At 59.2% G+C, this 226,219-nt stretch carries 202 protein-coding genes, 6 tRNA genes, 3 rRNA genes and 2 pseudogenes (2 of these 213 running past the window's edge); 120 read left to right on the top strand and 93 right to left on the bottom strand.

Features of this window, described 5'->3' with window-relative positions; all coding sequences use genetic code 11:
- Positions 1-212: the end of an LON peptidase substrate-binding domain-containing protein gene (locus ACNYC6_RS17110; RefSeq protein WP_419708399.1), read on the top strand. The gene continues 379 nt to the left of window position 1, outside the view; the window shows 212 of its 591 coding nt (coding positions 380-591); its start codon lies beyond the left edge, outside the window; its stop codon occupies positions 210-212.
- 6 nt (positions 213-218) lie between these two features.
- On the opposite strand, the gene ACNYC6_RS17115 is transcribed toward ACNYC6_RS17110, so the two are convergent.
- Together ACNYC6_RS17115 and ACNYC6_RS17120 are read right to left on the bottom strand one after the other, a co-directional pair.
- The gene (locus ACNYC6_RS17115) at positions 219-1,535 is read right to left on the bottom strand and encodes a bifunctional DedA family/phosphatase PAP2 family protein (RefSeq protein WP_419708400.1); all 1,317 of its coding nucleotides are present in this window, start codon (positions 1,533-1,535) and stop codon (positions 219-221) included.
- Positions 1,536-1,574: 39 nt separating this feature from the next.
- A complete protein-coding gene (locus ACNYC6_RS17120) occupies positions 1,575-2,273 on the bottom strand; it encodes a DNA-3-methyladenine glycosylase (protein ID WP_419708401.1) in 699 nt (232 codons plus the stop codon).
- A 189-nt stretch (positions 2,274-2,462) separates the two neighbouring features.
- Here ACNYC6_RS17120 and ACNYC6_RS17125 point away from each other — a divergent pair, with 189 nt between their 5' ends.
- The 13 genes from ACNYC6_RS17125 (at position 2,463) to ACNYC6_RS17185 (ending at position 15,045) form a co-directional block, all read left to right on the top strand.
- Positions 2,463-3,734, top strand: coding sequence for a glutamate-5-semialdehyde dehydrogenase (locus ACNYC6_RS17125; RefSeq protein WP_419708402.1), 1,272 nt, complete (start codon positions 2,463-2,465; stop codon positions 3,732-3,734).
- Between the two features lies 1 nt (position 3,735).
- The gene (gene nadD / locus ACNYC6_RS17130) at positions 3,736-4,425 is read left to right on the top strand and encodes a nicotinate-nucleotide adenylyltransferase (protein ID WP_419708403.1); all 690 of its coding nucleotides are present in this window, start codon (positions 3,736-3,738) and stop codon (positions 4,423-4,425) included.
- A gap of 73 nt (positions 4,426-4,498) precedes the next feature.
- Entirely contained in the window at positions 4,499-4,993 is a 495-nt protein-coding gene (gene rsfS, locus ACNYC6_RS17135) for a ribosome silencing factor (protein ID WP_008022922.1), read from the top strand.
- 9 nt (positions 4,994-5,002) lie between these two features.
- Entirely contained in the window at positions 5,003-5,470 is a 468-nt protein-coding gene (gene rlmH, locus ACNYC6_RS17140; RefSeq protein WP_007937439.1) for a 23S rRNA (pseudouridine(1915)-N(3))-methyltransferase RlmH, read from the top strand.
- Positions 5,471-5,480: 10 nt separating this feature from the next.
- On the top strand, positions 5,481-7,376 hold the full coding sequence (gene mrdA, locus ACNYC6_RS17145) for a penicillin-binding protein 2 (RefSeq protein WP_419708404.1): 1,896 nt from the start codon (positions 5,481-5,483) through the stop codon (positions 7,374-7,376).
- 31 nt (positions 7,377-7,407) lie between these two features.
- Positions 7,408-8,511 carry a rod shape-determining protein RodA gene (gene rodA, locus ACNYC6_RS17150; RefSeq protein WP_338586592.1) on the top strand — a complete coding sequence of 368 codons (1,104 nt, stop codon included), beginning with the start codon at positions 7,408-7,410 and terminating at the stop codon, positions 8,509-8,511.
- Between the two features lie 17 nt (positions 8,512-8,528).
- Positions 8,529-9,539, top strand: coding sequence for a lytic murein transglycosylase B (gene mltB / locus ACNYC6_RS17155; protein ID WP_419708405.1), 1,011 nt, complete (start codon positions 8,529-8,531; stop codon positions 9,537-9,539).
- On the top strand, positions 9,539-10,549 hold the full coding sequence (locus ACNYC6_RS17160; RefSeq protein ID WP_419708406.1) for a septal ring lytic transglycosylase RlpA family protein: 1,011 nt from the start codon (positions 9,539-9,541) through the stop codon (positions 10,547-10,549). The genes mltB and ACNYC6_RS17160 overlap by 1 nt, the downstream gene beginning before the upstream one ends.
- A gap of 183 nt (positions 10,550-10,732) precedes the next feature.
- Positions 10,733-11,890, top strand: coding sequence for a D-alanyl-D-alanine carboxypeptidase family protein (locus tag ACNYC6_RS17165; RefSeq protein WP_034148128.1), 1,158 nt, complete (start codon positions 10,733-10,735; stop codon positions 11,888-11,890).
- Between the two features lie 83 nt (positions 11,891-11,973).
- Positions 11,974-12,249, top strand: coding sequence for a DUF493 domain-containing protein (locus tag ACNYC6_RS17170; RefSeq protein ID WP_056855803.1), 276 nt, complete (start codon positions 11,974-11,976; stop codon positions 12,247-12,249).
- Positions 12,249-12,896 carry a lipoyl(octanoyl) transferase LipB gene (lipB, locus tag ACNYC6_RS17175; RefSeq protein ID WP_419708407.1) on the top strand — a complete coding sequence of 216 codons (648 nt, stop codon included), beginning with the start codon at positions 12,249-12,251 and terminating at the stop codon, positions 12,894-12,896. Before ACNYC6_RS17170 ends, lipB begins: the two co-directional genes overlap by 1 nt.
- 1 nt (position 12,897) lies before the next feature.
- On the top strand, positions 12,898-13,920 hold the full coding sequence (gene lipA, locus ACNYC6_RS17180) for a lipoyl synthase (RefSeq protein ID WP_419708408.1): 1,023 nt from the start codon (positions 12,898-12,900) through the stop codon (positions 13,918-13,920).
- A 174-nt stretch (positions 13,921-14,094) separates the two neighbouring features.
- Complete coding sequence (locus tag ACNYC6_RS17185; protein WP_419708409.1) at positions 14,095-15,045, top strand: S66 peptidase family protein; 951 nt, start codon at positions 14,095-14,097, stop codon at positions 15,043-15,045.
- Positions 15,046-15,137: 92 nt separating this feature from the next.
- Here the strand turns inward: ACNYC6_RS17185 and ACNYC6_RS17190 are convergent, their stop codons facing one another.
- The 5 genes from ACNYC6_RS17190 to leuS form a co-directional block, all read right to left on the bottom strand.
- Positions 15,138-16,460 (bottom strand): lytic murein transglycosylase, encoded by a 1,323-nt coding sequence (locus ACNYC6_RS17190; protein ID WP_419708410.1) that lies wholly within the window; start codon positions 16,458-16,460, stop codon positions 15,138-15,140.
- A gap of 62 nt (positions 16,461-16,522) precedes the next feature.
- Positions 16,523-16,687: an alternative ribosome rescue factor ArfA gene (gene arfA / locus ACNYC6_RS17195; protein ID WP_419708411.1), complete on the bottom strand. Its 165-nt coding sequence runs from the start codon at positions 16,685-16,687 to the stop codon at positions 16,523-16,525.
- Positions 16,688-16,930: 243 nt separating this feature from the next.
- Positions 16,931-17,968 carry a DNA polymerase III subunit delta gene (holA, locus tag ACNYC6_RS17200; RefSeq protein WP_419708412.1) on the bottom strand — a complete coding sequence of 346 codons (1,038 nt, stop codon included), beginning with the start codon at positions 17,966-17,968 and terminating at the stop codon, positions 16,931-16,933.
- Between the two features lie 39 nt (positions 17,969-18,007).
- A complete protein-coding gene (gene lptE / locus ACNYC6_RS17205; RefSeq protein ID WP_419708413.1) occupies positions 18,008-18,613 on the bottom strand; it encodes an LPS assembly lipoprotein LptE in 606 nt (201 codons plus the stop codon).
- Between the two features lie 87 nt (positions 18,614-18,700).
- On the bottom strand, positions 18,701-21,307 hold the full coding sequence (gene leuS / locus ACNYC6_RS17210) for a leucine--tRNA ligase (protein ID WP_419708414.1): 2,607 nt from the start codon (positions 21,305-21,307) through the stop codon (positions 18,701-18,703).
- Positions 21,308-21,587: 280 nt separating this feature from the next.
- Here leuS and ACNYC6_RS17215 point away from each other — a divergent pair, with 280 nt between their 5' ends.
- Together ACNYC6_RS17215 and ACNYC6_RS17220 are read left to right on the top strand one after the other, a co-directional pair.
- Positions 21,588-21,908, top strand: a complete 321-nt coding sequence (locus tag ACNYC6_RS17215; RefSeq protein WP_175387925.1) for a hypothetical protein — start codon at positions 21,588-21,590, stop codon at positions 21,906-21,908.
- Between the two features lie 105 nt (positions 21,909-22,013).
- A complete protein-coding gene (locus ACNYC6_RS17220; protein ID WP_419708415.1) occupies positions 22,014-22,775 on the top strand; it encodes a YdcF family protein in 762 nt (253 codons plus the stop codon).
- 114 nt (positions 22,776-22,889) lie between these two features.
- On the opposite strand, the gene lnt is transcribed toward ACNYC6_RS17220, so the two are convergent.
- The 5 genes from lnt to miaB form a co-directional block, all read right to left on the bottom strand.
- Positions 22,890-24,413: an apolipoprotein N-acyltransferase gene (lnt, locus tag ACNYC6_RS17225; protein ID WP_419708416.1), complete on the bottom strand. Its 1,524-nt coding sequence runs from the start codon at positions 24,411-24,413 to the stop codon at positions 22,890-22,892.
- Positions 24,414-24,429: 16 nt separating this feature from the next.
- Positions 24,430-25,269: an HlyC/CorC family transporter gene (locus ACNYC6_RS17230; RefSeq protein ID WP_007909641.1), complete on the bottom strand. Its 840-nt coding sequence runs from the start codon at positions 25,267-25,269 to the stop codon at positions 24,430-24,432.
- Between the two features lie 5 nt (positions 25,270-25,274).
- The gene (gene ybeY, locus ACNYC6_RS17235; protein ID WP_419708417.1) at positions 25,275-25,769 is read right to left on the bottom strand and encodes an rRNA maturation RNase YbeY; all 495 of its coding nucleotides are present in this window, start codon (positions 25,767-25,769) and stop codon (positions 25,275-25,277) included.
- Positions 25,762-26,769 carry a PhoH family protein gene (locus ACNYC6_RS17240; protein WP_419708418.1) on the bottom strand — a complete coding sequence of 336 codons (1,008 nt, stop codon included), beginning with the start codon at positions 26,767-26,769 and terminating at the stop codon, positions 25,762-25,764. Before ACNYC6_RS17240 ends, ybeY begins: the two co-directional genes overlap by 8 nt.
- A 215-nt stretch (positions 26,770-26,984) precedes the next feature.
- Positions 26,985-28,313 carry a tRNA (N6-isopentenyl adenosine(37)-C2)-methylthiotransferase MiaB gene (gene miaB, locus ACNYC6_RS17245; RefSeq protein ID WP_419708419.1) on the bottom strand — a complete coding sequence of 443 codons (1,329 nt, stop codon included), beginning with the start codon at positions 28,311-28,313 and terminating at the stop codon, positions 26,985-26,987.
- Between the two features lie 136 nt (positions 28,314-28,449).
- Here miaB and ACNYC6_RS17250 point away from each other — a divergent pair, with 136 nt between their 5' ends.
- Positions 28,450-28,779 carry a DUF1820 family protein gene (locus tag ACNYC6_RS17250; RefSeq protein WP_077045543.1) on the top strand — a complete coding sequence of 110 codons (330 nt, stop codon included), beginning with the start codon at positions 28,450-28,452 and terminating at the stop codon, positions 28,777-28,779.
- 173 nt (positions 28,780-28,952) lie between these two features.
- Here ACNYC6_RS17250 and ACNYC6_RS17255 read toward each other — a convergent pair whose 3' ends face one another.
- The 4 genes from ACNYC6_RS17255 to ACNYC6_RS17270 all read right to left on the bottom strand — a co-directional run bounded on the left by ACNYC6_RS17255 (position 28,953) and on the right by ACNYC6_RS17270 (position 32,494).
- Entirely contained in the window at positions 28,953-29,507 is a 555-nt protein-coding gene (locus tag ACNYC6_RS17255; RefSeq protein WP_338583276.1) for a tetratricopeptide repeat protein, read from the bottom strand.
- A 224-nt stretch (positions 29,508-29,731) separates the two neighbouring features.
- Positions 29,732-31,015: a glutamate-1-semialdehyde 2,1-aminomutase gene (gene hemL, locus ACNYC6_RS17260; protein WP_419708420.1), complete on the bottom strand. Its 1,284-nt coding sequence runs from the start codon at positions 31,013-31,015 to the stop codon at positions 29,732-29,734.
- A 26-nt stretch (positions 31,016-31,041) separates the two neighbouring features.
- Entirely contained in the window at positions 31,042-31,665 is a 624-nt protein-coding gene (thiE, locus tag ACNYC6_RS17265; RefSeq protein ID WP_419708421.1) for a thiamine phosphate synthase, read from the bottom strand.
- 31 nt (positions 31,666-31,696) lie between these two features.
- Positions 31,697-32,494, bottom strand: coding sequence for a hydroxymethylpyrimidine/phosphomethylpyrimidine kinase (locus tag ACNYC6_RS17270; RefSeq protein ID WP_008052407.1), 798 nt, complete (start codon positions 32,492-32,494; stop codon positions 31,697-31,699).
- 303 nt (positions 32,495-32,797) lie between these two features.
- Between ACNYC6_RS17270 and ACNYC6_RS17275 the strand changes: the two genes are divergently transcribed.
- From ACNYC6_RS17275 to ACNYC6_RS17290, 4 genes are all read left to right on the top strand, one after another.
- Complete coding sequence (locus ACNYC6_RS17275; RefSeq protein ID WP_419708422.1) at positions 32,798-35,182, top strand: 7TM diverse intracellular signaling domain-containing protein; 2,385 nt, start codon at positions 32,798-32,800, stop codon at positions 35,180-35,182.
- 74 nt (positions 35,183-35,256) lie between these two features.
- Positions 35,257-36,906, top strand: coding sequence for an acyl-CoA dehydrogenase family protein (locus ACNYC6_RS17280; protein WP_419708423.1), 1,650 nt, complete (start codon positions 35,257-35,259; stop codon positions 36,904-36,906).
- Between the two features lie 157 nt (positions 36,907-37,063).
- Complete coding sequence (gene amn, locus ACNYC6_RS17285; protein ID WP_419708424.1) at positions 37,064-38,563, top strand: AMP nucleosidase; 1,500 nt, start codon at positions 37,064-37,066, stop codon at positions 38,561-38,563.
- A gap of 71 nt (positions 38,564-38,634) precedes the next feature.
- Positions 38,635-39,270, top strand: a complete 636-nt coding sequence (locus ACNYC6_RS17290; protein WP_419708425.1) for a pseudouridine synthase — start codon at positions 38,635-38,637, stop codon at positions 39,268-39,270.
- Here ACNYC6_RS17290 and ACNYC6_RS17295 read toward each other — a convergent pair.
- Together ACNYC6_RS17295 and ACNYC6_RS17300 are read right to left on the bottom strand one after the other, a co-directional pair.
- On the bottom strand, positions 39,265-39,474 hold the full coding sequence (locus ACNYC6_RS17295; protein ID WP_093229943.1) for a DUF2788 domain-containing protein: 210 nt from the start codon (positions 39,472-39,474) through the stop codon (positions 39,265-39,267). The genes ACNYC6_RS17290 and ACNYC6_RS17295 overlap by 6 nt on opposite strands.
- Before the next feature lie 247 nt (positions 39,475-39,721).
- Positions 39,722-40,201: an Lrp/AsnC family transcriptional regulator gene (locus tag ACNYC6_RS17300; protein ID WP_419708426.1), complete on the bottom strand. Its 480-nt coding sequence runs from the start codon at positions 40,199-40,201 to the stop codon at positions 39,722-39,724.
- Between the two features lie 1,112 nt (positions 40,202-41,313).
- Between ACNYC6_RS17300 and ACNYC6_RS17305 the strand changes: the two genes are divergently transcribed.
- Positions 41,314-42,357, top strand: coding sequence for a DUF6515 family protein (locus ACNYC6_RS17305; protein WP_419708427.1), 1,044 nt, complete (start codon positions 41,314-41,316; stop codon positions 42,355-42,357).
- Here ACNYC6_RS17305 and ACNYC6_RS17310 read toward each other — a convergent pair.
- A complete protein-coding gene (locus tag ACNYC6_RS17310) occupies positions 42,339-43,247 on the bottom strand; it encodes a cation diffusion facilitator family transporter (protein WP_419708428.1) in 909 nt (302 codons plus the stop codon). The two genes, ACNYC6_RS17305 and ACNYC6_RS17310, sit on opposite strands and share 19 nt — an antisense overlap.
- A 29-nt stretch (positions 43,248-43,276) precedes the next feature.
- A complete protein-coding gene (locus tag ACNYC6_RS17315) occupies positions 43,277-43,696 on the bottom strand; it encodes a polyribonucleotide nucleotidyltransferase (protein WP_419708429.1) in 420 nt (139 codons plus the stop codon).
- Between the two features lie 360 nt (positions 43,697-44,056).
- On the opposite strand from ACNYC6_RS17315, the gene hrpB reads away from it, so the two are divergent.
- The 3 genes from hrpB to argE all read left to right on the top strand — a co-directional run bounded on the left by hrpB (position 44,057) and on the right by argE (position 48,535).
- A complete protein-coding gene (gene hrpB, locus ACNYC6_RS17320; protein ID WP_419708430.1) occupies positions 44,057-46,573 on the top strand; it encodes an ATP-dependent helicase HrpB in 2,517 nt (838 codons plus the stop codon).
- 128 nt (positions 46,574-46,701) lie between these two features.
- Positions 46,702-47,379, top strand: a complete 678-nt coding sequence (locus ACNYC6_RS17325) for a DUF1028 domain-containing protein (protein ID WP_419708431.1) — start codon at positions 46,702-46,704, stop codon at positions 47,377-47,379.
- Positions 47,372-48,535, top strand: coding sequence for an acetylornithine deacetylase (argE, locus tag ACNYC6_RS17330; RefSeq protein ID WP_419708432.1), 1,164 nt, complete (start codon positions 47,372-47,374; stop codon positions 48,533-48,535). Before ACNYC6_RS17325 ends, argE begins: the two co-directional genes overlap by 8 nt.
- A gap of 24 nt (positions 48,536-48,559) precedes the next feature.
- Here argE and ACNYC6_RS17335 read toward each other — a convergent pair whose 3' ends face one another.
- Complete coding sequence (locus ACNYC6_RS17335) at positions 48,560-49,480, bottom strand: LysR family transcriptional regulator (protein ID WP_419708433.1); 921 nt, start codon at positions 49,478-49,480, stop codon at positions 48,560-48,562.
- Positions 49,481-49,709: 229 nt separating this feature from the next.
- Between ACNYC6_RS17335 and ACNYC6_RS17340 the strand changes: the two genes are divergently transcribed.
- The 6 genes from ACNYC6_RS17340 to ACNYC6_RS17365 all read left to right on the top strand — a co-directional run bounded on the left by ACNYC6_RS17340 (position 49,710) and on the right by ACNYC6_RS17365 (position 57,448).
- A complete protein-coding gene (locus tag ACNYC6_RS17340; RefSeq protein WP_419708434.1) occupies positions 49,710-51,200 on the top strand; it encodes an aldehyde dehydrogenase in 1,491 nt (496 codons plus the stop codon).
- Between the two features lie 149 nt (positions 51,201-51,349).
- Positions 51,350-52,390 carry an ABC transporter substrate-binding protein gene (locus ACNYC6_RS17345; RefSeq protein ID WP_419708435.1) on the top strand — a complete coding sequence of 347 codons (1,041 nt, stop codon included), beginning with the start codon at positions 51,350-51,352 and terminating at the stop codon, positions 52,388-52,390.
- Between the two features lie 101 nt (positions 52,391-52,491).
- On the top strand, positions 52,492-53,937 hold the full coding sequence (locus tag ACNYC6_RS17350) for an APC family permease (RefSeq protein WP_419708436.1): 1,446 nt from the start codon (positions 52,492-52,494) through the stop codon (positions 53,935-53,937).
- Between the two features lie 28 nt (positions 53,938-53,965).
- Entirely contained in the window at positions 53,966-55,348 is a 1,383-nt protein-coding gene (locus ACNYC6_RS17355) for an aspartate aminotransferase family protein (protein ID WP_419708437.1), read from the top strand.
- Positions 55,349-55,685: 337 nt separating this feature from the next.
- On the top strand, positions 55,686-56,951 hold the full coding sequence (locus ACNYC6_RS17360) for a flavin-containing monooxygenase (protein ID WP_419708438.1): 1,266 nt from the start codon (positions 55,686-55,688) through the stop codon (positions 56,949-56,951).
- Positions 56,952-57,022: 71 nt separating this feature from the next.
- Positions 57,023-57,448, top strand: a complete 426-nt coding sequence (locus ACNYC6_RS17365; RefSeq protein WP_128874422.1) for a RidA family protein — start codon at positions 57,023-57,025, stop codon at positions 57,446-57,448.
- Between the two features lie 128 nt (positions 57,449-57,576).
- Here the strand turns inward: ACNYC6_RS17365 and ACNYC6_RS17370 are convergent, their stop codons facing one another.
- Both ACNYC6_RS17370 and ACNYC6_RS17375 read right to left on the bottom strand, forming a co-directional pair.
- On the bottom strand, positions 57,577-58,656 hold the full coding sequence (locus ACNYC6_RS17370) for an endonuclease/exonuclease/phosphatase family protein (RefSeq protein ID WP_419708439.1): 1,080 nt from the start codon (positions 58,654-58,656) through the stop codon (positions 57,577-57,579).
- A 71-nt stretch (positions 58,657-58,727) separates the two neighbouring features.
- Positions 58,728-59,405, bottom strand: a complete 678-nt coding sequence (locus ACNYC6_RS17375; RefSeq protein WP_419708440.1) for a YciC family protein — start codon at positions 59,403-59,405, stop codon at positions 58,728-58,730.
- A gap of 178 nt (positions 59,406-59,583) precedes the next feature.
- On the opposite strand from ACNYC6_RS17375, the gene ACNYC6_RS17380 reads away from it, so the two are divergent.
- The 3 genes from ACNYC6_RS17380 to ACNYC6_RS17390 all read left to right on the top strand — a co-directional run bounded on the left by ACNYC6_RS17380 (position 59,584) and on the right by ACNYC6_RS17390 (position 61,601).
- Entirely contained in the window at positions 59,584-60,363 is a 780-nt protein-coding gene (locus ACNYC6_RS17380; RefSeq protein ID WP_419708441.1) for a DUF2076 domain-containing protein, read from the top strand.
- 124 nt (positions 60,364-60,487) lie between these two features.
- Entirely contained in the window at positions 60,488-60,967 is a 480-nt protein-coding gene (locus tag ACNYC6_RS17385) for an NYN domain-containing protein (RefSeq protein ID WP_007990686.1), read from the top strand.
- Between the two features lie 22 nt (positions 60,968-60,989).
- Complete coding sequence (locus ACNYC6_RS17390) at positions 60,990-61,601, top strand: PolC-type DNA polymerase III (RefSeq protein WP_419708442.1); 612 nt, start codon at positions 60,990-60,992, stop codon at positions 61,599-61,601.
- A 111-nt stretch (positions 61,602-61,712) separates the two neighbouring features.
- On the opposite strand, the gene ACNYC6_RS17395 is transcribed toward ACNYC6_RS17390, so the two are convergent.
- The gene (locus ACNYC6_RS17395; RefSeq protein ID WP_419708443.1) at positions 61,713-62,162 is read right to left on the bottom strand and encodes an Lrp/AsnC family transcriptional regulator; all 450 of its coding nucleotides are present in this window, start codon (positions 62,160-62,162) and stop codon (positions 61,713-61,715) included.
- Positions 62,163-62,327: 165 nt separating this feature from the next.
- Between ACNYC6_RS17395 and yedA the strand changes: the two genes are divergently transcribed.
- Positions 62,328-63,257: a drug/metabolite exporter YedA gene (gene yedA, locus ACNYC6_RS17400; RefSeq protein ID WP_419708444.1), complete on the top strand. Its 930-nt coding sequence runs from the start codon at positions 62,328-62,330 to the stop codon at positions 63,255-63,257.
- A gap of 65 nt (positions 63,258-63,322) precedes the next feature.
- Positions 63,323-64,663 carry a DEAD/DEAH box helicase gene (locus ACNYC6_RS17405; RefSeq protein WP_419708445.1) on the top strand — a complete coding sequence of 447 codons (1,341 nt, stop codon included), beginning with the start codon at positions 63,323-63,325 and terminating at the stop codon, positions 64,661-64,663.
- A 117-nt stretch (positions 64,664-64,780) separates the two neighbouring features.
- On the opposite strand, the gene ACNYC6_RS17410 is transcribed toward ACNYC6_RS17405, so the two are convergent.
- Both ACNYC6_RS17410 and ACNYC6_RS17415 read right to left on the bottom strand, forming a co-directional pair.
- Positions 64,781-66,022: a TIGR03862 family flavoprotein gene (locus tag ACNYC6_RS17410; RefSeq protein ID WP_419708446.1), complete on the bottom strand. Its 1,242-nt coding sequence runs from the start codon at positions 66,020-66,022 to the stop codon at positions 64,781-64,783.
- A 282-nt stretch (positions 66,023-66,304) separates the two neighbouring features.
- Positions 66,305-67,225, bottom strand: coding sequence for a histone deacetylase (locus tag ACNYC6_RS17415; protein WP_419708447.1), 921 nt, complete (start codon positions 67,223-67,225; stop codon positions 66,305-66,307).
- Positions 67,226-67,313: 88 nt separating this feature from the next.
- Between ACNYC6_RS17415 and ACNYC6_RS17420 the strand changes: the two genes are divergently transcribed.
- The 3 genes from ACNYC6_RS17420 to ACNYC6_RS17430 all read left to right on the top strand — a co-directional run bounded on the left by ACNYC6_RS17420 (position 67,314) and on the right by ACNYC6_RS17430 (position 69,449).
- A complete protein-coding gene (locus ACNYC6_RS17420) occupies positions 67,314-67,883 on the top strand; it encodes a GNAT family N-acetyltransferase (protein ID WP_419708448.1) in 570 nt (189 codons plus the stop codon).
- 106 nt (positions 67,884-67,989) lie between these two features.
- A complete protein-coding gene (tesB, locus tag ACNYC6_RS17425) occupies positions 67,990-68,859 on the top strand; it encodes an acyl-CoA thioesterase II (protein WP_419708449.1) in 870 nt (289 codons plus the stop codon).
- Positions 68,856-69,449 carry an HAD family hydrolase gene (locus tag ACNYC6_RS17430; protein WP_419708450.1) on the top strand — a complete coding sequence of 198 codons (594 nt, stop codon included), beginning with the start codon at positions 68,856-68,858 and terminating at the stop codon, positions 69,447-69,449. Before tesB ends, ACNYC6_RS17430 begins: the two co-directional genes overlap by 4 nt.
- 96 nt (positions 69,450-69,545) lie before the next feature.
- Here ACNYC6_RS17430 and ACNYC6_RS17435 read toward each other — a convergent pair whose 3' ends face one another.
- The 4 genes from ACNYC6_RS17435 to ACNYC6_RS17450 all read right to left on the bottom strand — a co-directional run bounded on the left by ACNYC6_RS17435 (position 69,546) and on the right by ACNYC6_RS17450 (position 74,177).
- The gene (locus ACNYC6_RS17435) at positions 69,546-70,505 is read right to left on the bottom strand and encodes an alpha/beta fold hydrolase (RefSeq protein ID WP_419708451.1); all 960 of its coding nucleotides are present in this window, start codon (positions 70,503-70,505) and stop codon (positions 69,546-69,548) included.
- A complete protein-coding gene (locus ACNYC6_RS17440) occupies positions 70,506-71,399 on the bottom strand; it encodes a neutral zinc metallopeptidase (protein ID WP_419708452.1) in 894 nt (297 codons plus the stop codon).
- Positions 71,400-71,611: 212 nt separating this feature from the next.
- Positions 71,612-72,445 carry an aldo/keto reductase gene (locus ACNYC6_RS17445; protein WP_419708453.1) on the bottom strand — a complete coding sequence of 278 codons (834 nt, stop codon included), beginning with the start codon at positions 72,443-72,445 and terminating at the stop codon, positions 71,612-71,614.
- Positions 72,429-74,177 carry an FAD-dependent oxidoreductase gene (locus tag ACNYC6_RS17450; RefSeq protein ID WP_419708454.1) on the bottom strand — a complete coding sequence of 583 codons (1,749 nt, stop codon included), beginning with the start codon at positions 74,175-74,177 and terminating at the stop codon, positions 72,429-72,431. Before ACNYC6_RS17450 ends, ACNYC6_RS17445 begins: the two co-directional genes overlap by 17 nt.
- Before the next feature lie 176 nt (positions 74,178-74,353).
- Between ACNYC6_RS17450 and ACNYC6_RS17455 the strand changes: the two genes are divergently transcribed.
- The 4 genes from ACNYC6_RS17455 to ACNYC6_RS17470 all read left to right on the top strand — a co-directional run bounded on the left by ACNYC6_RS17455 (position 74,354) and on the right by ACNYC6_RS17470 (position 78,174).
- Positions 74,354-75,130, top strand: coding sequence for an IclR family transcriptional regulator (locus ACNYC6_RS17455; protein WP_419708455.1), 777 nt, complete (start codon positions 74,354-74,356; stop codon positions 75,128-75,130).
- Positions 75,131-75,279: 149 nt separating this feature from the next.
- Positions 75,280-76,335, top strand: coding sequence for a Gfo/Idh/MocA family protein (locus tag ACNYC6_RS17460; RefSeq protein ID WP_419708456.1), 1,056 nt, complete (start codon positions 75,280-75,282; stop codon positions 76,333-76,335).
- Between the two features lie 2 nt (positions 76,336-76,337).
- Positions 76,338-77,153: a sugar phosphate isomerase/epimerase family protein gene (locus tag ACNYC6_RS17465; RefSeq protein ID WP_419708457.1), complete on the top strand. Its 816-nt coding sequence runs from the start codon at positions 76,338-76,340 to the stop codon at positions 77,151-77,153.
- Between the two features lie 127 nt (positions 77,154-77,280).
- A complete protein-coding gene (locus ACNYC6_RS17470) occupies positions 77,281-78,174 on the top strand; it encodes a DMT family transporter (RefSeq protein WP_419708458.1) in 894 nt (297 codons plus the stop codon).
- On the opposite strand, the gene ACNYC6_RS17475 is transcribed toward ACNYC6_RS17470, so the two are convergent.
- Positions 78,164-79,786, bottom strand: coding sequence for a methyl-accepting chemotaxis protein (locus tag ACNYC6_RS17475; RefSeq protein WP_419708459.1), 1,623 nt, complete (start codon positions 79,784-79,786; stop codon positions 78,164-78,166). The genes ACNYC6_RS17470 and ACNYC6_RS17475 overlap by 11 nt on opposite strands.
- A gap of 98 nt (positions 79,787-79,884) precedes the next feature.
- Complete coding sequence (locus tag ACNYC6_RS17480; protein WP_419708460.1) at positions 79,885-81,222, bottom strand: MFS transporter; 1,338 nt, start codon at positions 81,220-81,222, stop codon at positions 79,885-79,887.
- Positions 81,223-81,509: 287 nt separating this feature from the next.
- Here ACNYC6_RS17480 and quiC point away from each other — a divergent pair, with 287 nt between their 5' ends.
- Both quiC and ACNYC6_RS17490 read left to right on the top strand, forming a co-directional pair.
- Positions 81,510-83,411 carry a 3-dehydroshikimate dehydratase QuiC gene (gene quiC, locus ACNYC6_RS17485; RefSeq protein WP_419708461.1) on the top strand — a complete coding sequence of 634 codons (1,902 nt, stop codon included), beginning with the start codon at positions 81,510-81,512 and terminating at the stop codon, positions 83,409-83,411.
- Between the two features lie 102 nt (positions 83,412-83,513).
- Entirely contained in the window at positions 83,514-84,191 is a 678-nt protein-coding gene (locus ACNYC6_RS17490; RefSeq protein WP_419708462.1) for a TetR family transcriptional regulator, read from the top strand.
- A 36-nt stretch (positions 84,192-84,227) separates the two neighbouring features.
- Here ACNYC6_RS17490 and ACNYC6_RS17495 read toward each other — a convergent pair whose 3' ends face one another.
- The 3 genes from ACNYC6_RS17495 to ACNYC6_RS17505 all read right to left on the bottom strand — a co-directional run bounded on the left by ACNYC6_RS17495 (position 84,228) and on the right by ACNYC6_RS17505 (position 86,579).
- Positions 84,228-85,082 carry a shikimate dehydrogenase gene (locus ACNYC6_RS17495; protein ID WP_419708463.1) on the bottom strand — a complete coding sequence of 285 codons (855 nt, stop codon included), beginning with the start codon at positions 85,080-85,082 and terminating at the stop codon, positions 84,228-84,230.
- The gene (aroQ, locus tag ACNYC6_RS17500; protein WP_419708464.1) at positions 85,079-85,528 is read right to left on the bottom strand and encodes a type II 3-dehydroquinate dehydratase; all 450 of its coding nucleotides are present in this window, start codon (positions 85,526-85,528) and stop codon (positions 85,079-85,081) included. The genes ACNYC6_RS17495 and aroQ overlap by 4 nt, the downstream gene beginning before the upstream one ends.
- Before the next feature lie 139 nt (positions 85,529-85,667).
- On the bottom strand, positions 85,668-86,579 hold the full coding sequence (locus ACNYC6_RS17505) for a LysR family transcriptional regulator (RefSeq protein ID WP_419708465.1): 912 nt from the start codon (positions 86,577-86,579) through the stop codon (positions 85,668-85,670).
- A 119-nt stretch (positions 86,580-86,698) separates the two neighbouring features.
- Between ACNYC6_RS17505 and ACNYC6_RS17510 the strand changes: the two genes are divergently transcribed.
- The 3 genes from ACNYC6_RS17510 to ACNYC6_RS17520 all read left to right on the top strand — a co-directional run bounded on the left by ACNYC6_RS17510 (position 86,699) and on the right by ACNYC6_RS17520 (position 87,990).
- Positions 86,699-86,905, top strand: a complete 207-nt coding sequence (locus tag ACNYC6_RS17510; RefSeq protein WP_338583214.1) for a 4-oxalocrotonate tautomerase family protein — start codon at positions 86,699-86,701, stop codon at positions 86,903-86,905.
- 213 nt (positions 86,906-87,118) lie between these two features.
- A complete protein-coding gene (locus ACNYC6_RS17515) occupies positions 87,119-87,547 on the top strand; it encodes a DUF4160 domain-containing protein (RefSeq protein ID WP_419708466.1) in 429 nt (142 codons plus the stop codon).
- Positions 87,544-87,990: a DUF2442 domain-containing protein gene (locus ACNYC6_RS17520; RefSeq protein ID WP_419708467.1), complete on the top strand. Its 447-nt coding sequence runs from the start codon at positions 87,544-87,546 to the stop codon at positions 87,988-87,990. Before ACNYC6_RS17515 ends, ACNYC6_RS17520 begins: the two co-directional genes overlap by 4 nt.
- Positions 87,991-88,044: 54 nt before the next feature.
- Here the strand turns inward: ACNYC6_RS17520 and trmA are convergent, their stop codons facing one another.
- Positions 88,045-89,124, bottom strand: a complete 1,080-nt coding sequence (gene trmA, locus ACNYC6_RS17525) for a tRNA (uridine(54)-C5)-methyltransferase TrmA (protein WP_419708468.1) — start codon at positions 89,122-89,124, stop codon at positions 88,045-88,047.
- Positions 89,121-90,416 carry an NCS2 family permease gene (locus ACNYC6_RS17530; RefSeq protein ID WP_419708469.1) on the bottom strand — a complete coding sequence of 432 codons (1,296 nt, stop codon included), beginning with the start codon at positions 90,414-90,416 and terminating at the stop codon, positions 89,121-89,123. Before ACNYC6_RS17530 ends, trmA begins: the two co-directional genes overlap by 4 nt.
- Positions 90,417-90,635: 219 nt before the next feature.
- Between ACNYC6_RS17530 and ACNYC6_RS17535 the strand changes: the two genes are divergently transcribed.
- Positions 90,636-91,073 (top strand): DUF4879 domain-containing protein, encoded by a 438-nt coding sequence (locus ACNYC6_RS17535; RefSeq protein ID WP_419708470.1) that lies wholly within the window; start codon positions 90,636-90,638, stop codon positions 91,071-91,073.
- An 83-nt stretch (positions 91,074-91,156) separates the two neighbouring features.
- Positions 91,157-91,708, top strand: coding sequence for a DJ-1 family glyoxalase III (locus ACNYC6_RS17540; RefSeq protein WP_419708471.1), 552 nt, complete (start codon positions 91,157-91,159; stop codon positions 91,706-91,708).
- Positions 91,709-91,712: 4 nt separating this feature from the next.
- Here ACNYC6_RS17540 and ACNYC6_RS17545 read toward each other — a convergent pair whose 3' ends face one another.
- The gene (locus ACNYC6_RS17545) at positions 91,713-92,951 is read right to left on the bottom strand and encodes an MFS transporter (RefSeq protein WP_419708472.1); all 1,239 of its coding nucleotides are present in this window, start codon (positions 92,949-92,951) and stop codon (positions 91,713-91,715) included.
- Positions 92,952-93,331: 380 nt separating this feature from the next.
- Between ACNYC6_RS17545 and ACNYC6_RS17550 the strand changes: the two genes are divergently transcribed.
- Genes ACNYC6_RS17550 through ACNYC6_RS17560 form a run of 3 tightly spaced genes read left to right on the top strand, consistent with a single transcriptional unit; the run spans position 93,332 to position 96,005 of the window.
- Positions 93,332-94,768, top strand: coding sequence for a cytochrome ubiquinol oxidase subunit I (locus tag ACNYC6_RS17550; RefSeq protein ID WP_419708473.1), 1,437 nt, complete (start codon positions 93,332-93,334; stop codon positions 94,766-94,768).
- 3 nt (positions 94,769-94,771) lie between these two features.
- A complete protein-coding gene (gene cydB, locus ACNYC6_RS17555; RefSeq protein ID WP_110751000.1) occupies positions 94,772-95,779 on the top strand; it encodes a cytochrome d ubiquinol oxidase subunit II in 1,008 nt (335 codons plus the stop codon).
- Positions 95,780-95,837: 58 nt separating this feature from the next.
- Complete coding sequence (locus ACNYC6_RS17560) at positions 95,838-96,005, top strand: DUF2474 domain-containing protein (RefSeq protein ID WP_419708474.1); 168 nt, start codon at positions 95,838-95,840, stop codon at positions 96,003-96,005.
- A gap of 72 nt (positions 96,006-96,077) precedes the next feature.
- On the opposite strand, the gene ACNYC6_RS17565 is transcribed toward ACNYC6_RS17560, so the two are convergent.
- Both ACNYC6_RS17565 and ACNYC6_RS17570 read right to left on the bottom strand, forming a co-directional pair.
- Positions 96,078-97,202, bottom strand: coding sequence for a methyltransferase (locus tag ACNYC6_RS17565; protein WP_419708475.1), 1,125 nt, complete (start codon positions 97,200-97,202; stop codon positions 96,078-96,080).
- A 163-nt stretch (positions 97,203-97,365) separates the two neighbouring features.
- Positions 97,366-98,097 carry a helix-turn-helix transcriptional regulator gene (locus ACNYC6_RS17570; RefSeq protein WP_419708476.1) on the bottom strand — a complete coding sequence of 244 codons (732 nt, stop codon included), beginning with the start codon at positions 98,095-98,097 and terminating at the stop codon, positions 97,366-97,368.
- Between the two features lie 346 nt (positions 98,098-98,443).
- Here ACNYC6_RS17570 and ACNYC6_RS17575 point away from each other — a divergent pair, with 346 nt between their 5' ends.
- Positions 98,444-99,220, top strand: coding sequence for a ferredoxin--NADP reductase (locus tag ACNYC6_RS17575; protein ID WP_419708477.1), 777 nt, complete (start codon positions 98,444-98,446; stop codon positions 99,218-99,220).
- Positions 99,221-99,266: 46 nt separating this feature from the next.
- Here ACNYC6_RS17575 and mscL read toward each other — a convergent pair whose 3' ends face one another.
- Positions 99,267-99,680: a large-conductance mechanosensitive channel protein MscL gene (gene mscL / locus ACNYC6_RS17580; RefSeq protein WP_338583191.1), complete on the bottom strand. Its 414-nt coding sequence runs from the start codon at positions 99,678-99,680 to the stop codon at positions 99,267-99,269.
- Between the two features lie 673 nt (positions 99,681-100,353).
- Here mscL and radA point away from each other — a divergent pair.
- Entirely contained in the window at positions 100,354-101,721 is a 1,368-nt protein-coding gene (radA, locus tag ACNYC6_RS17585; RefSeq protein ID WP_338583190.1) for a DNA repair protein RadA, read from the top strand.
- Between the two features lie 68 nt (positions 101,722-101,789).
- Here the strand turns inward: radA and ACNYC6_RS17590 are convergent, their stop codons facing one another.
- Positions 101,790-102,158 (bottom strand): PilZ domain-containing protein, encoded by a 369-nt coding sequence (locus tag ACNYC6_RS17590; protein WP_419708478.1) that lies wholly within the window; start codon positions 102,156-102,158, stop codon positions 101,790-101,792.
- A gap of 159 nt (positions 102,159-102,317) precedes the next feature.
- Here ACNYC6_RS17590 and ACNYC6_RS17595 point away from each other — a divergent pair, with 159 nt between their 5' ends.
- The 5 genes from ACNYC6_RS17595 (at position 102,318) to lanM (ending at position 109,404) form a co-directional block, all read left to right on the top strand.
- Positions 102,318-104,384 carry a carbon starvation CstA family protein gene (locus ACNYC6_RS17595; protein ID WP_419708479.1) on the top strand — a complete coding sequence of 689 codons (2,067 nt, stop codon included), beginning with the start codon at positions 102,318-102,320 and terminating at the stop codon, positions 104,382-104,384.
- Between the two features lie 15 nt (positions 104,385-104,399).
- Entirely contained in the window at positions 104,400-104,597 is a 198-nt protein-coding gene (locus tag ACNYC6_RS17600) for a YbdD/YjiX family protein (RefSeq protein ID WP_007895266.1), read from the top strand.
- Positions 104,598-104,759: 162 nt separating this feature from the next.
- Positions 104,760-105,731 carry a GTPase gene (gene yjiA / locus ACNYC6_RS17605; RefSeq protein ID WP_419708480.1) on the top strand — a complete coding sequence of 324 codons (972 nt, stop codon included), beginning with the start codon at positions 104,760-104,762 and terminating at the stop codon, positions 105,729-105,731.
- Between the two features lie 319 nt (positions 105,732-106,050).
- Positions 106,051-106,209, top strand: coding sequence for a hypothetical protein (locus ACNYC6_RS17610; RefSeq protein ID WP_419708481.1), 159 nt, complete (start codon positions 106,051-106,053; stop codon positions 106,207-106,209).
- A 60-nt stretch (positions 106,210-106,269) separates the two neighbouring features.
- Positions 106,270-109,404 (top strand): type 2 lanthipeptide synthetase LanM, encoded by a 3,135-nt coding sequence (lanM, locus tag ACNYC6_RS17615; protein WP_419708482.1) that lies wholly within the window; start codon positions 106,270-106,272, stop codon positions 109,402-109,404.
- On the opposite strand, the gene ACNYC6_RS17620 is transcribed toward lanM, so the two are convergent.
- The 5 genes from ACNYC6_RS17620 to ACNYC6_RS17640 form a co-directional block, all read right to left on the bottom strand.
- Positions 109,331-110,020: a GntR family transcriptional regulator gene (locus tag ACNYC6_RS17620; RefSeq protein ID WP_419708483.1), complete on the bottom strand. Its 690-nt coding sequence runs from the start codon at positions 110,018-110,020 to the stop codon at positions 109,331-109,333. The genes lanM and ACNYC6_RS17620 overlap by 74 nt on opposite strands.
- 25 nt (positions 110,021-110,045) lie before the next feature.
- On the bottom strand, positions 110,046-110,750 hold the full coding sequence (locus ACNYC6_RS17625) for a FadR/GntR family transcriptional regulator (RefSeq protein WP_419708484.1): 705 nt from the start codon (positions 110,748-110,750) through the stop codon (positions 110,046-110,048).
- Between the two features lie 66 nt (positions 110,751-110,816).
- Positions 110,817-112,130, bottom strand: coding sequence for a C4-dicarboxylate transporter DctA (locus tag ACNYC6_RS17630; RefSeq protein ID WP_419708485.1), 1,314 nt, complete (start codon positions 112,128-112,130; stop codon positions 110,817-110,819).
- A gap of 342 nt (positions 112,131-112,472) precedes the next feature.
- Entirely contained in the window at positions 112,473-113,726 is a 1,254-nt protein-coding gene (glyA, locus tag ACNYC6_RS17635) for a serine hydroxymethyltransferase (RefSeq protein ID WP_419708486.1), read from the bottom strand.
- Positions 113,727-113,884: 158 nt separating this feature from the next.
- Positions 113,885-117,631 carry an EAL and GGDEF domain-containing protein gene (locus tag ACNYC6_RS17640; protein ID WP_419712975.1) on the bottom strand — a complete coding sequence of 1,249 codons (3,747 nt, stop codon included), beginning with the start codon at positions 117,629-117,631 and terminating at the stop codon, positions 113,885-113,887.
- 388 nt (positions 117,632-118,019) lie between these two features.
- Here ACNYC6_RS17640 and ettA point away from each other — a divergent pair, with 388 nt between their 5' ends.
- Entirely contained in the window at positions 118,020-119,684 is a 1,665-nt protein-coding gene (gene ettA / locus ACNYC6_RS17645; RefSeq protein ID WP_218480292.1) for an energy-dependent translational throttle protein EttA, read from the top strand.
- A 346-nt stretch (positions 119,685-120,030) separates the two neighbouring features.
- Positions 120,031-121,368 carry an NADP-specific glutamate dehydrogenase gene (gene gdhA, locus ACNYC6_RS17650; RefSeq protein WP_419708487.1) on the top strand — a complete coding sequence of 446 codons (1,338 nt, stop codon included), beginning with the start codon at positions 120,031-120,033 and terminating at the stop codon, positions 121,366-121,368.
- Here the strand turns inward: gdhA and ACNYC6_RS17655 are convergent.
- The 4 genes from ACNYC6_RS17655 to ACNYC6_RS17670 form a co-directional block, all read right to left on the bottom strand.
- Positions 121,365-121,856 carry a GreA/GreB family elongation factor gene (locus ACNYC6_RS17655; protein WP_419708488.1) on the bottom strand — a complete coding sequence of 164 codons (492 nt, stop codon included), beginning with the start codon at positions 121,854-121,856 and terminating at the stop codon, positions 121,365-121,367. The genes gdhA and ACNYC6_RS17655 overlap by 4 nt on opposite strands.
- 70 nt (positions 121,857-121,926) lie before the next feature.
- The gene (locus ACNYC6_RS17660; protein ID WP_419708489.1) at positions 121,927-122,283 is read right to left on the bottom strand and encodes a hypothetical protein; all 357 of its coding nucleotides are present in this window, start codon (positions 122,281-122,283) and stop codon (positions 121,927-121,929) included.
- Positions 122,284-122,392: 109 nt separating this feature from the next.
- Positions 122,393-124,246, bottom strand: a complete 1,854-nt coding sequence (locus tag ACNYC6_RS17665) for a DUF4105 domain-containing protein (RefSeq protein WP_419708490.1) — start codon at positions 124,244-124,246, stop codon at positions 122,393-122,395.
- Between the two features lie 91 nt (positions 124,247-124,337).
- Complete coding sequence (locus ACNYC6_RS17670; protein ID WP_008058249.1) at positions 124,338-124,826, bottom strand: DUF3015 domain-containing protein; 489 nt, start codon at positions 124,824-124,826, stop codon at positions 124,338-124,340.
- A 276-nt stretch (positions 124,827-125,102) separates the two neighbouring features.
- Between ACNYC6_RS17670 and ACNYC6_RS17675 the strand changes: the two genes are divergently transcribed.
- On the top strand, positions 125,103-127,541 hold the full coding sequence (locus ACNYC6_RS17675; protein ID WP_419708491.1) for a Lon protease family protein: 2,439 nt from the start codon (positions 125,103-125,105) through the stop codon (positions 127,539-127,541).
- 314 nt (positions 127,542-127,855) lie between these two features.
- Positions 127,856-128,197 (top strand): hypothetical protein, encoded by a 342-nt coding sequence (locus ACNYC6_RS17680; protein ID WP_338583165.1) that lies wholly within the window; start codon positions 127,856-127,858, stop codon positions 128,195-128,197.
- A gap of 6 nt (positions 128,198-128,203) precedes the next feature.
- On the opposite strand, the gene ACNYC6_RS17685 is transcribed toward ACNYC6_RS17680, so the two are convergent.
- Entirely contained in the window at positions 128,204-130,033 is a 1,830-nt protein-coding gene (locus ACNYC6_RS17685) for a hypothetical protein (protein ID WP_419708492.1), read from the bottom strand.
- Positions 130,034-130,191: 158 nt separating this feature from the next.
- Between ACNYC6_RS17685 and ACNYC6_RS17690 the strand changes: the two genes are divergently transcribed.
- From ACNYC6_RS17690 to ACNYC6_RS17700, 3 genes are all read left to right on the top strand, one after another.
- Positions 130,192-130,680, top strand: a complete 489-nt coding sequence (locus tag ACNYC6_RS17690) for a TIGR00645 family protein (protein ID WP_007970904.1) — start codon at positions 130,192-130,194, stop codon at positions 130,678-130,680.
- A gap of 132 nt (positions 130,681-130,812) precedes the next feature.
- On the top strand, positions 130,813-131,121 hold the full coding sequence (locus tag ACNYC6_RS17695) for a DUF6482 family protein (RefSeq protein WP_419708493.1): 309 nt from the start codon (positions 130,813-130,815) through the stop codon (positions 131,119-131,121).
- A 121-nt stretch (positions 131,122-131,242) separates the two neighbouring features.
- Entirely contained in the window at positions 131,243-131,860 is a 618-nt protein-coding gene (locus ACNYC6_RS17700) for an FKBP-type peptidyl-prolyl cis-trans isomerase (RefSeq protein ID WP_419708494.1), read from the top strand.
- A 130-nt stretch (positions 131,861-131,990) separates the two neighbouring features.
- Here ACNYC6_RS17700 and ACNYC6_RS17705 read toward each other — a convergent pair whose 3' ends face one another.
- The 3 genes from ACNYC6_RS17705 to ACNYC6_RS17715 all read right to left on the bottom strand — a co-directional run bounded on the left by ACNYC6_RS17705 (position 131,991) and on the right by ACNYC6_RS17715 (position 133,923).
- Positions 131,991-132,248 (bottom strand): hypothetical protein, encoded by a 258-nt coding sequence (locus ACNYC6_RS17705; protein ID WP_419708495.1) that lies wholly within the window; start codon positions 132,246-132,248, stop codon positions 131,991-131,993.
- Positions 132,249-132,455: 207 nt separating this feature from the next.
- Positions 132,456-132,797, bottom strand: coding sequence for a zinc ribbon domain-containing protein YjdM (locus ACNYC6_RS17710; protein WP_010467527.1), 342 nt, complete (start codon positions 132,795-132,797; stop codon positions 132,456-132,458).
- Between the two features lie 157 nt (positions 132,798-132,954).
- Positions 132,955-133,923, bottom strand: a complete 969-nt coding sequence (locus ACNYC6_RS17715; protein ID WP_150701501.1) for a polyprenyl synthetase family protein — start codon at positions 133,921-133,923, stop codon at positions 132,955-132,957.
- Positions 133,924-134,163: 240 nt separating this feature from the next.
- Here ACNYC6_RS17715 and rplU point away from each other — a divergent pair, with 240 nt between their 5' ends.
- The 5 genes from rplU to ACNYC6_RS17740 all read left to right on the top strand — a co-directional run bounded on the left by rplU (position 134,164) and on the right by ACNYC6_RS17740 (position 137,925).
- Complete coding sequence (gene rplU / locus ACNYC6_RS17720; protein WP_003176051.1) at positions 134,164-134,478, top strand: 50S ribosomal protein L21; 315 nt, start codon at positions 134,164-134,166, stop codon at positions 134,476-134,478.
- A gap of 35 nt (positions 134,479-134,513) precedes the next feature.
- A complete protein-coding gene (rpmA, locus tag ACNYC6_RS17725) occupies positions 134,514-134,771 on the top strand; it encodes a 50S ribosomal protein L27 (protein WP_003205738.1) in 258 nt (85 codons plus the stop codon).
- A gap of 197 nt (positions 134,772-134,968) precedes the next feature.
- Positions 134,969-136,192 (top strand): Obg family GTPase CgtA, encoded by a 1,224-nt coding sequence (cgtA, locus tag ACNYC6_RS17730; RefSeq protein WP_419708496.1) that lies wholly within the window; start codon positions 134,969-134,971, stop codon positions 136,190-136,192.
- 137 nt (positions 136,193-136,329) lie between these two features.
- On the top strand, positions 136,330-137,448 hold the full coding sequence (proB, locus tag ACNYC6_RS17735; RefSeq protein ID WP_419712976.1) for a glutamate 5-kinase: 1,119 nt from the start codon (positions 136,330-136,332) through the stop codon (positions 137,446-137,448).
- 12 nt (positions 137,449-137,460) lie between these two features.
- Positions 137,461-137,925, top strand: a complete 465-nt coding sequence (locus ACNYC6_RS17740; protein WP_008022496.1) for a CreA family protein — start codon at positions 137,461-137,463, stop codon at positions 137,923-137,925.
- Positions 137,926-138,106: 181 nt separating this feature from the next.
- Here ACNYC6_RS17740 and rpsT read toward each other — a convergent pair whose 3' ends face one another.
- Positions 138,107-138,385, bottom strand: coding sequence for a 30S ribosomal protein S20 (gene rpsT / locus ACNYC6_RS17745; RefSeq protein WP_007970922.1), 279 nt, complete (start codon positions 138,383-138,385; stop codon positions 138,107-138,109).
- A gap of 252 nt (positions 138,386-138,637) precedes the next feature.
- Between rpsT and murJ the strand changes: the two genes are divergently transcribed.
- The 6 genes from murJ to ispH all read left to right on the top strand — a co-directional run bounded on the left by murJ (position 138,638) and on the right by ispH (position 146,116).
- Positions 138,638-140,176, top strand: a complete 1,539-nt coding sequence (murJ, locus tag ACNYC6_RS17750; protein WP_419708497.1) for a murein biosynthesis integral membrane protein MurJ — start codon at positions 138,638-138,640, stop codon at positions 140,174-140,176.
- 129 nt (positions 140,177-140,305) lie between these two features.
- Positions 140,306-141,256: a bifunctional riboflavin kinase/FAD synthetase gene (gene ribF, locus ACNYC6_RS17755; protein WP_419708498.1), complete on the top strand. Its 951-nt coding sequence runs from the start codon at positions 140,306-140,308 to the stop codon at positions 141,254-141,256.
- A complete protein-coding gene (gene ileS / locus ACNYC6_RS17760) occupies positions 141,257-144,088 on the top strand; it encodes an isoleucine--tRNA ligase (protein ID WP_419708499.1) in 2,832 nt (943 codons plus the stop codon).
- On the top strand, positions 144,081-144,593 hold the full coding sequence (gene lspA / locus ACNYC6_RS17765) for a signal peptidase II (RefSeq protein WP_150734744.1): 513 nt from the start codon (positions 144,081-144,083) through the stop codon (positions 144,591-144,593). Before ileS ends, lspA begins: the two co-directional genes overlap by 8 nt.
- Before the next feature lie 7 nt (positions 144,594-144,600).
- Positions 144,601-145,038: an FKBP-type peptidyl-prolyl cis-trans isomerase gene (gene fkpB / locus ACNYC6_RS17770; protein WP_172668667.1), complete on the top strand. Its 438-nt coding sequence runs from the start codon at positions 144,601-144,603 to the stop codon at positions 145,036-145,038.
- A 130-nt stretch (positions 145,039-145,168) separates the two neighbouring features.
- The gene (gene ispH, locus ACNYC6_RS17775) at positions 145,169-146,116 is read left to right on the top strand and encodes a 4-hydroxy-3-methylbut-2-enyl diphosphate reductase (RefSeq protein WP_419708500.1); all 948 of its coding nucleotides are present in this window, start codon (positions 145,169-145,171) and stop codon (positions 146,114-146,116) included.
- On the opposite strand, the gene ACNYC6_RS17780 is transcribed toward ispH, so the two are convergent.
- On the bottom strand, positions 146,085-146,642 hold the full coding sequence (locus ACNYC6_RS17780) for a GspH/FimT family pseudopilin (RefSeq protein ID WP_419708501.1): 558 nt from the start codon (positions 146,640-146,642) through the stop codon (positions 146,085-146,087). The genes ispH and ACNYC6_RS17780 overlap by 32 nt on opposite strands.
- Positions 146,643-146,770: 128 nt before the next feature.
- On the opposite strand from ACNYC6_RS17780, the gene ACNYC6_RS17785 reads away from it, so the two are divergent.
- From ACNYC6_RS17785 to thiO, 7 genes are read left to right on the top strand one after another with little or no spacing between them, the layout of a single operon-like run.
- Entirely contained in the window at positions 146,771-147,244 is a 474-nt protein-coding gene (locus tag ACNYC6_RS17785; protein WP_419708502.1) for a GspH/FimT family pseudopilin, read from the top strand.
- Positions 147,241-147,690 (top strand): type IV pilus modification protein PilV, encoded by a 450-nt coding sequence (pilV, locus tag ACNYC6_RS17790; RefSeq protein WP_419708503.1) that lies wholly within the window; start codon positions 147,241-147,243, stop codon positions 147,688-147,690. Before ACNYC6_RS17785 ends, pilV begins: the two co-directional genes overlap by 4 nt.
- Positions 147,687-148,400 carry a PilW family protein gene (locus ACNYC6_RS17795; RefSeq protein WP_419708504.1) on the top strand — a complete coding sequence of 238 codons (714 nt, stop codon included), beginning with the start codon at positions 147,687-147,689 and terminating at the stop codon, positions 148,398-148,400. The genes pilV and ACNYC6_RS17795 overlap by 4 nt, the downstream gene beginning before the upstream one ends.
- Positions 148,401-148,411: 11 nt before the next feature.
- Complete coding sequence (locus ACNYC6_RS17800; RefSeq protein ID WP_419708505.1) at positions 148,412-148,891, top strand: pilus assembly PilX family protein; 480 nt, start codon at positions 148,412-148,414, stop codon at positions 148,889-148,891.
- The gene (locus ACNYC6_RS17805; protein WP_419708506.1) at positions 148,878-151,961 is read left to right on the top strand and encodes a pilus assembly protein; all 3,084 of its coding nucleotides are present in this window, start codon (positions 148,878-148,880) and stop codon (positions 151,959-151,961) included. The genes ACNYC6_RS17800 and ACNYC6_RS17805 overlap by 14 nt, the downstream gene beginning before the upstream one ends.
- A 14-nt stretch (positions 151,962-151,975) precedes the next feature.
- Positions 151,976-152,377, top strand: coding sequence for a type IV pilin protein (locus ACNYC6_RS17810; protein WP_416129013.1), 402 nt, complete (start codon positions 151,976-151,978; stop codon positions 152,375-152,377).
- Positions 152,378-152,433: 56 nt separating this feature from the next.
- Complete coding sequence (gene thiO / locus ACNYC6_RS17815; protein ID WP_419708507.1) at positions 152,434-153,534, top strand: glycine oxidase ThiO; 1,101 nt, start codon at positions 152,434-152,436, stop codon at positions 153,532-153,534.
- A 104-nt stretch (positions 153,535-153,638) separates the two neighbouring features.
- On the opposite strand, the gene ACNYC6_RS17820 is transcribed toward thiO, so the two are convergent.
- The 4 genes from ACNYC6_RS17820 to ACNYC6_RS17835 all read right to left on the bottom strand — a co-directional run bounded on the left by ACNYC6_RS17820 (position 153,639) and on the right by ACNYC6_RS17835 (position 157,945).
- Positions 153,639-154,970, bottom strand: coding sequence for a sigma-54-dependent transcriptional regulator (locus ACNYC6_RS17820; RefSeq protein ID WP_419708508.1), 1,332 nt, complete (start codon positions 154,968-154,970; stop codon positions 153,639-153,641).
- A gap of 2 nt (positions 154,971-154,972) precedes the next feature.
- Entirely contained in the window at positions 154,973-156,562 is a 1,590-nt protein-coding gene (locus ACNYC6_RS17825; protein WP_419708509.1) for a sensor histidine kinase, read from the bottom strand.
- Positions 156,552-156,785 carry a PP0621 family protein gene (locus ACNYC6_RS17830; protein WP_419708510.1) on the bottom strand — a complete coding sequence of 78 codons (234 nt, stop codon included), beginning with the start codon at positions 156,783-156,785 and terminating at the stop codon, positions 156,552-156,554. Before ACNYC6_RS17830 ends, ACNYC6_RS17825 begins: the two co-directional genes overlap by 11 nt.
- 137 nt (positions 156,786-156,922) lie before the next feature.
- The gene (locus tag ACNYC6_RS17835; RefSeq protein WP_419708511.1) at positions 156,923-157,945 is read right to left on the bottom strand and encodes an outer membrane protein assembly factor BamD; all 1,023 of its coding nucleotides are present in this window, start codon (positions 157,943-157,945) and stop codon (positions 156,923-156,925) included.
- 151 nt (positions 157,946-158,096) lie between these two features.
- Between ACNYC6_RS17835 and rluD the strand changes: the two genes are divergently transcribed.
- From rluD to ACNYC6_RS17880, 9 genes and pseudogenes are all read left to right on the top strand, one after another.
- Positions 158,097-159,059: a 23S rRNA pseudouridine(1911/1915/1917) synthase RluD gene (gene rluD / locus ACNYC6_RS17840; RefSeq protein ID WP_056855649.1), complete on the top strand. Its 963-nt coding sequence runs from the start codon at positions 158,097-158,099 to the stop codon at positions 159,057-159,059.
- Positions 159,056-159,781, top strand: coding sequence for a peptidoglycan editing factor PgeF (gene pgeF / locus ACNYC6_RS17845; protein ID WP_419708512.1), 726 nt, complete (start codon positions 159,056-159,058; stop codon positions 159,779-159,781). Before rluD ends, pgeF begins: the two co-directional genes overlap by 4 nt.
- Before the next feature lie 130 nt (positions 159,782-159,911).
- Positions 159,912-162,476, top strand: coding sequence for an ATP-dependent chaperone ClpB (clpB, locus tag ACNYC6_RS17850; protein WP_419708513.1), 2,565 nt, complete (start codon positions 159,912-159,914; stop codon positions 162,474-162,476).
- Between the two features lie 300 nt (positions 162,477-162,776).
- A tRNA-Asn gene (locus ACNYC6_RS17855) sits at positions 162,777-162,852 on the top strand.
- A gap of 9 nt (positions 162,853-162,861) precedes the next feature.
- Positions 162,862-162,938 (top strand) — tRNA-Pro (locus ACNYC6_RS17860).
- 5 nt (positions 162,939-162,943) lie between these two features.
- A tRNA-Lys gene (locus tag ACNYC6_RS17865) sits at positions 162,944-163,019 on the top strand.
- 95 nt (positions 163,020-163,114) lie between these two features.
- Positions 163,115-163,191, top strand: a tRNA-Pro gene (locus ACNYC6_RS17870).
- A gap of 152 nt (positions 163,192-163,343) precedes the next feature.
- Positions 163,344-164,066 (top strand): annotated as a pseudogene (locus ACNYC6_RS17875) (MCP four helix bundle domain-containing protein); the annotation flags it as partial.
- Between the two features lie 306 nt (positions 164,067-164,372).
- A pseudogene (locus tag ACNYC6_RS17880) lies at positions 164,373-164,969 on the top strand (methyl-accepting chemotaxis protein); the annotation flags it as partial.
- Between the two features lie 55 nt (positions 164,970-165,024).
- Here the strand turns inward: ACNYC6_RS17880 and ACNYC6_RS17885 are convergent.
- The 4 genes from ACNYC6_RS17885 to ACNYC6_RS17900 are packed head-to-tail and all read right to left on the bottom strand — an operon-like array spanning position 165,025 to position 167,762.
- Positions 165,025-166,323: an NAD(P)/FAD-dependent oxidoreductase gene (locus tag ACNYC6_RS17885; protein WP_419708514.1), complete on the bottom strand. Its 1,299-nt coding sequence runs from the start codon at positions 166,321-166,323 to the stop codon at positions 165,025-165,027.
- Positions 166,324-166,383: 60 nt separating this feature from the next.
- Complete coding sequence (locus ACNYC6_RS17890; RefSeq protein ID WP_419708515.1) at positions 166,384-166,557, bottom strand: DUF3094 domain-containing protein; 174 nt, start codon at positions 166,555-166,557, stop codon at positions 166,384-166,386.
- 54 nt (positions 166,558-166,611) lie between these two features.
- The gene (locus tag ACNYC6_RS17895; protein WP_419708516.1) at positions 166,612-167,139 is read right to left on the bottom strand and encodes an MOSC domain-containing protein; all 528 of its coding nucleotides are present in this window, start codon (positions 167,137-167,139) and stop codon (positions 166,612-166,614) included.
- The gene (locus ACNYC6_RS17900) at positions 167,136-167,762 is read right to left on the bottom strand and encodes a DUF1780 domain-containing protein (RefSeq protein WP_007970534.1); all 627 of its coding nucleotides are present in this window, start codon (positions 167,760-167,762) and stop codon (positions 167,136-167,138) included. The genes ACNYC6_RS17895 and ACNYC6_RS17900 overlap by 4 nt, the downstream gene beginning before the upstream one ends.
- Before the next feature lie 219 nt (positions 167,763-167,981).
- On the opposite strand from ACNYC6_RS17900, the gene ACNYC6_RS17905 reads away from it, so the two are divergent.
- Genes ACNYC6_RS17905 through ACNYC6_RS17915 form a run of 3 tightly spaced genes read left to right on the top strand, consistent with a single transcriptional unit; the run spans position 167,982 to position 171,834 of the window.
- Positions 167,982-169,325, top strand: coding sequence for an aromatic acid/H+ symport family MFS transporter (locus tag ACNYC6_RS17905; RefSeq protein ID WP_419708517.1), 1,344 nt, complete (start codon positions 167,982-167,984; stop codon positions 169,323-169,325).
- A 3-nt stretch (positions 169,326-169,328) separates the two neighbouring features.
- Entirely contained in the window at positions 169,329-170,549 is a 1,221-nt protein-coding gene (locus ACNYC6_RS17910; protein WP_419708518.1) for a benzoate/H(+) symporter BenE family transporter, read from the top strand.
- A gap of 16 nt (positions 170,550-170,565) precedes the next feature.
- Entirely contained in the window at positions 170,566-171,834 is a 1,269-nt protein-coding gene (locus tag ACNYC6_RS17915; protein WP_419708519.1) for an OprD family porin, read from the top strand.
- Between the two features lie 8 nt (positions 171,835-171,842).
- On the opposite strand, the gene ACNYC6_RS17920 is transcribed toward ACNYC6_RS17915, so the two are convergent.
- A complete protein-coding gene (locus ACNYC6_RS17920) occupies positions 171,843-172,085 on the bottom strand; it encodes a DUF2790 domain-containing protein (protein ID WP_419708520.1) in 243 nt (80 codons plus the stop codon).
- Positions 172,086-172,272: 187 nt separating this feature from the next.
- Between ACNYC6_RS17920 and ACNYC6_RS17925 the strand changes: the two genes are divergently transcribed.
- Positions 172,273-172,962: an energy-coupling factor ABC transporter permease gene (locus ACNYC6_RS17925; RefSeq protein WP_419708521.1), complete on the top strand. Its 690-nt coding sequence runs from the start codon at positions 172,273-172,275 to the stop codon at positions 172,960-172,962.
- A 35-nt stretch (positions 172,963-172,997) separates the two neighbouring features.
- On the opposite strand, the gene yacG is transcribed toward ACNYC6_RS17925, so the two are convergent.
- The 5 genes from yacG to pilB are packed head-to-tail and all read right to left on the bottom strand — an operon-like array spanning position 172,998 to position 177,609.
- Entirely contained in the window at positions 172,998-173,198 is a 201-nt protein-coding gene (gene yacG, locus ACNYC6_RS17930; RefSeq protein ID WP_034148252.1) for a DNA gyrase inhibitor YacG, read from the bottom strand.
- Positions 173,195-173,818, bottom strand: coding sequence for a dephospho-CoA kinase (coaE, locus tag ACNYC6_RS17935; RefSeq protein ID WP_419708522.1), 624 nt, complete (start codon positions 173,816-173,818; stop codon positions 173,195-173,197). Before coaE ends, yacG begins: the two co-directional genes overlap by 4 nt.
- A complete protein-coding gene (locus ACNYC6_RS17940; protein WP_419708523.1) occupies positions 173,815-174,687 on the bottom strand; it encodes a prepilin peptidase in 873 nt (290 codons plus the stop codon). The genes coaE and ACNYC6_RS17940 overlap by 4 nt, the downstream gene beginning before the upstream one ends.
- Position 174,688: 1 nt before the next feature.
- Positions 174,689-175,906, bottom strand: a complete 1,218-nt coding sequence (locus ACNYC6_RS17945) for a type II secretion system F family protein (protein ID WP_419708524.1) — start codon at positions 175,904-175,906, stop codon at positions 174,689-174,691.
- Positions 175,907-175,908: 2 nt separating this feature from the next.
- Entirely contained in the window at positions 175,909-177,609 is a 1,701-nt protein-coding gene (pilB, locus tag ACNYC6_RS17950; RefSeq protein ID WP_419708525.1) for a type IV-A pilus assembly ATPase PilB, read from the bottom strand.
- A 225-nt stretch (positions 177,610-177,834) separates the two neighbouring features.
- On the opposite strand from pilB, the gene ACNYC6_RS17955 reads away from it, so the two are divergent.
- The gene (locus ACNYC6_RS17955) at positions 177,835-178,254 is read left to right on the top strand and encodes a pilin (protein ID WP_419708526.1); all 420 of its coding nucleotides are present in this window, start codon (positions 177,835-177,837) and stop codon (positions 178,252-178,254) included.
- Positions 178,255-178,563: 309 nt separating this feature from the next.
- Positions 178,564-178,920, top strand: coding sequence for a BON domain-containing protein (locus ACNYC6_RS17960; RefSeq protein ID WP_419708527.1), 357 nt, complete (start codon positions 178,564-178,566; stop codon positions 178,918-178,920).
- Positions 178,921-179,079: 159 nt separating this feature from the next.
- Here the strand turns inward: ACNYC6_RS17960 and ACNYC6_RS17965 are convergent, their stop codons facing one another.
- From ACNYC6_RS17965 to dksA, 16 genes are all read right to left on the bottom strand, one after another.
- Entirely contained in the window at positions 179,080-179,382 is a 303-nt protein-coding gene (locus tag ACNYC6_RS17965) for a DUF2845 domain-containing protein (RefSeq protein WP_419708528.1), read from the bottom strand.
- The gene (locus tag ACNYC6_RS17970; RefSeq protein ID WP_419708529.1) at positions 179,382-182,333 is read right to left on the bottom strand and encodes a DUF748 domain-containing protein; all 2,952 of its coding nucleotides are present in this window, start codon (positions 182,331-182,333) and stop codon (positions 179,382-179,384) included. Before ACNYC6_RS17970 ends, ACNYC6_RS17965 begins: the two co-directional genes overlap by 1 nt.
- Before the next feature lie 93 nt (positions 182,334-182,426).
- Entirely contained in the window at positions 182,427-183,443 is a 1,017-nt protein-coding gene (locus ACNYC6_RS17975; protein WP_419708530.1) for a class I SAM-dependent rRNA methyltransferase, read from the bottom strand.
- Between the two features lie 84 nt (positions 183,444-183,527).
- On the bottom strand, positions 183,528-184,400 hold the full coding sequence (locus ACNYC6_RS17980) for an oxygenase MpaB family protein (protein ID WP_419708531.1): 873 nt from the start codon (positions 184,398-184,400) through the stop codon (positions 183,528-183,530).
- Positions 184,401-184,458: 58 nt separating this feature from the next.
- The gene (gene acs, locus ACNYC6_RS17985; RefSeq protein WP_419708532.1) at positions 184,459-186,396 is read right to left on the bottom strand and encodes an acetate--CoA ligase; all 1,938 of its coding nucleotides are present in this window, start codon (positions 186,394-186,396) and stop codon (positions 184,459-184,461) included.
- 139 nt (positions 186,397-186,535) lie between these two features.
- Positions 186,536-188,200 (bottom strand): glucose-6-phosphate isomerase, encoded by a 1,665-nt coding sequence (gene pgi, locus ACNYC6_RS17990; RefSeq protein ID WP_419708533.1) that lies wholly within the window; start codon positions 188,198-188,200, stop codon positions 186,536-186,538.
- 223 nt (positions 188,201-188,423) lie between these two features.
- On the bottom strand, positions 188,424-188,804 hold the full coding sequence (panD, locus tag ACNYC6_RS17995) for an aspartate 1-decarboxylase (RefSeq protein WP_419708534.1): 381 nt from the start codon (positions 188,802-188,804) through the stop codon (positions 188,424-188,426).
- A 68-nt stretch (positions 188,805-188,872) separates the two neighbouring features.
- Positions 188,873-189,733 carry a pantoate--beta-alanine ligase gene (panC, locus tag ACNYC6_RS18000; RefSeq protein WP_419708535.1) on the bottom strand — a complete coding sequence of 287 codons (861 nt, stop codon included), beginning with the start codon at positions 189,731-189,733 and terminating at the stop codon, positions 188,873-188,875.
- Positions 189,730-190,530: a 3-methyl-2-oxobutanoate hydroxymethyltransferase gene (gene panB, locus ACNYC6_RS18005; RefSeq protein WP_419708536.1), complete on the bottom strand. Its 801-nt coding sequence runs from the start codon at positions 190,528-190,530 to the stop codon at positions 189,730-189,732. Before panB ends, panC begins: the two co-directional genes overlap by 4 nt.
- 364 nt (positions 190,531-190,894) lie before the next feature.
- Complete coding sequence (gene folK, locus ACNYC6_RS18010) at positions 190,895-191,380, bottom strand: 2-amino-4-hydroxy-6-hydroxymethyldihydropteridine diphosphokinase (RefSeq protein WP_419708537.1); 486 nt, start codon at positions 191,378-191,380, stop codon at positions 190,895-190,897.
- Positions 191,381-191,383: 3 nt separating this feature from the next.
- A complete protein-coding gene (locus ACNYC6_RS18015; protein WP_419708538.1) occupies positions 191,384-192,784 on the bottom strand; it encodes a polynucleotide adenylyltransferase PcnB in 1,401 nt (466 codons plus the stop codon).
- Between the two features lie 734 nt (positions 192,785-193,518).
- Positions 193,519-194,958 (bottom strand): sigma-54-dependent transcriptional regulator, encoded by a 1,440-nt coding sequence (locus ACNYC6_RS18020; RefSeq protein ID WP_419708539.1) that lies wholly within the window; start codon positions 194,956-194,958, stop codon positions 193,519-193,521.
- Between the two features lie 22 nt (positions 194,959-194,980).
- The gene (locus tag ACNYC6_RS18025; protein ID WP_419708540.1) at positions 194,981-197,935 is read right to left on the bottom strand and encodes a sensor histidine kinase; all 2,955 of its coding nucleotides are present in this window, start codon (positions 197,933-197,935) and stop codon (positions 194,981-194,983) included.
- Positions 197,919-198,095, bottom strand: coding sequence for a hypothetical protein (locus ACNYC6_RS18030; protein ID WP_003176118.1), 177 nt, complete (start codon positions 198,093-198,095; stop codon positions 197,919-197,921). The genes ACNYC6_RS18025 and ACNYC6_RS18030 overlap by 17 nt, the downstream gene beginning before the upstream one ends.
- A gap of 77 nt (positions 198,096-198,172) precedes the next feature.
- The gene (gene gluQRS, locus ACNYC6_RS18035) at positions 198,173-199,069 is read right to left on the bottom strand and encodes a tRNA glutamyl-Q(34) synthetase GluQRS (protein WP_419708541.1); all 897 of its coding nucleotides are present in this window, start codon (positions 199,067-199,069) and stop codon (positions 198,173-198,175) included.
- Positions 199,070-199,146: 77 nt separating this feature from the next.
- On the bottom strand, positions 199,147-199,590 hold the full coding sequence (gene dksA, locus ACNYC6_RS18040) for an RNA polymerase-binding protein DksA (protein WP_419708542.1): 444 nt from the start codon (positions 199,588-199,590) through the stop codon (positions 199,147-199,149).
- Between the two features lie 334 nt (positions 199,591-199,924).
- Between dksA and ACNYC6_RS18045 the strand changes: the two genes are divergently transcribed.
- Positions 199,925-201,097: a pyridoxal phosphate-dependent aminotransferase gene (locus tag ACNYC6_RS18045; protein WP_419708543.1), complete on the top strand. Its 1,173-nt coding sequence runs from the start codon at positions 199,925-199,927 to the stop codon at positions 201,095-201,097.
- Positions 201,097-201,810, top strand: coding sequence for a DNA/RNA nuclease SfsA (sfsA, locus tag ACNYC6_RS18050; protein ID WP_419708544.1), 714 nt, complete (start codon positions 201,097-201,099; stop codon positions 201,808-201,810). Before ACNYC6_RS18045 ends, sfsA begins: the two co-directional genes overlap by 1 nt.
- Here sfsA and ACNYC6_RS18055 read toward each other — a convergent pair.
- Positions 201,807-202,124, bottom strand: a complete 318-nt coding sequence (locus ACNYC6_RS18055; RefSeq protein ID WP_419708545.1) for a Rieske (2Fe-2S) protein — start codon at positions 202,122-202,124, stop codon at positions 201,807-201,809. The genes sfsA and ACNYC6_RS18055 overlap by 4 nt on opposite strands.
- A gap of 164 nt (positions 202,125-202,288) precedes the next feature.
- Here ACNYC6_RS18055 and ACNYC6_RS18060 point away from each other — a divergent pair, with 164 nt between their 5' ends.
- On the top strand, positions 202,289-203,161 hold the full coding sequence (locus tag ACNYC6_RS18060; protein ID WP_419708546.1) for a heme/hemin ABC transporter substrate-binding protein: 873 nt from the start codon (positions 202,289-202,291) through the stop codon (positions 203,159-203,161).
- Positions 203,162-203,432: 271 nt separating this feature from the next.
- Here ACNYC6_RS18060 and ACNYC6_RS18065 read toward each other — a convergent pair whose 3' ends face one another.
- The 3 genes from ACNYC6_RS18065 to ACNYC6_RS18075 all read right to left on the bottom strand — a co-directional run bounded on the left by ACNYC6_RS18065 (position 203,433) and on the right by ACNYC6_RS18075 (position 205,942).
- The gene (locus ACNYC6_RS18065) at positions 203,433-203,705 is read right to left on the bottom strand and encodes a TfoX/Sxy family protein (protein ID WP_007971093.1); all 273 of its coding nucleotides are present in this window, start codon (positions 203,703-203,705) and stop codon (positions 203,433-203,435) included.
- 244 nt (positions 203,706-203,949) lie between these two features.
- The gene (locus tag ACNYC6_RS18070; protein WP_419708547.1) at positions 203,950-204,294 is read right to left on the bottom strand and encodes a pentapeptide repeat-containing protein; all 345 of its coding nucleotides are present in this window, start codon (positions 204,292-204,294) and stop codon (positions 203,950-203,952) included.
- 91 nt (positions 204,295-204,385) lie between these two features.
- Positions 204,386-205,942, bottom strand: a complete 1,557-nt coding sequence (locus tag ACNYC6_RS18075) for an AAA family ATPase (RefSeq protein WP_419708548.1) — start codon at positions 205,940-205,942, stop codon at positions 204,386-204,388.
- A 115-nt stretch (positions 205,943-206,057) separates the two neighbouring features.
- Between ACNYC6_RS18075 and mrcB the strand changes: the two genes are divergently transcribed.
- The 3 genes from mrcB to ACNYC6_RS18090 are packed head-to-tail and all read left to right on the top strand — an operon-like array spanning position 206,058 to position 209,468.
- Complete coding sequence (mrcB, locus tag ACNYC6_RS18080; protein WP_419708549.1) at positions 206,058-208,382, top strand: penicillin-binding protein 1B; 2,325 nt, start codon at positions 206,058-206,060, stop codon at positions 208,380-208,382.
- 16 nt (positions 208,383-208,398) lie between these two features.
- Entirely contained in the window at positions 208,399-209,133 is a 735-nt protein-coding gene (locus ACNYC6_RS18085) for a tetratricopeptide repeat protein (RefSeq protein ID WP_419708550.1), read from the top strand.
- Positions 209,133-209,468, top strand: coding sequence for a YqcC family protein (locus ACNYC6_RS18090; protein ID WP_419708551.1), 336 nt, complete (start codon positions 209,133-209,135; stop codon positions 209,466-209,468). The genes ACNYC6_RS18085 and ACNYC6_RS18090 overlap by 1 nt, the downstream gene beginning before the upstream one ends.
- Before the next feature lie 51 nt (positions 209,469-209,519).
- On the opposite strand, the gene ACNYC6_RS18095 is transcribed toward ACNYC6_RS18090, so the two are convergent.
- Positions 209,520-209,942, bottom strand: coding sequence for a DUF4124 domain-containing protein (locus tag ACNYC6_RS18095; protein ID WP_419708552.1), 423 nt, complete (start codon positions 209,940-209,942; stop codon positions 209,520-209,522).
- A 400-nt stretch (positions 209,943-210,342) separates the two neighbouring features.
- Between ACNYC6_RS18095 and ACNYC6_RS18100 the strand changes: the two genes are divergently transcribed.
- The 14 genes from ACNYC6_RS18100 (at position 210,343) to ACNYC6_RS18165 (ending at position 225,741) form a co-directional block, all read left to right on the top strand.
- On the top strand, positions 210,343-212,067 hold the full coding sequence (locus ACNYC6_RS18100) for an acetolactate synthase 3 large subunit (protein ID WP_419708553.1): 1,725 nt from the start codon (positions 210,343-210,345) through the stop codon (positions 212,065-212,067).
- Positions 212,068-212,069: 2 nt separating this feature from the next.
- Positions 212,070-212,561, top strand: a complete 492-nt coding sequence (gene ilvN / locus ACNYC6_RS18105) for an acetolactate synthase small subunit (RefSeq protein ID WP_419708554.1) — start codon at positions 212,070-212,072, stop codon at positions 212,559-212,561.
- Between the two features lie 45 nt (positions 212,562-212,606).
- Positions 212,607-213,623, top strand: a complete 1,017-nt coding sequence (gene ilvC / locus ACNYC6_RS18110) for a ketol-acid reductoisomerase (protein ID WP_007909969.1) — start codon at positions 212,607-212,609, stop codon at positions 213,621-213,623.
- Positions 213,624-213,768: 145 nt separating this feature from the next.
- Positions 213,769-214,626 carry a CDP-diacylglycerol--serine O-phosphatidyltransferase gene (pssA, locus tag ACNYC6_RS18115; protein WP_338583059.1) on the top strand — a complete coding sequence of 286 codons (858 nt, stop codon included), beginning with the start codon at positions 213,769-213,771 and terminating at the stop codon, positions 214,624-214,626.
- A gap of 63 nt (positions 214,627-214,689) precedes the next feature.
- Complete coding sequence (msrP, locus tag ACNYC6_RS18120) at positions 214,690-215,703, top strand: protein-methionine-sulfoxide reductase catalytic subunit MsrP (protein WP_419708555.1); 1,014 nt, start codon at positions 214,690-214,692, stop codon at positions 215,701-215,703.
- A complete protein-coding gene (gene msrQ, locus ACNYC6_RS18125; protein WP_419708556.1) occupies positions 215,703-216,323 on the top strand; it encodes a protein-methionine-sulfoxide reductase heme-binding subunit MsrQ in 621 nt (206 codons plus the stop codon). The genes msrP and msrQ overlap by 1 nt, the downstream gene beginning before the upstream one ends.
- A 486-nt stretch (positions 216,324-216,809) precedes the next feature.
- A 16S ribosomal RNA gene (locus ACNYC6_RS18130) occupies positions 216,810-218,346 on the top strand.
- Between the two features lie 80 nt (positions 218,347-218,426).
- Positions 218,427-218,503: transfer RNA gene (locus tag ACNYC6_RS18135), tRNA-Ile, on the top strand.
- Positions 218,504-218,533: 30 nt separating this feature from the next.
- Positions 218,534-218,609 (top strand) — tRNA-Ala (locus tag ACNYC6_RS18140).
- 246 nt (positions 218,610-218,855) lie between these two features.
- Positions 218,856-221,747, top strand: a 23S ribosomal RNA gene (locus ACNYC6_RS18145).
- Positions 221,748-221,914: 167 nt separating this feature from the next.
- Positions 221,915-222,030: ribosomal RNA gene (rrf, locus tag ACNYC6_RS18150) — 5S ribosomal RNA — on the top strand.
- Together the 16S, 23S and 5S rRNA genes with 2 tRNA genes alongside form the textbook arrangement of a ribosomal RNA operon.
- 145 nt (positions 222,031-222,175) lie before the next feature.
- Positions 222,176-222,835: a paraquat-inducible protein A gene (locus tag ACNYC6_RS18155; protein WP_419708557.1), complete on the top strand. Its 660-nt coding sequence runs from the start codon at positions 222,176-222,178 to the stop codon at positions 222,833-222,835.
- On the top strand, positions 222,822-223,445 hold the full coding sequence (locus ACNYC6_RS18160; protein WP_419708558.1) for a paraquat-inducible protein A: 624 nt from the start codon (positions 222,822-222,824) through the stop codon (positions 223,443-223,445). Before ACNYC6_RS18155 ends, ACNYC6_RS18160 begins: the two co-directional genes overlap by 14 nt.
- Positions 223,438-225,741, top strand: coding sequence for an intermembrane transport protein PqiB (locus tag ACNYC6_RS18165; protein WP_419708559.1), 2,304 nt, complete (start codon positions 223,438-223,440; stop codon positions 225,739-225,741). The genes ACNYC6_RS18160 and ACNYC6_RS18165 overlap by 8 nt, the downstream gene beginning before the upstream one ends.
- A gap of 64 nt (positions 225,742-225,805) precedes the next feature.
- Here ACNYC6_RS18165 and mksF read toward each other — a convergent pair whose 3' ends face one another.
- On the bottom strand, positions 225,806-226,219 hold the 3' portion of the coding sequence (gene mksF / locus ACNYC6_RS18170; protein ID WP_419708560.1) for an Mks condensin complex protein MksF. It continues 2,427 nt past the right edge of the window; the window shows 414 of its 2,841 coding nt (coding positions 2,428-2,841); the start codon falls outside the window, past its right edge — the gene reads right to left on this strand; the stop codon is at positions 225,806-225,808.

A 226,219-nucleotide genomic window follows, 5' to 3' on the forward strand; every position in this document is an offset into this window, starting at 1 on the left:
TGCTCAAGGCCCTGGCCGAACACCCGATGGTCGAAGCGCTGAGCATGGGCACCGAAGCCACCGGACAACAGTCGCTGGCCAATCAGTTGGCGTACCTGTTGCCGTTTGCCGAGCTGGACAAGATCGACCTGCTGCAACTCGACGACCCGCAGCAACGACTGGATGCGATTCAGGCGTTGCTGGATGAGTTGCAGGGCGAATTGTTTGCCTGAGGTGTGTCAGTAGGCATACCGCAACATCGTGTGCGGCAAATGCCGCAACACGAAGAACCCGAACAGCGCCACCAGCGATGGCAGCACCAGCCACCAGACCTTGGGCGGCATCGCGTTGAGCGAAGTCCGGCGCTGACTCAGCCACAGGCTCGCCGCACACACGCACGCTGCCAGCATCGCCCCCGCCAAGACATCCGTCGGCCAGTGCGCGCCGAGGTACACCCGCGACAGGGAAATCGCCAGTGCCGGCAGGCAACCCACCAATAACCAGGTCAGGCGCATGCGCGGTGGTTGTCCGCGGCCAGCCAGCACCGCCAGGGTCAGGAACAGTGCAAATGAGCCAGATGCATGACCGCTGGGCATGCTGTAGCTGGTCAGCGGGTCGCTCAATACTTCCGGGCGCACGCGGGCGAAGAAATTTTTGGTCGCCGTATTGGCCAGCGCTGTGCAGAGCAATGTGCTGCAAGCGAAGATCATCTGGCGCCATTGCCGGGTGATCACCAACAGCACCACCAGCAAGGCACTGAACAGCAGCATGTTGCGGAATTCGCCGATCAGCGTGAACACCACGGCCACTTCGTCGAGCATCGGGCTGCGATGCTCCTGCACCAGGGTCATCAGTCCTTGATCGAGGGCGGTAAGATGCGGGTAGCCAATAAATATCCCCGCCAGAATCAGCAGGCTCATCCCGGCAATGAACATCGTGGCTTTGCGATGACGACGCAGGCTGCTGGTTGCACTCAGCCCGACCATGACCGCAATGCTGCCGGCGACGATCCCGGCCTCCGGCCAGAAACCTTCAGGCAACGGCAAGCGAATCGCCGCGCCGGTGGCCCAGCCCGGTAGCAGATATGCCACCGACCAGCCCGCGCCGGCCAGCAAACTGACGGCGAAGAAACGCGGGAACGGCATGTCGAACATGCCGGCCACCATCGGCAGCATGGGGCGCAGCGGGCCGATGAAGCGCCCGACCAGCAGGCTGGCGATGCCATAGCGCTGAAAGTACGACTCCGCCCCGCTGATCCACTCCGGGTGATGGCGCAAGCCTGGCAGGCGCCGGATGTTCTGGTGGAAGTGACGTCCGAGAAAATACGAAACCACATCGCCCAATACGCCGGCGACGAACCCCAGCAGCAGCGTTTCACTCAGCGACAGCGCGCCGCTGCCGGCCAGTACCGCCACGGCGAACAACAACACCGTACCGGGCACGATCAACCCGGCAATCGCCAGGCATTCCACAAACGCCACAATGAATACCGCCGCCGCCAGCCATTGCGGGTTGACCGTCAACCAACCGGTCACGCTATCGAGCCATTGGCCCATAAAAACCACTCCATTGAATATTCAAGTTGCGGGTTGATGTCAGGTCAGCAAAAAATAATCGCGACCTTCGACCTGGCCCCGTCGTAGCGGGTTCCGCGTGCAATAAGCCGCATAGGCTGCATCGACAAAGCGGTACATCAGGTGTTCATCGCGCCCGTGGGGAATGCCCAGGCGCGTGGTCTGGATGAGGTGGGCGGGCGCCTGGCCGACGTCTTCCACCAGCAGCACCTCGTGGTCGAAACGCTTGGCGTCCCAAACCGGCACTCTCAAACCCAGCGACTTGCACAGCAACGTCTGCCCGGCGCAGAGCTTTTGCGATGGGCGAGGGCGACCTTGGGCGTCGGGATTGTTCAACAACATTTGCGCCAGGCTTGCCGGCCCGCTGAGTTCATCGACCCAAGGGTAGGCGGATTTGATCAGCACCGCGTTGCCCGGCCCCTGGGCGCTGAAATTCAGGGAGTCACCGCCCCGGGCGTAATACATATAGATGTGGCCGCCATCCAGAAACAAAGCCTTACGCTTTTCTGTGTAGCCAAGGGACGCGTGGCTACCTTTTTCGGCGCAGTAATAGGCTTCGGTCTCAATAATTCGGGCACTGAGCCACAGGTCGCCGACCCGATGGCGGATGACTTTGCCCAGTAGATCCCGGGCCAGAATTTGCGCGTCGCGGTCGAAAAACGCGTCCGCAAGGCCCATAGGCAGGCTCGTGGCGGACGCTCGAACAGTCAGGTTGGACATGATGAACGGCGTTTGTCAGGGCTGATTGAGTCGTGATGATAACAATTTGCAGCTTAATCCCGGCTGAACGTCGGCAATTTGCCGCCCATTTCGACCATCCGCCCGTCACCGCTGTTAGTCGGGAGACGCGACAGCTATAATCTGCCGCTTTACTCTTTACCAAGCCCTAATCAAAGACCACGCCAGACCATGACTGAGTCCGTTCTTGACTACATGACCCGCCTGGGTCGCGCTGCCCGCGAGGCGTCCCGCGTCATCGGCCGTGCCAGCACTGCGCAGAAAAACCGCGCCTTGCAGGCTGCCGCCAACGCGTTGGACGCCGCCCGCGCCGAGCTGACTGCTGCCAATGAGCAGGACTTGGCCGCCGGTCGCGCCAACGGTCTGGAGCCGGCCCTGCTTGAGCGTCTGGCGCTGACCCCGGCGCGCATCGACGGCATGATCGTCGGTTTGCGTCAGGTCGCTGCGCTGCCGGACCCGGTCGGTGCGATCCGCGACATGAGCTTCCGTCCGTCGGGCATCCAGGTCGGCAAGATGCGCGTGCCGTTGGGCGTGATCGGGATTATCTACGAATCCCGGCCGAACGTGACCATCGATGCCGCCAGCCTGTGCTTGAAGTCCGGCAATGCGACGATCCTGCGTGGCGGTTCCGAAGCCATTCACTCCAATCGTGCCATCGCTGCCTGCATTCAACGCGGTCTGGCCGAGGCTGATCTGCCGGCTGCCGTGGTGCAAGTGGTCGAAACCACCGACCGTGCCGCCGTTGGCGCGCTGATCACCATGCCTGAGTACGTCGATGTCATCGTGCCCCGTGGCGGCCGAGGCCTGATCGAGCGTGTCAGTCGTGACGCCCGCGTTCCGGTGATCAAGCACCTGGACGGTATTTGCCACGTTTATGTGAGCGAACATGCCGACCTGGCGAAAGCCCAGCGCATCGCGTTCAACGCCAAAACCTACCGTTATGGCATCTGCGGTGCGATGGAAACGTTGCTGGTCGATCAAACCGTTGCCAAAGATTTCCTGCCCGCAATGGCTGACCAGTTCCGCGAAAAAGGCGTCGAGTTGCGTGGCTGCGAGCGTACCCGCGCAATCATCGATGCCGTGCCGGCCACTGAAGAAGACTGGAGCACCGAGTACCTGGACGCCATTCTGTCGATCCGCGTGGTCGACGGGCTGGGCGAGGCCATCGAACACATCAACCATTACGGCTCTCACCACACCGATTCGATCGTCAGCGAACACCAGGGCGACACCCGGCGTTTCGTGGCTGAAGTCGATTCGTCGTCGGTGATGATCAACACCCCGACCTGCTTCGCCGATGGCTTCGAATACGGATTGGGTGCCGAGATCGGCATTTCTACTGATAAGCTGCACGCCCGCGGCCCGGTCGGCCTCGAGGGTCTGACCTGCGAGAAGTACGTCGTGGTCGGTGATGGCCAGTTGCGCGGACAGGAGTCGGTCTGACTTGGGCGACCTAGACCCGTCAGCCCCGTTGACCGCCAGCGAGCCGCTACCTCGGCGCATTGGCGTACTGGGCGGAACGTTCGACCCGGTGCACATTGGCCATTTGCGTGGTGCGCTGGAAGTCGCCGAAACCCTGGCGCTCGATGAGCTGCGTCTGACACCCAGTGCCAGGCCGCCCCATCGGGATATGCCGCAGGTGTCGGCGAAAGACCGTCTGGCGATGGTCGAGTGCGCGGTGGCCGGTGTGGCGCCGTTGGTGGTGGATGCCCGCGAATTGCAGCGGGACAAACCGTCCTACACCATCGATACCCTGGAGTTGATGCGCGCCGAAATGGCCGCCGAGACCCAGGTTTTTCTGCTTTTGGGCTGGGACGCATTTTGCGGCCTGCCCACTTGGCACCGCTGGGAAGAGTTGCTCCAGCATTGCCATATCCTGGTGTTGCAACGCCCGGATGCCGACAGCGAACCGCCGGATGCCTTGCGCAACCTGCTGGCAGCGCGCTCGGTGAGCGACCCGCTGGCCCTCAAAGGGCCGAGCGGACAGATTGCATTCGTCTGGCAGACGCCGCTCGCGGTATCCGCCACCCAGATCCGTCAACTGCTGGCCAGCGGTAAGTCGGTACGTTTCCTGGTGCCCGACGCGGTCCTGGCCTACATCGATGCGCACGGACTCTACCGTGCGTCGAACTGAATAGGAGTGCCTCAAGGCACGTAGCAACAACGTGTATTGAAGCGCCCGAACATACGAGCAAAACGAGTTTTATATGACGAACAACGACGTAAACAAAGTTAAGCGTAAAGGCACATTCAAGAGTGCCCCGCTGCCTGAGAAAGTCCTCGCTGCCGAGCCACCTAAAGGCGACGAGCTGGTCAAGATCGCCGTAGCCGCCCTGGAAGACGTCAAGGCCCAGGACGTTCTGGTCATCGACGTTCGCGACAAGCAGAGCATCACCGACTACATGATCATCGCCACCGGTACTTCCAACCGCCAGATCGGCGCGATGCTGGATAAGGTTCGCGAAGCCGTCAAGGCCCTGGGCATCAAGCCGCTGGGTGAAGAAGGCAAGGGCGACAGCGACTGGGTCCTGCTGGACATGGATGACGTGATCGTCCACATGATGACGTCCAACGCCCGTCAGTTCTACGACCTGGAGCGCCTGTGGAAAGGTGCCGAGCAGAGCCGTGCCGCCGATGGCAAACACCACAGCCCTGAAGTTGGTCACGAGCATTTCAACAAGCTCAACAAAGACCAGGAATAAGGAACGGCTGTGCGACTGCGACTGATCGCCGTCGGTTCTCGCATGCCCAAGTGGGTGGAAGAAGGCTGGCATGAATATGCCAAGCGTCTTCCGTCCGAGCTGGCGCTGGAACTGGTGGAAATACCGCTCAATACCCGTGGCAAGAACGCCGACGTGGCACGCTTCATCCGACAGGAGGGCGAAGCCATGCTGGCCAAGGTCGGGCCGAACGAGCGCGTTGTCACCCTCGAAGTCCACGGCAAGCCCTGGAGTACCGAGCAACTGGCGGTCGAACTCGATCGCTGGCGGCTGGACTCGCGCACGGTCAACTTCATGGTCGGCGGCCCCGAAGGGCTGGCGCCGGAAGTCTGTGCCCGTGCCGATCAGCGCTGGTCACTCTCGCCGTTGACGTTGCCGCACCCGCTGGTGCGGATTCTGATCGGCGAACAGCTGTATCGTGCCTGGACAGTTCTGTCCGGCCACCCTTACCACAAGTAGTTCAGCCCTCATGTCCCAACCGATCCGCATCAAGGACCACGAAAAAGACGCCCGTCTGGTGCGTGGCCGCGTCGTGTTCGGGGCAATTGCAGTGGTGGCGCTGATCGGCGTGCTGATCGCGCGTCTGTATTTCCTCCAGGTGATCCAGTACGAGTATCACTCGACCCTGTCGGAAAACAACCGCGTCCATGTGCAGCCGATTCCGCCGACTCGCGGCTTGATTTTCGACCGCAACGGCGTGGTGATTGCCGACAACCGGCCGAGTTTCAGCCTGAGCATGACCCGCGAGCGTTCCGGCGACTGGCAACAGGTGCTCGACGTGATCGTCGAAGTGCTGGAGATGACGCCGGAAGACCGAGTGATCTTCGAGAAGCGCATGCGTCAGGGGCGCCGGCCGTTCGAGCCGGTGCCGATCCTGTTTGAGCTGACCGAAGAACAAATCGCCCGGATCGCGGTGAACCAGTTCCGGTTGCCGGGTGTGGAAGTGGTCGCACAACTGGTTCGTCACTATCCGCAGGGCGCGCACTTTGCGCACTCGGTGGGCTACATGGGGCGGATCAACGAGAAAGAGCTCAAGTCCCTCGATCCGGTCAATTACAGCGGCACCCACCACATTGGCAAAACCGGTATCGAGCGCTTTTACGAGCCCGAACTGCACGGCCAGGTGGGTTACGAAGAAGTCGAGACCAACGCTCGGGGCCGCGTATTGCGCGTACTCAAGCGTACCGATCCGATTCCCGGCAAGGACATCGTCCTGAGCCTGGACATCAAATTGCAGGAAGCTGCCGAAGCCGCACTCGGCGGGCGTCGTGGTGCAGTGGTGGCACTGGACCCGAAAACCGGCGAAGTGCTGGCAATGGTCAGCCAGCCGAGTTTCGACCCGAACCTGTTCGTCACCGGCATCAGCTTCAAGGCTTATTCCGAGCTGCGTGATTCCATCGACCGGCCTCTGTTCAACCGCGTGCTGCGTGGTTTGTATCCACCGGGTTCGACGATCAAGCCGGCGGTAGCGATTGCCGGCCTGGATTCGGGCGTGGTGACGGCTTCGACCCGGGTGTTCGACCCCGGTTACTACATGTTGCCCAACTACGATCACAAATACCGTAACTGGAACCGCACCGGTGACGGCTTCGTCGACCTCGACACGGCGATCATGCGCTCCAACGACACCTACTTCTACGACCTGGCCCACAAGCTGGGGATCGATCGGCTGTCGGCGTACATGACCAAGTTCGGCATCGGCCAGAAAGTCTCCCTGGACATGTTCGAAGAGTCGCCGGGCCTGATGCCGTCCCGCGAATGGAAGCGCGCAACCCGCCGTCAGGCGTGGTTCCCGGGGGAAACGCTGATTCTCGGGATCGGTCAGGGCTACATGCAGTCGACCCCGTTGCAACTGGCCCAGGCCACCGCGCTGGTGGCCAACAAAGGCGTCTGGAACCGGCCGCACCTGGCCAAGACCATCGAAGGCGAGAAACCGGTGGATGAGAATCCGATGCCGGACATCATCCTGCGCGATCCGTCGGACTGGACCAAGGTCAACCACGGCATGCAGCAGGTAATGCACGGTGCCCGGGGTACGGCGCGCAAAGCCGCGATCGGCGCGCAGTACCGGATTGCTGGCAAGTCGGGTACGGCCCAGGTGGTCGCGATCAAGCAGGGCGAGAAGTACGACCGCTCCAAGGTTCAGGAGCGCCACCGTGACCACGCCTTGTTTGTTGGCTTTGCGCCGGCCGATGACCCAAAAATCGTGGTCTCGGTGATGGTCGAGAACGGTGAGTCCGGTTCCGGCGTCGCTGCGCCTGTGGTGCGTCAAGTCATGGACGCCTGGCTGCTCGATGAGAGCGGTCATCTCAAGGCCGAATACGCCGGCCCTAACACCGCAGAGGCTACCGCCCGTGATGAATAATTTCGATCGCATGCTCTCCAGCGAGGATGTGATGCGCCGCCGTGCCACGCTGTTGCAGCGCATGCACATCGATGGCGTGCTGCTGATCCTGCTGCTGACGCTCGCCGCCGGCAGCCTGTTCGTCCTGTATTCAGCCAGTGGCAAGAGCTGGGACCTGCTAGCCAAACAGGCCACGTCGTTCGGCATTGGCCTGGTGTCGATGATCGTCATCGCCCAATTCGAGCCGCGCTTCATGGCGCGCTGGGTGCCGGTCGGCTATGTGGTCGGCGTGCTGTTGCTGGTGGTGGTGGATGTCATGGGGCACAACGCCATGGGTGCCACGCGCTGGATCAACATCCCTGGCGTGATCCGCTTCCAGCCATCGGAATTCATGAAGATCCTGATGCCGGCGACCATTGCCTGGTACCTGTCCAAGCGCACCTTGCCGCCGCAACTCAAGCACGTCGGCATCAGCCTGATGTTGATCGGCGTGCCGTTCATTCTGATCGTGCGGCAACCGGACCTCGGCACCTCGCTGCTGATCCTGGCCGGCGGTGCATTCGTGCTGTTCATGGGGGGGTTGCGCTGGCGCTGGATTCTCAGCGTGCTCGCGGCTGCCGTACCCGTGGCCATCGCCATGTGGTTCTTCATCATGCACGACTACCAGAAGCAACGGATCCTGACGTTCCTCGATCCGGAGAGCGATCCGCTGGGCACCGGCTGGAACATCATTCAATCGAAGGCCGCCATCGGTTCCGGCGGCGTATTCGGCAAGGGCTGGCTGCTGGGTACCCAGTCGCACCTCGACTTCCTCCCGGAAAGCCACACCGACTTCATTATTGCGGTGATGGGCGAAGAGTTCGGTCTGGTCGGCATCTGCGCGCTGCTGTTGATCTACCTGCTATTGATCGGCCGTGGACTGGTGATTACCGCACAGGCCCAGACGTTGTTCGGCAAGTTGCTGGCAGGCGCCTTGACCATGACGTTTTTTGTGTATGTTTTCGTCAACATCGGTATGGTCAGTGGCCTGTTGCCGGTGGTGGGGGTGCCGTTGCCGTTCATTAGCTACGGAGGAACTTCGCTGGTGACGCTGCTGTCAGCGTTTGGGGTTTTGATGTCGATCCATACCCATCGCAAGTGGATCGCACAGGTTTGAATAAGGTGAAGAGTTCAATGCAAGTAATGCGTGGCTGGGCGACTCGATACGCGCCGTGGGTCGGCCTGGTAAGCATCCTTGGCAGCGCGCAGGAAGCGTTGGCTGGCGATTACGAAGGCTCACCGCAAGTGGCCGAATTCGTCGGTGAGATGACCCGCGACTACGGTTTCGCCGGAGAACAGTTGATGGGCGTGTTCCGCGAAGCCGAGCGCAAACAGTCGATCCTGGACGCCATTTCGAAACCCGCCGAGCGGGTCAAGCAGTGGAACGAATACCGCCCGATGTTCATCACCGATGCGCGAATCGCTCGTGGTGTGGACTTCTGGCGTCAGCATGAGGCCGTGCTGGCCCGCGCTGAGCAGGAATACGGCGTGCCGGCCCAGGTGATCGTCGCGATCATCGGCGTTGAGACCTTTTTCGGTCGCAATACCGGTAATTTCCGGGTAATTGATGCCTTGTCGACGCTGGGTTTCGACTATCCTCCCCGTGCCGAATTTTTCCGCAAGGAGTTGCGTGAGTTCCTGCTGTTGGCGCGGGAAGAGCAGGTCGATCCATTGACCCTCAAAGGTTCCTACGCCGGTGCCATGGGCCTGCCGCAGTTTATGCCGAGCAGCTTTCGCGCCTACGCGGTGGACTTCGACGGTGACGGCCACATCAATATCTGGAACAACCCGGACGATGCCATCGGCAGCGTCGCCAGTTATTTCAAGCGTCATGGCTGGGTTGCCGGTGAACCGGTGGTTAGCCGCGCCGATGTGCGGGGCGATCAGGTCGACGAAGGTTTGACCACCGGCATCGAGCCGACTAAAACCGTCGGAGAGTTGCGGGCCTTGGGCTGGTCAAGTCATGATGCGCTGCGCGATGATATGCCGGTTACCGCATTCCGACTGGAAGGCGACAAGGGCCCCGAGTACTGGATGGGCCTGAAGAATTTTTACGCGATCACGCGTTATAACCGCAGCGTGATGTACGCCATGGCCGTACATCAACTGTCTGAACAGCTGGTCCAAGCACGGGGCGTCAAGTAATGCGGGCATTGCCTATGAATAAACCCCTGAAGCTGATGGCATTTGCCGCGCTGGCAGTGCTGGTCGCCAGTTGTTCGACCAGCCGCGCTCCGGCGCAGAAGTCCTCCACTGCCGTGCGCTCGACGCCGGGACTGGACATCAACCGCGCTCACAAGGATGGCGCGCCGTGGTGGGACGTCGATGTGTCGCGTATTCCGGACGCCACGCCGACCCTGCACACCGGCCCGTACAAGGCCGCCCCGTACTCTGTACTGGGCAAAACCTACTTTCCGCTGCAAGAATCCAAGACCTACGTACAGTCGGGTACGGCGTCCTGGTACGGCACCAAGTTCCATGGTCAGAACACCGCCAACGGCGAAGTCTATGACCTTTACGGCATGAGTGCCGCTCACAAGACCTTACCGCTGCCGAGTTACGTTCGGGTGACCAACCTGGACAACAACAAGACCGTGATCCTGCGGGTCAACGACCGTGGGCCGTTCTATTCGGACCGGATCATCGACTTGTCGTACGCGGCCGCCAAGAAGCTCGGCTACGCTGAGACCGGCACCGCACGGGTCAAGGTCGAAGGCATCGATCCGCAGCAATGGTGGGCCGCCAAGGGCCGTCCGGCGCCTTTAATGCTCAACGAACCGCAAGTCGCGCAGAATAGCGCCCCGGTCATTACGGCTTCGGCCGGCACCGTCGAGCAATGGACACCGCCGCCGCAGCAGCACGCCGCCGCCGTCGTCCCTGTTCAACTTGCCGACGCAAAAAAAAACGCTTCTGCACCAGCCTCTGGCCAGTATCTGCAGGTGGGCGCGTTCGCCAACCCGGACGCTGCAGAACTGCTGAGGTCGAAGCTCAGCGGGATGGTGAGCGCTCCGGTGTTCATCAGCTCGATCGTGCGCAATCAGCAGACTCTGCATCGGGTGCGCATGGGACCGATCGGTTCGCCGGGTGAAGTCCAGCAAGTGCAGAACAGTGTGCGCATGGCCAATCTCGGTTCGCCAAGTGTTGTGACTGAGTAATACGTAGAACTTGATTGACGGTTCATCTGCGGTTTTGGGGGATGAACCAGGTTGTTGGCTCGTTGAAGAACAAAAGCCCGGCAAGGGTTACTGAGTGAGCAGCTGAACACGCGATGACTCGTTAGAAAGTCATCTGATTAGTTTTGCCTTCGGGCAGTTTCCATTAGCGATTTCGAGAGACGGATGAACATCACCACCTTTGCCAAACGCCTGTGCCTTCTAGTCCCGCTGCTTCTCTCACCTGCCGCGTTCGCGGTCGAGATGATGCCGTCGCCACCGCAACTGGCCGCCAAGGCCTATGTGCTCATGGACGCCAGCAGCGGCAACGTGCTGGTCGAAAACAATGGTGACCAGCGTCTGCCGCCGGCCAGCCTGACCAAGCTGATGACCGCGTACATCGCGACCCTGGAAATCCGTCGTGGCCAGATCGGCGAAAACGATCCGGTGACCGTCAGCGAGAACGCCTGGCGTACCGGCGGTTCGCGGATGTTCATCAAGGTCGGTTCGCAGGTGACTGTCAGCGACCTGCTGCACGGCATCATCATCCAGTCGGGCAACGACGCCAGTGTTGCGCTCTCCGAGCACATCGCCGGCAGCGAAGACGCCTTCGCCGACATGATGAACAAAACCGTCGGCGACCTGGGCATGACCAACAGCCACTTCATGAACCCGACCGGTCTGCCGAACCCTGAGCACTATTCGTCGGCTCACGACATGGCTGTGCTGGCTCGCGCGATCATCCACGAAGACCCGGCTCACTATGCGATCTACTCGCAGAAAGAGTTCTTCTGGAACGGCATCAAGCAACCTAACCGCAACCTGCTGCTGTGGCGCGACAAGACCGTCGACGGTCTAAAAACCGGTCACACCGACGAAGCGGGCTACTGCATGGTGTCTTCGGCCGTGCGTGATGGCATGCGTCTGATCGCCGTGGTATTCGGTACCAACAGCGAAGTGGCTCGCGCCGCCGAGACCCAGAAGCTGCTGACCTACGGTTTCCGTTTCTTCGAAACCCAGACGTTCTATCAGAAAGGCGCCGAGCTGGCTCAGGCTCCTGTCTGGAAGGGCGCCACCAATCAGGTCAAGGCCGGTCTGGCTGAAGACCTGACCATGACCCTGCCAAAAGGTCAGCTGAAAAAGCTCGCCGCCAGCATGACCATGAACCCCCAACTGGTTGCGCCAATCGCCAAGGGCGACGTAATCGGCAAGGTCGAAGTCAAACTGGACGACAAGGTGGTGCACAGCGCCGACCTGATCGCTCTGGATGGCGTCGAAGAGGGTGGTATCTTCCGTCGCATGTGGGATAGCATCCGTCTATTCTTCTACGGCTTGTTCAACTGATAGTGTGCTCCTGCAAGGCCCCGTGCTGATCCGGCGCGGGGCTTTGCTGTCGCCACGGCTTACGCTTACGAGGCCGTTACGCCATGACCGATACCGAAGTAAAGGCGCCCAAGATCGAATTCCCTGCCACCGATTATCCGGTTAAGGTGATCAGCGACACGGGTGTGGGCAACAAGGACAAGATCATCGACATCGTCCGCAAGCACGCCAAGATCAACGATGAGCGTGTAGACGAGCGTCAAAGCAGCAACGGCAAATACACCACTATTCAGTTGCACATCGTCGCGACCGACCAGGATCAGCTGTACAACATCAACAGCGAACTGCGGGCTACCGGTTTCGTGCACATGGTGCTGTGATGTCCGGCACGCTGGGCTTTCGCGAGCTCGGCCAGCTGGCTTACGAGCCGGTCTGGCATGCCATGCAACGATTCACCAACGAACGCGGCAGCGATGCTCCCGACGAAATCTGGCTGGTTGAACACCCACCGGTCTTCACTCAGGGGCAGGCTGGCAAGGCCGAGCACTTGTTGCTGCCGGGAGATATCCCGGTGGTGCAGGTGGATCGCGGTGGCCAGGTGACGTATCACGGGCCAGGGCAACTGGTGGCGTATCTGTTGCTGGACGTGCGCAAACTGGGTTTCGGCGTACGCGACCTGGTGAGCCGGATGGAGTCATGCCTAATCGAGCTGCTTGCCAGCTACGGTGTGACTGCGGCGGCCAAGCCGGATGCGCCGGGTGTGTATGTCGACGGTGCGAAAATCGCTTCCCTGGGTCTGCGGATCCGCCACGGTTGTTCCTTTCATGGCCTGGCCCTGAACGTGGACATGAACCTGGAACCGTTTCGACGGATTAATCCCTGCGGCTACGCCGGGCTGGCGATGACCCAGCTGAGCGACCATGCAGGATCGATTGAATTTGCCGAGGTAAGTGCCCGGCTGCGCGCGCAGCTCGTCAAACACCTCGACTATGCTGAGCAGACGACCCTAACGGGCGGAATCGACTGATATGACTACTGATGCAGTGCAAACCATGATCCCGACGCTGGATGTCACCGAGCGTCCGGCCCCGCGTGCCAAGGTTGAAGCCGGCGTAAAGCTGCGCGGCGCCGAGAAGGTTGCACGCATCCCGGTAAAGATCATTCCGACCACTGAACTGCCGAAAAAGCCTGACTGGATTCGCGTTCGCATCCCGGTGTCCCCGGAAGTCGACCGCATCAAGGCCCTGTTGCGCAAACACAAGCTGCACAGCGTGTGCGAAGAAGCCTCCTGCCCGAACCTGGGCGAGTGCTTCTCCGGTGGCACCGCGACCTTCATGATCATGGGTGACATCTGCACCCGTCGCTGCCCGTTCTGCGACGTTGGCCACGGTCGTCCGAAACCACTGGACGTCAACGAGCCGGAAAGCCTGGCCATCGCCATCGCCGACCTGCGCCTCAAGTACGTGGTGATCACCTCGGTAGACCGCGACGACCTGCGTGACGGCGGTGCCCAGCATTTTGCCGACTGCATCCGCGAAATCCGCAAACTGTCGCCGAACGTACAGCTCGAAACCCTGGTCCCGGACTACCGTGGCCGCATGGACATCGCGCTGCAAATCACCGCCGCCGAGCCGCCGGATGTGTTCAACCACAACCTCGAAACCGTGCCGCGCCTGTACAAGGCTGCGCGTCCGGGTTCGGATTACCAGTGGTCGCTGACCCTGCTGCAGCGCTTCAAGCAGATGATGCCGCACATTCCGACCAAATCCGGGCTGATGCTGGGTCTGGGCGAAACCGACGAAGAAGTCATCGAAGTCATGAAGCGCATGCGCGAACACGACATCGACATGCTAACCCTGGGCCAGTACCTGCAGCCATCTCGTAGCCACTTGCCGGTTCAGCGCTTCGTGCACCCGGACACCTTCGCCTGGTTCGCCGAGGAAGGTTACAAAATGGGCTTCAAGAACGTCGCTTCCGGTCCGCTGGTTCGCTCCTCGTACCACGCCGATGAGCAGGCGAAGCTGGTCAAGGCCGAACTGATGTCGTCCTGATCCGCCCAAAGAAATGAAAAGCGCCCGCAAGGCATTCAGCCTTGCGGGCGTTTTTTTGCCTTGCCCACGGCGACTGCCGTCTTTTCCTGCAACCTGCGGGGCGACAATCCCTCTTCTGTTTGTCCCCGTTCCTGACTACTGTGTGCTGAAGTGTTCACGCAGGGAGATTCATGGATGACCGTTCGACCGACCCATACCCTTTGTCCTCTTGTTCCGGTTCCGGCTTTACCGTCGCAAGGGCTGATCGGCGTTATTGCGCCTGCCGGGCCTGCACCGCTGGACACCGATAAAGCCGTGCAATGGATGCGTGCCCGTGGCTATTCACTGAAGATTTTCCCCGGCGTCTACGAGAAGGACGGCTACCTGGCCGGCAGCGACGAGGTGCGCCTCAATGACCTGCACGGAGCGTTTGCCGATGGCGAAGTCGATGCCATCATTTGCCTGCGCGGGGGATACGGTACGCCGAGGTTGCTGGATCGCATCGATTTCGAACTACTGCGCGACAATGCCAAGCCATTCATCGGCTATAGCGACATCACCGCGCTGCACCTGGCGATCAGTCGTTATGCCGGCTTCGTGACGTTCCATGGACCACTGCTCAATGCCGACTTGCTGGGCGACAGGCAAAAGCCGACCGAGCCTTCTTTTTTCAACATGCTGCGCGGGCAAGTGAAGGCGGGCAACGTGTTGGCGCACCCGGTGGCCTATCCGTTGACGACGATCGAGCCGGGCATCGCCCATGGGCGTTTGCTGGGCGGCAACCTGTCGATGATTGCCGCGACCATGGGCACGCCTTTTGAAATCGATGCCGAGAACGTCATTCTCTTCATTGAGGACATCAACGAGCCGCTCTATCGCATCGACCGATTGCTGACTCACCTGCGGTTGGCTGGCGTTTTGGGCAAGTTGCGCGGAGTGCTGGTGGGGGATGTGGCGGGCGTTGAAGTGCCTGCGCTGGAGCGGTTGCTCAAGCAAACGTTCGAGCCTTTGCGGATCCCGGTGTTGTCCGGGTGGCGAAGCGGGCATTGCGATCCGAATCTGACATTGCCGATGGGGGCGTTGGTCAGGCTGGATGCGGGGAACAAAGAGTTGGTGTTGGAGCAGGATGTGGTAGTCAGGCGCTAGGATCTTTTCGCTTGTTGGTAAGTCATCGCGAGCAGGCTCGCTCCTACAGTTGATCGCATTTCACTGTAGGAGCGAGCCTGCTCGCGATATTTTTAGCGGTTACGTAGACCTTCCAGCAGCTTGTGCGTCGGATAACCATCCGCTGGCCAGCCAAACGACTGCTGAGCGCTACGGATCGCCTTGCGCGTATTGGCGCCGATGATGCCGTCGGCAGTACCCGCTTCGTAGTTCTGGGCGCTCAGCAGGTTTTGCAGTTCGATTCGCTCGGTGCGGCTCAGCGGCAGATCATCTTTTGGCCACGAGCCACTGATCAGCCCTGCGCCATTGAAACGCTCGGCCAGCAGGCCCACTGCCAATGCGTAGGACGACGAGTTGTTGTACTTGAGGATTGCACGGAAGTTATCGAGCACCAGGAACGCCGGGCCACGATATCCGGCTGGTAACAGCAGCGCTGCGGACAACTGTTCTGAACCTGCCGGAACCTGCCTGCCGTTAGGCAAGGTGACACCCAATTGCCGCCACTCGGCGACGCTCTTGCGGATGGTGCCATCGGCCAGCACGTAATTGAAGCCGCTCGGGAGCTGGACTTCGAAGCCCCACGGCTGGCCTTTTTGCCAGCCTGAGCTTTGCAGGTAGTGCGCGGTCGAGGCCAGGGCGTCGGTGGAACTGCCCCAGATATCACGACGGCCATCGCCATCGAAGTCCACCGCGTGGGTGTTGTAGGTGGTCGGAATGAATTGGGTCTGACCCATGGCACCGGCCCAGGAACCGAGCATTTTCTCGGGTTCTATATCACCCTGTTGCAGAATTTGCAGGGCGGCGATCAATTGCGCGTGGGCAAATCCTGGGCGCCGGCCTTCGTAGGCCAGGGTTGCCAGAGAATTGATCACCGACTTGCTACCCTGGAACTGACCGAAGTTGCTCTCCATGCCCCACACGGCCACCAGCGCCTGACGATCGACGCCATAACGCTGTTCGATGCTTTGCAGGATGCCGGCATATTGGTCGACCAGTGCCTGACCTTTGCGTACCCGCAACGGTGACAGGGCGCCATCGAGGTATTCCCACACCGGTTTTGCGAATTCCGGCTGACTGCGATCAGCACGAATCACACTGGGGTCGAAGCTGACATTGGCGAAAGCGCGATCGAACAGATCGGCGCGGATACCCGCGGCCAAGGCATCCTTGCGAAAACCAGCCTGCCATTCTGCGAAGGTCTGGGTTGGCTGGATGTCGAGGTTTTCACCGTTCGGAACCACAGGCGCAATGACCGCAGGGGCGGTGGCGACGGGGAGGGATTGAAGCGGCTGGGCGTCGGCGGCGGTGGGTTTTTCCGCGCAGGCGACTAGCAAAACGAGGCTGGAGGCAGCAATCAATTGGCGCAGGTGCCAACGACGGGAAAGACAAAAGGGCATGCACGGGTCCAGGAAATACGGATCAGGTACAGACCTTAACATGTTGAGCGGATGCTTGCCTTTCAGGCCGCCAGAAAGTAAGAAGCCTCCCAGCTATTAGACTGGAAGGCTTCGCGGCGGTAGCTGCCTTTGCCCTTGCCGGCGCGTTCCTGTCGGTTGCGGAACAGTGGCTGGGCGATGATGGATTTGGCCTTGTTGGGGCCGTGTTTGGACGGCTTTTTGCTCATGGTGATATCTCTCGATTGAGTGGGTTTTGCGGGCGCAATAATCTGCTGAAGTTGGGGTTCTGTCTAGACCCTACATTGTGTAGGACCTTTCGCTGAACCCTGTAGTAGCTGGCGAAGCCTGCGTTCGACTGCGCAGCAGTCGCCAAACCTGGCGGCGCGGTGTGTCAGTATGACTTTGGATTCTGGATTCACGACGGCTTCGCAGCCGAACGCAGGCTGCACCAGCGGCTACAAAGTATGTGCTTATTCGGCGGGCAGTGTCAGGCGCTGGCCAGCCATCAACAACGTCAATCGGCTCAAGCTCATCCACGGCGAACCGGCAGCCTGACCTTTGATCTGTGCGTCGATGCGCTGTGCTTCGAGCAGCAACTGCGCCCAGCGTTGCGCCGAGTAGCGTTGCAGGGCCTTGCTCATCAGCGGTTTGCGCTTGTCCCAAACCGGTGGTTTGGCCTGGCTGAAGGCCTTGTCCAGCGGTGTGCCCTGACTGTATTGCAGGGAAATATTGGCCAGCAGACGCAGCTCCCGGGCCAGAGCCCAGAGAATCACCGGTGGTTCGACGCCTTCACCGCGCAGCCCTTCGAGCATGCGTAGCGCGTGGGCGGCTTCGCCATTGAGAATCGCATCGGTCAACCCGAAGACATCGAAGCGCGCACTGTCGGCCACCGCGGCCTGCACGGTTTCGACGGTGATCTGCCCGCCCTCGGCCATCAGTTTGAGCTTTTCGATTTCCTGGGCGGCGGCCAGCAGGTTGCCCTCGACTCGCGCAGCGATCAGTTCGACGGCGTCCTGGCTGGCAGCAAGCCCGGCCTGGGACAGGCGTTGGCGGATCCAGCTCGGCAGCTGGTTGGCATCCACCGGCCAGATCTGCACGAACTGAGTCTGTTGGCCTTCTACCAGCGCCTTGCCCCACTTGGTTTTCTGCGCGCTGCCATCGAGCTTCGGCAAGCTGATCAGCAATAGCGTGTCTTCGGCCGGTCGCGAGCAGTATTCGATGAGGGCGGCAGCACCTTTGTCGCCGGGCTTGCCGGAGGGCAGGCGCAGTTCCAAAAGACGCTTTTCGGCGAACAGCGACATGCTGGCCCCGGCCTGCAGCAACGTACCCCAATCGAAAGTGGCATCGGCGGCAAAGACCTGGCGTTCGTCGAAGCCCTGTTGGCGGGCGGCCGTGCGGATTGCGTCAGCGGCTTCCTGACACAGCAAGGGGTCATCGCCGCTGATCACATAGACCGGCGCGAGGGCACCTTGCAGGTGTTTGGCGAGTTGGGCGGGAGCGAGTTTCATAAGAGAGGGCGAACGGGGCGCCTGAGCGCCCCGTAAGTCTTACTGCTGCGGCAGTTCGATAGGCGACTGACGCGGCGTTTCCGCTTCCGCCTTCTGCGCAGCCTCCAGGGCGGCGGCTTCGGCCTTGGCCTTGGCTTCGGCGGTCTGTTGCAACTGGGCCAACTGGGTCGGCGTGATTTGCTGCAGGCGCAGCATCATGCGCTGCACCAGCTCGCGACGCATTTCCTTGCGGGCATCGGCGGCTTCCTGGTCGGAACCCACCAGGTTGTTGCCGTCGTGGATGAAGACCTTTTGTACTTCAAGCTTATCGTCGATCAGCGACAGGTTGCCCTGGCTGAGGATGTTATAGCTGAGCACGGTGTTCAACTGATACTCACCCGTACGACCGGCACCGGCGTAGCTGAGGATGCGCTGGGTTTCCTGCTCGTCGGTCAATACCAGTTTGTACGGTGCGCCGGTGTAGACCTTGACGCCGCTGCTATCGAGTACCTGACGCAGTTGGGTCACGGTTTCGCCGTAGGCGTTGCGGGCACTGAGGTCCAGTTCCTTGATCGCCAGTTCGGTGGTGCCGGTGCCGCGCAGCTGGAAACCGCAGGCGCTCAGCAGAACCGCGAGGCCCATTACCAGCAAATTGCGTTTGATCATTGTGTTGCTCCCCTTGAAACCATGTGGGCCGATCATGCGGCCCGAAAGGTTTTACTTGGCGCCAGGCGAACCTGACGCCCGATCCAGTTAGCTGGCGACGATATTGACCAGTTTCCCGGGCACTACAATCACTTTACGAATAGTCAGGCCATCGACGAAGCGCAACACGTTTTCGTTGGCGCGTGCGGCGGCTTCGACTTCTTCGCGTGTCGCGCTGGCCGGCATTTCGATCTGGCCACGCAGCTTGCCGTTGACCTGGATGACCAGCGTCAGGCTGTCCTGTACCAGTGCGCTGTCGTCCTGCACCGGCCAACCGGCATCGATCACAGGGCCAGCATGACCCAGTTGATTCCACAGTTCGTGGCTGATGTGCGGCGTGATTGGAGCCAGCAGCAGCGTTACGGTTTCCAGACCTTCGTGAATCAGTGCGCGATCCTGTTCGGTGGCTTGCGCGGCTTTTTCCAGCACGTTCATCAGCGTCATCACCTGGGCGATGGCGGTGTTGAATTTGTGGTTCTGGCCGACGTCCTGGCTGGCCTGCTTGATGGCCAGGTGGATCGAGCGACGAACGGCTTTCTGCTCGTCATTCAGGCTGGCGACGTCCAGTTTGCCCGGCAGGCCTTGAGTGACGTGTGCCTGGGCCAGGCGCCAGACGCGCTTGAGGAAACGGTGCGAACCTTCAACGCCGGAGTCGGACCATTCCGCGCTCATGTCAGGTGGCGAGGCGAACATCATGAACAGGCGGCAGGTGTCTGCGCCGAACTGGTCGATCATCGACTGTGGGTCGACGCCATTGTTCTTCGACTTGGCCATCTTCTCGGTGCCGCCGATTTCCACCGGCAAGCCGTCGGATTTCAATTTGGCGCTGATGACCTTGGCTTTGCTGTCACGCTCAAGCTCGACGTCCGCCGGGTTGAACCAGGTGTAGGCACCGTTGGCTTCGCGACGATAGTAAGTCTCGGCAATCACCATGCCCTGGGTCAGCAGGTTCTTGAACGGCTCGTTGGAGCTCACCAGGCCTTCGTCGCGCATCAGTTTGTGGAAGAAGCGTGCGTAGAGCAGGTGAAGAATCGCGTGTTCGATACCGCCGATGTACTGATCCACCGGCAACCAGTGGTCGGCCGCCGACTTTTCCACCAGACCGCCTTCATATTGCGGCGAGGCGTAGCGGGCGTAGTACCACGAGGACTCGACGAAGGTGTCCATGGTGTCGGTTTCACGCTTGGCAGGCTGGCCGCATTTCGGGCAGCTGCACTCGTAGAACTCGGGCATGCGCGCCAGTGGCGAACCGGCGCCGTCCGGCACCACGTCTTCCGGCAGCACCACGGGCAATTGATCTTCCGGCACCGGCACGTCACCGCAGGTGGTGCAGTGGATGATCGGGATCGGGCAGCCCCAGTAACGCTGGCGGCTGATACCCCAGTCACGCAGACGGAACTGGGTACGCGAGGCGCCCAGCTCTTTCTTGATCAATGCGACTTCGATGGCGTCGAAGGCGCCGGCAAAGTCGAGACCGTCGAACTCGCCGGAATTGATCAGCGTGCCGTGCTCGCCATAGGCGTCTTGCCATGGGGCCGGGTTGGTGTCACCGGAGCTGGTGCGTACCACGGATTTGAGCGGCAGGTTGTACTTGTGGGCGAATTCGTAATCGCGTTCGTCGTGAGCCGGAACCGCCATCACCGCGCCATCGCCGTAGTGCATCAGCACATAGTTGGCGACCCAGACCGGCAGCTTTTCGCCCGTCAGCGGGTGCTCGACGAACAGGCCGGTTGGCACCCCTTTTTTCTCTTGAGTGGCGACGTCGGCCTCAGCCACGCTGCCACCTTTGCACTCAGCGATGAATGCTTGCAGCTCAGGGTTGTTCTGCGCGGCCAAGGTGGCCAGGTGGTGTTCGGCGGCTACGGCGACGTAAGTCGCGCCCATCAGGGTGTCCGGACGGGTGGTGAAGACTTTCAGTGTGCCGGTTTCGCCGATGGAATCGACGTTGTACGGGAACTGCACTTCCATGCCGCGGGATTTGCCGATCCAGTTGCGCTGCATGGTCTTGACCTGTTCAGGCCAGCCCGGCAGTTCGTCGAGACTCTCCAGTAGCTCATCTGCGTAGGCGGTGATCTTGAAGTAGTACATCGGGATTTCGCGCTTTTCGATCAGCGCGCCGGAACGCCAGCCGCGACCGTCGATCACCTGTTCGTTGGCCAGAACGGTCTGGTCGATCGGGTCCCAGTTCACGGTGCCGCTTTTTTTGTAGATCACGCCTTTTTCGAACAGGCGAGTGAACAGCCATTGTTCCCAGCGGTAGTAATCAGGCTTGCAGGTGGTCACTTCGCGCGACCAGTCCACCGCCAGGCCCAGGCTGCGCAGCTGGGTTTTCATGTAGGCGATGTTTTCGTAGGTCCACTTGGCGGGCGCTACGTTGTTCTTCATCGCGGCGTTTTCCGCCGGCATGCCGAAGGCGTCCCAACCCATGGGTTGCAGGACGTTCTTGCCTTGCATGCGCTGGTAGCGGGAAATCACGTCGCCGATGGTGTAGTTGCGCACGTGCCCCATGTGTAGCTTGCCGCTGGGGTAAGGGAACATCGACAGGCAGTAGTAAGTCTCCTTGCCTGGCTGTTCACTGACTTCAAAGGACTTTTGCTCGTCCCAGAACGACTGGGCGGAGGCTTCGATTTCACGGGGCTGATATTGTTCGTGCATGGCTACTTTTGAACTGAATAGGGGTGGCCTAATCCTCTTCAATGCAACGCTGGACGATGAATGCGCCAATTCGGCGTTTCGGTGTCCAGTCGAGCTGGAAGTGGAGTTACAGGAAGCGCCGTAGCATACATGACCGCACTCTACCGAGGGAAACCCTGATTACTGCCGCGCGTCTCGCGAAAACCGCTGCGAGGGCCGTTGGTCGCGGCGTCCAGCCGGTTTGTTCATGGAAGCTAAGCTCTAACTGGGGAGTAGGTCTTATCTTCCAATGAGGTGAGGGATGGTTGATTCACAGCAAAAAGCTACAAAACCGGAGCTGTACGAAAGACTGATCGATCGTCTGGGCATGGCCCTGGAAGCGGCAAAAACCGCTGGCCGGCTGCGTGATGAACGTCCGCTGGAGCTGGAATTGCGTGGCTTGAGCCCCGCTGAGTTTGCCCTGGTCAAGGCGTATCTGGATCGCAGTGAACGTGAGACACACGGATGCTTGTCCGAAGCAGTGAAGCAACTCGACGCACCACGTTCAGCCAAGATTATCTGGCTCAAGGACAAGGTCCCCGGCAGAGACGCGGTAAAGGTCCGGTCTTTGCAGTTCAAATAAGGGCACAGAGCCATGCTCCATGATTTTTTGAAGCATAGTCCTTCCGTCTTTATTGTCGCATTGCGTCAATCCACTTAGGCTTCGGGCATCTCAGGGAGATGCTCGATGCCTTTTCGTTATTTCGTGAAACAACTTCTACTGCCGCCCGGCATTTTATTGCTGCTGCTTTTGCTTGCGTGGTGGCTGCGCCGCTCTAAACCGAGGCTTGCCGGCGTGTGCTTTGCGCTGGGCTTTGGCGGCTTCTGGCTGATGAGCCTGCCGATTGTCGTGCAATGGAGCGCCGAACTTCTGGAGCGTGAGCCACCGCTGGCGCTTGATGAGTGGGCGACGTTGGCACAACACGCTGATGCGATTGTATTGCTGGGCTCGGGGCGTGAGCGCGGCGATCCAGCGTGGGGAGCCGATCAGCCGACCGGTGTCGGTCTGGAGCGTCAGCGTTATGCGGCCCGTCTGGCCAAAGCCTCGGGTTTGCCGATACTGACCAGCGGCGGCCTGCATTACGGCACGCCGCCAACCGAGGCGCAGATGATGGCTGACTCGTTGCGCGATGATTTCGGTGTGGCCGTGCGGTGGCAGGAAGGTCAAAGCCGTACAACTTGGGAAAATGCACAGTTGAGTGCCAAGGTTTTATTGCCGGAAGGAATCAAGCGCGTGGTGCTTGTGACGCAAGCCTGGCACATGCCGCGAGCGGTCTGGAGTTTCCAGGCGGTCGGGTTTGAGGTGGTGCCGGCGCCGATGGGGTTTCTTGGCGTAGATAATGCCCGACCGCTGGGAGGCTGGTTGCCGGAGTTCAAGTCGATCTGGCAGAGCGGGCAATTAATGAATGAAGCGGTGGGGCAGATTGGGTATTCGCTTTTCTACCGCTGAAAATCGACAAATCGCAGCCCTCGTTTCACTCGACAGCGCCTACAGAATACGTCATCCCCTGTAAGCGCTGTCGAGTGAAACGAGGCTGCGATCTTGTTGCAGGCGCCGCGATACTTAAACGGTTTTCGCCATCCGGCTCGCCACCAGCGCCCAGCCAAACAGCAACACACAAACAATGATCAGCGGCCACGAGCGCCATTGCAGATACGGCGTCAGGTTGTGCATCGGTACGACTTCGCCGTATAGGATGCCGCGCTCGAATTGTGGAATCTGTTCGGTGATCTGGCCGAACGGGTTGACCAGGCCGGTCACGCCATTGTTGGTGGCACGGATCATCCAGCGACCCGCTTCCAATGCGCGCATCTGTGCCATCTGCAAATGTTGCAGCGGACCGATGGAAGTGCCGAACCAGGTGTCATTGCTGATGGTCAGCAACAGATCGCTTTGCGCGGCCAGGCCGGCGGCGAACTCTGGATACACCACTTCGTAGCAGATAAATGGTGCGATCTGATAACCCTTGGCTTGCAACATGGCCTGGTCGGCCGGGCCGCGGGCGAAGTCCGACATCGGCAGGTCGAAGAACGCGATCAGCCCGCGCAGCACATCCTGCAGCGGCACGTATTCACCGAACGGCACCAGTTTCTGCTTGAGGTAGGTGCCATCGCCTTCGCCGACCACGGTAATACCGTTGAAGAAGCGTTTTTCATGACGGACGACTTCGCGAATCGGCACGCCGGTAATCAGTGCCGAGCCCCGTTCGGCAGCGAATTTACCCATCATGTCCAGGTAACCCTGTGCGGACTCCTTGAGCACCGGAACCGCGGTTTCCGGCCAGATCAGCAGGTCGACGCGCTTGGAGCTGAGACTCATGTCGCGGTACAGCGCCAGTTGGGCGTTGAGCTGCGCCGGGTCCCATTTCATGCTTTGTTCGATATTGCCCTGAATCGCCGCGACACTCAGCGGCGCACCCGACGGGCTGGTCCAGGCGTGATGCTTGAGTGCCATGCCGGCCACCCACGGGCCGACCAGCAGCAGGGCGCCGACTGCGATGAAGCCTTTACGGCCAGTACGAACCAGGCGCATGCCGTTGTAGATCAACGCAGCGGTCAAGGCCAGGGTAAAGGAAATCAACCACATGCCACCGACGGGGGCAAGCCCGGTCAATGGCCCGTCGAGTTGACTGTAACCGGAGTAAAGCCACGGGAACCCCGTGAGAAACCAGCCCCGGAACGCTTCCTGGCCAACCCATAACGCGGCGAATGCCAAGGCATCGGCCAGCGGTGCTTCGTTACGTCGCAGCCAGCGCGCCCAGATCCAGGCAGGCAGGGCGAAGAACCAGGCAATCGCCGCCGTGAAGATCAGCATCAGGAAACCGGCCAGCAGCACCGATGCGCCACCGAAGTGGTGAATGCTGTAGTAGATCCAGCTGGTGCCGGCGCCAAACAGACCGAAGCCGAAGCACCAGCCACGGCCCAGCGCCTGGCGAGGATTCAGCTCACGCAGCCCGGCATAGAACAGCCCGACCGCCAGCAAGGCCAGCGGCCAGATATCGAACGGCGCCAGGGCCAGAGTGGTGATTGCACCGGCCGCCACGGCCAGCAGGTTACCGGGCCAGCCGGGGCGGGTTGTCCAGCGCATTTCAGTCCTTAAATTTTTACCGGGCGATAGGCGTCAAACGTAGCAAATGAATGCGACGGCTGTCGGCGTTCAGGATGCGGAAACGATAGGCGCCGATTTCAGTGATTTCGTTACGTTTTGGCAAGTGTCCGAACGCGCTCATCACCAGACCGCCGACGGTGTCGAATTCATCATCGGAGAATTCGCTGTCGAAAAACTCGTTGAAGTTCTCGATCGGCGTCAGGGCCTTGATCAGGAAGTCACCGCTGGGCAGCGGCTTGATGTAGCTGTCTTCTTCGACATCATGCTCGTCTTCGATGTCGCCGACGATTTGCTCCAGCACGTCTTCAATGGTCACCAGGCCCGCCACGCCGCCGTATTCGTCGATGACGATGGCCATGTGGTTGTGGTTGGCGCGGAACTCGCGCAGCAACACATTCAGGCGCTTGGATTCCGGCACGAACGTGGCCGGACGCAGCAGGTCCTTGATGTTGAAGCTGTCGCCGTTCTCCTTGAGGATCAACGGCAGCAGGTCCTTGGCCAGCAACACGCCCATCACGTCATCGTGGCTTTCGCCGATCACCGGGTAGCGGGAGTGGGCCGAGTCGACCACGGCCGGCAGGAACTCGCGAGGTGTCTGGGTCGCCTTGATGCTGATCATCTGCGAGCGCGGGACCATGATGTCCCGCACTTGCAGGTCAGCGACCTGGATGGCGCCTTCGACGATGGCCAGCGCTTCGCTGTCCAGCAGTTTGTTCTGATGTGCATCGCGCAGCAGCTCCAGCAGCTCCTGGCGGTTTTTCGGCTCGTGGGCAAAAGCCTGGGTGAGCTTCCCCAGCCATGACTTTTGCCCGTTGCTCGATCGATCTTCGCTCATAGCGATTACTCTGAATCCTTTGTTGTATCAGTAGGGGATGTATCGGTTTCGTCGTCCGCGTACGGATCGGGATAGCCCAATTCAGCAAGCAACGTTCGTTCCAGTGCTTCCATTTCTTCGGCTTCGTCGTCATCTATATGGTCGTAACCCAGCAGATGCAAGCAGCCGTGAATCACCAGGTGCGCCCAGTGGGCCTTGAGCTCTTTGCCTTGTTCAGCGGCTTCGCGCTCGACCACGGCCACGCAGATCACCAGATCGCCCAGCAGCGGGATGTCGAGAAACTCGTCCGGCACGTCGGCGGGGAACGACAAGACGTTAGTGGCGTAATCCTTTTGCCGCCAGGTGTGATTGAGCTCGCGGCCTTCGGCTTCGTCGACCAGACGAATGGTCATTTCGGAGTCGGCGGTGCGCTGGCGCAGGGCCAGTTCGCACCATCGGCGGAACTCGGCTTCGCTGGGGGCGGACGCTTCGGTCGCGATTTGCAGGTCAAGCTCAAGCATCGCGGCGGCTTTCCTTGGCGGCGGCATCGTCGGCCGCTTTGGTTTCGAAGCGCTCATAGGCTTCGACAATCCGCTGCACCAACGGATGGCGCACAACGTCCTTGGGCTGGAAGTGCGTGAAGCTGATGCCCGGCACGTCCTTGAGCACTTCGATTACGTGGTGCAGCCCGGACTTGGTGCCGCGTGGCAGGTCGACCTGGGTGATGTCACCGGTGATGACCGCTGTGGAGCCGAATCCGATCCGGGTCAGGAACATTTTCATTTGCTCGACGGTGGTGTTCTGGCTTTCGTCGAGAATGATGAAGCTGTTGTTCAGCGTGCGACCGCGCATGTAGGCCAGTGGCGCCACTTCAATGACCTGGCGCTCGATCAGCTTGGCGACGTATTCGAAACCGAGCATTTCGTACAGCGCGTCGTAGAGCGGGCGCAGGTACGGGTCGATTTTCTGCGACAGGTCGCCGGGCAGGAAGCCGAGTTTTTCACCCGCTTCGACCGCCGGACGCACCAGCAGGATGCGGCGGATCTGCTCCCGTTCCAGCGCGTCCACCGCACAGGCGACGGCCAGGTAAGTCTTGCCGGTACCGGCCGGACCGATGCCGAAATTGATGTCGTTACCGAGGATTTCCTTCACGTAGCGCAGCTGATTCAAGCCGCGAGGGCGAATCATGCCTTTCTTGGTACGCAGGGCGACGGAGGCTTCGGCGGGCGAGTGGTTGTCCAGCTCTTCGACAGCGGATTCCTGCAGGAACAGGTGAACCGTGTCCGGCGACAGCTCGGTACCCTTGGTTTCCCGGTACAGGCGGCGCAGGAGATTTTCCGCGGAGGTGGTGTGTTTGCGCTCGCCGATCAGTTCGAACTGGTTTCCGCGGTTGCGGATCTCGATGGTCAGGCGCTGTTCGATCAAGCGCAAATGCTCGTCGAATTGCCCGCACAGATTGGCGAAGCGGCGAGCCTCAAAAGGCTCGAGGATGAAACGATGTGGTTCGATGGGTGCGTTCAAGGTCGTATTTAGCCGCCCTGGGGCAATAGTGATGAATCAAGGATAGCGCCAGTGGCGCGGGTGCGAAAGATCTTAAATGGATCAAGCCATTCTCAAGAATAATGCAGTTCACTGTGGGAGTTCGCTTGCCAGCGATGGCGATGTAACTGGCGACATCTTTGCTGGACTTGCTGGCCCAATCGCTGGCAAGCCAGCTCCCTCAGGGATCTTCGGTGTTATTGGATCAGCGAGCCCCGCAGTGAGTGCGGTTGAGCCGCATCGATATGCACGTCGGCGAACTGCCCGATCAAGGTCGGATTGTCGCAGCGGAAGTTGACGATACGGTTATTCTCGGTCCGGCCTTGCAGCTCGCCGGGGTCCTTTTTCGAATAATCGGTTACCAAAATCCGCTGGATCGAACCGACCATTTGTCGGCTGATCTCGAAACCTTGCTGGTTCAGTCGATGTTGCAGGGCGTTCAGGCGTTCTTTTTTCAGCGCTTCCGACGTGTCATCGGCCAGATCGGCGGCCGGTGTGCCCGGGCGCTGGCTGTAGACGAACGAATAGGAGAAGTCGAAACCCACGTCCTGAATCAGCTTCATGGTTTGTTCGAAGTCTTTTTCGGTCTCGCCGGGGAAGCCGACGATAAAGTCCGAGCTGATGCAAATCCCTGGTACGGCGGCGCGCAGCTTGCGCAGTTTGGATTTGTATTCCAGCGCCGTATGGTTGCGCTTCATTGCCGCGAGGATGCGATCCGAACCCGATTGCACCGGCAGGTGCAGGTGTTTGACCAATTCCGGCACGTCGGCGTGGGCCTGGATCAGGCTGTCGGAGAACTCCAGCGGGTGTGAGGTGGTGTAGCGGATGCGGTCGATGCCGTCGACAGCGGCGACCACGCGGATCAGCTCGGCCAGATCGGCCAGGCGTCCGTCGTGGGTCGTGCCGCGATAACCGTTGACGTTCTGCCCCAGCAGCGTCACTTCGCGCACGCCGTTTTCGGCCAGGTGAATGATTTCGGCGATCACGTCATCGAACGGGCGGCTGACTTCTTCACCGCGGGTATAGGGCACCACGCAGAACGTGCAGTACTTGCTGCAGCCTTCCATCACCGACACATAGGCGCTCGGGCCATCGATGCGCGGTTCGGGCAGGTGATCGAATTTTTCGATTTCCGGAAACGAGACGTCGACTTGCGGCAGCTTGCTGATGCGTGCGGCGTCGATCATTTCCGGCAAGCGGTGCAGGGTTTGCGGGCCGAATACCACGTCGACGTACGGTGCTCGGTCGCGGATGGCCGCGCCTTCCTGGCTGGCCACGCAACCGCCGACGGCGATTACCATGTCCGGGTTGGCCAGTTTCAGTTCGCGCCAGCGGCCGAGCTGCGAGTAGACCCGGTCCTGGGCACGTTCGCGGATTGAGCAGGTGTTGAGCAGGATCACGTCCGCGTCTTCAGCGCGAGCGGTGACTTCCAGGGCCTGGTGTTCGCCCAGCAGATCGACCATGCGCGAGCTGTCGTACTCGTTCATCTGGCAACCGTGGGTTTCGATGTAAAGCTTCTTGGCCATGGAATAGAGTCATCACGTGATTCAAAGAACCGCGCATTATAGGGAACATGCACCCAGGTTCCTACCGCTGCGCGTCCGATGGCTATGCTATAGTTCGCGCCCTCATTTTTATCCCCCGATGTGTTGCTCGCCCACCATGACCAAACGTGAAGCTCCAATCTACAAGGTGATTTTCCTCAACCAGGGCCAGGTGTTCGAAATGTACGCCAAGCAGATCTATCAAAGTGATCTGTGGGGCTTTCTGGAAGTGGAAGAGTTCGTCTTTGGCGAGCGCACGCAAGTGGTCGTCGACCCGAGCGAAGAAAAGCTCAAGGCACAGTTCGAAGGCGTGGTGCGCAGCTTTGTGCCGATGCATTCGATCGTGCGCATCGATGAAGTCGAGCGCCTGGGCACTCCGAAAATCAGCGAAGCCCGCGGAGCGGTCGGCAATGTGATGCCGTTTCCGGTGCCGATGCCTGAGAAGTGATGAGCTTAGGCTAGAGAAGCTTGTTGTGGCGAGGGAGCTTGCTCCCGTTCGCCTGCGAAGCGGGCGCAAGACCGAAATGCGCGGTGTGTCAGGCAGGGTGTGATTGCAGGGCTTAGGGCCGCTTCGCGCCCCAGCGGGAGCAAGCTCCCTCGCCACACTGGGTCGCGTTCGATTTAAGGAAGCGGCGAGAAAGGCGTACGCCCATCGGCGCTCTGCAATTCCATCAGGTACTTGCGAAAGATCTGGCCGAGCACCTGAGTGGCGACTTCCAGTTCCTGGCGGGGCATTTTCTCGGTGACTTCGTCGGCGGTGTCCAGTGCATCTTCAGCGCCGTTGACCGCCGCCATCTTCAGCAGAATGTAAGCCTGAACGTTGTTGGCCGGAACGCCTTCGCCGTGGAAGAACATGGTGCCGAGTTTGAATTGCGCCTGGGCGTGGCCTTGCAGCGAGGCCTTTTCGAAGTAGCTCAGGGCTTGATTGAGATCGCGCGGCGCGTTTTTGCCTTCGTAGTAGAACTCACCCAACTCGTATTGCGCTTGGGCATCCCCTTCATCCGACGCTTTCTGGCAGGCGGCGAGCGCTTGTGCCAGGTCTTGCGGCTGGGTATTGAGGGTGCAGCGACCCATCGCTGGGATTAACAACGAGTTACCGCCTGCTTGTGCGAGCGCGAGCAGGGGCTGAAGGAGCAACAGGCAGCCCAGTGAAAGGGCGCGGCCGGTGCGGTTCATGGGAATCGACTTACCTCTGAAGGGCGCGCGGACCCATCGAGGGGATCCAATAAGCGCGCATTATGAAATAAGCAGGGCCAACCTTACAAAGTCTTTACTCGTTTTTCTGCTGCGTGGGAAACATATCGCCCACTTTGCAGGGGAATCTTGGCAGATGAGTAGGAAAAATGCGGGAGTGTAGGTAAAAGCTGACGCTGGCAATGGCCAACGTCAGCGGTACAGCGTTATTTCAATGCAGCGAATGCGCGCTCGGCGGCATCCAGGGTCAGTTTCAGCTCGGGTTCGCCATGGGCGATCGAGGTGAAGCCGGCTTCGAACGCGCTCGGTGCCAGGTACACACCGCCTTCCAGCATCAAGTGGAAGAAGCGCCCGAACAGGGCGGCGTCGCTGGCCATAACATCTTCGAACGTCACGATGTCATCGGCACCACTGAAGTACAGGCCGAACATACCGCCAGCCTGAGTCGTCACGAACGGAATGCCCGCCGCATCGGCACGCACTTGCAGGCCATCGAGCAGGCGAGTGGTGTAGTCGGTCAGTTCGGCGTGGAAGCCCGGACGGCTGATCAGGCGCAGGGTGGTCAGGCCGGCCGCCATCGCCAGCGGGTTACCCGACAGCGTACCGGCCTGGTAGACCGGGCCCAGCGGTGCGATGCGCGACATGATTTCGCGTTTGCCGCCGAAGCAGCCGACCGGCATGCCGCCACCGATGATTTTGCCGAACGTGGTCAGGTCCGGCGTCACGCCGTAGTGAGCCTGGGCGCCGCCGAGGGCAACGCGGAAGCCGGTCATCACTTCGTCGAAGATCAGCACCACACCGTGCTTGTCGCACAGGGTGCGCAGGCCTTCGAGGAAGCCGGGAGCCGGTGGTACGCAGTTCATGTTGCCGGCGACCGGCTCGACAATGATGCAGGCCACGTCCTGGCCGACTTCGGCGAGCATCGCTTCAACGGCATCGATGTCGTTGAACGGCAGGGTCAGGGTGTGTTTGGCAAACGCCGCCGGCACGCCGGCCGAGCTCGGTACACCTTGGGTCAGGGCACCGGAACCAGCCTTGACCAGCAGGCTGTCGGAGTGACCGTGGTAGCAGCCTTCGAATTTGATGATGCTGTCGCGACCGGTGAAACCACGGGCCAGACGAATAGCGCTCATGGTCGCTTCGGTGCCGGAGCTGACCATGCGTACCATGTCCATCGACGGCACGAGCGAGCAGACCAGATCAGCCATCTGGGTTTCCATCTCGGTCGGCGCGCCGTAGGACAGGCCGTGTTCCAGTTGCTTGCGCACGGCGTCCAGCACGTCCGGATGGCTGTGGCCGAGGATCATTGGCCCCCAGGAACCAACGTAATCCACATAACGCTTGTCGTCTTCGTCAGTGACGTAGGCGCCTTCGGCGTGCTTGAAGAACAACGGTGTGCCGCCCACGCTCTTGAACGCGCGGACCGGGGAGTTCACACCACCGGGGATGTGTTTCTGGGCATTGGCAAACAGGGTTTCGGAACGAGACATGATCGGGTTCTCAGATTTCAAGCGAATTAAATGGAAAGCAGTTCGTTAAAGGCGCGGGCACGGCGGGTTACTTCAGCCGTGCTCTCTGCGCCAAACAGGCCGTGCACCACGGCCAGCAGATCAACCCCATGGGCCACCAGCGGGGCAGCATTCTCCAGGGTGATGCCGCCAATCGCGCAGATCGGCAGATGCAACTGCTGGCGCGCCTGGTCGAGCAGTTCAAGACTGCAGGTCGGCGCGCCGGGTTTGGTATTGGAATTGAAAAAGCGTCCGAAGGCGACGTAACTGGCGCCTTCTTTTGTGGCTTGCTCAGCCAGTGCGATTTGCGCGTGGCAGGTCGAGCCGATGATCGCTTTGGAGCCAAGCAGTGCGCGGGTCGGCGACAGCGGGCCGTCGGTCTGGCCCAGGTGCACGCCGACGTTCAGGCGTGCCGCCAGTTCGGCGTCGTCATTGATGATCAACTGGGTCTTGTAGCGTTCGCACAAATCGCGCAGGGCTTCAGCCTCGCGCAGACGACGGGCCTCGTCGCTGCTCTTGTCGCGGTATTGCAGCAGGGTGACGCCGCCCTCCAGCGCCGCCTCCACGTACGAAAGAAATCTACCGGCCAGTAGCTGGCTGTCGGTAATGGCGTACAGGCCACGTAGTTTCATCAGGCAAGCCTCACCGCATCACTCATTGAAGTTACGAACAGAAGTCCAGTGGCAGGCGGCGTGGCACGAACTGACCTTTGCCCAGCTGCTCGGCATCACGCAGGGTACGCCACGTGTAGTTAAGTGCAGTCTGTACGGCGCTGGCGAGGTTTTCGCCCTGGGCCAGACGACCGGCCAGCGCGCTGGCCAAGGTGCAGCCGGAACCGTGATAGCTGCCCGGCAGACGCTGGCAGGTGTAGGTTTCGCGCAGGCCATCACGGCTGTACAGGCGATTGTGGATTTCGGTTTCATCGCCATGGCCGCCGGTGATCAGCAGGTGTTTGACGAACGGCAGGAGTTTTTCAGCGCACTCGTCCGCGGTGCCTTCAGGCAGTTCGGCGAGGATCCGGGCTTCGGGGAGGTTAGGAGTCGCAATGATCGACAGGGGCAGCAGGCGTTCGCGCATGGCGTAGCCGACTTCGTCCTTGCCCAGGCGTCCGCCGCCCCCGGCGCGCAGCACCGGATCGCAGACCACTGGCAAGTGCGGGTGCGCCGAAAGCAGTTCGACGACGGTGTCGACCATTTCCAGCGAACCGAGCATGCCCAGTTTAACGGCAGCGACTTCGGAGTCGTTGAGCACGGCATTGGCTTGGGCCAACACCCACTCACGGTCGAGGACGCGGAAGTCAGTGACATTGACGGTGTCTTGCACGGTCAGGGCGGTGACGGCCGGAGCCGCATGGCAACCCTGCGCGAGCAGGGCTTCGATATCTGCCTGCAAGCCGGCGCCACCACTTGGGTCGTGGCCGGAGAGACAGAGGACAACGGGGCGAGAGCTGTAGATATTCATGGTGCGCGAGCTTACCACCAAACATCTTTTTTCGGGGGGCCGCCCCATAAACTCGGAACAGGAAAGCAGCGGCATTTTCGCGGTGTTTTCGCGATCTGATCGACTAAACAGCTCTATCTCAAATATCTTCGCTGGAACGCCCGTTCTAGAGCCTTTGTAGGAAAAATTTCTGTAGTGCTCAATAGCCATCAACGGCTATGCTAGAGTGGATCCAAACAAATAACAGGTAACACCGGTTTACGTCTGCTCAAAAGGAACGGGGGGGCTTGCTGACAGAACCGGACAGGCCACGCTGGGGCATAAATGCGCTATTTGCTGATGTTGATGTTGTGTTTGCCCTTGTTGGCGAGCGCCGTCGAATTCGATGAGTTCACTCAAAGCCTCCCCTTGGGCCGATCCCTGCAAGTGTTCGAAGACGCCGGTGGCCAGGCGACCATCGCGGATGTGCGTGCGCAAGCGGCAACCGGCAATTTCAAGGTTCACGATAAAGCCACCCTCAACGCCGGATACTCGCGTTCAGTGTTCTGGCTGAAAATCGACCTGCAATACCGCCCGAACAACCCGGCGGCGCAACGGACCTGGCTGCTGGAACTGGCCTATCCGCCCCTCGATCACCTCGACCTGTACTTGCCTGATTCGGCCGGCAACTATCAATCGGTTCGCCAGACCGGTGATGCCTTGCCGTTCGCCACTCGCGAGATCCGCCAGAACAATTATCTGTTCAGCCTCGATTTCACCCCCGGCCAAGCGCAAACCGTGTACCTGCGCCTGCAAAGCCAGGGTTCGATCCAGGCGCCGGTAACGTTGTGGTCGAGCACCGCGTACCTTGAAGATCAGCCTGTTCGACTGTATGTGCTGGGACTGATCTACGGTGTGTTGCTGGGGATGCTGGTCTACAACCTGTTCATCTACCTCAGCGTGCGCGACACCAGTTACCTCTATTACATCTTCTACATCGCCTCGTTCGGTTTGTATCAGCTGTCGGTGAATGGCGCGGCCGTGCAGTACTTCTGGCCGAACAATCCCTGGTGGGCCAATGCGTCCACGCCGTTTTTCATCGGCTGTGCCGGGCTGTTCGGCAGCCAGTTCGCCCGCAGCTTCTTGCAGACGGCCACCCACAGTCGCTGGCTTGACCGCTTGTTGCTGGCGTTGGTGGCGTTCAGTGCGTTGGTGGTCGGCCTGTCGCTGATGACCAGTTATGCCTTGGCCTTGCGTCTGGCAACGGCCCTGGCACTGACCTTCACCGTGGTGATTTTTGCCGCGGGGATTTTCGCCTGGCTGCGCGGCCTGCGGGTTGCGCGTTATTTCATCATTGCCTGGTCGGCGTTCTTGCTTGGCGGCATCGTCAATACCCTGATGGTGCTGGGTTATCTGCCGAACGTGTTCCTGACCATGTACTCCAGCCAGATCGGCTCGGCCATCGAAGTGGCGTTGCTGTCCCTGGCGCTGGCCGACCGCATCAACGCCATGCGCGAGCAGCAAGCGCAAACCCTGCTCGATGCCGGGCAAAAACTCGAAGTCCTCAACCAGCAACTGGCGCGCAGCAACCAGCTCAAGGACGAATTCCTCGCGACCCTGACCCATGAATTGCGCACGCCGATGAACGGTGTGATCGGTTCGCTGGAGCTGATGCAAACCGTTGAAATGGATCCGGAGCTTGAGCAGTACCAGCAAACCGCCGCAGGCTCGGCGCGGGACATGATGCGCATGGTCAATGGCATTCTGACCCTGACGGAATTGCAGGCCGGCAAGCTGCAGGCCACCCCGTCGACCTTCAGCCTGCGCGGCGTGGTCGAGGCGTTGCGCGTGCAGTTCGACGGCAATGCGTCGAGCAAGTCGCTGGACTTCAAGGTCGATGTGGCGCCGGGCGTGCCGGATCGTCTGTACGGCGACAGCGCCAAGTTGGCGCAGTGTCTGGAATGCCTGTTGGACAACGCCATCAAGTTCACCCGGGTCGGTGGCATGGCGCTGCGGGTCACCGGGAAAACCGTCAGCCCCGATCGCCTTGCGTTGTCCTTTGCGGTGATCGACACCGGGATCGGTTTCACCGATCTGGGCGAAGCGACGATGTATCAGCGGTTTTTCCAGCTCGACAGTTCGATGACCCGTGAATACGGCGGGCTGGGTGTTGGCCTGGCTATTTGCCGGCAACTGGTGGAATTGCTCGGTGGTCGCCTGACGCACCGCTCCGAGCCCGGGCGTGGCAGTCGTTTCCAGCTCGACGTCGAGTTCGAAGTCCCGGCCGTCGAAGTCCCGTCAGCGCCGTTCATGACCCGGGACTTTCCACGCCTGAAACTGCCACAGGATTGCGCCGTGCTGCTGGTGGATGACAACAACATCAATCAATTGGTGATGCGCGGCATGTTGCTCAAGCTCGGGTTCCGAGTGCGTACCGCAGACACCGGCAGCGCCGCGCTGGATTTCCTGCAGCGTGAAAGCTTTGACGCGGTATTGCTCGATTGCGATCTGCAACCGTTGGACGGCGTGTCGGTTTGCTGCCAGATCCGCGCCTTGCCGGGCTGCGCCGAATTGCCGGTGTTCGTGATCGCCCTGGGCGTGGATCGGGAGCGTTGCCCGACCGGTGCACTGATCGATCATCTGAGCAAACCGGTGAAATTCGAAGACTTGCAGACGGCACTCTATCGTCGGGTGCTCTGTCAAAAACAAGGCGAAAGCGCCGATATTTAGGCGTATATGACACTTTGATCGGTCATGGGGCGGTGCTTAACTGAAGTCCCTTGGCTGACCAAAGGAGCCCTGTCATGAACCTGCATCAGTTCGCCGAAACCCACGAAGTCACCAACCAGCCGCTGTCACTGGACGGCGCCAACCTGTATCGCATCGACCTGCCATTGCAGGAGTGGTCGCGGCGCTTCGGGGCCGGTTGGGCCGAATCGCGGATCGACGCCTACGGCGCACTGGCCGGCGGGCCGCTGATGGAAGCGGGTTTTTTGGCCAACCAGAACAAACCGGTGTTCAGCAGCCATGACCGCTATGGCCATCGCATCGACCTGGTGGAGTTTCATCCTGCCTATCACGAACTGATGCGCACGGCGGTCGAGCACGGTTTGACCTCGCTGCCCTGGGCTCATCCGCAGGACGGCGCCCACGTCGCCCGCGCCGCCATGACTTACCTGCACAGCCAGGCCGAAGCCGGCAGCGGCTGCCCGCTGACCATGACCTTCGCCAGTGTCCCGGCGATGCGCCTGCAACCGGACCTGGCGGAAAAATGGTTGCCGAAGATTCTCGCCACCGAATACGACCCGCGCAATGTCGGCATAGCCCACAAGGCCGGGGTCACCATTGGCATGGCCATGACCGAGAAGCAGGGCGGCACCGACGTGCGGGCCAACACCACCAAGGCGTACCCGGTGGGCGCCAGCGGTCCGGGTCAGGCGTACGAACTGGTGGGGCACAAGTGGTTCTGTTCGGCGCCGATGTGCGATGCCTTCCTGACCCTGGCGCAGACCGACAAGGGCTTGACCTGTTTCCTGCTGCCGCGCCATCGCCCGGACGACACGCGCAATCAGTTCTACATCCAGCGGTTGAAGAACAAACTCGGCAATTGTTCCAACGCGTCCAGCGAAGTGGAATTTCGCGGTGCGCTGGCGTGGATGGTCGGTGAGGAAGGGCGTGGCGTTCCGACCATCATTGAAATGGTCGCCATGACCCGTTTCGACTGCATGGTCGGTTCCAGTTCCCTGATGCGTCAGGCGCTGACCCAGGCCAGTCACCACTGCGCTCACCGCTCGGTCGGCGGCAAGCGGCTCAGCGAACAGCCGTTGATGCAGAACGTGCTGGCGGACCTGGCGCTGGAAAGCGAAGCGGCGCTGGCGTTGAGCCTGCGCATGGGCCGGGCGCTGGATCATCTGGACGATTCGCAGGAAGCGAAATTCGCCCGGCTGGTGACGGCGGTGGGCAAATACTGGATCTGCAAACGCGCGCCGGCCATGATCAACGAAGCCGCCGAATGCATGGGCGGCGCCGGTTATGTCGAGGACAGCATCCTGCCGCGCCTCTACCGCGAAGCCCCGGTCAACTCGACGTGGGAAGGCTCCGGCAACGTGCAATGCCTCGACGTACTGCGGGCCTTGTCGAAAGAGCCAGGTGTGCTGGATGCGTTGTTCAGCGAGTTGGGTGATGGGCATGGTGACAAGCGTTTGGCTGCGCATATCCATCAATTGCAGGCGGCGTTCAAGGACACCAGTGACATTCAGTACCGCGCCCGGCAATTGACCGAGGACATCGCCTTGGGGTTGCAGGCCAAGCTGTTGCTGGAGGCTGGCAATTCGGTGGTCAGCGATGGGTTTATCGCCAGTCGCCTGAGTGGTGGTGGCCGGGTTTACGGTGCGTTGCCACGTGGGTTGGATGTGGAAGCCATTGTCGTCCGCTCAACCCCGCAAGCACTGTAAAGAACCTGTAGGCGTGAGCCTGCTCGCGATGACGGAACGACATCCAACATTTGTGTTGGCTGACCCACCGCTATCGCGAGCAGGCTCGCTCCTACATTTATGCTCTGTGCACATACACAACACGCCACTGTTCCCGTGAAGCTTTGATGCAGGCAAGATGCAGGTCTGCAAGTCAGAACACAGGATGCTGATCGTGACCGAAGCTTTTATTGTCGTTCAAACCGCCGAGCAAGCCGTGGATCGGCTTGCGCTCTTGCACAATCGTGCAACCACCGCGTTGAGTCAGGCGCTCAAGCGTTACCTCAAGGATCGCGTCGAGCCCGATGCCGAACAACGTGCATTGTTCCGTTACCCCGAATTGCGCCTGACCTACCATTGCCAGGGTGAAGTACCGCAGACCACCCGCGCCTACGCCAAGGTGCAGTTGCCGGGCACCTACAGCGTCACCGTCACCCATCCGTCGGCTTTCCGTAAATACTTGCTGGAACAGCTGGTTCCTTTGATGCACGACTTCACCGTGACCGTCGAAGTCGGTGTCAGCGAACAGAACATTCCTTATCCGTACGTGGTCGAGCAGGGCGACGAACTGGCCGGCTCCGGCGTGACTGCTGCCGTGCTGGCACGGGTGTTTCCGAGTACTGACCTGTCGGCGGCGACCGACGGCATTGCCGATGGCTTGTACGATTGGGAAAACACCGATCCGCTGCCGCTGGCGTTGTTCGACGCCGCACGGGTGGATTTCTCCCTGCGCCGATTGGTGCATTACACCGGTAGCGATTGGCGCCATGTGCAACCATGGATCCTGCTGACCAACTACCACCGTTACGTCGACCAGTTCATCGTCCATGGTCTGGAGCAGCTGCGCAGCGATCCGCGTTTCGTGCGCATGGTGTTGCCCGGCAACGTAATCATCGAAAAGAGCATGGATCACGGCGAAGCCTCGGCGATTGCCGCCGGTGTGGTCTGGCACCGTTACCAGATGCCGGCCTATCACCTGATCGCCACCGACGGTCACGGCGTGACGCTGGTGAACATCGGTGTCGGCCCGTCCAATGCCAAGAACATCACTGACCATTTGGCTGTGCTGCGCCCGCATTGCTGGCTGATGATCGGCCACTGCGGCGGCTTGCGTCAGTCGCAGACCATTGGCGACTACGTGCTGGCCCACGCTTACATGCGCCGCGACGGGATTCTTGACCGCGTGGTGCCGCCGAATATTCCAATCCCGGCGCTGGCCGAAGTGCAAATGGCCTTGCAGCAGGCGGCGGCGAACGTCACCGGCGAGAAGGGCGACGAACTGAAGAAACGCCTGCGCACCGGCACCGTGCTGACCTACGACGACCGTAACTGGGAGTTGCGCTGGGCCCAGGAGCGACCGTTGATCAACCTGTCCCGCGCCGTGGCGGTGGACATGGAAAGCGGCACCATCGCCGCTCAGGGTTATCGCTTGCGGGTGCCGTATGGCACGTTGCTCTGCGTCTCGGACAAACCGCTGCACAGCGAGATCAAGCTGCCGGGTTCGGCCAACGCTTTCTATGAGCGCGCGGTCAGCCAGCACTTGAAAATCGGTATCGCTGCCGTGGATCTGCTGCGCACCGAGCTCAACTCGCTGCACTCGCGCAAACTGCGCAGCTTCGACGAGCCGCCGTTCCGCTAACGGTTGTCATGGTCATTTGGTGGTTGGGGCACTAGCATTAGCAGCCCTGACCGCTAGATGTTCTCTTCGCCATGTCCCGTCCCCAGCGTCCTGTTTCCCGCCGCCCTGGCGCGAAGCCTTCTCTTTCAGCGCCGCGCCGTGTCGCCAAGGCACCACCGGCCGAGCCGAAGCTGATCCTGTTCAACAAACCGTTCGATGTGCTGACGCAGTTCAGCGACGGCGAAGGGCGCGCGACACTCAAGGATTACATCGAAATTCCGGGGATCTATCCGGCAGGACGGCTGGACCGTGATAGCGAAGGGTTGCTGCTGTTGACCAACGACGGTCAGCTTCAGGCGCGCATCGCCGACCCCAAGCACAAACTGGCCAAGACCTACTGGGTGCAAGTCGAAGGCGAGCCGAGTGCCGAGCAACTGCAGCGCCTGCGTGACGGCGTGGAGTTGAACGACGGCATGACCCTGCCCGCTGAGGCGCGACAACTGGATGAGCCTGAACTGTGGCCACGCAACCCGCCGGTACGCTTTCGCAAAAGCGTGCCGACCCGTTGGCTGGAGTTGATCATTCGCGAAGGGCGCAACCGTCAGGTGCGGCGCATGACCGCTGCGGTCGGCCTGCCGACATTGCGGCTGGTGCGGGTCAGGATCGGTGACTGGACCATCGAAGGGCTCGATCAGGGTCAGTGGAAAGAAGTGCCGGCGCGCTTATAAAGAGCCGGATTCGATCAGGCCGATCACCACACTCTTGATCACAAACGCCGCCACGCCGAGGCCCAGCACGAAGAACAGAATGAACGAGCCGAAGCGCCCGGCCTTGGACTTCTTCGCCAGATCCCAGACGATGAAACCCATGAAAATGATCAGGATGCTGACCAGGCCGGTCATCATCCACTCTTCGAATACTGCAGGATCCATCGAACTTCTCCAGCGCGGGCGAGGCTAAAAGGGCGCTAGGAGTATACGCCCGGCAGGCTGCGTGCAGTATTGACCTGCGGCGGTGTGTCGCAGCTGTGGCGAGGGAGCTTGCTCCCGCTGGGGTGCGAAGCGGCCCTGAAATCTGCAATCGAGTTATCTTTGGCACACCGCATGTGTCGGGCCTGCGACTGCTTCGCAGCCGAGCGGGAGCAAGCTCCCTCGCCACAGTTAGCCCCACATCCTTCTATCAGCTACGCAGATGCGTCAACGGCAGCTCAGTGCTGTTCAACACCTGATTCAGCACAAAACTCGACCGCACACTGGTGACGCCGTCGATCCGGGTCAAATGCCCCAGCAGCAGTTTCTGGTAATGGTCCATGTCGGGCACCACGACCTTGAGCTGATAGTCGGCATCCATCCCGGTCACCAGGCTGCATTCCAGCACCTGTGGCAAGGTGCGGATGGCCTGTTCGAAGTTCTCGAAACGCTCCGGGGTGTGCCGGTCCATACCGATCAGCACATACGCCGTCAGGCTCAGGCCGAGCATCTTGCGGTCGAGCAGGGCGACCTGGCGGGAGATGTAGCCGTCGTCTTCCAGTTGCTTGACCCGACGGGAGCAGGGCGAGGGTGACAGGCCGATGCGTTCGGCCAGCTCCTGATTGGAGATGCGCGCATCGCGCTGCAATTCAGCCAAAATACTCAGGTCGTAACGGTCGAGTTTGCTCATCAAACGGTCCCTTGTCATATCTATTGCGGCAGATTATCTATCCAGGGTTAAAAATTGCGCAAGTGATGTTTAATTCAGCAATCTTCGCAATCCTCTGCCGGCGTCTCAGGCCTATTCTTATCACCAGAATCACTGCTCGGACAAACAGTCCAGTGCGGCTCGCCCAATCAGGCCTGCCGCGGCCGCCACCCCCACCGGGGATGCGCAGGCCCCCGAGCTACACACTGTCCAGAAGGCGGCGTGAGGTGAGCCGATGCCACAAGCATCGAGCACGGACGAAGTTCTCAAGGGGAGGCCGACGGGTCTCCCCTTTTTCTTGGTGCGCCAGGCATGGCGCGTTGCGCGTAAGCGCAACCAGCTTGGCTGTGGTGGCCACGCTGGTGACTTGGAGGTGAAAGTCCTCTACACACCCGGCAAGGGGAAGTGTTAGCCAGAGGCAAGGGTGTCGCGGGTGACTGCGAATCTGAAGGAAGCCCGAGGCAAAATGCTGGCCTGACGAACAGGAAGCGGATAGAGGCGGCGCAGCGGGGTAAGAAGGCAAGCATCTTCAAAGCCCGATACTTGCACGGAACGCTGTGACGTAGATCCGACAGGCATAAGCAGGAAGGTCGCGCGAATTACCCTGGGAGATCTGTATAGCCTGCCATGTGCTACCGGCGTCGCGAGATGACGGGATGGGCGACAGAAGTCAGCAGAGGCCGTAGTAGTTGCTCGACACCGGAGTAACGAAGGGCTGAACCTGCCATGAGTGGATAGTCGGGTGTGATCTCTGTTGGAGCGTAAAGCAGAAACACCGCATAGCGGGGGTCGAGACCATCAGGAGGTAGGAGCCGGAAGCTCCGAGGGCCGGTCTGGGCGCTTAGATACCACAGGCGACACATCAACGGAACCAAGCTCGCTGACGTTGTATGTCAGTAGGCAGGAACCGCCGTATACGGAACCGTATGTACGGTGGTGTGAGAGGACGGCGGGGGCAACCCCGCCTCCTACTCGATCCTGAAATTTGGCGTTCGCCACTCAATAAATAAGTTTCGCGACTGATAACCTGTGGCAGAACCGGGCTGTGCATTTTCAGTCTTACATACAGGCCCTATCCCACAGTGAGGAAAAGCATGAAGTCGCGCATCTGGCGTTTGGCCGGTGTTGGTTTGCTGTGTGTCAGTGTCACTGCGCAATCGCTGGCCGATGAGCCGCAGAACCGTGGCCCCGATGGCGGGCAGCACGGGGAGGGTGGCCATCAGGGTAATAATCAGGGTCGTGGCGGCAACAACCAGCCGCGCCCGCAGAACAACGACATCATTCGTGGCGATAACAGCCGCCAGTTCGAGCACAACGCTCAGGGTCAAGACAACGGCCAGTGGCAGAATCAGAACCACGGCCAATCGCAGAGCCGTCCACCCCCCGACTACAACAGCCGGGTGCGCTCGCCGCCGCCATCACCGCAACTCCCGGCCAACGACTTGCCGATTCAGCCTCGGCCGGACGCTGTGCAACAAACTCAGGAGCCGCGACGTCGTTACTATCAAGACCAACCGCGACGCAATGACCCCAATCAGCACTGGAATGGCTACATCGGCGCACCGTCGTCCAATGGCAACAACCAGTGGCAAGGTCGCCCGAGTGGCCACGGAAACGGCTGGGGGCCAGGCCCGCAATATCGGCCAGGGCATGTGATCGACCGCTTCCCGGACCGTGACTATCGCGTGCCTTATGGCGGACGGGATTATTTCTACTCCGGCGGCTACTGGTATCGCCCGCAAGGCCCGCGTTACGTAGTGGTGCAGCCGCCGCGCGGAATTCGTATCCAGTATTTGCCCGATTATGCCCGTGAAGTCTGGATCGGCGGCTCGCTGTTGTTCCTGGCCGCCGGTTCGTACTACGCCTACCAGGAAACCACGCAGGATTACGTGGTGGTCGAGCCACCCGGCCAGCCGCTGGCGACCGGCAACAGCTACGACGTCGAAGCGTATCCGGCCAACGGTCAGTCGCCGGATCAGATCAATCAGGACGGTTATGATTGCTATCGCTGGGCGGTCGAGCAGAGTGGTTTCGACCCGCGCGTCGACACCTATCAACCGGACCCGACCGTGGTGCAAACCTACCGCCAAGCCCAGGGCGGGTGCCTGAGCAGTCGCGGTTATCGCGTGACGTTCTGAGCCCTGGCGGCGTTCACCACTTCCTGCGGGTCGGCGTGCACCAGCACTTCGGCTCGCGGGTAGGCGCGATGGATAGCATCGGCGGCCTGATCGCTGATGCCATGGGCGACTGACAGGGTCAGCTCTCCCGGCAATTCCAGATGCAATTGCACAAACCACTGGTTGCCGGAAATCCGTGTGCGTAAATCATGCGCACCCAAAACTCCCGGCACGCTGCACGCCAGTTCCAGCATGTGCTGACTGACATCCGGCGGCAGCTCTTCATCCATCAACACCGCAAAACTTTCCCGGGCGATCTGCACCGCGCTCCAGAGGATGTACGCGGCAATCCCCAGACCGAACCACGCGTCGACCTGATGCCAGCCAACCCCGGCCAATACCAGCGCCACCAGAATGCTGCCGTTGAGTAGCATGTCCGAGCGGTAATGCAGGGAGTCGGCGCGCACGGCGTTGGAGCCGGTGGCCTTGACCACGCGGTGCTGCAACATCAGCAGGGCCAGTGTCAGGCCCAGCGAAAACACAATCACGCCGATGCTGATCCACGGCGCGCCGACCGGTTCCGGGTGCTTGAGCCGGTCGAATGCCTGCAACGCAATCAGCACCGCACTGCCACCAATGAACAACGCCTGTGCCATGCCGGCCAGTGACTCGGCCTTGCCGTGCCCATAGCGATGATCATCATCAGCCGGGCGCAAGGCGTAATGCACCGCCAGCAGGTTGAGCAGCGAAGTGACGCCGTCGAGCGCCGAGTCGGTCAACCCGGCGAGCATGCTCACCGAGCCGCTCAACCACCAGGCGATGGCTTTGGCGATGATCAGCGTGCAGGCCACCGCCACCGAGGCACGGGTCGCCAGCCGCAGCAGGCGGGCGTGTTCGGAGCTGGACATCATGAGTGCGGCTATTCCTTTAAATGCACCGATTACCCGGCGGGTTGCAGGCCGAGCAGGGCTAATTGCTGAGTGCTGCCTTTGTGCTGGATCAAGCGTGGATCGTCCAGCGGCAGGCTGCGGCCCGTTTCACGTTCCAGAATAGTCTGCAACTTGAGGTTATCGACCTTGCCGTCGGCACCGATGGCTTCCTGCAGTTTTTCCGGTGCCACCTGCGCAGTCTCGCCCGGTGCGAAATAGATCGCACCCGTGGCGAAGTCCACGGCAAACGCAATCAGGCCGGGTACGATGTAGAACAGCAGGCCCACGGCGTCGAGCACGGCAATCGCCGGGTCGATCTTGCCGTCGATCTGGCCACGACGATCCGGATAGAAAATCGAGCCGCACGCGGTCAGTTGAGTCAGCAAGGTTGCAACCAGAACACCGCCAATCAGGCGAAAGGGAACACGCATATGGAATCTCCTGAGTAATCTCAAAACGAAGCGTCGTCGATATGAATTAGGACCGCGACTAACACCGGGCAGTTCGCCGTTATACTCGCCGCGGCAGGGCGTGCCCACAGTAAATTGCGGCCGCGTCTCACCCCTCTCGAATAGTTGAGGATTAACGTTGTTTTTTCCAGATCGACAATGCGTCAAGGCTGATGAATGTTATCGGGGTTCGGCCCTCCGGGCTGAAGCTGTGGCCGCGCCATGCTGCGTTGCGGTACTTGGTAAGGAAACGACCCTTACCTGCGTCCCACGCCTTGCCTGGCACGCCCACAGCTTCAACGCGGCTCGCAATTTACTGTGGGCACGCCCTGGGGAGCCAGCATGATTTCTTTGCCGATTGATGAAGTTTTACCCGCCCTGCGTGAAGCCCTCGCTACACGCCACGAAGCCGTGCTCGAAGCGCCGCCCGGTGCCGGTAAAACCACCCGCGTGCCGTTGGCCTTGCTCAATGAGCCGTGGCTGGCCGGGCAGACCATCCTGATGCTCGAACCGCGTCGCTTGGCAGCGCGGGCGGCAGCGGAGCGGTTGGCCAGTGAGTTGGGCGAGAAGGTTGGCGAAACCGTGGGTTATCGCATTCGGCTCGACAGCAAGGTTGGCCCCAACACCCTTATCGAAGTGGTCACCGAAGGCATTCTCACCCGGCGCTTGCAGGATGACCCGGCGCTGGAAGGCGTGGGTTTGCTGATCTTCGACGAATTCCATGAACGCAGTCTCGACGCTGATCTGGCGCTGGCCCTGAGCCTCAATGGCCGGGAGCTGTTTCGTGACGATCAGCCGCTGAAAATCCTGCTGATGTCGGCCACTCTTGAAGGTGAGCGCTTGGCTGGGCTGCTCGACGACGCGCCAATCCTGCGCAGTGAAGGGCGCATGTACCCGGTGGCGATGCGCTGGGGCCGACCATTTCAGTCCGGTGAATTCATCGAACCGCGATTGGTGCAAACCATTCTTGAAGCCTTGAGCGACGAGAGCGGCAGCGTGCTGGTGTTCCTGCCGGGGCAAGCGGAAATCCGGCGTGTGCATCAGCAACTGGCCGACGCGTTGGGCGACAACCCGCAGGTGTTGCTCTGCCCGTTGCACGGTGAACTGGACTTGGCTGCGCAACGTGCGGCGATCGATCCTGCGCCACCGGGCAAGCGCAAAGTGGTGTTGGCCACCAACATTGCCGAAACCAGTTTGACCATCGATGGCGTGCGCGTGGTGATCGATGCCGGGCTGGCGCGGGTGCCGCGTTTCGATCCCGGCAGCGGCATGACCCGTCTCGACACGCAGCGCATTTCCAAGGCCAGCGCCACGCAGCGCGCGGGCCGAGCCGGGCGACTGGAACCGGGCGTGTGTTATCGCTTGTGGTCGCAGGATCAGCACGAACAACTGGCGGCGTACGGCAGTGCGGAAATTCTCTCGGCGGACTTGGCGGGTCTGGCCTTGCAGCTCGGTCGTTGGGGTGTAACGCCGGGGCAACTGGTGTGGCTCGATGTACCGCCCGCCGCCGCGTATGCACAGGCGCAGGATTTGCTCGAACGATTGGGTGCGCTGGAAGGTGAAGCGCTGACCCGTCACGGTCAGGCCATGGCTGAGTTGCCGGCGCATCCGCGCATCGGCCATTTGTTGTTGCGTGGTCAGGCGCTGGGGATGGCGGACATGGCCTGCGATGTGGCGGCACTGCTGGGCGAGCGCGATATTTTGCGCGGTGCCGGCGCGGACTTGCACAGTCGACTGGTGCTGTTGTCCGGCGAAGAACGCGCCGCTCGCGGTGCTCAGGGTGGGGTGCAGCGGGCCCGGCAACTGGCGCGGCAGTATCGCGGCTATCTGCGGGGCAAGGCGTCGGAGCCGGTCAGCGATCCCGATCATCCGCGCTGGCTCGGTGCGTTGCTGGCGTTGGCCTATCCCGACCGCGTCGCGCAGCAGCGTCGTGCCGGTGGCGCCGAGTATCGCCTGGCCAACGGTCGCGCCGCGTTGTTCGCCGAAGCGGACAGTTTGATGAAACAGCCGTGGTTGGTGGTCGCCGATCTCGGCAGTCGTCAGGGCCAACGCGAAGAGCGGATTTATCTGGCGGCGGATTTCGATCCGGCGCTGTTCGATTCGGTGCTGGCCGAACAGGTGCGCTGCGTCGATCAACTGGATTGGGACGAGCGAGAAGGCGTGCTGCGCGCCGAGCGTCAGCGCAAGGTCGGCGAGCTGATCCTCAGCCGCGAACCGCTCACCGGTCTCGATGAAACCGCTCGCAGTCAGGCGCTGGTGAACCTGGTACGACGCAAGGGGCTGGAGTTGTTGCCGTGGACGCCAGAGCTGCGCCAGTGGCAGGCGCGGGTTGCGTTGTTGCGTCAGTTGGACATGAGCAGCAAGGGCGAAAGCGAATGGCCGGACGTCAGCGACGCCGCGCTGCTCAAAAGCCTTGAACACTGGCTTATGCCGTATCTCGGTAAGGTCTCGCGGCTCAGCCACTTCGCCAATCTCGACCTGTCGAGCATTGTCCGCAACTTGCTGCCGTGGCCGCTACCGCAACGGCTCGATGAGCTGGCGCCGCATCATTTGAGCGTGCCGTCGGGCTCGTCGATTCGTCTGGACTACAGCGAGCAGCCGCCGATCCTCGCGGTGCGTTTGCAGGAGTTGTTCGGCCTCGCCGAAACCCCGCGCATCGCCGGTGGGCGGCAAGTGGTGAAACTGCATCTTTTGTCTCCGGCGCGGCGGCCGGTGCAGGTGACGCAGGATTTGGCGAACTTCTGGCGCAGCACGTATGCCGAGGTGAAGAAGGATCTGAAGGGGCGGTATCCGAAACACTATTGGCCGGATGATCCGTTGGTGGCGGAGGCCACGGCACGCATCAAGCCGCGCAAATAAACCTGTAGGCGCGAGCCGGGCCAGCCCAGTTTTTTCCTACCCCAAAGCCACAAAAAACCTGCTTTCTCCCTTTCCAGTGCATGCACAGAATGCAATGACGCGTGCATTGGAATTTTAAGGAGTGAGTCATGACGTTCTCGATTATCGGACGCTGCCCTGAAACCGGGCAGCTCGGTATTGCCATCAGTTCTTCGAGCATTGCGGTCGGTGCGCGTTGCCCTTGGGCGCGGGCGGGTGTGGGTGCTGTCTCTACGCAGAACATTACGCTGCCGGCGTTGGGGCCGCAGATTCTGGACTTGCTGGAGCATCAGCAGCTGGAGCCTGACGCGGCACTCGACAAGGCGCTGACGTCTAACGGCTGGAGCCAGTACCGACAGGTCACGGTGATCGATGCGTCAGGCCGGATTGCGCTGTTCAGCGGTAAAGAGTCGTTGGGTGTGCATAACGCGGTGAAGGGCGAGCAGTGCGTCGCGGCGGGTAATTTGCTCAGCGATGTGCGGGTCATTGAGGCGATGGTCGCGGCGTTTGAGGCTGAGCCGGGTCAGTTGGCAGACCGCTTGTTGGCGGCCATGCACGCGGCGATGGCGGCCGGTGGCGAAGCCGGGCCGGTTCATTCCGCTGCGCTCAAAGTGGTGGGCGACCACACGTGGCCGATCATCGACTTGCGGGTCGACTGGGCCGAGGAAGATCCCATCGGGCAGCTTGATGGTCTCTGGCAAGCCTATCGCCCGCAAATGCAGGACTACCTGACTCGCGCACTCAACCCGACCACGGCGCCGAGTTATGGAGTGCCGGGGGATGAGTGATCTCTCCAGCCGGGAACTGTTGGAGCGTTTGATCGGTTTCGCCACCGTCAGCCGCGATTCCAATCTCGAACTGATTCGCTTCATCGAAGCGTACCTGGCCGGGCATGGTGTTCAGAGCGAACTGTTCTTCAACGAAGAAGGCACCAAGGCGAATCTGTTCGCGACCATCGGCCCGCTCACGTCCGGTGGCGTGGTGCTCTCCGGTCACACCGATGTGGTGCCGGTTGACGGGCAGGCGTGGACGGTCGACCCGTTCCAGATGACGGAAAAGGATGGGCGCCTGTACGGCCGTGGCACTGCGGACATGAAAGGCTTCATCGCCTCGGTACTCGCAGCGGTTCCGACCTTCGTACAGCGTCCACTTTTGACCCCGGTGCACTTGGCCTTTTCCTACGATGAAGAAATCGGCTGCCTGGGTGTTCGGCCGATGCTGGCCGAGCTGGAGAAGCGGCCATTCAAGCCCCGACTGTGCCTGATCGGCGAACCGACAGAACTCAAGCCTGTGCTCGGTCACAAAGGCAAACTGGCAATGCGCTGCGAAGTGCGCGGTGCGGCGTGTCATTCGGCGTATGCGCCTTATGGGGTGAACGCGATTGAATATGCGGCACTGTTGATTGGTCGGCTGGGCGTGATCGGTGAGCAGCTCGCGCGTCCGGATCACCATGACTCGCGTTTTGATCCGCCGTTTTCAACGGTGCAAACGGGTGTGATCAAGGGTGGCCGGGCGCTGAACATTGTTCCTGCTGAATGCGAATTCGATTTTGAGGTCAGGGCGCTGCCGGACTTCGATGCTCAGGAGGTGGCGGATCAGTTGCAGGTCTACGCCCAGGAAAACCTGTTGCCCAAGATGCGCGCGGTGCAGGCGGACACTGACATTCGCCTGCGGCCACTCAGTGCTTATCCCGGATTGGCGACGCCGCCCGAGAGCGACGCGGCCCGACTGCTGGCGCTGTTGAGCAATTCTTCAGCGTTTGGAACGGTCGCGTTTGGCACCGAGGGCGGGCTGTTTGATCAGGCTGGCATTCCCACGGTGGTCTGTGGCCCGGGCAGCATGGACCAAGGGCACAAGCCCGACGAGTTCATTTCGCTGGAGCAGTTGAGCGGTTGTGATGCGATGCTGGTGCGGTTGGCTGACTATTTGTGTGGCGACATTTAATTGTAGGAGCGAGCCTGCTCGCTCCTACAGGGTTCCCGCAACTTTCTGGCTCAGTTGTTCGCGGCAGAAGTCCACGAACAACTGCGCAGGCTTGGTCAGTTGGCTGCGTTTCAAATGGGCAGACGCCAGGCCGGACAGGGTGACCGGCTCTTTGATGTTCACCGAGATCACTTTCTTGCCATCGTAAGTGCATTCCGAGTGCGGGCGGGTGACCAGGATCGAGAAGCCGAACCCCTGACCGACCATGCCGCGCACCATCTCGATCGAGGGTGAGCTGAAGACGATGTTGGGCGTCAGTTCCAGCTCGTGGAACAGGCTCACAAAGTAGGTCCGGCTCGGTTGCACATCGAGAAGAATCATCGGCTCGCTGCACAGGTCCCGCAGCGATACCTCTTTCTGATCAGCGAAGCGGTGCCCTTCAGGCAACAGCACGTAAGGCTTTTGTGGTGGCATCAGCGGCGTGGTCTGGATGGTGCCATCCAGCCCATGATCGTAGAGGAATGCCACGTCGAAAGTGCCGGCGGTCAAGCCTTGCACCAGCTCCTGCTGTTCGCCATCGCGAATGCGGATGTCCACGCCCGGATAAAGCTTGCGAAAGCCTGCGATCAGTTGTGGCAGGTACAGCGGGGCGACGGTCTCGAAGCAGCCGATGTCAATCTGCCCGGAGACGGTGTCGTTATCGGCCAGCGCATTCTGTTCAAACTCCCGGGCCATGCGCAGCAGCTCTTGCGCCTTGTGATAGAAGCGCGTGCCGGTGGGTGTCAGCGAAACGCCCTGGGCGTGGTGGCGGATGAACAACTGGACGTTGAACGACTCTTCCAGGCTTTTGATCGCCGTGGAAACCGAGGGCTGCGCGATATACAGCTGCCGCGAGGCTTCGGCGACGCTTCCGGCTTCCACCGTTGTGACGAAATACTTGAGTTGCCGCAATGTATAGGAAGCCACACGCACCTCGCTCTGCTCTGTTTTGCGCGGAAAGGCCGGATGGCCGCCGCGCAGATTGTTGACTGAACCTTACCCTATGCGGGTTCCGGACTGGGTCTGCGCTTACCCAGTTTTTTCTTATACCCCGAGCACATTTTTAATAATTTTCCTCTTCGCACGGTTGCCGCACTATCGCTACAACCTCTGATAACCACCCCGACCACCCAAGCGGTCGTAAAGGGAGCGTAGCGTGTTCGACCTCGACTATTGGCAGCAACGAGCTGCCCGGCAAACCTTCTCTGACAAAGCCTTGATCGATGGCCGGCAGGTGGCTGCGTCTTCGGGCGCGACATTCGATTCGATCAACCCCGCGACCAATCAGTTGCTTGCCCGTGTCGCCGCGTGTGGCGAAGTGGAAGTGGAATTGGCCGTGCGCAGTGCGCGTCGCACGTTCAACGAAGGCCCGTGGGCGCGGATGGCGCCGGTCGAGCGCAAGCGGGTGATGCTGCGTCTGTCCGAGCTGGTGCTGGCGCACCGCGAAGAGCTCGCCTTGCTCGACTCGCTGAACATGGGCAAACCGGTGATGGATGCCTACAACATCGACGTCCCCGGCGCCGCCCATGTGTTTGCCTGGTACGGCGAGTCGCTGGACAAGCTTTACGATCAGGTCGCGCCGACGGCGTCCTCGGCACTGGCGACCATCACCCGTGAAGCGCTGGGCGTGGTGGCGGCCGTGGTGCCGTGGAATTTCCCGCTCGACATGGCGGCCTGGAAACTGGCACCGGCCTTGGCGGCCGGCAATAGCGTGGTGCTCAAGCCCGCCGAACAATCACCGTTCTCGGCCCTGCGTCTGGCCGAGCTGGCGCTGGAAGCCGGTTTGCCGCCGGGCGTGCTGAACGTGTTGCCGGGGTTGGGCGAGTCTGCCGGCAAGGCGCTGGGGCTGCATCCTGATGTCGATTGCCTGGTGTTCACCGGTTCGACTCAGGTGGGCAAATATTTCATGCAGTACGCCGCGCAATCGAACCTCAAGCAAGTCTGGCTGGAGTGCGGCGGCAAGAGCCCGAGCCTGGTGTTCGACGATTGCCGTGACCTTGATCTGGCGGCGGAGAAAGCGGCGTTCGGTATCTTCTTCAATCAGGGCGAAGTCTGCTCGGCCAACTCACGGCTGTATGTCCAGAGCTCGGTCAAAGATGATTTTATCGAGCGTCTGTTGGAGAAAGCCAAAGCCTGGATGCCGGGCGATCCACTGAACCCGGCGAGCGCCGCTGGCGCCATCGTCGATTCGACCCAGGCGTCCCGCGTGATGAGCGCTATCGAGCGCGCCCACGAAGACGGCGCCCGACTGCTCACCGGTGGCCGTCGCTTGAGCTTCAACGGTTCCGACAACTTTATCGAGCCGACCATTTTTGCCGACGTCGATCATGACTCGCACCTGTCGCGCGAAGAAGTGTTCGGCCCGGTGCTGGCGATTTCCACGTTCGACACCGAAGAGCAAGCGGTGCAACTGGCCAACGACAGCATCTATGGGCTGGCGGCGTCTGTGTGGAGCGACGACCTGAATCGCGCGCACCGGGTCGCACGGGCGCTGAAGGCTGGCACGGTTTCGGTGAACACAGTGGATGCCCTCGATGTCAGCGTGCCGTTCGGCGGTGGCAAGCAATCGGGTTTCGGCCGGGACTTGTCGCTGCACTCGTTCGATAAATACACCCAATTGAAAACCACCTGGTTTCAATTGCGTTAAGCGACTCCTGAACAATTAACCGCACGCTGATGGTGTGCGGTTTAAAGAATAAAAAGATGTCATCACGCGGATTGTTTTGCGTGTATTTGCGGCTGCGTGGCCGTGACTGCCTCAGTAACTAACCACAATTAAAAAGTGAGGGAGATTTCATGTTCAGATATTCGTTTTCGAGCGTTGTAACAGCGTTGTTGATATCGACGGTGCCGGTTATTGCGCACTCCGAAAGTCTTACGGTTATTTCGTTCGGCGGTGCTACCAAGGCAGCGCAAGAGGGGGCGTATTTCAAACCCTTCGAACAAAGTGGCGCCGGCAAAGTTGTGGTCGGCGAGTACAGCGGAGAGCTGTCCAAAGTCAAAGCCATGGTCGATGTGGGCCAGGTCAGTTGGGACGTGGTCGAAGTTGAAAGCCCTGAGTTGCTGCGCGGTTGTGAAGAAGGGTTGTTCGAACGGCTGAATCCAGCGCTGATTGGCGATTCAAAAAACTATCTGCCAGGCGCAGTCAGCGAGTGCGGCGTGGCCAGTTACGTGTGGTCGATGGTGCTTGCCTACAACGCGAACAAGGTGAACGCAGCGCCAACCTCCTGGGCGGACATGTGGAACCTGCAGCAATTCCCCGGCAAGCGCGGCCTGCGCAAGGGCGCCAAGTACACGCTGGAAGTGGCGCTGCTCGCCGACGGGGTCAAGCAGGATGACCTGTACAAAGTGCTGGGCACCAAGGAAGGCGTGGACCGGGCGTTTCACAAGCTCGATCAGATCAAGCCCTCGATCCAGTGGTGGGAAGCCGGTGCGCAACCACCGCAATGGCTGGCGGCAGGCGACGTCGTGATGTCGGCGGCCTACAACGGGCGGATTGCCGTGGCGCAAAAGGAAGGCTCGAAGCTGGCCATCTCCTGGAACGGTCACCTCTACGATCCTGATCACTGGGCCATCGTTCGCGGCAGCCCGAACAAGGCGCTGGCCGAGCGGTTCATCGTGTTCGCCAGCCAGGCGAGCGGGCAGAAATCCTTCTCCACGCAGATTCCCTACGGCCCGATCCGCAAGGACGTGCTGGCGCAGCTGCCGGCCGACACGCTTGCCCAGTTGCCCACCGCTCAAGCCAATCTTTCTGAAGGCCAGTTGGTCGATGCCACGTTTTGGGTCGATCACGGCGAAGAGCTTGAGGAACGCTTCAACGCCTGGGCGGCCCGCTAGGCCTTTCCTGTCTTCAGTCACCACTCAGGGATGAGTGGCGATCTTCATCCCTGCCTTCCACGAGAAGGCGATCAACAACAAAAACACACGGGGAGTTTGTCATGAGTTCAAGTACAACCGCGTCCAGCCAGGCGCCGTCCGGCGGTTTGCGCCGGGTCCTGGGGCTGGGTTCGTTGCTGGCTGTTGCAGTGGGTGTCGTGGTATCGCAAGGCGTCATGGTGCTGATGCTGCAAGGCGCGGGCATCGCCGGTTTCGGTTTCATCATTCCGCTGGCCATCGCTTATGTGCTGGCAATCACCTACGCCTGGTCGTTTTCCGAATTGGCCTTGATGATTCCGAAGGCAGGCAGCCTCAGCAGTTACACGGAAGTGGCGATCGGGCATTTCCCGGCGATTCTGGCGACCTTCTCGGGGTACATGGTGGTGGCGATGTTTGCGCTCTCCGCCGAGTTGTTGTTGCTGGACCTGGTGATCAGCAAGGTCTATCCCGATGTCATTCCGCACATGGTGGTGGCCTACGGTGTGTTGGGGCTGTTCACCGTGCTGAACCTGTTCGGCATCGATGTGTTCGCCAAGCTGCAAAACGTGCTGGCGCTGGTGATGGTGGTGATCCTCATCGCCATGGGCCTGGCATCGCTGAGTAACGGTCAGGCCAGTTTGCAGTTGCCGCTGGAGCAGGGCTGGAACCCGTTGGAGTCCGGGGCAATCACCTTGGCGGCCATGGCTATCTGGGGTTTTGTCGGGGCTGAATTCGTCTGCCCGCTGGTGGAAGAAACCCGCAATCCCGAGCGCAACATTCCGCGTTCGATGATCATCGGTTTGACGGTAATCTTCGGCGTGATCGCGCTGTATTGCTTTGGCGCGTTGCTGTGCATTCCACGTGAGCAACTGGCGAGTGATGCCCTGCCGCACTACCTGCTCGCCACGACGATTTTTGGTGAGGCAGGCAAGCTGTTCCTGGTGGTTGCCGCCATCACTGCAACGTGCAGTACCGTGAACTCGTCGCTGGCGGCATTGCCGCGCATGCTCTACGGCATGGCGCAAAACGGCCAGGCGTTCCCGCAGTTCAAGAAACTCACCGCACGTGGCCGTACGCCTTGGGTGGCCGTGCTGTTTGTGGCGGCGATTACCGGCCTGCCGATCCTCATTCTGGGGCACGACGCTGCCGCGATCAGCTTGCTGCTGCTGGCTGCCGCGCTCGCCTGGCTACTGGCCTACATCATCGTGCACATCGACGTGATCGCCTTGCGCCGTCGTTATCCCCATCTGGCGCGTCCATTCCGCTCACCGTTTTATCCGTGGCCGCAGGTCATTGGCATCGTCGGCATGCTGTTTGCGATCTACCACGTGTCGCCGACACCAGAGATGACCGCCAGTATTTTTTATTGTGCCGGTGTGGTGTTGGGCGTGATATCGGTAATTGCCGTGGTGTGGGTCAAGTTCGTGATGCGCAAACCGCTGTTTACGCCGGAACCCCTTATCCAGAACGAATCGCAGGACAACGGTGTACCTGCCGTGACACCGCTGACGACCGTGTCCGGGAACTGAACCTTTATTCAATTCAGGAGAACAAGAAATGACAACCGATTACAAACCGCAGCGCGAAACCAAAGACTATCAAGCGTCCGACGCCGCTCACCACATTCACGCGTTCCTCGATCAGAAGGCGTTGAACGAAGAAGGGCCGCGCGTGATTGTCGGTGGCGACCGCCTGCACCTGTGGGACAACGACGGCAATCGGTACCTCGATGGCATGTCCGGTTTGTGGTGCACCAACCTCGGCTACGGGCGTAAGGATCTGGCCGCGGCGGCAACCCGTCAGTTGGAGCAACTGCCGTACTACAACATGTTCTTCCACACCACTCACCCGGCGGTGGTCGAGCTGTCCGAGTTGCTGTTCAGCCTGCTGCCCAAGCACTACAGCCACGCGATCTATACCAACTCCGGCTCTGAAGCCAACGAGGTATTGATCCGCACAGTGCGCCGCTACTGGCAGGTGCTCGGCAAGCCGCAGAAGAAGATCATGATCGGTCGCTGGAACGGCTACCACGGCTCTACCCTGGCCGCCAGCGCCATGGGTGGCATGAAGTTCATGCACGAAATGGGCGGTGTGATTCCGGATGTCGCGCACATCGATGAACCGTACTGGTTTGGCCATGAAGGTGATCTGACGCCCGCCGAGTTTGGCTTGCGCGCGGCTCAGCAACTGGAGACCAAGATTCTCGAACTGGGTGCGGAAAACGTTGCTGCGTTTATCGCCGAACCGTTCCAGGGCGCGGGCGGCATGATCTTCCCGCCAGAGAGCTACTGGCCGGAAATCCAGCGCATCTGCCGCAAGTACGACGTGCTGCTGTGTGCGGACGAGGTGATCGGTGGTTTCGGTCGCACGGGCGAATGGTTTGCCCACCAGCACTTTGATTTCGAGCCGGATACCTTGTCGATCGCCAAGGGCCTGACCTCGGGTTACATCCCAATGGGCGGCCTGATTTTGAGCCGGCGCATGGCCGAGGTGTTGGTCGAGCAGGGCGGCGTATTTGCCCACGGCCTGACCTATTCCGGTCACCCAGTGGCGGCCGCCGTGGCCATTGCCAACCTCACGGCGTTGCGCGATGAAGGTGTGGTCACCCAAGTGAAAAGCGACACTGGCCCGTACTTCCAGCAGTGTCTGCGCGAGGTGTTTGGCAATCACCCGCTGGTGGGTGAGATCCAGGGTGCCGGCCTGGTGGCTGCGTTGCAGTTTGCCGAGGACAAGGCGACCCGCAAACGCTTCGCCAACGAAGGCGATATCACCTGGCGCTGCCGCACGATCGGTTTTGAAGAAGGCGTGATTATTCGCTCGACACTGGGCCGCATGATCATGGCGCCGGCATTGATCGCCACGCGTGCTGAAATCGATGAACTGGTTGGCAAGATCCAAATTGCGGTTGATAGAACGGCCAAAGAAATTGGCGTGCTCTAAATAACGATCAGGCTCGCTCCTTTAAATGTGGGAGCGAGCCTGCTCGCGATGGTCGTTAACGATAACGTGTACTTAGTGGTTTAACGCGGCGCTTATGAGCTCCTCGCGAGCAGGCTCGCCCCTACAGGTTTTGTATTTATTCAGTGAAGTGTGAAGTGAGTTGTTGGTTAGTTTTTTCATGGGCAACAACGACAAAAATCATAATTTCGCTATTGGCATTCGCCAAGCACAATAAAACTACCCCGCCAGCAACGTTATCGATGCGGAATTCAATTATTTAAACAGCTGATCTGTCGCGACGTGCCGCGCCATAGTCGCCTCTCTGAAGGACACAAGCATGAATGATAAAAAGATAGAAATAGATACGCTTGTTGTCGGTGCCGGCCAGGCTGGCGTCGCCATGAGCGAACACCTGAGCAAGCTCGGTGTGCCGCACCTCGTCCTGGAGCGCAACCGCATCGCTGAAGCGTGGCGCACCGGGCGTTGGGATTCGCTGGTTGCCAACGGCCCGGTTTGGCACGACCGGTTTCCTGGCCTGGACTTCGAAGATTTGGAGCCCGATGCCTTCGCCTCAAAAGATCGCGTGGCGGCATATTTCGAAGCCTACGCCGAGAAATTCGAAGCGCCGATTCGTACCGGCGTAGAAGTCAAAAAAGTCGTTCGCAACAGTGATCGTCCGGGCTTCACCATCGAAACCTCCGAAGGCGTGATTCAGGCCAATCGCGTAGTGGCGGCGACCGGTCCATTCCAGCGTCCGGTCATCCCGCCGATTGCGCCGAAAGACAGCACCATCACGCAGATTCACTCGGCCCAATATTTCAACCCGCAACAGTTGCCCGAGGGCGGTGTGCTGGTGGTCGGTGCGGGTTCTTCCGGTGTGCAGATTGCCGATGAATTGCAGCGTGCCGGTAAACAGGTCTACCTGTCGGTTGGCCAGCACGATCGTCCGCCTCGCGCTTATCGCAACCGTGATTTCTGCTGGTGGCTCGGGGTGCTGGGGCTTTGGGATCTGGAAACCATGGAGCCTGGGCGCGAGCACGTGACCATTGCGGTGAGCGGTGCGCGTGGCGGGCAGACCGTCGATTTCCGGGTGCTGGCCCAGCAAGGTGTCAAGTTGGTAGGGCTGACCCAGTCGTTTAACGACGGCGTGGTGACGTTCCAGCAAGATCTGGCGCGCAACATCGCGGCGGGCGACGCGAATTACCTGTCGCTGCTCGATGCGGCGGATGCCTACATCGCGCGTAACGGACTCGACCTGCCCGAAGAGCCCGAAGCCCGCTTCATGCTTCCCGACCCGGAGTGCGTCAGCAACCCGATTCTCGAACTGGATCTGGCCGAGGCGGGCATCACTTCGATCATTTGGGCCACCGGCTACGCCGTCGATTACAACTGGTTGCAAGTCGATACCTTTGACGAGAAGGGCAAGCCGCGTCATCAGCGCGGGGTCTCGAACGAGCCGGGTGTCTACTTCGTGGGCTTGCCGTGGTTGTCGCGTCGTGGATCGAGTTTCATCTGGGGCGTTTGGCACGACGCCAAGCATGTCGCTGGCCACATCGCCACCCAGCGCCAGTACCTCGAATACCGCGATCCGTCGCAGCGTTAAGCGTCTTTCAAGGGAATGGCGTCATGGCCATTCCCGATCCGCCAAATAACAGATTTTATGGGAGTCAGTTGATGCCTACTCACACGCGAATTCGCATGTTCAATACCAAGGACACGTACCCGAACCAGTCGCTGGACAATGATCTGTGCCAGGCCGTAAGGGCCGGCAATACGGTTTATGTGCGCGGCCAGATCGGCACCGATTTCGATGGCAACCTGGTAGGGCTTGGCGACCCGGGTGCCCAAGCCGAACAGGCGATGAAAAACGTCAAACAGCTGCTGGAAGAGGCGGGGAGCGATCTTTCCCATATCGTCAAAACCACCACGTACATCATCGACCCGCGCTACCGTGAGCCGGTTTATCAAGTCGTGGGCAAGTGGTTGAAGGGCGTGTTCCCGATCTCGACGGGGCTGGTGATTTCCGGGTTGGGTCAACCGCAGTGGCTGATGGAAATCGATGTGATCGCTGTCATTCCGGATGATTGGCAGGCGAAGTAAACCTCGCTCCCTGTAGAAGCGAGCCTGCTCGCGAAAAACGTCCAGGCAACGCGTGCAGACAGACAGTGCACGTATTCGTTGACGACCATCGTCGGAACGCCGCCCGGACCTGGCTCGCTCCTACAAGGTCAAGGCGTGGCGGGGAGCAGGAATCGCGCTATCACCGGCAAGTGATCGGAGATGCGCAACGTATCGTCCTGCCTGACCGTTGCCTCGACCCGCTTGATACGTGGGCTGTAAAACTGGTAGTCGACGGTGCGGTCCGGGCCATTCAGGCTCGGATCGTTCGGGTAATGGCTCAGCCAGCGTGCGCGGTCGATGCCCCCGGCCTCGTTGTTGTTGGGGATCATCGGGTACTTGTCCCACAGCACGTGCAGCACGCTATCGGCGGAATAGGGTGTGCGTTGCTCGGTGGGCAGGCGTTGATATTGTCCAAGTGGCAACAGATTGAAATCGCCGCCGATCAGCCAGGGCGTACCGCGGCTTTCGAACGTGTCGAGAACTTTGCCGATGGCCGAGACCTGCGCTTGCAGCGTCTCGTCAGGTTGCCTCGCACGGTCCAGGTGGGTGTTGAGGATTGCGACCTGACCGCCATCACTCACTGGCAGGTAGGCGACCAGCAGGGCGTTTTTCGGCTGGAACTGGCGGCTGACCAGATTGACCGGCGCCACCGGCAGTTGCAGGCGCTGGGCATGATCGATCCGGTAACGGCTCAGCATCGCCAATTGCCGGCCAACGCTGCCGAAGATATGTGGATCAGGGACGAAGTCGGCCTTCCAGTCGAAGGCGCTGACACTGCAGGGATACAGGTCGGCGAGTCGTTCCTGCAGCAGTTTGAGCTGGTGTTGGTAATCGCTGGCCTTGGCGCCGTCATCGAGTTCCTGCAACAGCACCACGTCCGGTTGTTCGTCGCGAATCACCCGCGTCACTTCATCGAGGCTGAAGGCCATGTCTTCCGGCGTGGGTTTTTCATCCGAGCCGTTGGCCAGGTCATTCCAGAACACATAGCGCTTGCCCGCCAGGTACTGGACGTTCCAGGTCATCACCTTCAGCGCCTGGCCGGGCGCCAGGGTTGGCGCCTTGGTGCTGCAGATGACCGGCAGCACTTCGCGAGCTTCGGGGCGCCAGGTCAGGCTGTAGATCATCACACCGGCCAGGCTTATGACGATCAACAATCCCAGCAAGGTGTAGCGCAGCAGTCGGGTCATGGCTCGGCTTATAGCGTTACGGAAGTTGATCCCGAGCATACCCGAGCGTCAACGATGGCGGTACCGCAGGGTCATGAGCGAGGGCCGTCGATTTTTTCCGGCACATCGCTGATCAGCATGAACAGGCGGAACAGCACCACGCTGGTGAACAGTTGCAGGAAGCTGTGGGCGCTGTCGATCAGCAGCGAGATCACCGGGTTCTGCGGCTCGGGATAGACCGCCAGCGTCGCGCCCTTGAGCAGCCACAACGGTCCCATCACACACAAAATGCACACCAGGATTCGCAGGAAGTGGCCACGGGTCAGGCGCAGGCTTTCCTTCATCGCTTGCAGCGGGGCCAGGCCACGCAGCACCAGCAGGTACTCGCCGAATGCCAGGGTCACCATCAGCCAGATGCCCGGCAGGAAATACAGCGACAGGCCGAGCAGGATCAGCAACGTGTTGAGCGCCGTCAGCAGGGCGAAGCGTGGCCACAGGTAGGCCGACCTCGACAGCAGGTCGCGGTTGCGTGGCGATTCACCACGGCTGCGGGCGTCGAGAAACAGGATCAGCGCGGCGGTGTACAGTGGGTAAACCAGCAGGCCGACGATCACGCTGACACCGGGGAAACTGTCCGGCTCGGTGGAGTGGTCGACCACTTGCTGCAACAGGGCCTCGACGATCACCAGCGGCAGGCACAGTTGCACGATCTGGCTCAGATTGCGCTTGAAGAAATACAGGGAGTCACGCAGCACATCTAACGGGTTCATCAGTCGGTATCGCAGGTCATAAACAGTGACTCACTGTAACCGATGATGTACCGCCTGAAGCAAACGTAAACGTTCGGTAAATGTCATTGAAACAGATTGTTTCAGCCTCCATTAAGGTCGGGCACCTTATCCTCCTTGGAGAAGGGCAACGATTTCCCCGGCAATCTACGAGGTCGCCATGAACAGCGAAGAACAAACCCTGATCGATGGACTGTTTTCCCGGCTGCAACAGGCCGAAACGGACTCAGCCCCGCGCGACGCCCAGGCCGAGGCGCGGATCAAGGAACATCTGACACGCCAACCGGCGGCAGGTTATTTCATGACCCAGGCGATTCTGGTGCAAGAGGCAGCGATCAAGAGCCTCGACGCGCAGAACAAACAACTGACGGCGCAAGTCCAGCAATTGCAGGCCGAACTGCAACAGGCCAAGGCACAAACGGCGGCTGCGGCGCCAAGCAGCGGTGGCTTTCTATCGAGCATCTTTGGCGGCAGCCGTGATCCGCAACCCGCGCCGACCCAGAGTGCCCCGCCATCGAGCGGCGGCTGGCGTGAACCGGGGCGGTCTTCGTTCAATTCGCAGCCACCCCAACAGAACTTCGGTGCACCGCAGCAAAACTTTCCGCAGCAGGGTTATGCACCCCAGCAACAGCCTCCGGCAGCGGCGGGCAGCAGTTTTCTGGGCGGTGCGTTGAAAACCGCAGCCGGTGTGGCCGGTGGCGTGATGCTGGCGCAAGGCATCAGCAGCCTGTTCCATCACAATCAGCAACCGGAAGAAATCGTCGAAGTCATCAAGGAGCAACCGGCCCAGGTCAACGACCAGGGCAACAACGATTGGGGCGATGACCAGCGTGTGGCTGGCAACGATTCCTACGGCAATGACCAGGGCGGTTTCACTGACGCCGACTACAGCGATGACAGTTCATCGTTCTTCGGTGGCGACGACGATTCCTTCGTCTGATAGATCTGGGGCCAGGGAGCACGCTCCCTGGCCACCTAGCCGATTATTCGCGGAATATTCCTTGAGGCTGGCATACTGGGCGACTTTTCGGGCCTGGGGCCTGATTCAGCCTTGAGGAAAACCGGTGAAAAAAATCGCAGTGTTCGCCGATGTCCAAAACCTCTATTACACCGTGCGTCAGGCTTATGGTTGCCACTTCAACTACGCCGCGCTGTGGGCTGACATCAGTAAACAGGGCGAGATCGTCGAAGCCTATGCCTACGCTATCGATCGTGGCGACAGCAAGCAGCAGCAGTTCCAGCAGATCCTGCGCAACCTCGGTTTTACCGTGAAGCTCAAACCCTACATCCAGCGCAGCGACGGCTCGGCCAAGGGCGACTGGGACGTGGGCATCACCCTCGACATCATGGACGCCGCCGATCACGTCGACGAAATCGTGCTGGCCTCCGGCGACGGTGATTTCGACATGCTGCTCGAACGCATCATCAGCAAACACGGCGTGCAAGCAGTCGCCTACGGCGTGCCGGGCCTGACCGCCAACTCGCTGATTCGCGCCGCCAGCCGCTACGTGCCGATCGAAGGCGCGTTGCTGCTCAAGAATTGATTTTTACGGAGTTGAAACAGGTTTGGAACGCATAGCAGTCATCGACTTTGAAACCACCGGAATCTCCCCGAGCAGCAGTTGCCGGGCCACGGAAATCGCCGTGGTGATTCTCGAACAGGGGCGCATCGTCGAGCGTTACCAGAGCCTGATGAACGCCGGCGTGCGTGTCCCGGCCTTCATCGAACAACTCACCGGCATCAGCAACGCCATGCTGCGCACCGCGCCCTCGGCCGAGCAGGTGATGAACGAAGTTAACGAATTCGTCGGCATTACGCCGTTGCTGGCGCACAACGCCGCGTTCGACCAGAAGTTCTGGGACTTTGAATTGGGGCGGATCAAACGCACCCGTTTGCAGAATTTCGCCTGCTCGTTGCTGCTGGCCCGACGCCTGATGCCTGCCGCGCCGAACCACAAACTCGGCACCCTCACCACCTTCGCCAACCTGCCGCACACCGGCAAGGCTCACCGGGCGATGGCCGATGCCGAGATGGCGGCCAACCTGACGGCGCATTTGGCTGAAGAGTTGCGGCAGAAACATGGGCTGCGCGAGCTATCCCATGACTTGCTGTGCAAGTTGCAGAAGGTCCCGGCGGCGAAAGTGGGAGAGCACCTCAAGCGCTATCGCGGGTTCTGAAAACACCGCATACCCCTGTAGGAGCGAGCCTGCTCGCGATGAACCCGAGATCAATGCGGGGTGTCAGGTTTCCCGCGTTATCGTTGGCGACCATCGCGAGCAGGCTCGCTCCTAGAGTTTTCCTTCGATATGCCCCAACGGCACCCGTTTTTCGATGGCGCTCGACAACACAATCGACGTCTTGCTGAACCCGAACGTGGCAATCCTGTTGATCAACTCCTCCAGCTCCGGCATCGAGCCCACCGCCGCCTGCATGATCACGCACGGGTCACCGGTCACCCGATGGCATTCGGTCAATTGCGGGATTTTGATCAGGTCGTCGTAGGCCTTTTGGTTGCCGTGCTGGTTCAGACGCAGTTCGATCACGCACTGGATTGGCAGGCCGAGCTTGGCCATGTCGACCTTTGCCTGATAACCGGTGATCACGCCGCTGGCTTCGAGCTTGGCCACGCGCTCGGCCACGGCCGGGGCGGACAGGTTGACCTTGCGCGCCAGGTCCGCGTAGGACGCGCGACCGTTTTCCAGCAGGGCGCTGAGCAGCATGCGGTCGTACTTATCCATCGGGGCGACTCCTGAAAATGATCGACTTTCGAAAACACGGTATATAGCGCTGAACTCCGTGTTTTGAAAAGTGTACTGGCGCTTTAAACAGGTTTTGTAACTTATTTTCCGGCGCTGGCCTTTTTAGAATAGCCGTTCACTTGTCCTTGCCTGTGAGCTGCCCTCATGTCCGGCCTTCGTCGCTTTCCCTTACCCTTGATCGCTGCCTTCTTCGCCTTGTATGTGATTTGGGGCTCGACCTACCTGGTGATCCGCATTGGTGTGGAATATTGGCCGCCACTGCTGCTCGCGGGCATTCGCTTCGTCATCGCCGGGACCTTGATGTACGCCTTCCTGCGCTGGCGCGGGGCGCCGGCACCGACCTGGGCGCAGTGGAAAGCCGCGGGGATCATCGGGATTTTGCTGCTGGCCTGCGGCAACGGCGCGGTCAGCGTTGCCGAGCACACCGGCGTCGCCTCTGGCGTGGCGGCATTGGCGGTGGCGACGGTGCCGTTGTTTACCTTGCTCTGCGGATATTTCTGGGGTGCGCGTAATACCCGTCTCGAATGGGCCGGGATTGTGCTCGGCTTGATCGGCATCGCCATGCTCAACCTCGGTTCCAACCTGCAATCGAGCCCCTTGGGGGCGGCGTTGCTGATTTTCGCGGCCGCCACTTGGGCGTTCGGTTCGGTGTGGAGCAAACACCTGCCGTTACCGCAAGGCGCGATGGCCAGTGCCGTGGAAATGCTGGTGGGCGGCGTGGTGTTGCTGATCGCCAGCGCGGTCAGCGGTGAACACCTGGAGAAGATGCCGCCGATGGAAGGCTGGGCCGCGTTGGCGTACCTCACCGTGTTCGGATCGATCATCGCCTTCAATGCCTACATGTACCTGTTGAAGCACGTACGTCCGGCGGCAGCGACCAGTTATGCCTACGTCAACCCGGCGGTGGCCGTGTTGCTGGGGATCGTGTTTGTCGGCGAGACCATTGGCATCGAAGAAGCGTTGGCGATGGCGGTAATCATCAGCGCCGTGGTGCTGATTGGTTTGCCGCAATGGCGCCGGGCACCGGCGCTACCGACGGTGAAGGTCGTGCCGACAGAATCCCGTGTGAATTAGGGTAAACTGCGCGCCATTGCACACTCGTTTTGCACAACTGCGCTGAATTTTCCTACGGTATTCCCATGACTTTCGCCACCCTTGGCCTGATCGAACCCTTGCTGCGCTCCCTCGAGACGCTCGGCTACCAGACTCCAACGCCGGTTCAGGCGCAAGCCATTCCGGCGGTGCTGGCCGGTCGCGACTTGATGGCCGCCGCCCAGACCGGTACAGGCAAGACCGCCGGTTTCGCCTTGCCGCTGCTGCAACTGCTGGCCATGGAAGGGCCGAAAGTCACCGCCAACTCGGTGCGTGCGCTGATCCTGGTGCCGACCCGCGAACTGGCCGAACAGGTTCACGAAGCTGTGCGCCAGTACGCCGAAAACCTGCCATTGCGCACCTATGCGGTATATGGCGGCGTCAGTATCAACCCGCAAATGATGAAGCTGCGCAGCGGCGTCGACCTGCTGGTGGCGACCCCGGGCCGCTTGCTCGACCTGTTCCGCCAGAACGCGCTGAAGTTCAACCAACTGCAAACTCTGGTGCTGGACGAAGCCGACCGCATGCTCGACCTGGGCTTTTCCGAGGAACTGGCGAACATTTACCGCGCACTCCCTTCGAGACGTCAGACGCTGTTGTTCTCCGCGACCTTCTCCGATGACATCCGCCTGCTGGCCGGGCAGATGCTCAACGACCCGCTGACGGTTGAAGTCAGCCCACGCAACGTTGCGGCCAATACGGTCAAGCAATGGATCGTGACGGTGGACAAGAAGCGCAAGCCTGAACTGTTCGTGCACCTGATGCGCAAGGGCAAGTGGAAGCAAGTGCTGGTGTTCGCCAAGACCCGCAACGGCGTGGACGCGTTGGTGGAGAAACTCCAGGGCTTGGGTATCAACGCCGACGGTATCCACGGCGACAAACCCCAGGCCACCCGTCAACGCGCACTGGACCGTTTCAAGGCCAGTGAAGTGCAGATCCTGGTCGCCACCGACGTCGCGGCCCGTGGCCTGGACATCGAAGACTTGCCGTTGGTGGTCAACTTCGACCTGCCGATCGTGGCCGAGGATTACATCCACCGCATCGGTCGTACCGGCCGTGCGGGCTCGACCGGCGAGGCGATTTCCCTGGTGTGCGCTGATGAAGTGAATCTGCTGTCGGCCATCGAGATGCTGACCCGTCAGACGTTGAAGCGTCAGAGCGAGCCGGACTTCGAGCCCGAGCACCGCGTGCCGGACACCGATGCCAGTGGCCAGGTCGTCAAGAAGCCGAAGAAACCGAAGAAGCCAAAGGCTTCCGGTGGTGGCGGCGGTAAGCGCAATCTGGGTAAGTGGGTGGATAGCGGGGAAGCTGCGCCGGTGGAACCTTCGATCAAGCCTGTACGAAAAGTGCCGGTGTTCAACACGGGGCCGCGTAAGCGTAAGCCTTGATTTTTCGCTGCGTTAGTTAGGCCGCCATCGCGAGCAGGCTCGCTCCCACAGGTTTTGTGTGAACGACACAAATCCCCTGTGGGAGCCAGCCTGCTGGCGATGGGAGCTGCGCGGTCATCAGCCCTTGCGCTGCAACCACTCAATCATTCCACGTCCCGCCGCGCGCCCACTGGCGAAACACGCGGTCAGCAGATAGCCGCCGGTCGGCGCTTCCCAGTCCAGCATTTCTCCCGCGCAGAACACACCCGGCAGTTGCTTGAGCATCAAGCGCTCATCCATCGCCTCGAACAACACACCACCCGCGCTGCTGATGGCTTCGTCCAGTGGACGGGTTTTCATCAGTGTCAGCGGCAATGCCTTGATCGCTTTGGCCAGCAGGGCCGAATCGGTGAAGGTGTCGGCTGTGGTCAATTCTCGTAATAGCGCGGCTTTCACGCCATCGATGCCCAACTGACTGTGCAGGTGCTTGGCCATGGAGCGTGAGCCCCGAGGTTTACTCAGCGCAGCCTGAACTTTATCCACAGGCCTGCCCGGCAGGAGGTCGATGTGAATCGTGGCTGAACCGTGCAGGTTGATCACCTCGCGAATCGGGGCCGACAGCGCGTAAATCAAACTGCCTTCGATCCCGGTGGCGGTGATTACACATTCGCCGAGTCGGGGAATGTCGTCGTTGAGGCCAATGGCGATGTTTTTCAGCGGCGCGCCGGCGAATTTGCTGATCATCAGTTCGCTCCAGGCCTGCACCTCGAAGCCGCAATTACTCGGCTGTAACGGCGCCAGACCTACACCGCGTTGCTCCAGTGGCAACATCCACGCACCGTCCGAACCCAGTCGCGACCAACTGCCGCCGCCGAGGGCGAGCAGGGTGGCGTTGGCGTGTACGGTTTTTTCGCCTTCGGGGCTGGCGATGCGCAAATCACCTTGTTCATCCCAGCCAAGCCAGCGGTGGCGGGTGTGGATAACTACGCCGCTGTCGCGCAGGCGTTTGAGCCAGGCGCGTAACAGCGGCGCGGCTTTCATGTCGGTCGGGAATACCCGGCCGGAGCTGCCGACGAAGGTTTCGATGCCCAGTCCATGAATCCATTGGCACAACGCATCGGCACCGAAACTGCGCAGCAGCGGGGCAATTTGCGGCGCCCGCTCGGCGTAGCGCGAGAGGAACGCCGGGTAGGCTTCGGAGTGGGTGATGTTCATGCCGCCGACACCGGCGAGTAGAAATTTCCTGCCTACCGAGGGCATGCCGTCGTACAGGTCGACCTTGATCCCGGCCTGGCTCAACACTTGCGCGGCCATCAGGCCGGCGGGGCCACCGCCGATGATGGCGACTTGAGGAGGAAGGGCTGGCGAGGATTGGGTCATGGGATGCACTGCGGTCTGACGGGATAAGCCGCGCATTCTACCAGCCCCATCCCTTGTAGGAGCGAGCCTGCTCGCGATGGCGGTCTGTCGGTTGACGAAGATGTTGAAAGTGCCGGCCTCATCGCGAGCAGGCTCGCTCCTGCAGGGGTGTGGTGTTCCTCAAAAGAGGTGATCAAAAAATGATCAGTGCTCTGTAGCCTTTGCGCAGCATGGGCTGTAGTCCCTTTCACTCAGGTTATCCACAGGCGGTTCCACAGGCATTGTGGGTAAAGCATCCACAGGTCAATGACAACCTGATGACTGCCAGACGCGTTGCGCACTGTGATGGAGGATGCCGTGACGCCGGGCGAGGGCATGGCGGTCCTTGCTGTAGCCGCCGCCGATCACTCCGACCACCGGAATATCCCGGCCCAGGCAATGGCGCATCACGCTTTCATCGCGGGCGGCGACGCCTTCGTCTGTCAGCTTCAGGTAACCGAGGGCGTCGTCCTTGTGCACATCGACCCCGGCGTCGTACAGCACGAGGTCCGGTTGATAAAGCGGCAGCAAGTAGTTGAGCGCATCATCCACCACCTTCAGGTAATCGGCATCGCCCATGCCATTGGGCAGTGGAATGTCCCAGTCACTTTCGGCTTTGCGTGCAGGAAAATTCTTTTCGCAATGCAGGGAAACGGTAATGGCTTCCGGGGTGTTGTGCAGAATCCGTGCAGTCCCGTCGCCCTGATGCACGTCGCAATCGAAGATCAGCACCCGATTCACACGTCCGCTTTGCAGCATGAAGTGGCTGATCACCGCCAGGTCATTGAAGATGCAGAACCCGGCCGGGTAATCGTAATGCGCATGGTGCGTGCCGCCGGCCAGGTGACAGGCCAGTCCATGTTCCAGCGCCTGCTCGGCCGCCAGCAGCGAACCGCCGACCGCCCGCACCGTGCGCCGGGCCAGGGCTTCGCTCCAGGGCAGGCCGAGGCGCCGCTGATCTTCGCGGGACAACTCACCGCTCATGTAGCGTTCGATATACGAAGGGTCATGGGCGAGGGCGAGAATCTCTGCGGGGCACAGTTCCGGGCGCAGCAAATCAGCGTCACGGGTCAGGCCACTGTCCACCAGGTGATCGCGCAGCAAGCGAAACTTGTCCATCGGAAAGCGGTGATCCGCCGGAAACTCGGGGCTGTAGTCTTCGTGGTAGATCAGGGGGAGGGGCATGACTGATTTATCTAGAGAGCGGACAGGAAAGAGAGACGGATCCTACCAGCGTTGTAGACTTGCAGCATGGAAATGGGGGAGGGGCACGATGGAGCCGATACTGGAACTGGCGAGCGCGCGACTGCTGTTGCGGCAATGGCGCGATGAGGATTTGCCGGAGTTTGCCGCGATGTGCGCTGATCCGCAGGTCATGCGCTATTTTCCGGCGCCCTTGAGTCGACTGGAAAGTGCTTCATTGATCGGGCGAATCCGTGGTCATTTTGCCGAGCACGGTTTTGGTTTCTGGGCGCTGGAGCGCAAGGACACCGGCCAGTTCATCGGTTTTACCGGGCTCGGCGTGGTCGGTTTCGATGCGCCGTTCACCCCGGCCATCGAAATTGGCTGGCGTCTGGCGCGGGAACACTGGGGCCTTGGCTATGCCAGCGAAGCCGCGTGGACCGCTCTGCGCTGCGGGTTTGACCGTTTGGCGGTGAACGAAGTCGTGTCGTTCACGGCCGACAGTAACTTGCCGTCGCAGAAGGTCATGCAGGCGATTGGCATGCATCACGATCCGGCCGATGACTTCGAGCACCCTAAGCTCGCCGTCGGTCACCCCCTGCGTCATCACGTGCTGTACCGCATCAGCCGTGAACAATGGCTGCAAACCTTGCATGGATAACCTGACACGGACGTTTACAATGGCCCTCATGTTGGCCCGGGCCAGAAACTGAATAGACTGCCGCAGCCAAGACTGCGCGGTATTGCGTTGTGTGAGGAGAGTCTGAATGAGCCAAGTGTTGGATGATCTGGTCGACCTGCTGAGCCTGGAACCCATCGAAGAAAATCTGTTCCGTGGCCGCAGCCAGGACCTGGGATTTCGCCAGCTGTTCGGTGGCCAGGTGCTCGGCCAGTCGTTGTCGGCAGCCAGTCAGACGGTGGAAGAGGCGCGCCATGTGCATTCGATGCACGGTTACTTTTTGCGTCCCGGCGACGCCAAGTTGCCAGTGGTGTATTCCGTTGACCGCGTGCGCGACGGCGGCAGTTTCAGCACGCGTCGGGTGACGGCGATCCAGAAGGGCCAACCGATTTTCACTTGCAGCGCCTCGTTCCAGTACGACGAAGAGGGTTTCCAGCATCAGGGTGAAATGCCGCAAGTGGTCGGCCCGGAAAACCTGCCGTCGGAGCTGGAAATCACGCAGCAGCGTGCGCACCTGATTCCCGAGCACATGCGTGAAAAACTGCTGTGCCCGAAGCCGATCGAATTTCGCCCGGTCACCGCGGAAGATCCCTACAACCCGCAAGCCAGTGATCCGATCAAGTACGTCTGGTTTCGCGCCGACGGTGCCTTGGCCGATTCCCCGGCGCTGCACAAATACCTGCTGGCCTACGCCTCGGACTTCGGTCTGCTGACCACCTCGATGCAGCCCCATGCCAAATCGGTCTGGCACAAGGACATGCAGGTCGCCAGCCTCGACCATGCGCTGTGGTTCCACCAGGATCTGCGTGCCGACGACTGGTTGCTCTACGCGATGGACAGTCCGTGGGCTGGCAATTCACGCGGGTTCTGCCGAGGCAGCGTGTTTAACCGCGCCGGGCAACTGGTGGCTTCGGTCACGCAGGAAGGCCTGATCCGTCATCGCAAGGATTGGGCATGAGCCTGAGAGATGTGCATCACTGGGTGTTCGACATGGACGGCACCCTGACCGTCGCCGTGCATGACTTCGCGGCCATTCGCGTGGCGTTGGCGATCCCGGCCGAAGACGACATTCTGACCCATCTCGCCGCGCTGCCGGCCGATGAGGCGGCGGCCAAACATGCGTGGTTGCTGGAGCATGAGCGGGATCTGGCGCTGGGTTCGAAACCGGCCGTGGGTGCCGTCGAGCTGGTGCGTGAATTGGCCGGACGTGGTTATCGCCTGGGCATTCTTACCCGCAATGCCCGCGAGCTGGCGCATGTCACGCTGGAGGCGATCGGCCTGGCGGACTGCTTCGCGGTGGAGGATGTGCTCGGTCGTGATGAAGCACCACCGAAGCCGCATCCCGGTGGATTGCTGAAACTGGCCGAGGCCTGGAATGTACCGACCAGCGAGATGGTGATGGTCGGTGATTACCGGTTTGATCTGGATTGCGGACGGGCGGCAGGCACGCGGACGGTGCTGGTGAACCTGCCGGATAATCCGTGGCCGGAGCTGACGGATTGGCATGCGGCGGATTGTGTGGCGTTACGGGAAATGCTTTCCGCTTGAGGCGCCCATCGCGAGCAGGCTCGCTCCTACAGCTGATCGCATTTCATTGTAGGAGCGAGCCTGCTCGCGATGGCGTCAAATCAGGCACCACAAAACCTACTGCCCAAACAACGCCTTCTGCCCCTCTGGTGAAGTCAACATCCCATCCCCGCTATGCCCAACCCCGGGCACTTCAATCAACTGCTGATTCAACCCTTGCGGCTGCAGCCTCTTCAAATAATCGAAATAAAACCGCCCACGAGCCAATCGATACGGGCCTTGAGCTTTGGCCTCGCAACGCTTGTCCAGCGCCGGATGGTTCGGGTCGATGTCCTGCTGCCCGAGTAGATAAACGACGTCGCGCTTGAGGTATTTTTCCTGCAACTGAGCGGCGCTTTGTCCTTCGGCGTAGGCGGGCAAATCTGTAAGCCCGTACTTCCAGCGATTGAAGTCCGGGCACGCGGCATGGTTGAAGGCCACCGGTCGACGTTCATCGAAATACGCATAGGAAGAAGGATTGGCGATCACGTAGCGCAGCTTTACGCCAGCGGCTTCCAGCGCCGATTGATCGTGGCCCAGCAGGGCGTAGCGTTGAACGACCTGAGCGCCACCGGAGTGCCCGGCGATGACGATTTGCTTCACATCGGGAAATTGTCGGCGATCACCCACCCGCGCGATGATTTCGTCCAGTGCCTCGTAGGAACTCAGGCGAAACGGTGCGGTGGATTCGCCACCCGCCATCCACTCGTTGCCTTGCCAGCGCAAAACGGTGTCGGCTACCGGGTGCAGCGCGACGTCGTTTTGATTGAGAAATTGCGGGGCAATCACCAGGGTCGTTGCGCTTTGCCCGGCCAGTTCCGCGGCCTGTTCGCCGCTGTGGAGATAGGTCTGCGCATTGCGTAACCGACCGTGGACGATGATCAACACGCGCTCGATTTTCGCCGGTGCGGGACTGATACCTACCGCAATTTCGCCTGACTTCAACAGCAGGCGTCCGGGACTGAGCTCTTTGACCCCATGCTCCTGGGCCTGGGACGTTGCGCAAGTGAACAGTAAAACCAACAACCACTTCTTCATTTACAGATTTTTCGCCGCAAAGGTATCGCACTGGCCAACCTGGCCCTGGGCGAATCCGGTTTTGAACCAGCGCACCCGTTGCGCTGACGTACCATGGGTAAACGAGTCCGGCACGACACGGCCCTGACCCTGTTGCTGCAAACGATCGTCGCCGATGGCATTTGCCGCGTTCAATGCTTCTTCGATGTCGCCCGGTTCCAGCCAGTTCAATCGCTGCTGCGCATTGTTGGCCCAAACCCCGGCCAGGCAGTCGGCCTGCAATTCCTGACGCACCAGCAAACCGCCGTCGCCTTCCATCTGCCGGCCTTGCTGGCGGGCTGCCTGAATTTTCGCGGAGACGCCGAGCAACGTCTGCACATGGTGTCCGACTTCGTGAGCGATCACGTAGGCCTGGGCGAAGTCGCCAGCGGCGGAAAAGCGTTGCGACATCTCTTGGAAGAACGCCATGTCCAGATAAACCTTCTGGTCTGCCGGGCAATAGAACGGACCGGTCGCCGAGGTCGCCAGACCGCAGGCAGAGTTCACGCGATTGCTGAACAGCACCAGCGTCGGGTCCTTATATTGACGACCGCCCTGCTGGAAAATCTGCCGCCAGGTGTCTTCGGTGTCGCCAAGGATCGAACGGACGAATTCGGCGCCTTCGTCATTGGCCGGCGGCGCCTTGCGGGTCTGCGTAGTGGCTGGTGCGGATTGGTCCATCTGGCCGGTCAGTTGCCCGAGGATTTGCATCGGGTCCTGGCCGGTGATCCAGCCGATCCCGACGATCAGCAGAATCGCCGTCAGGCTCAGGCCCTTGCCGCCACCAAAGCGCATCCCGCCGCCACCACCGCCGCCGACATCATCGCCACGGGCATCGACCACGTTGTCGCTGCGTCGGCCTTTTTTCCATAGCATGTGGGAATCCTCTGGTTATCCGTGCGATGAGTGTTGCTGCCAAGTGGGAGCGGCGCCAGTCCGGTCGTCCGTCTTTTGCCACGCACGCAACGGTTCCCGGCAGTCGGTGACGGCTGCCGGGAACGATTCAGGCTTGTATTGAACACGGATAACCCATCGAATTCCGTCCGGCGCCGGGTTTTTCTCCAGGGGGCGATCGCCGGTCCTGCGGTTTACTTGTCGAACGCATCCCACACTGGCGCGAAGTCCGGGCTGACCTGACGCTCGCGTTTGGACAGGCTGGCGATCAAGGCGCGATCCTGGTCATCCAGATTCACCTCAAGTGCCGCCAGGTTGGCCAGCTGATTGGCTTCGCTGCTGGCCTTGGGGATCGCTGCCACGTTCGGTTGATCAAGCAACCATTTGAGTGCGACCTGAGTGGGCAACACCCCGTGTTTGGCGGCGATCTGCTGAATTTGCGGAACAGCCGAGACCTTGTTCCTTGCCAGCGGCGTGTAGGCCGTCAACGCCAAATCGTGTTGGCGGGCGTAATCGAGCAGTGCGTTTTGTCCGAGCAGAACGTGGTACTCGACCTGAATGGCTGACAGCGGCGCACCCAGTTCTTCGACGACTTTGCGCAACAGCGGCAGAGGAAAATTCGCCACGCCGATGTTGCGTGCCAGGCCTTGTTCCTTGAACGACACCAACGTTTCAATCGTGCGCGGCAGATCCCAATCGGTGCTCGGCCAGTGGAGCAGGAACAGGTCGACGTAATCGGAGCGCAAAGCCTTGAGGCTGCGGTCCATGGAATGGCGCATCGCATCGGGTTGCAGTTGGTCCCACCAGACCTTGGTGGTGACGTGGATTTGCTCGCGGGGTGTCGGACTGTTCACTAACGCTTGCCCGACGGCGTCCTCGTTTTTGTAGCCCTCTGCCGTATCGATGTGCCGATAGCCGAGCGCCAGGGCTTGCTCCACGGCGCGGGTGCATTCCTCACCGAGCATTGGCCAGGTGCCGAGGCCGAGTTTCGGCATGTTCAAACCCTGCGGATTAACGATGTGCTGCATGGTCGATCTCCTTTTCATAAGCCGTGACGCCCGCGATGTGGCGGGCGGCGATGTAGCCGAAGGTCAGCGCCGGGCCGATATTGATGCCGCCAGCGGGGTAGTGGCCGCCCATGATGCTGGCCATGTCACCGCCCGCCGCATACAACCCGGCGATGGCGTGGCCTGAGTCGTCGAGAACCTGGGCGTGTTGATTGACTTTGAGCCCGGCAAACGTACCGAAACAGCCGGGCTGGACCTTCACCGCATAAAACGGTCCCTGCTCGATCGGTGCGACGCAGGGATTGGGTTGTTGCAGCGCATCACCCTGTTTGCGGTTGTAGGGGGTCGAGCCGCGTCCGAATTGCGGATCTTCACCGTTGCGTGCATGGCGGTTGTAGTCCGATACGGTGTTGCGCAAGCCGAGTGGATCAATGCCGCAGACCGATGCCAATTCCTCAAGGGTATTGCCGGTTTTCAGATAGCCGCTACGGATAAAGGGTGACAGCGGCACGGGAAATGGCCGAGAGATCCCCAAACCATAACGTCGCTGAAAGCGGTGGCTGCAGATCAGCCAGGAAGCGACGTCCTCTCCCTGCGGGGCAGCGGCAACCATGGCTGTCACGTAGTCGTAGTAGCCGTTGGCTTCGTTGACGAAGCGCTGACCGTTGCTCAGCACGCCGATGATCCCGGGCTTGCCGCGTTCGATGATGTGCGGGAAATGGCCGATGCTGCCGTCGCTGTGCTGCACCTGCGAAACCGGCGCCCATGCCACGGGGGACTGCATGTCTGCATTGACTTGGGCGCCGACGCTTTCACCCAGGCGCAAGCCGTCACCGGACACGCCGAGTGGCGGCAAGGCCAAATGCTCATGACCGGTCGGCGTACGCGGGAACAGCGCTTTGCGCCGTTCGATGTCATTGGCGAAACCACCGGCCGCCAGTACCACGGCCTTGCGCGCATGGATGCGCACCGGGCCTTTGGCGGTGCTGACCACGGCGCCGCGAACTTGGTTGTTGTCGCGCAGCAGTTCCGTGACCGGCGCCGAGTTCCAGAGCAACACGCCGAGGTCGTCGGCGGATTTCGCCAGGCGCGCCACCAACGCCACGCCGTTGACCAGTTGCATCGCCCGGCCATGCACGACGAGGTCGAATAAATGACGGGTAAATCGCCGAGTGACATGCCAGGCCGCCGACAGTGAGCGTGTCAGGTTGAGAAACGCCGTCAGGTCAGCGCCCGCCATGATCGGCATGCCCATGAAGGACGTTTCCCGCATGGTTTTGCGAAGACGCTTGAGCAGTTTGCCGACTTTTCGTGCGTCGTATGGCGCGGCGATCACCGAACGGCCACCGGTGCCGGCGCCTGGCGTGTCGCCATGAATGTCGGCAATTGCATTGCCATCCGCGAATTGCAGCGACGTGTGCTGTTCGAAAAACGCGACCATCCGTGGAGCGGCTTCGAGGAAGGCATCGATCATCGCCGGATCGTAATGCTCGCCCAGTTCGTGTTTGAGGTAAGTACGCGGCTGTTCGACGTCTTCGACGATGCCGGCGCGTCGTGCCAGAGGGTTGCACGGCACCCAGGCCCAGCCACCGGACCACGCCGTGGCGCCGCCGAATACCGGGTCTTTTTCCACTACGATGACTTTGAGGCCGTGCCACGCTGCGGTCACGGCGGCCGACAACCCGGCCGCACCGGAGCCGACGACCAGCACATCGCAGTCAATGTCGGGAAGAAAATTCGGTTCGGCAGGCATTGTTTGGGCTCCGGTGTTTTATTTGTTGTGGAATCTGATTCCAGAAAATATAAGAGGCGCATCGGAGCAGGCAAGCGAGCGTCGCTTAAAACGGGCGGTTATCGGACGGTCAGTTCCAGATTTCTCATTTGGTTGGTTGTCTTCTAGAATCGAGCAAATTTTACGTGGAAGCTCCCATGGCCGGCAGTCAGATCGAACGTGTTTTCAGTGTGCTCGAAAGTCTCACCAGCGACCCTCGCGGGCTGCCGATGCAGACGCTGGCGGAGCAATTGGACATCCCCAAAAGTGCCACTCATCGCCTGCTCGCCGAGCTGATCCGGTTGGGCTACGTGCGGCAGAATCCGGAGAACCTGCGCTATCACTTGTCGACCAAGCTGGTGGCAATGGGGTTCCAATACTTGTCCAGCAGCGGCGCCGATATCGTGCAGCCGGTGCTTGACCGACTGGCTCAGGAAACCGGAGAACTGGTGCGTCTGGGTGTCATCGAGGGCGAGCGGCAGACTTGGATCGCCAAGTCTCAGGGCGCCCGTTCCGGCCTGCGTTATGACCCGGACATGGGCCGCGATGCACCGCTGTTCTACACCGCTTCGGGCCATGCCTGGCTGGCGTGCATGACCGATGCCGAGGCCTTGTCGCTGGTGGAGCGCCAAGCGGCGGACCGGCCGCTGGAACTGGGGCCGAATGCGCCGCGTTCCAACATCGAACTGCTTGAACGCCTGCGCCTGGCGCGGGAGCAGGGCTATGCCTGTGTCGAGGAAAGCTCGGCGGTAGGCACCTCGGCGATTGCAGCGGTGGTGCGTCATCCGGGGGACGGTCGGGTGATTGGCGTACTCAGCATTGCCGGGCCGAGTGCGCGGATGCCGGGCGCGCGGTTGCACGAGTTGGCGCCGTTGTTGTTGGCGTTTACCGAGGAGTTGAGTGCGGCGACTCTGGCGTCGGAGTTGTTCAGCTAACGCCAGCGCAATCCCCCTGTAGGAGCGGTGTGCCTTAGAAGCTGTGCGCTATTCGAACACTTTCAGTATCGGTCTGTGTAAGATTGTGGAACTCGGTTCTAAATTAATGGATGTCAACCTTCCAACAAGAACCACAAGAGGACCGTATCTTGAATTCGCCCCTTCGAATCGCGCTGATCGGCGCTGGCAACATGGGCCAGCAGCATTACCAGCATCTGAAAACCCTGACGGAAGCGACCCTGTGTGCGGTGGCCGATCCCGGGCCACAAGCCGCCGGTCTGGCGGCGGAATGGGGTGTGAGGTTTTTCTCTGATCACCGTCAGATGCTGGAGCAGGTGAAGCCAGACGCCGTCATCATCGCCAACCCCAATACCTTGCACGTCAGCACGGCGCTCGACTGCTTGGCGGCGGGCGTGCCGGTGTTGCTGGAAAAACCGGTCGGCGTGCACCTCGATGATGCCCGTGAACTGGTGGCTGCCTCGAAGGCGAGCGGCGTTCCGGTGCTGGTCGGCCATCATCGTCGCCATAACCCGTTGATCGTTCGGGCTCATGAACTTGTACGCAGCGGCGCGTTGGGGCGGTTAACCACGGTCACGGCGCTCTGGCAATTGCGCAAACCCGACAGTTATTTCGAGACACCTTGGCGCCGCGAACCCGGTGCGGGGATGTTGTTGACCAACCTGATCCACGACCTCGATCTGCTGCGGCATTTGTGCGGTGAAGTGCGTCAGGTACAGGCCATTACCAGCAACGCGATACGCGGATTTGCCAACGAGGATTGCGCTGCGGTACTGCTGCAATTCGACAACGGTGCGCTGGGCAGCCTGACCGGGTCCGATGCGGTGGCGGCGCCCTGGAGTTGGGAGCTGGATTCAGGGGAGAACCCGGTGTATCCACGCCAGGCCGACCAGCCGTGTTATTTGCTGGCCGGGACCGGCGGGGCGCTGAGCATTCCGCAACTCAAACGCTGGCACTACAACGAGGTCGATGGCGGCTGGCATCAACCATTGCAGGTCGCTGAGGAAACATTCAGCGCCGATGAAGCCCTGCGTTTGCAGTTGCAGCACTTCGTGCGCGTTGCGCGTCGGGAGGTTGAGCCGCTGGTGAGCGCTGCCGATGCTGCCCGCACATTGGCGCTGATTGAAGCCATCCGTGAAGCTGCCGAAACCGGTCGCGCCTGCGTACCGTCGTTGATTGAGGAATGACCATGCACGAACGAATTTTCTCCCTCGCCAGTCTGACCGTGCTGGAGCTGTCGCCGCCCGAGATGGTCGAGGTCGCGGCGCGGGCCGGTTACAGCCACGTTGGTTTGCGCCTGGTGCCGGCAACCCCCGAGGAACACCATTTTGCCTTGGTGGCCGATGGCGATTTGCGCCGCCAGACCCTGACCCGTCTGCGCGACACCGGCATTCGTGTGCTGGATGTTGAAATCCTGCGTCTGAAACCGGACACCGTTGTCGCCGACTTCGAGAAAGTTCTGGCGGTCGGCGCCGAATTCGGTGCCAGTGAGTTGCTGGTAGCCGGTAACGATTCTGACGAGCAACGGCTGACGGAGAATTTCGCCCGGCTGTGCGATCTGGCGGCACCGTACGGACTGCATCCGCATCTGGAGTTCATGCCCTGGACCGATGCGCGCAATTTGCAGCAGGCGGTGCGGATCGTCGAGAACGCCGGGCGGGAAAATGGCGGGGTACTGGTGGACGCGTTTCACTTCGATCGTTCCGGGTCGCAACTGGAAGATCTGGTCAGCGTCGCCCCTTCGCGGTTACGGTATGCGCAGTTGTGCGACGTTGCCGGGCCGCGACCGGCAGACATGGCCGAGATCTTGCGTCAGGCCCGTAACGAACGGCGTTTTCCCGGCGACGGCGACTGCGATCTGCCGGGGTTGTTGCGGTGTTTGCCGGCTAACATTCCCTTGAGCCTGGAGATTCCCACCGTGCATTTGCTGGAGCAGGGTGTGAGCGGGTTGGACCGGGCGCAGATGGCGTTGGATAAAACCAGGGAGTTGTTGGCGCGGATTTGACTTGCTGTTGTGGCGAGGGCGCTTGCTCCCGTTCGAGCGCGAAGCGGTCGCCGATGCTGTTTTGGGACTGCTGCGCAGTCCAGCGGGACAAGCTCCCTCGCCACATACCTATCACTTAGAGGCCTTCATGACCGTCAGCACTCCGCTCTCCGGCGTCAATCAGCCCTTCAAGGGGATCCTGCTGATCGTTGTCGCAACCTTCCTGTTTTCCAGTCACGACGCTTTTTCCAAATACCTCTCCGGTTTCTATCCGATCGTCATGGTGGTCTGGGCGCGTTACGTGGTTCACACGTTGCTGATGGCCGGGATTTTCCTGCCGCAATCCGGGCTGCGGGTTCTGCGCACGAAGCGACCGTTGTTGCAAATGATCCGGGCGCTTTGCTTGCTGGGCACCAGCCTGTTTTTTACCACCGGGTTGATGTACATCCCGCTGGCGGAGGCCACCTCGGTCAACTTCCTCGCACCGGTGCTGGTCACCGCGTTGTCGGTGCCGTTATTGGGCGAGCGGGTCACGCGCGGGCAATGGCTGGCGGTGATTTTCGGTTTCATCGGGGTGTTGATCATCGTTCACCCTGGGGGTGATTTGTTCACCCCGGCAGTGTTGCTGCCGTTCTGCTCGGCGTTGTTTTTCTGCTTCTACCAATTGTTGACGCGCAAGCTCAGTGAGATCGACAGCCCGACCACCAGCAACTTCTTCGCCGGGCTGTGCAACACGTTGGTGATGAGTGCGCTGGTACCGTTCTTCTGGCAGACGCCGAGCCTTGCACACGGCGCGATGATGCTGGCGCTGGGTGCCTGCGGGATGACCGCGCACTTGTTTTTGACCCAGGCTTTCCGTCTCGCGGCACCGGCACTGCTGGCACCGTTCAGCTATTGCCAGATCATCTTTGCCGGCCTGTTGGGCTGGCTGCTGTTTTCCCACACGCCGACCCTGACCACCGTGATCGGGATCGCCGTGATCTGTTGCAGTGGCCTGGCGGCGGCGTGGCAACAAAGCCGATTGAGATCGCTCAAAACCTGAACCGCACCACCAGGCTTTGCAGGCCTGCCGCCAATTGCGTCAACTCCTGGCTGGTGGCGCTGGTGCGGGTCGAGGCATCGGCGCTTTGCAGTGACAGATCTCGGATGTTCAGCAGATTCCTGTCCACCTCGCGAGCCACCGCCGCTTGTTCTTCCGAGGCGCTGGCGATCACCAGATTGCGCTCATGGATCTGCTCCATGGCCCGAGTAATTTGCGCCAGCGCAATGCCAGCCTGCTCGGCAATCGACAGGGTTTCGGCTACGCGCTGGCTGTTGCTGTGCATCGACAGCACCACACCCTCGGTATCGCCCTGAACCCGGCTGATCATCTGTTCGATTTCCTGGGTCGACTGCTGGGTGCGATGAGCCAGTGCGCGGACTTCATCGGCAACCACTGCAAAGCCACGCCCGGCTTCACCGGCCCGTGCAGCTTCGATGGCGGCGTTGAGCGCCAGCAGGTTGGTCTGTTCGGCAATAGCGCGAATCACGTCCAATACCTTGCCGATTTCACGGGATTGCTCGGCCAGGGTTTGCACCTGTTGCAGGGCCGTGCCGGCATCGGCACTCATGGCCTGGATTGAGTCCAGCGTTTCGATGACGCGTGCCTGGCCCTGACTCGCCTGCTGGGTCGACTGGCGCGTACTGTCAGACGTCGAGACCGCATTGCGTGCGACTTCTTCCACGGCGACGGTCATTTCATTCACCGCCGTGGCCGCTTGTTCGATTTCGTTGTGTTGCTGCTGCAAGCGCCCGGAATCCTGGTGTGTGCTGTGGTTCATCTGCTCGGCGGCTGCGCCCAGTTGAGTGGACGCGGCGCTGATGCGTTGCAGGGTTTCGCGCAGGCTGGTTTGCATGATTGACAGGGCGGTGAGCAGGCGCGCCGTTTCATCGGCCCCGTGGCTCTGTATCGGTGTGCTGAGGTCGCCGGCGGCTACTTGCTCGGCCACTTCCACTGCTTGGCGGATAGGCACCACGATGCTGCGAATCAACAGCCAGGCGAGGAAAACGGTCAGCAATGAGACCCCTATCAACGCCCCGATCACGGTGACTTTTACTTGGCTGTAGAGCGAGTCGGCCTGCTGCGACGACTGGCTGACTTCGTTGGCGGTCAGGGCCACCAGTTCGGCGAACTGGTCACCGGTCTGAGTCGAGTAATCCTGGATCTCACCATTGAGCAGCGTGGTCATTTCTTCCAGGCGGTTTGCCTGCGACAGGGTTTCGTATTGCGCCAGTGCCTGGCGGTAGCGGGTGACCGTCGCGACGAACTTTTCGTACGGCACCCGGTTGTAGTCCCCTACGAGCGGAGTGAATTTATCCAGCGCTTGTTCAAGCCAGCCCTGCACTTGATGCAAGCGCGTGACAGTACCATCGAGCACCTTCGGCTCTCGGTTGAGTGCCATACGCAGGCTGAGCACGCGGATGCTGAGTACGTAATCGCGGATTTCTCCCAGATAGCGCGTGCTGGGCAGGGAGATGTTTTCGGTGTGCTGGCCGGTAGCGCGCACTTGGGCGACTTGCTTGAGGGCGAACAAGCCTTGCAGCAGGACCAGCAAGGCGATGAGGCCGAAGCTGATCACGGCGCGCTTGGCGATGCTCAGGTGACCTGACGACATGGTTTGACTTCCTTGGCGTTGAGCGAATATGGGGGATTTCACAAAAAGCAGGCACAAAAAAAGCGCAGACCCGAAACCGGGCCTGCGCCGAGGGAACATCAGTCTTCTACTTTCGGAATCTTGCGCGGTGCCATGAAGTACATCCAGGTCAGCGCGATGAAGTACATCGCCGGAATCAGGGTGAACAGCACGGTGTAGTTGTTGTTGGTAACGGTCAGGATGTGGCCGACCAATTGGGTCATGAACATCCCGCCAATCGCCGCACACATGCCGCCGAATCCGAACACCGTACTCATCATGTGCTTGGGCGTGTAGTCCATCACCAGGCTCCAGATGTTCGCGGTCCAGGCCTGGTGCGCGCCGATGGCCAGGGAGATGGCGGCCACCGCGACCCACAGGTTGCTGGAGCCGGCTGCCAAGATCACGCCGATGATGCAGCAGGCGAACAGGAACATGGACATCAGCCGCGCCTTGATCGGGTTGACGCCGCGGCCGATCAGGAACGAGGAGAGGATGCCGCCACCGACACTGCCGAAGTCGGCGGTCAGGTAGATGATGATCAGCGGAATGCCCATCTGGGTGACGTTGATGCCCAGGTTGTATTGCTGATTGAGAAACGGCGGCAGCCAGTAGAGGTAGAACCAGAATACCGGCGCGGTGAGAGAGTAGGCGAGGGCGAAGGCCCAGGTGCCACGCATGCGCAGGATTTTCGAGAACGGTACGCGGGCTTGTTCCGGTTCGGCTTCGTTCTGGATGTAGTCCAGTTCCGACTGTTTAACGCTCGGGTGATCTTCCGGGTTGAAGTATTTCAGGCCCCAGAACAACAGCCAGATACCGCCCAGTGCCGACATGCACAGGAACGCGGCTTGCCAGCCCCAGACGTGCAAAATCAGCGGCAGCAACATTGGCGTGAACATCGCACCGACGTTGGTCCCGGCGTTGAAAATGCCGGTGGCTACGGCGCGCTCACCGGCCGGAAACCACAGGCGCGTGGTTTTCACGCAGGCCGGGTAGTTGGCGGCTTCGGTCAGACCGAGAATGAACCGGCAGACCATGAAGCCTACGGCCGAAGTGGCCAGGCCGTGGGCACCGGTCGCCAGGCTCCAGAGCAGCACGGCGCAGAAGAACACGCGCTTGACGCCGACCCGGTCGATCAAGCGGCCTTGCAGCACGAAGCCGATGGCGTAGCCGACCTGGAACCAGAAGTTGATGTTGGCGTAGTCCATCGCCGTCCAGCTCATTTCCTTGGCAAGGATGGGCTGCATGACGCCGAGGGCTGCACGGTCGATGTAGTTGAGGGTGGTGGCGAAGAACACCAGCGCCAGCATGCCCCAGCGGGTCTTGCCGACAGCCATGGCGCCGCGGATTTTGTCGCCGATGCCACCAGTGGCAGCGCTCATGGCCGGAGCCATGCGAGAGCTTTGAGTAGGAATCATGTGTACCACCCGTTTTTGAATTTGTTATGTGGTGTTCTGGGTCGTCGAACAGTTTGTCATTCACTGCGGCCGGTGGTTCTTGGCAGGTCACAATGTGATGTCGATGTTGCGCAGTGAGCAAAAAATCGTCAATTCGCCAAAGGCCATTGTGTTCGATAATCGCACGCAAAACTAACCGGGTAGTACACTTTAAATTGCTCAATGCACCAAGCCGCTCAATAATTCGCTCACTCTATTAAAAGCGGCGCAAATTCCCTGTAGCCGAAGCCTCCACCAGGAGTCGAATCATGCAGCGTTCCATTGCCACCGTATCCTTGAGCGGTACCCTGCCGGAAAAACTCGAAGCCATTGCCGCCGCCGGTTTCGACGGTGTCGAGATTTTCGAGAACGACCTTCTCTACTACGACGGCAGCCCTCGGGAAATTAAACAGATGTGCGCCGATCTCGGGATCGCCATCACGCTGTTTCAACCGTTCCGCGACTTCGAAGGCTGTCGCCGCGATCGACTGGCGCGCAATCTGGAGCGGGCCGAACGCAAGTTCGACCTGATGCAGGAGCTGGGCACCGACCTGGTGCTGGTGTGCAGCAACGCTTCGGTCGACTCCGTCGGTGATGAACAGATTCTAGTCGATGACTTGCGTTTGCTGGCGGAACGCGCCGGTGCGCGGGGTCTGCGCATTGGTTATGAAGCGCTGGCCTGGGGTCGGCACGTGAATACATACCAACAGGTGTGGAACATCGTCCGACAGGCGGATCATCCTAGCCTCGGTGTGTTGCTCGACAGTTTCCATACGCTGTCGCTCAAGGGCGACCCGAGCGCCATCGCCGAGATTCCCGGCGACAAGATTTTCTTCGTGCAAATGGCCGACGCGCCGATCCTGGCCATGGACGTGCTGGAGTGGAGCCGGCATTTCCGTTGCTTCCCGGGCCAGGGCGAGTTCGATTTGCCGGGCTTCCTCGCGCCGATCATCAAGAGTGGCTATACCGGGCCGCTGTCGCTGGAGATTTTCAACGACGGTTTCCGCGCCGCGCCGCCACGGGCCAACGCCGCCGACGGTTTGCGCTCGTTGCTGTATCTCGAAGAGAAGACCCGCGAGCGTCTGGCGCAGGAAACCAAACCCATCGCCAATACCGAGATTCTGTTCGAAACGCCCAGGGCCAGTGAGTACAACGGCATCGAGTTTCTCGAATTCGCCGTGGACGAAAGCCTAGGCGCCAAGCTCTCCCATTGGCTGGAGCGACTGGGTTTCGTCAAGGCCGGCCAGCATCGCTCCAAAAGCGTCAGCCTGCTGCGCCAGGGCGATATCAATCTGATCCTCAACTCGGAACCGTACTCGTTCGGCCACAGCTTTTTCGAAGCCCACGGACCGTCGCTGTGCGCCACCGCCGTGCGGGTCAAGGACAGCGCCAGCGCACTGGCTCGCGCCGTGGCCTATAAAGGTCAGCCGTATCGCGGGCTGGTCGGCCCCAATGAACTGGAGCTGGCCGCGGTGCGTGCACCGGATGGCAGCCTGATTTATCTGGTGGACCAGGACGCCGACGTCTACGGCACCGACTTCAATTTGCTGCCTGAGGCGGTAGCCAGCGGCGGTCTAAAGCGCATCGATCACATGGCCATCGCGCTGCCCGCCGACAGCCTTGATAGTTGGGTGCTGTTCTACAAGAGCCTGCTGGATTTTGAAGCCGACGACGAAGTGGTCCTGCCCGATCCTTACGGCTTGGTGAAGAGCCGCGCGCTGCGCAGTCGAGACAGTTCGATTCGCCTGCCGCTGAACATTTCCGAAAACCGCAACACCGCGATCTCACACGCGCTGTCGAGTTATCGCGGTTCCGGCGTGCATCACATCGCGTTTGATTGCGACGATATCTTTGCCCAGGTCAGTCGCGCGAAAGAGGCGGGTGTGCCACTGCTGGATATCCCGCTCAACTACTACGATGACCTGGCGGCACGCTTCGATTTCGACGATGAATTCCTCAGCGAACTGGCCTACTACAACGTGCTGTACGATCGCGACGCACAGGGCGGTGAGCTGTTTCACGTATACACCGAACCATTCGAAGGGCGCTTCTTCTTCGAGATCATCCAGCGCAAGAATGGCTATGCCGGTTACGGCGCGGCCAACGTGGCAGTGCGACTGGCGGCCATGGCCAAATCCCGAAGTGGTGCCGTACGTCAGGCAAAGTTGTAGGAAAATCGTAAACACGCCGACAAACCGCTGCCGCACGGCTTCCTTCACTGTGCGGCGCGGCTCATAATCGCCAGCCTGTGCAGTGATGGCCGTGAGCCCGTAATGACAATAATTTCAGAACTCTCCGCAGCGCCCGACGAACCGATGGCGGGGCCGCGCAAGAGTCGCAAGAACAACCCGGAAAAAACCCGCGAGAACATCCTTCAGGAAGCGATTGTCGAGTTCGTTCAGCAAGGCCTTTCCGGTGCCCGCGTCGATGCCATCGCCGAGCGCATCCATACTTCAAAGCGCATGATCTATTACTACTTCGGCAGTAAGGAACAGCTCTACGTCGAGGTTCTGGAAAAGCTCTACGGCGATATCCGCAACACGGAAAACCGCCTGCACCTGGCGGAGCTGGCGCCAGTGGAGGCGATTCGACGACTGGTGGAGTTCACCTTCGATCACCATGATCGCAACGTTGATTTCGTGCGCATCGTCAGCATCGAGAACATTCACAACGCCGAGTATGTGAAGCGCTCCGATGCGATCAAGGCGATGAACAACACCATCCTCGATTCACTGGGCGAGATTCTGCGTCGCGGCGCCGAGCAAGGGCTGTTCCGCACGGAACTTGATCCGTTGGATGTGCATTTGCTGATCAGTTCGTTCTGCTTCTATCGCGTCTCGAACCGCCATACCTTTGGTGAGATTTTTCAGATTGATCTGCCGGACGAAAGCATCAAGCAGCGTCATCGGGAGATGATTTGCGAGTCGGTTTTGCGTTATTTGCAGGCCTGAGTGGCTGTGAGGGGATTGCCCCCTCACCCAATCCATTCAACCATTCATGCTTTGAAAGTGCGCCAGCATTCGCTGGGCATCCGGTACCACGCCGCTGAACAATTCGAACGCCTTTACTGCCTGAAACACGGCCATGTTGCCGCCATCCAGCGTCCGGCAACCGAGTGCGCGGGCATGGCGCAGCAGTTCGGTTTCCAGCGGGAAATAAACAATCTCCGCCACCCATAATTCGGCTCGCAGCAATTCGACCGGCACCGGCATGCCCGGTAGTTTTTTCATGCCCATCGGCGTGGTGTTCACCAGGCCATCAGCCTCGGCCAGAGTCCGCGTCAAATCATGGCCGGCCACTGCATGGCCGCTGCCGAAGTGTTGATTGAGATTGTCTGCAAGGCTTTGGGCGCGGCTGAGTTCCACATCGAAGATGCTCAGTTGCTGTACGCCTTCGCTCAACAACGCGTGGGCCACCGCTGCGCCGGCGCCACCGGCACCCATTTGTACGACACGTTGAACGGCAACGCCCTTCAAGCCCCGGCGAAACCCCTCGGCAAAGCCCAGGCAATCGGTGTTGTGGCCGATGCGTTTTCCGTCCTTCAACACAACGGTATTCACCGCACCAATGCCGCGTGCTTCCGGCGACAACTCGTCGAGCAACGGGATGATCGCCTGCTTGCAAGGAAAGGTGATGTTCAGCCCGGTGAAGCTCATGCGTTCGGCAGCCATCAGCAGGTCGGGCAGGGCATTGCTGTCGAGTTGCAGCTGATCGAGGTCGATCAGTCGATAGAGATAACGCAAACCCTGGGCATCGCCTTCATGCTCGTGCAACGCCGGGGTGCGGGAAGCCTGGATGCCGGCACCGATCAGTCCGGCCAATACCGCGTGGTTGTGGCTCACGATACAGACCCTTTCAAACGTTGGCTGAAATGCTCCAGCGCCAGGCGATAGCCGTGGCTGCCGAACCCGGCCATCACGGCGGTGGCGATGGCTGAAACGAAGGAGTGATGGCGGAAAGGTTCGCGGGCGTGGACATTGGACAAATGCACTTCGATCACCGGCAACTCGCAGGCGACCAACGCATCGCGAATGGCCACCGAGGTGTGGGTCCAGGCGGCCGGGTTGATCACGATCCCGGCGCAACGGCCGCGTGCGGCGTGAATCCAGTCGAGCAATTCGCCTTCATGGTTGGTCTGGCGAAATTCGACCGCCAGGCCGAACTCTTCAGCGGCGCGGCCGCACAGGGCAGAAACGTCAGCCAGGGTTTCGTGGCCGTAGGTCGCCGGTTCACGGGTGCCGAGCAGGTTCAGATTCGGGCCGTTGAGCACCAGAATGATGGGGGCCATCAGAGTATCTCCACTTATTATTTTTGGCATTGGCCGTAGTTTTCGGCCTGTGGAGATAAATTGTACTAGATGGTTAATTTGGTCAATTGAAGTGGCGGTTCCCCGGCGTATTGTGTGCGGTGATCGGACGCTTTCGCTTTCAGCGCGGCAAATGCTCCACCAGAAAATCAATGAATGCCCGCAGCCGCAACGGCATATGGCGGCTCTGTGGATAGAGCAAGGTAAATGGCCGTGAGCGCCCGCCATAGGGCTTGAGCACTTCCATCAGCGAACCATCAGCCAATTCTTTTTCGACGATGAAGCGATAAGTCTGGAACAGACCGGCGCCGTGTTTCGCCAGGGTCACACCGCCCAGGACATCATCGGAACAAACGTAATTGCCTTCGGCCAGAATTTCCCGCTGCACACCCTTGTCATTGAATAGCCAGGCAATGCGTCGACCGCTGCTGGGCAGCTCGTATTGAATGCAGTCGTGCTGCTGCAAATCATCGAGGGTTTGTGGCGTGCCGCAGCGGCTGAGGTAATCGGGGCTGGCAATCATTACCAGTTCGGCGTCCTCCAGCGGCCGGGCGATCAGGCCTGAATCCGGAATGGCGCGCACGCGAATCGCCAGGTCATAGCCCTCGCCGACGAAATCGATATTGCGATTGCTAATGTGCGACTCGACCTTCACCGCTGGAAACCGCTCGCGGAAGGCCGGCATCAACGGCAGGATTCGGTGGTGGGCATAGGTGGTCGGGATACTGATGCGCAGCGTCCCGGACGGCACCTGCTGCTGGCCCATGACCTCACGCTGGGCTTCGACCAGTTGCGCCAACGCCTGGCGGCATTCTTCGTAATAGCGCCGGCCGCTGTCGGTCAGCTTGACGCTGCGAGTGGTGCGCGCGAACAGCCGCACGCCCAGACGTTCTTCCATGCGCGACACCGAGCGACTCACCGCTGCCGGGGTAACCCCCGCCACCAACGCCGCTGCGGTGAAACTGCCGGCCTCGGCGGCCAGGCAAAACAGCTCGATGCTGCCCAACTGAAGATCGTCGAATTGTCGCTGCATGATTGATTACACCAAGGATCAAATGAAGTGCCTGAAGCAGTATTTATCAGATGGCTTCCCGGGGATACAGTGACTTGTTTTTGGTCAGCCTTTCTTAATCAGCGAGCAGGAGAAGCAGCATGCCTTTCGTCAGCGTACGCATCACCCGTGACGGCGTTACCCGGGAGCAAAAAGCCCAGGTCATCGCCGAAATCACCGAGACCCTGCAACGCGTCCTCGGCAAGCCGCCGGAGCTGACCCACATCGTGATCGAAGAAATTGACACCGATAACTGGGGATACAAGGGCATTACCACGACGGAGTTCCGGAAAAATCCGTCGGAGTGATTCTGCTGCAAGGCAAAAACAGCCGTCCTCGTGACGGCTTTTTTGTGGGCGCCGGGAAAGGATTACTTACGATTTTTTGATGTTATCCAACGGTCCGGAGCGCGGCTGAGCGCTAGTCTCAGTCACGCAAACACCATTTGTGTTGGGCGCCAGTGGTCGGTTTTTCAGGGAATGTCGAGTCTTCGGATTCATTAACCTAACGGATGGGTTAGCATGAAGGTATGCAGCTACAAAGGGCTCTCGGTGGTCATCATGTTGCGCGATGAGCACTGTCCTCCCCATGCACATGTGGAGGCGGGTTCGTGGAGTGCGCGGTTCAAATTCAGTTTCTGGCACAACGGCGTCGAGCTCTGGGACGTTGTTCCGCTCTCGCGTCGGCCAGCGATTGCGGTGCTTGAAGGGTTACGCCAATCGCTAAAGCTACCTGCCCATTTATTGCGGGCTCGCTGTATCTGGTGGCGAAAACTGCAAACGGCCTGCCTTGATAATCAATTGTGGGATTGGCAAACCAGCGAGGTCGTAGTTGTGAAAAGGATTGTCAGTACCACCAACATGATCGTTTCGGCTTGTTATGAGCCTGAAACGAACAAGACGCGGCTATCTCTGATAGGTGCGCAGGAGTGTGTGGAGATCGAGTTATGAAAACGGTCAAAGTCAAGGTTCAGGTAGACAGGCCGGTGACAGAGGCTCGCCTTGATCGAGCTATCGAACGGGGCAAATCGCGCCCAAACAGCGGGTTACGGGCGACAGCGGTAACCTTTCAGGCTCCGTGTCTGGCGGTCAGCTTTGAAGATGGCAGCGGGATACTGCTGCCGGTTGAAAACTACCCTGAGTTCGATGGGTTCGAAATCGAAGACTTTGCCGGTTTAGAGATAGGTTTTACCGGCAGTGCGATCTGCCATAAAGGCAAGGACCTGCACCTATCTATCGCCGGATTGATCTCGGCCAGCGAGCCATTGATGGCGATGGCGGCTTCGGTGATTGCTTCTCGCAATGGCCGTCAGAGCAGTGCTGCCAAAGCTGAGGCAGCTCGGGCCAATGGCAAGAAAGGTGGGCGCCCGCGCAAGGTCGATGTGGTGCTTTGAGCGCCCACAAAAAAGCCGTCGTGATGACGGCTGATTGGTTTATGGCATCCGCACTCACCGCCGGGTCAACAACACCCCGGACTCCATGTGATGCGTCCACGGGAACTGGTCGAACATCGCGCATTGGGTAATGCGGTGCGTGTCGTGCAACTGGGCGATGTTGGCCGCCAGGGTTTCCGGGTTGCAGGAGATGTAGAGGATGTTGTCGAAGCGGCGGGTCAGCTCGCAGGTGTCCGGATCCATGCCGGCGCGAGGCGGGTCGACGAAGACGCTACCGAATTCGTAGCTTTTCAGATCGATGCCCTGCAGGCGACGGAACGGGCGCACTTCGTTCAAGGCTTCAGTCAGCTCTTCGGCGGACAAACGCACCAGGGTGACGTTATCCACAGCGTTTTCGCTGAGGTTGCTCAAAGCGGCGTTGACCGAAGTCTTGCTGATTTCAGTGGCCAGTACCTTGCGCACGCGGGTAGCGAGCGGCAGGGTGAAGTTGCCGTTGCCGCAATACAGTTCCAGCAAATCATCGGAACGATCGCCGAGCGTGTCGTAAGCCCAGTTGAGCATCTTCTGGTTCACGGTGCCGTTGGGCTGGGTGAACGCGCCTTCGGGTTGGCGATAGCTGAAGGTGCGACCGCCGACTTCCAGCTTCTCGACCACGTAATCGTGACCGATGACTTCGCGCTTGCCCTTGGAGCGGCCGATGATGCTGACGTTCAGGTCGGCTGCCAGTTTCGACGCCGCCGCGTGCCAGTGCTCGTCGAGTGGGCGGTGGTAGCACAGGGTGATCATCGCATCGCCGGCCAGGGTGGTCAGGAACTCCACCTGGAACAGCTTGTGGCTCAGGGGCGCGCTGGCTTGCCACGCGGCTTTGAGCTTGGGCATCAATTCATTGATGCGCAGGCTGGCGATCGGGAAATCTTCGATCAGGATCGGCGTACGTTTGTCTTCCTGGGAAAACATCGCGTAGTGACGCTCGCCGGCTTCGCGCCACAGACGGAATTCGGCGCGCAGGCGGAAGTTTTTCAGCGGCGAGTCGAAAACGACCGGCTCCGGTGCATCGAACGGGGTCAGCAGGTCACGTAGGCGCGTGACCTTGTCTTCGAGCTGAACGGCGTAGGCCTGGGAATCAAAAGTCATGCGTTGAACCAACCCAGCTTGATCACGAACAGAATCGACAGGATCACCAGCGCCGGGTTCAGCTCACGGCCGCGACCGGACATCAGCTTGATGGCGGTCCAGGCAATGAAACCGAAGGCAATGCCGTTGGCGATGGAATAAGTGAACGGCATGGCCAGCGCGGTGATCACCACCGGTGCGGCGACGGTAATGTCGTCCCAGTCTATTTCGGCCAGGCCGGATGTCATCAGCACGGCGACGAACAGCAGGGCCGGCGCGGTGGCGAAGGCCGGAACGCTGGCGGCCAGTGGAGAAAAGAACAGCGCCAGCAGGAACAGGAACGCCACGACGATGGCGGTCAGGCCGGTGCGGCCACCGGCACTCACGCCAGCGGCGGATTCGATGTAGCTGGTGGTGGTCGAGGTGCCCAGCAGGGAACCGGCCATCGCAGCCGTACTGTCGGCGATCAGGGCTCGGCCCATTTTCGGCATGTGGCCGTCCTTGCGCATCAAGCCAGCGCGCTTGGCCACGCCGATCAGGGTGCCGGAGTTGTCGAACAGGTCGACGAACAGGAAGGCAAAGATCACGCTGACCAGACCGATGTCCAATGCGCCCTTGATGTCCAGTTGCAGGAAGGTCGGGGCCAGCGAAGGTGGCATCGACATCACGCCACCGAACGGGGTGAAGCCCATTACGATGGAAATGATGGTCACGACCAGGATGCCGATCAGTACCGCACCGCGCACGGCGAGGGCTTCAAGGGCGACGATCAGGGCAAAGCCGAGGGTGGCGAGGATTGGAGCCGGTTGTTTCAAATCACCAAGGCCCACCATGGTCGCCGGGTTGCTGACCACGATGCCGGCGTTGTGCAGGGCGATCAGCGCCAGGAACAGGCCGATACCGGCGGCAATCGCCGAACGCAGCGGCAGCGGGATGCTGTTGATGATCCATTCACGGATGCGGAAGATCGACAGCAGGAAGAAGCATACAGCCGAGATGAACACTGCACCCAGCGCCACTTGCCAGGTGTGGCCCATGTGCAGGACCACGGTGTAGGTGAAGAAGGCGTTCAGGCCCATGCCCGGCGCAAGGGCGATCGGGTAGTTGGCGATCAGGCCCATGACCGTCGAGCCGATGGCGGCTGCCAGACAGGTGGCGACGAACACCGCACCCTTGTCCATGCCGGTCTCGCCGAGGATGCTCGGGTTGACGAACAGAATGTAGGCCATGGCCAAAAAGGTCGTGACGCCCGCCAGGATCTCGGTGCGTACGTTGGTGTTGTGTGCCTTGAGTTGAAACAGCCTTTCCAGCATGTCTGCTCCCCGTGGCGCGCCCGGCGCCGTGAATGTATCGACCTCAACAGCAAAGCACAGACCGCTGCTGGCGCCTGGGATTTTTCTGTGGGTCGGAAAAAGCCGCGCATCATACCAGCAGCACAGGGTTATGGCTGCTTATGGCGGTGATCGTCGTCGATGTTTTGCGTTTTGCCTAAACCAGCCATACTGCGCGCTGGTTTTTTTGGGTGGTGTTGCATGAAAAAGCGTCTGTTGATCTTGCTGGCCCTGGTCTTGGGGACGCAAACCGTCTCGGCGGCCTCGGCACCACCGTTGACCCAGGTAAAAGTGCTCAAGGTCGAATCACCGGAATGTGGTTTTGAAACCATTGATGAAGGGCAGGCGCAGACGCGCTGCAATCACAGTGGCCCGAACATCAGGGTCTACGTGCTGGAAGTGGGTTACGGTCGCAGCCAGCCCCATGTCGCGCTGGATGGTTTCGAGGTCAACGGAACCCGTACGCCGGTCTGCGCCTACGATAACGGCAACCTGACGGATTGTTCCCAGAGGACCAAGGTCGTCGGCAACCTGTATATCTTCAGTCTGGCGGGCAAACAGGAAGGCACCTTCACCTTCAGCAACACCTCGATCAATGCGCCGGGCAACACGATGTCGACGCAGCTTTACATCAAGTAGCTTTTACATCAGGTAACGGCGAGCCACGAACAAGGGTAAGGAAAGCTGACTACGCTTGAAGAACCCTCCTGTGGATTGTTCCCATGACCTTTCGAGCTTTGATTACCCTCGCCGAGGGCACTGACGACCTGCAAACAGTGACCTTGATCGATGTCCTGCGCCGCGCCAAGGTTGAAGTGGTGGTGGCCAGCATCGAAGGGCGACGCATGCTGACGTGTGCACGCGGTACGCGCCTGACCTCCGACGCCATGCTGGTGGACTTGCTGGCCCAGCCCTTCGATCTGATCGTTCTGCCGGGCGGCGCCGTAGGGACACAGCATCTGGCCGCACACCAACCCCTTCAACAATTGATCAAGGACCAGGCTGCGGCCGGTCGGCTGTTCGCCGGCATCGGCGAAGCACCGGCCGTCGCGCTGCAAACCTTTGGTGTTCTGCGCCAGCGGCGCATGACCTGCCTGCCTTCGGCCAGTCATCAGCTCTCGGGCTGCAACTTCGTCGATCAACCGGTGGTGGTCGATGGCAACTGCGTCACCGCCCAGGGTTCAGGCGCTGCATTGGCGTTTGCCCTGACCCTGGTGGAGCAACTTTGCGGCAAAGCTACGCGTGCGACGGTGGCAGGGGAGTTGTTGGTTTAGTTGATCAGACCTTGGCCTCTTCGGCCGGCACATGCATGCGATCGCGATTGGCCAGGGTCGGGAACAGTTTGATCCAGGTCCCGGTCACCACCAGTGTGCCGATGCCGCCCATGACCACCGCCGGTACGGTGCCGAACCAATGGGCGGTCAGGCCGGATTCGAATTCGCCCAACTGGTTTGAAGCGCCGATGAACAGGCCGTTCACCGCACTGACCCGTCCACGCATTTCGTCCGGCGTTTCCAGTTGCACGAACGAGGCGCGGATCACCATGCTGATCATGTCGGCCGCACCCAATACCACCAGCACGGCCAGCGAGAACCAGAACGAGGTCGACAGGCCGAAGGCAATCGTCGCTACGCCGAACACACCCACGGCGGTGAACATCACCCGCCCGACATTGCGCTCCACGGCAAACCGCGCGAGGAACAGCGACATCAACAGCGCCCCCACGGCCGGCGCCGAGCGCAGCAGGCCCAGCCCCCACGGGCCGGTCAGCAGAATGTCCTTGGCGAACACCGGCAGCAACGCCGTTGCACCGCCCAGCAACACCGCGAACAAATCCAGGGAGATCGCCCCGAGAATGTCCGGCCGACTGCGAATGAAACGAATGCCCGCCAGTAGTGAGTCGAGAGTGGCCTTGCCTTTGTTCAACGGTGTTTGCCGCGCAGGCAGGTTGAGCATCAGCGAGCAGGCGATGATGTACAGGATCACCGTGGGGCCGTAGACCCAGACACTGCCGAAGGCGTAGAGCAAACCGCCAAGGGCCGGGGCGACGATGGTTGCCGATTGCTGGGCCGACTGCGCGGCGGCCACGGCCCGTGGAAACAGTCCGCTGGGCACGATGCTTGGGAGCAAGGCCTGGGTGGTCGGCATCTCGAAGGAACGGGCCGCACCGAGCAGGAAGGCGAGGATGAAGATCATCTCGCGAGTGACATGATCGGTGGCGCTGCCAATGGCCAGCGACAGGGCAATCAGTGCTTGCAGGGACTGGCAGATAGCCGCGACCTTGCGCCGGTCGTAGCGGTCGGCGACATGCCCGGTGTGCAGCATGAACAGTACCCGCGGGGCGAACTCCACCAACCCGACCAGGCCCAGGTCGAGCACGTTGCCGGTCAGTTGGTAGAGGTTCCAGCCAATGGCCACGGTGAGCATCTGAAAGCCGCTGGCGGTAAACACCCGCGCCAGCCAGAACGCAAGGAAAGGGCGGTGGTGGCGTAACAGCAAGGGCTCTTGGCTGGGCATCTGCGGGAAAATCTGGAGGAGAAGGAAGCGCGAGATTATCACCAACCTGTAACAGAAAGTTGCCATGAAAGAAAATTTAGTTAGCTAGGTACCGATCGGGACTCGTATCCCTGCAGGCCTGCGCGGCATGTATGAGGCAACTTGTCACGCGGCAAAAGACCACGCGGTTCATCCCCAAAAATGGGACTACTCTTTCATCGTTGCTTGATCCAGATCAAAACCCTTACAGGGGAATTGATCCGGCGGCCGCAAGGCCAGACTCCCTGCGTTGTGATGCGTAGAAAAAAAGAACAAACAGCGATTCGCCACACTCCATATCCGTGGGGGCCGTGGGTGCAGGCTTTAAGCCCGCAGCCGTACTACCTGACAGAGGAAGACTTATGTTCGGTTTAGAGGCACTTGATCTCGCCCGAATTCAGTTCGCGTTCACCATCTCGTTTCACATCCTGTTTCCGGCCATCACCATCGGCCTGGCGAGTTACCTGGCGGTACTCGAGGGCTTGTGGCTTAAAACCCATAACGACACCTATCGTGACCTCTACCATTTCTGGTCGAAGATCTTTGCCGTCAACTTCGGCATGGGGGTGGTCTCCGGGCTGGTCATGGCCTATCAGTTCGGGACGAACTGGAGCCGATTCTCGGACTTCGCCGGGGCGGTCACGGGCCCATTGCTGACGTACGAAGTGCTCACGGCATTCTTCCTCGAAGCCGGGTTCCTGGGCGTCATGCTGTTCGGCTGGAACAAGGTCGGTCGCGGACTGCACTTCTTCGCCACGGTCATGGTGGCCATCGGCACGCTGATTTCGACATTCTGGATCCTCGCGTCCAACAGCTGGATGCAAACACCGCAAGGCTTTGAAATCATCAACGGTCAGGTGATTCCAACCGACTGGCTGGCCGTGATCTTCAACCCTTCGTTCCCCTATCGCTTGATGCACATGGCCACGGCGGCGTTTGTTGCCACGGCATTCTTCGTCGGCTCCTCGGCGGCCTGGCATTTGCTGCGCGGTAAAGACAACCCGGCGATCCGCACTATGCTCTCGATGGCAATGTGGATGGCGTTGATCGTGGCGCCGATCCAGGCCGTCATCGGGGATTTCCACGGCCTCAATACACTTGAGCATCAGCCAGCGAAAATCGCCGCGATTGAGGGTCATTGGGAAAACAAAGGTGACGAAGCGACGCCGCTGATCCTGTTCGGCTGGCCGGACATGAAGGAAGAGAGGACCAAATTCGCTGTCGAGATCCCGTATCTGGGCAGCCTGATCCTGACTCACTCGTTGGACAAACAGGTGCCGGCGCTCAAGGAGTTCCCGCCTGAAGACCGGCCGAATTCGACCATCGTGTTCTGGTCGTTCCGGATCATGGTCGGTCTCGGGTTCCTGATGATCTTCACCGGTTTGTGGAGCCTGTGGCTGCGCAAGCGCGACAAGCTGTATACCTCGCGGCCGTTCCTGTACCTGGCGTTGTGGATGGGGCCGTCTGGCCTGATCGCGATTCTTGCGGGTTGGTTCACTACTGAAATCGGTCGTCAGCCATGGGTGGTCTACGGCCTGATGCGCACGGCGGATGCATCCTCCAACCACAGCTTCATGCAGATGAGCATCACCCTGATCCTGTTCGTCGTGGTGTATTTCGCACTGTTCGGTGCCGGCCTGGGCTACATGATGCGCCTGGTGCGCAAAGGGCCGAAGATCGACGAAGGCAAGGAAACCAACGACGGTGGCCCCGGCCAGAAACGCACGCCGGCCCGGCCGTTGTCTGCTGCCGACGACGAGCACGCCGATGCCGACCACACCGTGACGAAGGAGATTTGAATCATGGGTATTGATCTTCCGCTGATCTGGGCCGTGATCATCATCTTCGGCATCATGATGTACGTGGTCATGGATGGTTTCGATCTGGGGATCGGCATTCTCTTCCCGTTCATCCCCGGAAAAACCGATCGCGATGTGATGATGAACACCGTCGCCCCGGTCTGGGACGGCAACGAAACCTGGCTGGTACTGGGTGGTGCGGCATTGTTCGGGGCGTTCCCACTGGCCTATTCGGTGGTGCTCTCGGCGCTGTACCTGCCGTTGATCTTTATGCTGATCGGGCTGATCTTTCGCGGTGTGGCGTTTGAGTTCCGCTTCAAGGCCAAGGACGACAAGCGTCACTTGTGGGACAAAGCATTCATCGGTGGTTCGATTGCTGCAACGTTCTTCCAGGGCGTTGCGTTGGGCGCATTCATTGATGGCTTGCCGGTGGTCAATCGGCAGTTCGCTGGCGGTTCACTGGACTGGCTGACACCGTTCACCCTGTTCTGTGGTGCGGCGCTGGTGGTGGCTTATGCGTTGCTCGGTTGCACCTGGTTGATCATGAAAACCGAAGGCAAGTTGCAGGAACAGATGCATGACCTGGCGCGGCCCTTGGCGTTCGTGTTGTTGGCGGTGATCGGCATTGTCAGCATCTGGACTCCGCTGGCCCACGCCGAAATTGCCGCGCGCTGGTTCACCTTGCCGAACCTGTTCTGGTTCCTGCCGGTGCCGATTCTGGTGCTGGTCACCCTGTACGGCCTGATCCGCGCGGTGGCGCGCAATGCGCACTACACGCCGTTCCTGCTGACGCTGGTGCTGATCTTCCTCGGCTACAGCGGCTTGGGAATCAGCCTGTGGCCGAACATCGTGCCGCCGTCGATCTCGATCTGGGACGCCGCCGCACCGCCGCAAAGTCAGGGCTTCATGCTGGTTGGCACGTTGTTCATCATCCCGTTCATCCTGGGCTACACCTTCTGGAGCTATTACGTGTTCCGCGGCAAGGTCACCCATGAAGACGGTTACCACTAGGCCCTGCTCGCGATGGCGTCTTTGCAGACGCCATCAACCTTTAACGGAGAATTGAGTCATGCCTGGCAAACATTCCCTGCACGACATCGAAGAAGCCGAAAAAAAGCCGCTATGGCAGCGGCTCGGCTGGTTGGCCCTGATCTGGATTGGCAGCGTCGGTGCACTGTTCATTGTGGCCAGCCTGATGCGGATGTTCATGAACGCCGCCGGTCTGACCACACACTGAGAACCGATCATCCCATCTCGCTGCCTCACGGCACGGATTTACGACCCTCCTGATGGAGGGTTTTTTTGACCGTTACTTACGAGCCTTGAGAATCACGAACTTCGGTGTGGCCGCCACTTGTTCGACTCCACGGAACAACCGCGCCAGTTTGCTGTGATAACCCAAGTGACGGTTGCCAACGATGTACAGCGCACCCCCCACCACCAGCGCTTCCCGGGCTTGCTGGAACATCCGCCAGGCCAGGAAGTCACCGACGACCTGTTGCTGGTGAAACGGTGGATTGCACAGCACCACGTCCAGCGATTGGGGTTCCTGTCCGGCCAGGCCATCACCGGCGCGCACGATGACATCGCGCTCACCCAACGTGGCGTGCCAATTCTCGGCGGCCGATTGCACCGCCATGAACGACTCGTCCACCAGCGTGTAATGGGCCTCGGGGTTTTGCAGGGCACTGGCGATGGCCAGCACGCCGTTGCCACAGCCGAGGTCGGCAACCCGCGCAGTGCCAAGGTTCTTCGGCAGGTGCGGGAGAAACGCCCGGGTGCCGATGTCCAGGCCTTCGCGGCAGAACACGTTGGCGTGGTTGAGCAATTCGATGGCCGGTTCGTCGAGACGATAGCGCGTCGGGTAGGGCGATGTGAGCGGCGCTTTGGCTTCAACCGTGGCAATCAGCAAACGGGCTTTCTTCACCGCCAGCGACGCCTGGACCGGGCCGATGTAACGCTCCAGCAAATCACCCGCCGCGCGGGGTAAATACTTGATCATCGCGCCTGCGACCACCTGAGCGCCGGGTGCTAGCTGGTCTTGCAGGCGGATCAGTTGCTCTTCCAGCAGCGCCAGGGTCTTCGGCACTCGGATCAGCACCCGGTCGAATGGCCCGGTGACTGCTTCGCTGGCTGGCACAGGCTGCACCGTATCAAACGGCTGGCCATTACGCGCAAGGTTCTTTTCCAAGCCTTGAAACGCGAGGAACGAATCGCCGCTGCTGGTCACGTTGACCTTGCCGACCAGACTGGCGGCCAATGCACCAAAACTGTCGTTGAGCACCAGAACCCGTGTCCCGGTCGAGGGTTGCTGTTCAGCCAGGTGGTTGAGCAGGTACTCGTCCGCCGCATCGAAGGCTTGCAGCGGTTCGTTCTGCTGTTCGGGCTGGCGGATCAGGTCGAGGCTGGCGAAAGGCGTTTCGAGCAAAGGCATGGGGCGGGGCTCTGGGTAATCAACGGGTATCCCGCGCCCAGGGGCTTCTTGGCGGGCGGGACCGACCGAGTGGACTGCGTCGTGAGAATTTCACACGTCATCACTCAGGTTGGGACCGCGAATGGTACGTTTTTTTGTGTCGGATTGCCCGCAGGTTTTCGCTTCAACGCATCGCATTGCTAGTGAAATAGCCTGCCTTGACGGCGGCAATGACGGCGGAAATCTTGTTGTTGACCCCGAGTTTGCGAATGGCTTCCTGAACATGGAAATTGATGGTGCGTGCGCTGAGATTGAGAATTCTGGCGCTTTCATAAGCAGTCTTGCCATCCGCCGCCAGTTTCAGTACATCGATTTCCCGTGGCGTTAAATGTGGTGTAGACGGATTTGCAGGTGCCTTGGGCATCGTCTGGGCAATCAATTTATGCAGGTGGCGCCCAATAAATACAGAAAAACCGAGGTTTTCATACAGCTCCCACGCACTGATCGGGCAATGGGTTCTGGCGAGACTCAATATGCTGCACAGACCACTGTCCTCGTCATGGACGGCCTGTGACCAGCCATGCTGCAAGCCCTGTTCCTCCAGGGCATCCCATATCCAGGGTGTGTTGCTGAAGAGCTCTTCACTCCATAGAACAGGCAGCATGGATTGATTGCAATGCGCCACTACTGGATCTATTGCGCATAGCTTCTTTCGTTCATATTCGGCATTCCAGTCTTTGGGATAATTGTTGAAGCGTACCGTATGAAAATGCTCATTTTTTGTTGGGCAACTAGTTGAGAATGCAAAAAATTTGAATCCGATGTTTTTTGCAAAGCTCAGCGAGATCCGGTAGGCGCTCTCAATTTCCGTTGTGCTGGACAGTTGTATGAGTTGTAGTTCCTTCCACCTTTCCATCATCGGCTCCAGTTGTAAGTTTATTGCATTGTATGGGCGTTTGGATCCAATCAGATCAGCGCGAATTGGAGTGTAGGATGATTCTTACATTGCGTTGAGATTTTTTTGCTTTGCTGAACTGTTTTTAAACAGGTCTATGGTTCTATAACTTTGCCATAAGGGAATAGTTAAAGTTGTATGTTGGTATTAATGTAATTTTCTCCTTAAAGTTAACCAGGCGGTTAATGGTGGTGAGGGTTATTTACAAATGAGAATACGAGCGCCTGCTTAATGACACTACAAATCACCGGTGTTTCTGCTGCTCGCTTTGCGAGACACTGGGGCCATCCGTTGAATGGAGCGCCCCATGAGTGCCAGTGAAGAGAAATTTACTCGCCAGACTTTGCTCGATGTCCAGCCGTTGACCCCGAACCTGTTCACCCTGCGGGCTTCGAGAGATCCCGGGTTCCGCTTCCGCGCAGGTCAATTCGCCCGGCTGGGCGTGACAAAGGCTGATGGCAGTACGGTTTGGCGCGCCTATTCCATGGTGTCGTCACCCTTTGACGAGTTTCTCGAGTTCTTTTCCATTGTGGTTCCTGAAGGCGAGTTCACCAGCGAATTGAGCCGACTGGGCGTCGGTGACACGCTGCTGGTCGACCGCCAGGCCTTTGGTTATCTGACGCTCGACCGTTTTGTCGACGGGCGCGATCTGTGGTTGTTATCCACGGGCACCGGCATTGCGCCGTTTCTGTCGATCCTGCAAGACTTCGAAGTGTGGGAGAAATTCGAGCGGATTATCCTGGTCTACAGCGTGCGCGAATCCCGGGAACTGGCGTATCAGGAACTGATTGCCGGGCTGGCGCAGCGTGAATACCTGGCGGAATACGCGCACAAGCTGCAACTGATCAACACGGTCACTCGCGAGCAGCATCCCGGCGCCCTTAACGGGCGGATTACCACGCTCATCGAAAACGGCGAACTGGAGCGCGCAGCCGGAGTGGCGCTGACGCCTGAGCATTCGCGGGTGATGTTGTGCGGAAACCCACAGATGATCGATGACACGCGCAAGTTGCTTAAACAGCGCGACATGCACTTGAGCCTCAGCCGGCGACCCGGGCAGGTGGCCGTGGAGAATTTCTGGTAAACAAAAACGGCGCCCTGCAGGCGCCGTTCTTCTACCGCTTATACATTCAAGGCCGATTGTTCTGGGCCTTGAGCAAGTCGCGAATCTCACCAAGCAACTCTTCTTCCTTGGTCGGAACTGGCGGCAGGGTAGGGGCCACGGCTTCTTCGCGCTTCAGGCGGTTGATGGCTTTGACGCCCATGAAGATCGCGAAGGCAACGATGACAAAGTCGATCAGGGTCTGGATAAATTTACCGTACGCCAGGACCACCGCCGGAACGTCGCCCTGGGCGGCCTTGAGCGTAATGGCCAGGTCACTGAAGTCCACCCCGCCGATCAGCAGCCCGATAGGGGGCATGATCAGATCGCCGACAAACGACGAAACGATCTTGCCGAAAGCGGCGCCGATGATGATACCGACGGCCATGTCGATCACATTGCCTTTGACCGCGAAGGCCTTGAACTCGTTTAACACGCCCATAGGTTATTTCCTTGTTACAGATGAGGTTGGTGAACGCAGTGTAAATCAGCAAGGTGCATCCTGCCCGAAACAACTGCTTACGTTGCTTGCCTGCAATCGACCGGACCAGCGCTGAAAAGTTTAGATGCCTTCCTCTCTTTCAGGCGGTGCAACCGCTCTGGTACGGCCGTTTCGATGGCCTTGAGCCGAATCGATACGTCTCTGGTACTCGCCTGAATGGGCGCTCGCGGTTTTGCTAGTGTCCAACATTGCGGATTCAGTTTCGGTTTGAAAATTCCAGTCGCGTCTTTTGTTGTATGACTAGTTGAGTGCTCGGGTAAATAGTCTGATGGCATTTCTATGGCCGTGAATACTTGTACGGCGTATTTTTATGCTTTCAGTTTTTGTACAGATTTTCTTTCGGGTTTATTGGGTTTGATAAGTGCGGAGTACAGAAAAATCTTTGACAAAATTTAGTTTTCTTTATATTACGAGTGTAGTGCAATAATTTGAAACATGGGCTCGCGATGAATTATGAAGTGCCCTAAGGCTATTTGTTCGCGTTAAAGCGTTAGTTGCTTCAGGCGCACCTTGTGTTGTGGTGTCGACATAAGTTTCGGCACGCCACTGGACAACCGTGACGTACTGAACCGGCTCACCTGAGCTATCATCGCGATTTTTGCCGGGAGTTCAGATGGCCAAGGCCAAGCGCATGTACGGCTGCACCGAGTGCGGCTCAACCTTCCCGAAGTGGGCCGGCCAGTGCGGCGAATGCGGCGCTTGGAACACGCTGACTGAGACCATGGTGGAAAGCGGCGGGGCGGCGGCGCCTAGCGGGCGTACTGGTTGGACCGGTCAGCAGGCGCAGATCAAAACCCTGGCCGAAGTCAGCGTCGAAGAGATTCCTCGTTTCTCCACGGCCTCCAGCGAGCTGGACCGGGTACTGGGCGGTGGCCTTGTCGACGGTTCGGTAGTGCTGATCGGCGGTGATCCCGGCATCGGCAAATCGACCATTCTGTTGCAAACCTTGTGCAACCTCGCCAAAAGCATGCCGGCGTTGTACGTCACCGGGGAAGAGTCCCAGCAACAAGTGGCCATGCGTGCCCGCCGTTTGGGCTTGCCGCAGGACCAGTTGCGGGTCATGACCGAAACCTGCATCGAAACCATCATCGCCACGGCCCGCCAGGAAAAGCCCAAGGTCATGGTGATCGATTCGATCCAGACGATTTTCACCGAGCAGCTGCAATCGGCGCCGGGCGGCGTGTCTCAGGTGCGTGAAAGCGCGGCGTTGCTGGTGCGTTATGCCAAGCAGAGCGGCACGGCGATTTTCCTGGTCGGTCACGTCACCAAGGAAGGCGCGCTGGCCGGTCCACGCGTGCTGGAGCACATGGTTGATACGGTTCTGTATTTCGAAGGTGAGTCCGACGGCCGTCTGCGGTTGCTGCGCGCGGTGAAGAACCGTTTCGGTGCAGTCAACGAGCTGGGCGTATTCGGCATGACCGACAAGGGCCTGAAAGAAGTCTCCAACCCCTCGGCGATCTTTCTGACCCGTGCGCAGGAAGAAGTCCCGGGCAGCGTGGTCATGGCAACGTGGGAAGGCACCCGGCCGATGTTGGTGGAAGTCCAGGCGCTGGTGGATGACAGCCATTTGGCCAACCCTCGGCGCGTAACCCTGGGGCTGGATCAGAACCGGTTGGCGATGTTGCTGGCGGTGCTGCACCGTCATGGCGGCATTCCGACCCACGATCAGGACGTGTTCCTCAATGTGGTCGGCGGCGTGAAGGTACTTGAAACGGCTTCCGACCTGGCGTTGATGGCGGCAGTAATGTCCAGTTTGCGCAACCGGCCGTTGCCCCATGATTTGCTGGTGTTCGGTGAGGTGGGCCTGTCCGGTGAAGTACGCCCGGTGCCCAGCGGTCAGGAGCGCCTCAAGGAAGCGGCCAAGCACGGTTTCAAACGAGCCATCGTGCCGAAGGGCAATGCGCCGAAGGAATCGCCGCCGGGATTGCAGATCATTGCCGTGACACGTCTGGAACAGGCGCTCGACGCTTTGTTCGAATAGTCTCGAGGTCAACACAAAACCTGTAGGAGCGTGCCTGCTCGCTCCTGCATGGGTTTGATAGTGGGGCATTAAACCTCGATCAATGCCCCCAACTCCCGCTCCAGCGCTTGCGGATCACCCAGGTTCAGCTCGATCAGTCGCCGCAGACGCTGAATCGACTCCAGGCTGATATGGCGGCAGACAAACCCTAACTGGCCGTTTTCTTCATGGGCCAGTTGCACATCCATCTCGATATCGACGTCTTCACTCAGATGAATGTCGACGAAAAAATCCTGCTTGCCATCACCCAGCCACGGCTCGGGGCGCTCGATCAATAGCCCTTTGAGCGACAGGTCGATCAGCTTCACCGGCCAGATGAACTGCCCCTGGCTCAGCTCGGTTCGGGCATCGAACGCAATACGTTTGAAGCGACGGCGATTGGCGGGGTGCTCGCTCATGGCGCAATCCTCTGGGTGTTCGCTGACTATAGACCCGCGTTGTCGGAACCTGCCAGCCAGGACAGGGCTCTAGACCAACGTTGGGGTATGGCCTTTACCGTCAGGAGAGCTAAACTCGGTGTGGCTGTCTTTCTTGTCCACTCTGGCTGGAATATTAAAATGAAAAATAATAATAGCCCGCTACGCCATCTACCCTGGCTGGTGCTGGCAATCGTAGGGGCGTGCGCCCTGGGTGTAGTGGCACTGCGCCGAGGTGAGGCAATCAATGCCTTGTGGATTGTGGTCGCTGCCGTGGCCATTTATCTGGTTGCGTACCGTTACTACAGTCTGTTCATCGCTAACAATGTGATGCAGCTTGACCCGCGACGGGCCACCCCCGCCGTACTCAACAACGATGGTCTGGACTATGTGCCGACCAACAAACACATCCTCTTCGGTCACCACTTCGCGGCCATCGCCGGCGCGGGGCCACTGGTCGGTCCGGTATTGGCGGCGCAGATGGGGTATCTGCCCGGTACGCTCTGGCTGATCGCTGGCGTGGTGCTGGCGGGTGCCGTTCAGGACTTCATGGTCCTGTTCATGTCCACCCGCCGCAACGGTCGTTCCCTGGGCGACATGGTTCGCGAAGAAATGGGCCGCATTCCCGGCACCATCGCGCTGTTCGGTTGCTTCCTGATCATGATCATCATCCTCGCGGTGCTGGCGCTGATCGTAGTCAAAGCCTTGGCCGAGAGCCCGTGGGGTATTTTCACGGTGATGGCGACCATCCCGATCGCGATGTTCATGGGCATCTACATGCGCTACATCCGCCCGGGTCGCATTGGTGAGATCTCGGTGATCGGCGTGTTGTTGTTGCTCGGTTCAATCTGGCTCGGTGGGCAGATTGCCGCTGACCCGGTCTGGGCCAAGGCCTTCAGCTTCACCGGTATCCAGATTACCTGGATGCTGATCGGTTACGGTTTTGTGGCGGCAGTGTTGCCGGTGTGGCTGATACTGGCGCCGCGTGACTACCTGTCGACCTTCCTGAAAATCGGCACTATTGTCGCCTTGGCCATCGGCATCCTGGTGACCATGCCTGAGCTGAAAATGCCGGCGCTGACCCAATTCGTCGACGGCACTGGTCCGGTGTGGAAGGGCGGTCTGTTCCCGTTCCTGTTCATCACCATTGCCTGTGGTGCGGTGTCGGGTTTCCACGCGCTGATTTCCTCCGGCACCACGCCGAAGCTGCTGGATAACGAGGTCAACGCCCGTTACATCGGCTACGGCGGCATGCTCATGGAGTCCTTCGTGGCGATCATGGCCATGGTTGCCGCTTCGGTGATCGAGCCTGGCGTGTACTTCGCCATGAACAGCCCGGCAGCGGTAGTCGGCGGTGACGTGGTGGCGGTGGCAACGGCGGTCAGCAACTGGGGCTTTGCGATTACCCCGGAAGCGCTGCAAGCGGTTGCCCATGACATCGGTGAAACCACCATCCTCGCCCGTGCCGGTGGTGCGCCGACCTTGGCGGTCGGTATCGCGCAGATCCTGCACAGTGTGCTGCCGGGTGAAAACACCATGGCGTTCTGGTACCACTTTGCGATCCTCTTCGAAGCACTGTTCATTCTGACTGCTGTGGACGCCGGTACCCGTGCTGGTCGCTTCATGCTGCAGGACCTGTTGGGCTCCTTCGTGCCGGCGCTGAAACGCACCGAATCCTGGACCGCCAACCTGATCGCCACCGCCGGTTGTGTGGCGATGTGGGGCTGGTTGCTGTATCAGGGCGTGATCGATCCGCTGGGTGGCATCAACACCTTGTGGCCGCTGTTCGGTATCTCCAACCAGATGCTGGCCGGTATTGCGTTGATGCTCGGCACTGTCGTGCTGATCAAAATGAAACGTCAACGCTACATCTGGGTGACTTTGTTGCCTGCCGTGTGGCTGTTGATCTGCACAACCACTGCCGGCTTCATCAAGCTGTTCGACGCCAACCCGGCGATCGGCTTCCTGTCGCTGGCCAAGAAATACAGCGATGCCCTGGCCAACGGCCAGATCCTCGCCCCGGCCAAGGACGTCACGCAGATGCAGCACGTGATCTTCAACGCCTACACCAACGCAACGCTGACCGCGCTGTTCCTGTTCGTGGTGTTCAGCATCCTGTTCTATGCACTCAAGGTCGGCATTGCCTCCTGGGGTAAAAAAGAACGTACGGATAAAGAATCGCCATTCCAGGCGTTGCCGGATGCGTAACTTGAGGATTGCAGCATGTTCAATGACCTGAGTCGCCTCGGTAAATACCTCGGTCAGGCCGCGCGCCTGATGGTCGGCATGCCCGACTACGACAACTACGTCGAGCATATGCAAACCAAACACCCGGACAAACCGGTGATGAGCTACGAGATGTTCTTCCGCGAACGTCAGGAAGCCCGTTACGGTGGCAAGGGTGGGCCGAAGTGCTGTTGATCCGGATTGCGGGTTAACAGCAAAACCTGTGGGAGCGAGCCTGCTCGCGATGGCGGACTATCAGTCAACAGTGATGTTGAATGTTGAGCCGCTTTCGCGAGCAAGCTCGCTCCCACATTTTTTTGTGTTGTTTTTTCAGTTGTGTGTAACAGGAGATAAATTTTGTCCTCTCCCATCCCCGTCACCATCCTCAGTGGCTTCCTCGGCGCCGGCAAAACCACTCTGCTGCGCCACCTGCTCAAAGCCGAGCACGGCCTGAAAATCGCCGTGATCGAGAACGAATTCAGCGACGCCGGCATCGACACCCAGCTGCTAGGTGACGAGCCGGTTCAAGTGATGACGCTGTCCAACGGCTGCGTCTGCTGCACCATTCACACCGACCTGACCAAAGCCCTGTACCTGCTGCTCGAACGCCTGGACAGTGGCGACATCACCTTCGACCGTCTGGTGATTGAATGCACTGGCCTGGCCGATCCGGCGCCGGTCGCGCAAACCTTCTTCATCGACGAAGAGTTGCGTGAGCGCTATATCCTCGACGGCATCATCACGCTGGTCGACGCGGCGCACGCCGAGACTCACCTGACCCAAACCATTGCCCAGGCGCAGATCGGTTTCGCCGACCGCTTGCTGGTGAGCAAGCGCGATCTGGTGGACGAGCCGACATTCACGGCGTTGAGCGAGCGCCTGACTCGGATCAATCGGCGCGCACCGATCCGCGTGGTCGACCACGGCCAGATTGATCTGGCCGAGCTGCTCGACGTCCGTGGTTTCAATCTCAATGCGGACCTCGGCGGCGGCGTCAGTTTGCGCCCGGTGAGCCAGGCCCCGTCGATTGATCGCATTTCCAGCCTGGTGCTGCGCACTGACAAGCCGCTGGATATCGACAAGCTCAGCGAGTTCATGAACGAACTGCTGGAGGAGCATGGCAAGCAACTGCTGCGCTACAAAGGTGTACTGAACATCCACGGCGAACCGCGGCGCATGGTGTTTCAGGGCGTGCTGAAGCTTTACGGTTTCGATTGGGATACGGAGTGGGAAGAGGGTGAAGCACGCGAGAGCGTGATCGTGTTCATTGCCGATGATTTGCCGGAAGAGAAGATTCGTGAGGGTTTTTCCAAGGTCGCGGTAGATTGAAAGTGTTAGATTTTAAGAAGAGGACAGCTCACCAAAGTTCAAAGTTGTGAGCGTCTTGAGTTAGTCGGAAATATTTGAACATTAGCCGCCGAGCGTGCTCTCGGTGGTTTTCGGCTGTCATATAGGGTTAAGTTTTACCGCGTGTTATAAATTGCGACTTTTTTTGTCTCCGGTGTCGGTGGTTTGTGGGTGTTTGTCAGGCACTATTAAATTATTTGGTAATATTAAGTCTGGAATTTTTGGAGGTTGTTTTTCTGTCTGGTGTTAACGTTGATTGGTGCTGAACTTGGCACTTATTAATTGAAGGCTGGAGATTGATATGAAAGATAAAATTTTGGCAATGTGTGGGGACTTTGATAGCGAGTTTGCAGCCTATGTGAATGAAGCTATTGTCAAAGTTGCTGGCGTTGAGGTCATGTCTTCCAGCACAATCAGTTGCGATAGTCTTGGTTGCACGAGAGTCGGTTCACCTTGCTAAGTTGTCAGTAATTTGTGGCGAGTCATTGACTCGCCATACTGCATTTTGGGGGGGTAAATCATGTTGGCCAATGTTTTAACGTTTCAAGAGCGCGAGGCGGCGAATGTCGGCAACGCGGTGGATCTGGACGCACTGCAAAAAATAATAGACTCGTTGCATAAAAATGATTCTGCTGTTGAGCGCTACTTTGGAGTGGGACGACAGGAGTTCGTTGAGAAAGTAGAGTCGCACAGTGTGCCCGCTGAGTCGTTTCAACACCCTTCGATAGAATACTTGAAAGAAAAAATTCGAGTCATTGGGTCTTTGGGTCGTGAACGCCTGTCGAATGTTGATGGGCAATGTGATTTTGAAGGGTTTTACAGAGCATTTTATTGTTATTTCAAAAAGGTGTTTGAGTATGATCCGCTCTACGCTGCAATAGATGATTTTGTAAATGCCGAATCTTTGTTGTTGAGTGTCAAAGGTTACGTAGTGTCAACTGTTGAACGTCTGTCGCAGAGAACGTTGGTCCATTGTCTTAATACGCGGATATCCGAAGGTGCGGATAATAATCTGGAAGCCTTCAACCATTTTTTGAATCATCAGGCAATTGACTCTGTTTTAGAGTCTTATCCGGTATTGACCTCGCTACTGATCCAGCAAATGGAAAATTCAGTGGCATACCTCTACAAGGTCATTTTTCATTTTGCTGAAGATGCTGAAGTACTCGCAAAGGCGTTTGCACTGACAGAGCGGCGAATCGATTCGATTGACCTTGGGTTGGGAGATCCTCACGCCAATGGCGAAACGGTCTGCGCTGTGCAGGTAGCTGACAGGTGCATGATCTACAAGCCCAGAAGCAACATGGAAGCGCAGTTTTACAATTCATTGCTCGCACTTTTGCATCAGCGGTCGGGAGATGGGTGTTTTTCGGTCTTCGCGCCAAAACTTGTGTGCAGAGCAAATCATTGCTGGATTGAAAAGATCGAGAACCTGTCCTGTGAGAGCGAGCATGAACTGGCACTTTTCTACCGCAGAATGGGGGCGCAGATCGCGGTCATTCACGCCCTGAACGGTATTGATTTTCACTGTGAAAACATCATTGCATGCGGGAGTAATCCCGTCATGATTGACCTGGAATGTTTATTTACGGCCTCATTGATCGATCTGAAATTCGATCGCCCCGGAGCCAGCGCGTTACTTCGCATACTCAAGTCAAACAGCCAATCCGTATTTGCCACTGGCTTCGTTCCTCATTCATCAGATTCCGAACGTGACCACAGTGGCCTGAGCAGTGAGAGACGATTTACCTCTAGTGTCAGGTGCCTGATTCTTGAAGAAGGTTTCTATTATCTGAAGCGGATCAAGGTCGATAGTACAACGGTGTTTAGACATCTTCCGTGTTTCGATGGAGAGTACTATTCACTGGGTAACTATCAAAGCGCCTTCCTTGAAGGTTTCGAGTTTGCCTACGATGAGGTGATGCGCAACCGAGGGGTAATACTCGAATTGATCGAGCAGAATGCGGGTCAATTGAAAAGTCGAGTGTTGATCAAAAACACCCAGCGCTATTCACGCTTCATTGAGTTGACCCTGCATCCGCGCTTTATGCAGTGCATGCTACAGCGCCAAATATTATTGGCAACAGTGTGGGCGGAGCTCGGCGAGTCACTCATCGCTAAAAACATTCCCGGCCATGAGTTAATCGATCTGGAGAAGGCGAACATTCCAAGTTTCACAGTTCCTGTCGACTCAAATTGTCTTTTCAGTACCCATGGTTCTATCGTAGCGGAGCTCGAAATCGAGAGCCCTCTCGAAAACTGTCGAAAAAAGCTGAATGATTTGTCCCCCAAGGACAAAGCATTCCAAAGATTTATTTTGAGTGCATGCCTGTTCCCTTTGGATAATCAAGCCATGCTCTTGAACGGGCGGCATATCTATAAAGGAGTGCCGAGCATGAGCAGAAGTCACTACCTCAAGGGGGCGACGAAGATTGCTGCTGTCATCGAGCGGTTGGGCGTCACTGGCAAGGAGGGTGATATCGGATGGCCGTTCTTGAACTCCTATTTGGAGTCAGGGCGTAACTTTATTTCGCCAATGGGGAATAGCCTTTACAACGGAATGGGTGGACTTGCTGTTTTCTTTATGAGCTTATACCGAGTCAGCGGCCGGTTAGAGCATTTGGCTAGAGCCAACCAAATTGTCGACTCGATGAACAGGAACCATGAGCATTTTGAGAGTGACGTGGCGGTCAGCGCCTACTTTGGATTGGCGTCCTATATTTACGTTCTGGTAAACCATCAAATGACTACAGGCCAGGACATTTATCGCCCGATCATTGATGAATTACTGCTCAAGCTCAACGAATTTCGAGGCACGGATAACGAGATCGACTTCCTCCATGGCGGGTGCGGAACCGTCACGTTGTTGGTTAATCTCTATCAGCTTCAGAGGTGGGACAGCTTGATCCCACTTATCGAAAAGTTCTCAGCGGCCATACAGGCAGAACTGGTGAATGAAGAGGCAAGGTTTGCGCGTAAGACCTGCCGGACACCCCTGCTCACAGGGTTTTCCCATGGCATCTCCGGCATACTCCAAGCGCTTTGCAAGGTTTACGAAGTGACAGGGGACCCCGCGTTGGTTGCGCTGATTACCGACTTGCTGGAGGACGAAAATCGACAGAAAGACCAAGGCTTATGGCTTGACCTGCGGGTTCCGTCAAAGCCGACTCACATGACCAAGTGGTGCCATGGAAGTGCTGGAATTCTAATCTCCAGATTGCAGTTGAAGAAGGTGCTGTGGGAGGTTTTGAGCGTCGAGTCGAAGGTGATGTTGGAGGGTGATATCAACACCTGCGAAGAAAGTATCTGGAAGCATGGGCTCGGTATGGGGTACAGCTTGTGTCACGGTGATTTTGGCAATTTGATGTGTTTATTGGAGTTGTATCGCAGCACGGATAACGGCGAAGGTGTCGCGAGGTGCATGCAGGCGTTCTCTGAGGTGGCGGATAACTTATTCAATGAACACTTCATGGAGCAGGATAGTGTTCCCGTTCTCGGAATGATGTTGGGGCTGGCGGGCGCCGGCCAGGCATTGCTGTATGCGATCGATTCGACGGTGCCGAATGTCCTTACGCTAGCGTTTATGGGTGCGCCCGCAGCAGCCTTTGTTCAAGATCATTCAGATGTTGAGTCATTAGCAATACCGCTGCATTGACGTCTGTTTTTTCTAAGGCATCCACAATTGCGGCGTGTTGGCATTCATTGCAATTTTCCTGTTTGCCTTCGCCGCATTGTGCGATCGCCAGTGAGGTCAGAGGAACCAGTCTACTGAGAAAATGCGCCAGCGGAGCGTTTCCGGCCATGCTCGCCAGTTGCAGGTGAAACTCGCCGGACAGGCGGATAGATGCTCCGCGGTGCTCACTCTCCAGGCATTGGCGCTGCAGTTCAATCAACTTGCGCAGCGTCTTCAGTTGGCCGAGGCGATGCGGCTGGCAGGCGAGTTGAACCAGCGTGGTTTCAGTCAGCCGACGTGCGTGGAGTATCTGACGTGTTTGTTCCGGGGCGGGCGCGGCAATTTGCGGGCGGTGATTGGGCCGCAAGATAACCACCTGCTGCTGGGACAAGCGAATCAGTACCTGGTGAACGCTGCTGCGGCTCACCCCGAATATTCGCCCCAGGCTGTCTTCGGTGAAGCGACTGCCAGGCAAGAGGCGTTGTTCGAGAATGGTATCGAAGATCCGTGAGTAGAGGTCATCCACTGACGGTTTCGCGAAGTGCTTTCGTGCCAAGGGTTGGGACGAAAGAGTCTGCGGTGAGGCGAAGCTGTTCATGGCCTGTCTCCGGTCTGAAAGGGTTTCAACTGCCGAGGTTGTCATCCGGGATGTTCAACGCGATGCCCATCCGCTGACCTTCCCGCAGAATATGCCGGCGCATTTCGGCGCTGGCCTGGGCGCTGTTCTTGCTGCGGATTGCCCGCACCACCGCTTCGTTCTCTTCGAGGCGCTCAGCCAGGTGCTCCGGGGAGTTGCGCAGCACGTCGGCGCTCTGCTTGAGGGCGTTGCTGGTCTGCTGGACCACGCTTTGGAAAATTGGATTGGATGTCAGCGTGAACAGCTCTTCGTGGAATGCGATGTAGGCATTCACGCCGGCTTCACTATCGTTGGCTTCCAGGGCTTCGCGCATGTCCATCAGCGTCAGGCGCAGTTGCCCGACTTCCTTGCTGCTGATGGATTGCGCCACCAGGCCGACGATGAACGGCTCCAAGGTGTAGCGCAGTTGCAGCACATCTTCCAGACTCGCCGCGGCCACTGCGCTTTCATGCGCCTGGCTATCAGCCAGATGGGCTTCAAGCACCACCACGCCTTTGCCCGGCATCGAGCGCACCAGACCGAGGGTTTCCAGCACGGTGACCGCTTCACGCAGGCTCGGGCGACTGATGCCCAATTGTTCGGCCAGCTCACGTTGCCCCGGCAGCATTTCGCCGGAACGCCACTGGCCACGGGCCAGCGCGGCCCGCAGTTTTTCCACGACTGAATTTACAACGGTCGACGAGGTAATCACTGTTCGCTCCATGAGCATCCGTAACGTTTATTGGCCGTGCCTGCCCGGAGCAGGCACGGCGTTTATTCAAAATTCCTGCTGATGCGCCGGGGCCACCGGTTTGCGCGGCTGGAAGGTATAACCCACCTGGCCGGAAAGTACCTTGTTCGCCCGTTGCACATCGATGTCCTTTTCCCAGCGGGCAATGGCCACGGTCGCTACACAATTGCCGATCAGGTTGGTCAGTGCCCGGCCGATGCCCATGAACCAGTCCACGGCCAGCACCAACACCAGACCCACCACCGGGATCGCCGGGATCGCGGTCAGCGTTGCCGCCAGAATCACCAGCGCCGAGCCGGGAATACCGTGCGCGCCTTTGGAGGTGATCAACGACACCAACAGAATCGTCAGCAGGTCGGTCATCGCCAGTGGTGTGCCGGTGGCATTGGCAATGAACACGATCGCCAGGGTCAGGTAGATCGAGAAACCGTCGAGGTTGAACGAATAACCGGTTGGAATCACCAGTCCGACCGTTGAACTGCCGATGCCCAGATGCTCAAGCTTGCGCATGATTTGTGGCAACACAGCGTCGGACGAAGCCGTGCCCATCACGATCAGCAGTTCTTCGCGCAGGTACTTGAGCAGCGGCCACATCTTCAAGCCGGACAGGCGCATGACCAAGCCCAGTATCAGTGCCACGAAAGCCACACACGTCAGGTAAAACAGGCCGACCAGGCTGCCCAGGTGCTGCAGCGAGTCCAGGCCATACTTGCTGGTGGTGAAGGCGATCGCACCGAACACGCCGATCGGCGCCAGACGCACGATCATGCCCATGATGCGGAAGATGACGTGGCTCAGCTCATTGATCAGCCGCGAAATACCCGACGCCGCTTCGCCTACCAGATTCAGCGCACTGCCGAACAGCACCGAAAACAGTAGGACTTGCAGGATGTTGTTGTCGGCGAAGGCGCCAATGACCGAGGTCGGAATCAGGTCCATCAGGAACTGCGTGGTGGTGTGCATGTGCTGACCGCGCTGGGCGATGTCGCCCATGTCGGCGGCGGAAAGCTGCTCCAGATGAATGTTCGCGCCGCTGCCGATCCCGGTGCTGAAGGCGAACACCAGACCGATCACCAGCGCAATGGTGGTGAGGATTTCAAAGTAGATCACTGATTTCAGGCCGATTCGGCCGACCTTCTTCAGGTCGCCGGCACCGCTGATGCCGCTGACCACGACGCAGAACACAATCAGGCCAATGAGCATTTTGATCAGCTTGATAAAACCGTCACCGAGCGGTTTGAGCTGAGCGGAGTATTCGGGAAGGGTCAGCCCGCAGACGATGCCGAGCACCAGTCCGAGAACCACTTGAAGGAAGATTGAACGCGAGCACCATCTGAGCATGGGAGGAATCCTGGTCGGTGTCCTGGCTGCCGAGCGTTGGGCGCTTGAGCTTCAGGACTTAATTATTGTGGTCTTACCGGTATGTCCAGTGCAGGTGGAGTCTAGGCGCTACTTTTGGATGATCGCAAGTAAAAATTAGAAAAATGGCATGACCGGTCTGACCAGTGGTGCTGGTCTGGTAGGAGTGAGCCTGCTCGCGATGGTTTCAATGGCAATGCGTTGAGCCAGCAAGCACGCGTTATCGTTGACGACCTTCGCGAGCAAGCTCCTGCAGGGGCGTTTCGCGGGCGAAAAAAAACCGGCACAAGTGCCGGCTTTTTTACTGCGGTTTAGCGGGGCTTATTAAGCGCCGTATACCGGCAGCTTCTTGCAGATAGCCTTGACCTTCTCACGAACGGCGTCGATCACGGCTTCGTTGTTCAGGTCGGCCAGGATGTCGCAGATCCAGCCGGCCAGTTCCTTGCACTCTGCTTCCTTGAAGCCGCGAGTGGTCACAGCCGGAGTGCCGAAGCGCAGGCCGGAGGTGACGAACGGGGAGCGTGGGTCGTTTGGCACGGAGTTCTTGTTCACGGTGATGAACGCTTTGCCCAGAGCGGCGTCAGCATCTTTACCGGAGATTTCCTGCTTGATCAGCGACAGCAGGAACAGGTGGTTTTCAGTACCGCCGGACACCACGTCGAAACCGCGCTCGATGAATACGCTGGCCATGGCCTGGGCGTTTTTCACCACTTGTTGCTGGTAAACCTTGAACTCAGGCTGCAGCGCTTCCTTGAAGCAGATCGCTTTAGCGGCGATCACGTGCTCCAGCGGGCCACCCTGGGCGCCCGGGAATACCGCGGAGTTCAGCTTCTTCTCGATGTCGGCGTTGGCGCGAGCCAGGATCAGGCCACCACGTGGACCGCGCAGGGTCTTGTGGGTGGTGGTAGTCACGACGTCAGCGAATGGAACCGGGTTCGGGTAGACGCCAGCGGCGACCAGACCGGCCACGTGGGCCATGTCGACGAACAGGTAAGCGCCAACCTTGTCGGCGATTTCGCGGAAGCGCGGGAAGTCCAGGATCTGCGAGTAGGCAGAGAAACCGGCCACGATCATTTTCGGCTTGTGCTCAACCGCCAGGCGCTCGACTTCGTCGTAGTCGATCAGGCCGTTGGCGTCGATGCCGTACTGGACGGCGTTGTACAGCTTGCCGGAGGACGAAACGCTGGCACCGTGGGTCAGGTGACCACCGTGGGCCAGGCTCATGCCCAGAATGGTGTCTCCGGCCGACAGCAGGGCCAGGTAAACGGCGCTGTTGGCTTGCGAGCCGGCGTGCGGCTGAACGTTGGCGTAATCAGCGCCGAACAATTCTTTTGCACGGTCGATGGCCAGTTGCTCGACCACGTCGACGTACTCGCAACCACCGTAGTAGCGCTTGCCCGGGTAGCCTTCGGCGTACTTGTTGGTCAGTACCGAGCCTTGAGCTTCCATCACCGCAGGGCTGGTGTAGTTTTCCGAAGCGATCAGCTCAATGTGCTCTTCCTGGCGCTGAGCTTCTTGCTCCATGGCGGCAAAGAGATCGGCGTCGTACTTGGCAATAGTCAAATCACGGCTGAACATGGCGGTCCTCAAGGATCGGGGGCAGAAAAGGGGGGCATTCTAACCCAACGGGTTTTGGAAGGCATATGAAACGACATCATGTCGCAGACAAGTGGGCTTCATGACGGGATCAGCGGTGATTGTGCCGGCCTCATCGCCAGCAACCTCACCCCAACAACTCAGTCGAACATGAACAGCGCATCATTGCTGAATTGCACCTCGAACTTGTTCGCCGGCATTGGCCGTCCGAACAGGTAGCCTTGCACCTCGTCACAGCCGTGTTCCCTGAGGAAATCCAGCTGCTCCTGGGTTTCCACGCCTTCGGCGATCACCGCCAGGTTGAGGCTGTGGGCCATGGCGATGATCGCCCGGGCGATCTGCGCATCCTGTTCACCCGACGGCAGGCCATCGACAAAGGTGCGGTCGATTTTGAGTACGTCGATCGGGAACTGCTTGAGGTAGTTGAGCGATGAGTAGCCCGTGCCGAAGTCGTCGACCGCAATACTCAGGCCGAGGTTTTTCAGTCCGTCGAGAATCTGCATCGCCTCGCTGACTTCGCGCATCAGGATACTTTCGGTCAGCTCCAACTCCAGGCACGCCGGCGGCAGGCCGGTTTCCTTGAGGATATTGGCGATCCGCGTACCGAGCTGCCCGTCGGAGAACTGCCGCGCGGAAATGTTCACCGATACCTTCGGCACGCGCACCTTGGCGTGATGCCAGGTCTTGAGCTGACGGCAGGCTTCGCTGATCACCCAGTCACCGACATCCACCACCAGACCGAGCTCTTCGAGCACCGGAATGAAATCCCCCGGCGGTACCAGACCGCGTCGCGGATGGCGCCAGCGCAGCAGGGCTTCGGCGCCCGTCAACCGTTTGCCATCGCCACTGAATTGCGGTTGGTAAAACAGCACGAACTCGTTCTGCTCCAACGCGTGACGCAAATCGCTTTCCAGTTCCAGGCGCTCCAGGGCGCTGGCGTTCATGTCCGTCTGATAGAACTGGAAGTTGTTCTTGCCGCGCTCCTTGGCGTGGTACATCGCGGTGTCGGCGTTTTTCATCAACTGGCTGAGCTCGCTGCCGTCCTGCGGGCTCAGGGCGATGCCGATGCTGGCCGTGACAAAGAATTCGCGACCTTCAAGCACGAACGGTTTCACCAGGCTGGCAAGAATCTGTTCGGCGACATGAATCGCCCGATTCAAAGCGATTTCACGGTTGGCTCGCGGTTGCAGGAGCAAGGTGAACTCGTCGCCGCCCATCCGCGCCACGGTGTCGTCATCGTCGACGCAGCCGAGCAGACGCGTGGCCATTTCCTTGAGCATGCGGTCGCCGGCGGCGTGGCCCAGGGAGTCGTTGATCGGTTTGAAACGGTCCAGGTCAAGGAACATCAGCACCACCCACGACTTCTGCCGTTCGGCTGCTTGTAACGCGGTGTGCAGACGATCCTGGAACAGGGTGCGGTTGGGCAGGTGCGTCAGTGCGTCGTAATAGGCGAGGCGGTGAATGCGCTGCTCACTGGCCTTGCGCTCGCTGATGTCACTGAAGAAGCACACATAACTGGCCAGATCGCCTTCGTCGTCCAGCACCGCCGTGATACCGACCCACGCCGGATAGTGTTCGCCGTTGCGCCGGCGCAGCCAGACTTCGCCTTCCCAGGTGCTGTGCTGATTGAGTTGCTTGAGCACATAGCGCAGATGGGCTTCCTGCTCTTCGTCGACGGTCAGCATGTTAGGCAACTGGTCGAGCACTTGCTCCACCGCATAACCGCTGACTCGGCTGAAGGCTTCGTTGGCCTGGACGATGTAGCCGGCCGGGTCGGTGATCAGGATTGCCGACGTCGAGTGTTCGAATACCGTGGCGGCCATGCGCAGATCTTTTTCGGCGCGGCGCTGCTGGCTGATGTCGCGACCGACCCCGAGCACACCTTCGAAGGCGCCGTGCTCGTCCCACACCAGTACCAGCCGCAGCTCGATCGGAATCTTGCGCCCATCGGCCCGCAAGCAATCGAACAGGAACAACTGGGTCGGCACCTGATTGCGCAACAGTGCCAGTTGCTCCGGGTGATCCAGCGCTTTGCTGACTCGCTCCATCAGCGTGTAGATACCGGCCAGTTGCTGCGGGTTGGCGACGGTCGATTGCCAGCCGTTCTGGAAAAACCACTCGGCGTCGTAACCCAGCACGGCTTGCACCGACGGGCTGACGTAATTGAGTGTCATGCGGTTGTCGGTGGAAAAAATCACGTCGCTGATGCTTTCGGCGAGCATCCGGTAGCGCTGCTCGCTGTCGCGCAGGGACTCACTGGCTTCGATCTGCTCGGTGACGTCTTTGGCCACGCCGATGATGCGGGTGACCTGGTCGTGTTTGTCCCGCGCCAGAGCCTGTTCGCGAATATCGAAGCGCCGCCATTCACCGTCGCGGTGACGGAAGCGCAGCTGGCATTGCATCAATTGGCTGTAAGCACCTTGCCGCTGGCTCTGGCGCGAGCGGTGGTAGTAGTCGGCATCGTCGGGATGCAGCAGGATTTCCCAGAAATACTCGCCCATCTGGTGCAGTTCGGTGCGGCTGTAACCGAGGGTCTGGCCCAAATGATGGTTGCTGAAGATCATGCGCTGGCTGATCACGTCCTGCACGTATAGATGATCGGGCACGGTACGGACCACATCGGACCAGAATCCTTCGCGCTCCTGCAGTGACAATTCGATGAGCTTGCGGCTGGTGATGTCGGTGATGCTCAGGATCACCGCTTTATAGTCTTCAGGGCTTTCCGGCAGACGCAGCACCAGCCACAGGTGCTGGTCGTTGCCGGCGGCGTCCTGGAGCGTGATTTCCAGTTCGAGCTTTTTCTGTTGGTTGAGCAGCGCTTCCAGCACTTGATTGCCGATAGCACTGCTGTCCAGCGGATTGCCGTCGATCAGCAGTTTCCAGGCTTGATCGCAGGTGTTGACGTTGAGCAGTTGCAGCGCAACCTGATTGACCTCGGTAATGCGCAGCGCCTGCAACAACTGTTGGCGTTGCTCCGGGACCGCCAGCCACGATTGCAGTTGATCGTTGCTCTGCATCCGGCCCTTGTCGAACACACTCTGGAGGCCGGACATGTCGAGCACACACAGCGCAACGCCGGTGCCCTCGAAAATCTCCTGATAGCGTCGACGACCTTCATGCAACTGGCGCTGACGCCGGCGCATGTTCAGCAAGACGATAAACGGCAACATGGAAAAGGCCAGGCCCAGCAGGCATTTGCCGATGAAGGCCGGCAGCAGTTCTTCGAGTACACGCTGGCGATCAAACAGCCCGCGCAGTTGCCAGTCGCTGCCGCTCAGCGGAACGGTCAGCACGCTGTTGCTCAGGTCATCCTGGGTCAGCGTGCCGGGGTTCACCAGGGGCAGCGCTTCATCGCGGCTGATGATCTGGTGGTTGAAGCGGTTTTCCACCAGCCACTGTGGACGACCGTCGGCTTCGTTCAGTTTGGTCAGGGATGAAAAAAACGTCGGTTTGAAACGCAATGCCCAATAGCCACGGGTGCTGCCGCTGGCTTGATGCAACAACAAATGCACCATCGAACCATCGATGGCGTTGCTGAAATAGTGAGGCTGGGCACGGCTGCGCCGGACCAGTTCGCTCAGGTAGTCGGCGTCTTCGCTGTTGGCCGCGCTGTCCGTGAGGATGGTGCCGGAGGGGCTGAGCAGGGCCAGGCTGGTCAGGTCGGGCAAGGATTTTTGCAGCTTGCGCAGCAGCTCCTGCTGTTCGTCGATACTTTGCGGCTGTTCGACGATCGGTAGCAGGTTCATGGCGATCTGCGCGTTGAGCGCCATGTTCAGGCTGACTTGCGCGGCCAGGTCGGCGGTGTAGTCGATGGTGTACTGACGCTGGCTTTTCTGGGTTTCGCGCAGCTGGTCCAGCAGTTGCCAGAACAGCAGTGCGAGCAGCATCAGCACCAGGGTCGCCAGCGCACCTTTGAGTGTTCCGCGCAGGGGCGAACCGGACGCCGCTGTCGGTGCACGGGAGGTCAAGGTCGGAGGGACATTGGACAAACTGTAATCCTGCGGTTTGGCTGGACTGGCGCGACATGCACTATAAGCCGGACGCCCGAAGGGCGGCTAGCATGCCTTGAGTTGTGGCAAAGTGCCAGCCCCGCTCGGCTGGACTGCCTCTCGTCATTCAGGTAGCTTTGCCGGTTACGCGGGAGCGTTCCAGCTCCTAAACTCAGACTTTTTTCAGCGCGCACGCATTGGTCCTCATCAAGCGGGTGACGCGCATGGTCTGGCCGGGCATCGCCTGCGCTCTGTTCATTCATCAGTCACTGACCCTAGGTTCTCCATGGCTCAATACGTATTCACCATGCATCGGCTGGGCAAAGTTGTTCCGCCGAAGCGGGAAATCCTGAAAAACATCTCCTTGTCGTTCTTCCCGGGCGCCAAGATTGGCGTGCTCGGCCTCAACGGTTCGGGTAAATCCACGCTGCTGAAAATCATGGCCGGCGTCGACACCGAGTTCGAAGGCGAAGCCCGTCCGATGCCGGAGCTGAACATCGGTTATCTGCCGCAAGAGCCACAACTTGATCCGACCAAGACCGTGCGTGAAGTGGTCGAGGAAGCGGTCAGCGTGATCAAGGACGCGCAAGCGCGGCTGGACGAGGTCTACGCGGCTTACGCCGACCCGGATGCCGACTTCGACAAACTGGCTGCTGAACAGGCCAAACTCGAAGCCATCCTGCAGGCCAGCGACGGTCACAACCTGGAGCGTCAGCTGGAAGTCGCCGCCGATGCACTGCGTCTGCCGGCCTGGGATGCCAAGGTTGAAGTCCTGTCCGGTGGTGAAAAGCGCCGTGTGGCTCTGTGCCGCTTGCTGCTGTCCGCACCGGACATGCTGCTGCTCGACGAACCGACCAACCATCTGGACGCCGATTCCGTCGCCTGGCTGGAGCACTTCCTGCACGACTTCCCGGGTACCGTGGTAGCGATCACGCACGACCGTTACTTCCTGGACAACGTCGCTGGCTGGATTCTGGAACTCGACCGCGGCGCGGGCATTCCTTACGAGGGCAACTATTCGGGTTGGCTGGAAGCCAAGTCCGATCGTCTGGCTGCCGAATCCAAGCAGCAATCGGCCCACGAAAAAGCCATGAAGGAAGAACTGGAGTGGGTGCGCAAAGGCGCCAAGGCCCGCCAGTCCAAATCCAAGGCTCGTCTGCAACGTTTCGAAGAAATGCAATCGCAGGAATTCCAGAAGCGCAGCGAAACCAACGAGATCTACATCCCGGCCGGTCCGCGCCTGGGCGACAAGGTCATCGAATTCAAGAACGTCACCAAGGGCTACGGCGATCGCGTGCTGATCGACAACCTGTCGTTCTCCATGCCGAAAGGCGCCATCGTTGGCGTGATCGGCGGTAACGGTGCCGGTAAGTCGACCCTGTTCCGCATGCTGATGGGCAAGGAAACTCCGGATTCGGGCAGCATCGAAGTCGGCGAAACCGTGCAACTGGCCTGCGTCGACCAGAGCCGCGAAGACCTGGACGGCAGCAAGACCGTGTTCCAGCAGATCTCCGATGGTTCCGACCAGATCCGCATCGGCAACTACGAGATCCCGTCGCGTACCTACGTCGGTCGCTTCAACTTCAAGGGCGGCGATCAGCAGAAGTTCGTCAAGGACCTCTCCGGTGGTGAGCGCGGTCGCTTGCACCTGGCCCTGACCCTGAAGGAGGGCGGTAACGTCCTGCTGCTCGACGAACCGTCCAACGACCTCGACGTTGAAACCCTGCGTTCCCTGGAAGAAGCCCTGCTGGACTTCCCGGGCGCCGCCATTGTGATCTCTCACGATCGGTGGTTCCTGGACCGCGTCGCGACGCACATCCTGGCGTACGAAGACGATTCGCAAGCGGTGTTCTTCGAAGGCAACTACACCGAATACGAAGCCGATCGCAAAAAGCGTCTCGGCGAAGCAGCTGCCCAGCCGCATCGTGTACGCCACAAGAAACTCGCCTGATTTCGGGTGGGTTGCATAAAGAGCGGAGCCTTTGGGCTCCGTTTTTTTTGCCCGGTTTTTCAGGGATACCGAGGTGAATTCATCGCTGGCAGGCCAGCTCCCACAAAGTTTTGTCCAATCCCTGTAGGAGCCAGCCTGCTGGCGATAGCGGTGTAACTGTTGGTGCATGACTTGGGCGTGAGATCCCCATTCAGGTGCAAAGCCGATCAAAAAAACAGTCTTATTTATATCCTGCGCACCATTTAATTTCACAAATGCGACATTTTGCTCTGTTCTTGTGCGCGATCCGTTTGTTACAGTCCGGCCCAATTTCTCCAATGACAATAATTTTTGCCGAGACTTTTCAATGATCGAATCCGTCGAATCCTTCCTTGCGCGCCTTAAAAAACGCGACCCTGATCAGCCCGAATTTCACCAGGCCGTCGAAGAAGTCCTGCGTAGCCTGTGGCCCTTTCTCGAAGCCAATCCGCACTACCTGACCTCGGGCATTCTGGAGCGCATCTGTGAGCCGGAGCGGGCGGTCGTGTTTCGGGTTTCCTGGGTCGACGATCACGGCAAGGTGCAGGTCAATCGCGGTTTCCGCATCCAGATGAACAGCGCCATCGGCCCGTACAAGGGCGGGTTGCGCTTCCATCCTTCGGTGAACCTTGGCGTATTGAAATTCCTCGCGTTCGAGCAGACTTTCAAAAACTCGCTGACGTCGTTGCCGATGGGCGGCGGCAAGGGTGGTTCTGACTTCGATCCGAAGGGCAAAAGCGATGCGGAAGTCATGCGCTTCTGCCAGGCCTTCATGAGTGAGTTGTACCGCCACATCGGCGCCGACGTTGATGTGCCGGCCGGTGATATCGGTGTTGGTGCCCGTGAGATCGGTTTCCTGTTCGGTCAGTACAAGCGCCTGAGCAACCAGTTCACCAGCGTGCTGACCGGTAAAGGCCCGAGCTACGGCGGCAGCCTGATTCGCCCGGAAGCCACCGGGTTCGGCTGCGTGTACTTCGCTGAGGAAATGCTCAAGCGTCGCGGTGAAACCGTCGAAGGCAAGCGCGTGGCGATCTCCGGCTCCGGCAACGTGGCGCAATACGCTGCGCGCAAGGTCATGGACCTGGGCGGCAAAGTCATTTCGCTGTCGGACTCCGAAGGCACGCTGTACTGCGAAAGCGGTTTGACCGAGGCACAGTGGCAAGCCGTGCTGGAATTGAAGAACGTACAGCGCGGGCGCATCAGTGAACTGGCCGCGCGTTTCGGCCTGGAGTTCCGTGCCGGTCAGCATCCGTGGGGGCTGAGCTGTGACATCGCGCTGCCCTGCGCGACGCAGAACGAACTGGATGTAGAGGCCGCGCGCACCTTGCTGCGCAACGGCTGCATCTGCGTGGCTGAAGGCGCGAACATGCCGACCACGCTGGAAGCCGTGGACCTGTTCATCGACGCGGGCATCTTGTTCGCACCGGGCAAGGCGTCCAACGCCGGTGGCGTTGCCGTGAGCGGTCTGGAGATGTCGCAGAACGCCATGCGCCTGCTGTGGACGGGCGGTGAAGTGGACAGCAAGCTGCACGCGATCATGCAGTCGATCCACCACGCCTGTGTGCATTACGGCGAAGAGAACGGCCAGGTGAACTACGTCAAAGGCGCGAACATCGCCGGTTTCGTTAAAGTCGCTGACGCCATGCTCGCCCAGGGTGTGGTTTAAGCCGGTTCGATGCGGACCACTTCAATCACTTGATCCCCGGCCGGGCGTTGCCACAGCACTTCGTCATTGAGTTTCGCGCCCAGCAACGCCCGACCCAGTGGCGAGCCCCAGTTGATCAGGCCATGCGTGGCATCGGCCTGATCTTCGCCCACCAATTGCACGCGGTGTTCGGCGTCGTGTTCATCGGCGTAGGTCACCCAGCTGCCGATCTGCACTTTTTCAGTCGAGGTGGCGAGAGCGGCAACCTGTGCGCTGCCCAGCCGCTGTTTGAAATATCTCAGATCCCGTTCGAGGTCGGCCAGGCGCTGTTTGTCGGGCTGATCTTTGGCCGATAGTTCGGCATGCAGGGCTTGCAGCTGCGCGACCTTTTCCTGCAACAGTTTCAGGCCTTGCGGCGTGACGTAATTGGGTTGTGCACTGACCTGCCGTTCGACGGGCTGATCGGCTTGCGCGGCGGCGTTATCTTCGTTGACGAAAGCGCGGCTCATGGTTTTCTCCCGGTATAGGGTTTGGTCCATGGTGGCAGGCTTTTAGTTGCGTTGAATGTCTGTGAGCGACCTAGGGTGAGTGATAGGCCCGGGCGGCGCCCTGATCCTTTTGCTGTTGCCAGGCTTTTTCGCGCTCGTCCCAATGGCTGTTGCGATAGTCCTCGCGATCCTGATTTTCGCGCATGGCCTGGCACTGGCGAAAACCGTCGCTCCAGCCTTCGGCGTAGTTGTTGTCTTTCAAGTAGCGCGGGACGTTCTTGCGAAACTCGCCGGTGATGGCGCCGGCAGCTTGCCGGCCACTGCTGCACCCATCATCGAAACCATCGGCAAAGGCCGGTGGGTAGCCTTTGGCGATCAGATCTTCATGGGTTGTCTGGCAACCTGCGATCAACAGCAACACACCTGCAACACCCACACAACGCCACATCTCGGACTCCCGGACCGTTCAACGGCCTATTAGGGAAAGTCTAGAAGCGGGTTCGTCAGCGTGATGTGAAAGAAAGATCAAAAGATCGCAGCCTGCGATCTTTTGATTTTCAATAGTGATACCACTTCACCTCAAGCATCACTTCATTCTCGGGTGTGGCCCAATGGCTGAACTCACGCTGCGCACTCAAGCGCAGCCCAAGATTGCGGGACAACGCCCATTGCTGATTCAAGCTGATGGCGCGGCGCACCTCGCCATTGGTGAAGAAGTCTCCCTTGGTCTCCAGGCTCAAATTGCCCAGCGGGTTTTTCCACAGCACCCCCGTGTTGAAACCCGCCGCAGGAGAAATGAATTCGGCGAAGTCGTTGTTGTGCTCAACCCGCACGGTGCCCAAGGCAAAACCGAGCAGGTCGTCGGCCAGTTGCCAGGTGCCACCGCCGCCGCCGTTGACGTGGCTGACCAGATTTTCGTCATCATGTTTACCCGGTACCCGTTCCAGGCCACCAGTGACCTGCCATGACAGCGGTTGCAGCAGTTCGTTGCGTGGGGTCAGGGAGCGAATGGTCGCCAGGTCCAGTTGCTGCACCTGCCAGTCATTGCCTTCGTACTGGCGCAGTTTCAATTGCAGGATTTCGATCTGCGCGCCGAGGGGGAAACTTTCGGAATTGTCGTTGAGGTCGTGATAGGCCATGCGCAAGCCATATTCGCCGAACGCACGATCGCCACGGGTGCCGACACCGACCTGCCAGGTGCGGGATTCATGGCCATCCTCAGGCAGGCCGGGTTGCGGGATGTTCAGTTCCGGTGCCGGGTTCTGATTGATCGCCCGCAGCAGTTCGAAACTGCGCTGCGCCCGCTCCGGGTCGCGTTCCTGGCCATTGGCGCGGTAGCGTTCAAGACGATAGGCCGCATCGATGATCAGCGCTTGGCGGTCACGGGGTAGCGCCTTGAATGACGGTGTTTGCAGTTGTTTCTGATCGGCGCTGACTTTCAGCACCCATTGCTGCTCTTCCGGGTTCAACGGCTCGGCGCGACTCAGTAATTCCCGCTCGCGGGAAGGGCGATACTCGATCGACTCCACCAGCCCGGCGTCCTTCACGGCTTTGACCGTGTCGGTGGGAATGGCAGTCAGCGGGAATTGCTCGGTCAGGCGCAGGCTTGGGCGGGCCACTTGCAGCAGTTCCAGCAGACGATAAGAGCAGTTTTCGTCGAAAAAGAAGTAATCAAATTTGATCTGTTTCAGTTCCCAGACATGCTCGACCATGCGCGCGGTTTCCTGCTGGGTCAGGTTCAGGCGGTATTCCCACAAGTCACGGTTTTCGAGGCTGCGGTACTCCGAGAGTTTTTCCTGATAGGGCACCAGGGCGAACAGCCCCGGATAACCGCCCATCAAGCCTTTCCAGGCATAGAGGATGCTGTTGTCCGAGCCTTCGATGTAAGCGCCGAAATTGATCGCGTAACTGAGTAGCGAGGTCTTGTCGCTCTGCACATCTGCCTGATCGATTCGCAGCAGGGTGTGGCCGAACATCGACGACGGGCTGTTCAAATAGGCGGCTGGGAAGATCATCACCGCGCTGTGGGGCGAGACGTCCTTGAACCATTGCTTGAATTCGGTGCAGTCCAGCGTCGGCAGATCTGTCAGGTTGAGCTGCGCTTTGAGCCATCGGGTACGCGCCGGATAAACGCATTGCGCGTGCTGCTCGCCCGCGCCGGCGGGCGCGTACAGCGCTTGCACGGTGGCCGCCAGTTCGCGGTCCGGATGTTCGTTGCCATCGGCGGCGAGGAAGAACTTAGGATCGCTGACATAGCTGCGCCAGCCGCCGAGCTTGGCGGTTTCGTAATGGCCCAGGGAAATCCAGAAAGGGTCGTTGGCCAGTTGCTGCAAACGTTGAGGGTCGATGTGAGGCGCGGCGGACAGCGGGGCGCAGACACAGAGCGCCAGCCAGGCAAGGCGTTTGAGCATAGTGGCAACTTAATACTTGAGAAAAAGACCCAAAGAGGGACAGGTCCAAAAAACAAAACCCGCTTCCCGAAAGAAGCGGGGCGGGTCGAGCTTATGCCTGAGTGGCGTACTTGGCCAGACGAGGATCGTTCTTCAGAACGGCCAGGGTGTTGGTATGCACATCTTCGGCAGTCACGTCAGCCTTGCTGAAGATCTGCTGGAAGTGCTCGTGAGTGACGGCGGCGAAGTGCGCACGGTCTTCCGGCGCCACGCCCAGTACCACGGCGTATGTGGTCAGCGCTTCGCCCTGACCTTTGGCCATGTCTTCGGACAGCTCGTTCATCATGCCATTCATGGCAAACCAGGATTTGCCGCCATAGGTCAGCGACGCGTTGGTCGAGCAACCGTTGGTACCGGAGGTCATACCGAAAGTTGCGTTGCCGGAAGTGCCGTTGGTGGTGGATGCCAGGAAGTGAGCCGGGGTGCCACGCTGACCTTCGAACAGCATGTTGCCCCAACCGCAATCCGGGCCGCCTGGCGCCTGAGCCATGGCGTTGATGGATACAGCGGTGAAGAGAGTACCGAGAAGAATCCGTTTCATAGCTTTGTTCTCTTTATGTGCATACCAATGGACAAGGGATCTGGCCCGTTCCGGTGCCAGTGGGCCGGTTATTAGTCCAGCCGCGCAGCTTGGAGTTTAGGCACGATCACGCGGTTCCGTGATTTTTTGCAAAACATTCGCTGGAAACAGTGATTTGGCGCACGCCCGCAGCGGCGAGGCGACTTGTCTATGCTTTGGCCTGAGGCGCTCCTTGCCAGTCAGGTACAGGCAGCGCCAGAATGCCGCTATCTGCCCCGCCTGATCTAAGGAAGCCCGATGCCTGATCCTGTTGCTGCCAGCTTGCGTCTTGCGCCCGAAGCGCTGACCCGTCCGTTTTCCGCTGAACAGTTCAGCTTCTCTACCACCAATGATCTGGAGCCCTTTCGCGGTGTGCTTGGCCAGGAACGTGCTGTCGAAGCCTTGCAGTTCGGTGTGGCCATGCCACGCCCCGGTTACAACGTTTTTGTCATGGGCGAGCCCGGCACCGGCCGGTTTTCGTTCGTAAAACGCTACCTGAAGGCCGAAGGCAAACGCCTGCAGACCCCGGCGGACTGGGTCTACGTCAATAATTTCGATGAGCCGCGCGAGCCCCGCGCACTGGAGTTGCCGTCGGGTACCGCCGGTAATTTCATTGGTGATATCAACGGTTTGATCGACAACCTGCTGGCAACTTTCCCGGCGGTTTTCGAGCACCCGTCCTACCAGCAGAAAAAAAGCGCCATCGACCGCGCTTTCAATCAACGCTACGACAAGGCGCTGGACATCATCGAGCGTCTGGCCCTGGAAAAGGACGTCGCACTCTACCGCGACAGCAGCAACATCGCGTTCACCCCGATGCTTGAAGGCAAGGCCCTGGACGAAGCGGAATTCGCCCAGTTGCCGGAAGCCGAGCGCGAGCGTTTCCACGAGGACATCTCGGCCCTCGAAGAACGCTTGAACGAAGAGCTCGCCAGCCTGCCGCAATGGAAGCGAGAGTCGAGCAATCAACTGCGCCACCTCAACGAAGAAACCATCACCCTGGCCTTGCAGCCATTGCTGTCGCCGTTGTCGGAGAAGTACGCCGAGAACGCGGCGGTGTGCGGTTATCTGCAAGCGATGCAGGTGTATCTGCTCAAGACCGTGGTCGAACAACTGGTGGACGACAGCAAGACCGACGCCGTCGCCCGCAAACTGCTGGAAGAGCAATACGCGCCGAGCCTGGTGGTCGGTCATTCGGCCAGCGGCGGTGCGCCAGTCGTGTTCGAACCGCACCCGACCTACGAAAACCTGTTCGGCCGTATCGAATACAGCACCGATCAAGGCGCGCTGTACACGACGTATCGGCAATTGCGACCGGGTGCACTGCACCGCGCCAACGGCGGTTTCCTGATCCTCGAAGCGGAAAAAATGCTCAGCGAGCCGTTCGTGTGGGACGCGCTGAAACGCGCCCTGCAATCGCGCAAGCTGAAAATGGAATCGCCGCTCGGTGAAATGGGCCGGTTCGCCACCGTCACGCTGAACCCGCAGCACATTCCGCTGCAGGTCAAAGTCGTGATTATCGGCGCCCGTCAGCTCTACTACACGCTGCAAGACCTCGATCCGGACTTCCAGGAGATGTTCCGCGTCCTGGTGGATTTCGACGAAGACATCCCGATGGTCGACGAGAGCCTGGAGCAGTTCGCCCAGTTGCTCAAAACCCGTACCTCCGAAGAAGGCATGGCGCCGTTGACCGCGGATGCGGTGGCACGTCTGGCGACGTACAGTGCGCGTCTGGCCGAGCATCAGGGGCGTTTGTCGGCGCGGATTGGCGACCTGTTCCAACTGGTCAGCGAGGCGGATTTCATTCGTCACCTGGCGGGTGACGAAATGACCGACGCCGGGCACATCGAACGTGCGCTGAAGGCCAAGGCTACCCGCACCGGACGTGTGTCGGCGCGGATTCTCGATGACATGCTGGCCGGGATTATCCTGATCGACACCGATGGCGCGGCGGTCGGCAAGTGCAACGGTTTGACGGTGCTGGAAGTCGGCGATTCGGCCTTCGGTGTGCCGGCGCGGATCTCCGCCACGGTGTACCCGGGTGGCAGCGGCATCGTCGACATCGAGCGTGAGGTTAACCTCGGTCAGCCGATCCACTCCAAAGGCGTGATGATCCTCACCGGGTATCTGGGCAGCCGTTATGCCCAGGAATTCCCGTTGGCGATTTCCGCGAGTATCGCCCTGGAGCAATCCTACGGTTATGTGGATGGCGACAGTGCCTCTTTGGGCGAAGCGTGCACGCTGATCTCGGCCTTGTCGAAGACGCCGCTCAAGCAGTGCTTTGCGATTACCGGCTCGATCAACCAGTTCGGTGAAGTGCAGGCAGTGGGAGGGGTCAATGAGAAAATCGAGGGTTTCTTCCGTCTGTGCGAAGCCCGCGGCTTGACTGGCGAGCAGGGCGCGATCATTCCTCAGGCCAACGTCGCCACGCTGATGCTCGATGAAAAAGTGTTGGCAGCGGTGCGTGCGGGGCAATTCCATGTCTACGCGGTACGCCAGGCCGATGAGGCGCTGAGCCTGTTGGTTGGCGAGCCGGCGGGTGAGCCGGACGAGAATGGCGAATTCCCTGAAGGCAGCGTTAACGCACGAGTGGTGGAGCGCTTGCGGGTCATCGCGGAAATGATCAGTGAGGAAGATCTGAAAGAGGCTGAGAAGGAGATGGCGGTCGAGGCGCTGGTCGAGGCCAAGCCGGCTTGATCTGAACCGGCTCATCCTTGTCCCTTGGGAGCGAGCCTGCTAGCGAAATCGGTCTGACATTCAACATTGATGTTGTCTGACACACCGCCATCGCGAGCAGGTTCGCTCCCACATTGTTATCCGGTTTTGTCCGCGAAAACGCCATCACTCTGGCGTCAATATTCACACAATGACCATTCGGCGCCTTCTGGTATCGAATGGCCTGCATCCCGCGCTTTTCTTCTATTCTCTGCTCAAGGACAGGGACAGTAATCACTGGATCGAAACAGCCTTCCCGTGGAGGCTGAATACCGGATCTACCGAGGGTCGCCGCCATGTCGCGCAACCTCTGCCTCACTCGTCAATGCTTGGGTCTTGTGACCCGTATCGAATGCGCCATCAAGCCGTTGGCGGGTGATACGGGCATGTGGACCTTGCTCTTCGCCGCCGGAATGGCCGGTGAACAACCTTCAGCCATCAAAGCCCAAGGCCCGTTTCCTGGCCCGTTCGCGGCTGAATCCATCCTCGACACCATTGTTGAAAGCCTGACCCTGCACGGCTACGAACTCGCTGATGATCCGCAAATATGGTGCCTGCATCTGCAAGCCCAGTTGCGCGAGATCAATGGCGGCCGTTGCCGAAACGTCGGTGGCTTTGAGTTTCGGCCCGATCATTGATCCGTTCTATTGGGCCAGCTTGGATGCATCAGCCTTGTCGAGTTTGACCTCGTAGCCATATTGCACGGTGGTGAGGTCAGTGCGCTGATAGGTTTCCAGGCGCGTGGGTTGGCCGTAGAAGTAGTGCACGGCAAACAGCGCGGGGCCTTCTGTGCCTGCATCATGGGTGACCGCAAGAATTTCCTTGAGGTAGTTGCCGCTGTCATCCCTGGCATAAAACCGCCAGTCCTGTTCGGGGAACACTTTCAGGTCCACCACCAACGCGTTGCCTTTGAGCTCCAGGCCTTTGGGCAGTTGACGGGCATCGATGCTCTGCTTGTCGACCGTCGCCAGGAACAGCGGCACGGAGCCCACCACGTAAGCGGGCGTTTCCGGAAACAGGTTCAAGTCATAAGTGATGGTGCCGCGAAGGGGATCGACCTCGTACGCCTCCGGCGGCAGTTCGATCGGTTCATCGCGTTTGCCCCGGCTGTCTTCGGTGAAGAAGCTGACCGGGTTTTCGCCGGGATTGAAGGAGGTGCCGAGCAGTTCGTCATTGAAGCTTTTGAGGTGGCTGAATTCGACTCGCGCAGCGCTTGAGTCATCAACCGACTGAGTGATTTTGACGCCCTTTTTCAGTTGTTCCTCAGTCAATGCCGCGCCCTTGAGCCAGCTCGGCGCCTGGTCGTCGTACACCACCACTGGCAAGTTCAAGGGCTGGATAGTTTTCTGCGTGGTGTGGCGGTCGAAGCGACGCACCGGCAGATCCAGATCCTTGCGGGTCACCGTCACGGCTGAAAAGTCCAGCAGACTCACTTCGAGGGTTTCGATTGGGCCGTTGAAATACACTTTCGAATAACGCTGGGTTTGTTGCTTCTCGAAGGTGCGGTGCTCTTCATCGAGCTGCTTTTCGAACGCTTCGCTCCAGGATTTCTGTTGCTGCATTTTCGCCAGCTGCTTCTGGTAGAAAGCGATTTGCGCAGCGGTTTCATTGATCGAACCGGAGCGTGAAAGAAATTGCCCGCTGGCATCCCTGGCCTGGACGATCAGCGGGTTCAGCGGTGTTTCTCCAATCTCCGGGGCTTGTGGTGCACTGTTGCTGAATTCGATTTCCGCATAGTTATTGGCCAGTTTCAGCAGGGTGACGCTGACGTTGTCGTTGGTGCGCGTCTGGCCGACGTCCTGTTTCGTCAGGTCGAAGCTGTAGAGCCGGTGAGGCGCGATGACTTCGATCTTGCCTTGCAGGCTGACCGGTTGCGGCTGGTTCTTGATGTCGGCATCAAGGCCTTCGATGAACGGATACGCCACGGTCAGGTCATCGGGATTGGTCAGGTTGGAGCTCGACGGACTCAACTGAATGCCAGGATCGGTTTCCGACCACTCCGGCTGGAAGGCAATGACGCGTTTGTTGCTCAGCGTGACCGATTGCCATTCCAGGCCATGGGGAAACAGAAACGCCGCCGGAATGCTGAAATTGAAAGGAAACACGGGTTGCAGGTCGGTGAGGTAGTCGGAGCTGGAATCTTTATGCAACACGAACAGGCCGTTGATGTAGGTATCGACCAGTGCCTGAGGCGAGGAGTAGTGCTTAAGGACGGCGAGGGCGTCTTCACCGTACTCGGTCTCCACCGGTTTGCTGTCAAGCTTGAGTTGTGCCCGTTCGAGCAGCAACAGCGAGCCGCCAAGTTCCGCCACGGCGTCCTTGAGTTTCGGGTCCTGGATCGCATCCAGCGACTTTTCGAACTGCGCAGTCTTTTCCTCAAGGCTGACCTGGCGTTTTTCATCGCTCGGCGAGCAGGCGCTCATCAGCAACGCCAGGCAGATTCCTGCACTGGTTAAAGGCAAGCGCACATCCATTTCCTGTCTTCCTGTCCGATATCACTGTGCTGTCAATGGTTTGGACACTAGCAGAAAAACTTTGACATACACGTGCAGGTGGCGGATTTTCCGACGGTTTCTGGGTGTAACAGCCGGCTGTTATACTCGCGTCCATTTCAGACCACCTGTGAGATTCAATGGAACGCTTTATCGAAAATGCAATGTACGCCTCCCGTTGGTTGCTGGCGCCGATCTACTTCGGCCTGTCCCTCGGCTTGCTGGCCCTGGCGCTGAAATTTTTCCAGGAAGTCTTCCACGTCATCCCCAACGTTTTTTCGATGGCCGAGTCGGACCTGATCCTCGTGCTGCTGTCGTTGATCGACATGGCGCTGGTGGGCGGTTTGCTGGTGATGGTGATGATTTCCGGTTACGAGAACTTCGTTTCCCAACTCGACATCGACGACAGCAAGGAAAAGCTCAACTGGCTGGGCACCATGGACTCTTCGTCGCTGAAGATGAAAGTGGCGGCATCCATCGTGGCGATTTCCTCCATCCATTTGCTGCGGATTTTCATGGACGCCAAGAACGTCGATCCCGAGCATTTGCAGTGGTACGTGATCATTCACATGACCTTCGTGGTGTCGGCCTTTGCCATGGGTTATCTGGATAAAGTGACCAAGCACTGATCGGCATTCAGCGCTGTTCCCGCCGCCCGTCTGTTGCAAAACAGACGGGCGGCGTCGTTTGTGGCTTGTACTTTGAGGCGTCGAGGCATATCCCTGTAGAGGTAATGGCTCGCCACTGTGTGAGGTGCGTTCATGAACCTGCAAGAGTTGAATGCCTATGCCGTCGCCGGGAAGGTCGATGAGCTGAACCTGATCTCGATGGAGGGGGGGATTTATCTGCTGGAAGCGCGGATGCATGGCGCAGCGTATCCCCTGAGCGATAAACGCGGCGAAATGATGCACTTGCGCTCGGTTGAGCACGCCCGCGAAGTGCTTCACTCCTTTCCTAAGCTGAACTTCAACCTCGTCCACACCTTGGTACATGACGAGATGTGCGGGCTCGGTGACATTGAAGAGCGCCTGAAGGTGCCGATCGACCAGCGCTCCTCACGACAGGGCTGACGCCTCTGATCAACGTTGTGCCATCTGTGCTAGTCTGCTGGCCCTTTTGGTTTCGGGCGCTCCGGGACGCGCTGTGCATGCACGGCAGGTTCCCGGTCCGTCCGCACAGCGGAGCAGTGTCATGTCCGAAGTAAATCTGTCCACCGACGAAACCCGCGTCAGCTACGGCATTGGCCGTCAGCTGGGCGACCAACTGCGCGACAACCCGCCACCGGGCGTTAGCCTGGACGCGATCCTGGCAGGTCTGACCGACGCATTCGCCGGCTTGCCAAGCCGTGTCGGCCAGGAAGAAATGTCCGCCAGCTTCAAAGTAATCCGCGAAATCATGCAAGCCGAAGCTGCAGCCAAGGCTGAAGCGGCCGCTGGCGAAGGCCTGGCCTTCCTGGCTGAAAACGCCAAGCGTGACGGCATCACCACCCTGGCTTCCGGCCTGCAGTTCGAAGTTCTGACTGCCGGTGAAGGCGCCAAGCCATCCCGTGAAGACTCCGTGCGTACTCACTACCACGGCACCCTGATCGACGGCACCGTGTTCGACAGCTCCTACGAGCGTGGCGAGCCTGCAGAATTCCCGGTTGGCGGCGTGATCGCTGGCTGGACCGAAGCCCTGCAACTGATGAATGCCGGCAGCAAATGGCGTCTGTACGTGCCGAGCGAACTGGCTTACGGCGCTCAAGGCGTTGGCAGCATTCCGCCGCACAGCGTACTGGTGTTCGACGTCGAGCTGCTCGACGTTCTGTAATACTCGGCCTGTCTGCATGACGGGCTGATGTGGGGGCCAGCCTGCTGGCGATAGGGCGACCGGTTTTTTCGTCAAGACCGCGTTGATGCCATCGCCAGCAGGCTGACTTCCACAGTTTTTTGGGTGCCGCTCATATTTCGATCTTGTGGTTCAGTTCATGTGATGGGCGCAATGCCCGGGCATAGCAGAACAGAAACAGGTTGCGCACCACTTCCTTGAGCACCACCGGTTCACTGGAATTCAGGCCATTGAGGTCCAGATCGCCCTGATCTTGCAGCTCGTTCAACGCTTCTTCTTCCAGCACGGCACAGACTTCCCCGGTTTCCCGATGAAGGATCCTGAGGTAAGGGTGCGGGCGGTCCAGCCAGGCATCGATCAAATAAGTCATGAGTTCTCATCTCCATTGATTGAGTTCAATGAGAATAATTCTTATTCAATAAATAGCAAGGGCCTATTGGCGGTTTGGGCTCTTTTCTGGGTAAAGATTGCGTAAGGTCAATACGGCTGGCCTTTGGCTATTGCGCAGATTTTTTGGGTGAAGCGGGGAAGGGTGAAGTTCCATCCCACGCTCGGCGTGGAATGGAATACAGCAGAATCAGACTTTTCTGACGAACTCGGATTTGAGTTTCATCGGGCCGATACCGTCGATCTTGCAGTCGATATCGTGATCGCCATCGCACAGGCGTATGTTCTTCACCTTGGTACCGACCTTGACCACCAGCGACGTGCCCTTGACCTTGAGGTCCTTGATCACGGTGATGGTGTCACCGTCCTGCAGGACATTACCGACCGAATCCTTTTTCACCGTGTCATCGGACGCCGCCTCGGCTTCGCCGCTGGCGGACCACTCGTGAGCGCACTCGGGGCAGATCAGCTGGGCGCCGTCCTCGTAGGTGTATTCGGAATTGCATTTCGGGCAGGGTGGCAACGTGCTCACTAAGGCTCCTTGGATTCAGGATCGCTAAAAAGCGCACATTGTATAGGGTTTTCCAAATGCAGGGAGATGAAAGCAAAAGATCGCAGCCTTCGGCAGTGTCTGCAGGGTGGGTGCAGGTGCTGCCGAAGGCTGCGATCTTTTGATCTTGCTTTAACGATCAGTGGGTGCGCGCGACCGAAAATTCGCTCAGCTCAACCAGTGCATCGCGATACTCGCTCGGTGGCAGCGCGTCGAGGCATTTGATCGCACGGGCCACATAATCGCGGGCCAGTTGCGCGGTGTATTCCAGCGAGCCCGAGGCTTCCACGGCTTCGCGGATGCTTTCCAGGTCTTCGATGCCACCTTTCTGGATTGCCTTGCGTACCAGCGCTGCCTGTTCCGGCGTACCTTCGCGCATGGTGTAGATCAGCGGCAGGGTCGGCTTGCCTTCGGCCAGATCGTCACCGACGTTCTTGCCCAGGGTTTCCGCGTCGCCTTTGTAGTCCAGCAGGTCGTCGACCAGTTGGAATGCCACGCCCAGGTGATCGCCGAACATGCGCAGTGCTTCGCTCTGTTCAGGCGTTGCACCGGCCAGTGCCGCGGCGCTGTGGGTCGAGGCTTCGAAGAGCATCGCGGTCTTGCCGCGGATGACTTCCATGTAGGTTTCTTCAGTGGTGCTGGCGTCACGGACCTTCGACAGCTGCAACACTTCGCCTTCGGCGATGATGCGCGTCGCTTGCGAAAGGATCTTCATCACCGGCATGGAGCCCAGTTCGACCATCATTTCGAAGGAGCGCGAATACAGGAAGTCGCCCACCAGCACGCTCGGCGCATTGCCCCACATGGCGTTGGCGGTCGAGCGGCCACGGCGCATGCCGGACATGTCGACTACGTCGTCATGCAACAGGGTCGCGGTGTGCAGGAATTCAATGGTTGCGGCCAATAGCCGCAGGTCATCGCCTTCACGTCCCAGTGCTTTGCCGGACAGCAGCACCAATAAAGGACGCAGGCGTTTGCCGCCGGCCGAGGTAATGTAGTCGCCGATTTTAGATACCAGCGGCACTCGGGAAGTCAGCTGCTTCTTGATGATGCCGTCGACGGCGCTAAAATCGTCCGCGACCGCGCGGTAGAAAGCTTGGGGTTGCATCAGCGACAGTCGCTCCAGAAGGGTTGCGCGGCATGCTAGGACCCACGTCCGGGCCTGTCAAGGCGCGATGGACGGCCCCTTGCAAGGCGCTCGTGCCTTGCGTACAATCGCGCACCCTGAACTTCCTGGGCAGCACCTGCCTTACGCAATTGCAAGCGGGCCTTCCAGCCCCATGCAGCCATGCCAGCCAATACCTCTTCTTATAAAGAGCTGGGTGAGCAGGATTATCGGAGAAATACCATGTCTTATGCAGTAATCGTTACTGGCGGCAAGCAGTACAAAGTCGCCCCAGGTGAATACCTGAAGATCGAAAAACTGGAAATCGCTACCGGCGAATCCGTTACCTTTGATCGCGTTCTGTTGGTTGCCAATGGCGACGACGTGAATATCGGCGCTCCAGTTGTTGCTGGCGCTACCGTTGTGGCTGAAGTGATCTCCCAAGGTCGTCACGATAAAGTCCGCATCATCAAGTTCCGTCGCCGTAAGCACCACATGAAGCGTATGGGCCACCGCCAGTGGTACACCGAGATCAAAATCACCGGTATTCAGGCTTAATTTCAGCCTAATTCCTCACTAGGAGAATTGAACTCATGGCACACAAAAAAGCTGGTGGTAGTACCCGTAACGGTCGCGACTCAGAAGCCAAACGCCTTGGCGTGAAGATGTATGGCGGCCAGGCTATCAAAGCGGGCAACATCATCGTGCGTCAGCGCGGTACCCAATTCCACGCTGGCTACGGCGTTGGTATGGGTAAAGATCACACCCTCTTCGCTAAAGTCGAAGGCGTGATCAAGTTCGAAGTAAAAGGCGCCTTCGGTCGTCGTTACGTGAGCGTAATCGCCGCTTAATTGCGCGATCGCTGGAAAAGCCCTGTCTCGCGACGGGGCTTTTTCGTTTGTGGGGTGAGTCTCTTGCAAAACTGTTTGTATGGGCTGTCGGCGCGCTGGATTGTGCGGTCGTTGATTGAGGTCGCTGCGCTCATTTTTGCAAGAGTCTTATGTCTTAGTGTTTATCGGCTCGTCCGTATGGCGAGAGGCGTTGTGTTATGAAGTTTGTTGATGAAGTATCGATTCGAGTAAAGGCAGGCGACGGCGGTAACGGTTGCATGAGTTTCCGTCGCGAAAAATTCATCGAAAACGGTGGTCCGAACGGTGGTGATGGTGGTGATGGCGGCTCGGTCTACATGATCGCCGACGAAAACCTCAACACCCTGGTGGATTATCGTTACACCCGGCACTTCGATGCCGAGCGTGGTTCCAACGGCGGCAGCACCGACTGCACCGGCAAGAAGGGTGAGGAGTTGGTGCTGCGCGTTCCGGTCGGCACCACGGTGATCGATTCCGCGACTCAGGAAGTGATCGGCGACCTGACCAAGGCTGGCCAGAAGTTGCTGGTCGCTCATGGCGGCTGGCACGGTCTGGGCAACACTCGTTTCAAATCCAGCACCAACCGTGCGCCACGCCAGACCACGCCGGGCAAGCCTGGCGAGCAGCGTGACCTCAAGCTGGAAATGAAAGTGCTGGCGGACGTCGGTCTGCTGGGCTTGCCGAACGCCGGTAAAAGTACCTTTATCCGTTCGGTTTCAGCCGCCAAGCCGAAAGTCGCCGACTACCCGTTCACTACCTTGGTGCCAAACCTGGGTGTGGTCAGTGTCGATCGCTGGAAGAGCTTCGTGGTCGCGGACATTCCGGGCTTGATCGAAGGTGCTTCCGACGGCGCGGGCCTGGGGATTCGCTTCCTCAAGCACTTGTCGCGTACCCGTCTGTTGCTGCACCTCGTCGACATGGCGCCGCTGGATGACACCAGTGCTCCGGACGCTGCCGAAGTCATCGTCAGCGAGCTGACCAAGTTCAGTCCGTCCCTGGCTGAGCGTGATCGCTGGTTGATCCTGAACAAGTGCGACCAGATCCTCGACGAAGAGCACGATGCTCGCGTCAAAGAGATCGTTGATCGCCTGGAATGGACTGGTCCGGTCTACGTGATCTCGGCGATTTCCAAGCAGAACACCGAGCGTCTGTGCCACGACATCATGCGTTATCTGGAGGATCGTGCCGATCGTCTGGCTAACGACCCTGCGTACAAGGAAGAGCTGGCTGATCTCGATCAGCGCATCGAAGACGAAGCTCGTGCCCAGTTGCAGGCGCTGGATGATCAGCGTGCCCTGCGTCGCAGCGGCGTGAAGTCGGTCCATGACATTGGCGACGACGATTGGGACGAAGAAGATGTGGATGACGAAGACGGTCCGGAAATCATTTACGTGCGTGATTGATTCGTTGCGATAAACTTAAGCGCCGCTCAATCGAGCGGCGTTTTAGTATCTGGAAATCGATCGTTGATCACGAATAACCACGAATAACGTCATGGGCAGTGCCAGGTCGCGCTGTCCTCAAGCTAAGGTTGAAGATGATGCGGAGCAAGGTGACAGGTGCGCAGCGTTGGGTCGTGAAGATCGGCAGCGCTTTGCTGACGGCGGACGGCAAGGGCCTGGATCGCGCGGCAATGGGTGTCTGGGTAGAGCAGATGGTGGCGCTGCATGAGGCGGGCGTCGAGCTGGTGCTGGTGTCCTCCGGGGCGGTGGCGGCCGGCATGAGCCGTCTGGGCTGGACCTCGCGACCCAGTGCGATGCACGAGCTCCAGGCTGCCGCTGCAATCGGCCAGATGGGGTTGGTGCAGGCCTGGGAGTCGAGTTTTGCCGAGCATGGCCGGCATACCGCGCAAATTCTCCTGACTCACGACGACCTGTCCGACCGCAAGCGTTACCTGAACGCCCGCAGCACCTTGCGTGCATTGGTCGAGCTGAAGGTCATTCCGGTGATCAACGAGAACGACACCGTGGTCACCGACGAAATCCGTTTCGGCGACAACGACACCCTTGCGGCGCTGGTGGCCAACCTGGTCGAGGCGGACTTGCTGGTGATCCTGACGGATCGTGATGGCATGTTCGACGCCGATCCGCGCAACAATCCCGATGCCCAGTTGATCTACGAGGCGCGTGCCGATGATCCGGCGCTAGACGCAGTGGCTGGCAGTACGGGTGGCGCGCTGGGGCGTGGTGGCATGCAGACCAAGCTGCGTGCGGCGCGTCTGGCGGCCCGTTCCGGTGCTCACACCATCATCGTTGGTGGGCGGCTCGAGCGTGTGCTGGATCGCCTCAAGGCTGGCGAGCGCATCGGCACCTTGCTGTCGCCAGAGCGCGGCATGCTGGCGGCGCGCAAGCAATGGCTGGCCGGTCATCTGCAAACCCGTGGCACCCTGGTGCTGGATGCGGGCGCGGTGACTGCGTTGTCCCAGGGTAACAAGAGCTTGCTGCCGGTCGGGGTGAAATTGGTGCAGGGCAGCTTCCGTCGCGGCGAGATGGTGGTCTGCGTGGCGCCGGACGGTCGTGAGATTGCCCGTGGCCTGGCTAACTACAGTGCGCTGGAAGCGCAAAAAATCATCGGTCAGTCGTCCGAGGCGATTGTCGGTCTGTTGGGTTACATGGCGGAACCGGAGCTGGTTCACCGCGATAACCTGATCCTGGTCTGAAGGAATACCTGAATGCGCGTGGCAAAAGGATTGTTGGGATTGCTGTTGGCGATGCCGCTGCTGGCCTCGGCCGAAGAGATCGGTCAGGTCTCGACGGTGTTCAAGTTCGTCGGGCCGAATGACCGGATCGTGGTCGAGGCCTTTGATGATCCCAAGGTCGATGGCGTGACCTGCTATCTGTCGCGCGCCAAGACTGGTGGCGTGAAGGGCGGCCTTGGTTTGGCCGAAGATCGTGCCGAAGCGTCCATCGCTTGCCGCCAGGTCGGGCCGATCAGCTTCAAGGGCGAGCTCAAGGATGGCGACGAGGTGTTCAAGGAGCGCACATCGCTGGTATTCAAGACCATGCAGGTGGTGCGCTTTCTCGACAAGAAGCGCAATACGCTGGTGTACCTGGTGTATAGCGATCGCTTGATCGAGGGCAGCCCGCAGAATGCGGTGACGGCGATTCCGATTTTGCCGTGGGCGCACGCTCAGTAATTTCACGCAAATAAAACTGTGGGAGCGAGCTTGCTCGCGATAGCGGATATCCAGCCAGCACAAGTGCTGAATGTTAATCCGTCATCGCGAGCAAGCTCGCTCCCACGGTTTTTTATGTGCTCATCAAATCGCAGGCAATAAAAAACCGACCCTGAGGTCGGTTTTTTAATGAACGAGTCGCTTAGGCAGCAGCGGCAACGTTCAGGGCCTTTACGTGGCCATTCAGGCGGCTCTTATGGCGAGCAGCCTTGTTCTTGTGGATGATGCCTTTATCGGCCATACGGTCGATAACTGGCACAGCCAGAACGTAAGCAGCTTGTGCTTTAGCAGCGTCTTTTGCGTCGATGGCCTTAACTACGTTTTTGATGTAGGTACGGACCATGGAACGCAGGCTGGCGTTGTGGCTGCGACGCTTCTCAGCCTGTTTTGCACGTTTTTTGGCGGAAGGTGAGTTGGCCACCGTCGAGCTCCTCGAAAGACTTTTTAGGAAATAGCAAACAAAATAGGCCGCGAATCATGCCGATGAGTTGAAGTCTTGTCAAGGGCGCTTGAAACGTTCCGCTAAGTGGTAGGCGTGGTGCGACGGGATATTTCTTTCCGGCGTGTGACCTGTAAACTCGCGAGCTTTGGCTCTGTGCTGTTGCGGCGCGGAGTATCGCACAAGTAGGCGCATTGTTCGCCTGCTGTTTATCGACAGGCACAAACTCTTTCAATGAATCTGCTTAAATCGTTGGCCGCCGTCAGCTCTATCACGATGCTTTCCCGGGTTCTGGGGTTTGTTCGTGACACCCTCATTGCGCGGACATTTGGCGCGGGAATGGCGACCGACGCCTTCTTTATCGCCTTTAAATTACCCAATCTGCTGCGCCGGATCTTCGCTGAGGGGGCTTTTTCCCAAGCCTTCGTGCCGATTCTTGCGGAATACAAAAGCCAGCAGGGCGAAGAAGCGACGCGCACGTTCATTGCCTACGTCTCGGGTTTGTTGACGCTGGTGCTCGCACTGGTCACGGCGCTGGGCATGCTTGCTGCGCCGTGGGTGATCTGGGTGACAGCGCCGGGCTTCACCGATACCCCGGAAAAATTCGAGCTCACGACCGATTTATTGCGGGTGACCTTTCCTTACATATTGCTGATTTCCCTGTCGTCGCTGGCGGGGGCGATCCTCAATACCTGGAACCGTTTTTCGGTGCCGGCGTTCGTGCCGACCCTGCTCAACGTCAGCATGATCATCTTTGCGCTGTTCCTGACGCCGTACTTCGATCCGCCGGTAATGGCGCTCGGCTGGGCTGTATTGGTAGGTGGTCTGGCACAGTTGCTTTACCAACTGCCGCACCTGAAAAAGATCGGCATGCTGGTGCTGCCGCGCCTCAATTTGCGCGACACCGGCGTCTGGCGGGTAATGAAACAGATGCTGCCGGCGATTCTCGGGGTGTCGGTGAGTCAGATCTCGTTGATCATCAACACCATTTTCGCTTCGTTCCTGGTGGCCGGTTCCGTGTCCTGGATGTACTACGCCGACCGCTTGATGGAGCTGCCGTCCGGCGTGTTGGGCGTGGCGTTGGGCACGATTCTGCTGCCGACCCTGGCCAAGACTTACGCCAGCAAGGATCGCCAGGAGTACTCGCGCATCCTCGATTGGGGCCTGCGCCTTTGCTTCGTGTTGGTACTGCCATGCTCCCTGGCGCTGGGGATTCTCGCCGAGCCGCTGACGGTTTCGCTGTTTCAGTACGGTCAGTTCGATGCCCATGATGCGGCGATGACCCAGCGTGCCCTGATCGCCTATTCGGTTGGTCTGCTCGGGATTATCGTGATTAAAGTGTTGGCGCCTGGTTTTTATGCGCAACAAAACATCCGCACACCGGTAAAAATCGCAATATTCACCCTGGTCGTCACTCAGTTATTCAACCTGTTGCTGATCGGTCCGCTGGCCCACGCCGGGCTCGCGCTCGCCATCAGTGCCGGTGCCTGCCTCAATGCGGGCCTGCTCTTCTATCAGCTGCGCAAGCAGCAGATGTACCAGCCGCAACCGGGTTGGGCGAAGTTCGGCTTCAAGCTGGTGATTGCGGTGACGGTGATGTCCGCCGTGTTGCTGGCCGGGATGCATTTCATGCCGGCCTGGGGCGAGGGGCAGATGCTTGAGCGTTTCCTGCGCCTGGGTGCCTTGGTGGTTGCCGGTGTGGTGGCGTATTTCGGCATGTTAATGTTGTTGGGCTTTCGCCTGCGCGACTTCAATCGCAAAGCGTTGGGCTGAGGATAAAACCTCCATAATTACGGGCGAGCCGGCATTTTTGTCGGCTCGATCACTTTGGGTTACGGTGTTGCCTGTCGTCGGCCGCCGGGTGTGGTTATAATCGACCACTTTATGAGCAAGAAGCGCGTTATGCAGCTGGTTCGAGGCCTCCACAATCTGCGCCCCCAGCATCGGGGCTGTGTCGCCACTATTGGCAACTTTGACGGTGTACACCGTGGCCACCAGGCTATCCTGGCGCGGCTGCGTGAGCGTGCGCTGGAGTTGGGCGTGCCCAGCTGCGTGGTGATTTTCGAACCGCAGCCACGGGAATTTTTCGCTCCGGACACGGCGCCGGCCCGCTTGGCGCGCCTGCGGGATAAGCTGCAGCTATTGGCCGCCGAAGGGGTCGATCGGGTCCTGTGCCTGGCGTTCAACCAGCGTCTGAGCAAACTCAGCGCCAGTGAATTCGTCGATACCATCCTCGTGGACGGCCTGGGTGTGCAGCACCTTGAGGTCGGTGACGACTTCCGCTTCGGCTGTGACCGGGTAGGGGATTTCGATTTCCTGCAACAGGCCGGCGTGATGCAGGGTTTTACTGTCGAAGCGGCGCAGACTGTCGAGCTCGATGGCATTCGCGTCAGCAGCACCCAGGTGCGTAATGCCTTGGCGGCGGCTGATTTTGTCCTTGCCGAACGTTTGCTCGGCCGTCCGTACCGGATTGCCGGTCGCGTGCTGCACGGCCAGAAACTGGCGCGTCAGTTGGGTACGCCCACTGCCAACATTCAACTCAAGCGCCGTCGCGTGCCGCTGACAGGTGTTTATCTGGTCAGCGTCGACCTCGACGGCAAGACCTGGCCGGGCGTCGCCAATATTGGCGTGCGGCCTACGGTCCAAGGGGATGGCAAAGCCCACCTCGAAGTCCATCTTTTAGATTTTGCCGGCGATCTGTATGACCGGCGTATGACGGTGGTTTTCCACCAAAAGCTGCGTGAAGAGCAGCGTTTCGCCTCTCTGGAGGCGCTTAAGACGGCGATCAATGCGGATGTCGCCGCCGCCCGTGCCCTGTCGCACCTAGCGCCAATCGCTAATGAAGAGCCTTAAATGACCGACTATAAAGCCACGCTAAACCTTCCGGACACCGCCTTCCCAATGAAGGCCGGCCTGCCACAGCGCGAACCGCAGATTCTGCAGCGCTGGGACAGTATTGGCCTGTACGGAAAGTTGCGCGAGATTGGCAAGGATCGTCCGAAGTTCGTTCTGCATGACGGCCCTCCGTATGCCAACGGCACGATCCACATCGGTCACGCACTGAACAAGATTCTCAAGGACATGATCATCCGTTCGAAGACCCTGTCGGGCTTCGACGCGCCTTATGTTCCGGGCTGGGACTGCCACGGTCTGCCGATCGAGCACAAAGTCGAAGTGACCCACGGCAAGAACCTGGGCGCCGACAAGACCCGCGAACTGTGCCGGGCCTACGCCACCGAGCAGATCGAAGGCCAGAAGTCCGAGTTCATCCGTCTGGGTGTGCTGGGCGACTTCGCCAACCCGTACAAGACCATGGATTTCAAGAACGAGGCCGGTGAAATCCGCGCCTTGGCCGAAATCGTCAAGGGCGGCTTTGTGTTCAAGGGCCTGAAACCTGTGAACTGGTGCTTTGACTGCGGTTCGGCCCTGGCTGAAGCGGAAGTCGAGTACGAGAACAAGAAGTCCTCGACCATCGACGTGGCGTTCCCGATTGCCGATGAAGCCAAACTGGCTGCTGCCTTCGGTCTGCCGTCGCTGGCCAAGCCTGCCTCGATCGTGATCTGGACCACTACCCCGTGGACCATCCCGGCCAACCAGGCGCTGAACGTTCACCCGGAATTCAACTACGCACTGGTCGATGTCGGCGACAAGCTGCTGGTTTTGGCTGAAGAACTGGTCGATGCCTGTCTGGCTCGTTACAACCTGGAAGGTTCGCTCATCGCGACCACTACCGGTAAAGAGCTGGAGCTGATCAACTTCCGTCACCCGTTCTACGACCGTCTGTCGCCGGTTTACCTGGCCGACTACGTTGAACTGGGCGCTGGCACCGGTGTGGTTCACTCCGCTCCGGCCTACGGCGTGGACGACTTCGTGACCTGCAAGAAGTACGGCATGGTCAACGACGACATCCTCAATCCGGTACAAAGCAACGGCGTGTACGTGCCGTCGCTGGAGTTCTTCGGCGGCCAGTTCATCTGGAAGGCCAACCCGGCCATCGTCGACAAGCTGACCGAAGTGGGTGCGTTGATGCACACCACCGTCATCGAACACAGCTACATGCACTGCTGGCGCCACAAGACCCCGCTGATCTACCGCGCCACCGCGCAGTGGTTCATCGGCATGGACAAAGAGCCAACCAGCGGCGACACACTGCGTGTGCGCTCGCTCAAAGCCATCGAAGACACCCAGTTCGTCCCGGCCTGGGGTCAGGCGCGCCTGCATTCGATGATCGCCAACCGTCCGGACTGGTGCATTTCCCGTCAGCGCAACTGGGGCGTGCCGATCCCGTTCTTCCTGAACAAGGAAAGTGGCGAACTGCACCCACGCACCGTCGAGCTGATGGAAGAAGTGGCCAAGCGCGTCGAAGTCGAAGGAATCGAAGCCTGGTTCAAGCTGGACGCCGCCGAACTGCTGGGCGATGAAGCGCCGGAGTACGACAAGATCAGCGACACCCTCGACGTCTGGTTCGATTCGGGCACCACGCACTGGCACGTCCTGCGCGGTTCGCACCCGATGGGCCACGAAACCGGTCCACGCGCCGACCTGTACCTGGAAGGTTCGGACCAACATCGTGGCTGGTTCCACTCGTCGTTGCTGACCGGTTGCGCCATCGACAATCACGCGCCGTACCGCGAGCTGCTGACCCACGGCTTCACCGTCGACGAGTCCGGCCGCAAGATGTCCAAGTCCTTGGGCAACGTGATCGCGCCACAGAAAGTCAACGACACCCTGGGCGCCGACATCATGCGTCTGTGGGTCGCTTCGACCGACTATTCGGGCGAAATAGCGGTTTCCGAGCAGATCCTGCAACGCAGTGCGGACGCCTACCGGCGTATCCGTAACACCGCGCGTTTCCTGCTCTCGAACCTGACCGGCTTCAACCCGGCCACTGACCTGCTGCCGGCCGAAGAAATGCTGGCGCTGGACCGTTGGGCTGTGGACCGTACCCTGCTGTTGCAGCGTGAGTTGCAAGAGCACTACGGCGAATACCGCTTCTGGAACGTCTACTCGAAGATCCACAACTTCTGCGTGCAGGAGTTGGGCGGTTTCTACCTGGACATCATCAAGGATCGCCAGTACACCACCGGCGCCGACAGCAAGGCCCGTCGTTCGTGCCAGACCGCGCTGTTCCACATCTCCGAAGCGCTGGTGCGCTGGATCGCACCGATCCTGGCCTTCACCGCCGACGAACTGTGGCAGTACCTGCCGGGCGAGCGCAACGAGTCCGTCATGCTCAACACCTGGTACGAAGGCCTGACCGAACTGCCGGAAGGCTTCGAACTGGGTCGCGCCTACTGGGAACGCATCATGGAAGTGAAGGTTGCGGTCAACAAAGAGATGGAAATCCAGCGCGCGGCCAAGGCCGTCGGTGGCAACCTGCAAGCTGAAGTAACGCTGTTCGCTGAAGACGCGCTGACCGCTGACCTGGCGAAGCTGAGCAACGAACTGCGCTTCGTGTTGATCACGTCGACCGCCAGCGTTGCACCGTTCGTACAGGCTCCGGCTGATGCCGTGGTTACCGAAGTCAGCGGCCTGAAGCTGAAGATCGTCAAGTCGGCCTTCGCCAAGTGCGCCCGTTGCTGGCACTGCCGTGAAGACGTCGGCGTGAACCCGGAGCATCCGGAAATCTGCGGTCGTTGCGTCGACAACATCAGCGGCACTGGCGAGGTTCGTCACTATGCCTAATGCCGTTGGTCGCTTTGGGCGACTGAGCTGGCTTTGGTTGAGTTTGCTGGTCCTGGTCATCGACCAGGCCAGCAAGTTCTACTTCGAAGGCAAGCTCGAGATGTACCAGCAAATTGTGATCATCCCCGATTACTTCAGCTGGACGCTGGCCTACAACACTGGCGCTGCATTCAGCTTCCTGGCTGACAGCTCTGGCTGGCAGCGCTGGTTGTTTGCCTTGATCGCCATTGTGGTCAGTGCGGTGCTGGTGGTCTGGCTCAAACGCCTGGGTCGCAACGAAACCTGGCTGGCCGTAGCGCTGGCATTGGTGCTCGGCGGCGCGCTGGGCAACCTGTATGACCGCATTGCCCTGGGCCATGTGATCGATTTCATTTTGGTGCATTGGCAGAACCGCTGGTATTTCCCGGCGTTCAACTTTGCTGACAGTGCTATCACTGTTGGTGCTGTGATGCTGGCGCTGGATATGTTCAAAAGTAAAAAGACCGGAGAAGCCGTTCATGACTGAACAGGTATTGGCTGAGCAACGCATCGGCCAGAACACGGAAGTCACCTTGCATTTCGCATTGCGCCTGGAGAACGGCGACACAGTGGATAGCACTTTCGACAAAGCCCCGGCGACCTTCAAGGTCGGTGATGGCAACCTGTTGCCAGGTTTCGAAGCAGCGCTGTTCGGTTTCAAGGCCGGCGACAAGCGTACTCTGAGCATCGAGCCGGAAAACGCTTTTGGCCAGCCTAACCCGCAAAACGTGCAGATCATCCCGCGTTCGCAGTTCCAGGACATGGACCTGTCGCCGGGTTTGCTGGTGATCTTCAACGATGCGGCCAATACTGAATTGCCGGGCGTGGTGAAAGAGTTCGATGACGCGCAAGTGACCATCGACTTCAACCATCCGCTGGCAGGCAAGACGCTGACCTTTGACGTGGAAATCATCTCCGTCAAAGCGCTGTAATCGCTTTACTGTAGGAGCGAGCTTGCTCGCGATGATCGTTAACGAATACGCGTTTTTTCTGGATTAACGCGGTGTCCTTTAGTTTTTCGCGAGCCAGCTCGCTCTTACAGGGCAAGACACGAGGCACAGCATGCAAATCAAACTCGCCAATCCCCGTGGCTTCTGCGCCGGTGTGGACCGGGCGATCGAAATCGTCAACCGCGCTCTTGAAGTTTTCGGGCCGCCGATCTATGTGCGCCATGAAGTGGTGCACAACAAATTCGTCGTCGAAGACCTGCGCAATCGTGGCGCGATCTTCGTCGAGGAACTGGATCAAGTGCCGGACGACGTGATCGTGATCTTCAGCGCCCACGGTGTTTCCCAGGCTGTGCGCACCGAAGCCGCCGGCCGTGGCCTGAAAGTGTTCGATGCCACTTGCCCGCTGGTGACCAAGGTGCACATCGAAGTCGCACGCTACAGCCGCGACGGTCGTGAATGCATCCTTATCGGCCACGCCGGTCATCCGGAAGTCGAAGGCACCATGGGCCAGTACGATGCCAGCAATGGCGGTGCGATCTACCTCGTCGAAGACGAGAAAGACGTCGCTGAACTGCAAGTGCACAACCCCGAAAAACTGGCGTTCGTGACCCAGACCACGTTGTCCATGGATGATACCAGTCGTGTCATCGACGCCCTTCGTACGCGTTTCCCTGCCATCGGCGGTCCACGCAAGGACGACATCTGCTACGCCACGCAAAACCGTCAGGACGCGGTCAAGCAGTTGGCCGACGAATGCGATGTGGTGTTGGTGGTCGGCAGCCCGAACAGCTCCAACTCCAATCGCCTGCGTGAACTCGCCGAGCGCATGGCCACTCCGGCGTACCTGATCGACGGTGCCGAAGACCTGCAAAAGAGCTGGTTCGACGGTGTCGAGCGCATTGGCATTACCGCTGGCGCTTCTGCACCGGAAGTTTTGGTGCGTGGGGTGATCCAGCAGTTGCAGGCCTGGGGCGCTACCGGTGCCGATGAATTGGCCGGTCGCGAGGAGAACATCACCTTCTCCATGCCTAAAGAACTGCGCGTGCGTTCCCTGCTTTAAGTTTTTTCCCTTCTGCGCACAATGCCTGCTCAGCCTTTGCGCTGCGCAGGCTGACGCGTCCGGTCGGGGCCAGCACCACCTGGTATTGGCTCACCGGTTCGCGAACGGCGCAAATATGTAATGTCCCTGCCTGAAACTCTCCCCTGGCGAACTGTGGTTCACCCAGATCGCTGAAGCGCACGAATGTGCTCACCGGCCCATTGCCGACAATCGGCAGCCGAGTACCGCTCTGGCGTTCAAACAGCAGCGGGTTGCTGGCGTCGTACTGCCCCTTGCCGCTGATATCCAGAATGACCCGCCAACCCTGGCCCCAGTCGCCATTGATGGCATGGATCATCACGTTCTGATGACGGGCGATTGCCTCAGTCCTGGCCATGCGGATGCCACTGTAAAGCGACTGCGCCGCTTGCTCGCGATGGTTCGATTCTGTGACCGCTGCGAATGCCGGACTGACCAAATGCAGAACAATCCCGACAATCGTCAGTCCCATAAGCAGTTCGATCAGGCTGAAGCCTCGCTGATCCATGTCGTTTCCCTCCCTGGAGTGATGCGGGCCGTGCGGTCCGTGCACGGGTAATGGCAATTCAACCAAGTCTTGGCGGTCGAATCTTCTAGCGTGTAAGCAGGTATAGCCGACGGCAACGGAGGGCACCGATGGAACATCGTTCAAAAGGTTTCACGCTGGTCGAGTTGCTGATCGCGCTCGGGATCTTTCTGGTGCTGATCACTCTGGCCGTTCCGGCGTTTACCCGTTCGGCGCAAACGACAAAGGCCGACACCGAAATCGGCGACCTGCAACGTAGTTTGAATTTCGCCCGTCTCGAGGCCATTGATCGGGGTGTGACGACCCGGCTTCGGCCTACGGCGGGCGGCAGCGTCTGGACCGGGGAATTGGCGGTCTATGACAGTACTGGCACACCAGCCAATGTATTGCGGGTTGTTCCAGCGATGAGCAACGGTGCGACTCTGACGCTAACCTCAGGAATCACCGCCATCGATTTCAATAATCTGGGCGGGCTGTCGTCACCGTCCACAGCGGTGGCGATCAATTATGTGCTGGGCACGCAAAGCAGGACGCTGAATGTGTGTCTGAACGGACGAATTCTATTGGGTGGAAGTTGCGGATGAGGCCATGGAGCAAGCATGCACAGGATGGCATGACGTTGATCGAAGTGTTGGTGGCGTTGTTGATTCTGAGCATAGGATTGTTGGGTGCGGCGGCGTTTCAACTCAATGCGCTGAAGTACACCGACAGTGCGCGCATGACCAGTCAGGCCAGTTTCATTGCCTACGACATGATGGACCGCATTCGCGCCAATTCAGCCGCCGACTACACCGTGACGCCACCGACTTCCGGCAATCTGAGCATCGCCCGGGACCAGGACCTCTACGACTTCACCAGCAATATCGTCAATTTCGGTGGCCCCACCGCCACCGGTAGCATCGCACTCAATCAACGGGTGTACACCATCACCGTTACCTGGGATGACTCCCGGGCCGCCAACAGCGCCAATTCCCGTCGCAGCTTCGTTCTTACCAGTCGCGCGAACGTCGATCCGGTATCGACGCCATGAACCGCTTGCATAGAGGGTTCGGCCTGATCGAGCTGCTGATCGCCCTGGCTTTGAGCCTGATCGTGGTACTGGGCGTGGTGCAGGTTTTTATTGCCGCGAAAAACACTTACGTCAGCCAGAACGCCGCGGCGATCATGCAAGAAGACGCGCGATTCGTGCTGAGCAAGATGATTCAGGAGATCCGCATGGTTGGCATGTTCGGTTGTCTGGGGACGATCACTGATGCCGGTACGGCGGGCGATTTCAATGCAGCTCAAGTCACGCCGATCAGTTGGGATAACGCCAACCTCAAGCTGACACTGGTGACCGCGGATGTGGGAAGCAGCGGTGGCACGCCGACGTGGACAGTGATTTCGGATTGCCGGAACAGTGCGACGGCTTACTCCGACTCGCGCACGCCTGCATCGGGACAACTGGCGTTCCCGATCCGGCGCTTGATTTACAGCCTGAAGAACGGCCAGTTGACGATGGGTATCGGCAGAGGCACACCGGCCCAGCAAGTGCTGGTGGATAACGTCAGTGCCTTCAATGTGAGCTTCGGCCTTGCCAGCTCAGCCGCCGATTCGGCCGCCTCCAGCTACAGCAGCAACCCGCCTGACCCGGCACGCATACGCAGTGTGCGTTTGAGCCTGACCCTTACCGATCCAAACAACCGGGTGAGCAATCAAACCTTCAACGTGGTTGCCGCTCTGCGCAACCGCCTGCCATGAGGGGAGGGCCAATGAAACGTTCTCCTGTCACTGTTCATGGCCAGCGTGGCATGGCGTTGCTGGTCAGCCTGGTGTTCCTGTTGCTGCTGACGCTGATTGGCCTTTCATCGATGCAGAACGCTACCCTGCAGGAAAAAATGGCCGGCAGTGTGAGCTTGCGCAATCAGTCGTTCCAAGGTGCCGAAGCGGTATTGCGCGTCGGTGAAAGTGCGGTGCAACTCGACAGCTATTCATTGGCGGTGTGCAACGGCACCAGCCAGTGCGCGCCGCCGACGGAGTCTTCGACCATCAAGGCCGCCGGGTTCAATTCCACTTCTGGAGTGACCTGGATCGCTTCCGGCGCCGGTTTTTATGGCGTGCAAAACATTGGCACCACACTGACAGCCGTGAACGTACCGAGTAACACCTCGGCCACGTTGTACCGGGTGACCGCAGTGGGAATCGCGGGTAACTCGCGCAGTGTGGTGGAGAGTATTTATGCGAAGTACTGAAATGCGCACGCGGCTTTGGAAGATTTTTTTTGGTGCTGTTTTGGCGCTGTATCTGGGAGCGCCGGCCTATGCCTTTACGCCTTCGGACTCGCCCTTATTGAGTGCAGCTGCAGTCGCACCGAATGTGATGTTGATGATCGACGATTCGGGAAGCATGAATAACATCATCTGGGCGCCGGGTTTCGATCCGACGGTCAACCGCGCGCAGATTGCGATGTGCAGTTCCAATACCTCATGTTTCAGCGGGCAGAATCTGGACATGAGCGATAGCAACATTTCCCTGTCGAGTCTGAACCGGGGCGGCTGCTCGACCAATGGTAATTGGTACGGTTTCTATCGCGGTTTTCTCGGGCTGACGCCCGTTTGCCTGAAACTGCCCGACCCGGTTGGCAACGAAAGCACGCGTTACACGGCTAACTATCTGGCATACCTATTGGGTCTGGCCAACGGTTCGAGCCGGGATTTCACCACGGGCGTCAATGCCATTCCCGACGATTACCGGATCAGTGTGGCGCAGGACGTTTCCAAGAGTCTGGTCACCAGCAATCGCTCATTGCGTATCGGTCTTTCGACCTTCAATCCGCCCACCAGTAATAATCCGGGCAACGGTGGCTACATTGCCCGGGCAGTCACTGATCTGTCGGTGGACGCCAACTACAACGCGCTGATTTCTTCGATCAATGGCCTGAGCGCTGTCGCCAACACGCCATTGGCGGAAACCTACTACGAAGTGACGCGATACATGCGCGGTATGGCGCCGTACTACAACTCGACGCCCGCCACCTACACCAGTCCGATCCAGTATCGCTGCCAGAAAAACTACGGTGTGGTGATCACCGACGGTCTGCCTACCTATGATCGAACCTTCCCCACCAACGACCCTCTCGGTGGCTCTCGCTTGCCGAACTGGGACGGCAACAGCGCCAACGACGGCGATAACCTCATCGGCGATGGGGAGGGGGACACCCTGTATCTCGATGACATCGCCAAATTCGCCTTCGACATCGACATGCGCTCAACCGGCACCGACCTGGCGGGTAAAAGCTGGAACGCCGCCGATTTTCCGAAGCAGAACATGAACACCTACACCGTGGGTTTTACCGCGGCGAACCAGATGCTGTCGGACGCCGCCAGTTACGCCCAGGGCAAGTACTACCAAGCCACCGACAGCGCCGGGTTGAGCGCCGCATTGTCTTCGGCTCTGAGTGACATCACCTCCAAGGCCGGTTCCGGCGGCAGCGGCACCACCAGCGGAACAACTCTTGCCAGCGGCACCCGTTACTTCCAGACCAGCTACGACCCCAAGGACTGGCGCGGCACGATCAAGTCCTATGGCTTCACTGCGAGCGGCGCGGTCAATACCAGTGCAGTGCTGTGGACCACCGACACAGCCATCGTGCCCGCAACGACAGCGCCGAACTATCAGTCCTGGAACAGCCAAACCAACACGGCGGTGACCCTGGCCTACGCCAACTTTTCCACAGCCCAGCAAACCACCCTCAATCAGGGGCTGCCAACAGGAATCACCGGCAGCGATCTGGTGGAGTGGAGCAAGGGCGTCAATAAAACTGGGCTGAAGGTCCGCAGCGTGTTGCTGGGGGACATCATCAACTCGCCGTTGGCTTTGGCTTCAGCGACGGATCAGACCGCCTCTGATCTTTCCGGTGACACCACCTACAGCACTTATCTTGCGACCAAGTCGACCAACATGAGCGCCAGCCTGGTGGTCAACGCCAACGACGGTTTCGTGAACGTCATCGATGCCGGTAATGGCACACGGCGCTATGCCTACATGCCGTCCAGTGTCCTGCCAACCTTGCGCTACATCGCCGATACCGCATACATCAACGGCGTCAGCCACAAATTTCTGGTGGACGGGCAGGTGGGTGTATTCGATGCCCAGCTCAATAGCGCCTGGAAAACCCTTGCGTTGGGCGGAACCGGGGCGGGCGGGCGAACCTTCTATGCGTTGCAACTGTTCGACGCTTCGGCCGGTAACGTGACCAGGGCGTTGTGGGAAATCAGTGCGCCGACCACCGCCAGCACGGCAAACGCTTTCAATGATCTGGGTTATGCCTACGCGCGTCCGGAAGTGGCACGCTTGTCCGACGGTCGATGGGCCGCGTTCATTTCCAACGGCTACGGCAGCAATTCCGGCGTGGCGGCGTTGTATGTGGTGGATATTCGCGATGGTTCGCTGATCAAGAAGATCGTCGTCGACAGCACTGAAACCACCAACGGTTTGTCCTCGGTAAAGCTCAAGGTCAACTCGCAGAACGTGGTGCAGGCCGCGTATGGTGGCGACTTGAAGGGCCGGCTGTGGAAGTTTGATCTGAGCGGCACCACCACGGATGCTTGGGGCGTGGCATTTTCCGGCAAGCCGTTGTTTACCGCGGCGGGTGGCGCGGCCCAGCCGATCACCGCGCAGCCCTTGCTGGCGGACAACTCCCTGGGCGGCAAAGTGGTATTTTTCGGCACCGGGAAATTCAACGAAACGGCGGACAAGACCAACAAGGATTTGCAGGCGTTCTACGCGGTGTGGGACGCGGACGGTGGTTCCGGGCAGATCACCACATCGAGTTTGCAGGCTCAGGCTGTGACCGGTGTGTTCTCGGGGAGCACTGGCCAATTCATCACCACCAGTCAGAACGAGGTGACCTATCCGGCGGAAAAGGGTTGGTACTTGCCGTTGGTGTACAACAACGCGCTGACCGGCGAACGGGTGATCAATCAGGCCAGCCTGGTACTCGGGCGGATCATCTTCACCACGGCCAGCGTGGACACCACAGACCCTTGTGCAAGTTTTGGCACAGGCAAACTGGTCGAACTCGATGCGTTCAGCGGTAAGATGCTCAACTACGCAGTGCTCGACACCAATGGCGACGGCGTGGTCGACAGCACCGACACGGTGTCCAGCGGCGTGATCTTCACCGGCGGCATCCCGACCCTGAATGCCGTCGTCAATGGCGCGACGCGCAAGGTCGTGAACGATTCCAGTGGCGGCATCACCACGCTGGTGGAAAAATCCGGCGGCGGCAGCCGTCGCATCATGTGGCGACAAATACAGTAAGTGAGAGTTGAGGCATGCACAGATCCAACCGCGGTTTTACCCTGATCGAAATCATGATTGTGATTGCGATCATCGGGATTGTCATGACCATCGCTGCCCCGAGCTTTACCGAATACCTGAAGAAGGGTCGTCGTACCGAAGTGGCCGGTCTGCTCTCCGAGCAGGCACAGATTCTCGAGCGCTTCTATTCGCAAAAGAATGTCTACACCGGTGCTGCCGGCCTGAGCGCCGGCAACGACTACTACACCATCACTTCGACACTGACCGATCAGACTTTTTTACTGACGGCGGTGCGCAAGGCTGGTACATCCATGGCGACGGACAAGTGCGGTGATTTCACGATTACCAATACTGGCGTGCGCAGCATGGTCAACGCCACGGCCGGTCTGACGACCAAGGATTGCTGGGGTCGCTGAGTTTTCTTTTCGGGCGCCTTTTGCGTCCTCTGTCTATTTATCGGTTGGATCAGAATATGACCAGGCAACAGCAAGTGGTGATTGTCGGCGGTGGAGTAATCGGTCTTCTGACGGCATTCAATCTCGCGTCCGAAGTACAGAGCGTCGTGCTGCTGGACCGTTCTCACCTCGGTCAGGAGTCATCCTGGGCGGGAGGTGGCATCGTTTCGCCGCTCTACCCGTGGCGCTATAACCCGGCAGTCACCGCATTGGCCCATTGGTCCCAGGATTTTTATCCACAACTGGGCGAGCGCCTGTTCGCCGCTACCGGGGTCGATCCCGAAGTGCACACCACCGGCCTGTATTGGCTGGATCTGGACGACGAAGCCGAAGCATTGGCTTGGGCCGCACGTGAGAACCGGCCATTGCGGGCTGTGGATATCTCGGCGGCTCACGATGCCGTACCGGTGCTGGGCGGCAGCTTTTCACGGGCGATTTACATGGCTGATGTGGCCAACGTACGCAATCCGCGCTTGGTGAAGTCGCTCAAGGCTGCATTGCAAGCGCTGCCGAACGTGACGATTCATGAGCAGTGTGAAGTCAGCGGATTTATTCGCGAAGGCGAAAAAGTTGTCGGTGTGCAGACCTCCACAGGTGCGATCCATGGCGATCAAGTGGTGCTGACGGCTGGCGCTTGGAGCGGCGATCTGCTCAAAAGCCTGGGCCTGCAATTGCCGGTCGAACCGGTGAAAGGGCAGATGATTCTCTACAAATGCGCGGCGGATTTCCTGCCGAGCATGGTCTTGGCGAAGGGGCGCTATGCGATTCCCCGGCGAGACGGGCACATTCTGATTGGCAGTACGCTGGAGTATGAGGGCTACGACAAGACGACTACCGAGTCGGCTCTTGAAAGCCTCAAGGCCTCGGCGGTGGAGTTGATCCCGGCGTTGGCAGATGCCGAAGTGGTCGGGCATTGGGCCGGTTTGCGGCCGGGCTCGCCGGAAGGCATTCCCTACATTGGCCGGGTGCCAGGGTTTGACGGGTTGTGGCTGAACTGCGGACATTTCCGCAATGGCCTGGTGCTGGCGCCGGCGTCGTGTCAGTTGTTTGCCGATGTGATGTTGGGCAGGACGCCGATCATTGATCCGGCGCCGTATGCGCCGACGGGGCGCATCTGACCGATATCGCTAGCAGGCTATCTCCCACAGGGAACTCCGGTGAGCACAACATTTGTGAACACCTCAGAACCCATGTGGGCGCTAGCCTGCTAGCGATGAGGCCCTCAATCCAACCCGAATTTCTTCAGCCGATAACGCATAGACCTGAATGAAAGATTCAACCGCTGAGCCGCCGCCGTGCGGTTCCAGCGGGTTTCTTCCAGTGCTTGCAGAAGAAGCTGGCGTTCGACGTTTTCCAGGTACGCTTCCAGATTGTCGATCTGCGTCAGATCCGGTACGCCTCCTTCCGGATGACAGTTGCCCTCGGCCAGTCGCAGGTCGCCCGCTTCAATCTGTTTGTTTTCGCAAAGCGTGTGAGCGCGTTCGAGCATGTTCTCCAGTTCCCGGACGTTTCCGGGGAAACGGTAACTTTTCAGCGCATCGAGTGCTTGCGGGTGGAGTTTTGCTTCCGGCTGGCCGGTGTCGATAGCCAGGCGCTTAAGCACATGGCCAGCCAGCGGTTCGATGTCATCGCGACGTTCACGCAAGGGCGGAACCCGCAGCTCGATCACGTTCAGACGATAGTACAAATCCTGGCGAAAGCGTTCGGCAGCGACTTCGGCGCCAAGATCTTTGTGGGTCGCGCAAAGAATACGCACGTCGACCAACTCTTCCTGTTGCCCGCCGACGCTGCGTACAGCTTTCTCCTGAATGGCCCGTAACAATTTGACCTGCATCGGCAGCGGCAAGTCAGCCACTTCGTCGAGGAACAGCGTGCCGCCATGGGCGGCCTGGAACAGACCGGGTTTGTCTTCGATGGCGCCGCTGAAGCTGCCTTTGCGATGGCCGAAAAACTCGCTTTCCATCAGTTCCGACGGAATCGCCCCGCAGTTGACCGGAACAAAGGGTTGATTGGCGCGGGGACCGCGATCATGGATCAGCCGCGCCACCAATTCCTTGCCGCTACCGGATTCACCGCTGATGTACACCGGCGCCTGGCTGCGCGCCAGTTTGTCGATGTGTTTGCGCAAATTGCGCATGGGCAATGAATCGCCGAGCAAGCGCCGGTCAATGGCCACGCCAGGGACGGGCAGGAGCAGGGCGCTGGTGACCAGTTCCCGCAGGCGGGTGAGGTCCACCGGTTTGCTCAGGAAGTCGAACGCGCCAGCCTTGAGGGCGTTGATTGCCGTGTCGACATTGCCGTAAGCGGTGATCATCGCCACCGGAACGTGCGGGTGACGTTGCTGGATGTGTTGCACCAGATCAAGGCCGGTGCCATCCGGCAGGCGCATGTCGGTCAGGCACAGATCGAACGTTTCGCGCTTGAGCAGGGCCAGGGCCTCGCCGGCGTTGCGCGCACTGTAGGTATCGAGTTTCATCCGTCCCAGGGTGATTTCCAGGAGTTCGCGGATGTCCGGTTCGTCGTCGACGATCAGGACTTTTTGCCGTGGGCTCATGTTCAACCTTGTTTCCGTCCGTGAGCAAAAGTGATGCGAAAGCAGCCGCCGCCTTGGCGTGGTTTGAAGTCTAGGCGGGCCTGGTTGCTTTCGCACAGCTCACGGGACAGATACAGCCCCAGGCCAGTGCCTTGGTGGCTGGTGGTGAAGAAAGGCTCGAACAGTTGCGGCTGATGGTCCGCGGCCACACCGGGGCCGTCGTCGAGGATTTCAAGGATTGGCAACTGGCTGTCGGGGTCGATAAACAACTCAAGCCAGACCTGTGCCTGATCGTGGCTCTGGGCGCTATGACGCCAGCCGTTGCGAACCAGGTTGTCGAGAATCTGGTTCAACTGGTTCGGGTCCATCAAGGTCTTGAAGTCTCCCGCAGCGATGTGCAGATGAATCTGCTGGCGCTCGGTCGCGCCCTCGCGGGTTTCAGTGACGAACTGTTGCAGCCACGGCTTCAGGTCCAACCGTTGCGGCACGGTTTGCTGGCGTCGGGACAGTTGCAGGACGTTTTCGATGACTCGATTCATGCGTTGGGAGTGATCTTGAATGATCTGGGTCAGACGTTGATCCGCACGGTTGAGTTCCTCAGATTCGCGCAATAGCTGTGCGGCATGACTGATGGCGCCCAGCGGGTTGCGAATTTCGTGGGCGATGCCGGCGGTCAGGCGCCCGAGAGCGGCAAGTTTCAGTTGTTGGGCCTGTTGCGCGATGTGAGCGAGATCCTCGAGAAAGATCAGTGTCTGATGCTGCGGGCTGGGGTCCAGTGCTATGAAACTGGGCTGCAGCTCAACGCCGCTGCTGGCGATTTTCAGGCTTTGCGGGCGCAGGGTCGGGTTGCTGAGCCACAGGTTCAGGCGATCGACAAGCGCCGGGAGGTGGTCGTCGATCAGTCGGCCTTCCAGTCGGTCACAGCCGAGCAGCGTCAGGGCACTGTGGTTGGCCAATTGCACGCGCCGCTGCTCGTCGAGCACCAGGATGCCGGTGCGCATGCGTTGCAGGATCAGTGCATTGAGCGTTTCCAGGCCGACGACTTCACTGGCCTTCTGCTCCACCAGCGTTTCGCTGACTTCCAGCCGTCGGACCAGGCCTTGCACCAGCAGGGCTGCGGCAAAACACAGGGCGCCGAGGGTGCCGACCTGCAAATAGTCATTGGGATTGGCGCGATGGCTGACGTTCAACAGGAAACTCGAACCGACAATGCCGATCGCGCCGACGGCGGCAATCAGCAGGCCGATGCGTCTTCGCAACAACGTATTGCTGATGGCCACCGAAACGATCAGCAAGTTGCCAATGGCGCTGGCAACGCCGCCGGCAGCGAAGAACAGGCCGCACAGCAGCAGTACATCGAGTAACGCCAGGCTGAACAGTTGCGCCGGATGGCGGGTGTTCTCGAAGAACACCACCAGCAGAATGTTCAGCACCAGATACAACCAACTGCCAGAGCTCAGCAGGTCGTCATTGGCCGAGGCCAGCAAGCGGTTGTCCATGTTGCTGGAGATCAGCAGCACCAGGATGATGCCGACGCTTAAACGGTAGAGATGATAAAGGCGCAGCAGTCGCTGGGCCTGTTTGTCGCTGTGACTGGACGCCTCAGCGATCACTGGAACCGGGGCCTTGCTCCAGATGAGCCTGGCTGCAATACCATTTTTGTTGAAGGTTCAGCGCGCGATCGCGGGGCAGATGCACGCCGCAATGGGCGCAGCGCACCATCGGTGCCGCTTCCAGTTCGGCAGGTGACTTGGGTGCGGCAGCCGCGCTTTTGTACTTGCGCCAGAACCACACGGCGGCGGCAATCACGGCGATCCAGAATAATAAACGAAGCATGATGAGCGGCTTTATTGGCTGATGAACCGGCAGTTTAGCCGGGGACATGACAGGCGCACAGTGCATTTGCTCAACACAAAAAAACGGCAACAAAAAAGGGAGACTCAAGAGTCTCCCTTTGCGTAACGCCGGTCGTGTCAGTCGAACACGCCGAAAGTCATGTAGCTGAACCACGAACGGTCGTCGTTGTTGCCTTGCGCTTTGTGATCTTCTTCTTCGATCACGTCGCCGTTTTCGTCTTTAGGCTTGAGATCGTTCGGAATCGCATCCTTGGCGTCCTGGAACTGCTTCTGCACGTCCTGGTTGGCGCGGGTTTCTCCCGGCGGCAGCGGCGGGCGGGATTCGATCAGGCCCAGGGTGGCCTTGCTCAACCACGAACGGTTGTCGGCTTCGGCAACCGACGGCACGAACTGACCGTCGACCAGGCTTGGGTGGTTCGGGTAGTTGAGCTTCAGGGTTTCGAGGCTGGTGGCTGCCAGTTCGTCCAGGTGCAGACGCTGGTAGGACTCGGTCATCACCGCCAGGCCGTCGCCGACCGAAGGGGTTTCCTGGAAGTTTTCCACCACGTAGCGGCCACGGTTCGCGGCAGCGACATAGGCCTGACGGGTCAGGTAATAGTCGGCAACGTGGATCTCGTAGGCCGCCAGCAGGTTGCGTAGGTAGATCATGCGCTGCTTGGCGTCTGGCGAGTAACGGCTGTTCGGGAAACGGCTGGTCAGCTGGGCGAACTCGTTGTAGGAGTCACGTGCGGCGCCCGGGTCACGCTTGGTCATGTCCAGCGGCAGGAAGCGCGACAGCAGGCCAACGTCCTGGTCGAAAGAAGTCAGGCCCTTGAGATAGTAGGCGTAATCGACGTTCGGGTGCTGTGGGTGCAGACGAATGAAACGCTCGGCAGCGGCTTTGGCGGCTTCCGGTTCGGCGTTCTTGTAGTTGGCGTAGATCAGTTCGAGTTGAGCCTGGTCAGCATAACGACCGAACGGATAGCGCGACTCCAGAGCCTTCAGCTTGGCGGTGGCGCTGGTGTAGCTGTTGTTGTCCAGATCGGCCTGGGCCTGTTGGTACAACTCGACTTCACTCAGGTTTTCGTCTACGACTTCCTTCGATGAGCAAGCAGCGGTCAATGCGAGGATGGCGATCAGCAGCAGGTGTTTCACTTGCATGGCGGCTTGCGTCCCTATGACGGCCGCTGTCTTGGGCGTGGCCGTCCTGTTATGATGAGCGCCCCGTTGAGTAGCCTCGGGGCAAAAGACGCCGTATTTAACCACAAGCGCGCAGCCGAAACCAAAGGCTGTGCCGACGCCTAGTCTGAGCATGTCCGATAAAATTGAACTTCGCGCAGAGGTGCCGTCCGAATTGGGCGGCCAACGCCTCGATCAAGTCGCCGCACAATTATTCGCTGAGCACTCGCGCTCGCGCCTTTCCGCCTGGATCAAAGACGGCCGCCTGACTGTGGATGGGGCGGTTATCCGCCCGCGAGACATCGTTCACGGTGGCGCCATTCTTGAACTCACTGCCGAGCAGGAAGCTCAGGGCGAATGGGTCGCTCAAGACATTGCCCTGGACATCGTCTACGAAGACGACGAAATCCTGGTGATCAACAAGCCTGCGGGCCTGGTGGTGCATCCGGCTGCCGGCCACGCCGACGGCACTTTGCTCAATGCCTTGTTGCACCATGTGCCGGACATCATCAATGTGCCCCGTGCCGGTATCGTGCACCGTCTGGACAAGGACACCACCGGTCTGATGGTGGTGGCCAAGACCATTCAGGCGCAGACGCAGCTGGTTACACAGTTGCAGAGCCGCAGCGTCAGCCGGATCTATGAATGCATCGTGATTGGTGTGGTAACCGCCGGCGGCAAGATCAACGCGCCGATCGGTCGTCACGGCCAGCAGCGCCAGCGCATGGCCGTGATGGAAGGGGGCAAGCAAGCCGTCAGCCATTACCGTGTGCTTGAGCGCTTCCGCTCCCACACTCACGTGCGGGTGAAGCTGGAAACCGGTCGTACGCACCAGATTCGCGTGCACATGGCGCACATCAACTTCCCGTTGGTCGGAGATCCTGCCTACGGTGGTCGTTTCCGGATTCCGCCGGCAGCTAACCCGACCATGGTCGAGTCGCTGAAAAACTTCCCGCGTCAGGCACTGCATGCGCGGTTCCTGGAGCTAGATCACCCGACGACCGGTGAACGTATGAGCTGGGAGTCGCCGTTGCCGGAAGATTTCGTCTGGTTGCTGACCCTGCTCAAGCAAGACCGCGAGGCGTTCATCGGATGAGTGACTGGCTGATTCCTGACTGGCCCGCGCCGGCCGGGGTGAAAGCCTGTGTGACCACCCGTGCGGGCGGCGTCAGTCTGGCGCCGTTCGACAGCCTCAACCTCGGCGATCATGTCGACGATAGCCCTGAAGCTGTCGCCGAAAATCGCCGTCGCCTTACCGATCACTTCTCCATTCAACCGGCCTGGCTGCAGCAGGTCCACGGCATTGTCGTGGCCCATGCCGACCCGAGCCGGGTGGATACGGCCGATGCCAGCTGGACCTCAACGCCGGGCGTCGCCTGCGCGGCGATGACCGCCGATTGCCTGCCAGCGCTGTTTTGCGACCGCGCCGGCACCCGGGTCGCGGCAGCCCATGCCGGTTGGCGCGGGTTGGCGGCGGGCGTGCTGGAAGCCACGCTCGACAGTCTGGCGGTGCCACCGGCCGAGGTCTTGGTCTGGCTCGGTCCGGCCATCGGTCCGCAAGCCTTTGAAGTTGGCCCGGAAGTGCGCGAAATCTTCCTGCAGCAGTTGCCGCAAGCGGCTGAAGCCTTTGTGCCAAGCGTAAATGCCGGCAAGCTCATGGCCGACATCTATGAGCTGGCGCGTCTGCGTCTGGCGGCTCGTGGCGTTACCGCTGTCTACGGCGGTGGTTTCTGCACCGTCACCGACCCTCGCTTCTTCTCTTACCGCCGGGCTCCTCGCACCGGTCGGTTCGCCTCCCTTGTCTGGCTCGCCCGCTAAGCTTTGCTGACCTGCATCAACGTCAAGACGCTTGAAACTCCCAGAATTGACCACATCTATTGTGGTATCTGGCAGGTTTCTTAATTCAGGACGTTTCATAGGTCCGGCCTGCTCAAAAGGAAGGTGACCCATGCGTATAGACCGTTTAACCAGCAAATTGCAGTTAGCGTTGTCCGATGCCCAATCCCTGGCAGTCGGCCTCGATCATCCGGCCATCGAGCCGGCGCACTTGATGCAGGCCTTGCTCGAACAGCAGGGCGGCTCGATCAAGCCTCTGCTGATGCAGGTGGGCTTCGACGTCAACAGCTTGCGTAAAGAGCTGACCAAAGAGCTCGACCAGCTACCAAAAATCCAGAACCCGACCGGCGACGTCAACATGTCGCAGGATCTGGCGCGCCTGCTCAACCAGGCTGACCGTCTGGCCCAGCAGAAGGGCGACCAGTTCATCTCCAGCGAACTGGTGTTACTCGCTGCCATGGACGAGAACAGCAAGCTCGGCAAGTTGTTGCTCGGTCAGGGCGTGAGCAAGAAAGCCCTGGAAAACGCGATCAATAACCTGCGTGGTGGCGAGGCCGTCAACGACCCGAACCACGAGGAAGCGCGCCAGGCGCTGGATAAGTACACCGTCGACCTGACCAAGCGTGCCGAAGACGGCAAGCTCGATCCGGTGATCGGCCGTGACGACGAAATTCGCCGCACGATCCAGGTGTTGCAACGCCGTACCAAGAACAACCCGGTGCTAATCGGTGAGCCTGGCGTCGGTAAAACCGCCATCGCCGAAGGCCTGGCCCAGCGCATCATCAACGGTGAGGTGCCGGACGGCCTCAAGGGCAAACGCCTGTTGTCCCTGGACATGGGAGCGTTGATTGCCGGTGCCAAGTATCGCGGTGAGTTCGAAGAACGCCTGAAATCCTTGCTCAACGAGCTATCGAAGCAGGAAGGGCAAATCATTCTGTTCATCGACGAACTGCACACCATGGTCGGTGCCGGTAAAGGCGAAGGCTCGATGGACGCGGGCAACATGCTCAAGCCAGCCCTGGCTCGTGGTGAGCTGCATTGCGTCGGTGCGACCACGCTCAACGAGTATCGCCAATATATAGAGAAGGATGCGGCGCTTGAGCGACGCTTCCAGAAAGTATTGGTGGACGAGCCGAGCGAAGAAGACACCATCGCGATCCTGCGTGGCCTGAAAGAGCGCTACGAGGTTCACCACAAGGTGGCGATCACCGACGGTGCGATCATTGCAGCGGCCAAGCTCAGCCACCGCTACATCACTGACCGCCAGTTGCCGGACAAGGCCATCGACCTGATCGACGAGGCCGCCAGCCGTATCCGCATGGAGATCGACTCCAAGCCGGAAGTGCTGGACCGTCTGGAACGTCGCCTGATTCAGTTGAAGGTGGAATCCCAGGCGCTGAAGAAAGAAAGCGACGAAGCGGCGATCAAACGACTGGAGAAACTCCAGGAAGAAATCGTTCGTCTCGAGCGTGAGTACTCGGATCTCGAAGAAATCTGGAACTCGGAAAAGGCCGAAGTTCAGGGTTCTGCGCAGATTCAGCAGAAGATCGAACAGTCCCGTCAGGAACTGGAAACCGCGCGCCGCAAAGGCGACCTGAACCGCATGGCTGAACTGCAGTACGGGGTGATCCCGGACCTGGAGCGCAGTCTGCAAATGGTCGACCAGCATGGCAAACCGGAAAACCAGTTGCTGCGCAGCAAGGTGACTGAAGAAGAGATCGCCGAAGTCGTTTCGAAGTGGACCGGTATTCCGGTGTCGAAGATGCTCGAAGGCGAGCGCGACAAGCTGATGAAGATGGAAAGTCTGTTGCATCAGCGTGTGATTGGCCAGGAAGAGGCCGTGGTCGCGGTTTCCAACGCGGTACGGCGCTCCCGTGCCGGGTTGTCCGACCCGAACCGGCCGAGCGGCTCGTTCATGTTCCTCGGCCCGACCGGTGTCGGTAAAACCGAGCTGTGCAAGGCGTTGGCCGAATTCCTCTTTGATACTGAAGAGGCGATGGTGAGGATCGACATGTCCGAGTTCATGGAGAAACATTCCGTGGCTCGCTTGATCGGCGCACCACCGGGATATGTCGGTTATGAAGAGGGCGGTTATCTGACCGAGGCAGTGCGTCGCAAGCCTTACTCGGTGATCTTGATGGACGAAGTCGAGAAGGCGCACCCGGATGTGTTCAACATCTTGCTGCAAGTGCTCGAAGACGGTCGCCTGACCGACAGCCATGGCCGTACGGTGGACTTCAAGAACACCGTGATTGTCATGACCTCCAACCTGGGGTCGGTACAGATCCAGGAACTGGTCGGTGATCGTGAAGCGCAGCGTGCAGCGGTGATGGATGCGATTTCCAGCCACTTCCGGCCGGAGTTCATCAACCGGGTCGACGAAGTGGTGATCTTTGAGCCTTTGGCGCGGGATCAGATCGCGGGCATCACCGAGATCCAGTTGGGTCGCCTGCGTAGCCGTCTGACCGAGCGGGAGTTGAAGTTGGACCTCAGCCCTGAAGCCATGGATAAGCTGATCGCGGTCGGTTACGACCCGGTGTACGGTGCGCGGCCGCTGAAACGGGCGATCCAGCGCTGGATCGAGAACCCGCTGGCACAGATGATTCTGTCGGGACGATTCATGCCTGGGGACACGGCCCATGGTGTGGTGGAAAACGACGAAATCGTCTTTGTCTGATCCTCGGCGGCAGCAAAAATGAAAAGGCCTCGCATTGCGAGGCCTTTTTTTCGTTAGGCTGTTGAACTCAAAGGAAAAGGCTTGTAAAGTGCGCCCCGCAGTCAGTCACCCGCCAGGGTTTCCGCTCCCCAAGCAGGAATCCAAAATAAGTTGCAAATCATTAACTTGAAAGCAATTTAGGGGGTTGACAGAGGTGCTGAAGATTGTAGAATAGCGCGCCTCAGACACACGAACGCAGCGATGCGAACGAGTCGAAGAGAACGCAGTAAAGCTTCAAAGTTGTAAATTGAAATATGTAGTTCCGTGATAGCTCAGTCGGTAGAGCAAATGACTGTTAATCATTGGGTCCCAGGTTCGAGTCCTGGTCACGGAGCCAATTTCAAGCCGGGGTATAGCGCAGTCCGGTAGCGCGCCTGCTTTGGGAGCAGGATGTCAGGAGTTCGAATCCCCTTACCCCGACCATATTTGGGTCGTTAGCTCAGTTGGTAGAGCAGTTGGCTTTTAACCAATTGGTCGTAGGTTCGAATCCCACACGACCCACCATTTTTGAAACCAGTTAGCGCTGGAATCGAATCTTAAGATCAGAGGCCAAAAGCGCTGATCGAAGAAGGCGCCTTTCAAAGGTGCCTTTTTTTTACCGGGGTATAGCGCAGTCCGGTAGCGCGCCTGCTTTGGGAGCAGGATGTCAGGAGTTCGAATCCCCTTACCCCGACCATATTAAAAATCCTCGTATCGAAAGATACGGGGATTTTTTTTGTCTTCGAAAAGCGTATTCGCTTCTTTAGTCATCGTACAACTTGCCGATAACGAGCTATAGAGGCACCGCCAGGGCCTCCACTCCAGCCAACAATAATAAAGGCACTCGTTATGTTTCTTCGTCAGTTGAATATTGCCCCCCGTGCCGCATTGGGTTTTGCCTTGATTGCGGTACTCGTGGCGCTGCTCGGGGTTTTTGCGCTGGGGCAGATGTCGAGCATTCGCGAGAGTGAAGTGGCGGTGGAGAAACAATGGCTGCCGAGCATTCGCGGCGGTGATGAAATACGCGAAATCATGTTGCGCATTCGCACCATTTCCCTGCGCATGGCGCTGGACCAGGACCCGAAGAACATCGCCCAATATCGCAGCCAGATGGATACCCGGGACAAGGAGTTGAGCGAAAAAATCGCCGCCTACGACAAACTGGTCACCACAGCTGAAGGCAAGGCGTTGTACGACCAATTCAAGAACACCTTCGCGGCCTATCGCGCCGGTATTGCCCAATCCTTCACCCTGGCCGAACAAGGGCGTCGCGACGAGCTGACCAAGCTGCTGCTGGTGGATATGAAGACGGTGGTCGACGGCTCTGGCAAGCAACTCAGTGACCTGGCGGAACTGTTTAGCCGACAAGTCGCGGCAGAAAGCGAGAAATCCAAAGAACACTACGAAACATCACGCACGATCGTGAGCCTGTTTATTGCCCTTGCGGCGTTGGCGACGGTTGCCTTGGCCATGTTGCTCACCCGCAGCATCGTGCGTCCGCTAAGTGAAGCCGTGAGTGCAGCGGAACATGTGGCGCAGGGCGACCTGACACGTCCGATCGAAACCCATGGCAACGACGAAGTCAGCCGTTTGCTCAAGGCATTGGCGACCATGCAGCAGAATTTGCGGGAAACCCTGCAAGGCATCAGCGGCTCCGCGACGCAATTGGCCACGGCTGCCGATGAATTGAACGCCGTTACCCTCGACAGCAATCAGAGCCTGCAACAACAGAACAACGAAATTGAACAGGCGGCCACGGCGGTCAATGAAATGACCTCCGCCGTGGAAGAGGTCGCACGCAACGCCGTGTCCACCTCCGATGCCACTCGTCAGTCCAGTGAGTCGGCGCATCTGGGGCAGGAGCGGGTCAGCGAGACGGCCATCGCGATAAGTTCGCTGGCCCACGACGTGCAAAGTACCGGGGAGCTGGTGCGGTCACTGGCCAATCAGTCTCAGGATATCGGCAAGGTGCTGGATGTGATTCGCGCCATTGCCGAGCAAACCAATCTGCTGGCGCTGAACGCGGCCATTGAAGCGGCGCGGGCGGGGGAGAGTGGTCGAGGTTTTGCAGTGGTGGCCGATGAGGTGCGTGCCTTGGCCCATCGCACCCAGCAATCGACCCAGGAAATCGAGCAAATGGTCCAAGGCATGCGCGACGGATCGAGCCAGGCGCTTGAGGCGATGAATACCAGCGCTTCACGTGCTGCCAGCACGCGGGTCCTGGCTGAGCGCGCAGGCGAGGCTCTGCAAACCATCACGGCTTCCGTGCATGAGATCCACGAGCGAAACCTGGTGATCGCCAGTGCAGCAGAAGAGCAAGCGCAAGTGGCGCGTGAGGTCGACCGTAATCTGGTGAACATTCGCGACCTGTCGGTGCGTTCCGCCACCGGGGCCGATCAGACCAGTGCATCGAGCCATGAATTGTCGCAACTGGCCAATGCGCTGCAGGGGATGGTGCGGCGTTTTCGGGTGTAAGTGATTCAGATGGAAAATGTGGGAGCTAGCAGACTAGCCCCCACAGGTTTTTACATCAGTGCAGTTTCAGCCGTGGCTCGGTCCCGCGTCCGATCTTGCTCCCCAGCATCAACATCGCCGTGCGGAACGGTCCGTACAGCGCCATCTGGTGCATCCGGTACAGCGACACGTAGAACATCCGTGCCAGCCAGCCTTCCAGCATCACGCTGCCGGTGAGGTTGCCCATCAAGTTACCCACAGCGGAAAAACGCGACAGCGAAATCAGCGAGCCGTAGTCGGTGTACTTGTACTCCGGCAATGCCTTGCCTTCAATGCGCAGCTTCAGCGACTTGGCCAGCAACGACGCCTGTTGATGCGCAGCCTGGGCGCGCGGCGGCACGTTGCGGTCAGTGCCCGGTTGTGGGCAGGCGGCGCAGTCACCGAAGGCAAAGATGTTTTCGTCGCGAGTGGTTTGCAGGGTCGGCAGCACTTGCAGCTGATTGATGCGGTTGGTTTCTAAGCCATCGATGTCCTTGAGGAACCCCGGTGCGCGAATCCCCGCCGCCCAGACTTTCAGGCTGGCGTTGATCACTTTGCCGTCCGCAGTAATCAGGCTGTCGGCCGTGACTTCGCTGACCGCCGCGTTGGTCATGACGTTGACCCCGAGTTTCTCCAGGGTTTTATGCACAGGGCCGCCGATTCGCTCCGGCAATGCCGGCAGCACCCGTGGCCCGGCTTCGATCAGGGTGATGTGCATGTTTTCCGGTTTGATCCGGTCCAGGCCATAGGCCGCCAGTTCATGGGCGGCGTTGTGCAGTTCGGCGGCCAGTTCGACCCCGGTGGCACCGGCGCCGACGATGGCCACGCTGATTTGCTCGACCGTGTCAGTCTGCCCGGCGTGGGCGCGCAGGTAGTGATTGAGCAACTGCTGATGGAAGCGCTCGGCCTGTTTGCGGGTGTCGAGGAACAGGCAGTGTTGCGCCGCGCCCTGGGTGCCGAAATCGTTGGTGGTACTGCCGACGGAAATCACCAACGAGTCGTAAGGCACTTCCCGCGCCGGTACCAGTTCCAGCCCGGCTTCGTCATAGGTGGCGGCCAGCTGGATTTTCTTGTTCGCGCGATCGAGCCCGCTCATGCGCCCCAGCTGAAACTCAAAGTGGTTCCATTTCGCCTGGGCAACATAGTTGAGTTCATCTTCGGAAGAGTTCAGGGAACCGGCCGCCACTTCGTGCAACAACGGTTTCCAGATGTGGGTCAGGTTCGCGTCGACCAGCATGACGCTGGCTGTGCCGCGCTTGCCCAGAGTCTTACCCAGACGGGTAGCCAACTCCAGACCGCCGGCGCCGCCGCCGACAATGACAATACGATGGGACATGGGGATAACTCGCAAGGCTAAAAGAAATCGGTGCAATTACCCGAGCGAGCGCAAGGCAGCTCATAGCGTCAGGTAACTGATAAGTCGGCTCAACAGGCCCAGACCAATGGTCACTGCCAGCACCATCACCAGGAGCATCCACGGCCTGAAAGGCCGGCGCTCGACTTGGTGTTGGGACAGTTGCAGATACGCTTCGACATGCTTCTGGTCGTCAGGGTTCAGGCGGCTGGTCATATCGGGCCTCGTCAGGGGTAGACGTTGCTAAATGTGATGAAGCTACAACGGGCGTTATCTCGCGATGAACGGAGCATAGCCGCTCTCCGGCAAGGGCTCGACGCTCACCGCATCTTCCAGGCGAATGATGCCACTTTGTAACACTCGGGCGGTGATTCCGCCATGCCCACGCACGGCCTGGAACGTTCCGCTGCCGAGGTTGTTTTCCAGGCGCGCGCAGGGCTGGCACCAGCCGGTGGTTTCGAAAATCGCCTGGCCAATCCGGAAGCGTCGGCCCTTGAGGCTGAAAAGATTGATTCCACTGATAACGAGATTGCGCCGCAGATCTTCAGGCCGGACCGGCTGATCCTCCGGCCGTCCCATCAGCGAACTGATGACCGGCAAGTGTTCCCACTGAATCAGCGTTACCTGCCGCGCATTACGCACGCCGGGGCGGGCATGGTCGCCGGTCAATCCGGCCTCCAGTCGCGCCTCAACGGCCTCCAGTTCGATCATCGGTGAGCGTGATTGCGCACGGACGCCGATCCAGCGTACGCGGCCGGTTTGCGGGACATGGGCAATCAATTCCTGCAATGGACTCACAGGCTGATCCCGACATCGAAAACGATGCTGCGTCCCAGATTGCTGCGCAGGAAGTCCGGCGCATCCGGGTGAGCGAACAGCACGCGGGCAAACGTCGGCCCCACCAGCGACAGCGAACGCCAGCCCTGGCGCAGGTATTCGGTGGGCGGCGGGAAATGGCTGTTGAGGTCGAGCACTTCGCGCTTGAGGCTGGCGAAGGCGATGATGTCCAGTTCACCCAGGTCCATGCCGCGTTCTTTGTAGTTGTGCGCTTTCTTGCGCAAAGTCGGTGCCAGTCGCAGCAGGAATTCGTTGGCGGGGATGCGCCGCGGCTTGGCTTCGCGTCGCACCAGTTGACTGAGGGAGAACGCACTGCGTCGACGTTGCAGCTCATCTCGCCATTCATCATTGAGGCGCCGTCCCTCATCGAGCACGAAGAACACCTCGAAACTGGCGTCGCGGAACAACACGTCCGGCGGCTCTCCGGCGGGGGCGAATTCATCGGCGCGATAGGGAATGTTCAGCCCTTGCAGCAGGCGCTGACAGACCCAACGCTCACGCTCCCATTTGCGGGCATTGGACAGGAACGCGTTGGCTTGCTCGGCCGCGATGGTCAGCAGGCGTAAGTAATCTGAGTCATCCATAGGCCCAAGCTTAGCGTTCAAATGCGATCGCAAAGAAGACAGTTTATCGGAGAGGGGCAATTCCCTCCGTTCCCATGCCCGTTTCAGGGCCCTGCACAAAACGGATAGTGGTCTGCGCAATGCGGATATTGACCCGCGCCTGGTGACTTTACCCTCGGCTGTACGGACGTAAGCCGTGTTACCCACGCTCGAAAAAAACAACAACAAGAGATAAATGCCATGCGCAAGATCGACGTACTTGAGGTTATCGACAACGCTCGTTTCAACCGCTTTCACTGGATGGTGCTGTTCTGGTGTGCCCTGATCATCATCTTCGACGGTTACGATCTGGTGATCTACGGCGTGGTTTTGCCGATGCTGATGAAAGAGTGGGGGCTCAGCCCTCTGCAAGCCGGCGCACTGGGCAGTTATGCACTGTTCGGCATGATGTTCGGCGCACTGTTCTTCGGCCCGCTGTCGGACAATATCGGTCGTAAAAAAGCCATCACCCTCTGCGTGATGCTCTTCAGTGGCTTTACCGTGCTCAACGGTTTTGCCCGCAACCCCACCGAATTCGGCCTCTGTCGCTTCATTGCCGGTCTCGGCATTGGTGGTGTGATGCCTAACGTCGTGGCGCTGATGAACGAGTACGCGCCGAAAAAAATCCGCAGCACCCTGGTGGCGATTATGTTCAGTGGTTACTCGGTCGGCGGCATGTTGTCCGCCGGGCTGGGTATTGTGCTGATCCCGAGTTTTGGCTGGCAGTCGGTGTTTTATGTGGCGGTCCTGCCGTTGCTGCTGTTGCCGCTGATCATGTACTTCCTGCCGGAATCGGTAGGGTTCATGTTGCGTCAGGGGCGCAATGAAGAAGCACGCGACATTCTTCAACGCATCGATCCGGCCTACGTTGCGCAGCCTTCCGATCAGCTGCACATGGCTGAAGTGAAGGGCACGGGGACACCAGTGTTGCAGTTGTTCCGTGAGGGTCGTGCGCTGCGCACGCTGATGCTGTGGCTGACGTTTTTCTGCTGCCTGTTGATGGTGTACGCCTTGAGTTCCTGGCTGCCGAAACTGATGGCCAACGCCGGTTACAGCCTGGGCTCGAGCCTGTCGTTCCTGTTGGTGTTGAACTTCGGGGCGATCTTTGGCGCGGTCGGCGGCGGGGTGCTGGGCGATAAACTCAATCTGCCGCGGGTGCTGGCGGTATTTTTCGCCATGGCGGCAGTGTCGATCACTCTGTTGGGCTTCAACAGTCCGATGCCGGTGTTGTACCTGCTGATCGCCATTGCCGGTGCCACCACCATCGGCTCGCAGATTCTTTTGTACGCCTGCGCTGCGCAGTTTTATTCCATGACCATACGTTCCACCGGGCTGGGTTGGGCGTCGGGTATCGGGCGCAACGGCGCCATCGTCGGTCCATTGCTGGGCGGTGCCTTGCTCGGGATCAGCCTGCCGCTGCAACTGAACTTCATGGCGTTTGCCTTGCCCGGTGCAGTGGCTGCCCTGGCCATGACCGTGTTCGCCATCAGCAGCCGATGCAGCGCCGCTGGCGTCAACCCGGCTTTGTCAGCGACCGGCGCCTGAGTCATGAAAGCGTTCTTCCAGGACTTTTCGTTGTCCGCCGCCGTGGCTGGATTCATCGCCACGGTGATTTCTTACGCCGGTCCATTGGTGATCATTTTTCAGGCGGCAGAAGCGGCACACCTCTCGCGGGAAGTGTTGTCGTCCTGGATCTGGGCGATCTCCATTGGCAGCGCTGTGCTGGGTATCGGTTTGAGCCTGCGCTACCGCGTTCCGGTGATTATTGCCTGGTCGGCGCCGGGCTCGGCGTTGCTGGTGGCGCTGTTGCCGGACATCTCCATGTCTGAGGCGGTGGGGGCTTATCTGGTCAGCAGCCTGATCATTTTCCTGGTCGGCATTTCGGGGGCTTTCGACCGGATCATCAGCAAGCTGCCGGCAGCGATTGCGGCGGCGATGCTGGCGGGGATCCTGTTCAGTTTCGGCACCGGGTTGTTCGTGTCGATGCAGCACAAGCCGTTGCTGGTGCTGGCGATGTTTGCCACCTACCTGATCTGCAAGCGGGTGATGCCGCGTTATGCGGTGATGATGGTGCTGTTGGTGGGCTGTTCGATTGCTGCGTTCACCGGTGATTTGCATCGTGAAGCGCTAGTGATCGGCCTGGCCACGCCGGTGTGGATCACGCCTGAGTTCAGCCTGGGCGCGATCCTCAACATCGCCTTGCCGCTGGTGATGGTGGCGCTGACCGGTCAGTTCGTGCCCGGTATGGCGGTGCTGCGCGCCAGTGGCTACTCCACGCCGGCGAGCCCGATCATCGCCAGCAGCGCGTTGGGTACGGCGTTGTTGGCGCCGTTCGGCTGTCATGGGTTGAACCTGGCGGCGATCACGGCGGCAATCTGTACCGGTCGCGAATCCCACGAAGATCCGCGCAAACGCTATGTGGCCGGGGTTGTTGGCGGCCTGTGTTACCTGCTGCTGGGGATCTTCGGCGCCACGCTGGTTTCGCTGTTTTCCGCATTCCCCAAAGAGCTGATCGCGGCGTTGGCCGGGTTGGCGTTGTTCGCCGCCATTGCCGGCGCGTTAACGGGCGCGATGGCTGTGCCGAACGATCGTGAAGCCGCGCTGGTGACCTTCCTGGTCACGGCGTCGGGCATGTCGTTGTTCGGTTTGTCCGCAGCGTTCTGGGGGCTGATTTTCGGCATGGTCACCCATGTGCTGTTAAACGCCCGCCGTCCGCTCCCTCTTCGCACAACCGCTGCAACTGACGTTGTTCAACCTGTCGATCAATAACAATAAGAGAAAGACAATGAAACAGAATCTCCCAACAACCGGTTCGGTGTTGTCCCTGGCTGTCGTCTCGGGTTTTTCCACGGGTGCGATCGCCGCGGAAAAAGGCTTTATCGAAGACACCACCGCGACCTTGCAGGCGCGCAACTATTACTTCAGCCGCGACTTTTCCGACATCGTTGGCGCCAACCAGCAATCGAAGGCTGAAGAGTGGGCACAGGGCTTCATTCTCAACGTGAAATCCGGCTACACCCAGGGCACCGTCGGGTTTGGCGTGGACGTCATTGGCTTGCTCGGCCTCAAGCTCGACAGCGCCCCGGACCGGACCAATACGGGCTTGTTGCCGGTACAGGACGATGGCCGCGCGGCGGACAACTACAGCCGTCTGGAAGGCGCGTTGAAAATGCGCTACTCCAAAACCGAGCTGAAAGTCGGTGAGTTGCAACCCAATCTTCCGGTGCTGGCGTTCAGTGATATTCGCCTGCTGCCGCCGAGTTATCAGGGCGCAAGCATCACGTCGAACGAGATCAATGGCCTGACCCTGCAGGGCGGTCACTTGAGTTCAACCAGCCTGCGCAACGAGGCGGGCGACGAAAAGATGCAAGCGATGCTCGGCCATGTGCCGCAGCGCCAGGTCAGCAGTGACGGTTTCAATTTTGCCGGCGCCGATTATGCCTTCAATGACAAGCGCACTTCGGTCAGCGCCTGGTACGGGCAACTGGAAGATATCTACAACCAGCGCTTCCTTGGCCTCAAGCACAGTGAGCCGGTGGGCGACTGGATTCTCGGCGCCAATCTCGGTTACTACGATTCGCGCGAGGACGGCAAAAAGCTGCTGGGCAACATCGATAACCAGGCGTTCTTTTCGCTGCTGTCGGCCAAGCGGGGTGGCCATACGTTTTACATCGGCTATCAGGGCATGTTCGGCGACAGTGCGTTTCCACGGGTGTTTGCCAACATTTCACCACTGGGCAACGAAGTGCCGACCTATGAGTTCGCCTACACCGATGAGCGTTCGTGGCAGGCGCGTTATGACTACGACTTTGCGGCGCTCGGCGTACCGGGTCTGACCAGTACCGTGCGCTACATCAGCGGCAACAATGTCGATACCGGCAAGGGCTATGAAGGCAAGGATCGCGAGCGCGACCTGGATATCGGCTATGTGTTGCAGAGCGGCAGTCTCAAAGGCCTGGGTATCCGCGTGCGCAATGCGATGGCGCGTTCCAATTACCGCAGCGACATCGACGAAAACCGTCTGATCCTCAGCTACACGTGGACGTTACTATGAGCCATTGATCAGAGGTTGCTGGTGCAATCGCCGAAGACCTCGTAGGTCACGCGGCGAGTCTGGCCCTGATGATCGACGTATACCATCGTCGCCGGCACAACCCCGCACGCGGTCGCGGTGTCCGATACGGAAACCACCTTGGCGATGTCCAGTGGCTGTGCGGGGTTGTACTGGACAGCGGGTGGCTCGTTGTCAGCGGCCATGGCCGAGGTAGCGATGACGGTCAACAACAGGCTGATGAACGTTTTCATGCTGGCGTACTCCGGATTGGTTTTGATGGTTGAATTTTAGTCTTTGCCACCGTCCGATAAAGGGGCGAACGCCAGATGCAGTCTTGCGTAAAACGTAACAATCAGCGCCCATTTGGCACGAGATCAAAAGGGGCGGGTAGACTGGAGGCCTATTCGCTTACGGCAAGACGAGGGAGTGTGCCCAGCCATGATCGGTGCCGAGTTACTGTCATCCGAAACTCTTACGACGGGGTGGCTGATCTACGTACCGGTTTTGATCTGGGCCGCTGCGCGTGCGCCGTGGGTCGAGTTGTTCACCGACAGCCGTCGTCAGCATTTGCTGTTCGGCACCGTGTTCGCGTTGTTCATGCTGTGGCTGGTGCGGCGGGATTTCGATACCGGTGTGTCTTACCACTTCATCGGCATGACCGCGGTGACGCTGTTGCTGGACTGGCCGCTGGCGATCGTCGGCGGTGTGGTGGCGCAAACCGGGCTGGTGCTGCTCGGGCGTCAGGACATGGTGGCAATGGGGGTCAATGGCGCGCTGTTCATAGTGTTGCCGGTATTGGTCACCGAGTGCTGTGCGATTCTGGTGGAACGGGCGCAGCCACGAAATCTCTTCGTCTACATCTTCGTTTCCGGGTTCTTTGCGGCAGCGCTTTCGGCGTTGTTGTGCCTGGTGCTGGCGCTCACGGTGTTGTGGTACGACGAACTGTTCGCCTTGCCGTACTGGCTCGAAGATTTTATCGGATACCTGTGGCTGATCATTTTTCCCGAGGCGTTCATCAACGGCATGGTGGTCAGCGCGCTGGTGGTGTTTTGCCCGGAATGGCTGGAAACCTTCAATCGCACGCGCTATCTGTCGGCGCCGTGGAAGGACGACGATCCCAAGTCTTGAGCTGTCTCAAGGCCTGAAATCGCCGACGCAATGGCTCAGTGACGCGGGTCGAAGTCGCCGCTGAACAGTTCGTCCTCGGCATCCGGCGCCACGGGAATCTTGTGCTCTTCCGACGCCCACGCGCCCAGGTCAATCAGTTTGCAACGGTCGGAACAGAACGGCCGGAATTTGCTCTCGGCACTCCATTCGACAGGGGCGCCGCAGGTCGGGCATTCGACGGTTGGAATCTGGCTCATGACTGGCCTCCAGGCAAAGTTAGGTAAAAGTGATGCAGGCGTTCGACCTCGCTGTGCAGCCAGGCGAGGTCGCGGTCGTTGACCACCACTTCGTTGGCATGGCTGACGCGGTCCTGGCGGCTGGACTGAGCCTTGAGGATCGCCTGGACCTGCTGTTCGCTGGTCTGGTCGCGCTGCAGGGTGCGTTCGATCTGCAGCTGTTCGGGCGCGTCGATCACCAGCACTCGTTGAGTCATGGCGTACTGGCCGGACTCGATCAGCAGCGGCGAAACCAGAATCGCGTAAGGTGATTTTGCCAGTGCCAGATGATGAGCGATTTCCTCGGCGATCAGCGGATGCAACAAGGCTTCCAGCCAGCGGCGTTCATCCGGCACTTCGAAGATCAGTTTACGCAGGGCGGCGCGGTCCAGTTGCCCATCGGCCAGCAAAACGCCGGGGCCGAAGTGCTCGGCGATCTTCGCCAGCGCCGGTCGACCCGGTTCCACCACCCAGCGAGCCGCATGGTCGGCATCGACCACGTGTACACCGAGGTCAATGAAATGCTGGGCCGCCGCACTTTTGCCGCTGCCGATGCCGCCGGTCAGGCCGAGAATCCAGGGTTTTTCCACAGGGGTATTCATTTCAAACCGACAAACTGCCAATAGAAGTCGGTTATTTGACCACCCCAGAGCAAGGCAATCCAGCCGGCAATTGCCAGATAGGGGCCGAAGGGAATCGGCGTCGAGTTTTTAGCCTTGCGCAGGCGCAGGTAAATCACGCCGATAACGGCCCCCACCAGGGATGAAAGGAGGATGGTCAGCGGCAAAATCTGCCAACCGCCCCAGGCGCCAAACAGCGCCAGTAACTTGAAATCACCGTGGCCCATGCCGTCCTTGCCGGTTATCAGCTTGAACAGCCAGAACACCGACCACAGCGCCATGTAGCCGGCAATGGCGCCCCACAACGCGTCATGCAGCGGCACGAACAGGTCGAGACTGTTGACGATCAGCCCCAGCCACATCAACGGCAACACCAGCACATCCGGCAACAGTTGATGCTCGGCGTCGATCAGGCTCATGGCCAACAGACCCCAGGTCAGCAGCAGCGCCATGCAGGCCTGCCAGCCGAAGCCGAAGTGCCAGGCAATGAACGCCGACAACAGACCGCAGGCCAGTTCGGTCAGCGGATAGCGTTTGCTGATCGCAGTGGCACAAGCGGAGCAACGTCCCCGCAAAAACGCAAAACTCAGCAGCGGAATGTTTTCCCAGGCACGAATCCGGTGGGTGCAATGTGGGCACTGGGAGTGGGGCAGGAACAGATTGAAGGTCGGCAGCGGCGTTTCAGCGGGCAGTCCGAGGATCTCATGGGCCTGGACGCGCCAATCTCGCTCGAGCATTTTCGGCAGGCGCCAGACCAGCACGTTGAGGAAACTGCCGACCAGCAGACCGATCACTCCGGCGATCACCACGAAAGCCAGCGGGTATTGAATCAGTATTTCGTTCAAGGGCATGTCAGATCGCTGAGCCGAGTTGGAAGATGGGCAGGTACATGGCAACCACCAATCCGCCGACGATAACACCCAGCACCACCATGATGAACGGTTCCATCAGGCTGGTGAGGTTATCGACCATATTGTCCACCTCGTCCTCGTAGAAACCGGCGACCTTGTCGAGCATGTCGTCCAGTGCGCCGGACTCTTCGCCGATGGCGGTCATCTGCACCGCCATGTTCGGAAAGATGCCGGAGGTGCGCATGGAAAAATTCAGCTGCATGCCCGTCGACACGTCCTGCCTGATGCGCAGCACCGCGCGCTTGAACACGACGTTGCCGGTGGCGCCGGCCACCGATTCCAGCGCTTCGACCAGCGGCACACCGGCGGCGAAGGTCGTCGACAACGTGCGGGCGAAACGCGCGACGGCGGATTTGTACATCAAGGTGCCCACCAGCGGCAGCTTCAGCAGCCAGGCGTCCATTCGGTCGCGAAAGCCCTGTGATGTCCTGAAGGCATGACGCCCCCCGAAAATCGCCACGATCAGCACGCCGAGCATCATCCACCACCAGTCCTGCATGAACCGCGACAGGCCAATGACCATCACGGTAAAGGCGGGCAATTCGGCACCAAACCCTTCGAACACCGACTGGAATTGCGGCACCACTTTGACCAGCAGGATCCCGGTGACAATCATCGCGACGAACACCACCACCAGCGGGTAGGTCATGGCTTTCTTGATCTTGGCCTTGAGGCTTTCGCTCTTTTCCTTATAGGTCGCCACCCGTTCCAGCAGGGTGTCCAGCGCGCCGGCCTGCTCCCCGGCATCCACCAGATTGCAGTACAGCTCATCGAAATATTGCGGCTTTTTGCGCAAGGCGGCGGCGAAGCTGTTGCCGGCCGCGACTTCTTGTTTGACCTCGTCCACCAGCGTGCGCATGGCCGGGTTATCGAAGCCTTCGCCGATGATGTCGAACGACTGCAACAGCGGCACGCCGGCTTTCATCATGGTCGCCATCTGTCGTGTGAACAGAGCAATGTCCTGGGCCTTGATGCGTTTGCCGACGTTGAACAGCGAGACGGATTTCTTGCGCACCTTGCCGGGGTTGATGCCTTGCTTGCGCAGTTGCGCCTTGATCAGCGCCGGGTTTTGCCCGCTCAACTCGCCGGTGACTTTCGTGCCTTTGCGGTCGGTGCCTTCCCAGGCGTAAATACTGATTTTCGCTGCCTTGACCGCCATGTTCAGTCCTTGGAAACCCGGTTGATTTCTTCAAGGCTGGTGATGCCTTGCATGGCTTTGAGCAGGCCCGAGGTGCGCAGGTCATTGAAGCCGTCCTTGCGCATCTGCTCTTCGATTTCAAGTGAGTTGCCTTCGGCCATGATCAATCGTTGCAAGTCCGCTGTGTTCTTCACCACTTCATAAATCCCCACTCGCCCTTTGTAGCCGCCGTTGCAGTGTTCGCAGCCGACCGGCTCATAGATCGTGAATGTGCCGATGCGTTCCTCGGGGAAGCCTTCCTTGAGCAGCGCCTCGCGAGGAATGTCGAGCGGCACCCGGCAATGGCTGCACAGCTTGCGCGCCAGGCGCTGGGCGATGATCAGGCTGACGGAGGTGGCGATGTTGAAGCCCTGGATGCCCATGTTCTGCAAGCGGGTCAGGGTTTGGGCGGCACTGTTGGTGTGCAGGGTCGACAGCACCAGGTGCCCGGTCTGTGAAGCCTTGATGGCGATTTCGGCGGTTTCCAGATCGCGGATTTCACCGACCATGATCACGTCTGGGTCCTGGCGCAGGAACGCGCGCAGCGCCTGAGCGAAATCCATCCCCTGCTTTGGATTGACGTTGACCTGGTTGATGCCTTCCATGTTGATTTCCACCGGGTCTTCAGCGGTGGAAATGTTGATGTCCACGGTGTTGAGGATGTTCAGCCCGGTGTAGAGCGACACGGTTTTGCCCGAGCCGGTAGGGCCGGTCACCAGAATCATGCCCTGTGGCTGCCTGAGCGCGGCCATGTACAGGTCTTGCTGTTCAGGCTCGTAGCCGAGGGCGTCGATGCCCATTTGCGCGCTGGAGGGATCAAGAATCCGGATCACCACTTTCTCGCCCCACAGGGTCGGCAAGGTGTTGACCCTGAAGTCGATGGATTTGCTTTTGGACAAGCGCATCTTGATCCGCCCGTCCTGGGGTTTGCGGCGTTCCGAGATGTCCAGGCTGGCCATGACCTTCAGCCGCGCGGCGATACGGTTGGCCAACTGGATCGGTGGCTTGGCGACTTCCCGCAGCATGCCGTCGGTACGCATCCGCACGCGATAGATTTTCTCGTAAGGCTCGAAATGCAGGTCGGAAGAGCCGCTTCTTATCGCGTCGAGCAACATTTTATGGACGAAGCGCACCACCGGCGCGTCATCGGCATCCTGGCCGACGATGGCGTCCTGACGTTTGTCATCGGCGGTCTCGATGTCCAGGCCGTCGAGGTCAACGTCGGCCATGTCTTCCAGGCCGGTGCCATGGCTGTCGAAGAATTTCTCGATGGCCTCGCTGAGCTTGTCGTCCTCGACCAGAATCGCTTCGGTGGTAAGCCCGGTGCTGAACTGGATGTCGTTGATGGCCTGGTGATTGGTCGGGTCGGAAATCCCCACAAACAGTTTGTTGCCTCGGCGCCACAGGGGCAGCGCATGGTGCTGGCGGACCAATTTCTCGCTGACGAGGCCCTTGGGCTGAATCTCCTTGTCCAGGGCATGGAGGTCCAACAGGGCCATGCCGAAGTGTTCCGAGGCGATCTCGGCGACCTGGCGGCTTTTGACCAGTTTGTTCTGCACCAGATAGCTGACCAGGGAGATGCGGTTGCGCTGGGCTTGCTGGGACGCCTGTTGTGCACTTTTGTCAGTGAGCAGCTCGGCCAGGACCAATTGCTTGGCCAGACCGCTGAGAGCGATGTCATTCATTGGGATACCGGACGCAGGCAATTCATGACTTATAGCCTAGTCAAGCAATGGAGCCAAACCAGTGGTAGTGAGGTGACAAAAAGCGTCAGATAGTGCGGATCCAGGGAGTAGGAAAGGGCGTCGCAGACTGCACGGCCCCCGTCTATAGGGGGCATGGGGTTTGGCATGGGCTGTGCTGCGACAGGTACAGATCATGAGATTTCGACTCATGCACGGAGGCTGTCTATGAACACTCAAAAAGGTTTTACCCTGATCGAGTTGCTGATCGTGGTGGCGATCATCGGGATTCTCGCGACGTTTGCGATACCGGCGTATTCCAAGTATCAGGCGCGGGCCAAGGTGACGGCGGGGCTGGCGGAGATTTCGGCATTGAAAGTGCCGTTCGAGGACATTATCAATCAGGGGACCGACCCTGATTTGACCAAGGTGGGTGGGACGGCGGCCACCTCCAACTGCACGACCACGGCTTCGGGTAAAGCGGCTGATGGTACTGGCACCATTGGATGCACGATCCTCAATGCACCGGGCCCGGTACTGAATAAAACCATTACCCTTTCGCGTACGGTGTCGGGCTGGACGTGCGCTACGACCGTGGATCAGGAATACGCGCCGAAGGGCTGCACAGGGGTTGCTCCGAAAGCTTGATTCATCCCTTTTCATACCTGATACCCCGCCTGTGGCGGGGTATTTTTTTGCTCGCAGTCCAGAATGTCGAGTAAATGAGAAAACCTCCAACAATTCATGGCCTTAGGCTTTGCTGAAAACCCGCAACTTGCATGTAGATAAAGTTCAACTCATGCATTTTGCACGAATCCGCAAAATAGTCTTTTTGATAACTGATTGATTTATAACGATTAATTATCTGTCTCAAACTTGGCACAGCGTTCGCACTATCTCTGGTAACCCTGCTGACAAGAACCCAGCAGACTTTCCAGAAAAACAGGAGTTACTCGTATGAAGAAGTTCGCTATCACTGCCGCTGCTGCTACCGCGTTGACCCTGACCATGGCCAGCGCTGCATTCGCCCAGACCACCCAGGCTACCCAAGCTCCAATGACCCTGGCGGCGGGTGAAATGACCAAGGCAACAGAAGCCACTTCCGATACCTGGATCACTACCAAAGTCAAAGCCGACCTGGTCACCGAAAAAGGTATCCCAGGTACCGACATCAAAGTCGAAACCAACAAAGGCGTTGTTTCCCTGTCGTCCACCGTTGCGGTAACCGACGCTCAGAAAACCACCGCCGTGGCGATCGCCAAGAAAATCAAAGGCGTCAAGGCGGTCTCCGCTGACGGCCTGAAAGCCGAGTAAGGCAAGGCTTCTCGCCTGAACCGGGAGAAGGCGCGGTAGACGGGCCAAGTCATACGTCTGCCGCATCTCATGAGTTCATGCGAACGGCCATAAGGAAGTGGCCATTACAGGCCCCGGCATTCGTGTCGGGGCCTGTTCTATTTGCAGAGCAAAAGATCTTCAGTTACCGCGCTTGCTGGTGATCTGCACCAATCGATTCCCTTCGAATCGCAAGTACTGATACATCCCGCCGTTCGGCCCGTAGGTCCATTCCTCGACCTGAAACTCTTCCCGTCGATTGACGCTGCGCTTGTAGCCCAGCAGATCACGGCTGACCGGTTCACCGCATTTGTGCAGCACCTCGCTCGACCGGTCGCCGACGCTGATCAGTTGGCTGCCACAACGCACGGTGTCCGCTGCCGAGGCCTGGCTCGCCGCTGTTGCCAGTGCCAGTGCCAGTGCGAGCAGCAGCCGAGCACCCATCACTCAGCGTCCAGATGCATCGGCGTCACGACCTTGCCGTCCTTCTCCGCTTCGCCCAACTGCGCATCGATGAAGTACACACGATCATCGGCCAGTTGGCCTTTGTCGACCAGATAGTCTTTGATGCTGCTGGCGCGGTCTTGACCCAACTGGCGCAGCAGCACATCGCTGGAACTCCAGAACTGGATCACGCCTTCGCGCATTTTCGCCGTGCGATCTTCCTTGCCCAGGTCCTTCCATTCAGCGGGCGGCTGAGCCTTCAGGCGTGTGCGGTAGATGCCTTCCAGCAGCGGACCTTTTTCGCTGTCCGGAACGTCCAGCAATGAAGCCTGGGCCGGAACCTTGTCGCCGCGACGCTGGAGCATCTTGTAGTAGTTGTACTGGTATTCCCGTTCCAGACGTTGCTCGGCGATCAGCGGACCGTCGCTGCTCTTGGCCGCCGTACCTTCGATTTCCAGGCGCAGGGCAGGGCGCTCTTTCAGCGCCTTGCTCAGCTTGTCCAAAGCGCCTTCGGCGTCCTTGCTCAAGTCGCTTGAGCCAGGTGCAAACGACACGCTGCCCAGATCTTCCGAGCCGCCACCGGATACTAATCCACCAATGAGTTTGAACGGTGCGGCAGCGGCCTTCACGATCAGGTTACGCAGGGTCTGCCAGACAATCGGCATGACGCTGAACTGCGGGTTGTTCAGGTCGCCGGTCACCGGCAGCTCGATGGAAATCTTGCCATCGACGTCCTTGAGCAAAGCGATCGCCAGTTTCAGCGGCAGGCTCACGGCATCCGGGCTGTCGACTTTCTCACCCAGTTGCAGCTGCTCGACCACGACTTTGTTTTCGGCTTTGAGCTGGCCCTTGGTGATCTGGTAATGCAGGTCGAGATTCAGCCGGCCCTTGCGGATGCGGTAACCGGCGAATTTGCCGGAGTAAGGCGTCAACGTGGTCAGTTCCACGCGTTTGAAGCTGGTGGCGATGTCGAGGCTGGACATCGGATCGAACGGGTTGACCGCACCTTTGATGGTCACCGGTGCATAGCGGTCGACCTTGCCTTTGACGTCGACACTGGCCGGCTTGGCCTGGCGACTGTCGATGGTGCCGATCTGCCCGTTGAGTTGCTGGATTGCGGTGGCGAAGTTCGGCGTCAGGCTGAAGTCGGCGAAGTTGGCCGAACCGTCATTGATGACAATCCCGCCAATGTGGATGCCCAGCGGCTTCTCTTTGCTGGCGCCGGGTTTGGCGGCGGCGGGTTTGGCGCCTGTGTCGGCCGGTTGCGGAATCAGCAGGTCATCGATGTTGGTGGTGCGGTCATCGTTGATCATGAAGCGCGCATAAGGTTGCAGCAGGTTGACCTTGTCAATCGACAGGCTGTCGCCATGCTGATAATTCAGGCCTTCGACCATCAATTGTTGCCACTTGAGAAAGTCGCGGGTTTTCAGGGTATCGAGGGTATGCAGTTGATCGACCTGAGCGCGGCCAGTGACGCTGAAAGCCAGCGGCTCGGTGCTTTTCAGGTTGACCGCCAGATCGCTGCCGAGCATGCCGCTGCGCAGCTCAAGGCGAATGAACGGGCTGATGTAGGACTGGGCGACACGCAGGTCGATATCCTTGGTCTGCACGTTCAGTTTGGCGCTGACCGGCGCCAGATTGACCTCGCCTTCGGCGATGAGCTTGCCTTGTTTGCCCACGCCGGTGTCGAGCTTGAGGCTGAAGGGCGAGCCGTTGAGGCTGTCGAACTTCTGCAAGTCGAGATTCAGCGGGCCCAACTCCAGTGCCACGGCGGGTTGTGCTTTGCGGTCCGCGAGGTGCACTTGGTAATTGCGCAGTTGCACGTCATTGAGCAATACCTGCCAAGGCTTGCTTGGGGCCGTTTCTGCTTTCGGCGAGTCGGCGGCAGCCGGAGTGCTGACGGGTTCGGCGTTAGCCTTGGCGGCGGGTTTGGACGGCTGACTGGCAAACAATTTCTGCCAGTCGAGTTGGCCATCGGCTTCCAGCGCGGCCCAGGTTTCCAGTTTGTGGCTGCGGATCTTGCCGACCACCACTTGCTGCTTGGCCAGGTCGATGGTGGTTTCGCTGACGTCCAGTCGTTCGAGTTTCACCAGCGGCCGACCGTCCGGGGCCTTGATGGCGAAGGGCGCGATGGTGGCCGAGACGTTGCTCAGCAGCAGTTCGGTTTCCTTGGACAGATTGAGTTTGTAGTCGGTGCTGATGCTCATCACGCCGCTTTCGAGGTCCAGAGGGACCGCGTCGCGCACATAGGGCCAGAAGGCTTTCATCTTGCCGTCGGTGATTTTCAGCTTACCTTCGGAGGCCAGCGGGATCAGGCTGAAGTTACCCGTCCAGTCGATCTGCCCGCCGTTGGGGCCGATGGCCACGAGGGTCATGTTGGCGCTGTCTTCGGGCAGGGTGCTGAGGTTCTTCAGCTCGAAATCGAGTGTGTCGTAGAGAAACTCGATGGGCTCGCTGGGCCTGGCATCTTCAAAGTGCACGGCACCGCCGGCCAGTTTGATGCTGTCAATACGCAGCGGGAACGGCTTGGCGTCCGGATCGGCGGGTGTCGGTTCGCTGGCCGGTATCTTGAACAGCCCGAGCAGGTTGAGTTTGCCGTCCTTGCTGAAGAGGATTTCGGTTTTGGACTTGTCCAGTTCGATTTCCGACAGATGCAACGCTTTGGTCCACAGGCTGTCGAGTTGCAGGTTGGCGTAAAGGCGCTCGAAGCCGACCTGTTCCTTGCCTGGCTCGCCAATGTTCAGGCCCCAAAGGGTCACTTCAAGGCTGAACGGGTTGAGTTCGATGCGCTGGAGCGTGGCAGGCGTCGTGGCGTAGTTGGCCAATTGCTGGTTGGCGATGCGCAGGGCGATGCCCGGCAAAATCAGAAAGCCCAACAAGCTGTAGAGCGCCAGAGCAGTCAACAAGGCGCCAATGGCGCGAATCAATCCTTTGTACATGCGTGGCTTCATCTGTCTGAATCGGAGTGCCTTGGAGTATGGCACGCGATTCCGGTTCCGAAACAAACAGCCTGTTCAGGAATTATCAGATTTGTCTGACACGCATCAGAGCTGAAGAATCAGGGTTTTCAGTGGTGGCTGTTGATCCATTGACGGGAAATCGGCGCCCGGTTTCATCACGGTCCACTCACGCACAGGGCGCCCGGCTTTCTCTGCGCAACGCAAAACCTGTTCGCGCCAGTCGTCCATGCTGACTTTTGCCAGGTTGTTGCAGCAGATCAGCACGCCATTGTCGGCGGTGGTCAGCAGGGCGGGTTTGAGCAGGCTCTGGTAGTCGCGCAGCAGGTCGACGGTGCCGAACGCGCTCTTGGCCCAGGCGGGTGGGTCGAGCAGCACCAGATCGTACTGGCGCTGTTCCAGGCGCTGATAGCTCGGCAGTTTCTGCCCGCGGCGCTGGCTGATGGGCAGGCCGGCCAGTTGGCGGATGGCCGGGAAGTAATCGGACTGGATGAAGTCCATGGTCGGCAATTGCGGGTTGAGCAAGCCGTTTTCACGACCGACCGCCAGGTTGCCTTCGGCGAAGTCCAGGTTGCACACCTCACGGGCGCCACCCGCCGCAGCACTGAGGCCAACACCGCAGGTGTAGGCGAACAGGTTCAGCACACTTTTGTTTTTGCTGTGATCCTTGACCCAGCCACGGGTGTTGCGCAGGTCGAGGAACAGCAACGGGTCCTGCCCGGCGTGACGGCCGCGAACGCGGTAGTTGAGCCCCCACTCGTGCCCCACCAAATCCTGCAGCGCCGCTTCGTCGGCGCGGTAGACAGTGTCTTCGCGGTCGATGCGTGAATTGCCGCGGGAGCGATCGTTGTAGACCAGCAGGGTTTCAAGACCGAGGTGCTGGTTGATGGTTTGGTGCAGTTGCAGCAAGGCATCGCGTTCCAGCGACTGATGGAAACTCTGCACCATCAGTTGCGGGCCATAGCGGTCGATGGTCAGGCCGCCGGCGCCTTCCTGGCTGCCATGGAACAGGCGATAGCAATCGGTGCCCTGGCTATGCAGCTCGGCGAGCAGATCCTGGCGATGTTGAAGGGCGGCGCGCAGCGCCTGATTCAAGGAAGACATGCTGGGCGCCTTGCAGGAGGTAATTTGGCGCGAGAGTTTAACAGCTTGGCGTTGAACCGAGGCGCTGCTATCACGAGCAAGCTTTTAGGTCAGCAATCCCATCCGCCGCTTGGCCCGTTGCACTGAACCATTACGCACCGCCCAGCGCAGCATCGGCGCACTGCGATTGACGCTGGCGCGGATCAGTTTGCGTTGCAGCGGGTTCTGGCTGACGCCGAGCATGTCACTGGCCCAATCCGGCAGCAGATCGATCCCGGCTTGCATCATCAGCCCGCCGAATGGTCTGGCCAAACGGCTGGGTGACGGCGCGTTCAGCAATAGTCGCAACACTTCCCGGCTGCGTTCATCGCACAGCAGTTGCGGACGGATGCCTTCGAGATAATCAGAAATTTCCTGCCGCGAGCGCGGCACATTCCGGGCGCCCAGGCGCTCGGCGACCAGGGCGATTTCTGCGTAATAGCGATCCTGATCGGACAATGACAAATGCGGATTGCGATAACGCAAATGTGCGGCGAGGAAGTTACTGACCTCGGCCACATGCACCCAGGTCAGCAGGTCGGGATCACTGGCGGCGTAGGGGCGGCCATCCGGCGCGGTGCCGGTCACTTGCAGGTGAATGGTGCGGACCTTTTCGATCAGCCAGTCGGCGTCCTGTCGCGAACCGAAGGTCGTGCCGGAGATGAATTGCCCGGTGCGGCGCAACCGGCCGAGCATGTCTTCGCGAAAATTCGAATGGTCCCACACGCCGGCCAGAGCCAATGGATGCAGGGCCTGCAACATCAGGGCGCTGATGCCGCCGATGAGCATGCTGCTGAAGTCTCCGTGAACTTGCCAGCTCACGGAATCAGGCCCGAACAGCCCGGGATCGCCCTTGGGATTTTCCAGGTCGAGCTTGCCCAGCGACAGACCGGTCAGGCTCATGATCTGGGTTTCAATGCGGGTGCGGATGAATTCCATGGAGACTCTGTGATTTTCTGTGGGAGCGAGCCTGCTCGCTCCTACAAAGGGCGGACCATTATGGGTTCAGGCGCTTGTCGATCAAGCCTTGCACCACGCTCGGGTCGGCCAGGGTCGAGGTGTCGCCCAGACTGTCCAGCTCGTTGCAGGCGATTTTGCGCAGGATACGCCGCATGATCTTGCCTGAACGGGTTTTCGGCAAGGCCGGCGCCCACTGGATCAGGTCCGGTTTGGCGAAGCTGCCGATTTCCTTGCTGACCATCGCCAGCAGTTCTTTCTTCAGTTCATCGCCGGGTTCGACGCCGTTCATGGGCGTGACGAACGCGTAGATGCCCTGGCCCTTGACGTCGTGAGGGTAACCCACCACGGCAGCCTCGGCGATGCTGTCGTGCAGCACCAGCGCGCTTTCCACCTCGGCGGTACCGATGCGATGCCCGGAGACGTTGATCACATCGTCGATGCGCCCGGTGATCCAGTAATCGCCATCCTCATCACGACGAGCGCCGTCACCGGTGAAGTAATAACCGGGGTAAGGCTTGAAGTAGGTATCGATCATGCGTTGCGGATCGCGATAGACGCTGCGGATCTGCGCCGGCCAGCTTGATTTAATGGCGAGTACGCCGCTGCCGGCGCCTTTGATTTCCTTGCCTTGCTCGTCGAGCAGCACCGGTTGCACGCCGAACATCGGTTGCGTGGCGCAGCCGGGTTTGATCCGTTGTGCGCTCACCAACGGGCTGAGCATGATGCCGCCGGTTTCGGTCTGCCACCAGGTATCGACAATCGGGCAACGCTCTTCGCCGACCACATGGAAATACCATTCCCACGCTTCCGGGTTGATCGGCTCACCGACGGTGCCGAGCAGTCTGACGCTGGCGCGAGAGGTTTCCTTCAACGGCTCCGGACCTTCACGCATCAAGGCGCGCAGGGCGGTGGGAGCGGTGTAGAAGATGTTTACCTTGTGCTTGTCGATGACTTGCCAGAAGCGTGAGGTACTTGGGTAACTCGGTACGCCTTCGAAGATCAGCGTGGTGGCGCCGTTGGCCAGCGGACCGTAGACAATGTAGCTGTGCCCGGTGACCCAGCCGACATCGGCGGAGCACCAGAAGACTTCGCCGTTGCGGTAATCCAGCACGTACTTGAAGGTCATCGCTGCTTGGAGCAGATAACCGCCGGTGGTGTGCAGCACGCCTTTGGGTTTGCCGGTGCTGCCGGAGGTGTAGAGGATGAACAGCGGGTCTTCGGCGTCCATCGGTTCGGGCGGGCAGTCGTCGTCGACGTCGCGCAGCGCCTGGTGATACCAGATGTCCCGGCCTTCAACCCAGCTCACCTGATTCTGGGTGCGCTCGACCACCACCACGGTGCTCACGTCCGGACAGCTTTGCAGCGCCTTGTCGACGTTCTGTTTCAGCGGCACGAATTTGCCACCGCGCACGCCTTCATCGGCGGTGATCACGGTGCGGCATTCGGCATCGAGAATCCGGTCGCGCAGCGAGTCCGGGGAGAAGCCGCCGAACACCACCGAATGCACAGCACCGATGCGCGTGCAGGCGAGCATGGCGTAGGCCGCTTCGGGAATCATCGGCATGTAGATGCACACGCGGTCGCCTTTCTTCACGCCTCGGCTTTTGAGCACGTTGGCCAGGCGGCAGACGTTGTGATGGAGTTTTTTGTAGGTGATCTGGGTGGATTCGGCAGGGTCGTCGCCTTCCCAGATGATCGCGATCTGATCGCCGCGTTTTTCCAGGTGCCGGTCGATGCAGTTGTAGCTGACATTCAGCTTTGCGCCGGCAAACCAACTGGCCTCACCGGTTTTCAGGTCATAGCGCTGGACGGTGTCCCACGGCTTGCTCCAGTCGAGGAAGCGGGTGGCTTGTTCGGCCCAGAACGTACTTGGGTGCTCAATGGATTCGCGGTACAGGCGGTGGTAGTCGTCTTGACTCAATTGTGCAGCCCGGCGGACGGCATCGGCTTTGGGGAACGTGCTGATATCGAACATGACGGTTCCTTATTCTTGTTTTGCGACAAGAGGGGAGCTGCGCGACCCTCGTAGGTGCTGCCGAAGGCTGCGATCTTTTATTCGATCGCAGCCTTCGGCAGCTCCTACAAGGTTAGTACCCCGCAGGAACGGCGTCAGGTCATCCGCGGTGACGACCACGGAAGTAGTTGATCAGGCCCTGGGTGGACGCGTCGTCAGCCGGGGTTTCCTCGCTGCCGACCAGGCGGTTGTAGACGCCTTTGCCCAGCTCCTTGCCCAGTTCCACGCCCCACTGATCGAAGGCGTTGATGCCCCAGATCACGCTTTGCACGAAGACTTTGTGTTCGTACATCGCGACCAGTGCACCGAGGCGGCGCGGGCTGATGCGCTCGACCACGAGGGTGTTGCTCGGGCGGTTGCCCGGAATCACCTTGTGCGGCGCGAGTTTATGCACTTCAGCTTCGCTCATGCCTTTGTCGCGCAGTTCGGTTTCAGCTTCGGCAAGGGTCTTGCCGAGCATCAGCGCTTGGCTCTGCGACAGGCAGTTGGCGTACAGCCACTGGTGGTGGTCGGACACCGGGTTGAAGCTGACGATCGGCACGATGAAGTCGGCCGGGATCAGTTGGGTGCCTTGATGCAGCAACTGATGGTAGGCGTGCTGGCCGTTGCAGCCGACGCCACCCCAGATTACTGGGCCGGTGTCGGTGGAAACCGCGGTGCCGTCCTGACGCACGCTCTTGCCGTTGGATTCCATGTCCAGTTGTTGCAAGTGCTTGGTGATGTTACGCAGGTAGTGGTCGTACGGGAGGATCGCGTGGCTCTGCGCGCCCCAGAAGTTGCCATACCACACGCCGAGCAAAGCCAGCAGTACTGGCATGTTCTGTTCGAACGGTGCGCTCTGGAAATGCTGGTCCATGGTGTAGGCACCGGACAGCAGCTCCTTGAAGTTCGACATGCCGATGGCCAGTGCGATCGGCAAACCGATGGCCGACCACAGCGAGTAACGCCCGCCGACCCAGTCCCACATCGGGAAGATGTTTTCTTCGCGGATGCCGAAGGCCACGGCCGCGGCGTTGTTGCTCGATACCGCGATGAAGTGACGATACAGCTCGGCTTCCGAACCACCCTGGGCCAGATACCAGGCACGGGCGGCCTGGGCGTTTTTCAGGGTTTCGAGGGTATTGAAGGATTTCGACGAGACGATGAACAGCGTGGTTTCTGCACGCAGTTTCATGGTCAGCTCGTGGAACTCACTGCCGTCGATGTTCGCCAGGTAATGGCAGCGCACGCCTTTCTGGGCGTACGACAGTAATGCTTCGGACACCAGTTCAGGGCCGAGGAACGAGCCACCGATGCCGATGTTCACCACGTCGGTGATCGGCTTCTCGGTGTAGCCACGCCACAGACCATCATGGATGCGGCCCACGAGGTCGGTGATCTGGTTCAGTACCTTGTGCACTTCCGGCATCACGTTGACGCCGTTGACCGACAGCTTGTCGCCGACCGGGCGGCGCAGGGCTGTGTGCAGGGCCGGGCGACCTTCGGAAGCGTTGACGATTTCGCCGTCGAACAGCGACTTGATCGCGCCCTTGAGGTCGACTTCGTTGGCCAGGCCCACCAGCAGATTGCGGGTCTCGGCGTTGATCAGGTTCTTCGAATAGTCGAGAAACAGGCCGCAACTGCTGAGGGTGAACTGGGTAAAACGCTGCGGGTCGGCATTGAAGGCCTCGCGCATGCTGAAGTCCTGCATGGCTTGGCGGTGATCATTCAGCGCTTGCCAGGCGGGCAGAGCGGTCACGTCATGAGGAGTGCGGTAATACGCCATCGCTGCGGGTTTCCTTTTTACTTGAACGGCCTTTTGAACACTAAAAATCCCGGTGCGCTATGGGTGGGCGTCCCGGTCAACTGCGTCGACACGTATTTATGGCGCAGGGCGAATACAGTAAACCCCGCGCAATGATCTGTCTTGACTTTGTCTGACCTGATTCCGGTACTTTTTTAACATCGAAGTTAGGAACAGTCCGACAAACGGACGAGACAGGCTCGGATCAGGCGACCTGGACCGGAATGGCATTACTGGTATGGCTCAGTTCGTTGCCCGGCGCCATGTAGAGCATGCGCGGCTTGAAGTTGAGCAGTTCGGCTTCGTTGTAGTGGGCGTAAGCGCAGATGATCACACGATCGCCGACCTTGGCCTTGTGTGCGGCGGCACCGTTGACCGAGATCATGCGCGAACCGTCTTCACCACGAATGGCGTAGGTGGTGAAGCGTTCGCCGTTGTCGACGTTATAGATCTGGATCTGTTCGTACTCACGGATGCCGGACAGGTCCAGCCATTCACCGTCGATGGCGCAAGAACCTTCGTAATCGAGTACAGCGTGGGTGACTTCGGCGCGATGCAGCTTGGCTTTGAGCATGATGGCGTGCATGAGTGTTTTCCCAGGTCGTATTTTTACCCTGTAGGAGCCGAGCCTGCTCCTACTGGTTTTTTCGGTGATTAAACGGGTGTGTCGAGATTCAGGTGCAGGTTATCGATCAACCGGGTCGCGCCGAGGAACGCCGCCACCAGAATCACCAGATCCCGATCTTCTGCCGTCGCCGGGCGCAAGGTCAGCGCGTGGCGAATTTCCAGGTAGTCCGGACGCAGACCGGCAGCTTCGAGCTGTTTGATTTGCGCATTGATCAGTGCCGGGAAATCCCGCTCACCCTGCTTGATCGACTCGGCAATCTCGCTCAGTGTGCGATACACCACTGGCGCCACGGCCCGTTGTTCTTCGCTGAGGAAACCATTGCGCGACGACAACGCCAGGCCATCGGCTGCGCGTACGGTCGGCTCGCCGATGATCTGGATCGGCATGTTCAGGTCGTGGACCAGCGCGCGAATCACCGCCAGCTGCTGGAAGTCTTTCTGGCCGAAGATCGCCAGATCCGGCTGGACCATGTTGAACAGCTTGCTGACCACCGTCGCCACACCTTCGAAATGCCCCGGACGGCTGGCGCCGCACAGGCCTTCGGAAAGTTGCGGGACACTGACGCGGGTCTGGCCGGCCATGCCGTCGGGGTACATCTCTTCAACGATGGGCGCGAACAACAGGTCGCAACCGGCTTCGAGCAGTTTTTCCTGATCGGCCGCGAGGGTGCGCGGGTATTTGTCGAGGTCTTCGCCGGCGCCGAACTGCAGCGGGTTGACGAAAATGCTCGCGACCACGAAATCCACCCGTTGGGTGGCCTTGGTGATCAGCGCGACATGGCCGCTGTGCAGGTTGCCCATGGTCGGCACGAAGCCGATGCGCTTGCCTTCGCTGCGGGCGCGGGCCACGGCGGCGCGCAGTTCGCGTACGGTTTTTACGGTGTTCATGCAGAGAATCCGTGTTCGATGCCAGGGAAAGTCGCCGCTTTGACTTCAGTGACGTATGCGCTCAGGGCCGCGTGAATGCTTTCCTGGCCGGCCATGAAGTTCTTCACGAATTTCGGTACGCGGCCGGTGATGGACAGGCCCAGCATGTCGTGCAGCACCAATACCTGGCCGTCAGTACGATTGCCGGCGCCGATACCGATCACCGGAATGCTCACCGCCTGGGTGATTTCTTCGGCCAGTTCGCTTGGCACGCATTCGAGTAGCAGCATCGCCGCACCGGCCTGTTCCAGCGAAATCGCGTCGGCGCGCATCTGCCGCGCCTGGTTTTCGTTGCGGCCCTGGACTTTGTAGCCGCCGAGGATGTTCACCGATTGCGGGGTCAGGCCCATGTGCGCGCACACCGGGATACCGCGTTCGGCGAGCAGGCGAATCGAGTCCGCCAGCCACAAGGCACCTTCAACCTTGACCATGTGCGCGCCGGCCTGCATCAACAGGGCGCTGTTGGCCATGGCTTGTTCGGTGGTGGCGTAGGCCATGAAAGGCAGGTCGGCGAGAATCAGTGCATCGCTGTTACCGCGTTTGACGGCGGCGACGTGGTAAGCCATTTCCGCGGTTGTGACCGGCAGGGTGCTGTCGTGACCTTGCAAAACCATGCCGAGGGAGTCGCCCACCAGCAGCACTTCGACGCCAGCCTGGTTGCAGGCGTGGGCGAAGGTCGCGTCATAGCAGGTCAGCATGGTGATTTTTTCACCTTTCTGCTTGAGGCTCTGGAGCGTGGTCAGGGTGATGGCTGGCATGTCAAAAAATCCTCGTTCAGGCGCTATGGAAACTACTGCGATTAACGCGCGTGATTCGTCATTTACTCAGGCGCACGGTCTTCTGTCGTGCTTATAAGGCCTGGATTGCGCCCTTGTGTGCCGTGTTGGCGGCAGCGGGACGCCTATAGTCGTGAGGAGAACTCGGGAAGTCAATCCAGTGTGTTACCGCATTGTTACGGGTGGGGTGTTACCGGAGTAACTGATGCGTTTCAGCAGATTCTGTAGGAGGCAACACAAACCAATGTGGGAGCGAGCCTGCTCGCGATGGCGGTGAATCAGTCAACAATTTTGCTGAATGACACGCCGCTATCGCGCGCAGGCTCGCTCCCACAGGGAATGTGCATCAATCTTGAGGCAGGCGTTCCAGGCCGACGAACGGGCAGGCCTTGAGCAGTTCGGCCAGTGTGCGGCCATCGGCAAGACGCAGATCGGCAGGCGCAAGCTCGGCCAACGGATACAGCACGAACGCCCGCTCCTGCATGTGGTAGTGCGGGACTTTGAGGCGCGGCTCGTCGATCAATCGGTCACCGAACAGCAGGATGTCGAGATCCAGCGTACGCGGCCCCCAGCGCTCGAGGCGCTCGCGGCCCTGACCGTTTTCGATGGCTTGCAGTGCATCGAGCAGATCCAGTGGGGCGAGGGTGCTGTCGATTGCGGCAACCGCGTTGGTGTAGCGCGGTTGGCCGGGGAGCAGCGAGTCGCTTTGATAAAAGGCGGAAACCCCGACCAGCGCCGATTGCGGTAATTGCGCCAACGCTTCGACGGCGCTGCGCAATTGTTCGGCAGGGTCAGCCAGGTTGCTGCCCATGCCGATGTAGATGCGTTCCATGGATTACTCGTCTGTGCTGCTCGAAACGCCGGCGGCGCGCTTGCGCTTGGAGCCGCCGCTACGACGACGTTTGCGCGGTGCACCGGTGCCTTCGTCCTTGCCGCTGAGGTCGCGGATCATGTCACGACGCTCGCTTTCGTTGGCGTCTTGATAATCCGTCCACCATTCGCCCAGGCCATCGGTCTGCTCGCCCGCGCTTTCACGCAGCAGCAGGAAGTCGTAGCCGGCGCGGAATCGCGGGTTGTCCAGCAGCAGGTCGGCGCGTTTGCCGCTGCGACGAGGCAGGCGCTCCTGCATGTCCCAGATCTCGCGAATCGGCATGGTGAAGCGTTTTGGAATCGCGATGCGCTGGCACTGTTCGGCAATCAGCTCGTGAGCCGCTTCCTGCATCGCCGGAATCGGCGGCATGCCACGCTCTTGCAGGCGCAGTACGCGCGCCGGCAGGGCAGGCCACAGCAGGGCTGCGAACAGGAACGCCGGGGTCACCGGTTTGTTCTGCTTGATCCGCAGATCGGTGTTGATCAGTGCTTCGCTGATCAAGGTGTGGGTGTAGGTCGGGTTGTATTCCAGCGCCTCGGCACTGGCCGGGAACAACGGGTCAAACAGTTGCAGGTCGACCAGCATCTCGAAGGTGTCCGCGGCATGACCGGAGAGGAACAGCTTGAGTACTTCTTCGAACAGACGGGCCGCCGGGATATCGCGCAGCGTCCGTGCCAGGTCGCGGATCGGCAGGGCACTGTGTTTTTCGATACCGAAATTCAGCTTGGCGGCGAAACGCACCGCACGCAGCATTCGCACCGGGTCTTCCTGGTAGCGCTGCTTGGGATCGCCGATCAGGCGGATCAGTTGATTGCGGATGTCGTGTACGCCGTTGGCGTAGTCGAGGATGCGCTCGCTGACCGGATCGTAATACAGGGCGTTGATGGTGAAGTCGCGGCGTTGCGCGTCTTCTTCCAGGGTGCCGTAGACGTTATCGCGCAGGATTCGCCCGCTTTCGTTGCGTGAGGATTGATTGTTGTCTTCCTCTTCATCGTTTTGCGGGTGATTGGCGCGGAAGGTCGCAACTTCGATGATTTCGCGGCCGAAGTGGATGTGCACGAGTTTGAAGCGGCGACCGATGATCCGCGCGTTGCGGAATTCGGCCCGGACTTGCTCAGGTGTGGCGCTGGTGGCGACGTCGAAGTCTTTCGGCGTGATGCCGAGCAGCATGTCACGCACGCAACCGCCGACCAGATAGGCCTGGTAACCGGCGCCCTGCAGGCGTTCGACGATGTTCACCGCGTAACGGCTGAATTGAGCCTTTTGCAGCGAATGTTGGCCGCTGTTGAGCACTTCAGGCGTGCTGCGAATGTGTTGCGTACGACGCAGGGGAGTACGGAATGACTGGAACAGCTTCTTCAGCATGGGATGCACTGTTTGAAGGAATGTTCGGCCAAAACAAAGAATGACCGCATGATGGGCGGGGATTCTAGCATTTAGTCGGGGGATGGTGTAGGACGCAGCAGATATGAGCTGTAGGGTGCATGCTTGCAGCTGAAAGCGGGCGGTTTTGCGGGGGTTCTCGAATCGCAGAAACTACAAGGGGAGCCGAAGCTCCCCAAGAAGTAGTTGCATGCTCTATTTTTGTTATTGGTTTCGGGCTTCTTGTTTTTGTTGAGTGCCCTCGCCATGAAGCTTTCCTTCATGACCCTCCCAATCGGGAGCCAAGAGCAAACGGATTGCTTTGGTCGCTGAATTGCAGTGATCTTTCGATCCAACCAGTACAGGCTCTGTCTTAAGACAGTTTTTTGTTGTTCTCGGCCTGGTCGTGGGGCTAGCCCAAATACAACGCCTCTCCAAAAGAATCAGTTAGCTGCGCCTCTCGCCGTCTTGTTTTTGTTGTGCGTGAGTCGATTCGTCTTATTTTTATTGTCTTATGCATTGCTTGTTATTGTTCTTGTACCAAACATATAGCAGGGTGCGTGCCAACTTTTGCGAGCCCCAGTAAAACAAGGGGTTAGGCGTGCTGATGAGGTTTGTGCAGGCGAAAAAAAGCCGGGGTTTCGTTACCGTAAGCCCCGGCTTCTGTTACGTGAAAAAGCTGAGGTAACAGTTTTTTCAACAAGTCACGTGTTACCCGCACATCAGACAGCTGCGGTTCAGCTCTCGCTGGCCACCCCGGTCTTGCGCCGTGGAATGCCCAGGCGCTGACGGCGTTCCCACAGGCACTTGCGGCTGACCCCGAGTTTGCGGGCCAGCTCGGTTTCGGTCATGTGGTCCTGATGCTCGAGCACGAAATGCTGGAAGTAGTCTTCCAGTGACAGGTCTTCAGTCGGTTCGTGATTGTTGTTACCGCTGCTGCCATTGCCCTGTTGCGGGGGCAGGCCAATGAACTCGTCGTCTTCCAGATCGCCCAGCTCGATGTCGATCCCCAGCAGCTCGGCGGAGATCTCCGGGCTCTCACACAGGATCACGGCGCGCTCGACAGCGTTTTCCAGCTCCCGAACGTTACCCGGCCAGGAGTAATGACGAATGGCTTGTTCGGCATCCGGGGCGAACTTCAGGTCGGTGCGGTTGATCCGCGCGCTCTGTCGCGCCAGGAACGCATTGGCGATTTCGTTGACGTCGGCACCGCGCTCGCGCAGGGCTGGCAGTTTCAGGGCGATCACGTGAAGGCGATAGTACAAGTCCTCACGGAACTGGCCGATTTTCGCCAGGCTCTTGAGGTCGCGGTGGGTCGCGGCGATCAGGCGCACATCGACTTTTTGCGACTGGACCGAGCCCACCCGGCGAATCTCGCCTTCCTGCAAAACTCGCAGCAGACGTGCCTGGGCTTCCAGCGGCAGTTCGCCGATTTCATCGAGGAACAGAGTGCCGCCATCGGCCGCTTCCACCAGACCCGCACGCCCGGCGCTGGCGCCAGTGAACGCACCTTTTTCGTGGCCGAACAGTTCGGACTCGATCAGGCTTTCGGGAATGGCCGCACAGTTCACCGAGATCATCGGCGCCTTCGCGCGTTTGGACAGGTTGTGCAGGGCGCGGGCCACCAGTTCTTTACCGGTGCCGGACTCGCCCTGGATCAGGACATTGGAGTCGGTCGGCGCGACCTTGCGGATCTTGCCGTACAGATCCTGCATCGGAGGGCACGAGCCGATGATACCGATCTCGCCGTTGCTGTTATCGATGCCCGGTTTGGCCGCGCCATTGCTGGCTTTGACGGCAACCGGTTCACCGCTGGCTTGCGCCGATTGGCGGTCACGCAGGATGCGCGCGACGGCCTGGAGCATTTCGTCGTGATCGAAAGGCTTGGCGATGTAATCCACCGCGCCCATCTTCATCGAGTCTACCGCCGAGCGCAGGCTGGCGTAGCTGGTCATGATCAGCACCGGAGTGCCCTGGCCGAGTTTTATCAGCTCGGTACCCGGAGCGCCCGGCAGGCGCAGGTCACTGACGATCAGGTCGAACGTGGGAATGGTGAAGCGTTCTTGTGCTTCCTGCACTGAACCGGCTTCGCTGACCTGGTACTGGTTGCGTTCCAGCAGGCGGCGCAAGGCGGAGCGGATAATTGTTTCGTCTTCGACGATCAAAATGTGCGGCATTGATTCGATACTCTCGACGGTCTCAGTTCACAGCGGACGTCGCTTCGACATGACGCGGTAATGTCACCCGGATACGGGTGCCGCGTTGGCTCTGAACATCAGCCGGGCTGTCGATGGTGATTTGTCCATAATGCTCTTCAACGATGGAATAGACCAGTGCAAGGCCCAGACCGGTACCTTCACCCGGGTCCTTGGTGGTGAAGAAGGGTTCGAACAATCGGTCCATGATGTTCTTCGGAATACCGCTGCCTTCGTCTTCCACGACCAGGTCGACCGTGTGTTCGCCGGCTTCGCTCTTGACCCGCACCGCGCTGCCGGGAGGCGAGGCGTCGCGGGCGTTTGAGAGCAGGTTGATCAAAACCTGGGCGAGCCGCTGCGGATCGCCTTCGACCCAGTGCTCGGGGTCGCACAGGTTGTAGAACTGCACTTCGAAATTGCGTCGGTTCAGGGCCAGCAGGCCGATGGCGTCCTGAGCGACCTCAGCCAGACAGACGGGCTCGTCGCTGTGCTGGTGGCTACCCGCATGGGCGAAGCTCATCAGTGATTGCACGATGCGCGACACGCGTTTGGTCTGTTCGAGGATCTGCCCGCTGATTTCCTTGAGCTCACCGTCCTCCTCGCGCTCTTCGCGCAGGTTTTGCGCGAGACAAGCGATACCGGTGATCGGGTTGCCGATTTCATGGGCCACGCCAGCGGCCAGTCGACCAATGCTGGCCAGACGCTCTGAGTGCACCAGTTTGTCTTCGAGCATCTGCGTTTCGGTCAGGTCTTCCACCAGCAGCACCAGGCCACTGTTGCCCGGCGCGAGCGGTTCGTCGATCGCCGCTTTGTGCAGGTTCAGCCAGCGGGTCTGGCCGTCGAGGGCCAGGTGCTGCTTGTGCAAGTGCTCGTCGGGGACGTTGATGAAACCTTGCAGCAGCTCTTTCCACGGATTGGCGATAGTGCTCAGGCGCGAACCGACCACGCGCTGTGCGGCGATCCCGGTCAGCTCCTCCATGGCTTTGTTCCACATGAGGATTTCCTGGTCCTTGGCCAGTGAGCAAACGCCCATCGGCAACTCTTGCAGGGTCTGGCGGTGATAGCGGCGCAGGGCGTCGAGTTCGGCGGCCAGGCCGGTCAGGCGCGAGTGGTAATCCTCAAGGCGGCTTTCGATGAAGTGGATGTCTTCGGTGACATAGTTTTCGCCGCCGGCCTTATACGGCAGGAATGTCTCGACCATGTCTTGGGCGACGCTCGGGCCCATCAGACCGGAGAGGTTGGCTTCGATGCGGTCACGCAAACGGCGCAAGGCATACGGACGGCGCTCGTCGAAAGGCAGGTAGAGATCGCGCAGGGCTTGTTCGACTTCCTTCTGCGCTGCTTTTGCGCCCAACGGTTTGGCCAGTTGTGTGGCGAATTCCTGCGGTGAGGCAGCATGCAGCTCGCGGCGCTGCGGGCGACGCACGTTGTCCACGGCGCACGCTTCGGCGGCGCTGGCCTCTTCGGTGCTGGCGTTGGTGAACAGCGAAATCAGAGTGAACATCAGCACGTTGGCGGCCAGCGAAGCGATCGCGGCCATGTGCCAGCTGGTGTCGTCCAGCACGTAGATCATGTTCAGCAGTGGAATATAGAAGCCCTGCAGGTTGCCGACCAACGGCAACAGCATGGTTATCAGCCACACCAGAATCCCCGCCAGCAAACCGGCGATGAAGCCGCGGCGGTTGGCGGTCGGCCAGTACAGAACCGACAGCACGCCCGGCAGGAACTGCAATGTCGCCACAAACGCGACAATGCCGAGGTTGGCCAGGTCCTGCTCGGCGCCCAGCAACAGGTAGAAACCGTAACCGGCCATGATGATCGCGACGATCAGCGCCCGGCGTGTCCATTTCAGCCAGCGGTAAATGTTGCCTTCCGCGGGAGGCTGGTACAGCGGCAGCACCAAGTGGTTGAGCGCCATCCCCGACAGAGCGAGGGTGGTGACGATGATCAGGCCACTGGCGGCCGACAATCCGCCGACATACGCCAGCAGTGCCAAAGCCTTGCTGTTGGCGGCGATGCCAATGCCCAGCGTGAAATATTCCGGGTTGGTCGTGGCGCCGAGTTTCAGCCCGGCCCAGAGAATCAGCGGCACAGCCAGGCTCATCAACAACAGAAACAGCGGCAGACCCCAGCTCGCGCTGACCAGCGAGCGCGGGTTGAGGTTTTCGGTGAAGGTCATGTGGTACATGTGCGGCATCACGATCGCCGAGGCGAAGAACACCAGCAGCAGCGTGCGCCATGGGCCTTCCTGTAACGGCGTGTGCAAGGCGGCGAGGGCGGTCTGGTTTTGCAGCAGCCACAGCTCAAGCTGTTGCGGGCCGTCGAACACGCCGTACAGCGCATAGAGGCCGACGCCGCCGAGGGCGATCAACTTGATCACCGATTCGAAGGCAATCGCGAACACCAGCCCTTCATGCTTCTCGCGGGTAGCGATGTGCCGGGAGCCGAAGAAAATCGTGAACAGCGTAATCAGGGCGCAGAAGCTCAGGGCTACGCGATGCTGCACCGGTTCGCGGGTGAGGATGCCGATGGAGTCGGCCACCGCCTGAATCTGCAGTGCCAGCAGCGGCAGGACGCCGACCAGCATGAAAATCGTCGTGAGCGCACCGGCCCAGGTGCTGCGGAAGCGAAACGCGAACAGGTCGGCCAGGGACGACAACTGGTAAGTGCGGGTGATCTTCAGGATCGGATACAGCAACACCGGCGCCAGCAGGAATGCGCCGGACACGCCGAGATAGCTGGACAGGAAGCCATAACCGTACTGATACGCCAGGCCCACGGTGCCATAAAACGCCCAGGCACTGGCATAGACGCCCAGCGACAGGGTGTAGGTGAGCGGGTGGCGAATGATCGCCCGCGGGATCATGCCCCGTTCGCTGATCCAGGCCACACCGAACAGCACCGCCAGGTACGCGGCGCTGATCAGGATCATCTGGGTCAGGCTAAAGCTCATCGGCATCTTTTTGGCTCTGCAGGATGAAGGTCACGACGATCAGGATCAGCCAGAGCAGATACGGGCGATACCAGGCGCCAGTGGCGTCGATCCACCAATCCATGATGGCCGGGGAAAACAGATAAATCCCCACTACTAGGAGCAGGACCAAGCGATAGATGTACATCCCGGCCTCTCTTTTTTATGCGCGTGCCCGAAAACGTGCGGCGATGGTAACGGATGGGCGCGCCACTGCAAGTACGATCACTGTAGCTGCGCCTCGGGTAGATTGAGTGTGCGCGGGATCAGCAGGGCGTCCCAGTGGGCGATACCCCAATCCAGCGCTTCCCGTGGCGTGGCGTAAGCCAGTTCGGCGCCGGGATTTTGTCCCAGCGCACGCAAGGCTCGCAGCAGCAGCGGCGTGGCCTGATCTTCGGTCAGTGGTGGCGAACGGTAGGACTTGCCGAGTTTGTTGCCATCGGGCTGCGTAATCAGCGGGATGTGCAGGTAACGCGGTTGCCGCAGGCCAAGCAACTCCTGCAAGTAGAGCTGGCGTGGCGTGGAGTCGAGCAGGTCGGCGCCACGCACGATGTCGGTGATGCCTTGCCAGGCATCGTCCAGCACCACCGCCAGTTGATAGGCATAGAGCCCGTCGCGGCGGCGAATCACGAAATCACCGACATCCCGGCCCAGGTGCTGACGGAATTCACCCTGCACCCGGTCGATGAAGTGGTAGTCCAGTTCGGGGACACGCACGCGGATGGCGGCGTCTTCGGTGCCATGCCCGGCATTGCGGCAGAGCCCGGGATAAATCCCGTGATACGGCTCCAGTTGCTTGCGCGAGCACGTGCATGCGTAGGCCAGGCCGTGATCGAACAGGCGATTGAGCACTTCGGCGTAGGCATCGTGACGGTCGCTCTGGCGAACCATTTCGCCATCCCACTCGAAACCATAGCTTTCCAGCGCCTTGAGGATCGCGGCTTGGGCGCCAGGCTCTTCACGGGGCGGATCAAGGTCTTCCATGCGCATCAGCCAGCGCCCGCCCACCGAGCGTGCGTCGAGGTACGAAGCCAATGCGGCGACCAGCGAACCGAAATGCAAATGGCCACTGGGTGTAGGGGCGAAGCGCCCGATGTAGGGAGGGGAGGTGATGGCGGTCATGAATGCATTTAAAGCCAAAAAAACATCAGAAACAAAAACGGAGCGTTCGCACGCTCCGTTCTTCGTTCAAGTCGCAATTATTTGCCGACTTGCTTTTCCTTGATTTCCGCCAGGGTCTTGCAGTCAACGCACATGTCGGCGGTAGGGCGGGCTTCCAGACGCTTGACGCCGATCTCGACGCCGCAGGATTCGCACCAGCCATATTCTTCGTCTTCGATCAATTGCAACGTCTTGTCGATCTTTTTGATCAACTTGCGCTCACGATCGCGGGCTCGCAGTTCGAGGGCGAACTCTTCTTCCTGGCTGGCACGGTCGGCCGGGTCCGGGAAGTTGGCTGCTTCGTCCTTCATGTGATCAACCGTACGGTCGACTTCCTGCATCAAGTCCTGTTTCCACTTGTTCAGGACCTTGGTGAAGTGAGCGCGCATGGGCTTGCCCATGTACTCCTCGCCCGCGACTTCTTTATAGGGCTCGAAGCCGCTGATCGACGGGGTTGCCTGTTGCTTTGCTTGGGTGGACATGAAATAGACCGCCTCTACTCTTGTAATCCATCTGCGCAGGATTGCTCCATCACCGACACCTGCCGGCCCTGCGGCTGCAAGCGGGCGAACTTACCAGATCAAATCAGAGCGCGCTACTCCCGGATGTCGAGGTTGCGGCCTGCGGCGCTCGCAGATGGTGGCAAAGCGCTGTCTGGTGGGGGTGGAGCCCTGCTCAATTAATGATTTTAGTCAAACCTGGGGCACTCGCTCGAGTCGTTTGTGGCCGGGGTCTTATGGCGTCTGACCGCTTTAGGTTCTCGCTCGTTCCTGCGCTTGGGTAGAATCGGTTCTTTTCCCCGTTGAAGGAAGGCCAATGGCTCAGTCCTACAGTGCCCGCAGTCGCGCGATCGAACCTTTTCATGTCATGGCGTTGCTGGCGCGGGCCAATGAATTACAGGCCGCCGGTCACGATGTGATTCACCTGGAAATCGGCGAGCCGGACTTCACCACCGCCGAGCCGATCATTCGTGCCGGTCAGGCGGCATTGACGGCGGGGAAAACGCGCTACACCGCCGCGCGCGGGATTCCTGAGCTGCGTGAGGCCATTTCGGGTTTTTATCAGCAGCGTTATGGGCTGAACATCGACCCGCGACGCATCCTCATCACGCCGGGCGGTTCCGGCGCGTTGCTGCTGGCCAGCGCCTTGCTGGTGGATCCAGGCAAGCACTGGCTGTTGGCGGACCCGGGCTACCCGTGCAATCGGCACTTCCTGCGACTGGTGGAAGGCGCTGCGCAGCTTGTTCCTGTGGGTCCGGATGTGCGTTATCAACTGACGCCGGATCTGGTCGAGCGGTATTGGGACCACGACAGCGTGGGTGCGTTGGTCGCGTCTCCAGCTAACCCGACGGGGACGATCCTGACGCGGGATGAGTTGGCCGGGCTGTCTCGTGCGATCAAGGAGCGCCACGGTCATCTGGTGGTGGACGAGATCTACCACGGCCTGACCTACGGCACCGATGCGGCTAGCGTGCTGGAAGTCGATGACAGCGCCTTTGTGCTGAATAGTTTTTCCAAGTATTTCGGCATGACCGGTTGGCGACTCGGCTGGCTGGTGGCGCCGGAGGCGGCAGTCAGTGAGCTGGAGAAACTCGCTCAAAATCTCTACATCAGCGCCCCGAGCATGGCCCAGCACGCGGCCCTGGCGTGTTTTGAACCTGCAACCATCAGCATTCTCGAAGAGCGCCGCGCCGAATTCGGTCGTCGCCGCGATTTCCTGTTGCCGGCCCTGCGCGAACTGGGCTTCGGGATCGCCGTCGAACCCGAGGGTGCTTTCTACTTGTACGCCGATATCGGCAAGTTCGGCGGCGATGCCTTCGCGTTTTGCCGGCATTTCCTCGAAACCGAGCACGTGGCGTTCACGCCCGGACTGGATTTCGGGCGTTATCAAGCCGGGCACCATGTGCGTTTCGCCTACACGCAAAACCTGGAGCGCTTGCAGGAGGCGGTGGCGCGTATCGCGCGCGGTCTGCGGAGCTGGCAAGGCTGATGCGCTTTCATCCTCCCCTCGAAGAAGGTCGGTTGATCCGCCGTTACAAGCGTTTTCTCGCCGATATCGAAACCGTTACCGGTGAGTTATTGACCATTCACTGTCCCAATACCGGTTCGATGCTCAACTGTCAGGTCGAAGGCGGGCAGGTCTGGTTCAGCCGCTCCAACGACCCCAAGCGCAAGTTGCCTGGCACCTGGGAAATCGGCGAAACGCCGCACGGCCGTCACTTTTGCGTGAACACCGGTCGGGCAAACGCTTTGATCGAGGAAGCATTGTTGGCTGGGGTGATCACTGAGCTGAACGGCTTTACCCAACTCAAGCGCGAGGTGGCCTACGGTCAGGAAAAGAGCCGGATCGATTTTCGTCTCGAATACCCCGGCGGCCCAGCCTATGTGGAAGTCAAAAGTGTCACGCTGGGGTTTGACGGAGTCGCGGTGGCAGCGTTTCCCGATGCGGTGACCCAGCGCGGGGCCAAGCACATGCGTGAGTTGGCGCATTTAGCCCGGGACGGGATTCGTGCGGTGCAGTTGTACTGCGTGAACCTGACCGGTATAGAGGCTGTGCGTCCAGCCGAAGAAATCGATCCGGTCTATGCGCAAGCCTTACGTGAGGCGGTGGCCTGCGGGGTCGAAGTGCTGGCTTACGGTGTTCGGCTGACTCATGAAGAAATGGTGGTTGATCGGCGTCTTGAGGTGTTGCTAGGCGGTTAAAGGCTGACCCAGATTCCTTGCGCGTCTTCGCGGCAATCGACGCGGGTCAGCGATTGTCCCGCGCAGGGGCCGGATACGCATTCGCCGTCCTCGATCAGAAACAGGGCGCCGTGGGTGGCGCACTGGATCAGGCTGTTGCTGGGGTCGAGAAACTGGTCAGGGGTCCATTCGAGCCCGACACCGCGGTGCGGGCAACGATTGATATAGACATAAACCTGGCCGCCCCGACGCACGGCGAACAGCTTTTGCCCGTCGAGTACGAATCCACGGCTGCTGGCGTCGGCCAGTTCAATGCCAGTACACAGAAATTTCATGCCTGTCCTCAGGTCACGCACATGTGACCGGGTATGTCCGAGCTTGACGTGAAAATGCAAGCGATTATCAAATGGCTGACTTGCCCTATGGGTGCGGGTGCCAGGCGCACAGGATACTTGGCCTGCCCACCTGATGCCCGGGAAACCCTCAAAGGAAGCTGTTTATGCGCTTGAGTACCCGCGTCGCCGTGCTTTGTGTCGGTCTTCTCGCCAGTCATCACGCCGCCGCGTCTGACTTGCCGCAACGCTGGGTCAGTGCCGGTGGTGCGCTTTCGGAGTGGGTCAGCGCCTTGGGTGGTGAGCCGAAACTGGTGGGTGTAGATACCACCAGTCAGCACCCGGAATCGCTGAAGGCTCTACCCAGTATCGGTTATCAACGGCAGCTTTCCGCTGAGGGTGTCCTGAGTTTGCGTCCACAGATCCTGGTCGGCACCGAAGAGATGGGGCCGCCGCCGGTGCTTTCGCAAATTCGTAGCGCAGGCGTGCAGGTCGAACTGTTCTCGGCCCAGCCGGACCTGCCCACGCTGCAAACCAATCTGCAGCATCTTGGCAGGTTGCTCGGCGCCGAAGACCGGGCCACTCAGTTGTTGACTGCTTATCAACAGGCGCTGGAGCAGCAGAAGGTCCGGGTTACCCGAGCGCAACTGACGCAACCCTCTCCGGGTGTGCTGTTGCTGCTGGGGCACGCTGGCGGCAAACCGCTGATTGCCGGCAAGGACACCGCCGCCGATTGGTTGCTGCAACGGGCCGGTGGCCACAATCTGGCAACCCACACCGGGTACAAGCCCTTTTCGAACGAGTCGCTGGTGAGTCTGGATCCCGAAGTGCTGGTGTTTGCCGACAGGGCGTTGAGCGGCGACGCGGCGCGGGCAGCGTTGTTCAAGGAAAACCCGATTCTGGCCTCTACCCGTGCAGCCAGGGATGGGCGGGTCATCGAGCTGGATCCCACGTTGCTGGTGGGTGGTTTGGGGCCACGGCTGCCGGAGAGCCTGAAGAAACTGTCAGACGGGTTCTTTCCCGCTGACGTAAGCCAGTAGTTTTCCACAGGCAAAAAAAGACCCGGCAAGAGCCGGGTCAAATAACCGTGATTAGCCTGATGAGGAGATAATCTGAGAGTCCGAACCAAGGGCTTTTCAGAAAATCGACCAGTCTCGCGACCAGTTGTGATAATCATAGCGATTCTCATTACCAAGTCAACAGCTGATTTCCTGTTTCCCTGATTTGTGTCGCGCGCTTTCGATAAGTCCCTGTAATCATTGAATATTGGTCTGTCGTTTTTAGTGCGCCAGGATGACAGAGGGCACTCGTTCAATTCTTGTGGCGAGACGAGATGGCTTCCAGCTGTTTATTCAGGGCTTCTTTGCGTTCGGCAGGAATGTCGTTCCAGTGCACGTCCATCAGGGCGCCTTCGATTGCATACAACAACACCTTGGACGCTCGAAATCCGCGCGTGCGCACGGCCCGATAAGCATCCACCGCCCCCAAGCGACGCAAGTCCGAGGCGCTGTGGATGCCCACGGCATGCAGCCATTGCGCCGACGTCTTGCCAAGATTTTTCAGGTGTTGCAGTTCATCATTCATCAAGCCTCCTTGCGATGGCCGAATGGTGCGTGGGCAAGCTTCTGAGGAGTGTAGCCATCAGTAGGAAAAGCGTGATTGTTTGGTCGTTTTCGACGCAAATGCTTCTAAGAGGCAGGCGCTTGCGGATGCAGGAAAATCTGCGAAGTGAGCAGGAAAGACGCTGAAGATGTCGGGTTTTAGGGCAAGTCTGCCCGAAGTCCAGTGCGAAGCGGGGGGCGCCGGACTTGTCAGATTGCGTTAACGGTCAGCGGGTACGGTAGCGCAAGCGGGTGCCGAAGTTCATCGACATCAGAATCTCGTCAGCACTCAGCTCCACCGGGAAGTAAGCGCCGGAAATCTGCGCATGAGCCAGGCTCGCGCCTTCAAGCGATGCTTTGCGAAAGTCGATGCCGCGCAAATCGGCGGAGCGGAAGTAAGCATCTGTGAAATCGACGCCATCGGCGTTCAACTCGCGCAGATCCAGACCCCGGAAGTCGCCGCCGACCATGTCGACAGTCCCATCCTTGGGGCGTTCGTTGTTGAAACCTGTGATGTCGTCCTTGTGCAGCAAGGCGTAAAGCGGGGTGTCGAGAAGTTTCGGCTGGCTCATGTCACATCACCTGTTGGTTTTATGACGCCAGTATAGTGCCACTATTTGACGGCCGTGAAGCGGGTGAACGCTTCACGACTGAAATAGTTTTTTACAGGCCTGGCAGGCGTTGGCGAATTTGCGCCACGACGGTGTCGAGCGTCCCGCTTTCATTGGTTTGAACGCGTTTGCTGCAGAGGATTTCTGCGGGTGTCAGGGCTTCACGGCTGGCTTGCTGGGCGGCGATGACTTGCAGCGTGGCGTCGGATGGATCTGCTTTATCTGCCTGGCGCAGGGCCAGCCAGCTCTCGATGACCGCTTGCGGCGCATTGCAGTCGAGGATCAGGAATGGCGCGCCCGTGGCCTCGGCAACTTTTGCTGCGCTGTTGCGCTGATCGTGCTTGAGGTAAGTGGCATCGATCGCCACCGGGAAACCGGCGTGGAGGATGACGGCGGCAATTTCATGCAGACGGTTGTAAGTCGCGGTGCTGGCATCGGCACTATAAATGCCGGCCTGCAGGTCGTTCGCAACGGTTTGCTCGCCGAACAGACGCTTGCGTTCGACATCGGAGCGCAGGCGAATCGCACCTAGCGCTTCCACCAGGCGCATCGCAACGTGGCTTTTGCCGACGGCGGAAACACCGTGGGTAATGGCCATGAAGCGCGAAGGAATGGTGCTGTAGCTTTCTGCCAGGTTCGCATAGGTGCGGTATTGGCGCAGGGTGGTGGCGCGCTGCACCGGGGTGGCGTCGGCGGGCATGCTGAATAGAGAAACCTTGGCGCGAACCAGTGCACGGTAGGCTTTATAGAAGTTGAGCAACTCCAGGCCCTGATAATCGCCGGTCAGTTCCAGATACTGACTGATGAAGCGACGAGCCAGGCACTTCAGGCCGCGATCTTCAAGGTCCATGGCCAGGAAACCGGCGTCGGCATACACGTCGGTGAAGCGGAACGGTTCGTTGAATTCGATGCAGTCGAAAATCACGACCTTGCCATCGATCACCGTCGCGTTACCCAAGTGAATGTCGCCGTGGCATTCGCGGATGAAACCGTCGGCCTTGCGCTGGGTGAGTACCGGCTTCAGGCGATCGAAGCTGCTCTCGGCCCAGGCTTGCAGAGCGTCGAGTTGCAGCAGGTCAGCCTTGTCGCTGAGGAATGGACGGATCTGATCGAAGTTCTGGCGCACCGGTGCCATGACGCTGTCCGGGGTGCCGGCTTCGTGTTCGCTCGGTACTTTCGGTGCATTGAGGTGGAACTGGGCAATTTGCGCCGCCATCGCATCAATGTGCGCGGTGGTCAGTTCACCATTGGCCTGCAAGGTGCTGAGCAAGCCGCTTTGTGGGAACTGGCGCATTTTCAGCAGGTATTCGATGGCCGGGCCTTCACCGCCCAGTTGTGGCGCTTCGGCGCTACCAGTGACGGGCAGCACTTCCAGATACAAGTCGTCCGTCAGTCGCTGGTTCAGGCGTAGTTCTTCGCCGCAAAAATGCTCGCGAGCCTCAAGGGTGGTGAAGTCGAGAAAGCCGAAATTAACCGGTTTCTTCACTTTATAAGCGTAGGGGCCGGTGAGCAGCACCCAGGAAATATGGGTTTCGATGACCTGGAACCCGTCTACTGGATGCGGATAAAGGGCCGGGTTTTGCAGGGCGGCGATCAGGGACTGGCTCACAGGGTGATCCTTCAGAGTCTGGAAAATTCAGGTCGTCATTATGGCGGCTAGCCAGCCTAACGCAAACTCGGAGGGCTCCTGTTGAGGATGAATAAAGTGCGTATAATCCGCCGCCATGACTCGTACTCGATCCCCCCGCACTCCTAAAAAACCACCTTCCCGAGGCCTGCGGCCTTGGCTGGGCTGGGCCCTTAAACTCAGTCTGGTCGGCCTTGTGGTGCTGGCCGGATTCGCCGTTTACCTCGATGCCATCGTGCAGGAGAAGTTCTCCGGCAAGCGCTGGACGATTCCGGCCAAGGTTTACGCGCGTCCGCTTGAGCTGTTCGTCGGACAAAAGCTGAGCCGGGACGACTTTCTCACCGAGCTCGATGCCTTGGGCTATCGCCGCGAAAGTGTGAGCAATGGCCCCGGTGCCGCGGCGGTCAACGGCAACACTGTTGACTTGAATACCCGTGGCTTCCAGTTCTATGAAGGTATGGAGAGTGCTCAGCCGGTACGTGTGCGTTTCTCCGGTGACTATGTCGCCGAACTCTCGGCGACGAACGGTTCGAAGCTATCCGTGGTGCGCCTGGAACCGCTGCTGATCGGCGGGATTTATCCGAAGAATCTCGAAGACCGCATTCTGATCAAAATCGATCAGGTCCCGCCGTATTTGCTGGAAACTCTGGTCGCCGTGGAAGACCGGGATTTCTATAGCCACTGGGGCGTGTCGCCGAAGTCGATTGCGCGAGCCGTCTACGTCAACACCTCTGGCGGCAAAATGACCCAGGGCGGCAGTACGCTGACGCAACAACTGGTCAAGAATTTCTACCTGACCAGCGAACGCAGCCTGAGCCGTAAGCTCACTGAAGCCATGATGGCGATGCTGCTTGAGCTGCATTACGACAAACGAGAAATTCTTGAGGCCTACCTCAATGAAGTGTTCGTCGGTCAGGATGGTCAGCGGGCGGTACATGGTTTCGGTCTGGCCAGCCAGTTCTTCTTCGGGCAGCCCTTGTCGGAATTGAAGCTGCATCAAGTCGCGATGCTGGTGGGTATGGTCAAGGGGCCGTCTTATTACAACCCGCGTCGCAATCCTGAGCGGGCGCTCGAGCGGCGCAATCTGGTGCTCGATGTGCTTGAGCAACAGGGCGTTGCCACCGCCGAGCAGGTTGCTGCCGCGAAGAAAATGCCGTTGGGTGTGACAACGCGAGGCAAATTGGCGGACAGCTCATTCCCTGGCTTCCTCGACTTGGTCAAGCGCCAGCTGCGCGAAGACTATCGCGACGAAGACTTGACCGAAGAAGGTCTGCGAATCTTCACCAGCTTCGACCCAATCCTGCAGATGAAAGCCGAAGCGTCGGTCAACGACACCTTCAAGCGTCTGTCCGGGCGCAAGGGTTCCGATGACGTTGAAGCGGCCATGGTCGTGACCAACCCGGAAACCGGCGAAGTCCAGGCCATGATCGGCAGTCGCCAGGCCAGTTTTGCCGGTTTCAACCGTGCACTGGATGCGGTGCGACCGATCGGTTCGTTGATCAAGCCGGCGGTTTATCTGACAGCGCTCGAGAAACCGAGCCAGTACACGTTGACCAGTTGGCTGTCAGATGAATCCTTCTCGGTCAAGGGTGCGGACGGTCAGGTCTGGAAACCGCAGAACTATGATCGCCGCTCCCATGGCACGGTTTTCCTTTATCAAGGCCTGGCGCACTCGTACAACCTGTCGACCGCGCGTCTTGGTTTGGCGGTGGGTGTGCCGAACGTACTCAAGACCCTCGGACGACTGGGGGTGACCCGAGAATTTCCGGCTTTCCCGTCGATGTTGCTGGGGGCGGGCGGCATGAGCCCGATCGAAGTGGCGACCATGTACCAGACGCTCGCCAACGGTGGTTTCAATACACCGATGCGCGGGATTCGTAGCGTGCTGACGGCTGAAGGCGAGCCGCTCAAGCGTTATCCGTTCCAGATTCAGCAGCGCTTCGATCCGGCGTCCATCTACCTGATCCAGAGCGCCATGCAGCGGGTCATGCGTGAAGGTACCGGTAGTTCGGTTTACAACGTGTTGCCGAAAACCTTGACCCTGGCCGGCAAGACTGGCACCAGTAACGATTCGCGGGACAGTTGGTTCGCGGGCTTCAGCCAGGATTTGCTGGCAGTGGTCTGGCTAGGCCGCGACGATAACGGCAAGACGCCATTCACTGGCGCTACCGGTGCGTTGCAGGTCTGGACCAGTTTCATGCGCAAGGCCGACCCATTGCCGCTGGACATGCCGCAGCCGGATAATATCGTTCAGGCCTGGGTTGATTCGCGGACAGGGCAAGGCTCTGATGCCGGTTGCCCGGGCGCCGTGCAGATGCCGTATATTCGCGGCAGCGAACCGCCTCCCGGCGCCGCCTGCGGTGGCGAAGGCCCTGCTTCCGGCGAAACGGTGATGGATTGGGTCAAAGGCTGGATGAATTAAGCAAAGAGGGTTTCAAGTGAACAAGTGGTTGATTCCAGCGGTTGCCGCCGTAGCTTTGCTCAGCGGTTGTTCCAGCGTACAGCGTGGCTCGATTCCGGTAGTGGACTCCGGCACCACCGTTTCCAATAGCGAGCGCGTTTCTGCGAACGGTGGTTACCGTCAGACGACGGTCAAGCGTCCTGTGCAATCTCAGGCTCAGGAAATTCCGCAAGGCGATACCGGTGTGGTCGTGATGGTGCCGGGTGGTGGTGCAACGACGTCGACACCGATCAGCACCACGCCGATTACCCCGGGTCCGATTACGCCTGGGCCGATTGATACGTCGCCGGTTCAGTCCGCGCCGATCAATCAGGGCAGCTACAGCATGCCGTCGACACCGAGCGGAATTCCGTCGGCCAGCGCCGGTGGCCTGTCCGCTGACGAGCAGCTGGACGGTCCGGTCCTGGCGCTGTTGACCACCGCCCAGCAACAACAGGCCGGTGGCGACCTTAATGGTGCGTCTTCAAGTCTGGAACGTGCCCAGCGTGTTGCCCCGCGTGAACCGCAAGTTCTTTATCGCCTGGCGCAAGTACGCATGGCTCAAGGTGACGCGCCGCAGGCTGAGCAATTCGCTCGACGTGGCCTGACTTTCGCCAATGGTCGTCCGGCACTTCAGGCCAGCCTTTGGGAATTGATCGCCCAGTCGCGTGAGAAGCAGGGTGATTCTGCTGGCGCTGCATTGGCCCGCCAGAAAGCCAAGGTTACGTCGTAATGGATGCGCGCTTTCTTAAAATCGCCGATCAGTTGCTGCTGATCGAGCGTGAGCTGCGAGTGCAAGGCTGGTGGGACGACGCTCCGCCATCCGTCGAAGCGCTTTCCAGCGTCGAACCGTTTTCGGTCGACACACTGGACTTTGAGCAGTGGCTGCAATGGATTTTCCTGCCGCGCATGAAAGCGATCCTGGAGCAGGATCTGCCTTTGCCGAATGCTTCGGGTATTCAGGAAATGGCCGAAATGGTCTTCGCTGGTCGTAATGTCCAGGGCAAAGATCGCCAGCTGCAAGTATTGCTCAAAGAGTTTGATCTGCTGATCACCGCCGCCCGTTGATCCCCGTCCTTTGTAGGCGTCGCGCTGGGTCCGGGCGGCTCCTGCAGGCGATTACTGGCAGTTATCCGCGATCTGTTTCTGCGTTTCGCTTATGCGCTCTTTGCGCTGTGCGTCATCCAGGCGGCGCAATTCTCCCTCCACTTCCTCCCTGAGCCGCGGGTTGTTCTGCAACTGCGCAAGGTTGGTTCGCGCCTGATCACAAAACACCTTCAGTTCTGCCTGCTGCTCGGCGACCTGCTTCTTTACGCTGTTGTCGATGGCCCGTTGATCGCCTATTACGCCGCTGTTTGTGGTTGTGGGCGGCTTGCTGGCAGGAGAGGAGGGCGTCACCACTACGGTGGATTGCTGGCCTTGCGGTGGCTGCGCATCGAAATGGGTAACGCCTTGGGCGTCGACCCACTTGTAAATCTGCGCTGCCATGGACGGCGGGCTGAGGGCGACCATCAGGCCGGCAATGAAGAAGTGCGTACGCATGCCAATTCCTTGTCAAAAGTTGCGCAATTGAAGCTAACACACATGGGATTTATGGGTTTTTTCTTGCGTTCTCATGTGGTTACTAGAATAAAGCACATAGACGACTTGACTTGCGAAGGGCGAAACAGAAGAATCCAAAGTCCGCTGTACAGGGACTGCCAGAAGCAGACCCTCTCAGCAGATCATGAGGCGCACACCAGCGCCGACCTGTTACACCCGCAACGCGTTACCTCGCGCTGGGTGGGAGAGCCCCGCAACACTTGGGACGATCCCAATACTTGCTCAGTCAGTGCTGACGTAGTCGGCGACCACCGTCGCTCATGCTCTGCTGAGAAGTAAACCTATTAAGACCCGTCCCGTTTTTCGTGGGCGGTATTCTGGCGTTTTAGAGGTGAGCAACGTGGAGCTTTTATCTGGCGGTGAGATGCTTGTCCGCTTTTTGCGTGACGAAGGCGTCAAATATATCTACGGGTACCCGGGTGGTGCTCTTCTTCATGTTTACGATGCCCTGTTCAAAGAACCGGAAGTGACCCACATCCTGGTTCGTCACGAACAAGCGGCTACCCATATGGCTGACGGCTACGCCCGTGCCACCGGTAAAGCCGGCGTGGTACTGGTGACTTCCGGTCCTGGCGCAACAAACGCCATCACCGGTATTGCCACGGCGTACATGGACTCCATTCCGATGGTGGTCATTTCCGGCCAGGTGCCAAGCACCATGGTGGGCACTGACGCATTCCAGGAAACCGACATGATCGGTATCTCCCGGCCGATCGTGAAACACAGCTTCATGATCAAGCACGCGTCGGAAATCCCGGAAGTCATGAAGAAAGCTTTCTACCTGGCGCAATCCGGTCGTCCTGGTCCAGTCGTTGTCGATATCCCGAAAGACATGACCAACCCGGCCGAGAAATTCGAATACGTCTTCCCGAAAAAAGCCAAGTTGCGCTCCTACAGCCCGGCCGTTCGCGGTCACTCGGGGCAAATCCGCAAGGCGGCAGAAATGCTCCTGGCGGCCAAGCGTCCCGTGATGTACTCGGGCGGCGGTGTCATTCTGGGTGGTGGCTCCGCGCCGCTGACCGAGCTGGCGAAAATGCTCAACCTGCCTGTGACCAATACCCTGATGGGCCTGGGCGGTTTTCCTGGCACCGACCGTCAGTTCATCGGCATGCTCGGCATGCACGGCAGCTACACCGCCAACCTGGCGATGCACCATGCTGACGTGATCCTGGCCGTCGGCGCGCGCTTTGATGACCGTGTTATCAACGGTGCCTCGAAGTTCTGCCCGAACGCCAAGATCATTCACATCGACATCGACCCGGCTTCGATCTCCAAGACCATCAAGGCCGACGTGCCAATCGTGGGTCCGGTCGAGAGCGTCCTGACCGAAATGGTCGCGATCCTCAAGGAAATCGGCGAGACCCCGAACAAGGAGTCCGTTGCCAGTTGGTGGAAGCAGATCGACGAGTGGCGCGGTGATCGCGGCCTGTTCCCTTATGACAAGGGCGACGGCAGTGTCATCAAGCCGCAGGCTGTGATCGAGACTCTGTGCGAGGTGACCAAGGGCGATGCCTTTGTTGCTTCCGACGTGGGTCAGCATCAGATGTTCGCGGCGCAGTACTACAGGTTCAACAAGCCGAACCGCTGGATCAACTCCGGTGGCCTGGGCACCATGGGCTTCGGCTTCCCGGCGGCCATGGGCATCAAGTTGAGCTTCCCGGATGATGACGTTGCCTGCGTAACAGGCGAGGGCAGCATCCAGATGAACATTCAGGAACTGTCGACCTGCCTGCAATACGGTTTGCCGGTAAAAATCGTCATCCTGAACAATGGTGTGTTGGGCATGGTTCGCCAATGGCAGGACATGAGCTACGGCAGCCGTCACTCTCATTCCTACATGGAATCGTTGCCTGATTTCGTCAAGCTGGCGGAGGCTTATGGCCACGTTGGCGTGCGCATCACCGATTCGAAAGATTTGAAGTCGAAGATGGAAGAAGCGTTCGCCATGAAAGATCGCCTGGTGGTGATCGATATTTCGGTCGACACCAGCGAGCACGTCTACCCGATGCAGATCAAAGACGGCTCCATGCGCGATATGTGGCTGAGCAAGACGGAGCGTACCTAATCATGCGGCACATTATTTCCTTGCTTCTGGAAAACGAACCCGGCGCTCTGTCTCGCGTAGTCGGCCTGTTCTCGCAGCGTAACTACAACATCGAAAGCCTGACCGTGGCGCCAACTGAAGAGCCGACTCTGTCGCGTCTGACGTTGACCACTGTGGGTCACGATGAGGTCATCGAGCAGATCACCAAGAACCTGAACAAACTGATCGAAGTGGTAAAACTGGTCGACTTGTCGGAGAGTGCTCACATCGAGCGCGAACTGATGCTCGTCAAGGTCAAGGCCACCGGCGCCCAGCGCGCCGAGATCAAACGCACCACCGATATTTACCGTGGGCAGATCGTCGATGTCAGTGCCAGCGTTTATACCGTTCAACTGACCGGTACCAGCGACAAGCTCGACAGCTTCATTCAGTCCATTGGCACCGCTTCGATTCTGGAGACCGTCCGCAGCGGCGTCACCGGGATTGCACGCGGCGACAAAGTACTCAGCATCTAAACCAAATTAGCGAACGGCCTGAAAGGCCTGATATAGGGGAAATTCATGAAAGTTTTCTACGATAAAGACTGCGACCTGTCGATCATCCAGGGCAAGAAAGTTGCCATCATCGGTTACGGTTCCCAGGGCCACGCTCAAGCGTGCAACCTGAAAGACTCCGGCGTTGACGTTACCGTTGGCCTGCGTAAAGGTTCGGCTACTGTTGCTAAAGCCGAAGCCCACGGCCTGAAAGTGACCGACGTTGCTTCCGCTGTTGCGGCTGCCGACCTGGTCATGATCCTGACCCCGGACGAGTTCCAGTCCTCCCTGTACAAGAACGAAATCGAGCCGAACATCAAGAAGGGCGCCACCCTGGCCTTCTCCCACGGTTTCGCGATTCACTACAATCAGGTTGTGCCGCGCGCTGACCTCGACGTGATCATGATCGCGCCGAAGGCTCCAGGCCACACCGTACGTTCCGAGTTCGTGAAGGGCGGTGGTATCCCTGACCTGATCGCTATCTACCAGGACGCTTCGGGCAACGCCAAAAACGTTGCGCTGTCTTACGCTGCCGGCGTTGGTGGCGGTCGTACCGGCATCATCGAAACCACCTTCAAGGACGAGACTGAAACCGACCTGTTCGGCGAACAAGCCGTTCTGTGCGGCGGTACCGTTGAACTGGTCAAAGCCGGTTTCGAAACCCTGGTTGAAGCTGGCTACGCGCCGGAAATGGCCTACTTCGAGTGCCTGCACGAACTGAAACTGATCGTTGACCTCATGTACGAAGGCGGTATCGCCAACATGAACTACTCGATCTCCAATAACGCCGAATATGGCGAGTACGTGACCGGCCCGGAAGTGATCAACGCCGAATCCCGTCAGGCAATGCGCAACGCCCTGAAACGTATTCAGGACGGCGAATACGCCAAGATGTTCATCAGCGAAGGCGCTACCGGCTATCCTTCGATGACCGCCAAGCGTCGTAACAACGCCGCTCACGGTATCGAAGTCATCGGCGAGCAACTGCGCTCCATGATGCCGTGGATCGGTGCCAACAAGATCGTCGACAAAGCCAAAAACTAAGTCTGACACTTGTACGAAAAACGCGGCTTAGGCCGCGTTTTTTCGTTTGGACGGTCTGTTCTGGTATAAAGCTGCATCGTTTGCGATGCGAACCGTTGTCGCAGACACCTGTCGAAACTTTCCACCCCGTTGCAAGGTATTGTCCATGAGCGAACGTCCCGAAGAGCCAAAGCAGGCCTCTGACGCCGAAAGCCTGCTGCCCATCGATGAGCATGTCGAAGAAGGGCATGACGCTGAAGGCCGTAAAGTCCGGCATCGTGGCATCTATCTTCTGCCGAATCTGTTCACCACTGCGAACCTGTTCGCAGGGTTCTACTCCATCATCAACTCCATGAGCGCCCAGAGTGCCTTGAGTGCCGGTGATTCGATCGGTGCGAGTAAGTATTTTGCTTTCGCCGCCATCGCGATTTTCGTCGCCATGGTGCTCGACGGTCTCGACGGCCGCGTTGCCCGCATGACCAATACCCAAAGCGCCTTCGGTGCCGAGTACGACTCGCTGTCGGACATGGTCGCCTTCGGTGTTGCGCCGGCGTTGCTGGCGTTTGGTTGGGCATTGGGTGACATGGGCAAGGTCGGCTGGATGGTCGCCTTCATTTATGTCGCGGGCGCGGCGCTGCGTCTGGCGCGCTTCAACACCCAGGTCGGCACTGCCGACAAGCGCTACTTCATTGGTCTGGCCAGTCCGGCTGCCGCTGGTGTTGTGGCAGGGATCGTCTGGGCGTTCAGCGACTACGGGATTCAGGGCTCCAAGATGTCCTTCCTGGTGGCGCTGATGGTTGCAGCCGCAGGCATGCTGATGGTCAGCAACATCAAGTACAACAGCTTCAAGGAGCTGGACCTGAAAGGGCGCGTGCCGTTCGTGGCGATCCTTGCGGTTGTCCTGGTGTTCGCCGTGGTGTTCAGCGATCCGCCGCGCATTCTGCTGCTGGTGTTCCTCGCCTACGCAGCTTCCGGTCCGGTGCAGTACTTGTTACATCTTCGTCGGCGCAAAAGCGTCGAGTGATGTAATTTCCCTCATACTCCGCAGTCTGTTGGTGCATCTGTTCTCCAATGCTGCGGAGTAGCCATGCTGATCAAAGTCCCAAAAGCGTCCGACTGTCACGAGTCGGACGTCACGCCTGAATCTTTCTATCTTTCTCGACGCAATGTATTGGGTGCTACCGTTGCAGGACTGGCCGTGAGCGGCCTGCCTCGATGGGCAGTGGCCGATGAAACGGCGCGTTACCCGGATGTCGAACCTGGCAAGGCGCCTTCCTGGTTCAGCGAAAAGCTTCCTTCCACCAAATGGGGAGCGGTTAACGTTAAAGATGAGGCGATCACCCCCTTCAAGGATGCGACCCACTACAATAACTTCTATGAGTTCGGCACTGACAAAGGTGACCCCGCTGCCAACGCGGGTGCGCTGAAGACCGAGCCATGGACTGTGGTCGTGGACGGCGAGGTGGGGAAACCAGGGCGATACGCGCTGGAAGATTTCATGAAGCCTTATCAGTTGGAAGAACGTATCTACCGTCTTCGCTGTGTGGAGGCGTGGTCGATGGTTATTCCATGGATAGGCTTCCCCATTTCGGCCTTGCTCAACCAGGTCGAGCCTACGTCAAAAGCCAGATTCATTCGCTTCGAAACCCTGCAGGATCCCAATAGCATGCCGGGGCAGCGCTCTGGTTTTGCCTTGATCGACTGGCCTTATGTAGAAGGGGTGCGGCTGGATGAAGCGATGAATCCTCTGGCGATTCTGGCGGTGGGGATGTACGGGCGTGAGTTGCCGAATCAGAACGGGGCGCCGTTGCGTCTGGTAGTGCCATGGAAATACGGGTTCAAAAGCATCAAGTCCATCGTGCGGATAAGTCTTGTCAGCGAGCAGCCAAAAACCACTTGGCAGAGTATTGCCTCGGACGAGTATGGCTTCTACGCGAACGTGAACCCTACAGTTGATCACCCTCGCTGGACCCAGGCCCGCGAGCGACGACTGCCGAGTGGTCTGTTCAAGCCGAATGTGCGTGACACGCAAATGTTCAATGGCTATGCGGATGAAGTCGCTTCTTTATATGCAGGGCTCGATCTGCGGAAGAACTACTGATGCGATATTCGTTTTGGCGCGTGGGTGTTTTTGTTGCTGCGTCGATCTGGCCACTGTTGTGGTTGCATCAGGCTTGGGCGGATGTTCTTGGGCCAGATCCTGGGAAGGTGTTGGTTGATCGATTGGGGTTGGGTACGCTTGTGCTTTTGCTCATTACCTTAAGTATGACGCCGCTGCAGAAGCTCACTGGGTGGGCGGGGTGGATTGCTGTCCGGAGGCAATTGGGTCTTTGGTGCTTCGCTTATGTCGTACTGCACTTGAGTGCCTATTTGGCATTCATCCTTGGGTTTGACTGGTCGCAGCTGGGTGTCGAGTTGCGCAAGCGTCCGTACATCATTGTCGGCGCGCTGGGTTTTCTGTGTTTGTTGGCATTGGCGGTGACGTCCAATCGATACAGTCAGCGTCGCTTGGGTATGCGTTGGAAGAAGCTTCATCGCCTGGCTTATGTCGTTCTCGGGCTTGGATTGCTGCATATGCTCTGGATTGTGCGCGCCGATCTGAAGGAATGGGCGGTCTATGCATCTATAGGCGCGTTGCTATTAGCGCTGCGGCTACCACCGTTAGCCCGCCGAATCCCGCGTTTAATGGGCAAAAAGGGCTCTTCTGCCAAAAAGGCGTAAATAGTGGTTGACGGCAGATTTCAGGTGTCTATAATTCGCCCCACTTCCGGCGCAGTCGAAACGGAAAACTCCTTGGTAAACAACGAGTTACACGGTTTTCGGCAGCAAGTGTTTCAGCTCATCGAAGCCAAAAGGAAGTTGAAAAAGAGGTGTTGACAGCAGCGTGTAACGCTGTAGAATTCGCCTCCCGCTGATGAGAGATCTGAGGCGCAAGTGGTTGAAGTTGTTGAGGAATTCCTCGAAAGCTTCTGAAAATAATCACTTGACAGCAAATGAGGCTGCTGTAGAATGCGCGCCTCGGTTGAGACGAAAGATCTTAACCAACCGCTCTTTAACAACTGAATCAAGCAATTCGTGTGGGTGCTTGTGGGGTCAGACTGCTAGTCAACAGATTATCAGCATCACAAGTTACTCCGCGAGAAATCAAAGATGTAACCAACGATTGCTGAGCCAAGTTTAGGGTTTTCTCAAAACCCAAAGATGTTTGAACTGAAGAGTTTGATCATGGCTCAGATTGAACGCTGGCGGCAGGCCTAACACATGCAAGTCGAGCGGATGAAGAGAGCTTGCTCTCTGATTCAGCGGCGGACGGGTGAGTAATGCCTAGGAATCTGCCTGGTAGTGGGGGACAACGTTTCGAAAGGAACGCTAATACCGCATACGTCCTACGGGAGAAAGCAGGGGACCTTCGGGCCTTGCGCTATCAGATGAGCCTAGGTCGGATTAGCTAGTTGGTGAGGTAATGGCTCACCAAGGCGACGATCCGTAACTGGTCTGAGAGGATGATCAGTCACACTGGAACTGAGACACGGTCCAGACTCCTACGGGAGGCAGCAGTGGGGAATATTGGACAATGGGCGAAAGCCTGATCCAGCCATGCCGCGTGTGTGAAGAAGGTCTTCGGATTGTAAAGCACTTTAAGTTGGGAGGAAGGGTTGTAGATTAATACTCTGCAATTTTGACGTTACCGACAGAATAAGCACCGGCTAACTCTGTGCCAGCAGCCGCGGTAATACAGAGGGTGCAAGCGTTAATCGGAATTACTGGGCGTAAAGCGCGCGTAGGTGGTTCGTTAAGTTGGATGTGAAAGCCCCGGGCTCAACCTGGGAACTGCATTCAAAACTGACGAGCTAGAGTATGGTAGAGGGTGGTGGAATTTCCTGTGTAGCGGTGAAATGCGTAGATATAGGAAGGAACACCAGTGGCGAAGGCGACCACCTGGACTGATACTGACACTGAGGTGCGAAAGCGTGGGGAGCAAACAGGATTAGATACCCTGGTAGTCCACGCCGTAAACGATGTCAACTAGCCGTTGGGAGCCTTGAGCTCTTAGTGGCGCAGCTAACGCATTAAGTTGACCGCCTGGGGAGTACGGCCGCAAGGTTAAAACTCAAATGAATTGACGGGGGCCCGCACAAGCGGTGGAGCATGTGGTTTAATTCGAAGCAACGCGAAGAACCTTACCAGGCCTTGACATCCAATGAACTTTCCAGAGATGGATTGGTGCCTTCGGGAACATTGAGACAGGTGCTGCATGGCTGTCGTCAGCTCGTGTCGTGAGATGTTGGGTTAAGTCCCGTAACGAGCGCAACCCTTGTCCTTAGTTACCAGCACGTTATGGTGGGCACTCTAAGGAGACTGCCGGTGACAAACCGGAGGAAGGTGGGGATGACGTCAAGTCATCATGGCCCTTACGGCCTGGGCTACACACGTGCTACAATGGTCGGTACAGAGGGTTGCCAAGCCGCGAGGTGGAGCTAATCCCATAAAACCGATCGTAGTCCGGATCGCAGTCTGCAACTCGACTGCGTGAAGTCGGAATCGCTAGTAATCGCGAATCAGAATGTCGCGGTGAATACGTTCCCGGGCCTTGTACACACCGCCCGTCACACCATGGGAGTGGGTTGCACCAGAAGTAGCTAGTCTAACCTTCGGGAGGACGGTTACCACGGTGTGATTCATGACTGGGGTGAAGTCGTAACAAGGTAGCCGTAGGGGAACCTGCGGCTGGATCACCTCCTTAATCGACGACTCAGCTGCTCCATAAGCTCCCACACGAATTGCTTGATTCATTGAAGAAGACGAAAGAAGCAGCCCGAAATTGGGTCTGTAGCTCAGTTGGTTAGAGCGCACCCCTGATAAGGGTGAGGTCGGCAGTTCGAATCTGCCCAGACCCACCAATTTTGTGTGGGAAACGCCTGTAGAAATACGGGGCCATAGCTCAGCTGGGAGAGCGCCTGCCTTGCACGCAGGAGGTCAGCGGTTCGATCCCGCTTGGCTCCACCACTACTGCTTCTCTTGTATAAAGCTTAGAAATGAGCATTCCATCGGTAAGATGGTGAATGTTGATTTCTAGTCTTTGACTAGATCGTTCTTTAAAAATTTGGGTATGTGATAGAAAGATAGACTGAACGTTACTTTCACTGGTAACGGATCAGGCTAAGGTAAAATTTGTGAGTTCTCTTAGTTGAGAAATTCGAATTTTCGGCGAATGTCGTCTTCACAGTATAACCAGATTGCTTGGGGTTATATGGTCAAGTGAAGAAGCGCATACGGTGGATGCCTTGGCAGTCAGAGGCGATGAAAGACGTGGTAGCCTGCGAAAAGCTTCGGGGAGTCGGCAAACAGACTTTGATCCGGAGATGTCTGAATGGGGGAACCCAGCCATCATAAGATGGTTATCTTGTACTGAATACATAGGTGCAAGAGGCGAACCAGGGGAACTGAAACATCTAAGTACCCTGAGGAAAAGAAATCAACCGAGATTCCCTTAGTAGTGGCGAGCGAACGGGGACTAGCCCTTAAGTGGCTTTGAGATTAGCGGAACGCTCTGGAAAGTGCGGCCATAGTGGGTGATAGCCCTGTACGCGAAAATCTCTTGGTCATGAAATCGAGTAGGACGGAGCACGAGAAACTTTGTCTGAATATGGGGGGACCATCCTCCAAGGCTAAATACTACTGACTGACCGATAGTGAACTAGTACCGTGAGGGAAAGGCGAAAAGAACCCCGGAGAGGGGAGTGAAATAGATCCTGAAACCGTATGCGTACAAGCAGTGGGAGCCCACTTTGTTGGGTGACTGCGTACCTTTTGTATAATGGGTCAGCGACTTATTTTCAGTGGCGAGCTTAACCGAATAGGGGAGGCGTAGCGAAAGCGAGTCTTAATAGGGCGTCTAGTCGCTGGGAATAGACCCGAAACCGGGCGATCTATCCATGGGCAGGTTGAAGGTTAGGTAACACTGACTGGAGGACCGAACCGACTACCGTTGAAAAGTTAGCGGATGACCTGTGGATCGGAGTGAAAGGCTAATCAAGCTCGGAGATAGCTGGTTCTCCTCGAAAGCTATTTAGGTAGCGCCTCATGTATCACTGTAGGGGGTAGAGCACTGTTTCGGCTAGGGGGTCATCCCGACTTACCAAACCGATGCAAACTCCGAATACCTACAAGTGCCGAGCATGGGAGACACACGGCGGGTGCTAACGTCCGTCGTGAAAAGGGAAACAACCCAGACCGTCAGCTAAGGTCCCAAAGTTATGGTTAAGTGGGAAACGATGTGGGAAGGCTTAGACAGCTAGGAGGTTGGCTTAGAAGCAGCCACCCTTTAAAGAAAGCGTAATAGCTCACTAGTCGAGTCGGCCTGCGCGGAAGATGTAACGGGGCTCAAACCATACACCGAAGCTACGGGTATCACTTAGGTGATGCGGTAGAGGAGCGTTCTGTAAGCCTGTGAAGGTGAGTTGAGAAGCTTGCTGGAGGTATCAGAAGTGCGAATGCTGACATGAGTAACGACAATGGGTGTGAAAAACACCCACGCCGAAAGACCAAGGTTTCCTGCGCAACGTTAATCGACGCAGGGTTAGTCGGTCCCTAAGGCGAGGCTGAAAAGCGTAGTCGATGGAAAACAGGTTAATATTCCTGTACTTCTGGTTATTGCGATGGAGGGACGGAGAAGGCTAGGCCAGCTTGGCGTTGGTTGTCCAAGTTTAAGGTGGTAGGCTGGAATCTTAGGTAAATCCGGGATTCTAAGGCCGAGAGCTGATGACGAGTGTTCTTTTAGAACACGAAGTGGTTGATGCCATGCTTCCAAGAAAAGCTTCTAAGCTTCAGGTAACCAGGAACCGTACCCCAAACCGACACAGGTGGTTGGGTAGAGAATACCAAGGCGCTTGAGAGAACTCGGGTGAAGGAACTAGGCAAAATGGCACCGTAACTTCGGGAGAAGGTGCGCCGGTGAGGGTGAAGGACTTGCTCCGTAAGCCCACGCCGGTCGAAGATACCAGGCCGCTGCGACTGTTTATTAAAAACACAGCACTCTGCAAACACGAAAGTGGACGTATAGGGTGTGACGCCTGCCCGGTGCCGGAAGGTTAATTGATGGGGTTAGCTAACGCGAAGCTCTTGATCGAAGCCCCGGTAAACGGCGGCCGTAACTATAACGGTCCTAAGGTAGCGAAATTCCTTGTCGGGTAAGTTCCGACCTGCACGAATGGCGTAACGATGGCGGCGCTGTCTCCACCCGAGACTCAGTGAAATTGAAATCGCTGTGAAGATGCAGTGTATCCGCGGCTAGACGGAAAGACCCCGTGAACCTTTACTATAGCTTTGCACTGGACTTTGAATTTGCTTGTGTAGGATAGGTGGGAGGCTTTGAAGCGTGGACGCCAGTTCGCGTGGAGCCATCCTTGAAATACCACCCTGGCAACTTTGAGGTTCTAACTCAGGTCCGTTATCCGGATCGAGGACAGTGTATGGTGGGTAGTTTGACTGGGGCGGTCTCCTCCTAAAGAGTAACGGAGGAGTACGAAGGTGCGCTCAGACCGGTCGGAAATCGGTCGTAGAGTATAAAGGCAAAAGCGCGCTTGACTGCGAGACAGACACGTCGAGCAGGTACGAAAGTAGGTCTTAGTGATCCGGTGGTTCTGTATGGAAGGGCCATCGCTCAACGGATAAAAGGTACTCCGGGGATAACAGGCTGATACCGCCCAAGAGTTCATATCGACGGCGGTGTTTGGCACCTCGATGTCGGCTCATCACATCCTGGGGCTGAAGCCGGTCCCAAGGGTATGGCTGTTCGCCATTTAAAGTGGTACGCGAGCTGGGTTTAGAACGTCGTGAGACAGTTCGGTCCCTATCTGCCGTGGACGTTTGAGATTTGAGAGGGGCTGCTCCTAGTACGAGAGGACCGGAGTGGACGAACCTCTGGTGTTCCGGTTGTCACGCCAGTGGCATTGCCGGGTAGCTATGTTCGGAATAGATAACCGCTGAAAGCATCTAAGCGGGAAACTAGCCTCAAGATGAGATCTCACTGGAACCTTGAGTTCCCTGAAGGGCCGTCGAAGACTACGACGTTGATAGGTTGGGTGTGTAAGCGCTGTGAGGCGTTGAGCTAACCAATACTAATTGCCCGTGAGGCTTGACCATATAACACCCAAGCAATTTGACGCTCCTCGTTGAAGAAACGAGAGAGACCAGATTGCGGTGTGTGAAGACGCAATGAACCGAAAGTTCGATGCTCACAAAACACCAAGCTATCACATACCCAATTTGCTGAAGCGAGACCATCTGGTCACGAGTCAGTACCCGAATTTCTTGACGACCATAGAGCGTTGGAACCACCTGATCCCATCCCGAACTCAGAAGTGAAACGATGCATCGCCGATGGTAGTGTGGGGTTTCCCCATGTGAGAGTAGGTCATCGTCAAGATTAAATTCCGAAACCCCAATTGCGAAAGCAGTTGGGGTTTTGTTTTGGGCGAAAGAAAAGTGCGATCAGCCGCAACACAAATTTGCACAGTTATTTTTGGCCCAGGACACTAGAATAGGTCCAACTATTTAGAGTCAGAGCGCTTATGCCGGATCCGGTTGACGCCCAAGGGCTGTCAGAATTACCACTAGAAAATCTGGTTGCGTGCCATGAGTGCGACTTGCTGATGCGCAAGCCCGAGCTCGCTCATGGCGAGAAAGCCCTGTGTCCGCGCTGCGGCTACGAGCTCTACGCCAATCGCTATAACGTCGTACAGCGCAGCCTTGCCTTGGTCATTGCGGCGCTCTTGCTGTACGTCCCGGCGAACTTTTTACCCATCATGCAGCTCAATCTACTCGGGCAATCGTCGCATGACACTGTCTGGAGCGGTGTTGTCGCGCTTTTTGACACCGGTATGCAAAGCGTCTCAGTGGTTGTGTTCCTCTGCAGCATGGCAATTCCCTTGCTCAAGCTGCTCTGCCAACTGGTCGTATTGTTGAGCATCCGTTTTGATGTCGGACGCAGTTATGGCTTGTTGCTCTACCGCATTTATCACCATCTACGCGATTGGGGAATGCTCGAGGTTTACCTCATGGGCGTGTTGGTGGCGATCGTCAAACTGGCAGATATGGCGGCAATCAGCGTAGGCCTTGGCTTGGCCTGCTTCATTGGTTTGTTGCTGATTCAGGTCTGGCTGGAGGTCGTAATGTCGCCTCACCAGATCTGGCAGGCGTTATCAGGAGAGGATGCCCATGCGGGCGATTGATGCAGGCATTCTGATTTGCGCGGAATGTCATGAACTGAACAGGCAGGAAACTGATACCGATGAGCAAGTCTGCACACGTTGCGGAGCGCTGGTGCATGCCCGCCGCCCGAATAGTCTGGTGCGGACCTGGGCTCTGTTGATCACCGCCGCCATTCTCTACATACCGGCCAACATGTTGCCGATCATGACCGTGAACTCGTTGGGCAAAGGTGCGCCCAGTACGATCATGGCCGGTGTGATCGAGCTGGTTCACTACGGGATGTTTCCCATTGCGGCCGTGGTGTTTATCGCCAGTATCCTGGTGCCCACGTTCAAACTGGTGGGCATTGCGCTGCTGTTGTTTTCCGTACAACGACGACAGCCGCTATCGGCGCGTCAGCGTATCTGGATGTACCGCTTTATCGAGTTCATCGGTCGTTGGTCGATGCTTGATATTTTTGTCATCGCCATCCTGGTGGCTGTTGTGAATTTTGGACGGCTTGCCAGTATCGAGGCTAATCTCGGCGCGGTTGCGTTCGCCAGTGTAGTGATTTTGACAATGCTAGCCGCAGTAACTTTCGATCCCCGACTGATTTGGGATAACACGGAGTCGGACGACGACCATGACTGATTTGCCTGTAGCGAAAACCCGACCGGCCTCGAACTGGTCTGCCATTTGGGTGTTGCCCCTGATCGCCTTGATCATCGGCAGCTGGCTCGGCTGGCGTGCCTACAACGAAACCGGTATCGAAATTCAGGTGCGTTTCGAAAGTGGTGAAGGCATCCAGGCCAACAAGACCGAAGTGGTCTACAAAGGCATGCCAGTCGGTAAAGTGAAAACCCTGAAGCTCGATGATGAAGGTAGTTCCAAGGGCGTGATCGCCACCGTCGAGATGAACAAGGATGTCGAGCAATACCTGCGCACCAGCACACGCTTCTGGCTGGTGAAACCGAGCGTGACGCTGGCCGGTATTACCGGTTTGGAGACGCTGGTCTCGGGCAACTACGTCGCCATCAGCCCGGGCGAGGGCGAGCCGACCCGCAAGTTCAAGGCACTGGCGGAAGAGCCGCCGCTATCCGACGCACAGCCTGGCTTGCACCTGACGATCAAGGCCGATCGCCTAGGCTCGCTGAACCGTGGCAGCCCTGTGTTCTACAAGCAGATCAAGGTCGGCCAGATCAAAAGCTTCCTGCTGTCCGAGGATCAAAGCACCGTCGAGCTCAAGGTTTTCATCGAGCCGACCTACGCCAAACTGGTGCGCAAACACACACGATTCTGGAATGCCAGCGGTATCAGCATTGATGCCAATCTATCCGGCGTGAAAGTGCGAAGTGAGTCCCTAGCCAGCATCGTTGCCGGCGGTATCGCCTTTGCCACACCGGAAAACCGCAAAGACAGTCCGCCCACCGATCCGAGCCTGCCATTCCGTCTCTATGAAGATTTCGATGCCGCTGCGGCGGGTATCAAGGTCAAGGTCAAACTCAGTGACTTCGAAGGCTTGCAGGCCGGTCGTACGCCGGTGATGTACAAAGGTATCCAGGTCGGCACGCTCAAAGCGCTGAAGGTCGATCCGGATCTCTCGGGTGCCAGCGCCGAGTTGACGCTGGACCCATTGGCCGAAGATTACCTGGTCGACGGTACGCAGTTCTGGGTGGTCAAACCGTCTATTTCCCTGGCAGGTATCACGGGTCTGGAAGCATTGGTCAAAGGTAACTACATCGCCGTGCGCCCAGGTGACAAAGGCGCAGCGCCGCAACGTGAGTTTGTCGCACGCCCGAAGGCACCGCCGCTGGATCTGCGTTCGCCGGGCCTGCACCTTGTATTGTTCACCGAGAACCTCGGTTCGCTGGAAGTCGGTAGCCCGGTGCTCTACAAGCAGGTCAAGGTCGGTTCGGTACAGAGCTACCAGTTCTCGCGCAAAAGAAACCAGCTGGTGATCGGCGTCCATATCGAGAAGGAATACGAAAATCTGGTCAACGCATCCACGCGGTTCTGGAATGCGAGCGGCATCACGCTGACTGGCGGATTGACCGGCGGAATTCAAGTCAAAAGCGAGTCGCTGCAAAGCCTGATGGCCGGCGGTATCGCCTTTGAAACGCCGGAAGCCAAGGCACCGTTGCAGAAGCGAATCCCACGTTTCCGCCTGTTCGCCAGTCATGAAGACGCCAACCAGAAAGGCGCTGTTATCACGATCAAGGTTGAGCGCGCCGACGGCTTGCGTGCCGGTACTCCGATTCGCTTCAAGGGGCTGGATGTCGGCAAGATCGAGAACGTTGACCTCAGTGACGACCTGCAATCGGTGTTGCTCACAGCGCGCATCACCGAGGTGCCTGAGCGCATTGCCCGGGTTGGCAGCGAGTTCTGGGTGGTCAAGCCAGAGTTGGGACTGATCAAGACATCGAACCTTGAGACGTTGGTGACCGGGCAATACATCGAAGTGCAGCCGGCGGCGAAGAGTCTCGGCCCGCAGAAAAACTTCGTGGCCTTGTCCATTCCACCTGAAACCGCCAAGGCCGAAGCCGGGTTGAGTCTGGTACTGAGCGCCGCCCGCCGTGGCTCGCTGAAGGCCGGGGTGCCGGTGACGTATCGCGAAATCACGGTCGGCAAGGTGACCGGGTATGAATTGGGCCAGACCGCAGACCGCGTATTGATCCACATTTTGATCGAGCCTAAGTACGCGCCGTTGGTGCGCAGCGGTACGCGCTTCTGGAACACCAGTGGCTTTGATTTTGATGTCGGTCTGTTCAAAGGCGCGACCGTGAGGACCGAGTCGCTGGAAACCATGATCCAGGGCGGTGTTGCGTTTGCCACGCCGGATGGCGAGCGCATGGGCAGTGTCGCGCGACCGGAGCAGACGTTCCCGTTGTTCGATAAGTTCGAAGAGGAATGGTTGACTTGGGCGCCGAAGATTTCCCTCGGCAAGTAAGCTCAAGCAGAAATGAAAAAGGCCGCGATCCATTGGATCGCGGCCTTTTTTTATTCAAACCGAATCAAACCGCATCCAGCTCCGGTTCATCCGCCTGTTCGTTGACTGTCGCCTTCACCTGATCGTGACGGCGGATGTACTTCCAGTCCGCCTCGTCGATGTAGATGCCGGCCGGGCCGCTGCCACCTTCCAGGTCGATGGCGACACTGGCGCAGACTTGCGGCTTCACGCTCGCCAGGATCGGTACGAAGCCCAGTTGCAGGCTGGTTTCCAGCAGTGCGGCCTGGTTCTTTTCATCGATGTCCGCCGCTTCGTCGAGGTAGTACGGCAAGCGCACACGTCCGGCCAGATCGCGGTCCATCAAGTGCAGCAACAAGTACATGTTGGTCAGCGCCTTGATGGTCATGGTGGTGCCGTTGGAGGCAGCGCCGTCGATGTCGGTGTGGATCACCGGTTGACCGTTGACCTTGGTGATCTC

This window comes from Pseudomonas sp. NFX224, from assembly GCF_048565165.1.
GTDB lineage: Bacteria > Pseudomonadota > Gammaproteobacteria > Pseudomonadales > Pseudomonadaceae > Aquipseudomonas.

What these genes read in the sequence shown, in the direction of transcription:
- ACNYC6_RS17115 (WP_419708400.1), bottom strand. Translation starts at nt 1,535, where the DNA reads ATGGGCCAATGGCTCGATAGCGTGACCGGTTGGTTGACGGTCAACCCG.
- ACNYC6_RS17120 (WP_419708401.1), bottom strand. Translation starts at nt 2,273, where the DNA reads ATGTCCAACCTGACTGTTCGAGCGTCCGCCACGAGCCTGCCTATGGGC.
- ACNYC6_RS17125 (WP_419708402.1), top strand. Translation starts at nt 2,463, where the DNA reads ATGACTGAGTCCGTTCTTGACTACATGACCCGCCTGGGTCGCGCTGCC.
- rsfS (WP_008022922.1), top strand. Translation starts at nt 4,499, where the DNA reads ATGACGAACAACGACGTAAACAAAGTTAAGCGTAAAGGCACATTCAAG.
- mrdA (WP_419708404.1), top strand. Translation starts at nt 5,481, where the DNA reads ATGTCCCAACCGATCCGCATCAAGGACCACGAAAAAGACGCCCGTCTG.
- rodA (WP_338586592.1), top strand. Translation starts at nt 7,408, where the DNA reads ATGCGCCGCCGTGCCACGCTGTTGCAGCGCATGCACATCGATGGCGTG.
- mltB (WP_419708405.1), top strand. Translation starts at nt 8,529, where the DNA reads ATGCAAGTAATGCGTGGCTGGGCGACTCGATACGCGCCGTGGGTCGGC.
- ACNYC6_RS17160 (WP_419708406.1), top strand. Translation starts at nt 9,539, where the DNA reads ATGCGGGCATTGCCTATGAATAAACCCCTGAAGCTGATGGCATTTGCC.
- ACNYC6_RS17165 (WP_034148128.1), top strand. Translation starts at nt 10,733, where the DNA reads ATGAACATCACCACCTTTGCCAAACGCCTGTGCCTTCTAGTCCCGCTG.
- ACNYC6_RS17170 (WP_056855803.1), top strand. Translation starts at nt 11,974, where the DNA reads ATGACCGATACCGAAGTAAAGGCGCCCAAGATCGAATTCCCTGCCACC.
- lipB (WP_419708407.1), top strand. Translation starts at nt 12,249, where the DNA reads ATGTCCGGCACGCTGGGCTTTCGCGAGCTCGGCCAGCTGGCTTACGAG.
- lipA (WP_419708408.1), top strand. Translation starts at nt 12,898, where the DNA reads ATGACTACTGATGCAGTGCAAACCATGATCCCGACGCTGGATGTCACC.
- ACNYC6_RS17185 (WP_419708409.1), top strand. Translation starts at nt 14,095, where the DNA reads ATGACCGTTCGACCGACCCATACCCTTTGTCCTCTTGTTCCGGTTCCG.
- ACNYC6_RS17190 (WP_419708410.1), bottom strand. Translation starts at nt 16,460, where the DNA reads ATGCCCTTTTGTCTTTCCCGTCGTTGGCACCTGCGCCAATTGATTGCT.
- arfA (WP_419708411.1), bottom strand. Translation starts at nt 16,687, where the DNA reads ATGAGCAAAAAGCCGTCCAAACACGGCCCCAACAAGGCCAAATCCATC.
- holA (WP_419708412.1), bottom strand. Translation starts at nt 17,968, where the DNA reads ATGAAACTCGCTCCCGCCCAACTCGCCAAACACCTGCAAGGTGCCCTC.
- lptE (WP_419708413.1), bottom strand. Translation starts at nt 18,613, where the DNA reads ATGATCAAACGCAATTTGCTGGTAATGGGCCTCGCGGTTCTGCTGAGC.
- leuS (WP_419708414.1), bottom strand. Translation starts at nt 21,307, where the DNA reads ATGCACGAACAATATCAGCCCCGTGAAATCGAAGCCTCCGCCCAGTCG.
- ACNYC6_RS17215 (WP_175387925.1), top strand. Translation starts at nt 21,588, where the DNA reads ATGGTTGATTCACAGCAAAAAGCTACAAAACCGGAGCTGTACGAAAGA.
- ACNYC6_RS17220 (WP_419708415.1), top strand. Translation starts at nt 22,014, where the DNA reads ATGCCTTTTCGTTATTTCGTGAAACAACTTCTACTGCCGCCCGGCATT.
- lnt (WP_419708416.1), bottom strand. Translation starts at nt 24,413, where the DNA reads ATGCGCTGGACAACCCGCCCCGGCTGGCCCGGTAACCTGCTGGCCGTG.
- ACNYC6_RS17230 (WP_007909641.1), bottom strand. Translation starts at nt 25,269, where the DNA reads ATGAGCGAAGATCGATCGAGCAACGGGCAAAAGTCATGGCTGGGGAAG.
- ybeY (WP_419708417.1), bottom strand. Translation starts at nt 25,769, where the DNA reads ATGCTTGAGCTTGACCTGCAAATCGCGACCGAAGCGTCCGCCCCCAGC.
- miaB (WP_419708419.1), bottom strand. Translation starts at nt 28,313, where the DNA reads ATGGCCAAGAAGCTTTACATCGAAACCCACGGTTGCCAGATGAACGAG.
- ACNYC6_RS17250 (WP_077045543.1), top strand. Translation starts at nt 28,450, where the DNA reads ATGACCAAACGTGAAGCTCCAATCTACAAGGTGATTTTCCTCAACCAG.
- ACNYC6_RS17255 (WP_338583276.1), bottom strand. Translation starts at nt 29,507, where the DNA reads ATGAACCGCACCGGCCGCGCCCTTTCACTGGGCTGCCTGTTGCTCCTT.
- hemL (WP_419708420.1), bottom strand. Translation starts at nt 31,015, where the DNA reads ATGTCTCGTTCCGAAACCCTGTTTGCCAATGCCCAGAAACACATCCCC.
- thiE (WP_419708421.1), bottom strand. Translation starts at nt 31,665, where the DNA reads ATGAAACTACGTGGCCTGTACGCCATTACCGACAGCCAGCTACTGGCC.
- ACNYC6_RS17270 (WP_008052407.1), bottom strand. Translation starts at nt 32,494, where the DNA reads ATGAATATCTACAGCTCTCGCCCCGTTGTCCTCTGTCTCTCCGGCCAC.
- ACNYC6_RS17275 (WP_419708422.1), top strand. Translation starts at nt 32,798, where the DNA reads ATGCGCTATTTGCTGATGTTGATGTTGTGTTTGCCCTTGTTGGCGAGC.
- ACNYC6_RS17280 (WP_419708423.1), top strand. Translation starts at nt 35,257, where the DNA reads ATGAACCTGCATCAGTTCGCCGAAACCCACGAAGTCACCAACCAGCCG.
- amn (WP_419708424.1), top strand. Translation starts at nt 37,064, where the DNA reads ATGCAGGTCTGCAAGTCAGAACACAGGATGCTGATCGTGACCGAAGCT.
- ACNYC6_RS17290 (WP_419708425.1), top strand. Translation starts at nt 38,635, where the DNA reads ATGTCCCGTCCCCAGCGTCCTGTTTCCCGCCGCCCTGGCGCGAAGCCT.
- ACNYC6_RS17295 (WP_093229943.1), bottom strand. Translation starts at nt 39,474, where the DNA reads ATGGATCCTGCAGTATTCGAAGAGTGGATGATGACCGGCCTGGTCAGC.
- ACNYC6_RS17300 (WP_419708426.1), bottom strand. Translation starts at nt 40,201, where the DNA reads ATGAGCAAACTCGACCGTTACGACCTGAGTATTTTGGCTGAATTGCAG.
- ACNYC6_RS17305 (WP_419708427.1), top strand. Translation starts at nt 41,314, where the DNA reads ATGAAGTCGCGCATCTGGCGTTTGGCCGGTGTTGGTTTGCTGTGTGTC.
- ACNYC6_RS17310 (WP_419708428.1), bottom strand. Translation starts at nt 43,247, where the DNA reads ATGATGTCCAGCTCCGAACACGCCCGCCTGCTGCGGCTGGCGACCCGT.
- ACNYC6_RS17315 (WP_419708429.1), bottom strand. Translation starts at nt 43,696, where the DNA reads ATGCGTGTTCCCTTTCGCCTGATTGGCGGTGTTCTGGTTGCAACCTTG.
- hrpB (WP_419708430.1), top strand. Translation starts at nt 44,057, where the DNA reads ATGATTTCTTTGCCGATTGATGAAGTTTTACCCGCCCTGCGTGAAGCC.
- ACNYC6_RS17325 (WP_419708431.1), top strand. Translation starts at nt 46,702, where the DNA reads ATGACGTTCTCGATTATCGGACGCTGCCCTGAAACCGGGCAGCTCGGT.
- argE (WP_419708432.1), top strand. Translation starts at nt 47,372, where the DNA reads ATGAGTGATCTCTCCAGCCGGGAACTGTTGGAGCGTTTGATCGGTTTC.
- ACNYC6_RS17345 (WP_419708435.1), top strand. Translation starts at nt 51,350, where the DNA reads ATGTTCAGATATTCGTTTTCGAGCGTTGTAACAGCGTTGTTGATATCG.
- ACNYC6_RS17350 (WP_419708436.1), top strand. Translation starts at nt 52,492, where the DNA reads ATGAGTTCAAGTACAACCGCGTCCAGCCAGGCGCCGTCCGGCGGTTTG.
- ACNYC6_RS17355 (WP_419708437.1), top strand. Translation starts at nt 53,966, where the DNA reads ATGACAACCGATTACAAACCGCAGCGCGAAACCAAAGACTATCAAGCG.
- ACNYC6_RS17360 (WP_419708438.1), top strand. Translation starts at nt 55,686, where the DNA reads ATGAATGATAAAAAGATAGAAATAGATACGCTTGTTGTCGGTGCCGGC.
- ACNYC6_RS17365 (WP_128874422.1), top strand. Translation starts at nt 57,023, where the DNA reads ATGCCTACTCACACGCGAATTCGCATGTTCAATACCAAGGACACGTAC.
- ACNYC6_RS17370 (WP_419708439.1), bottom strand. Translation starts at nt 58,656, where the DNA reads ATGACCCGACTGCTGCGCTACACCTTGCTGGGATTGTTGATCGTCATA.
- ACNYC6_RS17375 (WP_419708440.1), bottom strand. Translation starts at nt 59,405, where the DNA reads ATGAACCCGTTAGATGTGCTGCGTGACTCCCTGTATTTCTTCAAGCGC.
- ACNYC6_RS17380 (WP_419708441.1), top strand. Translation starts at nt 59,584, where the DNA reads ATGAACAGCGAAGAACAAACCCTGATCGATGGACTGTTTTCCCGGCTG.
- ACNYC6_RS17395 (WP_419708443.1), bottom strand. Translation starts at nt 62,162, where the DNA reads ATGGATAAGTACGACCGCATGCTGCTCAGCGCCCTGCTGGAAAACGGT.
- yedA (WP_419708444.1), top strand. Translation starts at nt 62,328, where the DNA reads ATGTCCGGCCTTCGTCGCTTTCCCTTACCCTTGATCGCTGCCTTCTTC.
- ACNYC6_RS17405 (WP_419708445.1), top strand. Translation starts at nt 63,323, where the DNA reads ATGACTTTCGCCACCCTTGGCCTGATCGAACCCTTGCTGCGCTCCCTC.
- ACNYC6_RS17410 (WP_419708446.1), bottom strand. Translation starts at nt 66,022, where the DNA reads ATGACCCAATCCTCGCCAGCCCTTCCTCCTCAAGTCGCCATCATCGGC.
- ACNYC6_RS17415 (WP_419708447.1), bottom strand. Translation starts at nt 67,225, where the DNA reads ATGCCCCTCCCCCTGATCTACCACGAAGACTACAGCCCCGAGTTTCCG.
- ACNYC6_RS17420 (WP_419708448.1), top strand. Translation starts at nt 67,314, where the DNA reads ATGGAGCCGATACTGGAACTGGCGAGCGCGCGACTGCTGTTGCGGCAA.
- tesB (WP_419708449.1), top strand. Translation starts at nt 67,990, where the DNA reads ATGAGCCAAGTGTTGGATGATCTGGTCGACCTGCTGAGCCTGGAACCC.
- ACNYC6_RS17430 (WP_419708450.1), top strand. Translation starts at nt 68,856, where the DNA reads ATGAGCCTGAGAGATGTGCATCACTGGGTGTTCGACATGGACGGCACC.
- ACNYC6_RS17435 (WP_419708451.1), bottom strand. Translation starts at nt 70,505, where the DNA reads ATGAAGAAGTGGTTGTTGGTTTTACTGTTCACTTGCGCAACGTCCCAG.
- ACNYC6_RS17440 (WP_419708452.1), bottom strand. Translation starts at nt 71,399, where the DNA reads ATGCTATGGAAAAAAGGCCGACGCAGCGACAACGTGGTCGATGCCCGT.
- ACNYC6_RS17445 (WP_419708453.1), bottom strand. Translation starts at nt 72,445, where the DNA reads ATGCAGCACATCGTTAATCCGCAGGGTTTGAACATGCCGAAACTCGGC.
- ACNYC6_RS17450 (WP_419708454.1), bottom strand. Translation starts at nt 74,177, where the DNA reads ATGCCTGCCGAACCGAATTTTCTTCCCGACATTGACTGCGATGTGCTG.
- ACNYC6_RS17455 (WP_419708455.1), top strand. Translation starts at nt 74,354, where the DNA reads ATGGCCGGCAGTCAGATCGAACGTGTTTTCAGTGTGCTCGAAAGTCTC.
- ACNYC6_RS17465 (WP_419708457.1), top strand. Translation starts at nt 76,338, where the DNA reads ATGCACGAACGAATTTTCTCCCTCGCCAGTCTGACCGTGCTGGAGCTG.
- ACNYC6_RS17470 (WP_419708458.1), top strand. Translation starts at nt 77,281, where the DNA reads ATGACCGTCAGCACTCCGCTCTCCGGCGTCAATCAGCCCTTCAAGGGG.
- ACNYC6_RS17475 (WP_419708459.1), bottom strand. Translation starts at nt 79,786, where the DNA reads ATGTCGTCAGGTCACCTGAGCATCGCCAAGCGCGCCGTGATCAGCTTC.
- ACNYC6_RS17480 (WP_419708460.1), bottom strand. Translation starts at nt 81,222, where the DNA reads ATGATTCCTACTCAAAGCTCTCGCATGGCTCCGGCCATGAGCGCTGCC.
- quiC (WP_419708461.1), top strand. Translation starts at nt 81,510, where the DNA reads ATGCAGCGTTCCATTGCCACCGTATCCTTGAGCGGTACCCTGCCGGAA.
- ACNYC6_RS17490 (WP_419708462.1), top strand. Translation starts at nt 83,514, where the DNA reads ATGACAATAATTTCAGAACTCTCCGCAGCGCCCGACGAACCGATGGCG.
- aroQ (WP_419708464.1), bottom strand. Translation starts at nt 85,528, where the DNA reads ATGGCCCCCATCATTCTGGTGCTCAACGGCCCGAATCTGAACCTGCTC.
- ACNYC6_RS17505 (WP_419708465.1), bottom strand. Translation starts at nt 86,579, where the DNA reads ATGCAGCGACAATTCGACGATCTTCAGTTGGGCAGCATCGAGCTGTTT.
- ACNYC6_RS17510 (WP_338583214.1), top strand. Translation starts at nt 86,699, where the DNA reads ATGCCTTTCGTCAGCGTACGCATCACCCGTGACGGCGTTACCCGGGAG.
- ACNYC6_RS17515 (WP_419708466.1), top strand. Translation starts at nt 87,119, where the DNA reads ATGAAGGTATGCAGCTACAAAGGGCTCTCGGTGGTCATCATGTTGCGC.
- ACNYC6_RS17520 (WP_419708467.1), top strand. Translation starts at nt 87,544, where the DNA reads ATGAAAACGGTCAAAGTCAAGGTTCAGGTAGACAGGCCGGTGACAGAG.
- trmA (WP_419708468.1), bottom strand. Translation starts at nt 89,124, where the DNA reads ATGACTTTTGATTCCCAGGCCTACGCCGTTCAGCTCGAAGACAAGGTC.
- ACNYC6_RS17530 (WP_419708469.1), bottom strand. Translation starts at nt 90,416, where the DNA reads ATGCTGGAAAGGCTGTTTCAACTCAAGGCACACAACACCAACGTACGC.
- ACNYC6_RS17535 (WP_419708470.1), top strand. Translation starts at nt 90,636, where the DNA reads ATGAAAAAGCGTCTGTTGATCTTGCTGGCCCTGGTCTTGGGGACGCAA.
- ACNYC6_RS17540 (WP_419708471.1), top strand. Translation starts at nt 91,157, where the DNA reads ATGACCTTTCGAGCTTTGATTACCCTCGCCGAGGGCACTGACGACCTG.
- ACNYC6_RS17545 (WP_419708472.1), bottom strand. Translation starts at nt 92,951, where the DNA reads ATGCCCAGCCAAGAGCCCTTGCTGTTACGCCACCACCGCCCTTTCCTT.
- ACNYC6_RS17550 (WP_419708473.1), top strand. Translation starts at nt 93,332, where the DNA reads ATGTTCGGTTTAGAGGCACTTGATCTCGCCCGAATTCAGTTCGCGTTC.
- cydB (WP_110751000.1), top strand. Translation starts at nt 94,772, where the DNA reads ATGGGTATTGATCTTCCGCTGATCTGGGCCGTGATCATCATCTTCGGC.
- ACNYC6_RS17560 (WP_419708474.1), top strand. Translation starts at nt 95,838, where the DNA reads ATGCCTGGCAAACATTCCCTGCACGACATCGAAGAAGCCGAAAAAAAG.
- ACNYC6_RS17565 (WP_419708475.1), bottom strand. Translation starts at nt 97,202, where the DNA reads ATGCCTTTGCTCGAAACGCCTTTCGCCAGCCTCGACCTGATCCGCCAG.
- ACNYC6_RS17570 (WP_419708476.1), bottom strand. Translation starts at nt 98,097, where the DNA reads ATGGAAAGGTGGAAGGAACTACAACTCATACAACTGTCCAGCACAACG.
- ACNYC6_RS17575 (WP_419708477.1), top strand. Translation starts at nt 98,444, where the DNA reads ATGAGTGCCAGTGAAGAGAAATTTACTCGCCAGACTTTGCTCGATGTC.
- mscL (WP_338583191.1), bottom strand. Translation starts at nt 99,680, where the DNA reads ATGGGCGTGTTAAACGAGTTCAAGGCCTTCGCGGTCAAAGGCAATGTG.
- radA (WP_338583190.1), top strand. Translation starts at nt 100,354, where the DNA reads ATGGCCAAGGCCAAGCGCATGTACGGCTGCACCGAGTGCGGCTCAACC.
- ACNYC6_RS17590 (WP_419708478.1), bottom strand. Translation starts at nt 102,158, where the DNA reads ATGAGCGAGCACCCCGCCAATCGCCGTCGCTTCAAACGTATTGCGTTC.
- ACNYC6_RS17595 (WP_419708479.1), top strand. Translation starts at nt 102,318, where the DNA reads ATGAAAAATAATAATAGCCCGCTACGCCATCTACCCTGGCTGGTGCTG.
- ACNYC6_RS17600 (WP_007895266.1), top strand. Translation starts at nt 104,400, where the DNA reads ATGTTCAATGACCTGAGTCGCCTCGGTAAATACCTCGGTCAGGCCGCG.
- ACNYC6_RS17610 (WP_419708481.1), top strand. Translation starts at nt 106,051, where the DNA reads ATGAAAGATAAAATTTTGGCAATGTGTGGGGACTTTGATAGCGAGTTT.
- lanM (WP_419708482.1), top strand. Translation starts at nt 106,270, where the DNA reads ATGTTGGCCAATGTTTTAACGTTTCAAGAGCGCGAGGCGGCGAATGTC.
- ACNYC6_RS17620 (WP_419708483.1), bottom strand. Translation starts at nt 110,020, where the DNA reads ATGAACAGCTTCGCCTCACCGCAGACTCTTTCGTCCCAACCCTTGGCA.
- ACNYC6_RS17630 (WP_419708485.1), bottom strand. Translation starts at nt 112,130, where the DNA reads ATGCTCAGATGGTGCTCGCGTTCAATCTTCCTTCAAGTGGTTCTCGGA.
- glyA (WP_419708486.1), bottom strand. Translation starts at nt 113,726, where the DNA reads ATGTTCAGCCGTGATTTGACTATTGCCAAGTACGACGCCGATCTCTTT.
- ACNYC6_RS17640 (WP_419712975.1), bottom strand. Translation starts at nt 117,631, where the DNA reads ATGCTGCTCGCACTGCTGTTCTGGCAACTGCTGGACCAGCTGCGCGAA.
- ettA (WP_218480292.1), top strand. Translation starts at nt 118,020, where the DNA reads ATGGCTCAATACGTATTCACCATGCATCGGCTGGGCAAAGTTGTTCCG.
- gdhA (WP_419708487.1), top strand. Translation starts at nt 120,031, where the DNA reads ATGATCGAATCCGTCGAATCCTTCCTTGCGCGCCTTAAAAAACGCGAC.
- ACNYC6_RS17655 (WP_419708488.1), bottom strand. Translation starts at nt 121,856, where the DNA reads ATGAGCCGCGCTTTCGTCAACGAAGATAACGCCGCCGCGCAAGCCGAT.
- ACNYC6_RS17660 (WP_419708489.1), bottom strand. Translation starts at nt 122,283, where the DNA reads ATGTGGCGTTGTGTGGGTGTTGCAGGTGTGTTGCTGTTGATCGCAGGT.
- ACNYC6_RS17665 (WP_419708490.1), bottom strand. Translation starts at nt 124,246, where the DNA reads ATGCTCAAACGCCTTGCCTGGCTGGCGCTCTGTGTCTGCGCCCCGCTG.
- ACNYC6_RS17670 (WP_008058249.1), bottom strand. Translation starts at nt 124,826, where the DNA reads ATGAAACGGATTCTTCTCGGTACTCTCTTCACCGCTGTATCCATCAAC.
- ACNYC6_RS17675 (WP_419708491.1), top strand. Translation starts at nt 125,103, where the DNA reads ATGCCTGATCCTGTTGCTGCCAGCTTGCGTCTTGCGCCCGAAGCGCTG.
- ACNYC6_RS17680 (WP_338583165.1), top strand. Translation starts at nt 127,856, where the DNA reads ATGTCGCGCAACCTCTGCCTCACTCGTCAATGCTTGGGTCTTGTGACC.
- ACNYC6_RS17685 (WP_419708492.1), bottom strand. Translation starts at nt 130,033, where the DNA reads ATGGATGTGCGCTTGCCTTTAACCAGTGCAGGAATCTGCCTGGCGTTG.
- ACNYC6_RS17690 (WP_007970904.1), top strand. Translation starts at nt 130,192, where the DNA reads ATGGAACGCTTTATCGAAAATGCAATGTACGCCTCCCGTTGGTTGCTG.
- ACNYC6_RS17695 (WP_419708493.1), top strand. Translation starts at nt 130,813, where the DNA reads ATGAACCTGCAAGAGTTGAATGCCTATGCCGTCGCCGGGAAGGTCGAT.
- ACNYC6_RS17700 (WP_419708494.1), top strand. Translation starts at nt 131,243, where the DNA reads ATGTCCGAAGTAAATCTGTCCACCGACGAAACCCGCGTCAGCTACGGC.
- ACNYC6_RS17705 (WP_419708495.1), bottom strand. Translation starts at nt 132,248, where the DNA reads ATGACTTATTTGATCGATGCCTGGCTGGACCGCCCGCACCCTTACCTC.
- ACNYC6_RS17715 (WP_150701501.1), bottom strand. Translation starts at nt 133,923, where the DNA reads ATGCAACCCCAAGCTTTCTACCGCGCGGTCGCGGACGATTTTAGCGCC.
- rplU (WP_003176051.1), top strand. Translation starts at nt 134,164, where the DNA reads ATGTCTTATGCAGTAATCGTTACTGGCGGCAAGCAGTACAAAGTCGCC.
- rpmA (WP_003205738.1), top strand. Translation starts at nt 134,514, where the DNA reads ATGGCACACAAAAAAGCTGGTGGTAGTACCCGTAACGGTCGCGACTCA.
- cgtA (WP_419708496.1), top strand. Translation starts at nt 134,969, where the DNA reads ATGAAGTTTGTTGATGAAGTATCGATTCGAGTAAAGGCAGGCGACGGC.
- proB (WP_419712976.1), top strand. Translation starts at nt 136,330, where the DNA reads ATGCGGAGCAAGGTGACAGGTGCGCAGCGTTGGGTCGTGAAGATCGGC.
- ACNYC6_RS17740 (WP_008022496.1), top strand. Translation starts at nt 137,461, where the DNA reads ATGCGCGTGGCAAAAGGATTGTTGGGATTGCTGTTGGCGATGCCGCTG.
- murJ (WP_419708497.1), top strand. Translation starts at nt 138,638, where the DNA reads ATGAATCTGCTTAAATCGTTGGCCGCCGTCAGCTCTATCACGATGCTT.
- ribF (WP_419708498.1), top strand. Translation starts at nt 140,306, where the DNA reads ATGCAGCTGGTTCGAGGCCTCCACAATCTGCGCCCCCAGCATCGGGGC.
- ileS (WP_419708499.1), top strand. Translation starts at nt 141,257, where the DNA reads ATGACCGACTATAAAGCCACGCTAAACCTTCCGGACACCGCCTTCCCA.
- lspA (WP_150734744.1), top strand. Translation starts at nt 144,081, where the DNA reads ATGCCTAATGCCGTTGGTCGCTTTGGGCGACTGAGCTGGCTTTGGTTG.
- ispH (WP_419708500.1), top strand. Translation starts at nt 145,169, where the DNA reads ATGCAAATCAAACTCGCCAATCCCCGTGGCTTCTGCGCCGGTGTGGAC.
- ACNYC6_RS17780 (WP_419708501.1), bottom strand. Translation starts at nt 146,642, where the DNA reads ATGGATCAGCGAGGCTTCAGCCTGATCGAACTGCTTATGGGACTGACG.
- ACNYC6_RS17785 (WP_419708502.1), top strand. Translation starts at nt 146,771, where the DNA reads ATGGAACATCGTTCAAAAGGTTTCACGCTGGTCGAGTTGCTGATCGCG.
- pilV (WP_419708503.1), top strand. Translation starts at nt 147,241, where the DNA reads ATGAGGCCATGGAGCAAGCATGCACAGGATGGCATGACGTTGATCGAA.
- ACNYC6_RS17795 (WP_419708504.1), top strand. Translation starts at nt 147,687, where the DNA reads ATGAACCGCTTGCATAGAGGGTTCGGCCTGATCGAGCTGCTGATCGCC.
- ACNYC6_RS17800 (WP_419708505.1), top strand. Translation starts at nt 148,412, where the DNA reads ATGAAACGTTCTCCTGTCACTGTTCATGGCCAGCGTGGCATGGCGTTG.
- ACNYC6_RS17805 (WP_419708506.1), top strand. Translation starts at nt 148,878, where the DNA reads ATGCGAAGTACTGAAATGCGCACGCGGCTTTGGAAGATTTTTTTTGGT.
- ACNYC6_RS17810 (WP_416129013.1), top strand. Translation starts at nt 151,976, where the DNA reads ATGCACAGATCCAACCGCGGTTTTACCCTGATCGAAATCATGATTGTG.
- thiO (WP_419708507.1), top strand. Translation starts at nt 152,434, where the DNA reads ATGACCAGGCAACAGCAAGTGGTGATTGTCGGCGGTGGAGTAATCGGT.
- ACNYC6_RS17820 (WP_419708508.1), bottom strand. Translation starts at nt 154,970, where the DNA reads ATGAGCCCACGGCAAAAAGTCCTGATCGTCGACGACGAACCGGACATC.
- ACNYC6_RS17830 (WP_419708510.1), bottom strand. Translation starts at nt 156,785, where the DNA reads ATGCTTCGTTTATTATTCTGGATCGCCGTGATTGCCGCCGCCGTGTGG.
- ACNYC6_RS17835 (WP_419708511.1), bottom strand. Translation starts at nt 157,945, where the DNA reads ATGCAAGTGAAACACCTGCTGCTGATCGCCATCCTCGCATTGACCGCT.
- rluD (WP_056855649.1), top strand. Translation starts at nt 158,097, where the DNA reads ATGTCCGATAAAATTGAACTTCGCGCAGAGGTGCCGTCCGAATTGGGC.
- pgeF (WP_419708512.1), top strand. Translation starts at nt 159,056, where the DNA reads ATGAGTGACTGGCTGATTCCTGACTGGCCCGCGCCGGCCGGGGTGAAA.
- clpB (WP_419708513.1), top strand. Translation starts at nt 159,912, where the DNA reads ATGCGTATAGACCGTTTAACCAGCAAATTGCAGTTAGCGTTGTCCGAT.
- ACNYC6_RS17885 (WP_419708514.1), bottom strand. Translation starts at nt 166,323, where the DNA reads ATGTCCCATCGTATTGTCATTGTCGGCGGCGGCGCCGGCGGTCTGGAG.
- ACNYC6_RS17890 (WP_419708515.1), bottom strand. Translation starts at nt 166,557, where the DNA reads ATGACCAGCCGCCTGAACCCTGACGACCAGAAGCATGTCGAAGCGTAT.
- ACNYC6_RS17900 (WP_007970534.1), bottom strand. Translation starts at nt 167,762, where the DNA reads ATGGATGACTCAGATTACTTACGCCTGCTGACCATCGCGGCCGAGCAA.
- ACNYC6_RS17905 (WP_419708517.1), top strand. Translation starts at nt 167,982, where the DNA reads ATGCGCAAGATCGACGTACTTGAGGTTATCGACAACGCTCGTTTCAAC.
- ACNYC6_RS17910 (WP_419708518.1), top strand. Translation starts at nt 169,329, where the DNA reads ATGAAAGCGTTCTTCCAGGACTTTTCGTTGTCCGCCGCCGTGGCTGGA.
- ACNYC6_RS17915 (WP_419708519.1), top strand. Translation starts at nt 170,566, where the DNA reads ATGAAACAGAATCTCCCAACAACCGGTTCGGTGTTGTCCCTGGCTGTC.
- ACNYC6_RS17920 (WP_419708520.1), bottom strand. Translation starts at nt 172,085, where the DNA reads ATGAAAACGTTCATCAGCCTGTTGTTGACCGTCATCGCTACCTCGGCC.
- ACNYC6_RS17925 (WP_419708521.1), top strand. Translation starts at nt 172,273, where the DNA reads ATGATCGGTGCCGAGTTACTGTCATCCGAAACTCTTACGACGGGGTGG.
- yacG (WP_034148252.1), bottom strand. Translation starts at nt 173,198, where the DNA reads ATGAGCCAGATTCCAACCGTCGAATGCCCGACCTGCGGCGCCCCTGTC.
- coaE (WP_419708522.1), bottom strand. Translation starts at nt 173,818, where the DNA reads ATGAATACCCCTGTGGAAAAACCCTGGATTCTCGGCCTGACCGGCGGC.
- ACNYC6_RS17940 (WP_419708523.1), bottom strand. Translation starts at nt 174,687, where the DNA reads ATGCCCTTGAACGAAATACTGATTCAATACCCGCTGGCTTTCGTGGTG.
- ACNYC6_RS17945 (WP_419708524.1), bottom strand. Translation starts at nt 175,906, where the DNA reads ATGGCGGTCAAGGCAGCGAAAATCAGTATTTACGCCTGGGAAGGCACC.
- pilB (WP_419708525.1), bottom strand. Translation starts at nt 177,609, where the DNA reads ATGAATGACATCGCTCTCAGCGGTCTGGCCAAGCAATTGGTCCTGGCC.
- ACNYC6_RS17955 (WP_419708526.1), top strand. Translation starts at nt 177,835, where the DNA reads ATGAACACTCAAAAAGGTTTTACCCTGATCGAGTTGCTGATCGTGGTG.
- ACNYC6_RS17960 (WP_419708527.1), top strand. Translation starts at nt 178,564, where the DNA reads ATGAAGAAGTTCGCTATCACTGCCGCTGCTGCTACCGCGTTGACCCTG.
- ACNYC6_RS17965 (WP_419708528.1), bottom strand. Translation starts at nt 179,382, where the DNA reads ATGGGTGCTCGGCTGCTGCTCGCACTGGCACTGGCACTGGCAACAGCG.
- ACNYC6_RS17970 (WP_419708529.1), bottom strand. Translation starts at nt 182,333, where the DNA reads ATGAAGCCACGCATGTACAAAGGATTGATTCGCGCCATTGGCGCCTTG.
- ACNYC6_RS17975 (WP_419708530.1), bottom strand. Translation starts at nt 183,443, where the DNA reads ATGTCTTCCTTGAATCAGGCGCTGCGCGCCGCCCTTCAACATCGCCAG.
- ACNYC6_RS17980 (WP_419708531.1), bottom strand. Translation starts at nt 184,400, where the DNA reads ATGGAATTCATCCGCACCCGCATTGAAACCCAGATCATGAGCCTGACC.
- acs (WP_419708532.1), bottom strand. Translation starts at nt 186,396, where the DNA reads ATGTTCGATATCAGCACGTTCCCCAAAGCCGATGCCGTCCGCCGGGCT.
- pgi (WP_419708533.1), bottom strand. Translation starts at nt 188,200, where the DNA reads ATGGCGTATTACCGCACTCCTCATGACGTGACCGCTCTGCCCGCCTGG.
- panD (WP_419708534.1), bottom strand. Translation starts at nt 188,804, where the DNA reads ATGCACGCCATCATGCTCAAAGCCAAGCTGCATCGCGCCGAAGTCACC.
- panC (WP_419708535.1), bottom strand. Translation starts at nt 189,733, where the DNA reads ATGAACACCGTAAAAACCGTACGCGAACTGCGCGCCGCCGTGGCCCGC.
- panB (WP_419708536.1), bottom strand. Translation starts at nt 190,530, where the DNA reads ATGCCAGCCATCACCCTGACCACGCTCCAGAGCCTCAAGCAGAAAGGT.
- folK (WP_419708537.1), bottom strand. Translation starts at nt 191,380, where the DNA reads ATGGAACGCATCTACATCGGCATGGGCAGCAACCTGGCTGACCCTGCC.
- ACNYC6_RS18015 (WP_419708538.1), bottom strand. Translation starts at nt 192,784, where the DNA reads ATGCTGAAGAAGCTGTTCCAGTCATTCCGTACTCCCCTGCGTCGTACG.
- ACNYC6_RS18020 (WP_419708539.1), bottom strand. Translation starts at nt 194,958, where the DNA reads ATGCCGCACATTTTGATCGTCGAAGACGAAACAATTATCCGCTCCGCC.
- ACNYC6_RS18025 (WP_419708540.1), bottom strand. Translation starts at nt 197,935, where the DNA reads ATGCCGATGAGCTTTAGCCTGACCCAGATGATCCTGATCAGCGCCGCG.
- ACNYC6_RS18030 (WP_003176118.1), bottom strand. Translation starts at nt 198,095, where the DNA reads ATGTACATCTATCGCTTGGTCCTGCTCCTAGTAGTGGGGATTTATCTG.
- gluQRS (WP_419708541.1), bottom strand. Translation starts at nt 199,069, where the DNA reads ATGACCGCCATCACCTCCCCTCCCTACATCGGGCGCTTCGCCCCTACA.
- dksA (WP_419708542.1), bottom strand. Translation starts at nt 199,590, where the DNA reads ATGTCCACCCAAGCAAAGCAACAGGCAACCCCGTCGATCAGCGGCTTC.
- ACNYC6_RS18045 (WP_419708543.1), top strand. Translation starts at nt 199,925, where the DNA reads ATGGCTCAGTCCTACAGTGCCCGCAGTCGCGCGATCGAACCTTTTCAT.
- sfsA (WP_419708544.1), top strand. Translation starts at nt 201,097, where the DNA reads ATGCGCTTTCATCCTCCCCTCGAAGAAGGTCGGTTGATCCGCCGTTAC.
- ACNYC6_RS18055 (WP_419708545.1), bottom strand. Translation starts at nt 202,124, where the DNA reads ATGAAATTTCTGTGTACTGGCATTGAACTGGCCGACGCCAGCAGCCGT.
- ACNYC6_RS18060 (WP_419708546.1), top strand. Translation starts at nt 202,289, where the DNA reads ATGCGCTTGAGTACCCGCGTCGCCGTGCTTTGTGTCGGTCTTCTCGCC.
- ACNYC6_RS18065 (WP_007971093.1), bottom strand. Translation starts at nt 203,705, where the DNA reads ATGAATGATGAACTGCAACACCTGAAAAATCTTGGCAAGACGTCGGCG.
- ACNYC6_RS18070 (WP_419708547.1), bottom strand. Translation starts at nt 204,294, where the DNA reads ATGAGCCAGCCGAAACTTCTCGACACCCCGCTTTACGCCTTGCTGCAC.
- mrcB (WP_419708549.1), top strand. Translation starts at nt 206,058, where the DNA reads ATGACTCGTACTCGATCCCCCCGCACTCCTAAAAAACCACCTTCCCGA.
- ACNYC6_RS18090 (WP_419708551.1), top strand. Translation starts at nt 209,133, where the DNA reads ATGGATGCGCGCTTTCTTAAAATCGCCGATCAGTTGCTGCTGATCGAG.
- ACNYC6_RS18095 (WP_419708552.1), bottom strand. Translation starts at nt 209,942, where the DNA reads ATGCGTACGCACTTCTTCATTGCCGGCCTGATGGTCGCCCTCAGCCCG.
- ilvN (WP_419708554.1), top strand. Translation starts at nt 212,070, where the DNA reads ATGCGGCACATTATTTCCTTGCTTCTGGAAAACGAACCCGGCGCTCTG.
- ilvC (WP_007909969.1), top strand. Translation starts at nt 212,607, where the DNA reads ATGAAAGTTTTCTACGATAAAGACTGCGACCTGTCGATCATCCAGGGC.
- pssA (WP_338583059.1), top strand. Translation starts at nt 213,769, where the DNA reads ATGAGCGAACGTCCCGAAGAGCCAAAGCAGGCCTCTGACGCCGAAAGC.
- msrP (WP_419708555.1), top strand. Translation starts at nt 214,690, where the DNA reads ATGCTGATCAAAGTCCCAAAAGCGTCCGACTGTCACGAGTCGGACGTC.
- msrQ (WP_419708556.1), top strand. Translation starts at nt 215,703, where the DNA reads ATGCGATATTCGTTTTGGCGCGTGGGTGTTTTTGTTGCTGCGTCGATC.
- ACNYC6_RS18155 (WP_419708557.1), top strand. Translation starts at nt 222,176, where the DNA reads ATGCCGGATCCGGTTGACGCCCAAGGGCTGTCAGAATTACCACTAGAA.
- ACNYC6_RS18160 (WP_419708558.1), top strand. Translation starts at nt 222,822, where the DNA reads ATGCGGGCGATTGATGCAGGCATTCTGATTTGCGCGGAATGTCATGAA.
- ACNYC6_RS18165 (WP_419708559.1), top strand. Translation starts at nt 223,438, where the DNA reads ATGACTGATTTGCCTGTAGCGAAAACCCGACCGGCCTCGAACTGGTCT.